Origin of the sequence: Burkholderia pseudomultivorans (genome assembly GCF_001718415.1) — a bacterium.
GTDB lineage: Bacteria > Pseudomonadota > Gammaproteobacteria > Burkholderiales > Burkholderiaceae > Burkholderia > Burkholderia pseudomultivorans_A.
The window spans coordinates 1,722,827-1,949,196 of sequence record NZ_CP013378.1 but is presented as its reverse complement, the minus strand read 5'-3'; the positions used below and the strand labels follow the sequence as shown (position 1 = coordinate 1,949,196).

Annotated in this window: 204 protein-coding genes, 1 tRNA gene and 1 other RNA gene (1 of these 206 cut by a window edge); 95 read left to right on the top strand and 111 right to left on the bottom strand. The window is 68.0% G+C overall.

The genetic code is table 11. The features are described 5' to 3' along the window. Positions 1-266, bottom strand: partial view of a glycosyltransferase family 2 protein gene (locus WS57_RS21330; RefSeq protein WP_236871952.1) — the 5' end (the start) only. The gene continues 1,825 nt to the left of window position 1, outside the view; 266 of the gene's 2,091 nt are visible here — the first part of the coding sequence; it begins with the start codon at positions 264-266; the stop codon falls past the left edge of the window. Positions 267-390: 124 nt separating this feature from the next. On the opposite strand from WS57_RS21330, the gene WS57_RS21325 reads away from it, so the two are divergent. Then, positions 391-1,725: a capsule biosynthesis protein gene (locus tag WS57_RS21325; RefSeq protein ID WP_236871951.1), complete on the top strand. Its 1,335-nt coding sequence runs from the start codon at positions 391-393 to the stop codon at positions 1,723-1,725. Here the strand turns inward: WS57_RS21325 and WS57_RS21320 are convergent. Then, positions 1,667-3,721 (bottom strand): capsular polysaccharide biosynthesis protein, encoded by a 2,055-nt coding sequence (locus WS57_RS21320; protein ID WP_081337651.1) that lies wholly within the window; start codon positions 3,719-3,721, stop codon positions 1,667-1,669. The two genes, WS57_RS21325 and WS57_RS21320, sit on opposite strands and share 59 nt — an antisense overlap. 654 nt (positions 3,722-4,375) lie before the next feature. On the opposite strand from WS57_RS21320, the gene WS57_RS21315 reads away from it, so the two are divergent. Continuing rightward, positions 4,376-5,485 carry a hypothetical protein gene (locus WS57_RS21315; RefSeq protein WP_230965274.1) on the top strand — a complete coding sequence of 370 codons (1,110 nt, stop codon included), beginning with the start codon at positions 4,376-4,378 and terminating at the stop codon, positions 5,483-5,485. Here WS57_RS21315 and WS57_RS21310 read toward each other — a convergent pair. Next, on the bottom strand, positions 5,388-6,170 hold the full coding sequence (locus WS57_RS21310) for an SDR family NAD(P)-dependent oxidoreductase (protein WP_059513069.1): 783 nt from the start codon (positions 6,168-6,170) through the stop codon (positions 5,388-5,390). The genes WS57_RS21315 and WS57_RS21310 overlap by 98 nt on opposite strands. 285 nt (positions 6,171-6,455) lie before the next feature. Here WS57_RS21310 and WS57_RS21305 point away from each other — a divergent pair, with 285 nt between their 5' ends. Continuing rightward, a complete protein-coding gene (locus WS57_RS21305; RefSeq protein WP_009689964.1) occupies positions 6,456-7,268 on the top strand; it encodes a mechanosensitive ion channel family protein in 813 nt (270 codons plus the stop codon). 92 nt (positions 7,269-7,360) lie between these two features. Here the strand turns inward: WS57_RS21305 and WS57_RS21300 are convergent, their stop codons facing one another. Beyond that, a complete protein-coding gene (locus WS57_RS21300) occupies positions 7,361-8,041 on the bottom strand; it encodes a DedA family protein (protein WP_009689963.1) in 681 nt (226 codons plus the stop codon). 173 nt (positions 8,042-8,214) lie between these two features. Here WS57_RS21300 and mutL point away from each other — a divergent pair, with 173 nt between their 5' ends. Continuing rightward, entirely contained in the window at positions 8,215-10,197 is a 1,983-nt protein-coding gene (gene mutL, locus WS57_RS21295) for a DNA mismatch repair endonuclease MutL (protein WP_069244800.1), read from the top strand. Further along, positions 10,194-11,168, top strand: coding sequence for a tRNA (adenosine(37)-N6)-dimethylallyltransferase MiaA (gene miaA, locus WS57_RS21290; RefSeq protein ID WP_069244799.1), 975 nt, complete (start codon positions 10,194-10,196; stop codon positions 11,166-11,168). Before mutL ends, miaA begins: the two co-directional genes overlap by 4 nt. Before the next feature lie 48 nt (positions 11,169-11,216). On the opposite strand, the gene WS57_RS21285 is transcribed toward miaA, so the two are convergent. The 3 genes from WS57_RS21285 to tetR form a co-directional block, all read right to left on the bottom strand. Continuing rightward, positions 11,217-11,576, bottom strand: a complete 360-nt coding sequence (locus tag WS57_RS21285) for a hypothetical protein (RefSeq protein WP_069244798.1) — start codon at positions 11,574-11,576, stop codon at positions 11,217-11,219. Next, positions 11,573-11,875 (bottom strand): hypothetical protein, encoded by a 303-nt coding sequence (locus tag WS57_RS21280; protein WP_059513073.1) that lies wholly within the window; start codon positions 11,873-11,875, stop codon positions 11,573-11,575. The genes WS57_RS21285 and WS57_RS21280 overlap by 4 nt, the downstream gene beginning before the upstream one ends. A 234-nt stretch (positions 11,876-12,109) precedes the next feature. Continuing rightward, positions 12,110-12,736 carry a tetracycline resistance transcriptional repressor TetR gene (tetR, locus tag WS57_RS21275; RefSeq protein WP_059513075.1) on the bottom strand — a complete coding sequence of 209 codons (627 nt, stop codon included), beginning with the start codon at positions 12,734-12,736 and terminating at the stop codon, positions 12,110-12,112. Positions 12,737-12,799: 63 nt separating this feature from the next. On the opposite strand from tetR, the gene tet reads away from it, so the two are divergent. Then, positions 12,800-13,993, top strand: a complete 1,194-nt coding sequence (gene tet / locus WS57_RS21270; protein WP_069244797.1) for a Tet(A)/Tet(B)/Tet(C) family tetracycline efflux MFS transporter — start codon at positions 12,800-12,802, stop codon at positions 13,991-13,993. A gap of 96 nt (positions 13,994-14,089) precedes the next feature. Here tet and WS57_RS21265 read toward each other — a convergent pair whose 3' ends face one another. Both WS57_RS21265 and purM read right to left on the bottom strand, forming a co-directional pair. Next, a complete protein-coding gene (locus WS57_RS21265; protein WP_069244796.1) occupies positions 14,090-14,485 on the bottom strand; it encodes a YybH family protein in 396 nt (131 codons plus the stop codon). Between the two features lie 101 nt (positions 14,486-14,586). Continuing rightward, positions 14,587-15,642 carry a phosphoribosylformylglycinamidine cyclo-ligase gene (gene purM / locus WS57_RS21260; protein WP_059513079.1) on the bottom strand — a complete coding sequence of 352 codons (1,056 nt, stop codon included), beginning with the start codon at positions 15,640-15,642 and terminating at the stop codon, positions 14,587-14,589. 238 nt (positions 15,643-15,880) lie between these two features. Between purM and hda the strand changes: the two genes are divergently transcribed. From hda to panB, 6 genes are read left to right on the top strand one after another with little or no spacing between them, the layout of a single operon-like run. Next, positions 15,881-16,615, top strand: a complete 735-nt coding sequence (hda, locus tag WS57_RS21255) for a DnaA regulatory inactivator Hda (protein ID WP_009690788.1) — start codon at positions 15,881-15,883, stop codon at positions 16,613-16,615. Between the two features lie 11 nt (positions 16,616-16,626). Continuing rightward, positions 16,627-17,304: an HAD family hydrolase gene (locus WS57_RS21250; RefSeq protein ID WP_009690787.1), complete on the top strand. Its 678-nt coding sequence runs from the start codon at positions 16,627-16,629 to the stop codon at positions 17,302-17,304. Positions 17,305-17,309: 5 nt separating this feature from the next. Beyond that, complete coding sequence (pcnB, locus tag WS57_RS21245) at positions 17,310-18,845, top strand: polynucleotide adenylyltransferase PcnB (RefSeq protein WP_060250192.1); 1,536 nt, start codon at positions 17,310-17,312, stop codon at positions 18,843-18,845. Positions 18,846-18,880: 35 nt separating this feature from the next. Further along, a complete protein-coding gene (gene folK / locus WS57_RS21240) occupies positions 18,881-19,423 on the top strand; it encodes a 2-amino-4-hydroxy-6-hydroxymethyldihydropteridine diphosphokinase (RefSeq protein WP_040126693.1) in 543 nt (180 codons plus the stop codon). Then, positions 19,420-20,106, top strand: coding sequence for a deoxynucleoside kinase (locus tag WS57_RS21235; protein ID WP_009690783.1), 687 nt, complete (start codon positions 19,420-19,422; stop codon positions 20,104-20,106). The genes folK and WS57_RS21235 overlap by 4 nt, the downstream gene beginning before the upstream one ends. A gap of 46 nt (positions 20,107-20,152) precedes the next feature. Next, positions 20,153-20,968, top strand: a complete 816-nt coding sequence (panB, locus tag WS57_RS21230; protein WP_009690782.1) for a 3-methyl-2-oxobutanoate hydroxymethyltransferase — start codon at positions 20,153-20,155, stop codon at positions 20,966-20,968. A gap of 104 nt (positions 20,969-21,072) precedes the next feature. Here panB and pabB read toward each other — a convergent pair whose 3' ends face one another. From pabB to grpE, 5 genes are all read right to left on the bottom strand, one after another. Beyond that, positions 21,073-22,959, bottom strand: a complete 1,887-nt coding sequence (gene pabB / locus WS57_RS21225) for an aminodeoxychorismate synthase component I (RefSeq protein WP_069244795.1) — start codon at positions 22,957-22,959, stop codon at positions 21,073-21,075. A 4-nt stretch (positions 22,960-22,963) separates the two neighbouring features. After that, on the bottom strand, positions 22,964-24,097 hold the full coding sequence (gene dnaJ, locus WS57_RS21220; protein ID WP_009693602.1) for a molecular chaperone DnaJ: 1,134 nt from the start codon (positions 24,095-24,097) through the stop codon (positions 22,964-22,966). A 276-nt stretch (positions 24,098-24,373) separates the two neighbouring features. Beyond that, the gene (gene dnaK / locus WS57_RS21215; protein WP_009693601.1) at positions 24,374-26,320 is read right to left on the bottom strand and encodes a molecular chaperone DnaK; all 1,947 of its coding nucleotides are present in this window, start codon (positions 26,318-26,320) and stop codon (positions 24,374-24,376) included. A 146-nt stretch (positions 26,321-26,466) separates the two neighbouring features. After that, a complete protein-coding gene (locus tag WS57_RS21210; RefSeq protein ID WP_009693599.1) occupies positions 26,467-26,895 on the bottom strand; it encodes a thioredoxin family protein in 429 nt (142 codons plus the stop codon). A gap of 10 nt (positions 26,896-26,905) precedes the next feature. After that, positions 26,906-27,451 carry a nucleotide exchange factor GrpE gene (gene grpE / locus WS57_RS21205; RefSeq protein WP_009693598.1) on the bottom strand — a complete coding sequence of 182 codons (546 nt, stop codon included), beginning with the start codon at positions 27,449-27,451 and terminating at the stop codon, positions 26,906-26,908. A 352-nt stretch (positions 27,452-27,803) separates the two neighbouring features. Here grpE and WS57_RS37670 point away from each other — a divergent pair, with 352 nt between their 5' ends. Beyond that, the gene (locus tag WS57_RS37670; protein ID WP_009693596.1) at positions 27,804-27,965 is read left to right on the top strand and encodes a hypothetical protein; all 162 of its coding nucleotides are present in this window, start codon (positions 27,804-27,806) and stop codon (positions 27,963-27,965) included. Here the strand turns inward: WS57_RS37670 and WS57_RS21200 are convergent. The 3 genes from WS57_RS21200 to hrcA form a co-directional block, all read right to left on the bottom strand. Next, on the bottom strand, positions 27,937-28,344 hold the full coding sequence (locus WS57_RS21200; RefSeq protein WP_009693595.1) for an RNA-binding S4 domain-containing protein: 408 nt from the start codon (positions 28,342-28,344) through the stop codon (positions 27,937-27,939). The two genes, WS57_RS37670 and WS57_RS21200, sit on opposite strands and share 29 nt — an antisense overlap. After that, positions 28,344-29,408: a ferrochelatase gene (hemH, locus tag WS57_RS21195; RefSeq protein WP_040126689.1), complete on the bottom strand. Its 1,065-nt coding sequence runs from the start codon at positions 29,406-29,408 to the stop codon at positions 28,344-28,346. The genes WS57_RS21200 and hemH overlap by 1 nt, the downstream gene beginning before the upstream one ends. Positions 29,409-29,564: 156 nt before the next feature. Then, positions 29,565-30,581: a heat-inducible transcriptional repressor HrcA gene (gene hrcA / locus WS57_RS21190; RefSeq protein WP_009693593.1), complete on the bottom strand. Its 1,017-nt coding sequence runs from the start codon at positions 30,579-30,581 to the stop codon at positions 29,565-29,567. A gap of 144 nt (positions 30,582-30,725) precedes the next feature. Here hrcA and WS57_RS21185 point away from each other — a divergent pair, with 144 nt between their 5' ends. Together WS57_RS21185 and recN are read left to right on the top strand one after the other, a co-directional pair. Next, positions 30,726-31,628 carry an NAD kinase gene (locus WS57_RS21185; protein WP_040126688.1) on the top strand — a complete coding sequence of 301 codons (903 nt, stop codon included), beginning with the start codon at positions 30,726-30,728 and terminating at the stop codon, positions 31,626-31,628. 19 nt (positions 31,629-31,647) lie between these two features. Further along, positions 31,648-33,297, top strand: a complete 1,650-nt coding sequence (gene recN, locus WS57_RS21180; RefSeq protein WP_059513084.1) for a DNA repair protein RecN — start codon at positions 31,648-31,650, stop codon at positions 33,295-33,297. Between the two features lie 52 nt (positions 33,298-33,349). On the opposite strand, the gene glnE is transcribed toward recN, so the two are convergent. Next, the gene (glnE, locus tag WS57_RS21175) at positions 33,350-36,154 is read right to left on the bottom strand and encodes a bifunctional [glutamate--ammonia ligase]-adenylyl-L-tyrosine phosphorylase/[glutamate--ammonia-ligase] adenylyltransferase (RefSeq protein ID WP_059604054.1); all 2,805 of its coding nucleotides are present in this window, start codon (positions 36,152-36,154) and stop codon (positions 33,350-33,352) included. A 229-nt stretch (positions 36,155-36,383) separates the two neighbouring features. Here glnE and WS57_RS21170 point away from each other — a divergent pair, with 229 nt between their 5' ends. From WS57_RS21170 to tldD, 3 genes are all read left to right on the top strand, one after another. Beyond that, complete coding sequence (locus WS57_RS21170; protein WP_069244794.1) at positions 36,384-40,586, top strand: YhdP family protein; 4,203 nt, start codon at positions 36,384-36,386, stop codon at positions 40,584-40,586. 60 nt (positions 40,587-40,646) lie between these two features. Beyond that, complete coding sequence (locus WS57_RS21165; protein ID WP_059513086.1) at positions 40,647-41,474, top strand: carbon-nitrogen hydrolase family protein; 828 nt, start codon at positions 40,647-40,649, stop codon at positions 41,472-41,474. Positions 41,475-41,559: 85 nt separating this feature from the next. Beyond that, complete coding sequence (gene tldD, locus WS57_RS21160; RefSeq protein ID WP_040126684.1) at positions 41,560-43,026, top strand: metalloprotease TldD; 1,467 nt, start codon at positions 41,560-41,562, stop codon at positions 43,024-43,026. Positions 43,027-43,136: 110 nt separating this feature from the next. Here tldD and WS57_RS37195 read toward each other — a convergent pair whose 3' ends face one another. Continuing rightward, positions 43,137-43,421 (bottom strand): hypothetical protein, encoded by a 285-nt coding sequence (locus WS57_RS37195; RefSeq protein ID WP_167361736.1) that lies wholly within the window; start codon positions 43,419-43,421, stop codon positions 43,137-43,139. On the opposite strand from WS57_RS37195, the gene aroG reads away from it, so the two are divergent. Next, the gene (aroG, locus tag WS57_RS21155) at positions 43,420-44,493 is read left to right on the top strand and encodes a 3-deoxy-7-phosphoheptulonate synthase AroG (RefSeq protein WP_040126683.1); all 1,074 of its coding nucleotides are present in this window, start codon (positions 43,420-43,422) and stop codon (positions 44,491-44,493) included. The genes WS57_RS37195 and aroG overlap by 2 nt on opposite strands. A gap of 171 nt (positions 44,494-44,664) precedes the next feature. Here the strand turns inward: aroG and hmpA are convergent, their stop codons facing one another. Beyond that, positions 44,665-45,873 carry an NO-inducible flavohemoprotein gene (hmpA, locus tag WS57_RS21150; RefSeq protein WP_069244793.1) on the bottom strand — a complete coding sequence of 403 codons (1,209 nt, stop codon included), beginning with the start codon at positions 45,871-45,873 and terminating at the stop codon, positions 44,665-44,667. Between the two features lie 94 nt (positions 45,874-45,967). After that, positions 45,968-46,519, bottom strand: coding sequence for a cob(I)yrinic acid a,c-diamide adenosyltransferase (locus WS57_RS21145; protein WP_009692418.1), 552 nt, complete (start codon positions 46,517-46,519; stop codon positions 45,968-45,970). A 136-nt stretch (positions 46,520-46,655) separates the two neighbouring features. Between WS57_RS21145 and WS57_RS21140 the strand changes: the two genes are divergently transcribed. The 6 genes from WS57_RS21140 (at position 46,656) to proC (ending at position 53,986) form a co-directional block, all read left to right on the top strand. Then, positions 46,656-48,065, top strand: coding sequence for an FAD-binding oxidoreductase (locus tag WS57_RS21140; protein ID WP_069244792.1), 1,410 nt, complete (start codon positions 46,656-46,658; stop codon positions 48,063-48,065). 155 nt (positions 48,066-48,220) lie between these two features. Continuing rightward, on the top strand, positions 48,221-49,714 hold the full coding sequence (locus WS57_RS21135) for an FAD-linked oxidase C-terminal domain-containing protein (protein ID WP_040126680.1): 1,494 nt from the start codon (positions 48,221-48,223) through the stop codon (positions 49,712-49,714). Between the two features lie 185 nt (positions 49,715-49,899). Further along, on the top strand, positions 49,900-50,988 hold the full coding sequence (gene glcE / locus WS57_RS21130; RefSeq protein WP_040126679.1) for a glycolate oxidase subunit GlcE: 1,089 nt from the start codon (positions 49,900-49,902) through the stop codon (positions 50,986-50,988). Positions 50,989-50,995: 7 nt separating this feature from the next. After that, on the top strand, positions 50,996-52,222 hold the full coding sequence (gene glcF / locus WS57_RS21125; RefSeq protein WP_040126678.1) for a glycolate oxidase subunit GlcF: 1,227 nt from the start codon (positions 50,996-50,998) through the stop codon (positions 52,220-52,222). Positions 52,223-52,427: 205 nt separating this feature from the next. Further along, positions 52,428-53,126 (top strand): YggS family pyridoxal phosphate-dependent enzyme, encoded by a 699-nt coding sequence (locus tag WS57_RS21120; protein WP_059603976.1) that lies wholly within the window; start codon positions 52,428-52,430, stop codon positions 53,124-53,126. Between the two features lie 47 nt (positions 53,127-53,173). Beyond that, positions 53,174-53,986 carry a pyrroline-5-carboxylate reductase gene (proC, locus tag WS57_RS21115; protein WP_059513088.1) on the top strand — a complete coding sequence of 271 codons (813 nt, stop codon included), beginning with the start codon at positions 53,174-53,176 and terminating at the stop codon, positions 53,984-53,986. A gap of 150 nt (positions 53,987-54,136) precedes the next feature. Here proC and ubiA read toward each other — a convergent pair whose 3' ends face one another. From ubiA to recG, 6 genes are all read right to left on the bottom strand, one after another. Next, entirely contained in the window at positions 54,137-55,000 is an 864-nt protein-coding gene (ubiA, locus tag WS57_RS21110; protein ID WP_040126676.1) for a 4-hydroxybenzoate octaprenyltransferase, read from the bottom strand. Between the two features lie 194 nt (positions 55,001-55,194). Next, positions 55,195-55,683 (bottom strand): Dps family protein, encoded by a 489-nt coding sequence (locus WS57_RS21105; RefSeq protein ID WP_059513090.1) that lies wholly within the window; start codon positions 55,681-55,683, stop codon positions 55,195-55,197. A 99-nt stretch (positions 55,684-55,782) separates the two neighbouring features. Continuing rightward, complete coding sequence (locus tag WS57_RS37665; protein WP_009689271.1) at positions 55,783-55,947, bottom strand: hypothetical protein; 165 nt, start codon at positions 55,945-55,947, stop codon at positions 55,783-55,785. 75 nt (positions 55,948-56,022) lie between these two features. Next, positions 56,023-58,218, bottom strand: a complete 2,196-nt coding sequence (gene katG / locus WS57_RS21100; RefSeq protein WP_009689272.1) for a catalase/peroxidase HPI — start codon at positions 58,216-58,218, stop codon at positions 56,023-56,025. Between the two features lie 627 nt (positions 58,219-58,845). Beyond that, entirely contained in the window at positions 58,846-59,805 is a 960-nt protein-coding gene (locus WS57_RS21090; protein ID WP_009689274.1) for a hydrogen peroxide-inducible genes activator, read from the bottom strand. Positions 59,806-59,920: 115 nt separating this feature from the next. Continuing rightward, complete coding sequence (gene recG / locus WS57_RS21085) at positions 59,921-62,257, bottom strand: ATP-dependent DNA helicase RecG (protein WP_059513091.1); 2,337 nt, start codon at positions 62,255-62,257, stop codon at positions 59,921-59,923. Positions 62,258-62,424: 167 nt separating this feature from the next. Here recG and queA point away from each other — a divergent pair, with 167 nt between their 5' ends. The 5 genes from queA to secF all read left to right on the top strand — a co-directional run bounded on the left by queA (position 62,425) and on the right by secF (position 68,520). Further along, a complete protein-coding gene (gene queA / locus WS57_RS21080) occupies positions 62,425-63,492 on the top strand; it encodes a tRNA preQ1(34) S-adenosylmethionine ribosyltransferase-isomerase QueA (protein WP_069244791.1) in 1,068 nt (355 codons plus the stop codon). Between the two features lie 180 nt (positions 63,493-63,672). Beyond that, a complete protein-coding gene (gene tgt, locus WS57_RS21075) occupies positions 63,673-64,866 on the top strand; it encodes a tRNA guanosine(34) transglycosylase Tgt (RefSeq protein ID WP_069244790.1) in 1,194 nt (397 codons plus the stop codon). A 235-nt stretch (positions 64,867-65,101) separates the two neighbouring features. Further along, a complete protein-coding gene (yajC, locus tag WS57_RS21070; RefSeq protein WP_006401647.1) occupies positions 65,102-65,425 on the top strand; it encodes a preprotein translocase subunit YajC in 324 nt (107 codons plus the stop codon). Between the two features lie 106 nt (positions 65,426-65,531). After that, positions 65,532-67,553, top strand: coding sequence for a protein translocase subunit SecD (secD, locus tag WS57_RS21065; RefSeq protein WP_069244789.1), 2,022 nt, complete (start codon positions 65,532-65,534; stop codon positions 67,551-67,553). Between the two features lie 16 nt (positions 67,554-67,569). After that, positions 67,570-68,520, top strand: a complete 951-nt coding sequence (secF, locus tag WS57_RS21060) for a protein translocase subunit SecF (protein WP_059482285.1) — start codon at positions 67,570-67,572, stop codon at positions 68,518-68,520. Between the two features lie 211 nt (positions 68,521-68,731). Here the strand turns inward: secF and WS57_RS21055 are convergent, their stop codons facing one another. From WS57_RS21055 to WS57_RS21040, 4 genes are all read right to left on the bottom strand, one after another. Continuing rightward, entirely contained in the window at positions 68,732-70,009 is a 1,278-nt protein-coding gene (locus WS57_RS21055; protein WP_009691581.1) for an MFS transporter, read from the bottom strand. Positions 70,010-70,195: 186 nt separating this feature from the next. Beyond that, positions 70,196-70,777, bottom strand: coding sequence for a YceI family protein (locus WS57_RS21050; protein ID WP_009691580.1), 582 nt, complete (start codon positions 70,775-70,777; stop codon positions 70,196-70,198). A gap of 63 nt (positions 70,778-70,840) precedes the next feature. Then, positions 70,841-71,401: a YceI family protein gene (locus WS57_RS21045; RefSeq protein ID WP_009691579.1), complete on the bottom strand. Its 561-nt coding sequence runs from the start codon at positions 71,399-71,401 to the stop codon at positions 70,841-70,843. A gap of 8 nt (positions 71,402-71,409) precedes the next feature. Then, positions 71,410-71,970, bottom strand: coding sequence for a cytochrome b (locus tag WS57_RS21040; protein WP_040126667.1), 561 nt, complete (start codon positions 71,968-71,970; stop codon positions 71,410-71,412). Positions 71,971-72,227: 257 nt separating this feature from the next. Between WS57_RS21040 and WS57_RS21035 the strand changes: the two genes are divergently transcribed. The 8 genes from WS57_RS21035 to WS57_RS21000 all read left to right on the top strand — a co-directional run bounded on the left by WS57_RS21035 (position 72,228) and on the right by WS57_RS21000 (position 81,402). Continuing rightward, complete coding sequence (locus WS57_RS21035; protein WP_040126666.1) at positions 72,228-72,896, top strand: paraquat-inducible protein A; 669 nt, start codon at positions 72,228-72,230, stop codon at positions 72,894-72,896. Further along, positions 72,893-73,522 (top strand): paraquat-inducible protein A, encoded by a 630-nt coding sequence (locus tag WS57_RS21030; RefSeq protein ID WP_009691576.1) that lies wholly within the window; start codon positions 72,893-72,895, stop codon positions 73,520-73,522. Before WS57_RS21035 ends, WS57_RS21030 begins: the two co-directional genes overlap by 4 nt. Then, positions 73,515-75,134 carry an intermembrane transport protein PqiB gene (locus tag WS57_RS21025; protein WP_009691575.1) on the top strand — a complete coding sequence of 540 codons (1,620 nt, stop codon included), beginning with the start codon at positions 73,515-73,517 and terminating at the stop codon, positions 75,132-75,134. The genes WS57_RS21030 and WS57_RS21025 overlap by 8 nt, the downstream gene beginning before the upstream one ends. Next, positions 75,131-75,847 carry a PqiC family protein gene (locus WS57_RS21020; protein ID WP_040126664.1) on the top strand — a complete coding sequence of 239 codons (717 nt, stop codon included), beginning with the start codon at positions 75,131-75,133 and terminating at the stop codon, positions 75,845-75,847. The genes WS57_RS21025 and WS57_RS21020 overlap by 4 nt, the downstream gene beginning before the upstream one ends. Positions 75,848-76,273: 426 nt before the next feature. Beyond that, positions 76,274-78,397 (top strand): site-specific recombinase, encoded by a 2,124-nt coding sequence (locus WS57_RS21015; RefSeq protein ID WP_060296881.1) that lies wholly within the window; start codon positions 76,274-76,276, stop codon positions 78,395-78,397. 88 nt (positions 78,398-78,485) lie between these two features. Beyond that, positions 78,486-79,784, top strand: a complete 1,299-nt coding sequence (locus WS57_RS21010) for a THUMP domain-containing class I SAM-dependent RNA methyltransferase (RefSeq protein WP_040126662.1) — start codon at positions 78,486-78,488, stop codon at positions 79,782-79,784. 459 nt (positions 79,785-80,243) lie between these two features. Further along, positions 80,244-80,642: a VOC family protein gene (locus tag WS57_RS21005; RefSeq protein WP_009688689.1), complete on the top strand. Its 399-nt coding sequence runs from the start codon at positions 80,244-80,246 to the stop codon at positions 80,640-80,642. 73 nt (positions 80,643-80,715) lie between these two features. Next, positions 80,716-81,402: a helix-turn-helix transcriptional regulator gene (locus tag WS57_RS21000; RefSeq protein WP_040126661.1), complete on the top strand. Its 687-nt coding sequence runs from the start codon at positions 80,716-80,718 to the stop codon at positions 81,400-81,402. A 54-nt stretch (positions 81,403-81,456) separates the two neighbouring features. Here WS57_RS21000 and WS57_RS20995 read toward each other — a convergent pair whose 3' ends face one another. Next, the gene (locus WS57_RS20995; protein ID WP_009688692.1) at positions 81,457-82,380 is read right to left on the bottom strand and encodes a carbon-nitrogen hydrolase family protein; all 924 of its coding nucleotides are present in this window, start codon (positions 82,378-82,380) and stop codon (positions 81,457-81,459) included. An 81-nt stretch (positions 82,381-82,461) separates the two neighbouring features. Here WS57_RS20995 and WS57_RS20990 point away from each other — a divergent pair, with 81 nt between their 5' ends. Further along, positions 82,462-83,382 (top strand): LysR family transcriptional regulator, encoded by a 921-nt coding sequence (locus tag WS57_RS20990; protein ID WP_069244788.1) that lies wholly within the window; start codon positions 82,462-82,464, stop codon positions 83,380-83,382. 89 nt (positions 83,383-83,471) lie between these two features. Here WS57_RS20990 and WS57_RS20985 read toward each other — a convergent pair whose 3' ends face one another. The 3 genes from WS57_RS20985 to WS57_RS20975 are packed head-to-tail and all read right to left on the bottom strand — an operon-like array spanning position 83,472 to position 86,391. Continuing rightward, a complete protein-coding gene (locus WS57_RS20985; RefSeq protein WP_060244986.1) occupies positions 83,472-84,926 on the bottom strand; it encodes an NAD(P)(+) transhydrogenase (Re/Si-specific) subunit beta in 1,455 nt (484 codons plus the stop codon). Next, on the bottom strand, positions 84,923-85,240 hold the full coding sequence (locus WS57_RS20980) for an NAD(P) transhydrogenase subunit alpha (RefSeq protein WP_009688496.1): 318 nt from the start codon (positions 85,238-85,240) through the stop codon (positions 84,923-84,925). The genes WS57_RS20985 and WS57_RS20980 overlap by 4 nt, the downstream gene beginning before the upstream one ends. Before the next feature lie 11 nt (positions 85,241-85,251). Further along, positions 85,252-86,391, bottom strand: coding sequence for a Re/Si-specific NAD(P)(+) transhydrogenase subunit alpha (locus tag WS57_RS20975; protein ID WP_059603988.1), 1,140 nt, complete (start codon positions 86,389-86,391; stop codon positions 85,252-85,254). A gap of 277 nt (positions 86,392-86,668) precedes the next feature. Here WS57_RS20975 and WS57_RS20970 point away from each other — a divergent pair, with 277 nt between their 5' ends. The 4 genes from WS57_RS20970 to WS57_RS20955 all read left to right on the top strand — a co-directional run bounded on the left by WS57_RS20970 (position 86,669) and on the right by WS57_RS20955 (position 91,655). Next, a complete protein-coding gene (locus tag WS57_RS20970; protein ID WP_069244787.1) occupies positions 86,669-87,178 on the top strand; it encodes an NUDIX hydrolase in 510 nt (169 codons plus the stop codon). Next, a complete protein-coding gene (gene mnmA / locus WS57_RS20965; RefSeq protein WP_009688493.1) occupies positions 87,175-88,338 on the top strand; it encodes a tRNA 2-thiouridine(34) synthase MnmA in 1,164 nt (387 codons plus the stop codon). The genes WS57_RS20970 and mnmA overlap by 4 nt, the downstream gene beginning before the upstream one ends. Positions 88,339-88,456: 118 nt before the next feature. After that, positions 88,457-90,076 carry an FMN-binding glutamate synthase family protein gene (locus WS57_RS20960; RefSeq protein WP_009688492.1) on the top strand — a complete coding sequence of 540 codons (1,620 nt, stop codon included), beginning with the start codon at positions 88,457-88,459 and terminating at the stop codon, positions 90,074-90,076. A gap of 115 nt (positions 90,077-90,191) precedes the next feature. Further along, the gene (locus WS57_RS20955) at positions 90,192-91,655 is read left to right on the top strand and encodes an IS1182 family transposase (RefSeq protein WP_155741224.1); all 1,464 of its coding nucleotides are present in this window, start codon (positions 90,192-90,194) and stop codon (positions 91,653-91,655) included. A 113-nt stretch (positions 91,656-91,768) separates the two neighbouring features. Here the strand turns inward: WS57_RS20955 and WS57_RS20950 are convergent, their stop codons facing one another. Then, the gene (locus tag WS57_RS20950) at positions 91,769-92,380 is read right to left on the bottom strand and encodes a glutathione S-transferase family protein (protein ID WP_009688491.1); all 612 of its coding nucleotides are present in this window, start codon (positions 92,378-92,380) and stop codon (positions 91,769-91,771) included. Between the two features lie 185 nt (positions 92,381-92,565). Between WS57_RS20950 and WS57_RS20945 the strand changes: the two genes are divergently transcribed. From WS57_RS20945 to WS57_RS20900, 10 genes are all read left to right on the top strand, one after another. Further along, entirely contained in the window at positions 92,566-93,951 is a 1,386-nt protein-coding gene (locus WS57_RS20945) for an aminopeptidase P N-terminal domain-containing protein (protein WP_059513131.1), read from the top strand. A 47-nt stretch (positions 93,952-93,998) separates the two neighbouring features. Next, entirely contained in the window at positions 93,999-95,186 is a 1,188-nt protein-coding gene (locus tag WS57_RS20940; RefSeq protein WP_059513109.1) for a UbiH/UbiF/VisC/COQ6 family ubiquinone biosynthesis hydroxylase, read from the top strand. Positions 95,187-95,332: 146 nt separating this feature from the next. Beyond that, the gene (gene dusB, locus WS57_RS20935; protein ID WP_009687694.1) at positions 95,333-96,400 is read left to right on the top strand and encodes a tRNA dihydrouridine synthase DusB; all 1,068 of its coding nucleotides are present in this window, start codon (positions 95,333-95,335) and stop codon (positions 96,398-96,400) included. Then, the gene (locus WS57_RS20930; RefSeq protein ID WP_006401675.1) at positions 96,397-96,630 is read left to right on the top strand and encodes a Fis family transcriptional regulator; all 234 of its coding nucleotides are present in this window, start codon (positions 96,397-96,399) and stop codon (positions 96,628-96,630) included. Before dusB ends, WS57_RS20930 begins: the two co-directional genes overlap by 4 nt. Before the next feature lie 44 nt (positions 96,631-96,674). After that, positions 96,675-98,240 carry a bifunctional phosphoribosylaminoimidazolecarboxamide formyltransferase/IMP cyclohydrolase gene (purH, locus tag WS57_RS20925; protein WP_069244786.1) on the top strand — a complete coding sequence of 522 codons (1,566 nt, stop codon included), beginning with the start codon at positions 96,675-96,677 and terminating at the stop codon, positions 98,238-98,240. A 211-nt stretch (positions 98,241-98,451) separates the two neighbouring features. After that, positions 98,452-98,994 carry a crossover junction endodeoxyribonuclease RuvC gene (gene ruvC / locus WS57_RS20920; protein WP_009687692.1) on the top strand — a complete coding sequence of 181 codons (543 nt, stop codon included), beginning with the start codon at positions 98,452-98,454 and terminating at the stop codon, positions 98,992-98,994. Between the two features lie 211 nt (positions 98,995-99,205). Continuing rightward, positions 99,206-99,787 (top strand): Holliday junction branch migration protein RuvA, encoded by a 582-nt coding sequence (gene ruvA, locus WS57_RS20915; RefSeq protein ID WP_009687906.1) that lies wholly within the window; start codon positions 99,206-99,208, stop codon positions 99,785-99,787. Between the two features lie 109 nt (positions 99,788-99,896). Further along, positions 99,897-100,964: a Holliday junction branch migration DNA helicase RuvB gene (ruvB, locus tag WS57_RS20910; RefSeq protein WP_009687905.1), complete on the top strand. Its 1,068-nt coding sequence runs from the start codon at positions 99,897-99,899 to the stop codon at positions 100,962-100,964. A gap of 13 nt (positions 100,965-100,977) precedes the next feature. After that, positions 100,978-101,919 carry an oxygenase MpaB family protein gene (locus tag WS57_RS20905; RefSeq protein ID WP_059513111.1) on the top strand — a complete coding sequence of 314 codons (942 nt, stop codon included), beginning with the start codon at positions 100,978-100,980 and terminating at the stop codon, positions 101,917-101,919. Between the two features lie 114 nt (positions 101,920-102,033). Continuing rightward, the gene (locus WS57_RS20900; RefSeq protein ID WP_059513132.1) at positions 102,034-103,146 is read left to right on the top strand and encodes a ParB/Srx family N-terminal domain-containing protein; all 1,113 of its coding nucleotides are present in this window, start codon (positions 102,034-102,036) and stop codon (positions 103,144-103,146) included. A gap of 45 nt (positions 103,147-103,191) precedes the next feature. On the opposite strand, the gene WS57_RS20895 is transcribed toward WS57_RS20900, so the two are convergent. From WS57_RS20895 to tyrS, 3 genes are read right to left on the bottom strand one after another with little or no spacing between them, the layout of a single operon-like run. Beyond that, a complete protein-coding gene (locus WS57_RS20895; protein WP_009687902.1) occupies positions 103,192-103,854 on the bottom strand; it encodes a histidine phosphatase family protein in 663 nt (220 codons plus the stop codon). A 23-nt stretch (positions 103,855-103,877) separates the two neighbouring features. Beyond that, entirely contained in the window at positions 103,878-104,336 is a 459-nt protein-coding gene (gene dtd / locus WS57_RS20890; RefSeq protein WP_009687901.1) for a D-aminoacyl-tRNA deacylase, read from the bottom strand. Continuing rightward, complete coding sequence (tyrS, locus tag WS57_RS20885) at positions 104,333-105,574, bottom strand: tyrosine--tRNA ligase (protein ID WP_059603990.1); 1,242 nt, start codon at positions 105,572-105,574, stop codon at positions 104,333-104,335. The genes dtd and tyrS overlap by 4 nt, the downstream gene beginning before the upstream one ends. A gap of 142 nt (positions 105,575-105,716) precedes the next feature. On the opposite strand from tyrS, the gene WS57_RS20880 reads away from it, so the two are divergent. Then, positions 105,717-106,865, top strand: a complete 1,149-nt coding sequence (locus WS57_RS20880) for an anhydro-N-acetylmuramic acid kinase (protein ID WP_059513113.1) — start codon at positions 105,717-105,719, stop codon at positions 106,863-106,865. 99 nt (positions 106,866-106,964) lie between these two features. On the opposite strand, the gene erpA is transcribed toward WS57_RS20880, so the two are convergent. The 3 genes from erpA to rplM all read right to left on the bottom strand — a co-directional run bounded on the left by erpA (position 106,965) and on the right by rplM (position 108,377). Further along, positions 106,965-107,336: an iron-sulfur cluster insertion protein ErpA gene (gene erpA / locus WS57_RS20875; protein ID WP_006401687.1), complete on the bottom strand. Its 372-nt coding sequence runs from the start codon at positions 107,334-107,336 to the stop codon at positions 106,965-106,967. Positions 107,337-107,544: 208 nt separating this feature from the next. After that, entirely contained in the window at positions 107,545-107,937 is a 393-nt protein-coding gene (gene rpsI, locus WS57_RS20870) for a 30S ribosomal protein S9 (protein WP_009687897.1), read from the bottom strand. Between the two features lie 11 nt (positions 107,938-107,948). After that, the gene (rplM, locus tag WS57_RS20865) at positions 107,949-108,377 is read right to left on the bottom strand and encodes a 50S ribosomal protein L13 (RefSeq protein ID WP_009687896.1); all 429 of its coding nucleotides are present in this window, start codon (positions 108,375-108,377) and stop codon (positions 107,949-107,951) included. A gap of 315 nt (positions 108,378-108,692) precedes the next feature. On the opposite strand from rplM, the gene WS57_RS20860 reads away from it, so the two are divergent. Beyond that, positions 108,693-108,989 carry a DUF1090 family protein gene (locus tag WS57_RS20860; protein ID WP_196482393.1) on the top strand — a complete coding sequence of 99 codons (297 nt, stop codon included), beginning with the start codon at positions 108,693-108,695 and terminating at the stop codon, positions 108,987-108,989. Between the two features lie 420 nt (positions 108,990-109,409). After that, a complete protein-coding gene (locus WS57_RS20855) occupies positions 109,410-109,874 on the top strand; it encodes an OsmC family protein (protein ID WP_080292842.1) in 465 nt (154 codons plus the stop codon). 66 nt (positions 109,875-109,940) lie between these two features. Here WS57_RS20855 and rnpB read toward each other — a convergent pair. From rnpB to pyrC, 3 genes are all read right to left on the bottom strand, one after another. Beyond that, an RNA gene (gene rnpB / locus WS57_RS20850) (RNase P RNA component class A) lies at positions 109,941-110,352 on the bottom strand. 12 nt (positions 110,353-110,364) lie between these two features. Next, positions 110,365-111,252, bottom strand: a complete 888-nt coding sequence (locus tag WS57_RS20845; protein ID WP_069244785.1) for a DUF3025 domain-containing protein — start codon at positions 111,250-111,252, stop codon at positions 110,365-110,367. Further along, the gene (pyrC, locus tag WS57_RS20840) at positions 111,249-112,313 is read right to left on the bottom strand and encodes a dihydroorotase (RefSeq protein WP_009687642.1); all 1,065 of its coding nucleotides are present in this window, start codon (positions 112,311-112,313) and stop codon (positions 111,249-111,251) included. The genes WS57_RS20845 and pyrC overlap by 4 nt, the downstream gene beginning before the upstream one ends. 213 nt (positions 112,314-112,526) lie before the next feature. Here pyrC and WS57_RS20835 point away from each other — a divergent pair, with 213 nt between their 5' ends. Continuing rightward, the gene (locus WS57_RS20835; RefSeq protein ID WP_040126649.1) at positions 112,527-113,441 is read left to right on the top strand and encodes a class II glutamine amidotransferase; all 915 of its coding nucleotides are present in this window, start codon (positions 112,527-112,529) and stop codon (positions 113,439-113,441) included. Between the two features lie 577 nt (positions 113,442-114,018). Further along, positions 114,019-119,277, top strand: coding sequence for an autotransporter outer membrane beta-barrel domain-containing protein (locus WS57_RS20830; RefSeq protein WP_069244784.1), 5,259 nt, complete (start codon positions 114,019-114,021; stop codon positions 119,275-119,277). A 120-nt stretch (positions 119,278-119,397) separates the two neighbouring features. Here WS57_RS20830 and WS57_RS20825 read toward each other — a convergent pair whose 3' ends face one another. The 6 genes from WS57_RS20825 to WS57_RS20800 all read right to left on the bottom strand — a co-directional run bounded on the left by WS57_RS20825 (position 119,398) and on the right by WS57_RS20800 (position 125,274). Then, positions 119,398-120,123, bottom strand: coding sequence for an amino acid ABC transporter ATP-binding protein (locus tag WS57_RS20825; protein WP_009690759.1), 726 nt, complete (start codon positions 120,121-120,123; stop codon positions 119,398-119,400). After that, on the bottom strand, positions 120,120-120,797 hold the full coding sequence (gltK, locus tag WS57_RS20820; RefSeq protein ID WP_006401698.1) for a glutamate/aspartate ABC transporter permease GltK: 678 nt from the start codon (positions 120,795-120,797) through the stop codon (positions 120,120-120,122). The genes WS57_RS20825 and gltK overlap by 4 nt, the downstream gene beginning before the upstream one ends. Continuing rightward, positions 120,797-121,537: an amino acid ABC transporter permease gene (locus tag WS57_RS20815; protein ID WP_009690758.1), complete on the bottom strand. Its 741-nt coding sequence runs from the start codon at positions 121,535-121,537 to the stop codon at positions 120,797-120,799. Before WS57_RS20815 ends, gltK begins: the two co-directional genes overlap by 1 nt. An 84-nt stretch (positions 121,538-121,621) precedes the next feature. Beyond that, positions 121,622-122,515 carry a glutamate/aspartate ABC transporter substrate-binding protein gene (locus tag WS57_RS20810; RefSeq protein ID WP_009690757.1) on the bottom strand — a complete coding sequence of 298 codons (894 nt, stop codon included), beginning with the start codon at positions 122,513-122,515 and terminating at the stop codon, positions 121,622-121,624. Positions 122,516-122,756: 241 nt separating this feature from the next. Then, the gene (locus WS57_RS20805; protein WP_009690756.1) at positions 122,757-124,043 is read right to left on the bottom strand and encodes a Glu/Leu/Phe/Val family dehydrogenase; all 1,287 of its coding nucleotides are present in this window, start codon (positions 124,041-124,043) and stop codon (positions 122,757-122,759) included. Positions 124,044-124,320: 277 nt separating this feature from the next. After that, complete coding sequence (locus WS57_RS20800) at positions 124,321-125,274, bottom strand: LysR substrate-binding domain-containing protein (RefSeq protein ID WP_040126647.1); 954 nt, start codon at positions 125,272-125,274, stop codon at positions 124,321-124,323. Between the two features lie 232 nt (positions 125,275-125,506). Between WS57_RS20800 and purB the strand changes: the two genes are divergently transcribed. Then, on the top strand, positions 125,507-126,895 hold the full coding sequence (gene purB, locus WS57_RS20795; RefSeq protein WP_069244783.1) for an adenylosuccinate lyase: 1,389 nt from the start codon (positions 125,507-125,509) through the stop codon (positions 126,893-126,895). Between the two features lie 143 nt (positions 126,896-127,038). On the opposite strand, the gene WS57_RS20790 is transcribed toward purB, so the two are convergent. Then, a complete protein-coding gene (locus WS57_RS20790) occupies positions 127,039-128,457 on the bottom strand; it encodes an NAD(P)/FAD-dependent oxidoreductase (protein WP_069244782.1) in 1,419 nt (472 codons plus the stop codon). Positions 128,458-128,734: 277 nt separating this feature from the next. On the opposite strand from WS57_RS20790, the gene WS57_RS20785 reads away from it, so the two are divergent. Together WS57_RS20785 and WS57_RS20780 are read left to right on the top strand one after the other, a co-directional pair. Next, on the top strand, positions 128,735-129,382 hold the full coding sequence (locus WS57_RS20785) for a TetR/AcrR family transcriptional regulator (protein WP_069244781.1): 648 nt from the start codon (positions 128,735-128,737) through the stop codon (positions 129,380-129,382). Positions 129,383-129,466: 84 nt separating this feature from the next. Then, a complete protein-coding gene (locus WS57_RS20780; RefSeq protein ID WP_069245459.1) occupies positions 129,467-129,742 on the top strand; it encodes a hypothetical protein in 276 nt (91 codons plus the stop codon). Positions 129,743-129,914: 172 nt separating this feature from the next. On the opposite strand, the gene WS57_RS20775 is transcribed toward WS57_RS20780, so the two are convergent. The 4 genes from WS57_RS20775 to edd form a co-directional block, all read right to left on the bottom strand. After that, entirely contained in the window at positions 129,915-130,418 is a 504-nt protein-coding gene (locus WS57_RS20775; protein ID WP_040126642.1) for a gluconokinase, read from the bottom strand. Positions 130,419-130,431: 13 nt separating this feature from the next. Continuing rightward, positions 130,432-131,793 (bottom strand): GntP family permease, encoded by a 1,362-nt coding sequence (locus tag WS57_RS20770; protein WP_009688053.1) that lies wholly within the window; start codon positions 131,791-131,793, stop codon positions 130,432-130,434. A gap of 223 nt (positions 131,794-132,016) precedes the next feature. Continuing rightward, positions 132,017-132,643 carry a bifunctional 4-hydroxy-2-oxoglutarate aldolase/2-dehydro-3-deoxy-phosphogluconate aldolase gene (gene eda / locus WS57_RS20765; RefSeq protein WP_059478682.1) on the bottom strand — a complete coding sequence of 209 codons (627 nt, stop codon included), beginning with the start codon at positions 132,641-132,643 and terminating at the stop codon, positions 132,017-132,019. Positions 132,644-132,669: 26 nt separating this feature from the next. Then, positions 132,670-134,526 (bottom strand): phosphogluconate dehydratase, encoded by a 1,857-nt coding sequence (edd, locus tag WS57_RS20760; protein ID WP_059516737.1) that lies wholly within the window; start codon positions 134,524-134,526, stop codon positions 132,670-132,672. 293 nt (positions 134,527-134,819) lie between these two features. Between edd and WS57_RS20755 the strand changes: the two genes are divergently transcribed. Beyond that, positions 134,820-135,668: a MurR/RpiR family transcriptional regulator gene (locus WS57_RS20755; RefSeq protein ID WP_009688050.1), complete on the top strand. Its 849-nt coding sequence runs from the start codon at positions 134,820-134,822 to the stop codon at positions 135,666-135,668. A 102-nt stretch (positions 135,669-135,770) separates the two neighbouring features. Here WS57_RS20755 and WS57_RS20750 read toward each other — a convergent pair whose 3' ends face one another. From WS57_RS20750 to WS57_RS20710, 9 genes are all read right to left on the bottom strand, one after another. Next, positions 135,771-136,193, bottom strand: coding sequence for a CopD family protein (locus tag WS57_RS20750; protein ID WP_144397729.1), 423 nt, complete (start codon positions 136,191-136,193; stop codon positions 135,771-135,773). A gap of 36 nt (positions 136,194-136,229) precedes the next feature. Beyond that, complete coding sequence (locus tag WS57_RS20745; protein WP_059604004.1) at positions 136,230-137,501, bottom strand: glutamate-5-semialdehyde dehydrogenase; 1,272 nt, start codon at positions 137,499-137,501, stop codon at positions 136,230-136,232. A 140-nt stretch (positions 137,502-137,641) separates the two neighbouring features. Next, on the bottom strand, positions 137,642-138,736 hold the full coding sequence (gene holA, locus WS57_RS20740; RefSeq protein ID WP_059516733.1) for a DNA polymerase III subunit delta: 1,095 nt from the start codon (positions 138,734-138,736) through the stop codon (positions 137,642-137,644). An 18-nt stretch (positions 138,737-138,754) separates the two neighbouring features. After that, the gene (lptE, locus tag WS57_RS20735; RefSeq protein WP_009688045.1) at positions 138,755-139,306 is read right to left on the bottom strand and encodes an LPS assembly lipoprotein LptE; all 552 of its coding nucleotides are present in this window, start codon (positions 139,304-139,306) and stop codon (positions 138,755-138,757) included. A 38-nt stretch (positions 139,307-139,344) separates the two neighbouring features. Continuing rightward, positions 139,345-141,939: a leucine--tRNA ligase gene (leuS, locus tag WS57_RS20730; RefSeq protein WP_009688044.1), complete on the bottom strand. Its 2,595-nt coding sequence runs from the start codon at positions 141,937-141,939 to the stop codon at positions 139,345-139,347. A gap of 284 nt (positions 141,940-142,223) precedes the next feature. After that, positions 142,224-142,667, bottom strand: a complete 444-nt coding sequence (locus WS57_RS20725) for an ExbD/TolR family protein (protein WP_040126637.1) — start codon at positions 142,665-142,667, stop codon at positions 142,224-142,226. A gap of 18 nt (positions 142,668-142,685) precedes the next feature. Continuing rightward, positions 142,686-143,354: a MotA/TolQ/ExbB proton channel family protein gene (locus WS57_RS20720; RefSeq protein WP_059478675.1), complete on the bottom strand. Its 669-nt coding sequence runs from the start codon at positions 143,352-143,354 to the stop codon at positions 142,686-142,688. Positions 143,355-143,372: 18 nt separating this feature from the next. After that, positions 143,373-144,170, bottom strand: a complete 798-nt coding sequence (gene dapB / locus WS57_RS20715; RefSeq protein ID WP_009688209.1) for a 4-hydroxy-tetrahydrodipicolinate reductase — start codon at positions 144,168-144,170, stop codon at positions 143,373-143,375. A gap of 65 nt (positions 144,171-144,235) precedes the next feature. After that, a complete protein-coding gene (locus WS57_RS20710; protein ID WP_040126635.1) occupies positions 144,236-145,057 on the bottom strand; it encodes an outer membrane protein assembly factor BamE in 822 nt (273 codons plus the stop codon). 142 nt (positions 145,058-145,199) lie between these two features. Between WS57_RS20710 and fur the strand changes: the two genes are divergently transcribed. Then, positions 145,200-145,628: a ferric iron uptake transcriptional regulator gene (gene fur / locus WS57_RS20705; RefSeq protein ID WP_006400349.1), complete on the top strand. Its 429-nt coding sequence runs from the start codon at positions 145,200-145,202 to the stop codon at positions 145,626-145,628. A 152-nt stretch (positions 145,629-145,780) separates the two neighbouring features. On the opposite strand, the gene WS57_RS20700 is transcribed toward fur, so the two are convergent. The 3 genes from WS57_RS20700 to WS57_RS20690 form a co-directional block, all read right to left on the bottom strand. Further along, complete coding sequence (locus WS57_RS20700) at positions 145,781-146,305, bottom strand: ureidoglycolate lyase (RefSeq protein WP_040128710.1); 525 nt, start codon at positions 146,303-146,305, stop codon at positions 145,781-145,783. Between the two features lie 14 nt (positions 146,306-146,319). After that, a complete protein-coding gene (gene alc / locus WS57_RS20695) occupies positions 146,320-147,327 on the bottom strand; it encodes an allantoicase (RefSeq protein ID WP_069244780.1) in 1,008 nt (335 codons plus the stop codon). Positions 147,328-147,682: 355 nt separating this feature from the next. After that, positions 147,683-149,002: a C4-dicarboxylate transporter DctA gene (locus tag WS57_RS20690; protein WP_040126633.1), complete on the bottom strand. Its 1,320-nt coding sequence runs from the start codon at positions 149,000-149,002 to the stop codon at positions 147,683-147,685. Positions 149,003-149,212: 210 nt separating this feature from the next. Between WS57_RS20690 and WS57_RS20685 the strand changes: the two genes are divergently transcribed. Next, positions 149,213-149,935, top strand: coding sequence for a FadR/GntR family transcriptional regulator (locus WS57_RS20685; RefSeq protein WP_080292840.1), 723 nt, complete (start codon positions 149,213-149,215; stop codon positions 149,933-149,935). 9 nt (positions 149,936-149,944) lie between these two features. Here the strand turns inward: WS57_RS20685 and cynR are convergent, their stop codons facing one another. Then, entirely contained in the window at positions 149,945-150,835 is an 891-nt protein-coding gene (cynR, locus tag WS57_RS20680; RefSeq protein ID WP_069244779.1) for a transcriptional regulator CynR, read from the bottom strand. A 309-nt stretch (positions 150,836-151,144) separates the two neighbouring features. Between cynR and WS57_RS20675 the strand changes: the two genes are divergently transcribed. Next, positions 151,145-152,344 (top strand): MFS transporter, encoded by a 1,200-nt coding sequence (locus WS57_RS20675; protein WP_069244778.1) that lies wholly within the window; start codon positions 151,145-151,147, stop codon positions 152,342-152,344. Between the two features lie 228 nt (positions 152,345-152,572). Here the strand turns inward: WS57_RS20675 and gap are convergent, their stop codons facing one another. Both gap and tkt read right to left on the bottom strand, forming a co-directional pair. Beyond that, the gene (gene gap, locus WS57_RS20670; RefSeq protein ID WP_040126630.1) at positions 152,573-153,583 is read right to left on the bottom strand and encodes a type I glyceraldehyde-3-phosphate dehydrogenase; all 1,011 of its coding nucleotides are present in this window, start codon (positions 153,581-153,583) and stop codon (positions 152,573-152,575) included. Between the two features lie 87 nt (positions 153,584-153,670). Next, positions 153,671-155,743 (bottom strand): transketolase, encoded by a 2,073-nt coding sequence (gene tkt / locus WS57_RS20665; protein WP_009687458.1) that lies wholly within the window; start codon positions 155,741-155,743, stop codon positions 153,671-153,673. 216 nt (positions 155,744-155,959) lie between these two features. On the opposite strand from tkt, the gene speE reads away from it, so the two are divergent. The 3 genes from speE (at position 155,960) to WS57_RS20650 (ending at position 158,105) form a co-directional block, all read left to right on the top strand. Beyond that, positions 155,960-156,817 (top strand): polyamine aminopropyltransferase, encoded by an 858-nt coding sequence (gene speE / locus WS57_RS20660; protein ID WP_040128709.1) that lies wholly within the window; start codon positions 155,960-155,962, stop codon positions 156,815-156,817. Between the two features lie 86 nt (positions 156,818-156,903). Then, positions 156,904-157,341, top strand: coding sequence for a VOC family protein (locus WS57_RS20655; RefSeq protein ID WP_009687461.1), 438 nt, complete (start codon positions 156,904-156,906; stop codon positions 157,339-157,341). Beyond that, positions 157,338-158,105 (top strand): 16S rRNA (uracil(1498)-N(3))-methyltransferase, encoded by a 768-nt coding sequence (locus WS57_RS20650; RefSeq protein ID WP_059604013.1) that lies wholly within the window; start codon positions 157,338-157,340, stop codon positions 158,103-158,105. Before WS57_RS20655 ends, WS57_RS20650 begins: the two co-directional genes overlap by 4 nt. Before the next feature lie 94 nt (positions 158,106-158,199). On the opposite strand, the gene WS57_RS20645 is transcribed toward WS57_RS20650, so the two are convergent. From WS57_RS20645 to WS57_RS20635, 3 genes are all read right to left on the bottom strand, one after another. Further along, positions 158,200-158,766, bottom strand: coding sequence for a barstar family protein (locus WS57_RS20645; protein WP_009693463.1), 567 nt, complete (start codon positions 158,764-158,766; stop codon positions 158,200-158,202). 16 nt (positions 158,767-158,782) lie between these two features. Further along, positions 158,783-159,202: a ribonuclease domain-containing protein gene (locus tag WS57_RS20640; RefSeq protein WP_009693462.1), complete on the bottom strand. Its 420-nt coding sequence runs from the start codon at positions 159,200-159,202 to the stop codon at positions 158,783-158,785. Between the two features lie 387 nt (positions 159,203-159,589). Further along, positions 159,590-161,890 carry an NADP-dependent malic enzyme gene (locus tag WS57_RS20635; protein WP_040126627.1) on the bottom strand — a complete coding sequence of 767 codons (2,301 nt, stop codon included), beginning with the start codon at positions 161,888-161,890 and terminating at the stop codon, positions 159,590-159,592. Positions 161,891-162,067: 177 nt separating this feature from the next. On the opposite strand from WS57_RS20635, the gene thiL reads away from it, so the two are divergent. The 3 genes from thiL to WS57_RS20620 are packed head-to-tail and all read left to right on the top strand — an operon-like array spanning position 162,068 to position 164,133. Beyond that, the gene (thiL, locus tag WS57_RS20630) at positions 162,068-163,066 is read left to right on the top strand and encodes a thiamine-phosphate kinase (protein ID WP_069244777.1); all 999 of its coding nucleotides are present in this window, start codon (positions 162,068-162,070) and stop codon (positions 163,064-163,066) included. Next, on the top strand, positions 163,056-163,598 hold the full coding sequence (locus tag WS57_RS20625) for a phosphatidylglycerophosphatase A (protein ID WP_069244776.1): 543 nt from the start codon (positions 163,056-163,058) through the stop codon (positions 163,596-163,598). The genes thiL and WS57_RS20625 overlap by 11 nt, the downstream gene beginning before the upstream one ends. Positions 163,599-163,632: 34 nt before the next feature. After that, the gene (locus WS57_RS20620; protein WP_009692986.1) at positions 163,633-164,133 is read left to right on the top strand and encodes a CinA family protein; all 501 of its coding nucleotides are present in this window, start codon (positions 163,633-163,635) and stop codon (positions 164,131-164,133) included. 16 nt (positions 164,134-164,149) lie between these two features. Here WS57_RS20620 and WS57_RS20615 read toward each other — a convergent pair whose 3' ends face one another. The 18 genes from WS57_RS20615 to mpl form a co-directional block, all read right to left on the bottom strand. After that, a complete protein-coding gene (locus tag WS57_RS20615) occupies positions 164,150-165,208 on the bottom strand; it encodes a hypothetical protein (protein ID WP_009692987.1) in 1,059 nt (352 codons plus the stop codon). Positions 165,209-165,455: 247 nt separating this feature from the next. Beyond that, positions 165,456-166,298, bottom strand: a complete 843-nt coding sequence (gene pyrF / locus WS57_RS20610; RefSeq protein ID WP_009692988.1) for an orotidine-5'-phosphate decarboxylase — start codon at positions 166,296-166,298, stop codon at positions 165,456-165,458. A gap of 39 nt (positions 166,299-166,337) precedes the next feature. Then, a complete protein-coding gene (locus tag WS57_RS20605) occupies positions 166,338-167,399 on the bottom strand; it encodes an aldose 1-epimerase (protein ID WP_069244775.1) in 1,062 nt (353 codons plus the stop codon). A 54-nt stretch (positions 167,400-167,453) separates the two neighbouring features. Continuing rightward, complete coding sequence (locus WS57_RS20600) at positions 167,454-168,251, bottom strand: SDR family NAD(P)-dependent oxidoreductase (protein WP_009692434.1); 798 nt, start codon at positions 168,249-168,251, stop codon at positions 167,454-167,456. Positions 168,252-168,275: 24 nt separating this feature from the next. After that, positions 168,276-169,289, bottom strand: coding sequence for an L-arabinose ABC transporter permease AraH (gene araH, locus WS57_RS20595; RefSeq protein ID WP_069244774.1), 1,014 nt, complete (start codon positions 169,287-169,289; stop codon positions 168,276-168,278). Positions 169,290-169,362: 73 nt separating this feature from the next. Further along, positions 169,363-170,874 carry an L-arabinose ABC transporter ATP-binding protein AraG gene (araG, locus tag WS57_RS20590; RefSeq protein WP_059516714.1) on the bottom strand — a complete coding sequence of 504 codons (1,512 nt, stop codon included), beginning with the start codon at positions 170,872-170,874 and terminating at the stop codon, positions 169,363-169,365. A gap of 67 nt (positions 170,875-170,941) precedes the next feature. Then, entirely contained in the window at positions 170,942-171,937 is a 996-nt protein-coding gene (locus WS57_RS20585) for an arabinose ABC transporter substrate-binding protein (protein ID WP_009692430.1), read from the bottom strand. Positions 171,938-172,039: 102 nt separating this feature from the next. Continuing rightward, complete coding sequence (locus WS57_RS20580; RefSeq protein ID WP_059604060.1) at positions 172,040-172,819, bottom strand: SDR family oxidoreductase; 780 nt, start codon at positions 172,817-172,819, stop codon at positions 172,040-172,042. After that, the gene (locus tag WS57_RS20575; protein WP_059604026.1) at positions 172,819-173,496 is read right to left on the bottom strand and encodes a 2-dehydro-3-deoxy-6-phosphogalactonate aldolase; all 678 of its coding nucleotides are present in this window, start codon (positions 173,494-173,496) and stop codon (positions 172,819-172,821) included. Before WS57_RS20575 ends, WS57_RS20580 begins: the two co-directional genes overlap by 1 nt. Before the next feature lie 23 nt (positions 173,497-173,519). Further along, positions 173,520-174,548, bottom strand: coding sequence for a 2-dehydro-3-deoxygalactonokinase (locus tag WS57_RS20570; protein ID WP_069244773.1), 1,029 nt, complete (start codon positions 174,546-174,548; stop codon positions 173,520-173,522). Continuing rightward, positions 174,545-175,444 carry an IclR family transcriptional regulator gene (locus WS57_RS20565; RefSeq protein ID WP_009691181.1) on the bottom strand — a complete coding sequence of 300 codons (900 nt, stop codon included), beginning with the start codon at positions 175,442-175,444 and terminating at the stop codon, positions 174,545-174,547. The genes WS57_RS20570 and WS57_RS20565 overlap by 4 nt, the downstream gene beginning before the upstream one ends. 368 nt (positions 175,445-175,812) lie before the next feature. Beyond that, positions 175,813-176,214, bottom strand: a complete 402-nt coding sequence (locus WS57_RS20560) for an EF-hand domain-containing protein (RefSeq protein WP_059516707.1) — start codon at positions 176,212-176,214, stop codon at positions 175,813-175,815. Between the two features lie 98 nt (positions 176,215-176,312). Continuing rightward, positions 176,313-177,920: a S10 family peptidase gene (locus tag WS57_RS20555; protein WP_059516705.1), complete on the bottom strand. Its 1,608-nt coding sequence runs from the start codon at positions 177,918-177,920 to the stop codon at positions 176,313-176,315. A 440-nt stretch (positions 177,921-178,360) separates the two neighbouring features. Next, positions 178,361-179,098: a monofunctional biosynthetic peptidoglycan transglycosylase gene (gene mtgA, locus WS57_RS20550; protein WP_040126615.1), complete on the bottom strand. Its 738-nt coding sequence runs from the start codon at positions 179,096-179,098 to the stop codon at positions 178,361-178,363. Positions 179,099-179,111: 13 nt separating this feature from the next. Then, positions 179,112-179,978 (bottom strand): shikimate dehydrogenase, encoded by an 867-nt coding sequence (gene aroE, locus WS57_RS20545; RefSeq protein WP_059516702.1) that lies wholly within the window; start codon positions 179,976-179,978, stop codon positions 179,112-179,114. Continuing rightward, positions 179,975-182,056: a ribonuclease catalytic domain-containing protein gene (locus tag WS57_RS20540; RefSeq protein ID WP_040126613.1), complete on the bottom strand. Its 2,082-nt coding sequence runs from the start codon at positions 182,054-182,056 to the stop codon at positions 179,975-179,977. The genes aroE and WS57_RS20540 overlap by 4 nt, the downstream gene beginning before the upstream one ends. A gap of 80 nt (positions 182,057-182,136) precedes the next feature. Next, the gene (locus WS57_RS20535; protein ID WP_069244772.1) at positions 182,137-182,706 is read right to left on the bottom strand and encodes a YqiA/YcfP family alpha/beta fold hydrolase; all 570 of its coding nucleotides are present in this window, start codon (positions 182,704-182,706) and stop codon (positions 182,137-182,139) included. Next, positions 182,703-184,208: a UDP-N-acetylmuramate:L-alanyl-gamma-D-glutamyl-meso-diaminopimelate ligase gene (gene mpl, locus WS57_RS20530; protein WP_230949627.1), complete on the bottom strand. Its 1,506-nt coding sequence runs from the start codon at positions 184,206-184,208 to the stop codon at positions 182,703-182,705. Before mpl ends, WS57_RS20535 begins: the two co-directional genes overlap by 4 nt. Positions 184,209-184,331: 123 nt before the next feature. On the opposite strand from mpl, the gene WS57_RS20525 reads away from it, so the two are divergent. From WS57_RS20525 to WS57_RS20480, 10 genes are all read left to right on the top strand, one after another. After that, positions 184,332-184,976 carry a hypothetical protein gene (locus WS57_RS20525; RefSeq protein WP_040126610.1) on the top strand — a complete coding sequence of 215 codons (645 nt, stop codon included), beginning with the start codon at positions 184,332-184,334 and terminating at the stop codon, positions 184,974-184,976. Positions 184,977-184,983: 7 nt separating this feature from the next. After that, the gene (locus WS57_RS20520; RefSeq protein WP_069244771.1) at positions 184,984-185,532 is read left to right on the top strand and encodes a TlpA family protein disulfide reductase; all 549 of its coding nucleotides are present in this window, start codon (positions 184,984-184,986) and stop codon (positions 185,530-185,532) included. Between the two features lie 194 nt (positions 185,533-185,726). Further along, positions 185,727-186,179, top strand: coding sequence for a type II 3-dehydroquinate dehydratase (gene aroQ, locus WS57_RS20515; RefSeq protein ID WP_040126608.1), 453 nt, complete (start codon positions 185,727-185,729; stop codon positions 186,177-186,179). 66 nt (positions 186,180-186,245) lie between these two features. Then, positions 186,246-186,722: an acetyl-CoA carboxylase biotin carboxyl carrier protein gene (accB, locus tag WS57_RS20510; RefSeq protein ID WP_009695504.1), complete on the top strand. Its 477-nt coding sequence runs from the start codon at positions 186,246-186,248 to the stop codon at positions 186,720-186,722. 85 nt (positions 186,723-186,807) lie between these two features. Continuing rightward, the gene (gene accC, locus WS57_RS20505) at positions 186,808-188,175 is read left to right on the top strand and encodes an acetyl-CoA carboxylase biotin carboxylase subunit (RefSeq protein ID WP_040126607.1); all 1,368 of its coding nucleotides are present in this window, start codon (positions 186,808-186,810) and stop codon (positions 188,173-188,175) included. Between the two features lie 2 nt (positions 188,176-188,177). Then, positions 188,178-189,080 carry a 50S ribosomal protein L11 methyltransferase gene (prmA, locus tag WS57_RS20500; protein WP_009695501.1) on the top strand — a complete coding sequence of 301 codons (903 nt, stop codon included), beginning with the start codon at positions 188,178-188,180 and terminating at the stop codon, positions 189,078-189,080. Between the two features lie 45 nt (positions 189,081-189,125). Next, positions 189,126-190,508, top strand: coding sequence for a DUF3426 domain-containing protein (locus WS57_RS20495; RefSeq protein WP_059516695.1), 1,383 nt, complete (start codon positions 189,126-189,128; stop codon positions 190,506-190,508). A 73-nt stretch (positions 190,509-190,581) separates the two neighbouring features. Beyond that, positions 190,582-191,085, top strand: a complete 504-nt coding sequence (gene tpx, locus WS57_RS20490) for a thiol peroxidase (RefSeq protein WP_040126604.1) — start codon at positions 190,582-190,584, stop codon at positions 191,083-191,085. Between the two features lie 97 nt (positions 191,086-191,182). Continuing rightward, a complete protein-coding gene (locus WS57_RS20485) occupies positions 191,183-192,121 on the top strand; it encodes a carbohydrate kinase family protein (protein ID WP_009694444.1) in 939 nt (312 codons plus the stop codon). Positions 192,122-192,140: 19 nt separating this feature from the next. Next, on the top strand, positions 192,141-192,614 hold the full coding sequence (locus WS57_RS20480) for a glycine zipper 2TM domain-containing protein (RefSeq protein ID WP_009694445.1): 474 nt from the start codon (positions 192,141-192,143) through the stop codon (positions 192,612-192,614). 212 nt (positions 192,615-192,826) lie between these two features. Here WS57_RS20480 and WS57_RS35975 read toward each other — a convergent pair whose 3' ends face one another. From WS57_RS35975 to WS57_RS20450, 7 genes are all read right to left on the bottom strand, one after another. Beyond that, the gene (locus tag WS57_RS35975; RefSeq protein ID WP_040126603.1) at positions 192,827-193,492 is read right to left on the bottom strand and encodes a histone H1-like DNA-binding protein; all 666 of its coding nucleotides are present in this window, start codon (positions 193,490-193,492) and stop codon (positions 192,827-192,829) included. A 28-nt stretch (positions 193,493-193,520) separates the two neighbouring features. Continuing rightward, on the bottom strand, positions 193,521-193,847 hold the full coding sequence (locus WS57_RS35970; protein WP_080292839.1) for a hypothetical protein: 327 nt from the start codon (positions 193,845-193,847) through the stop codon (positions 193,521-193,523). 82 nt (positions 193,848-193,929) lie between these two features. Then, complete coding sequence (locus WS57_RS20470) at positions 193,930-195,141, bottom strand: ribonucleotide-diphosphate reductase subunit beta (protein WP_009694447.1); 1,212 nt, start codon at positions 195,139-195,141, stop codon at positions 193,930-193,932. Between the two features lie 364 nt (positions 195,142-195,505). Continuing rightward, complete coding sequence (locus tag WS57_RS20465) at positions 195,506-198,502, bottom strand: ribonucleoside-diphosphate reductase subunit alpha (RefSeq protein ID WP_040126602.1); 2,997 nt, start codon at positions 198,500-198,502, stop codon at positions 195,506-195,508. Positions 198,503-198,953: 451 nt separating this feature from the next. Then, positions 198,954-199,544, bottom strand: a complete 591-nt coding sequence (gene ampD / locus WS57_RS20460; RefSeq protein WP_040126601.1) for a 1,6-anhydro-N-acetylmuramyl-L-alanine amidase AmpD — start codon at positions 199,542-199,544, stop codon at positions 198,954-198,956. Further along, entirely contained in the window at positions 199,541-199,840 is a 300-nt protein-coding gene (locus WS57_RS20455) for a PP0621 family protein (RefSeq protein ID WP_040128707.1), read from the bottom strand. The genes ampD and WS57_RS20455 overlap by 4 nt, the downstream gene beginning before the upstream one ends. Positions 199,841-199,854: 14 nt before the next feature. After that, positions 199,855-200,751: a cytochrome C assembly family protein gene (locus WS57_RS20450; protein WP_040126600.1), complete on the bottom strand. Its 897-nt coding sequence runs from the start codon at positions 200,749-200,751 to the stop codon at positions 199,855-199,857. Positions 200,752-200,839: 88 nt separating this feature from the next. Between WS57_RS20450 and ffh the strand changes: the two genes are divergently transcribed. Continuing rightward, the gene (gene ffh, locus WS57_RS20445; RefSeq protein ID WP_009688451.1) at positions 200,840-202,207 is read left to right on the top strand and encodes a signal recognition particle protein; all 1,368 of its coding nucleotides are present in this window, start codon (positions 200,840-200,842) and stop codon (positions 202,205-202,207) included. A 94-nt stretch (positions 202,208-202,301) separates the two neighbouring features. Beyond that, the gene (locus WS57_RS20440) at positions 202,302-202,853 is read left to right on the top strand and encodes a hypoxanthine-guanine phosphoribosyltransferase (protein ID WP_009688452.1); all 552 of its coding nucleotides are present in this window, start codon (positions 202,302-202,304) and stop codon (positions 202,851-202,853) included. Between the two features lie 87 nt (positions 202,854-202,940). Here WS57_RS20440 and WS57_RS20435 read toward each other — a convergent pair whose 3' ends face one another. Then, positions 202,941-203,543: a MarC family protein gene (locus WS57_RS20435; protein ID WP_009688453.1), complete on the bottom strand. Its 603-nt coding sequence runs from the start codon at positions 203,541-203,543 to the stop codon at positions 202,941-202,943. Positions 203,544-203,564: 21 nt separating this feature from the next. After that, positions 203,565-205,301 carry a proline--tRNA ligase gene (locus tag WS57_RS20430; RefSeq protein WP_009688454.1) on the bottom strand — a complete coding sequence of 579 codons (1,737 nt, stop codon included), beginning with the start codon at positions 205,299-205,301 and terminating at the stop codon, positions 203,565-203,567. Between the two features lie 218 nt (positions 205,302-205,519). On the opposite strand from WS57_RS20430, the gene WS57_RS20425 reads away from it, so the two are divergent. Further along, on the top strand, positions 205,520-206,167 hold the full coding sequence (locus tag WS57_RS20425) for an RNA pyrophosphohydrolase (RefSeq protein WP_009688455.1): 648 nt from the start codon (positions 205,520-205,522) through the stop codon (positions 206,165-206,167). A gap of 13 nt (positions 206,168-206,180) precedes the next feature. Continuing rightward, entirely contained in the window at positions 206,181-206,789 is a 609-nt protein-coding gene (locus WS57_RS20420; protein WP_009688456.1) for a CNP1-like family protein, read from the top strand. Between the two features lie 115 nt (positions 206,790-206,904). Here WS57_RS20420 and proB read toward each other — a convergent pair whose 3' ends face one another. The 4 genes from proB to rplU form a co-directional block, all read right to left on the bottom strand. Next, positions 206,905-208,023: a glutamate 5-kinase gene (proB, locus tag WS57_RS20415; RefSeq protein ID WP_040126598.1), complete on the bottom strand. Its 1,119-nt coding sequence runs from the start codon at positions 208,021-208,023 to the stop codon at positions 206,905-206,907. 99 nt (positions 208,024-208,122) lie between these two features. Next, complete coding sequence (gene cgtA / locus WS57_RS20410) at positions 208,123-209,232, bottom strand: Obg family GTPase CgtA (RefSeq protein ID WP_059478634.1); 1,110 nt, start codon at positions 209,230-209,232, stop codon at positions 208,123-208,125. Between the two features lie 187 nt (positions 209,233-209,419). Next, entirely contained in the window at positions 209,420-209,683 is a 264-nt protein-coding gene (gene rpmA, locus WS57_RS20405; RefSeq protein ID WP_006400419.1) for a 50S ribosomal protein L27, read from the bottom strand. A gap of 24 nt (positions 209,684-209,707) precedes the next feature. Beyond that, positions 209,708-210,019, bottom strand: coding sequence for a 50S ribosomal protein L21 (gene rplU, locus WS57_RS20400; protein WP_006025184.1), 312 nt, complete (start codon positions 210,017-210,019; stop codon positions 209,708-209,710). A gap of 209 nt (positions 210,020-210,228) precedes the next feature. Between rplU and WS57_RS20395 the strand changes: the two genes are divergently transcribed. The 9 genes from WS57_RS20395 (at position 210,229) to WS57_RS20355 (ending at position 218,109) form a co-directional block, all read left to right on the top strand. After that, the gene (locus tag WS57_RS20395) at positions 210,229-211,224 is read left to right on the top strand and encodes a polyprenyl synthetase family protein (protein WP_006765245.1); all 996 of its coding nucleotides are present in this window, start codon (positions 210,229-210,231) and stop codon (positions 211,222-211,224) included. Positions 211,225-211,368: 144 nt separating this feature from the next. Then, positions 211,369-211,445: transfer RNA gene (locus WS57_RS20390), tRNA-Pro, on the top strand. 152 nt (positions 211,446-211,597) lie between these two features. Further along, the gene (locus WS57_RS20385) at positions 211,598-212,896 is read left to right on the top strand and encodes an HlyC/CorC family transporter (RefSeq protein WP_040126596.1); all 1,299 of its coding nucleotides are present in this window, start codon (positions 211,598-211,600) and stop codon (positions 212,894-212,896) included. Between the two features lie 94 nt (positions 212,897-212,990). Beyond that, complete coding sequence (locus WS57_RS20380; RefSeq protein WP_059516691.1) at positions 212,991-214,256, top strand: GspE/PulE family protein; 1,266 nt, start codon at positions 212,991-212,993, stop codon at positions 214,254-214,256. Continuing rightward, entirely contained in the window at positions 214,253-215,458 is a 1,206-nt protein-coding gene (locus tag WS57_RS20375; RefSeq protein WP_069244770.1) for a type II secretion system F family protein, read from the top strand. Before WS57_RS20380 ends, WS57_RS20375 begins: the two co-directional genes overlap by 4 nt. 44 nt (positions 215,459-215,502) lie before the next feature. Beyond that, positions 215,503-216,405, top strand: a complete 903-nt coding sequence (locus WS57_RS20370) for a prepilin peptidase (protein WP_059516687.1) — start codon at positions 215,503-215,505, stop codon at positions 216,403-216,405. A gap of 4 nt (positions 216,406-216,409) precedes the next feature. After that, positions 216,410-217,018, top strand: a complete 609-nt coding sequence (coaE, locus tag WS57_RS20365) for a dephospho-CoA kinase (RefSeq protein ID WP_009695776.1) — start codon at positions 216,410-216,412, stop codon at positions 217,016-217,018. 109 nt (positions 217,019-217,127) lie between these two features. Then, a complete protein-coding gene (gene zapD / locus WS57_RS20360) occupies positions 217,128-217,883 on the top strand; it encodes a cell division protein ZapD (RefSeq protein ID WP_009695777.1) in 756 nt (251 codons plus the stop codon). 28 nt (positions 217,884-217,911) lie between these two features. Continuing rightward, positions 217,912-218,109 carry a DNA gyrase inhibitor YacG gene (locus WS57_RS20355; RefSeq protein ID WP_009695778.1) on the top strand — a complete coding sequence of 66 codons (198 nt, stop codon included), beginning with the start codon at positions 217,912-217,914 and terminating at the stop codon, positions 218,107-218,109. A gap of 71 nt (positions 218,110-218,180) precedes the next feature. On the opposite strand, the gene WS57_RS20350 is transcribed toward WS57_RS20355, so the two are convergent. The 4 genes from WS57_RS20350 to secA form a co-directional block, all read right to left on the bottom strand. Next, positions 218,181-218,624 (bottom strand): NUDIX domain-containing protein, encoded by a 444-nt coding sequence (locus WS57_RS20350; RefSeq protein WP_009695779.1) that lies wholly within the window; start codon positions 218,622-218,624, stop codon positions 218,181-218,183. Beyond that, a complete protein-coding gene (locus WS57_RS20345; protein ID WP_069244769.1) occupies positions 218,621-219,490 on the bottom strand; it encodes an ATP-binding protein in 870 nt (289 codons plus the stop codon). Before WS57_RS20345 ends, WS57_RS20350 begins: the two co-directional genes overlap by 4 nt. Before the next feature lie 19 nt (positions 219,491-219,509). Further along, positions 219,510-220,751, bottom strand: coding sequence for a bifunctional glutamate N-acetyltransferase/amino-acid acetyltransferase ArgJ (gene argJ, locus WS57_RS20340; RefSeq protein ID WP_009695782.1), 1,242 nt, complete (start codon positions 220,749-220,751; stop codon positions 219,510-219,512). Positions 220,752-220,895: 144 nt separating this feature from the next. After that, positions 220,896-223,697 carry a preprotein translocase subunit SecA gene (gene secA / locus WS57_RS20335; protein WP_009695783.1) on the bottom strand — a complete coding sequence of 934 codons (2,802 nt, stop codon included), beginning with the start codon at positions 223,695-223,697 and terminating at the stop codon, positions 220,896-220,898. A gap of 303 nt (positions 223,698-224,000) precedes the next feature. Here secA and WS57_RS20330 point away from each other — a divergent pair, with 303 nt between their 5' ends. After that, the gene (locus WS57_RS20330; protein WP_059478611.1) at positions 224,001-224,483 is read left to right on the top strand and encodes a DUF721 domain-containing protein; all 483 of its coding nucleotides are present in this window, start codon (positions 224,001-224,003) and stop codon (positions 224,481-224,483) included. 77 nt (positions 224,484-224,560) lie between these two features. On the opposite strand, the gene lpxC is transcribed toward WS57_RS20330, so the two are convergent. Both lpxC and WS57_RS20320 read right to left on the bottom strand, forming a co-directional pair. Further along, positions 224,561-225,478, bottom strand: a complete 918-nt coding sequence (gene lpxC, locus WS57_RS20325) for a UDP-3-O-acyl-N-acetylglucosamine deacetylase (protein ID WP_009695785.1) — start codon at positions 225,476-225,478, stop codon at positions 224,561-224,563. A gap of 241 nt (positions 225,479-225,719) precedes the next feature. Beyond that, a complete protein-coding gene (locus tag WS57_RS20320) occupies positions 225,720-226,226 on the bottom strand; it encodes a peroxiredoxin (protein ID WP_069244768.1) in 507 nt (168 codons plus the stop codon). Positions 226,227-226,370 lie beyond the last annotated feature (144 nt).

Below are 226,370 nucleotides of genomic sequence, written 5' to 3'. Positions count from 1 at the left end.
CGGAGGGGATTTTCATCACGGCCCGCAGTCAAGTGAACGGCGCGGACGGACGCAGGCGTTCTGACCAGCTCCTGGATGCGGCCCTTATTACTAATTAATACATTCAGCGCCTGCGTGCGGCCATCATGCATCGTCAGCACGACCGTCGCTACACATGCCTTGGCATTACCCGCCACTTGCCCCTCTACCAGCCAGGCCACAGTTGCGTGCAAATTCCCCCGATGAATGATTTGAGCCGCCACTTCTTCACTACCTGTCTTGATCATGACGCAACATAGGATCCGCGATTATAATTCACCCCCTGAGGAAGACTAGAAAAACCTAAAAGTACCCGTCATGCACCGAGCAATCCTATTTCTCCAGGGGCCACCCTCGCTTTTCTGGCGTCAGTTGAGCGACCATTTCGATGCAGCACAGGTACGCACGCATCGGATCAATTTTTCCCTGGGGGACTGGGCTTATTGGCGCAAACGCGGTGCGGTCAACTATCGCGGCCGCTTCAGTCGCTGGGCCGATTTTTTGCGCGATTACCTGATTCGCCACGAAATCACCGACATTTTCTACTACGCCGACCGCTTGCCGTATCACGCGGTCGCGCGCGAAATCGCCGAATCGCTCGGCATTCGCACGTTTTCGATCGAATTCGGCTATCTGCGCCCCGACTGGCTGACACTGGAGCGCGGCGGAATGGGCACGCTGTCCCACTTCCCGACCGACCCGAAGGAGATCCGCGCGATCGCCCGCCGCGTCGGGCCGTTCAAGCAGGACACCGCGCACTACTCGCATACGTTCGGGCAGGAAGCGTTCAACGAGGTGCTCTACAACCTGCTGACCTCGCTGGTGCCTTACTTCTTCCCGCTCTACCGGACCGACAAGTACTATCTCCCGCTGCTGGACTATCTGCGCTGGCTGCCGCGCATGGTTGCGCAACGCCTGTACGAACCCGCGCGGGTTGCGGCCGCCGACGTGCTGCGCCACTCCAACGCCCGCTACTGGATGCTCGCGCTGCAGATGCAGGCGGACTACCAGTTACGCGCGAACTCCGCCTACACCGACCAGCGCCAGGTGATCGAGGAGGTCATCGCGTCCTTCGCGAAACATACGCCGCAGGACGGATCGCTGATCATCAAGTTGCATCCGCTCGACAACGGGATGGAACGCTGGGAGAAATTCGTCGCACGCACGGCCAAACGCTACGACGTCGCGTCGCGCGTCATCGCCGTTACGGATTGCGACCTGAAGCGCACGATTAAACACAGCCAGGGTGTAATCACGGTCAATTCGACCGTGGGGCTGCATGCGTTGCGCGCCAATTGCCCGGTGAAAGTGCTGGGCATGGCGATGTACGACATCGCGGGGCTCACGCATCAGGGCTCGCTGGAAACGTTCTGGACCAAGCCCGAGCGCGTCAACAAGCCGTTGCTCAGGGATTTCGTCGCGGCGATCGCCGCCACCGTCCAGGTACACGGATCGTTCTACAACCGTGCGGGCCGCGACGCCGCCTGCACGGAAATCGTGCGCCGCGTGCTGAACGACGAGGTCAACGGTCATGGCGCCTTCGTCGATCCGCCGCCGCGGCTCGAGCGCGCGCTGCGCTCGAACGTGCCGATCTTCGGTTCGTTGCGCGGCAGCGGCATCGAACCGGCAGCAGGCCGGGGCCCCGTCGCTACGCCTCACGAAACAGACGTGCAACCCAGTGCCGCCAGCGCGGCACCTGCGGCGTAGCACGCCATTCGACCAGTTCCCGCAATGCGCGCTCCGGCGTGGTGAATCGCCGCGTCGTGCGGCTCACGTACGTGGGATACAGAATCAGCGCGGCAGCCACCAGTTCGTCGAGCTTCAGCACGCGTGCGCGTCGCCGGCGCACCGCGTCCGTCAAGCCGGCATCGTGCGTCACGCCCCAGCCCGCATAGAACGGCTGCCCGTAGGTCACGACCTTCACGCCGCGCATCAGCGCCTCGAATCCGGCCAGCGACGTCAGCACATGCACTTCGTCCACGCTGCCGAGCAGTTCGTGAAACGACACCGCGCCGATCGTCTCGTCGCACCACTGCGCCGCATCGCCCTCTCCGCGCCCGACCTTGCGCAGGCCGGCCATCACGTCCGGATGCGGCTTGTACAGCAGATATGCATCGGGATTGGCGGCTCGCACGGCTTTCAGCAGATCCATATTGCTGCGAATGGCGGACGCGCCGAACCGGATCGACGCATCGGTCTCGACCTGTCCGGGCACCAGAATCACGCGCCTGCCGTGCGGGCGGCTCCAGTTCGCGCGGCCCGCGAGGTTGTACTTGGTAATGCCCGCGTCGCAGATGGCGCGGCGCAGACTGGCTGCGCGCTCGACCAGTTCGTCGGAGAATGTCGCGCCCGCAAGCAGCGTTTCCAGCCGGGACGGCCGCGTGGCGTCGTAATAGATGCCGATGTCGTCCTGCACCCATGACAGCGGGCGAGTCAGATCCGCGCCGAGGCCGACCGAGCGGATGAAACCGTCCTCGACGCGGATGACCTTGCAGGTAGCAGGCAAGACGGGCGCGAGCCGGTCGTCGAGCTTGCGTCCCCACGTCGCAACGGCCCCGTTGCGCGTACGCGGCACGCGCCAGCGAAACCGCACTGCGCTGCCGCCGAAGAACTGACGCACGTAGTCCTTCTTCCAGCCTGAAAACCCGAGCGCATCGATGTCGACGGCGAATCGCTGACGCATCCGGCGTTGCAACGCCAGCCACGCGACCACCGTTTCAACCTCGCAGCGCTTGCCGGTTTCCGGATCGACATAGCGGCAGTAATCGATCAGCGCCGCATGGACCAGTTGCTCCAGCGTGGCCGCCCCGCGTCGCGCGGGCGCGGGCAACGCATCCTGTGTCAACCCCCAGCCCGCATAGAACGGCATGCCGAACACGCGCACCGGCAGTCCCCACATCAGCGCCTCGAAACCGAGCTGCGACGTGACCGTATAGACTTCGTGCACCCGCGGCAGCACGCTGGCCGGATGCGCGTCGTCGTCGAGCACCTGCACGCGCGGCATCGCGCGCACCGCGTCGAGATCGAAGTGGCCTTGCTTGCGGCCGGACACGACGTCGGGATGGACCTTGAGCAGTATCGTGCGCTCGGGATGGTCGCGCAGCGCGGCCTCCAGCATGCGCTGGAAGCTGGACGCATCGGCGAGGCCACAGGAAATCGACGCGTCGCCGCGCGTCTGGTCCACAACCAATACACAGCCATCGGGCAGCGCCCTGTCGAGGTCGCGACTATGGTTGTACTTGGACACGCGGCCGTCGCGCCACGCCTGGGCCAGCGCACGGGCGCGCGCCACCTGATCGTCGCGCAACGGTTGCGCGATCAGCGATTCGAGCCTCGAAGGCTGGCTCGCGTCGAGATAAAGCCCGGTGTCGTCGAAAATGATTGCGAGCGGCGGATCGTCCTTGCCGAGCCCGACGGAACGCAGAAAACCGTCTTCGATGTGATAGACCGCGAGGCCGTGCTTCGCCGCATAGCGCTGCGCGGCGAGCGCACTCCGGCGCCGCCCCCATGCCAGCACGCCCGCGCCCTCGGCCGGCCGTCCCATCGGCCGGTAATGAAGCTGGAAATCGTCGAGCAGCGCGGCAAGCGTCGGAATGCGATTCACGCCGGGCGCCAGCGTATACGCATAGGGCAGCGCGCCCGCGGGCGCATCCCGAAGCACCGGCGCGGCAACTTCGCTCTGGCGAACAGAAAAATCGGTCAAAGACGTGAGCCTCGACAAATCAGGCCGCAAGCCTGCACGCCGCCGGACAATTGCCGGCGGCTGCGGTATTTCCTGCGAGGCCAGGATAAAAGGGATATCGGTGAACCCGCCCGCTTCTTCATGCCGGACGAGCAGTCGACCATCGGTTGGCGCAGGCAGACGACCGTAGCCGAGACCTTGCCTGCACGACACAATTCACGCAAATCGCCGCGGAAATCCCGCTCTCCGCGGCCAAAATCGCATTGTACTTCTTCCACCGGCCGCCCCCGCGTTGCCGGTACCGCACGGCACTTTAATATGCCGCGCGTCAAATCCTTTTGGCGTCGATTTACTTCCGCGCGCATCGCTGTCGTATAGTTCGAACATCGGATGCGAGAGTCCGGTGAATATCCGCCGGACTCTCGCATCCCAATGATTACCTGCATGACCCTATATAATTCTGCAACGACCATTACGCTCTGGCAATCAAACCTCTTTAGAATCACCGGCTTGACGGAATAACAAGACAAAGTCGCCACTCATGTCGAGGCACGCTCGCATGGGTCACGCTGACGCGCATCGACCAACCACACGAATTTAAACGCACTTATGTTGCGCAGGCTCCTATACCGAAAACCGGCGCACGGTCCGTCTCACCTTCGCCACAACACGGCCGTGCAGCGCTGGCTGGTTCTGCATCAGGGCGACAACCCGTCCACCGACTATTACGTGCTCCCGCGTCTGCAGGAGCAGGGGCTGCCGGTCGTCTACAAGAACCTGGATACCGCACTGCCACAGCCCGGCGATCTCGCGCCAGGTACGGCCGTCGTGATCATTCGTTATCTGAACGCCAAATGGGCGCGCGCGCTGCGCCTCCATCGTGCGCAGTTGTCGCGCGTCGTGTATTTCATGGACGACGACCTGCTGCATCCGCGCGCGTGGGCCGGGCTGCCGCGCCCGTATGTGAAAAAGCTGCGCAAATACTGCCACGCGCATACGACGGACATCCGTGAACTGGCCACGGAATACTGGTTTTCCACGCAGGCGCTGCGCGACCGCTATCCGGAACGAGCGGCGCAGCTTGTCGCGCCGCGCACGCTGCTGGAAGATGCACGCAGACTACGGGTGCGCAATGCGTTGCCGGAAGCGCCGATCCTTGTCTTCTATCACGGCAGCGCCGCGCACGAAGCAGAGATCGCGTGGCTGCAGCCGATCGTCGCGCAAGTGCTTGCACGCTGTCCGAACGTCCATTTCGAGTTGATCGGCGCGCACGCCGTGAATGCGCTTTACCGGAACCTGCCGCGCACGCGCGTCGTGCATCCGATGGGCTGGGCCAATTATCGCGGCCACTGCCGCCTCCTCGACGGCCATATCGGCCTCGCGCCGCTGCTGCCTTCGACGTTCAATGCGGCACGCTCGCACGTGAAGGCCTACGACATCGCCCGCTGCCGGGCCGTTGGGCTGTATGCCGCGCCGGGCCCGTATCAGGAAGTGATCCGGCACGGCGAAAACGGGCTGCTGCTCGACAACGATCCGCAAAGCTGGGTGGAAGCGCTATGCGCGCTGGCAGGGGACCCGGCCCGGCTTCACGCGCTGCGGGTCGCCGCGCAGGAACTGCTGCTGCACCCGTCGGCCGAACCGGCGCCGACGATCGACGTCCTCCGCAACGCGCCCGCGCAAATCGCGCTTACTCGTAACCCAGCCGGCTCAGGAACCAGCCGGACACAGCGGGATGTATTCCTGCCAGCAGGAAACACCCCAGATTCAGCGGGAAGGGAAAGCTGATTCGCGCACGGTTGGCGCGCAGACCGAGACGGATCACGCGCGCCGCCTTCGGCGCTTTCCACAGAAACGGCTTCGGGCCGGGCATGTCGAAGCACATCTGCGATTCGACGTAGCCGGGCATCACGACGTTGACCTTGACGCCCTCCGCCGCCAGCCCGTCGCGCATCGCTTCGCCGTACGCCTTCACCGCGGCCTTGCTCGCGCTGTAGCTCGGCGTCTCGGGTAATCCGCGCCACGCGGCCAGCGAGCTGATCAGCGCGATCTGCCCACTGCGGCGCGCGCGCATCGCGGGCATCGCCGCATGCGCGGTGGCCAGGCTGGCCTTCACGTTCACGTCCAGCAGGCGGTGCATGTCTTCCCACTCTTCGCCCTGATGCTGCGGACCGGTGTTGATATTGACGCCCGCATTGGCAATCACGAGATCGGGCGCTTCGGTCGCGCTCATCTCCGTGATCCAGTTGCGCAGCGTGTCGTGGTCGCGAACGTCGAAGGTCGCAGTGACGACCCGCGCGCCCAGCGCGGTGCAGGCGTCGCTCAGTTTCTGCAGCAACGTGCTGTTTCGGCCGTGCAGAATCAGCACGGCCGTGCCGGCCTGCGCGTATTCCTGCGCGAGGGCGGAACCGATGCCGCCCGTTGCGCCGGTGATCAACACGCAACGCGGAACCCCGTTTTTTTGTGTGGACATGGTAAAGAAGTATCGCTTCGGTCAAAGACGCTTTCGGGCTGCATTATCGAACATGCCGTACCAAAAACGCGCACGATTCATAGAATAATTCACCCAGCTATCCGGAAAGCAGTCCGGCAATTCGCGTGTTTCGGCGGTTCGGCATTCATGCAGGCAAAGCCCGCGCCACTATCGCGCTGTCCTGCCGCTTTAACACTCTTTCATTTTCGATCGCCATTTCTTCGGTTATAACCGTCCGATTCAAAATCGGCCACCGGCCGCCCTTCAACCCGCCACGGAGCCCCCATGCCAAACCTCGCCACCGCCCAACAATTCCTGATGACCCGCGGCCTCGACCTCGCCCTCAACCTCCTCGCCGCGATCGCACTATGGTTCATCGGCCGCTGGGCGATCCGCATCGGCACGCGCCTGCTCGGCAAGGTCGTGCGCCGCAGCGGCAAGGTCGACCCGACGCTCGCGGATTACCTGACCTCGGTCGTCAGCGTGCTGCTGACGATCCTGCTGATCCTCGCGATCCTGCAGCTTTTCGGCGTACAGACCACGTCGTTCGCCGCACTGCTCGCCGGTCTCGGCCTCGCGATCGGCACGGCCTGGGGCGGTCTGCTCGCGCATTTCGCCGCCGGCGTGTTCATGCAGGTGCTGCGTCCGTTCAAGATCGGCGACGTGATCAGCGCGGGCGGCGTCACCGGCACGGTGAAGGAGCTCGGCCTGTTCGGCACGACGATCATCACCGCCGACAACGTCGTGACGATCGTCGGCAACAACAAGATCTTCTCGGACAACATCGCCAACTACAGCGCGACGCCGCACCGCCGCGTCGACCTGACCGCGAAGATCGCGAACAGCGTCGACGCCGCCGACGCGATCAACCGCCTGAAGACGCAGATCCAGTTGATCCCGAACGTGATGAAGGTGCCGGCGCCCGACGTCGGCGTGCTGCAGTTCACGCCGGAAGGCCCGCTGTTGTTCGTGCGCCCGTCGACGCAACCCGAGAACTACTGGCAGGTCTACTGCGACACCAATCGCGTGATCCTGGAGACGTTCCGCGAGGCCGGCTACCCGACGCCCGAAACGCCGATCTCCCATCGCAATACCTGACGGGCACGGCAGCCGAACGGCACGGATGAAAAAAAAGCGTGGCAGCCCTGGGCTGCCACGCTTTCATTGCGAAGCACGGATAAAGCGTCGGCTCAGCGCCCGCCCGCCTTCGGCGTCCCGCCCTGCCGCCCGCGCACCAGTTTCCACAGCGCGCCGATCGCGACCGGCACCACCGCCGCGCCGATGCCAGCCAGCACGATCACGTTCAGGTACTGGCGGATGAACGGGATGTTGCCGAAGAAGTAGCCGAGCAGCACGAGCAGCAGCACCCACAGCAGCGCGCCGAGCACGTTGAACAGCTGGAAGCGCGTCGCGCTCATTGCCGAGGCGCCAGCCACGAACGGCGCGAAGGTCCGCACGACCGGAATGAAGCGCGCGAGCACGATCGTCTTGCCGCCGTGCTTGTCGTAGAAGGTGTGGGTTTTCTGCAGCGCCGCGCGATCGAGGAAGCGCTCGAGCACCGGAATATGCGTATTGAACACCTTCGGGCCGATCCAGCGGCCGATCAGGTAGTTGACCGTGTTGCCGCTGATCGCCGCCACCAGCAGCAGCACGATCAGCACGCCGACGCTCATTTCGCCGGACGCGGCAAACGCGCCGCCGATGAACAGCAGCGAATCGCCGGGCAGGAACGGGAACACGACGAGCCCGGTCTCGCAGAACACGATCAGGAACAGCACGAGGTAAACCCACGCGCCGTACTGCCGGATGAAATCGCCGAGGAATGCGTCGATGTGCAGGACCAGGTTGACGAAATGAAGCAGCGTATCCAAATGCGATTCCTCGAAAGCGAAAGGGCCCGAACGGCCACAAGGGCTAAAACGGCCGCCCGGCAAGGCCGGTGCGCGCGACGCAGCCATCATACCGAAACTACCTTAAGGCTCCGTGAAAAAACGTAACCGCCCGGCGGCCCGGCAAGCGTGCGCCGCCTCGCTATAATTCGGCCATGTCCGAATTCACCGAAACGGCCGCGGGCGCCGCGCCCGCCCCTGCTCCGCGCCCGCTGCGCGCGATCCAGCCCCTGCCCGACCAGTTGATCAGCCAGATCGCGGCCGGCGAGGTCGTCGAACGTCCGGCGTCGGTCGTCAAGGAACTGCTCGAGAACGCGATGGACGCCGGCGCGACGACGCTGCGCATCGTGCTCGAGGAAGGCGGCGTCAAGCGCATCTCGATCACCGACGACGGCTGCGGGATTCCGCCCGACGAACTGCCGCTCGCGCTGATGCGCCACGCGACCAGCAAGATCCGCTCGCTCGAGGAACTCGAAGCGGTCGCGACGCTCGGGTTCCGCGGCGAAGCGCTGGCGTCGATCGCGTCGGTCGCCGAGATGTCGATCACGAGCCGCACCGCCGACGTCGCGCATGCGACCAAGATCGATGCGCAGACGGGCGCGCTGTCGCCGGCCGCCGGTGCGGTCGGCACGACGATCGAGGTGCGCGAGTTGTACTTCAACACGCCCGCGCGGCGCAAGTTCCTGAAGAGCGAGCAGACCGAGTTCGGCCACTGCCTGGAAATGATCCGCCGCGCGGCGCTCGCGCGGCCGGACGTCGCGATCTCGGTGCTGCACAACGGCAAGGCCGTCGAGCACTGGAACGCGACCGAACCCGCGCAGCGCGTCGCGAAGATCCTCGGCGACGGTTTCGCGACCGCCCACCTGCCGCTCGACGAGCAGGCCGGCCCGCTCGCCGTCTACGGCTGCGCGGGCCTGCCGACCGCGAGCCGCGGCCGCGCCGACCAGCAGTATTTCTTCGTCAACGGCCGCTTCGTGCGCGACAAGCTGCTGACGCACGCGGTGCGCGCGGCCTACGAGGACGTGCTGCACGGCGACCGCTACCCGTCGTACGTGCTGTTCCTCGACCTGCCGCCCGAGGCCGTCGACGTGAACGTGCACCCGTCGAAGATCGAGGTGCGGTTCCGCGACTCGCGCTCGATCCACCAGTATGTGTTCCATGCGGTGCAGCGCGCGCTCGCGCGGCACGCGGGCGCGTCGCCGGAAACCACCGCGGGCGGCCACGCCGCGCATATCGAGCCCAGCCCGCGCGGGCCCGCATCGTTCCAGGCCACGCCGCTCGGCCAGAGTCAGGCGGCGGGCGGCGGCTTCCGGCCGCCGGCGTCGTCATCCTCGTCATCGGCCGGCAACACGTGGATGCGCCAGGCGCGCATGACGCAAGGCACGCTGCCGGTCGCGCAGCCGCTCGCGCTCTACGATGCGCTGTTCGGCCGCAAGGACACGGGCGCGGGCACCTCCGCCGGTACGACGGTCGTCGCGACAGACTCGGCCGACGTGCCGGCCGCGCCGCTGTCGGGCTTCACGCCCGCGCCGATCGTCGGCACCGCGCACGACGAGCAGCCGCTCGGCTTCGCGCTCGGCCAGATTCACGGCATCTACGTGCTCGCGCAGAACGCGCACGGCCTGGTGATCGTCGACATGCACGCGGCGCACGAGCGGATCCTGTACGAACAGTTCAAGAACGCGCTCGCCGACCGCACGGTTGCCGTGCAGCCGTTGCTGCTGCCGGTGTCGATGACGGCGACGCCGGTCGAGATCGGCACCGTCGAGGAAGAGCGCGACACGCTGGAATCGCTCGGCTTCGACCTCGCGGTGCTGTCGCCGACGACGCTCGCGATCCGTGCAGTGCCCGCGCTGCTGAAGGACGCCGATCTGCATGCGCTCGCGCGCGCGGTGCTCGCCGACCTGCACGCGTTCGGCGGTTCACGCGTGCTCACCGAGCGCCAGCACGAACTGCTCGGCACGCTCGCCTGCCATCACGCGGTGCGCGCGAACCGGCGCCTGACGCTCGACGAGATGAACGCGCTGCTGCGCCAGATGGAAGCAACCGAACGCGCGGACCAATGCAATCACGGCCGGCCGACCTGGTATCAGCTCACGCTGAACGACCTCGACCGCCTTTTCATGCGCGGGCAATGAACGTTTCAACGCAGTCCCGCCCGACGACGATCGCCTGCCTGCTCGGCCCCACCGCTTCGGGGAAGACGGCCGCCGCGCTGGCGCTGGCCGCGCACCATCCGATCGAGATCGTCAGCGTCGATTCGGCGCTCGTCTATCGCGACATGGATATCGGCACCGCGAAGCCGACGCGCGACGAGCGCGCGAGCGTGCCGCATCATCTGATCGACATCATCGACCCGGCCGATGCGTATTCGGCGGCCGATTTCCGCGCGGATGCGCTGCGCGCGATCGGCGAGATCGTCGCGCGCGGCCGCACGCCGCTACTCGCCGGCGGCACGATGCTCTACTACAAGGCGCTGACGCAGGGGCTCAACGATCTGCCCTCCGCCGATCCGGCGGTGCGCGCGGAGCTCGATGCCGAGGCCGCGCGCGACGGCTGGCCGGCGCTTCACGCGCGGCTCGCGCAGGTCGATCCCGCGACGGCGGCGCGGCTCGCGCCGAACGATTCGCAGCGGATCCAGCGTGCGCTCGAAATCTTCATGCTGAGCGGGCAGCCGATGTCGGCGCTGCTCGCCGCGCCGCCGCGCGCGGACGATCCGGCGGCCGCGTATCGCTTCGTGCCGGTCGCGCTGGAGCCGTCGGATCGTGCCGTGCTGCATGCGCGGATTGCGCGGCGGTTCGACGCGATGCTCGACGCGGGCTTTATCGACGAGGTCGAGCGGCTGCGCCGGCGCGAGGATCTGCATCCCGGCTTGCCGTCGATGCGCTGTGTCGGCTACCGGCAGGCCTGGGAATTCCTCGACGGGGAAACCGATTATCGGACGATGCGCGACAAGGGCATTTTCGCGACGCGCCAGCTGTGCAAGCGGCAGATCACGTGGCTGCGATCGATGCCGGAAAGGATCGTTGTGGATTGTGTCGCGGAGGATTCGACCGAGCGGGCGGTCGATGCGCTCGAGCGGGTGCTGGAGGATGGGTCGGCCGGTTGAGGTGGCGGGCCGCCTTCCGCGGATGCGGCGATCCCGGATCGCCTCGACTCACGCGGACGCATCCACGTCTTCCTTGACGAACCTCCCGGTCGACACGAGCGCCCGCTCGATGTCGGCGACGACGGACGCGTTGTCGATCGACGCAGTGACGAACAGCGCCCAGATATCGTCGTCGATCTCGTAGCCGCCCCGGTCATACGTCCAGTAGCTGAAATAGCGGTCCTGGGACAAGGCGACCGCCGGGTCGTCGAGACCGTCAGGATGCGCGACACGAACAGCATGCAGCGCGTCCCGCAGGATGGCGGCGACGTCCGGAAAATCCGCCGCGCGATGGTCGTCAAGCACCTCGACCAGAAGATCGCTGCCGTGAAATACCGGTCGAACGCGGAATCGAATCGGGCTCGTCATGGTTCGCCTTTCTGTTCCTGCTCGCCGTGCCGATGATACGGCTGCTCCCGCTGCGCGAGCGCGCTGTAATCGGGCGAGATATTGATTTGCCGCGTGGCGTGATTGATTTCGAGGAAGACGCGATCGCCCGGCTCGAATCCGAACAGCTTCAAATGCGCATCGACCACGTGCATCCAGGGCAGGTACGGCCAGCCTTTTTTGGGCCGCTCCGGCGTGCTGCGAAGGACCATCTGGAATACGGTGCCCGGATCGCACGGCGGGCGCGCCTTGCGACGCGAGCGAGGTTCGGCCTTGGCCATGTTCGACTCCTTCGGTGAGCGGGTTGCGGTCGAAGTTTCGTGAACCTTCGTCCCGCTTCCGCCCCCTCGCGACGAGCCGGGCGATGTGCTCGACCTGCCGCGCGAAGGACGCTGCGTTCGACATGCGCCGATCGGGAAGCGAGACTTCGCGACCAGTTTAGCCGCGCCGGCATCTCGGAATTGACCTGGAGATCGGGACTGGCCGTACGGCATAGGAATGCACGGCGTGCCGCGTCACACGCGTCCCGCGAGGCGCGCCTGCGCCCCCTCGACCATGAACGCAATCCCCCGCGCGAACGCATCGTCGCGCCCCCGCTCGCGCAGCGCGGCCCAGCCCTGCGCGAGCAACGGATACTCGGCCGCATCCGGCACCGGCGCGTCGGCATCCTCGTCCGGCTCGGCCTGTTCCTCCAGCACCCACCCGACCACGAAGCGGCCGATTCCGTACATCAGGTCGACCGCTTCGTCGGGCGTGAATCCCGCATCGCACAGCAGCGCGAGCTTGCGCTCGATCGAGGCGAAATGCAGGTCGCGCGGCCGCGTGCCGGCGTGCAGTCGCGCGCCGTCTCGATAAGCGAGCAGCGCGTCGCGGAAACTGCATGCATTGGCAACCAGCCATGTGTCCCACGCGTCGCCCGGTTTCGGCATCGACGCGTCGTGGCGCTCGAGCATGATCGCCTCGGCCATCGCTTCGAGCAGTTCGCCCTTGTTGCGGAAATGCCAGTACAGCGTCGGCGACTGCACGCCCAGCCGCTCCGCCAGCCGTCGCGTCGACAGCGCATCGATCCCCGCTTCGTTCAGCAATTCGAGCGCTGCCCGCAACACCGTGTCGCGCGTCAGTCGCGCACCTGCGTCCTTCATCTCTATCACCGATAGGGAAAGTTGTGAAATAATCCCCACTCTATCACCGATAGAGTGAACGCCTTGAATCCTTCCCTGATTGCCATCCTGACGACGGTGCTGCTCGACGCGATCGGCGTCGGGATCGTGATGCCGATCCTGCCGGGGCTGCTGCGCTCGCTCGCCGGCACGGGCAGCACCGACGCCCATTACGGGATGCTGCTCGCGCTGTACGCGTTCGCGCAGTTCCTGTGCGCACCGCTGCTCGGCGCACTGAGCGACCGCTTCGGCCGCCGTCCGGTGCTGGTCGCGTCGCTCGCGGGCGCCGCGCTCGACTATCTGCTGATGGCGTGCGCGCCGACGCTCGCGTGGTTTTACGCAGGCCGGCTGATTGCGGGCGTCACCGGCGCGAACGCCGCGGTCGCGACCGCCTACGTGACCGACGTGACGGCCGAGCCCGATCGCGCCCGGCGCTTCGGCCAACTGGGCGCGATGATGGGCATCGGCTTCATTGCGGGACCGCTGATCGGCGGTGTGGTCGGCGCGTGGGATCTGCGTGCGCCGTTTGCGGCGGCCGCGCTGCTCAACGCATTGAATCTCGCGCTGGTCTGGCGCGTGCTGCCGGAGTCGCGTCCGCCGTCCGCGCGCGACAAGCGCCCCGGCGCCGGCCTCAACCCGTTCGCGAGCCTGCGGCGGCTGAGCGGCGGCCCGGCGCTCGTACCGCTGGTCGGCATCTACGTGATCGTCGCGCTGGTGTCGCAGGCGCCCGCGACGCTGTGGATCCTGTACGGCCAGGAGCGCTTCGGCTGGTCGACGCTGGTAGCCGGGCTGTCGCTCGCCGGCTACGGCGCGTGCCATACGGTCGCCCAGGCGTTCGCGATCGGGCCGCTGATCGCGCGCCTCGGCGAACGTCGCGCGCTCGCGCTGGGCCTCGCGGGCGACGCGCTCGGCCTCGTCGCGATCGCGTTCGCAACGGCCGCATGGATGCCGTTCGCGCTGCTCCCGCTTTTTGCAGCGGGCGGGATGACGCTGCCGGCGCTGCAGGCGATGCTCGCGCGCCAGGTCGACGATGCACGCCAGGGCGAGTTGCAGGGCATGCTCGCGAGCGTCGCGAGCCTGATCGGTGTCGCCGGCCCGCTGCTCGTCACGGCCACCTACGCGGCGACGCGCGGCATCTGGCCGGGCTTCGTGTGGGCCGCGGCCGCGCTGCTTTACCTGTTCGTGCCGCCGTTGCTGGCCGGCTCGCGCGCGGCAGGCGCGGCCGGCCGCTCCGCCTGAGCGGCGATCGATAGCGCGCGCTCGTGCGCGCCGGTCATCCGCCTTCGCTCACGCAACGATCCGCCACCGCCGTTCGATCTCGCCAACGCACGCGGCTCACTGCACCAGCGTCACCAGATTCGCATCGCGTACGAGCTGCCAGCGCCCGTCGGCCTTGCGAAAGATCGTCAGCGTATGCCCCGAGCGACGCACCGTGTCGCCGCCCGGCGGCGTCGCCTCGATCTCGATGAAATTGCGCATGTACGCCCAGTCGCCGAGCACGCGCAGCTCGTCGATCCGGTAGCGGCCGTCGACCTTCGGTGCATCGCCGCCGCCGGCGTTTGCCTCGCGCGACGCCGCCGCGAACGCCGACTTGTCGAACGGCGGCCTGCCCGCCACCATGAAGATCGCATCGTCGGCGATCAGGTCGAGCACGGTCGCCAGATCGCCGCGCCGGCTCGACACGAACCAGTTTTCCACCAGTTCGCGGATTGCGCGTTCGTCTTCGCTCATCGTCGTCCTCCGTCAGCGGCGCCACGGCGGCGCCCGAAAAAAAAGCCGCCCGGATCGACTCCGGGCGGCTTCCTGATACTGCATCTGCAGCGAGCGGCGCGTCAGACCACGACCGTCTGCGCCTCGCCTTCGCGGCTCGCACGCACGGTGCCGATCTTCCACACCTGTTCGCCGGCGGCCGTCAGGTCGGCGACCGCTGCGTCGGCATCCGCCGCCGAGACGATCACGGCCATCCCGATCCCGCAGTTGAACACGCGGTGCATTTCCGCATCGGCGACGCCGCCGTGCTCCTGCAGCCACTTGAACAGCGGCGGCAGCGGCCATGCGTTCTGATCCAGCTCGGCCGTCAGGCCTTCGCGCAGCACGCGCGGAATGTTCTCGACGAGACCGCCGCCGGTGATGTGCGCCATGCCCTTCACCGCGATCTTCTGCATCAGCGCGAGCAGCGGCTTCACGTAGATGCGGGTCGGCGCCATCAGCGCGTCGGCGAGCGAGCGGCCGTGGAAGTCGGCCGACAGGTCCGGATTCGCGCGCTCGATGATCTTGCGCACGAGCGAGAAGCCGTTCGAGTGGATGCCGCTCGAGGCAAGGCCGAGCACCACGTCGCCTGCGGCGATCGTGCTGCCGTCGATGATCTTGCTCTTCTCGACCGCGCCGACCGCAAAGCCGGCCAGGTCGTATTCGCCGTCCGGGTACATGCCCGGCATTTCGGCCGTCTCGCCGCCGATCAGCGCGCAGCCCGACAGCTCGCAGCCGTGCGCGATGCCCTTGACGACGGTCGCGGCCGTGTCGACGTCGAGCTTGCCGCATGCGAAGTAGTCGAGGAAGAACAGCGGCTCGGCGCCCTGCACGAGGATGTCGTTCACGCTCATCGCGACGAGATCCTGGCCGACCGTGTCGTGTTTGTTCAGATGAAACGCGAGCTTGAGCTTGGTGCCGACGCCGTCGGTGCCCGACACGAGCACCGGCTCCTTGTACTTCTTCGGCACTTCGAACAGCGCGCCGAACCCGCCGATGCCGCCGAGCACGCCGTCGCGCAGGGTTTTCTTCGCAAAAGGCTTGATCTTGTCGATGAGCGCGTCGCCGGCATCGATGTCGACGCCTGCGTCGCGGTAGGACAGACCCTGAGCGTCGGGAGCGGATTTCGGAGGATTCATGGGGGAATGCGAGAAGGTCGGTAAAATGCGATTTTACCCGAAGCCGGCCCGCTGGCCGGAATTCCCCGCATCGAATCGTCAGGGATCGCATCTTGGCCAACACGTCCCCGTTTTCATCGCCCGGCGAGCCGCGCTCCACGCGCCGCGCCGCCGTGCGTGCGACCGCGCGTGCCGCCATCCGCACTGCGTTCCCCGGTGCGTGCCCGGCACCCGGCACGCGTTTTTTCAATCGACTCGCATGGTGACCCGTCAACTGACGCTCGATCTCGGCACGCCGCCGCCCGCGACGTTCGATAACTTCATCACGGGCGAGAACGGCGAGCTCGTCACGCGGCTGCAGAAGCTCGATCTCGCGCTCGCGGCCGGCCCCGTGCCGGACCGGTCGTTCTATATCTGGGGCGAACCCGGCAGCGGCCGCAGCCATCTGCTGCAGGCGCTCGTCAGCGACGCGTCGTACGGCTATGCGCGCTACCTGACTCCGCAGAGCCCGCTCGGCGCGTTCACGTTCGACCCGCGCATCGGCATCTACGCGATCGACGACTGCGACCGCATGAGCGACACGCAGCAGGTCGCGCTGTTCAACCTGTTCAACGAAGTCCGCGCGCATCCGTCGAGCGCGTTCGTCGCGGCGGGCCCCGCGGCGCCGCTCGCGCTCGACGTGCGCGAGGATCTGCGCACGCGCCTCGGCTGGGGGCTCGTGTTCCATCTGTCGCCGCCGTCCGACGCCGGCAAGATCGACGTGCTGAAGCTCGCGGCAAAGGAGCGCGGCATCGCGCTCACCGACGACATCGCAGCCTACCTGCTCACCCATTTCCGGCGCGACATGCCGAGCCTGATGGCGCTGCTCGACGCGCTCGACCGCTTCTCGCTCGAACAGAAGCGCGCCGTCACGCTGCCGCTGCTGCGCCGGATGCTGGCCCGTCCGGGCGACGACATCGCGCCGCCGCCCACGGGCCCGAACCGCTTCGAGTAAAATGCGCTTCCATGACTAATCTGGCACTCTTTGATCTCGATCACACGCTGATCCCGACCGATAGCGACCACGAATGGGGCCGCTTCATGGTGAAGCTCGGCATCGTCGACGCGGAAAGCTTCTCGCGTCAGAACGACCAGTTCTTCGCCGACTACAAGGCCGGCAAGCTCGACATCCACGCGTACCTGACGGCCATGCTCACGCCGCTCGCAAAGTATTCGCGCGAGCAGTTGGCGCAATGGCACGAGCAGTACATGCACGAGGTGATCCGCCCCGCGATGACGCCCGCCGCGCTCGAACTCGTGCGCGCGCACCTCGACGCGGGCGACCTGTGCTGCATCGTCACCGCGACCAACGAATTCATCACGCGGCCGATCGCGTCCGCGTTCGGCGTCGAGACGCTGATCGCGTGCGAGGTCGAGACGGTCGACGGCCATCCCGATTCGCCGTACACGGGCCGGCCGACCGGTACGCCGAGCTATCGCGAAGGCAAGATCGTGCGCACCGAGGCCTGGCTCGCCTCGCTCGGCAAGCACTGGGACGACTTCGCACGCAGCTACTTCTACAGCGATTCGCACAACGACATCCCGTTGCTCGAGAAAGTCACCGACCCGATCGCGACCAACCCCGACGACACGCTGCGCGCGCATGCCCGCGACCGCGGCTGGCGCATCCTCGATCTTTTCTGAACGTCGTGATCAAGAAATTCATCCGCAAGCTGCTCGGCCAGGACGACGCCGCGCAAACGTCTCCCGCAGCGGCTCCGGCCGTCGAAGCGGCCCCCGCCCCGCGCCCCGCCAAGGGGAACCGCGGCGGCGGCGCAAGGAAGCCGCGCAGCAACCACGAGCCGACCGTCGTGCCGGCCAGCGTGCACGGCATCGACCCGTCCCTGATCTCGCGCAACGCCGTGCGCGTGACCGACACGCTGCAGCAGGCGGGCTTCCGCGCGTTCATCGTCGGCGGCGCGGTGCGCGACCTGCTGCTCGGCATCGCGCCGAAGGACTTCGACGTCGCGACCGACGCAACGCCGACCGAGGTGCAGCGCCTGTTCCGCCGCGCGCGCCTGATCGGCCGCCGCTTCCAGATCGTCCACGTGCAGTTCGGCCAGGAGCTGATCGAGGTGTCGACGTTCCGCGCGCTGGTCGACGCGCCGCCGGAAGCGGCCGCCGCCGAGCCGCCGAAGCGCCTGAAGCGCGACGAACTGGACCGCCGCACGCACGCGGTCGACGCCAGCGGCCGCGTGCTGCGCGACAACGTCTGGGGCGAACAGCACGAAGACGCCGCGCGCCGCGACTTCACGATCAACGCGATGTACTACGACCCGTCGACGCAGACGGTGCTCGACTATCACGACGGCATGGCCGACGTACGCGCGCGCCTGCTGCGGATGATCGGCGATCCCGCCACGCGCTATCGCGAGGATCCGGTGCGGATGCTGCGCGTCGTGCGCTTCGCGGCGAAGCTCGGCTTCGAGATCGAGCCGCACACGCGCGAGCCGATCCACGCGCTCGCCGACCTGATCAACAACGTGCCGGCCGCGCGCCTGTTCGACGAGATGCTGAAGCTGCTGCTGTCGGGCCACGCGCTCGCGTGCCTGCAGCGGCTGCGCAAGGAAGGGCTGCATCACGGGCTGCTGCCGCTGCTCGACGTCGTGCTCGAACAGCCGCAGGGCGAGAAGTTCATCACGCTCGCGCTGAACAACACCGATGCGCGCGTGCGCGCGGGCAAGCCCGTGTCGCCGGGCTTCCTGTTCGCGACGCTGCTGTGGCACGACATGCGCCAGCGCTTCGAGCAGTACACGGCCGAAGGCGAGTTCCCGGTGCCCGCGCTGCATCGCGCGATGGACGACGTGCTCGACATGCAGACCGAGAAGCTCGCGATCCACAAGCGCTACTCGGCCGACATGCGCGAGATCTGGGGCCTGCAGCTGCGCCTCGAAAAACGCTCGGGCCGCAGTGCGCTGAGGCTGCTGGAACACCAAAGATTTAGAGCGGGGTATGATTTCCTCCTGTTACGCTGCGAATCCGGCGAACTGGAACAGGACGTCGGACAGTGGTGGACGGATTTCATCGAAGGCGACGCGGCCGCTCGCGAAGCATTGCTCACGCAGGGCGGCTCGAAGGAAAAATCGCCCCGCAAGCGGCGCCGCCGCGGCGGTGCGCGGAACCGCAAACCGGCCGAAGGCGGCGCTGAGCACGCGCCGGAAGCCTCGAACGGTTCCGACGACTGACGCGCGCGCCGGCGAACGACGTAGGAAGTGATGCCATGACGGTTGCATATATCGGACTGGGGGCGAATCTCGGCGATGCGCGCCAGACCCTGAAGGACGCGGTGGTGTGCCTCGCGCAGCAGCGCACCATCTCGATCCTCGGCAAATCGAGCCTGTATCGCACGGCGCCGTTCGAAGCGGGCGGCGACGACTTCTACAACTGTGTCGTCAAGCTCGACACGACGCTGTCGGCCCGCGAGCTGCTCGCGCTCTGCCAGAAGATCGAACATCACTTCGGACGCGAGCGCCCGTATCGCAATGCGCCGCGCACGCTCGACCTCGACATCCTGCTGTTCGGCGCCGATGCGATCGACGAGCCGGACCTGATCGTCCCGCACCCGCGCCTGACCGACCGCGCGTTCGCGCTCGTCCCGCTCGTCGAGATCGAGCCGACGCTCGACATCCCCGCGCGCGGCCGCGCCGACGCGTTCCTCGCCGCCGTCGCCGATCAGCGCGTCGAAAAGGTGCAGACCTGCCAGTGCCTGATGCAGAAGGCGCTCGCCGCCGGCGACGGCACCGACAAGAACCGCTGCCGATGAACCCCACCCCGCTGACCGTCACCGCGCCCGACCTGCGCGCCCCGCATCGCTATCTGGTGATCGAGGGCCCGATCGGCGTCGGCAAGACGACGCTCGCGCGACTGCTCGCCGAGCGCTGGTCGATGCAGACGCTGCTCGAACGCCCGCAGGACAACCCGTTCCTCGAACGCTTCTATCGCGACACCGCGCGCTATGCGTTGCCCACGCAACTGTCGTTCGCGCTGCAGCGCGCGCAGCAGGCCGGCGAGCTGATCGGCGCGCTCGACACGGGCCGCCCGGTCGTCGCCGATTTCATGCCGCAGAAGAACGACATCTTCGCGCGGCTGAACCTGCCGGAAGACGAGTGGCAGCTGTATCGCTCGATCGCGACGCACCTCGACGTGCCGCGCGCGCCGGTGCCCGATCTCGTCGTCTACCTGCAGGCGAGCCCGGAAGTGCTGTTCTCGCGCATCCAGAAGCGCGGGCTGCCGATGGAGCTGCAGATCAGCGACGCGTACCTGCGCTCGCTCGTCGACGCGTACAACGAATTCTTCTACCACTACGACCGCACGCCGGTGCTGACGGTCGCCGCGGAACACCTGAATCCGCAGGACTCCCCCGAGGATTTCGCGTTGCTGGTCGAGCGCATCGAGACGATGCGCGGCCGCAAGGAATTCTTCGTCAAGGGCGAGACGACGCGCTGAAGCGTCGCCTCGCCCGTCGTTTTCACCCATCGACCCGGATTTCCCCATGACCTACCTCCAGGAATCGAGCCGGCCTGCCGTGACGGTGCCGAAGCTGCAGGCGATGCGCGACGCCGGCGAGAAGATCGCGATGCTCACCTGCTACGACGCGAGCTTCTCCGCGCTGCTCGATCGCGCGGGCACCGACGTGCTGCTGATCGGCGATTCGCTCGGCAACGTGCTGCAGGGCCACACGACCACGCTGCCGGTCTCGCTCGACGACATCGCGTATCACACCGCCTGCGTCGCGCGCGCGCAGCCGCGTGCGCTCGTCGTCGCCGACCTGCCGTTCGGCACCTACGGCACGCCGGCCGAAGCGTTCGCGAACGCGGTCGCGCTGATGCGCGCCGGCGCGCAGATGGTCAAGCTCGAAGGCGGCGAATGGCTCGCCGACACGATCCGCTTCCTGGTCGAGCGCTCGGTGCCGGTGTGCGCGCACATCGGCCTCACGCCGCAGTCGGTGCATGCGTTCGGCGGCTTCAAGGTGCAGGGCAAGACCGAGGCCGGCGCCGCGCAGCTGCTGCGCGATGCGCGTGCGGTCGAGGACGCGGGCGCGCAGCTCGTCGTGCTCGAAGCGGTGCCGACGCTCGTCGCGTCCGAAGTCACGCACATGCTGAAGATCCCGACGATCGGCATCGGCGCGGGTGCGGACTGCTCCGGGCAGGTGCTCGTGCTGCACGACATGCTCGGGATCTTCCCCGGCAAGCGGCCGCGTTTCGTGAAGGATTTCATGCAGGGCCAGCCGAGCATCCAGGCTGCGGTCGAAGCGTATGTGCGCGCGGTGAAGGACGGTTCGTTCCCCGGGCCGGAACACGCGTTCTGATTGCCGGTGCGCGTCGGCGATTCATGCGCCGGCGCACGACGAAAAAAAGCGCGGCGCCCTTTGCGGGGCGCCGCGCTTTTTTGTCGATGCGCACTCGCCGGCGGTTACTTCAGCACCGCATCGAGCGCGCCGCGCAGCGCGTTGGTCAGCAACAGCGCCTGCGCGCGCGCCAGATCGTCGCGCGTCACGACGCGCTCGATCGCGCCGAACGCCGGATCGTCGAGCAGCACGCCGCGCATCACGCCCGGCAGCACGCCGCACGCGAGCGGCGGCGTCACCCACTGCCCGTCGAGCTTCACGAACAGGTTCGAACGGCCGCCCTCCGTCAGCTCGCCGCGCTCGTTGACGAACAGCATGTCGAAGCAGCCGAGCGCCTCGGCCGCCTGCCACGCGCGATCGTAGTCGGCGCGCCGCGTCGTCTTGTGCAGCAGCAGCGCATCGTCGGCGCGGGTCGGCGCGAAGCCGTGCGCCGGCGCGAGCAGCACGCCGACCGGCCCGGCCGGCAGCGGCTTGAGCGGCGCGGCGACGATCTCGACCGCGCCGTCCTTCGCCAGCGCGAGCTTCATCCGGTACGCGCCGTCGCCGTCGAGCGCCGCGCAGCGCGCGTCGATCGCGCGGCGCAGCGCATCGGCGTCGAAACGGAAGCCGAATGCGTCGGCGCTGCGCTGCAGCCGCGCCAGATGGCGGTCGAGATATCGAATCCCGTCCGCGCGCGTCGCGCAGGTCGTTTCGAACAACTGGAAGCCGGGATCGGCATCGGTCAGGAATCGTGCCTTCAATTCGCACTCCGCGTATTCGTCGGCGGCGACGCTGTCGAGCACGATGCCCGCGCCGACGCCCATCGTGCCGCGCCGCCGGCCGGCCGATGCGGTTGACGGGGCGGGCGCGCCGGCTTCCGCTTCGGCCTGCGCCGCATCCAGCGTCAGCGTGCGAATCGCCACCGACAGGCAGAAATCGCCGCACCCTGCCGCGCGCTCGTCCGACGGCGCATCGAGCCAGCCGATCGCGCCCGTATAGAGCCCGCGCGGCGTCGACTCGATCGCGTCGATCAGCTGCATCGTCTTGTGCTTCGGCGCGCCGGTGATCGAGCCGCACGGAAACAGCGCACGCAGCATCGCCGCGAAGCTCGTGCCGTCGCGCCAGCCGGCCTCGACCGTCGACGTCATCTGCCACACCGACGCATACGGCTCGACCGAGAACAGCGCCGGCACCTTCACCGTGCCCGTGCGCGCGATCCGCGACACGTCGTTGCGCAGCAGGTCGACGATCATCACGTTTTCGGCACGGTTCTTCGGATCGTTCGCGAGGAACGCGGCGGACGCCGCATCCTGCTGCGGATCGGCCGAACGCGGCGCGGTGCCCTTCATCGGCCGCGCGCGCAGCACGTCGCCGTGCTTCTCGACGAACAGCTCGGGCGAGCACGACACGACCCACGCGCCATCGGGCAGCGCGATCAGCGCGCCGTAGCGCACCGGCTGGCGCGCGCGCAGCCGCCGGTACAGCGCGAGCGGCGTGCCGAACACGTCGAAATCGAGCCGGTACGTGTAGTTGACCTGGTACGAGTCGCCCGCGCGCAGCGCGTCGTGCACCGCGTCTATCGCCGCGTCGAACGCATCGCGCGCGACGCTTTTCGACACATGCGCGACACCCGCGATCGACGGGGCGCCGCCGCCATCCTGCCGCGCGAGCCACGCGTCGACTTCGTCGCGCGACAGCCGTTCGCAGCGCGCATACAGCAAAAAGCGCAGCGGGGCATCGCCCGGCTGCGCCCGTTGCAGGTTGCGTCCGAATTCGTAGTCGCCGACGACCACCGCATGCAGCCCGTCGCGCAGATCCTGCGCGAGCGCCGCATCGACTTCGTCGAGGCGGGCGGGATCGGTGCACACGCGTTCGCGCACGAAGCCCGAATACAAACGACTCGACCGCGCGGACGCGGTCGAGTCGCAATCGTCCAAGAGCGCGAACGACGCGCTCCCGCTGCCTTCAGTCATGCCGTTACTCGAAGAAGCTCTTCACACGGTCGAACCAGCTCTTGCTCTGCGGGCTGTGACGCGCGCCGCCCTCGGCCAGCGACTTCTCGAACTGCTTGAGCAGGTCGCGCTGGTGCTCGGTCAGCTTCACGGGCGTCTCGACCTGCACATGCACGTACAGATCGCCCGCGATGCTCGAACGCAGCCCCTTGATGCCCTTGCCGCGCAGGCGGAACGTCTTGCCCGACTGCGTGCCTTCCGTCACCGGGAAGGTCGCGCGGCCGGCCAGCGTCGGCACCTCGATCTCGCCGCCGAGCGCGGCGGTCGTGAACGGGATCGGCATCTGGCAATGCAGGTCGTCGCCGTCGCGCTCGAACACCGCATGCGGCTTGATGTGGATCTCGACGTACAGGTCGCCCGGCGGCCCGCCGTTGATGCCCGGCTCGCCGTTGCCAGCCGAGCGGATCCGCATCCCGTCGTCGATCCCGGCCGGGATCTTCACTTCGAGCGTCTTGGTTTCCTTCACCTTGCCCGAACCGTGGCAGTGCGCGCACGGTTCCGGGATGTAGGTGCCGGTGCCGTGGCACTTCGGGCAGGTCTGCTGGATGCTGAAGAAGCCCTGCGACATGCGCACCGTGCCCTGGCCGTGACAGGTCGGGCAGGTCTCGGGCTTGGTGCCCGGCTTTGCGCCCGAGCCGTGGCAGATCTCGCACGACACCCAACTCGGCACGCGAATCTGCGTGTCGTAGCCGTGCGCGGCCTGCTCGAGCGTGATTTCCATGCTGTAGCGCAGGTCCGCGCCGCGATACACCTGCGGGCCGCCGCGCCCGCCGCGGCCGCCGCCGGCCGCCTGGCCGAAGATGTCGCCGAAGATGTCGCCGAACGCATCCGCGAAGCCGCCGAAGCCCTGTGCGCCCGCACCGCCCATGTTCGGATCGACGCCCGCGTGGCCGTACTGGTCGTACGCTGCCCGCTTCTGGCTGTCCGACAGCATTTCATAGGCTTCCTTCGCCTCCTTGAAATGCTCTTCCGCATCCTTGCTGTCCGGATTGCGGTCAGGGTGATACTTCATCGCAAGCTTGCGATACGCCTTCTTGATTTCGTCGTCGCTCGCGTTCTTCGCGACGCCCAGAACCTCGTAGTAATCCCGTTTCGCCATATCGATTCACTGCCGTCCGCGCCTGAGGCACGCGGGCGGCTCCTTTCGCTCGCAGTAAAGTCTCTCGACTCGTCTGGCGCCACGCCCGTCCGCAGACGGCCACGCCGCGCCCGCCAAAAAACAAATGTGCCCGGAGGGCCGCGAAGCCCGCCAGGCGTGGAGTCGATCCGGCCATCCGCTGCGCATCGCACAGCGGCAGGAAGGACAGACAGACCGCTTGTCAGCCGCGCCGCGCGCGGTGCTCGCGCGCGGCGTACGGTGCCATGGCAACCCGGCTCAGTCCTTCTTCACTTCCTTGAACTCGGCGTCGACGACGTCGTCCGCAGCCTGTTGCGCGCCGCCCTGCGCCGCGCCTTCCGCTGCACCCGCCGCGCCGGCCGCACCCGCCTGGGCCTGCATGTCGGCGTACATCTTCTCGCCGAGCTTCTGCGAGACCTTGCCGAGCTCCTCGACCTTCGCGTCGATCGCCGCCTTGTCGGCCGAGGTGTCCTTCAGCACGTCCTCGAGCGACTTGATCGCTGCCTCGATCGATTCCTTCTCGCCCGCGTCCAGCTTGTCGCCGTACTCGGTCAGCGCCTTCTTCGTGCTGTGGACCAGCGCGTCGCCCTGGTTGCGCGAATCGGCCAGCTCACGCAGCTTGTGATCTTCCGCCGCGTTCGCTTCCGCGTCCTTGATCATCTGGTCGATTTCCGCCTCGGACAGACCCGAGTTGGCCTTGATCGTGATCTTGTTTTCCTTGCCGGTCGCCTTGTCCTTCGCGCCGACGTGCAGGATGCCGTTCGCGTCGATGTCGAAGGTCACTTCGATCTGCGGCACGCCGCGCGGTGCGGGCGGGATGCCTTCGAGGTTGAACTCGCCGAGCAGCTTGTTGCCGGCCGCCATTTCGCGTTCGCCCTGGAACACCTTGATCGTCACCGCGCTCTGGTTGTCGTCCGCGGTCGAGTAGACCTGCGCGTGCTTGGTCGGGATCGTCGTGTTCTTGCTGATCATCTTCGTCATCACGCCGCCGAGCGTCTCGATGCCGAGCGACAGCGGGGTCACGTCGAGCAGCAGCACGTCCTTGCGGTCGCCCGACAGCACCTGACCCTGGATCGCCGCGCCGACGGCGACGGCTTCGTCCGGGTTCACGTCACGGCGCGGATCCTTGCCGAAGAACTCCTTCACCTTCTCCTGCACCTTCGGCATGCGGGTCTGGCCGCCGACCAGGATCACGTCGTCGATGTCCGACACCTTGACGCCGGCGTCCTTGATCGCGATGCGGCACGGCTCGATCGTGCGCTCGACCAGGTCCTCGACCAGCGCTTCCAGCTTGGCGCGGGTGATCTTCAGGTTCAAGTGCTTCGGGCCCGATGCGTCGGCCGTGATGTACGGCAGGTTGATTTCGGTCTGCTGGCTCGACGACAGCTCGATCTTCGCCTTTTCGGCCGCTTCCTTCAGGCGCTGCAGCGCGAGCACGTCCTTCGACAGGTCGACGCCCTGCTCCTTCTTGAACTCGCCGATGATGTAATCGATGATGCGCTGGTCGAAGTCCTCGCCGCCGAGGAACGTGTCGCCGTTGGTCGACAGCACTTCGAACTGCATTTCGCCGTCGACGTCCGCGATCTCGATGATCGACACGTCGAAGGTACCGCCGCCGAGGTCATACACGGCGATCTTGCGGTCGCCCTTCTCGGCCTTGTCGAGGCCGAACGCGAGCGCAGCCGCGGTCGGCTCGTTGATGATCCGCTTGACTTCGAGGCCCGCGATGCGGCCGGCGTCCTTGGTCGCCTGGCGCTGGCTGTCGTTGAAGTACGCCGGCACCGTGATCACGGCTTCCGTGACCGGCTCGCCGAGGTAGTCTTCGGCCGTCTTCTTCATCTTGCGCAGCACTTCGGCCGAAACCTGCGGCGGCGCGAGCTTTTCGCCATGCGCTTCGACCCAGGCGTCGCCGTTGTCGGCCTTGACGATCGCGTACGGCATCAGGCCGATGTCCTTCTGGACTTCCTTCTCTTCGAAGCGGCGGCCGATCAGGCGCTTCACCGCGAACAGCGTGTTCTTCGGGTTGGTCACGGACTGACGCTTGGCCGGCGCGCCGACGAGCACTTCGTTGTCGTCCATGTACGCGATGATCGACGGCGTGGTGCGCGCACCTTCCGAGTTCTCGATGACCTTGACCTGGTTGCCTTCCATGATGGCGACGCACGAGTTCGTGGTGCCGAGGTCAATACCGATGATCTTTCCCATTTTTCCTAATCTCCAGATATGCCTGTTTGCTGCGCGAAACCCCGCTTTTTTGGCCGGTTTCGCGCGCCGAATTCAACTCTGTTCCCGAAATGCGTCCGTCCGATCCGTTTTCAAGACCCGACAAGCGATGCGGATATTAAATTTTTTCAATCACCGTGCGAAGCGGGATCGCCCGTCGCAGGCGTCGCTCCGGCCGCCGCCGCGATCTTCGCGCGCGCAGCCGCAACGGCGGCCTCGAACTGCGCGAGGCCATGCCAGCCGGTCGCGCGGCCCAGCCGCTTGCCGCGATGAAAGAAGAACCACGTCGGCACGCCGTGCAGCCCGAAGCGGCGCCCCAGCTCATGGTGCTCGTACACGTTGCAGTGGAACCACTTCAGGCCCAGCGCGCGAATCGCGTCGGGCTGCGCGAGCATCGCCCTCTTCGCGATCTCGCAGTTGAAGCAGTCGACGCCCCAGAAGAACACCACCGCGAGCGCGTCGCCCGCGCCGGCGATGCCCGCGTCGAACGTGCCGGCGGACAGCGCCTGCATGTCGAACGCGTCGAACGCGGCCGGATCGACGCCGGCGGGCAGCATCGCGGCGTCCTTACTTCGGCTGCGCGACCGTGACGAGCGCCGGACGCAGCACGCGGTCGGCGATCATATAGCCCTTTTGCAGCACCGACACGACGGTGTTCGGCTCCTGCTCGGCCGGCACCATCGAAATCGCCTGGTGCTGGTGCGGATCGAACTTCTCGCCGACCGGGTTGATCGCGACGACGCGGCCCTTTTCGAGCGCGCTCGTCAGCTGGCGCAGCGTCAGCTCGACGCCTTCGCGCACCTTCGTGATGTCGCCCGAGGTGTCGCCGACGGCCGCCTCGAGGCTGTCCAGCACCGGCAGCAGGTGCTCGGCGAAGCTTTCGATCGCAAACTTGTGAGCCTTCGCGACGTCGTCCTGCGCGCGGCGGCGAACGTTCTCGGTTTCGGCCTTCGCCCGCAGGAAGCTTTCCTGGAGCTCGGCGACCTTGGCTTGAGCCTCGGCCAGCGCCGCGTCGGCTGCTTCCGCGGCGGGAGCCGCGCCTTGCGTCGCCTGCGTCTCGCTGCCGGTGTCTTCGGCCGATTGGGATGCCGGGTTCTCTTGCGTGTTTTCCATGTCGCTGAAAGTCGATTAGAGGTTGAAGCCAAATCGGCAACCGCCGGATCGTATACCGGCGGCGCCGCACATTGTTGGGGCAGATAAGGGCGAAAACCCCGGTTTCAAGAGGGAGATTCGCCGCCATTCGGCAATGCCGGGAAACAACCGGCGCTTCGCCGGTGCATTGCGCGCATAGGTGGCCAAACCGCGGGAAACGGCCTGTAACAACGCTTACCTGCGAGGGACTAGCTCCGCACCAGCCGCTGCACTACACTCGATCCAAGCGTCGGAAAAGCGCGTTTACCCTAGCTGACCGCCGCCTGACATCCACCTGGCGCCGTTTTCACCCTTCTTGTCGAGGGGGAGTACCGTGAAACTGACCTTTGCGATCTCGGTGGTCGCGCTGGTACTCATTGCCGGCACCACCACCATTTGCCTGTCGGGAGCCGTGACCGACCGCACGACCGAATACGGCGGCGCGCTGGCGACGTTCGACCACGCGTTCAGCTCCCACCAGAAAATCTGTCGATGATCCGCCGATCGCGCTTGGTCGGCCGGCCGTGCAGCTCGGCCGCCGGCTCGCGATAGGTGCGGCGCCGCTCCAGTTCGGCGAGCCGCGCCGCCCGCCCCGCTTCGGTTTCCTCGTAGAGCGTCTGCGCGATGGCCGCCGGCCCGCGCACGTCGCAAATGCCGAGCACGGCAATGTGCCAGACGAGGCCGTCGATCGCAATCTCGACTTCGTCGCCGACGCGCACGTCCTTCGACGGCTTGACCGCCGCGCCGCCGATCTTCACGTGCCCCTTGTCGACCGCGTCGGACGCGAGCGAGCGCGTCTTGAAGAAGCGCGCGGCCCACAGCCATTTGTCGATGCGCAGCTTCGCGCCCGGTTCCGTGGAAATCCTGTAATTCATCAGCTCACCGTTTCGGGTTGCGCGGCCCGCGCGGGCCAGCCCTGCAGATTCTCGGCGACGATCTCGCCGAGCGCGCCGATCCATGCCGGCGCGGCGTTCAGGCACGGAATCCGGTGGAAGGTCTTGCCGCCGCCCGCGATGAACTCGTCGCGCACTTCCATGCCGATCTCCTCGATCGTCTCCAGACAATCGGCGGTAAAACCGGGACAGAACACGTCGGCGCGCCGCACGCCGGCCTCGCCGAGCTCGCGCAGCGTCGGCGCGGTGTACGGCTGCAGCCATTCCGCCTTGCCGAAGCGCGACTGGAACGTCACGCGGCATTCGATCGTCGACAGCCCGAGCGCGGTCGTCAGCAGCGCGCCCGTCTGCTGGCACTGGTCGTGATACGGATCGCCGAGGTCGAGCGTGCGCTTCGGCACGCCGTGGAAGCTCAGCACGAGCTTGTCGCCGGCCGCGAAATCGGGCCGGCCGTGCTGCGCCCAGTACTGGCGCACCTGCTCGGCGAGCGCGTGGATATAGGCCGGATGGTCGGCGTAGTGGCGCACCGTGCGCACTTCCGGCTGGTTGCGCATGCGCGCGAGCGCGGCGAACGCGGCGTCGAACGCCGTCGCCGTGGTCGAGGCCGAGTATTGCGGGTACATCGGCATCAGCAGCACGCGCTCCACGCCCGCGCGCTTGAACTGCGCAAGCGCCTGCGCAATGCTCGGGCTGCCGTAGCGCATCGCATGATCGACCAGCACGTGGTAATCGTTCGACGCGAGCAGATGCCGCACGCCGTCGGTCTGGCGCTCGGTGTACACGCGCAGCGGCGAGCCCTCGGGCATCCACACGGCCGCGTATTTCTTCGCGGACGCGCGGCCGCGCAGCGGCAGGATCAGCGTGCGCAGCAGCACCTGCCAGACGGCCTGCGGAATTTCGACGACGCGGGGATCGGACAGGAATTCGGCCAGATAGCGCCGCACCGCACGCGGCGTGGGCGCGTCGGGCGTGCCGAGGTTGATCAGCAGCACGCCGATGCGGTGGGCGGCCGCGACGCTCGAAGGCGGCTCAAGATCGAAACGCATGGGCAAGAACGTGCTCGGGGCACGAAACCGGACGGCTTTCAATTATAGCGGCACGCTTCGCGCCGGTCGGCCGGCCGTTCGGCCGAGTGGCGGCGCGCACGGCGTCGCGGCACGATGGCGGCACGAGGGTGGAGTCGGCCGCGGCGGCGGCTATGGCTATTGCTGGCTCAGCGTCAGCGACAGCAGGCGCGCGGTGATGTCGACGATCGGGATCACGCGGTTGTACGCCATGCGGGTCGGGCCGATCACGCCGAGCGTGCCGACGATCTTCCCGTTCACCTCGTAAGGCGCGGTGACGACGCTCATCTCCTCGATCGGCACGAGCGTCGATTCGCCGCCGATGAAGATCTGCACGCCCTGGGCGTGGCTCGACACGTCGAGCAGTTGCAGGAGGCCCGTCTTTTGGTCGAACACGTCGAACAGCTTGCGCAGCCGCGCCATGTCGGACGAAAGGTCCGCCACTTCGAGCAGGTTGCGCTCGCCGGAAATGAGCACGGTGTCCTCGGTGTCGGGCACCTCGGTGCTGGCCGTCACGGCCGCGTGCATCAGCGCGGTCATGTCGCCGCGCAGCTGGTCGATCTCGTCGCGCAGGCGGCGGCGCACCTCGTCGAACGACAGGCCGGCGAAATGCGCGTTGATGTAGTTGGACGCCTCGGTGAGCTGCGACGGCGAGTAGTCGCGCGGCGTCGCCAGCATCCGGTTCTGCACGTCGCCCTCGGGCGTGACGATGATCAGCAGAATGCGCTTGTCCGACAGACGCATGAACTCGATCTGCTTGAACACGTGGCTGCGGCGCGGCGTCAGCACGACGCCGGCGAACTGCGACAGGTTCGACAGCACGCTTGCCGCGGCCGCGACCACCTTCTGCTGCGGCTCGCCGGCCTGCAGCAGCGTCTGCACCTGCCGCGCGACCGCGTCGGCGTCGCCTTCGACCGTCAGCATCGTGTCGACGAACAGGCGGTAGCCGCGCGGCGTCGGCACGCGGCCGGCCGACGTGTGCGGGCTCGACACGAGGCCGAGCTCCTCCAGGTCGGACATCACGTTGCGGATCGTCGCCGGGCTCAGCTCGAGCCCGGAGTAACGGGACAACGTGCGCGATCCGACCGGCTGACCGTCGGCGATATACCGTTCGATCAGGGTTTTCAGGAGGGTTCGTGCGCGAGGATCTAGCATGGTGGAAAATTTTAGCGCAACCGCGCGACCGCGGCGAGTGGCCGCGGCGAGTGGCCGCGGCCACTGCCGCGCGGTCCGGCCCGATCCGGCCCCGTCGGGGCAGGACCGGTTCTTTTCGTCAACGAGCTATGGTGTAATGCCGGCATGAAAACCGGTAATCAGTTCAACACCGTCGCGCTCGTCGGCCGCAGCAACACGCCCGGCATCGCCGAGCCGCTCGCCACCCTGGCCGCGTGCGTCGCGAAGCTGGGCTTCGAGGTCGTCTTCGAGGCCGACACCGCGCGCGAGATCGGCATCGCCGGCTACCCGGCGCTCACGCCGGCCGAGATCGGCGCGCGCGCCGACGTGGCGGTCGTGCTGGGCGGCGACGGCACGATGCTCGGCATCGGCCGCCAGCTCGCGCCGTACCGGACGCCGCTGATCGGCATCAACCACGGGCGGCTGGGCTTCATCACCGACATCGCGGCGGCCGACATGCAGGCGCTCGTGCCGGTGATGCTGTCGGGCAAGTTCGAGCGCGAGGAGCGCTCGCTGCTCGAGGCGCGGATCGTGCGCGACGGCGAACCGATCTACCACGCGCTGGCGTTCAACGACGTCGTCGTGAACCGCAGCGGCTTCTCCGGGATGGTCGAGCTGCGCGCGTCGGTCGACGGCCGGTACATGTACAACCAGCGCTCGGACGGCCTGATCGTCGCCACGCCGACGGGTTCGACCGCGTACGCGCTGTCGTCGGCCGGGCCGATCCTGCATCCGCAGCTGCAGGGCATCGTGCTGGTGCCGATCGCGCCGCACGCGCTGTCGAACCGGCCGATCGTGCTGCCGGACGATTCGAAGATCGCGATCCAGATCGTCGGCGGCCGCGACGTCAACGTGAACTTCGACATGCAGTCGTTTACGTCGCTCGAACTGAACGACACGATCGAGGTCCGCCGCTCGAAGCACACGGTGCCGTTCCTGCACCCGATCGGCTACAGCTACTACACGACGCTGCGCAAGAAGCTGCACTGGAACGAACACGCCTCGAACGAAGACGACAAGGCGTCCTGACGCCGTCCCGCCCGACACCATGCTCCGCCACCTCTCGATCCGCGACTTCGTCATCGTCGCCGCGCTCGACCTCGAATTCGACAGCGGCTTTACCGTCTTTTCCGGCGAAACCGGCGCCGGCAAATCGATCCTGATCGACGCGCTGGCGCTCGCGCTCGGCGAACGCGCCGACGCGAGCGTCGTGCGCACCGGCTGCAGCCGCGCCGACATCACCGCCGAATTCACGCCGCACGACCGCGTCGCGCGCTGGCTCGACGAGCACGCGTTCGACACCGAGGACACCGTGATGCTGCGCCGCGTGATCGACGCGAACGGGCGTTCGCGCGCGTTCGTCAACGGCACCAGCGCGACGCTCGCGCAGCTGCGCGAGCTCGGCGAGATGCTGGTCGACATCCACGGCCAGCACGCGCACCAGCTGCTGATGCGGCCCGACGCGCAGCGCGAGCTGTTCGACACGCATGCGGGGCTCGTCGCCGAGGCGGCGAACGTCGCGCGCGCGTGGCGCGTGTGGCGCGACGCCACCCAGGCGATCGACGCGGCGAAGGCGCACGAGCGCGAACTCCAGCTCGAACGCGAAAAGCTCGCGTGGCAGCTGGCCGAGCTCGACAAGCTCGCGCCGCAGCCGGGCGAATGGGACGAAATCAACGGCGAGCACAAGCGCCTGTCGCATTCGGCGAACCTGATCGAAGGCGTGCGCGGTGCGCTGAACGCGCTGTCGGAGTCCGACGACGCGATGCTCGCGCAGCTCGGCGCGATCGTGTCGAAGCTGCGCAGCCTCGCCGACTACGACGCCGCGCTCGGCGACGCGCTCGCGTCGCTCGAACCGGCCGAGATCCAGCTGCAGGAAGCGGTCTATTCGCTGTCGCACTACGCGCAGCGCCTCGATCTCGATCCCGAGCGGCTCGCGCAGGTCGAGCGACGCGTCGACGCGCTGCATTCGACCGCCCGCAAGTTCCGGCTGCCGCCCGACACGCTGCACGAGGAACACGCGGCGCGCCGCGCGCAGCTCGCCGCGCTCGACGCGGCGGCCGATCTCGGCGCGCTGGAGGCCGCCCAGGCCAAGGCGTGGGAAGCGTATCTGGCCGACGCGAAGCGCCTGTCGAAGGCGCGCGCGCAGGCGGCCAAGGCGCTCGGCGCGGCGGTGACGGCCGGCATGCAGGAACTGTCGATGGCCGGCGGCAGCTTCGAGGTCGCGCTCGTGCCGCTCGCCGACGGCGGCCCGCACGGGCTCGAACAGGTCGAATTCCGCGTCGCCGGGCATGCCGGCGTGCCGCTGCGGCCGCTCGCGAAGGTCGCATCGGGCGGCGAACTCGCGCGGATCAGCCTCGCACTCGCGGTGATCGCGAGCGCCGCGAGCCCGACGCCGACGCTGATCTTCGACGAAGTGGACACCGGCATCGGCGGCGGCGTCGCCGAGGTGGTCGGCCGCCTGCTGCACCAGCTCGGACGCGACCGCCAGGTGCTGTGCGTGACGCACCTGCCGCAGGTCGCCGCACGCGGCGACCACCACTTCCAGGTCGCGAAAGGCGCCGACGCGCACGGCGGCACCGTGTCGACGGTCTCGCCGCTCGACAGGGCAAGCCGGATCGAGGAAGTCGCGCGGATGCTCGGCGGCCTCGAAATCACGGCCACCACGCGCAAGCACGCGAAGGAAATGCTGGCAGCCTGAGCGGCGGCCGCCGCTCCTGCGCCACCTCAAACGCCCGACTCAAACGCCCCGCTCAAACGCCCGTTTCAAGCGCACCGAACACGCGCGTCCACAGCGCCGTGACGGCCGCGCGCTCGTCGGCGACCACGGCCGGATCGACGCGCGCCTTCTCCATGCCGTCGAGCCGCAGCTTGTGCTGCAGCTTCCGGTACGTGCGGTACGCCGCGCCGACGCGCTCGGCCTCGTCCTCGCCCATCAGCCCGAAGCGCGCGACCTCGCGCAGCAGCGCGATATTGCCGGTGTTGCGGATCAGCTCGGCATCGCTCGACGCATGCAGCAGCACCCAGTACTGGACGATGAACTCGATGTCGACCATCCCGCCGCGATCGTGCTTCAGGTCGAACAGCTCGGTGTGGTTCGGGTGGCCCGCGAACACCTTGCCGCGCATGTCGACGATTTCCTTCGCGAGCACGGCGCCGTCGCGCGGCGTCGTCAGCACCTGCTGCCGGATCGCCTCGAAGTCCGCGCCGATCTGCGCGTCGCCCGCGCTGTAGCGCGCGCGCGTCAGCGCCTGGTGCTCCCAGACCCATGCGGTATTGGCCGCATCGCCTTCGCGCAGCTGGTAGCGCCGGAACGCGTCGAGATCGGTGACGAGCAGCCCGGCCTCGCCGTTCGGCCGCAGCCGCAGGTCGATGTCGAACAGCGCCCCCGCGCCGGTCGCGGTCGTCAGCCAGGTGATGAGCCGGCGCGTGAAGGTCGTGTAGACGTCGGCCGAGCGCTCGTCCGGATCGTCGTACAAAAAGATCAGGTCCAGATCCGACGCGTAGCCGAGCTCCTTGCCGCCGAGCTTGCCGTACGCGATCACCGCGAACTTCGGCACCTCGCGGTGGCGCTTCGCGAGCTGCGACCAGACGACTTCGATCGTCACGTCGAGCACCGCGTCGGCCAGTTCGGACAGGCGGTCGCTCACGTGCTCGACCGACAGCTGCCCCGCCAGGTCGATCAGCAGGATGCGGAACACCTCCGCGTGCTGCGCGTGCCGCAACAGGTCCATCTGCTGCTCGGGGCCGTCGGCCGCCGCGAGGCGCGCGCGCAGCGCAGCCTTGAACGCGGGCCAGTCGAACGGGCTGGCGATCGCCTCGTCGTCGAGCAGTTCGTCGAGCAGCTGCGGATGGCGAATCAGGTAGCCGCCGCCCCAGCGCGTCGCGCCGAGCACCGACAGCACGCGGTCGAGCGCGGCCGGGTATTCGGTCAGCAGCGCGAGATAGACGCCGCGCCGGCTGACCGTCTCGAGCAGGTCGAACAGTCGCACGATCGTGTCGTCGCGGCGCGCGGCGTCGATCTTCGGCGCGGCCTCCAGCGCGCGCTGCGCGACGCTGTCGAAGCGCTGGCGGCTCTTTTCCGGCAACCCCGTATAGCGCGACGACTGCCAGATCGCGCGCAGCCGTGCGAGCACCGCTGCCGGATCGGCAAAGCCGAGCCCGTCGAGGCGCGCCAGCAGCGCGTCGTCCTCGCCGTCGTCGGCAAGCGCGCCGCTCCAGATCCATGCGGCTGCCGTGTCCTCGCCGGCGCCGCAGGCGCCGCCGCCGTTCACCTTGTCCGCGAAGATCTGGTCGAACTGCGCCTCGACGAAACCGCGGTGGCCGTCGAGCACCGTCATCAACGCCGCATAGTCGGCAAAGCCGAGCGACGCGGCCAGCGCCGCGCGCTCGTCGGGCTCGACCGGCATCGCGTGCGTCTGCGCGTCGTTGCGGTACTGCAGCCGGTGCTCGAGCGTGCGCAGGAAGTTGTACGCGTCAGTCAGCCGCGCCCGCACGTCGTCGCCGATCAGCCCGCGCGCCTGCGCATGGCCCAGCACCGCGAGCGTCGGCCGCACGCGGAAGCCGGCGTCCTGGCCGCCGCGAATCAGCTGGAACACCTGCGCGCTGAATTCGATCTCGCGGATCCCGCCGCGCCCGAGCTTGATGTCGTCGGCCTTGTCCGGCCGCATCGACGCGCGGCGCGCGGCTTCCTGGCGAATCTGCTGGTGCAGCGAGCGGATCGCGCCGATCACGCCGAAATCGAGATAGCGCCGGTAGACGAACGGTTTCACGATCGACTCGAGCTGCGCCTCGAGCCGCTGCGCCGCATCGCTCGCGCCTTCCGACACGAGCCGCCCCTTGATCCACGCATAGCGCTCCCACTCGCGCCCCTGCACGTAGAAATACTCCTCGAGCATCCCGAGGCTGCAGACGAGCGGCCCGGAATCGCCGTTCGGACGCAGCCGCATGTCGACGCGAAACACGTAGCCGTCGGCCGTGACCTCGGACAGCACGCCGATCAGCCGGCGCCCGAGCCGCGTGAAGTATTCCTGCGTGGACAGCGGCGAGCGCGCGCCGCCGGTCGTCTCGCCGTCGTCCTCGTAGACGAAGATCAGGTCGATGTCCGACGACACGTTCAGCTCGCGCCCGCCGAGCTTGCCCATCCCGACCACGCCGAGCACCACGCGCTGGCCGTCCGTGCCGCGCGGCTCGCCGTACAGCGCCTCGAGCTCGGCCGACAGCAGCGCGAGCGAGCGCTGCACGGCCACCTCGGCGAGATCGGTCATCGCGCCCGTCACCTCGGCGACGTCCGCCAGACCGCGCAGGTCGCGCTCGGCGACCGCGCCGAACACCTCCGCGCGCAGCTGCCGGAGCGCACGCTTGAGCTGATCCTCGGACGGCGCGGCCGTGCCGGCCGACGCGCCGAGCAGCTCGGTAAGGCGCGCGTCCTGCTGCGCGCGCGTGAGCGGCGCGGCGGCCCACGCGGCGATCTGCGCGGCCAGCGCGGGGCGCGCGGCAGCCGCGCGGGCAAGGTAACGGGAATAGGACGTGCTGATCAGGGCGGAAGCGTCGGTCATCGAGAAGCGGGCCTGGCGGTAAGGCCGGCCGCAGCGGAACGCGCTCGCGCGCACCGCCGCCGGCCGGCCTCTTGGACTCGGCGCGGCCTCGCCGGGCGCCGCTGCGCCCGTCGCGACACCGCGCGCCGGAAAGCCCGTGCCGATCTGCCGCAACGGCCGCCGGCACGAACCCGTGTGATACATTTCAACGTCAGTCTGCAAAACTACCATATCGCCGCCCGTCCGCCGCATGTCCGACCGTCAGGAATCCGCCGTAGCAGCACCCGATGCGGGAACTCCGAAGCACGATCATCCGGTCCTGCGTCGCGTGTTCAAAGTGACGCTGGCGGTCGGAATCGGCACCTACTTCGTCGCGTCCGGCGCCTTCCTCGGGCTGCGCTACGTGCTGCTACCGCGCATCGACGAATTCCGCCCGCGCATCGAGCGCGCGGTGTCCGACAAGCTCCATGCGCAGCTTTCAATCGGCAAACTGTCTCCGCACTGGTCCGGCATGCAGCCGGGCGTCGAACTCACGAACCTGACGATTCGCGGCCACGACGGCCGGATCGCGCTGTCGGTGCCGCATGCGACCGCCGCGCTGTCGTGGATGTCGCTGCTGCGGCTGTCGCCCGCGCTGTCGAGCCTGATCGTCGACCAGCCCGACCTCGTCGTCGCACGCGCGGCCGACGGCTCGCTGAGCGTCGCGGGCGTCGACGTCGCGACCACCCACGGCGGCAATGCGACCTTCAGCACCTGGCTGCTGAAACAGGAGGCGATCGTGCTGCGCGGCGGCACGCTGCGCTGGCGCGACGCGCAGCACGACGCACCGGAACTCGCGCTGTCGGGCATCCGGCTCGCGGTGCTCAACAGCGGCCGCGTCCACAAGGCCGCGCTGCAGGCGCCCGCCAACGGCACGCTGCTGCTGGGCCCGCTCGATTTCCGCGCGCGCTTCACGCACAAGGCGCTCGCGCCGGTCGGCAAGCCGTCGAACTGGACCGGCGACGCGTATCTGTCGACCGGCCCGGTCGACCTGCAGACCCTCGCCCGCTATCTCGACATGCCGCTGACGATCCACGCGGGGCGGATCGACAACGCGATCTGGGCGACCTTCCGCGACGGCCGGCTGCGCTCGGCGGGCGGCGACCTGCAGGGCGCCGACGTCGCGCTGCGCGTGCGCCCGACGCAGCCGCGGCTCGACGTGCCGACGGTCGGGTTCGGCTGGGACATGGCGATGGACACCGGCCACGACTACACGCTGCACCTGACGCACTTCAACGCGGAACTGGGGCAGCCGCCGCTCGACGACGGCACGCCGCTGTCGCGCTCGCTCGCGCTGTCGACGCTGACGGCCCGCTACCGCGTGCCGACCGCCAGCCAGGGGCAGCTGCTCAGCGTCGTCGGCGACCGCGTCGACCTCGGCATCCTCAGCGAATTCATCCGCGGCCTGCCGCTGCCGGCGCGCCTGCGCAACGAGCTGATCAAGCTCGACCCGCGCGGAATGGTGTCGAACTATCACATCGAGGTCGAACGGGCGAAGCCGGCGAGCGCCGAACTGGCCGAAGAGGAGCGGCGCACCGGCGCCGCGCCGATCGTGCGCTACCGCTTCCTCGGCGACCTGCAGGGCATCAGCGTCGCCGCGCAGGAGCCGCCGCCGGGCCTGTCGCCGCGCGGCCACCCGCGCGCCGGCTGGCCGGGCGTCGAGAACCTGTGGGGCCACGTCGACGCGAACGAGACCGGCGGCGCCGCGAAATTCGACACCGTCAACGCGGCCGTCACGGTGCCGGGCGAATTCGACGAGCCGCGCCTGACGTTCGACCGGCTGCGCGGCAACGCGAAATGGACGATCACGCCGGCGCCGGGCGACAAGCACGCGCGCGTCGACGTGTCGCTGCCCGACCTGTTCGTCTCGAATCCCGACGCCGAGATCGCGGTATCGGGCAGCTATACGAACCCCGGCCACGGCCGCGGCACGCTCGACCTGCGCGCCGATTTCGCGCGCGCGTCGGTCGCCCGGATTCCGCGCTACCTGCCGACCGGGATGTCCGAGCACCTGCGCCAGTACCTCGGCCATGCGCTGCAGGACGGCCAGGTCGCGAAGGGCGCGTCGATCGTCGCGCGCGGCCCGCTCGAGAAATTCCCGTTCGAGCACGAGCCGACGGCCGGCGTGTTCCATATCGTCGCGCCGTTCACCGGCGGCCGCTTCGAGCCGACGCCGTATCCGCCGCGCAAGCTCGCGAACGGCACGCCGAGCGTATGGCCGGCGCTCGACGGCATCGACGGCGTGTTCGAGCTCGCGCAGAACAAGCTGCGCTTCGACATCGACCGCGCCCATTACAAGCGCGTCGCGCTGACCAAGGTGAGCGGCCGGATCGACGATCTCGGCAATCCGTCGAAGTCGCCGCTCGTGATCGACGGCCACGCACACGGCCCGCTCGCCGACCTGATCGACTACGCGAACAACAGCTCGCTCGGCGTGATGAGCAACCACATCGGCGAGCGGATCGACGCGCAGGGCCCGGCATCGCTCGCGCTCAAGCTGACGATCCCGCAGCACGTCCCGCATCCGCACACGCATATCGAAGGCGCGCTCGCGTTCGGCGGCAATACGCTGTCGACCGACGGCGTGCCGCCGCTGTCCGCGCTGCGCGGCCAGGTGCGTTTCACCGAAGCCGGCGCGTCGCTGCACGACCTGTCCGGGCGCTTCATCGGCGGCCCGGTGCGCGCGAACGGCAGCTTCAAGTCGCACGGCCCGTACGCGGTGGACGTCGACGGCCGGCTCGCGCTCGACGCGGCGCGCGGACTGAACCTGCGCGGCGGCGCCGCGGCGCTGCTCGAACACGTGGTCGGCGACGCGCCGTACCGGCTCGCGGTGCGCGGCGCGCCGGGCCGCCTGCCCAACATCAGCGCGCACTCCGACCTGACGGGCGTCGCGCTGAACTTCCCGGCGCCGTTCGCGAAGCCGGCCGGCACGCCGATGCCGTTCAGCTTCACGCTGCAGCCGGCGCCGCAGGACGGCGGCCAGCGCCTCGAACACGCGGCGCTGACGCTCGGCCCGGTGTCGGCCACCTACCTGCTCGACGCGACGCGCGGCCAGCCGCTGCGCGCGGTGCGCGGCGCGATGGGCATCCACCGGATGCCCGACATGCCGCAGGACGGCGTGAGCGCGGCCGTCGACGTCGACGAGCTGGACGCCGACGCATGGCTCGCACTCGCCCGCACGCTGCGGCCCGACACGCCGCGCGCGGCGGCGCAGCCGCCGGCCGCGTCGCGCGTCGATCTCGCGAGCTTCACGCCGAAGCGCTTCGCGCTGCACTTCGGCACGCTGAAGCTGCTCAAGCGCAACTGGGAAAACGTGATCGTCGGCGCGTCGCACGTCGACGAGCTGTGGCAGGCCAACATCGCGTCGAACCAGGTGTCGGGCTACCTGTCGTGGGCGCCGGGCGGCGGCCACAACGGCGCCGGCGTGCTGAACGCGCGGCTCGCGAAGCTCGTGATCCCGGACAGCGCGCAGCACGACCTGGTCGGCCGCGCGATGAACCTGCCGACGCCGACCGACCGCCCGATGCCGTCGGTCGACCTGATCGTCGACCAGGTCGTCGCGCGCAACCACGACATCGGCCGCCTCGTCGTCAACGCGCGCAACATCGACGAGGACGGCACGCCGGTGTGGCAGCTCGACAAGCTGGAACTGTCGAACCCGGCCGCCAAGCTCACCGCGACCGGCAACTGGCGCACGTCGCGCCGCGCGCTCGCCCGCGGCGTCGACGAGAACGATGCGCCGCGCCGCAGCGTGTTCGACTTCAAGCTCGCCGTCGACGATGCGGGCGCGCTGCTCGACCGCGTCGGGCTGCCGCGCACGCTCGCGAACGGCCACGGCACGGTGACCGGCAAGGTCGGCTGGCGCGGCGGCCCGACCGCGCTCGACTTCCCGTCGCTCGGCGGCCAGGTCGCGCTCGACCTCGAACACGGCCAGATCCTCAAGGTCGATCCGGGCGCCGCCAAGCTGCTCGGCGTGCTGAGCCTGCAAAGCCTCGCGCGCTTCCTGACGCTGAATTTCCGCGACGTGATCGGCAAGGGCCTGCCGTTCGACAAGATCACCGGCACGAGCCGGATCTCGAACGGGATCGCGCGCACCGACGACTTCACGATGACGACCGGGCCCGCGAACGTCACCGTGCGCGGCGCGGTCGATCTCGGCACCGAGACCCAGGACCTGCATGCGCACGTCGCGCCGAAGATCGGCGCGGGCGCGGCCGCGATCGCGGCGGCCGTCATCAACCCGCTGCTGGGCGTCGGCGTGCTGGCCGCGAACTACGCGCTGTCGGAGACGCTGTCGCATGCGTTCGCGCTCGACTACGCGATCACCGGCTCGTGGGCGCATCCGCACATCGAGCGGGTGCGGGGCGATCAGGGTAAGATGAATCGCGATGCGGCCGATGCGACGAACCGCTGAGGTCGGCGCGCCGCGCGTGCTGCCGGGCCGCACCCCATTTATGACGCAACCTATTTCGCGATGACCGACTCCTCCCTTTCCGCCACGCCCTTCCGGGTCGCCGCGCTGCAGATGGTGAGCACCCCGGACGTCGCGCGCAATCTCGCCGAAGCCGGCCGCCTGGTCGCGGAAGCCGCCGAGGAAGGCGCGCAGCTCGTGCTGCTGCCCGAGTATTTCTGCTTCATGGGCCACCGCGACACCGACAAGCTCGCGCTCGCCGAGGCCTACCGCGACGGCCCGATCCAGCAGTTCCTGGCCGACGCCGCGCGCCGCCACCGCGTGTGGGTGATCGGCGGCACGCTGCCGCTGAAGGCGCCCGAGCCCGACCGCGTGCTGAACACGACGCTCGTGTTCGACCCGGACGGCCGGGAAGCGGCCCGCTACGACAAGATCCACCTGTTCAACTTCGCAAAAGGCGACGAATCGTTCGACGAGGCGCGCACGATCCGCCCCGGCGACACGGTGGTCGCGTTCGACGCGCCGTTCGGCCGGGTCGGGCTGTCGGTCTGTTACGATCTGCGCTTTCCGGAGCTGTATCGCAGGATGGGCGACTGCGCGCTGATCGTGGTGCCGTCGGCGTTTACCTATACGACGGGCCGTGCGCACTGGGAAACGCTGCTGCGCGCGCGGGCCGTCGAGAACCAGTGCTACGTGCTCGCGGCCGCCCAGGGCGGCAGGCACGAGAACGGCCGGCGCACCTGGGGCCACAGCATGCTGATCGACCCGTGGGGCGAGATCGTCGCGGTGCGCGACGAAGGCGCGAGCGTCGTGAGCGGCGCGCTCGACCCACAACGCATCGCCGACGTACGCCAGAGCCTGCCCGCGTGGCGGCATCGCGTGCTGACCTGAACGGCCGGCACCGCTTGAAACGCCGCGCGGCCCACCCATCTGCCCAGAAGCACCCGACAACCTTTTGAGAACTCCCGATACCCGCATGAACATCATCGAACCCGGCATCCGCAATCTGGCGCTGGCGAAGGACATCCTCCTCACGCCGTACGGCCTCGACGAGAGCCTGCTCACGCGCACGATCGCCGACATCTTCACGCATCGCGTCGACTATGCGGACCTGTACTTCCAGGCGACCCGCAGCGAGGCGTGGAGCCTCGAGGAAGGCATCGTCAAGTCGGGCAGCTTCAGCATCGACCAGGGCGTCGGCGTGCGCGCGGTCGCGGGCGACCGCACCGCGTTCGCGTACTCGGACGACCTGTCGCCGGAAGCGATCGCGCAGGCGGCCGCGGCCACCAAGGCGATCGCGGCGGCGGGCGGCGGCCGGCAGAAGATCAAGGCGGCCACGGCGCTGAAGGGCATCTCGGGCCGCGACCTGTACCTGCCCTCCGACCCGCTCGCGTCGCTCGACGCGACCGCCAAGGTCAAGCTGCTCGAGCGCATCGAGCAGATGGCGCGCGGCCGCGACCCGCGCATCACGCAGGTGATGGCGGGCCTCGCCGGCGAATACGACGTCGTGCTGGTCGCGCGCAGCGACGGCGCGCTCGCGGCCGACATCCGCCCGCTCGTGCGCGTGTCGGTCACGGTGATCGCCGAGCAGAACGGCCGCCGCGAGATCGGCTCCGGCGGCGGCGGCGGCCGCTTCGACTACGGCTACTTCACCGACGAGATCCTGTCGCGCTACGTCGACGACGCGGTGCACGCGGCGCTCGTCAACCTCGACGCGCGCCCCGCGCCGGCCGGCGCGATGACGGTCGTGCTCGGGCCGGGCTGGCCGGGCGTGCTGCTGCACGAGGCGATCGGCCACGGCCTCGAGGGCGACTTCAACCGCAAGGGTTCGTCCGCGTTCGCGGGCCGGATCGGCGAGCAGGTCGCCGCGAAGGGCGTGACCGTCGTCGACGACGGCACGCTGCCGAACCGCCGCGGCTCGCTGAACATCGACGACGAAGGCAACCCGACGCAGTGCACGACGCTGATCGAGGACGGCATCCTGAAGGGCTACATCCAGGACACGCTGAACGCGCGCCTGATGAAGATGCCCGTCACCGGCAACGCCCGGCGCGAGTCGTACGCGGCGCTGCCGATGCCGCGCATGACCAACACCTACATGCTGAACGGCGACAAGGATCCGCAGGAAATCATCGCGTCGGTGAAGAACGGCCTGTACGCGGTGAATTTCGGCGGCGGCCAGGTCGACATCACGAACGGCAAGTTCGTGTTCTCGGCGTCCGAGGCGTACATGATCGAGAACGGCAAGATCACCTACCCGGTGAAGGGCGCGACGCTGATCGGCAGCGGCCCGGAATCGCTGAAGTACGTGAGCATGATCGGCAACGACATGTCGCTCGACACGGGCGTCGGCGTGTGCGGCAAGGAAGGCCAGAGCGTGCCGGTCGGCGTCGGCCAGCCGACCCTGCGCATCGACAAGATGACGGTCGGCGGTACGGCATAACCGCATCGCGGCGCAGACAATCCGCGTAATTTTCTGAAAACGCGCGGATTGTCCGCATTTTCGACCCACCCCGGTTGCCAGCCGATCAGGGACGGGGTATAAATTCCGAATCAACTTTTTCGACGAACCGAATCTCCGTCATGTCCGCCAAGTTTTACTTTTACTTTTTTTGGCATCTCAGACCGCTGGCGGATCGAGAGGGTTGATGGCGCGTAAAGCGCAACCGAAATTCCCGAAAAAACCGCCGGCGAACCCGGCGGTTTTTTTTCGCCCTTCGCCAGCCGGTCGCCGCCGCAGCGGTCCACGCCCCGACCGAAACCACTGAATTGCCTGAATTGATGAATCTGCCGCACGCGCACCACCCGGACGGCCCCCAGAATTAGGAGAAACAGCATGCCCCCGCACAATACCGACGACGTCCGCATTCGCGAACTCAAGGAACTCACGCCGCCCGCCCACCTGATCCGCGAATTCGCGTGCTCCGAAGCCGCGTCCGAACTGATCTACAACGCGCGGCAAGCGATGCACCGGATCCTGCACGGGATGGACGACCGCCTGATTGTCGTGATCGGGCCGTGCTCGATCCACGACACGAAGGCGGCGATCGAATACGCGGGGCGGCTGGTGAAGGAGCGCGAGCGCTTCAAGGGCGAGCTGGAAATCGTGATGCGCGTGTACTTCGAGAAGCCGCGCACGACGGTCGGCTGGAAGGGGCTGATCAACGATCCGCACCTCGACAACAGCTTCAAGATCAACGAAGGGCTGCGCACCGCGCGCGAGCTGCTGCTGCAGATCAACGAGATGGGGCTGCCGGCCGGGACCGAGTACCTCGACATGATCAGCCCGCAGTACATCGCCGACCTGATCTCGTGGGGCGCGATCGGCGCGCGCACGACCGAATCGCAGGTGCATCGCGAGCTCGCGTCGGGGCTGTCGTGCCCGGTCGGCTTCAAGAACGGCACCGACGGCAACGTGAAGATCGCGGTCGACGCGATCAAGGCCGCGTCGCAGCCGCACCATTTCCTGTCGGTGACGAAGGGCGGCCACTCGGCGATCGTGTCGACGGCCGGCAACGAGGACTGCCACGTGATCCTGCGCGGCGGCAAGGCGCCGAACTACGACGCGGAAAGCGTGAACGCCGCGTGCGCGGACATCGGCAAGGCCGGCCTCGCCGCGCGCCTGATGATCGACGCGAGCCACGCGAACAGTTCGAAGAAGCACGAGAACCAGATCCCCGTGTGCGCGGACATCGGCCGCCAGGTCGCGGCGGGCGACGCGCGCATCGTCGGCGTGATGGTCGAGTCGCACCTCGTCGAGGGTCGCCAGGACCTGAAGGAAGGCTGCGAGCTGACCTACGGCCAGAGCATCACCGATGCGTGCATCTCCTGGGACGACAGCGTGAAGGTGCTCGAAGGGCTCGCGGAATCGGTCAAGGCGCGACGCGTCGTGCGAGGCAGCGGGAACTGACGCGGCACGCAGCGGGCGGCAAGTGCATGCCGCCCGCAACGCGTGTTCGAATCGGCCGGGCGAATGCCGTGCGGCTCGGCCAGACGGGGAAAGCGCGGCGCCGCCACAAAAACAAAGACCCGGCGCATTCCCCCGCACCGGGTCCTTTCGGTCAAGCCGACCGCCGCTCGCTTACTCGAGCGCCCCCGAACCGAAAATCTCCGTATTCACGCGCTCCGGCGCGACGCCCAGCGCGACCAGCGCATCGCGTTGCGCCTTCATGAACGCGATCGGGCCGCAGATGTAGTAGTCGGCATCCGGCACCAGCGCGAATTCCTTCACGCGTTCCGGCGTCAGGCGGCCTTCGAGGTCGTGATCGACGCCGACGCGATCGTTCGGGCCGACTTGCTCGTACAGCACCGTGCGCGTCACGTTCGCGTGCGTGCGCGCCGCATCGTTCAGCCAGTCGCGGAACGCGTGCACCGCGCCCGAGCGGCACGCATGGATGAACCGCACTTCGCGCCGGCTGCCGTCGGCGATCAGCGTCGAAGCCATCGACATCATCGGCGTGAGGCCGACGCCGCCCGAGATCAGCACGACCGGCGTGTCGACGCCGCGCTTCAGCGAGAATTCGCCCATCGGCGCGGTCACCTCGACGATCGCGCCCTCCTCGACGCCGTCGTGCATCAGCGTCGACACCTTGCCGGCCGGAATCGCTTCCGCATTGCCGGACTCGCGCTTCACCGAGATGCGCAGCCACTTGCCGTGCGGCGCGTCGGACAGGCTGTACTGGCGCGGCTGGTCGACGCCGAGGTCGCCGACGAAGCGCTTCACCGTCACGTACTGGCCCGGCTCGAACGTCGGCGCCGCGCCGCCGTCGGCCGGCACCAGGTAGAACGACGTGATCTCGTCGCTTTCACGCACCTTGCGCGCGACCTTGAACGGACGGAATCCGCTCCACGCGGCGCCCGCATACAGGTCGGCCTCGGCGCCGATCAGGATCTGCGCGAGCTGGCCGTAAGCCACGCGCCAGGCTTCGAGCGTGTCGGCATCGACCGCGTCGCCGAGCACCTCGACGATCGACGCGAGCAGGTTCTCGCCGACGATCGGGTAATGCTCGGGGCGGATGTTCAGGCTCGCGTGCTTGTGCGCGATCTTCGTCACGGCGCCGCCCAGCGCGCCGAGGTTGTCGATGTTCGCCGCATACGCGTAGACGGCCTTCGCGAGCGTCTCCGGCTGGCTGCCGGTCTTCTGGTGCGTCTGGTTGAACAGGTTCTTCAGTTCCGGATGGCGCGCGAACATGCGCTGGTAGAAATGCTTCGTGATCGTCGCACCGTGCACGGCGAGGACAGGGGCAGTGGCCTTCACGCGAGCCATCTGGTCAGCGGTAATGGGGGTCATGTTCGTTCTCCGTTAAACATGCGAATACGATACATCTTTAAAAATGCAGGCCCCCCGGGCAAATTGTCGCAGCGCGGAAAATCGGCCGTCCGCGTCAGCGCACGCGGCCGCGCTCCCACAGCACGTCCGAGCCGCCGTCGGCGCGGTTCAGCACGCGCGCAAGCACGAACAGCAGGTCCGACAACCGGTTCACGTAACGCCGCGGCGCGTCATTGAGCGTTTCCTGCCGGCCGAGCGCAACGATCGCGCGCTCGGCGCGCCGACACACCGTCCGGCACACGTGCGCGAGCGACGCCGCGCGGGAGCCGGCCGGCAGGATGAATTCCTTCAGCGGCGGCAGCGTCGCGTTGTAGTCGGCGAGCCAGCGGTCGAGCCGCGCGAGATGCGTGTCGTCGAGCACCGTGTGGCCGGGGATGCACAGCTCGCCGCCCAGGTCGAACAGGTCGTGCTGGATCGTGACGAGCGCGGTGCGCACGTCGTCGGGCAGCGTCTCGGCGAGCAGTACGCCGAGGTTCGAATTCAGTTCGTCGACGTCGCCGATCGCGGCGATCCGCAGCTCGTCCTTGCCGATGCGGCGGCCGTCGCCAAGGCCGGTGGTGCCGTCGTCGCCGGTGCGCGTGGCGATCTTGCTCAAGCGGTTGCCCATGCGAATGTCCTCTGTTGCGCGGCCGCGCTGCGGCCGGGTTCACTGGTTCGCGATTATCGCAGCCCGCGGCGGGGGCCGCAGCAGGCGTTCCAGCGTAGAATGGGCCGACAGTTCGACAAGCAGTCAGGAGACACCCGTGAATCACCCCGCCCCGCCGGCCGCCACGCGCCGTCCCCTTCCCCCCGCCATGCTCGATGCGCTGCGCGCCGCGTTCGGCGAGCGCGTGTCGACCGCCGAGGCCGTGCGCGACCACCACGGCCGCGACGAATCGCCGTTCGACCCGCAACTGCCCGACGCCGTCGTGTTCGCGCACAGCGCGGACGACGTACGCGAGGTCGTGTCGCTGTGCGCGCTGTACGGCGTGCCGCTGATTCCGTACGGCGCGGGCTCGTCGCTCGAAGGCCACCTGCTCGCGGTGCGCGGCGGCGTGTCGCTCGACCTGTCGGAAATGAACCGCGTGCTGTCGATCAACGCCGAGGACCTGACCGTGACGGTCGAGCCGGGCATCACGCGCAAGGCGCTCAACGAAGCGCTGCGCGACACCGGCCTGTTCTTCCCGATCGATCCGGGCGCCGACGCGAGCATCGGCGGGATGACCGCGACCCGCGCGTCGGGTACCAACGCCGTGCGCTACGGCACGATGCGCGAGAACGTGCTCGGCCTGAGCGCCGTACTCGCCGACGGCCGCGTCGTGAAGACGGGCTCGCGCGCACGCAAGTCGTCGGCCGGCTACGACCTCACGCGCCTGTTCGTCGGCTCCGAGGGCACGCTCGGCGTGATCACCGAGATCACGCTGCGCCTGCATCCGCTGCCCGAAGCGGTGTCGGCCGCGATCTGCACGTTCCCGTCGATGGGCGACGCGGTGCGCACCGTGATCGAGACGATCCAGATCGGCGTGCCGATCGCGCGCGTCGAATTCGTCGATTCGCTCGCGGTGCGCTCGATCAACCGCCACTCGAATCTGACGCTCGCCGAAGCGCCGACGCTGTTCTTCGAGTTCCACGGCACCGAGGCCGGCGTGAAGGAACAGGCCGAACTCGTGCAGGCGCTCGCGGAGCAGAACCGCGGCCAGGGCTTCGAATGGGCGACGCGCCCCGAGGACCGCAGCCGGCTGTGGGCCGCGCGCCACAACGCCTATTTCGCGATGCTGCAGCTGAAGCCCGGCTGCCGCGCGGTGACGACCGACGTCTGCGTGCCGATCTCGCAGCTCGCCGCGTGCGTCGAGGAAACCGAGGTCGACCTGCGCGCGTCGTCGCTGCCCTGCCCGATCGTCGGCCACGTCGGCGACGGCAACTTCCACGTCGCGATCCTGATCGACCCCGACAAGCCGGAGGAAATCGAGGAGGCCGAACGCATCAACGACCGGATCGTTGAGCGCGCGCTGCGCCTGGGCGGCACCTGCACGGGCGAGCACGGCGTCGGGCTGCACAAGATGCGCTTCCTGCCGAAGGAGCACGGCGACAATGCGATCGACGCGATGCGCGCGATCAAGCTCGCGCTCGATCCGCGCAACCTGATGAATCCCGGCAAGATCTTTGCGTGCTGAAACGGCGGCAGGCGGAAGCAGGCGCTGAAGCGCTAACTCCGACCTCCGCTTTGCCTGGGGCCGGAGCAGGCGCTGAAGCGCTAACTCCGACCTCCGCTTTGCCTGGGGCCGGAGTAAGCGCTAAAGCGCTAACTCCGGCCGACAAAGGAGACCCGATGAACGCCCCCGTCGAACTGTCCGTCGAAATGCGCGCGCAGCGACAGCGCGAAGTCGTGCAGGCACTCATGGCCGTACTGCCGACGCACTGCCTGCTGTACCGCGACGAGGACACCGCGCCATACGAATGCGACGGCCTGTCCGCGTATCGGCGACTGCCGCTCGCGGTCGCGCTGCCCGAAACCGAATCGCAGGTGCAGCGCATCGTGCAGATCTGCCGCCGCATGGAAGTGCCGATCGTGCCGCGCGGCGCAGGCACCAGCCTGTCGGGTGGCGCGCTGCCGATCGCGCTCGGCGTCGTGCTGTCGCTCGCGCGCTTCACGCGCATCGTCGAAGTCGACCCGTACGCGCGCACGGCCACCGTGCAGCCCGGCGTGCGCAACCTCGCGATCTCGGACGCCGCCGCGCCGTACGGCCTGTACTACGCGCCCGATCCGTCGTCGCAGATCGCCTGCACGATCGGCGGCAACGTCGCGGAGAACTCCGGCGGCGTCCACTGCCTCAAGTACGGGCTGACCGTGCACAACGTGATGCGCGTGCGCGCGGTGACGAGCGACGGCGAAATCGTCGAATTCGGCTCGCTCGCGCTCGACATGCCCGGCCTCGACCTGCTCGCCGTGATGATCGGCAGCGAAGGGATGTTCGCGATCGTCACCGAAGTCACGGTGAAGCTGATCCCGAAGCCGCAGACCGCGCAACTCGTGATGGCCAGCTTCGACGACGTCGTCAAGGGCGGCGAGGCCGTCGCGGCGATCATCGCGTCGGGGATCATTCCGGCCGGGCTCGAGATGATGGACAAGCCCGCCACGCAGGCCGTCGAAACGTTTACGCACGCCGGCTACGACCTCGACGCGAAGGCGATCCTGCTGTGCGAATCGGACGGCACGCCGGAGGAAGTCGCCGAGGAAATCGTGCGGATGACGGCCGTGCTGCGCGAGCACGGCGCGACGCGCATCCAGGTGTCGCGCAACGAAAGCGAGCGGCTGCGCTTCTGGTCGGGCCGCAAGAACGCGTTCCCGGCCGCCGGGCGCATTTCGCCCGACTATTACTGCATGGACGGCACCGTGCCGCGCCGTGCGATCGGCCCGCTGCTCGCGCGCATCGAACAGCTGGAAACGCGCTACGGACTGCGCTGCATCAACGTGTTCCATGCCGGCGACGGCAACATGCATCCGCTGATCCTGTACAACGCGAACAACCCGGACGAGCTGCATCGCGCCGAACAGTTCGGCGCCGAAATCCTCGAATGCTGCGTGGAATTCGGCGGCAGCGTGACGGGCGAACACGGCGTCGGCATCGAGAAGCTCAATTCGATGTGCGTACAGTTCTCGCCGCAGGAGCGCGACGCGTTCTTCGCCGTGAAGCGCGCCTTTGATCCGCCGGCGCTGCTCAACCCCGACAAGGGCATCCCGACCCGCGCGCGCTGTGCCGAATACGGCCGCCAGCACGTGCGCGGCGGGCTGCTGCCGCACCCCGACCTGCCGCGGTTCTGAACGCGCGGCCGGCCCGGCGACGCGCGATGCTGCCCTCGCGCTGCCGCCCGCACCGCTGCCCGCCCCGCCGTTCCCCCGGCGGCGCCGCATTTCACCGGTGAACGCGGCTTAGGGATAGTCGCGATGTGGATTCGCGCCACCCCGGTACAATCGGTCGAACAACAAGACGAGGCAGCTACCGAAACATGGAAGAGGACGACATCGTCGCCGAATGGGCCGAACGCGTCCGCGCGGCCAGCGCGGACGGCCGGCCGCTGCGGATTCGCGGCGGCGGCACCAAGGACTGGTATGGCCAGGCGCTCGACGGCGAAATACTCGACACGCGCGCATTTCACGGCATCGTGTCGTACGACCCGGCCGAGCTCGTCGTCACGGTCCGCGCGGGCACGCCGCTCGCGCAACTCGAAACCGCCCTCGCCGAGCGCGGCCAGATGCTGCCGTTCGAGCCGCCGCACTTCGGCCGCGCGGCCACCGTCGGCGGCTGCATCGCGGCCGGCCTCGCGGGCCCGCGCCGCGCGACCTGCGGCGCGCCGCGCGATTTCGTGCTCGGCGTCACGCTGATGAACGGTCGCGGCGAAACGCTGCGCTTCGGCGGACAGGTCGTGAAGAACGTCGCCGGCTACGACGTGTCGCGCCTGATGGCCGGCTCGCTCGGCACGCTCGGGCTGATGCTCGACCTGTCGATCAAGGTGCTGCCGGTGCCGGTCGCCGAAGTCACGCTCAAATTCGAGATGACCGCGACCGACGCGGTGCGCAAGCTCAACGAATGGGGCGGCCATCCGCTGCCGGCCAGCGCGAGCGCCTGGCGCAACGGCACGCTCGTACTGCGACTGTCGGGCGCCGAGGCGGCCGTCAAATCGGCGAAGACGCTGCTCGGCGGCGAAGTCGTCGACGCGGTCGAGGCCGAGCGCTTCTGGGCCGGCCTGCGCGAGCACACCGATCCGTTCTTCAACGGCATCCCGCCCGGCTTCGCGCTGTGGCGCCTGTCGCTGCCGTCGATCACCGAGCCGATGCACCTGCCCGGCACCCAGCTGATGGAATGGGGCGGCGCGCAGCGCTGGTGGATCACCGACGCCGACGCGCAGACGGTGCGCATGAGCGCGAAACAGGCCGGCGGCCACGCGACGCTGTTCCGCGCCGGCGATGCATACGATCGCAGCGCGGGCGTGTTCACGCCGCTCGCCGCACCGCTGATGAAAATCCACCGCGGGCTGAAGGCGGCGTTCGATCCCGCGCGCATCTTCAACCGCGGCCGGCTCTACCCCGATCTCTGAAACCCCGATGCAAACCAACCTCGCCGATTTCATCCGCGATACGCCCGACGGCGACGAGGCCGACGCGATCCTGCGCAAGTGCGTGCATTGCGGGTTCTGCACCGCAACCTGCCCGACCTACCAGTTGCTCGGCGACGAACTCGACGGCCCGCGCGGGCGCATCTACCTGATCAAGCAGATGGTCGAAGGCGCGAAGGTCACGCGCAGCACGCAGCAGCATCTCGACCGCTGCCTCACCTGCCGCAGCTGCGAAACGACCTGTCCGTCGGGCGTCCAGTACGGCCGGCTGGTCGAGATCGGCCGCAAGCACGTCGAGGCGCAGGTGCAGCGCCCGCTGTCGCAGCGGCTCGTGCGCCGCGTGCTGGCGAGCCTCGTGCCGAATGCCGCGCTGTTCTCGCCGGTGATGCGGCTCGGCCAGCACGTGCGGCCGCTGCTGCCGAAACGGCTGCGCGACAAGGTGCCGCCGCGCACGCGCCTGCTCGAATGGCCGCACCGCACGCATCCGCGCAAGATGCTGATGCTCGGCGGCTGCGTGCAGCCGTCGATGCTGCCGAACATCAATATCGCGACCGCGCGCGTGCTCGATGCGCTCGGCATCGAGACGATCGTCGCGCCGGAGGCCGGCTGCTGCGGTGCGATCCGGCTGCACCTGAACTACCACGACGAAGCGCTCGACGACGCGCGCCGCAACATCGATGCGTGGTGGCCGTTCGTCGAACAGGGCGCGGAGGCGATCGTGATGAACGCGTCGGGCTGCGGCGCGACGGTGCTCGAATACGCGCACCTGCTGCGCGACGATCCGGCCTACGCGGAGAAGGCGCAACGCATCGTTTCGCTGACGCGCGACATCTCCGACGTGCTGCTCGCGTTCGAAGCCGAGCTCGCGACGCTCGCGCGGCGCCGCGCGATCCATACGGTCGCCTACCATCCGCCGTGCACGCTGCAGCACGGCCAGCAGTCGCGCGGCCGCGTCGAACGGCTGCTGGAGACGCTCGGCATCGACGTGCGCCTGCCGGCCGACAGCCATCTGTGCTGCGGCTCGGCCGGCACCTATTCGCTGACCCAGCCGTCGCTGTCGTACCGGCTGCGCAAGCAGAAGCTGCTGACGCTGCAGGCGCTCGAACCGCAGATGATCGTGTCCGGCAACGTCGGCTGCATCGCGCACCTGCAAAGCGGCACGCAGATTCCGGTCGCGCACTGGATCCAGCTCGTCGAGCACCTGCTGTACGGCTAGAAGCCGCGTGCGGCCGGCCGACGCGCGTGCACCGGCGGAATACGGGCCGCGCGGCCGGATTCGGGCCGTCGGCTTCGCACGCCGCGCCCGGCCGCGTCCGTATAATGGGCGGATCGATGCGCCGCGTGCCGCGGCGCGTGCGCTTCCGTGCCTGCTGCCGCGCCCTTGTCGGTGCCCTTGCAGGCGCCTCGTATTCGTGTCCGTCATGTCCGATCTCGCCGCCCGTCTCGAATCCGTCCATCGTCGCATCGCCGACGCCGCCCGCGCGGCCGGCCGCGATCCCGCCACCGTCTCGCTGCTCGCCGTCTCGAAGACCTTTCCCGCCGACGACGTGCGCGCCGCGCATGCAGCCGGCCAGCGCGCGTTCGGCGAAAACTACGTGCAGGAATCAGTCGACAAGATCGAGTCGCTCGCCGATCTGCGTGCGTCGCTCGAATGGCATTTCATCGGGCCGCTGCAGTCGAACAAGACGCGCGCCGTCGCCGAGCGCTTCGACTGGGTCCACTCGGTCGACCGGCTGAAGATCGCGCAGCGGCTCGCCGAGCAGCGCCCCGCCCACCTGCCGCCGTTGAACGTATGCGTGCAGGTGAACATCAGCGGCGAGGCGTCGAAGAGCGGCGTCGCGCCGGCGGACGTCGCGGACGTCGCGCGCGCGGTCGCCGCGCTGCCGTCGCTGCGGCTGCGCGGGCTGATGGCGATTCCCGAACCGGCGGCCGACATCGAAGCGCAACGCGCGCCGCATCGCGCACTGCGCGCGCTGTTCGACGCGCTGCGCGCGGACGGCCTACCGCTCGACACGCTGTCGATGGGCATGTCCGCCGACCTCGACGCGGCGGTGCTCGAGGGCGCGACGATCGTGCGCGTCGGCACCGCGATCTTCGGCGCGCGCGATTACTCGCACTGAACGCGCGCCCTTCCCCTTCATTCACTCGCTCAATCCGACACGACACTATGAAAATCGCATTCATCGGCGGCGGCAACATGGCCGCGGCCCTGATCGGCGGCCTGATCAAGCGCGGCGTCGCCGCGGACGGCCTGTACGCCATCGACGTCAACGAGGACGTGCGCGCCCGCGCCGCGCAGCAGTTCGGCATCCGCACCGGCGCCGCGATCGACGCGACGCTCGGCGAATACGACGCGATCGTGCTGGCGGTCAAGCCGCAGGTGCTGAAGGACGTCGCGCAGGCGCTCGCGCCGCACCTGGGCGCGCAGCTGGTGATCAGCATCGCGGCCGGCATCCGCGGCACGGACCTGTCGCGCTGGCTCGGCAACTACGCACGCGTCGTGCGCACGATGCCGAACACGCCCGCGCTCGTCGGCATGGGCGTGACGGGCCTCGCCGCGCTGCCGGGCGTCGATGCGGCGGGTCGCGAACTCGCGTCGAACGTGCTCGGCGCGGTCGGCGAGATCGTCTGGTTCGACGACGAGTCGCAGCTCGACGCCGTCACCGCGATCTCGGGCAGCGGCCCCGCGTACGTGTTCTATTTCATCGAAGCGCTGCAGGAAGCCGCGCGCCGCCTCGGGATGAACGACGAACAGGGCCGCGCGCTCGCGGTCGCGACCTTCACGGGCGCCGCGCAACTCGCCGCGCAGTCCGGCGAACCGGCCGGCGTGCTGCGCGAGCGCGTGACGTCGAAGGGCGGCACGACGGCCGCCGCGCTCGGTTCGTTCGACGCGCAGGGCGTGAAGGAAGCGATCGTGCGCGGCGTGCTCGCGGCCGATGCGCGCGCGAAGGAAATGGGCGACGAACTCGGCCGCGCGTAAGCGAGCCGACGCTTCGCCCGCCGCGCCGGACGGCCGCGCAGACTGCACACGCCGTCATCCGGCACCGGCAACAAAAAAGCGGCCTCGGCCGCTTTTTTGCTTCTTTGCTTCAGCACGCCGCGCACGGCGCAAGGCCGTGCGGTTCGCCGCTCAGCTTCCCGCCATCAGGTAATGCGCGGCAATCCCGGCGAACAGCACGCCGCCGAGCCAGTTGTTGTGCCGGAACGCCGCGAAGCACGGCATCCGCTCGCGGTCCTTGATCAGCGTGTAGTGATACACCGCGCAGCCGGCCGCCGCGGCCCAGCCGACCCAGTAGAGCGGCCCGAAGCCGAGCGTCAGGCCGATCCACACGTAGATGCCGAGCGTCACCGCATAGCACGCCATCACGGCCGCGACGTCGAAGCGGCCGAAGGTCAGCGCCGACGTGCGGATGCCGATCTTGATGTCGTCGTCGCGATCGACCATCGCGTATTCGGTGTCGTACGCGACCGACCAGAACACGTTCGCGATCAACATCACCCACGCGATCGCCGGCACCGTGTCCTGCACGGCCGCGAACGCCATCGGGATGCCGAAGCCGAACGCGATGCCGAGGTAGGCCTGCGGAATCGCGAAGAAGCGCTTCATGAACGGATAGGTGCCCGCGACGAACAGCGCGACCACCGACAGCTGTTTCGTCAGCGTATTGAGCGGCAGGATCAGCAGGAACGCGAGGAACGACAGCCCGACGGCGATCGCGACGGCTTCCCATGCGTGGATCTTGCCCGACGTCAGCGGCCGGTCGGCCGTGCGCTTCACGTGCCGGTCGAAATCGCGGTCGGCATAGTCGTTCATCGCGCAGCCGGCCGAGCGCATCAGCAAGGTGCCGAGCGCGAAGATCACGATCAGCGGCCAGCGCGGGTGGCCGTCCGAAGCGATCCACAGCGCATTGAGCGTCGGCCAGAGCAGCAGCAGGCTGCCGATCGGCTTGTCCATCCGGACGAGCCGCAGATACAGGGGAAAGCGGGCAAGCATGGCGAGGCACCGGGAAGATAACCCCGGCATTTTAGAGCCGAGCGGCGCCTCGCGTCATGTCGGCGCCCTTCGCAGCCGGCGGCCGGCGCGCCTGCACGGGCCGCCTGCCCCGCTTCGCACCGGCCGCCCGCGATGCGCGCCGATCAAGGGACAGATACCGCGCGGCTGCGCCAGCGGCCCGCGCGGCCGAGCGTTTACGCCAGCAGCGAGCGCAGCATCCATGCGGTCTTTTCATGCGTCTGCAGGCGCTGCGTGAGCAGATCGGCGGTCGGCTCGTCGCTGGCCGCGTCGGCCGTCGGGAAGATCTCGCGCGCCGTCCGCACCACCGTCTCGTGCCCTTCGACGAGCTCGCGAATCATGTCCTCGGCGCCCGGCACGCCGTCCGCGGGCGGCACCGACGACAGTTTCGTGAAATCCGCGAAGGTGCCCGGCGCGACCACGCCGAGCGTACGGATGCGCTCGGCGATCGAATCGACCGCGAGCCACAGTTCGTTGTACTGCTCTTCGAACATCAGGTGCAGCGTGTTGAACATCGGCCCCGTGACGTTCCAGTGAAAATTGTGGGTCTTCAGGTAGAGCGAGAACGTGTCGGCGAGCAGGCGCGACAGGCCGTCCGCGATCTTCCTGCGGTCCTTGTCGCTGATGCCGATGTTGATCTGCGTTGCATTGCCTTTCCTGGCCATCTCCGGACTCCTCGTTCGAAATGTCGAAACGCCCGCGCGTCGGGCAACCCGCATGCCGCACCGTGCGACACGCACCTGTGTGCTTGCCGGCGCCGGCGCTCAGCCGCCCGCGGCCGGCGCGACCGCGTGCAGCGCCTGCGCGGCCAGCACGGCCGCGCCACCGACGACGATCGCGATCCCGGCGAAGCGCTGCGCAATCGCAAGCGGCGCCCGTACCGCAGGCGCCGCGAAGGCGGCATGCATATCGAGCATCATCTGCGTCATGGTGGTCACTCCTTCTACAAAGGGCGGAAACGGCCGGCCGTGCGACCGGCCGTTTCCCGTTACTGCATCACTGCATTACTGCGCTCGCGCGAGATCGAAGCGGTCGAGGTTCATCACCTTGTTCCAGGCCGCGACGAAGTCGCGCGCGAACTTCTCCTTCGCATCCGCGCTGCCGTACACCTCGGCCAGCGCGCGAAGCTGCGCGTGCGAGCCGAACACGAGGTCCACGCGCGTGCCGGTCCACTTGAGCTCGCCCGTCGCGCGATCGCGCCCCTCGAACACGTCGTTGTCGGCCGACGCCGGCTTCCACTCGGTGCCCATGTCGAGCAGGTTCGTGAAGAAGTCGTTGGTCAGCGCTTCCGGACGGTCGGTGAACACGCCGTGCTTCGCGCCGCCGACATTCGCGCCGAGCACCCGCAGCCCGCCGACGAGCACCGTCATTTCCGGCGCGGTCAGCGTCAGCAGCTGCGCCTTGTCGACCAGCAGCGCCTCGGCCGGCACCGTGAACTTGCGCTTCAGGTAGTTGCGGAAACCGTCCGCGACCGGCTCGAGCACGGCCATCGCGTCGACGTCGGTCTGCTCCTGCGACGCATCGGCGCGGCCCGGCGCGAACGGCACCGTCACCGCGAGGCCCGCGTTCTTCGCGGCCTGCTCGACGCCCGCCGCACCGGCCAGCACGATCAGGTCGGCCAGCGACAGGCGCTTGTCGCCGGTCTGCGCGCCGTTGAACGCGCTGCGGATGCCTTCCAGCGTCTCGAGCACCTGCGCGAGCTGGGCCGGCTGGTTCACCTCCCAGTCCTTCTGCGGCGCCAGGCGGATGCGCGCACCGTTCGCGCCGCCGCGCTTGTCCGAGCCGCGGAACGTCGCCGCCGACGCCCATGCAGTCGACACGAGCTGCGACACCGTGAGCCCCGACGCCAGCACCTTCGCCTTCAGCGCCGCGATATCCGCGTCGTCGACCAGCTTGTGATCGACGGCCGGGATCGGGTCCTGCCACAGCAGTTCCTCGGCCGGCACGTCGGGGCCCAGATAGCGGCTGCGCGGCCCCATGTCGCGGTGCGTGAGCTTGAACCACGCGCGCGCGAACGCATCGGCGAACTGGTCGGGGTTCTCGTAGAAGCGGCGCGAGATCTTCTCGTAGGCTGGATCGAAACGCAGCGACAGGTCGGTCGTCAGCATCGTCGGGCGACGCTTCTTCGACGGGTCGAACGCATCCGGAATGATCTCGCCGGCATCCTTCGCGACCCACTGGTGCGCGCCGGCCGGGCTCTTCGTCAGTTCCCACTCGTAGCTGAACAGGTGCTTGAAGAAGTCGTTGCTCCACCGGGTCGGCGTGGACGTCCACGTGACCTCGAGGCCGCTCGTGATCGCGTCCTTGCCCTTGCCGGTGCCGAACGTGCTCTTCCAGCCGAGGCCCTGCTGCTCGAGGCCCGCGGCTTCCGGCTCGGGGCCGACGTTCGATGCGGGGCCGGCGCCGTGCGTCTTGCCGAACGAATGGCCGCCGGCGATCAGCGCGACCGTCTCTTCGTCGTTCATCGCCATGCGCGCGAAGGTCTCGCGGATGTCGTGCGCGGCGGCGACCGGGTCGGGGTTGCCGTCCGGGCCTTCCGGGTTCACGTAGATGAGGCCCATCTGCACCGCCGCGAGCGGGCTTTCGAGCTCGCGCTGGCCCGAGTAGCGGCTGTTCGGGCCGCCGCTCAGTTCCAGCCAGATCTTTTCCGAACCCCAGTAGACGTCGTCCGGCTCCCACGTGTCGACGCGGCCGCCGGCATAGCCGAAGGTCTTGAAGCCCATCGATTCGAGCGCGACGTTGCCGGTCAGGATCAGCAGGTCGGCCCACGAGATGTTGCGGCCGTACTTCTGCTTGATCGGCCACAGCAGGCGGCGCGCCTTGTCGAGGCTCACGTTGTCCGGCCAGCTGTTCAGCGGCGCGAAGCGCTGCTGCCCGCCGCCCGCGCCGCCGCGGCCGTCGGCCGTGCGGTACGTGCCGGCGCTATGCCAGGCCATGCGGACGAACAGGCCGCCATAGTGGCCGAAGTCGGCCGGCCACCAGTCCTGCGACATCGTCATCAGCGCGTGCAGGTCCTGCTTCACCGCGGCGAGATCCAGCTTGCCGAACGCTTCGGCGTAGTTGAAATCCGCGTCCATCGGATCGGACAGCGACGAGTGCCGATGCAGCACGTTCAGGTTCAGCTGATTCGGCCACCAGTCCTTGTTCGTCGTGCCGCTGCCGGCGACTTGATGGAACGGGCACTTCGATTCGGTCGACATGCGTTTTTCTCCTTTGATTGCTCGTGTTCCCCCCACCTGCACGGCCCGGCGTCGCGCCGGGCCCCGTCCGTGGAGAGTCATTGCGGGGGTAAGAAACGGAACCGGTTGGTCCTCGTGCGTGCTACGGAATGTCGCGCGGGATCCTGGGTGGACGCGAGCCGCGTGCGAAATGCGGTGGCTCGCGGCGGCCGGCAGGTAGCATGCCGGCGCTGCGTGCGGTTCTCCGGTTGTTGGACATGCGTTGCTCCCTCATGGCTTGGCGCGGTAAAGCGGGGGAACACCGGACCGGCATGCGGCGACATGCTCATGCGCCGACCACACGGTCCGCCAGGTACGCGAACGCAATCGGACGCAGGCTGCGAACCGCGGCCCTGGCCCGATCGACGACCTGCTCGTGCGGCAGGATGTTCCGCCGCGCGCGCTGCAATACCGATCGCATCATGACATCCTCCTTTGACGCTTGCATTCTGCGTGTGAGCCGGCCGTCGGCCGGCGCTGAGTCCATGGCAACCAGTCTACTCGATGCTATCGATAATACGAATTTAATTAATTTTATCTATGCAATAGGGAAAAATAAACGGGGCTGCAACACCCCGCCCATTGCGGCGACGCCGGGCCGCCTTCGCTTCAGTTCATCGTCGCGGGCATGTCGAGCTTCGCGACGCCCGGCAGCTCGCATGCGGCGATCGCCTCGCTGATCGCGTCGATTGCCGGCATCCGCGTGAAGCTCTTGCGCCAGACGAGCACGACGCGACGGTCGGGCACCGGTTCGTTGAACGGCACGTAGGACAGCAGCTCCGCATCGGGGCCGTTCGCGCGCGGGCCGACCTCGGCGACCGACATGCGCGGCAGCACGGTGATGCCGACGCCGCTCGCGACCATGTGGCGGATCGTCTCGAGCGACGAGCCCTCGAAGGTCTTCTGGATGCCGTCGGCCGTCTGCGAAAAGCGCATCAGCTCCGGGCACACGCCGAGCACGTGGTCGCGGAAGCAGTGGCCGTTGCCGAGCAGCAGCATGGTTTCCTGCTTCAGGTCCTCCGCGTCGATCTCGTCGCGCTTCTCCCACGGGTGGCCGGCCGGCAGCGCGACGACGAACGGCTCGTCGTACAGCGGGCGCACCATCAGCCCCGTTTCCGGGAACGGCAGCGCCATGATCGCCGCGTCGATCTCGCCCTGCTTCAGCAGTTCGAGCAGCTTCAGCGTGTAGTTCTCCTGCAGCATCAGCGGCATCTGCGGCACGCGCTGGATCATCTGCTTGACCAGCGTCGGCAACAGGTACGGCCCGATCGTGTAGATCACGCCGAGGCGGAACGGGCCGACCAGCGGGTCCTTGCCCTGCTTCGCGATCTCCTTGATCGCGAAGGTCTGCTCGAGCACGCGCTGCGCCTGCGTGACGATCTGGTCGCCGATCGGCGTCACGCTCACTTCGCTCGCGCCGCGCTCGAAAATCTGCACGTTCAGTTCGTCTTCGAGCTTCTTGATCGCTACCGACAGCGTCGGCTGGCTCACGAAGCACGCTTCGGCCGCACGGCCGAAATGCCGTTCGCGCGCAACCGCGACGATGTATTTCAATTCAGTCAGCGTCATTGTGGGTCAATCAGGTATATACAAGCGATAGGTTTAATTTATACACCCTTCGGGACCGGTTCGCCAAGTTTCTCTGCAGCCGGCCGCGCCGCCGTTCCGACCCTGTCAGGCGGGATCAAGCCTTCAGATACTGCTCGCGCGCACCGAGCCAGCGCGCCAGATGCTGCGTGACGACCTCCGGATAACCGGCGATCAGCCGCGCCGCGGCCTCGCGCGCCGGTTCGATCAGCCAGCCGTCGGTTTCGAGGTCCGCGAAGCGCAGCATCGCGGCGCCCGACTGGCGCGCGCCGAGGAATTCGCCGGGGCCGCGGATCTCGAGGTCGCGTCGCGCGATCTCGAAGCCGTCGGTGGTCTCGCGCATCGTCTTCAGCCGCTCGCGGCCCGCGATCGACAGCGGCCCGGTGTACAGCAGCACGCACACCGACGCCGCGGTGCCGCGCCCGACGCGGCCGCGCAGCTGGTGCAGCTGCGCGAGGCCGAAGCGCTCCGCATGCTCGATCACCATCAGCGACGCGTTCGGCACGTCGACGCCGACCTCGATCACGGTCGTCGCGACCAGCAGCTGCACTTCGTTGCGCGTGAACGCGTCCATCACGGCCGCCTTGTCGGCCGGCGACAGCCGGCCGTGCACGAGCCCGACCTTCAGCTCGGGCAGCGCGGCGGCGAGCGTCTCGTAGGTCTCGACGGCCGTCTGCAGCTGCAGCGTCTCGCTTTCCTCGATCAGCGGGCACACCCAGTACACCTGGCGGCCCGTCAGCGCGGCTTCGCGCACGCGCGCGATCACCTCGTCGCGCCGCGCGTCGCCGACGAGGCGCGTCAGCACCGGCGTGCGGCCCGGCGGCAGTTCGTCGATCGTCGACACCTCGAGATCCGCGTAGTACGTCATCGCGAGCGTGCGCGGGATCGGCGTGGCCGACATCATCAGCTGATGCGGCTGGAAGCCCTGCGCACCGTCCGCCGCGTTGGCGGCCTTCGCGCGCAGCGCGAGCCGCTGCTCGACGCCGAAGCGATGCTGTTCGTCGACGATCACGAGGCCGAGCCGCGCGAACTCGACGCTGTCCTGGATGATCGCGTGCGTGCCGATCACGAGCTGCGCGGTGCCGAGCGCGGCCGCCTCGATCGCCGCGCGCTTGTCCTTCGCCTTCAGGCTGCCGGCGAGCCACGCAACCGACACGCCGAGCGGTTCGAGCCAGCCGCGCAGCTTGCGCGCGTGCTGTTCCGCGAGGATTTCGGTCGGCGCCATCAGCGCGGCCTGGTAGCCGGCATCGATCGCCTGCGCGGCCGCCAGCGCCGCGACGACCGTCTTGCCGCTGCCGACGTCGCCCTGCAGCAGCCGCTGCATCGGATGCGCGAGCGTGAGGTCGTGCGCGATCTCGTCGACGACGCGCGACTGCGCGCCGGTCAGCCTGAACGGCAGCGCCGCATACAGGCGCGTGGTCAGCGCGTCCGCATCGCTCGCGGCGCGGCGCGGCATCGCGGGCGCCGCGCGCGTGCGACGCTCCTCGTGCGCGCGCTTCAGCGACAGCTGCTGCGCGAGCAGTTCCTCGAACTTGATGCGCGTCCAGGCCGGATGCGAGCCGTCCATCAGCGCGGCTTCGTCCGAATCGACGCGCGGGTGGTGCAGGATCCGCACGGCGTCCGCGAGCGACGGCACGTCGAGCGGCTTCAGGTACGCGCGCTCGATCTCGGGCGGCAGCAGCTCGGGCAGCGGCGTGCGTTCGAGCGCGTTCTCGATCGCCTTGCGCAGGTAGGCCTGCGACACGCCGGCCGTACTCGGGTAGACGGGCGTGAGCACCTGCGGCAGCGGCGCGTCGGCTTCCACCACGCGCACCGCCGGATGCACCATCTCCATCCCGAAGAAGCCGCCGCGCACGTCGCCGCGCACGCGCAGCCGCTGGCCGACGGCCATCTGCTTGACCTGCGAACCGTAGAAATTCAGGAAGCGCAGCACGAGCTGCTCGCCGTCGTCGTCCTGGATCTTCACGACGAGCTGGCGGCGCGGCCGGTAGGCGACTTCGTTGTCGAACACGACGCCTTCGGTCTGCGCGATGCCGCCGGGCAGCAGCTCGCCGATCGGCGTGAGCGTGGTTTCGTCCTCATAGCGCATCGGCAGATGCAGCACGAGATCGATCGAGCGCGTGAGGCCGAGCTTTGCGAGCTTGTCGGCGGTCTTCACCGGCTTGTCGGCGGCCTTTTTCCTGCCGCGCTTCGCGGCGCCGGCTTCCGGTTCGGCGTCGGCGCCCTGCGCGTCGGGCGCGGCGGCCGCCGGCTGCGCGAGCCGTCCGTCGGCGCCGCGCTTCGGGCCGGTGCGGCGCGGCGACGCGGCCGATGGCGCGGCGCGCACGTCGTCGCTGCGCGCGCCGTCGCCCTGCGACGGTAACGCGACCGCCTCCGTGTCGAACGGATCGGCGGAATCGGCAACGGCGGCGGAACGGCGTGGTGACACAGGCATCGGATCGTGAGGAGGCTTCGCAAGGCAAGTACAATAGCGGCTTTCACGTCGTCCGAACGAACGACGCCGGCCAGGCCGCGCATCCCGCCATCATAGCGGCTCGCGCGCCCCGATTACGCGTTTCCGCCCTGCCGGCGACGCCCGCCGGCCGTTTCGAACCAGCCCGCATGTTCACGCTTTCCGATTTCGATTTCAATCTGCCGCCCGAGCTGATTGCGCAAACCGCGCTGCCCGACCGCACCGCGAGCCGCCTGCTCGAGGTCGACGGCGCCGCCGAACCCGCGCGCCTCGTCGATCGCCGTTTCGCTGACCTGCCCGTGTGCATCGCGCCCGGCGACCTGCTCGTGTTCAACGATACCAAGGTGCTGAAGGCGCGCTTCTTCGGCCAGAAGGCCAGCGGCGGCCGGATCGAGGTGCTGGTCGAGCGCGTGACGGGCACCCACACGGCGCTCGCGCAGATTCGTGCGAGCAAGTCGCCGGGCGCCGGTACGACGCTGCGGCTCGCGGATGCGTTCGACGTGACGGTTGGCGAGCGCGTCGAGCCGTTCTTCACGCTGCACTTTCCCGCGCCGTGCCTGACGCTGATCGAGCAGTACGGCCGGCTGCCGCTGCCGCCCTATATCGAGCACGACCCGGACGCGACCGACGAGACGCGCTACCAGACCGTCTATGCGAGCAACCCGGGCGCGGTCGCCGCGCCGACGGCCGGCCTGCACTTCGACGAGCCGCTGCTCGCGAAGCTCGACGCGATGGGCGTCGAGCGCGCGACGCTGACGCTGCACGTCGGCGCGGGCACGTTCCAGCCGGTGCGCGTCGAGAACATCGCCGAGCACAAGATGCACAGCGAGTGGTACGAGCTGCCGCAGTCGCTGGTCGACAAGATCGCGGCCACGCGCGCGCGCGGCGGCAAGGTGATCGCGGTCGGCACGACGTCGATGCGCGCGCTCGAAGCCGCGGCGCGCGACGCCGACGCCGCCGGCCGCCCGCTCGCCGCGACGCAGGCCGAGACCGACATCTTCATCACGCCCGGCTATCGTTTCCGCGTGGTCGACCGGCTCGTCACGAATTTCCACCTGCCGAAGTCGACGCTGCTGATGCTGGTGTCCGCGTTCGCGGGCGTCGAGACGATCCGCGCCGCGTACCGGCACGCGATCGCGGAACGCTACCGCTTCTTCAGCTACGGCGACGCGATGCTGCTCACGCGCCGCGATACGCCGGAGGCGACGGGCGCGTAAGGCGCCGCACGTGCGACGGCCGGCGCACGGCACGGCCGCCGCAGCGCCTTCGGCACGGAACCGCCGCCGGCCTGCGCCGCGCGCTACGATGGCGCACATCCGTTCTTTCCGCCGCCGCTACCGCGGCGGCATTTTCCAACTCGCGCCGGACTGTTTTCCGGTGGCCAGGAGCACCCCACGATGACCGAAGGTTCATCCCACGATACGCACGCGCCCGAAGCCGCGCCCGCCCGCCCCGCCAACGGGCTCGAATTCGAACTGCTGACGACCGACGGCCACGCGCGCCGCGGCCGCGTGAAGCTCAACCATGGCGTCGTCGAGACGCCGATCTTCATGCCGGTCGGCACCTACGGCACCGTGAAGGCGATCCAGCCGCGCGAGCTGCACGAGATCAAGGCGCAGATCATCCTCGGCAACACGTTCCACCTGTGGCTGCGCCCGGGCCTCGACACGATCGACGCACACGGCGGGCTGCACGGCTTCATGGGCTGGAACAAGCCGATCCTGACCGATTCGGGCGGCTTCCAGGTGTTCTCGCTCGGCGACCTGCGCAAGATCACCGAGGATGGCGTCACGTTCGCGTCGCCGATCAACGGCGACAAGCTGTTCCTGTCGCCGGAAGTGTCGATGCAGATCCAGAAGGTGCTGAACTCGGACATCGTGATGCAGTTCGACGAATGCACGCCGTACGCGACCGACAACGTGCCGACCACGCACAAGGAAGCGGCCGACTCGATGCGCATGTCGCTGCGCTGGGCGAAGCGCTCGCTCGACGAGTTCAACCGGCTCGGCAACCCGAACGCGCTGTTCGGGATCGTCCAGGGCGGGATGTTCGAGGACCTGCGCGACGAGTCGCTCGCGGGCCTGTCGGAACTCGGCTTCCACGGCCTTGCGATCGGCGGGCTGTCGGTCGGCGAGCCGAAGGAGGACATGATGCGCGTGCTGCGTCACGTCGGCCCGAAGCTGCCGGCGCACAAGCCGCACTACCTGATGGGCGTCGGCACGCCGGAGGATCTCGTCGAAGGCGTCGCCAACGGCGTCGACATGTTCGACTGCGTGATGCCGACCCGCAACGCGCGCAACGGCTGGCTGTTCACGCGCTTCGGCGACGTGAAGATCCGCAACGCGACGCACAAGAATTCGCTGAAGCCGCTCGACCCGAGTTGCACCTGCTACACGTGCAGCAACTTCTCGCGCGGCTACCTGCATCACCTGCACCGCGTCGGCGAAATCCTCGGCGCGCAACTCAACACGATCCACAACCTGCACTACTACCTGCAGCTGATGAGCGAGATCCGCGAAGCGATCGAAACCCATACGTTCGACGCGTTCCGCCAGCGCTTCGCGGAGGATCGCGCAAGAGGCGTCGACTGACGGGCCGGCGGGCCGCATGGCGGCCCGTCACATCGGACGCGTACTCATTATTGCCATCCGATCGCCGGCCGAGGTCGCAGAAACATTACAATTAGCTTTCCACGCAAGTCGCAACGGCGTCGGTTCGTGCTTTTACAGCTTGATCCGAAAGCGCATTTGCCGCGCCGTTTGCGCATGGGGCCGGTGGTAGAATATCCGGCTTATTTTTCGATCTTCCCCTTACGGAGAGACCAACGTGCCGTTCATTTCCAACGCGTTCGCGCAAGGTGCCGGTGGCGCCGAATCGAGCCTGATGAGCTTCCTGCCGCTCATCCTGATGTTTGCCGTGCTCTACTTCATCATGATCCGTCCGCAGATGAAGCGGCAGAAAGAGCACCGCAACATGCTCGCGGCCATGGCCAAGGGCGACGAAGTCGTCACGAGCGGCGGCCTGGTGGGCAAGGTGACGAAGGTCAGCGAAGGCTACATCGGCGTCGAAATCGCCGAAGGCACCGAAATCACCGTGCAGAAGGCCGCCGTCACGACGATTCTGCCGAAGGGCACGATCAAGTCGCTGTAAGCCCTTCACCGAGCGTCCGGCCCCCCGCGCCGTGCCTGCCCGATCGCGCAGGCCGCCGCGGCGCCGGACGCGACGCTTTCATGCCAACCACCCGTTCGGCCCCCTCATGAATCGTTACCCACTCTGGAAATATGTCGTGATGGTCGTGGCGCTCGCCATCGGCTTTCTGTACACATTGCCCAATTTCTTCGGCGAAGCGCCGGCGGTGCAGGTGTCGAGCGGCAAGGCCACGGTCAAGCTCGACTCGACCACGCTGACCCAGGTCGAATCGGCGCTCGCGTCCGCGCAGATCACGCCGGACGACGTCACCTTCGAGAACACGGCGACCAACGCGAACATCCGCGTGCGCCTGAAGGACACCGATACGCAGCTGCGCGTCAAGGACCTGCTGCAGAAGTCGCTGAACGCTGACCCGAACGATCCGCAGTACGTCGTCGCACTGAACCTGCAGAGCGCGTCGCCGCGCTGGCTGACCGCACTGCACGCGCTGCCGATGTACCTCGGCCTCGACCTGCGCGGCGGCGTCCACTTCCTGCTCCAGGTCGACATGACGGGCGCGCTGACGAAGAAGCTCGACTCCGACGCGTCCGACGCGCGCACGCTGCTGCGCGACAAGAACATCCGCGACGGCGGCGTGAGCCGCGTCGATCAATCGGTCGTCGTCAACTTCAGCGATGCGCAGACGGCGGAAGACGCCCGCAAGGCGCTCGCCGCGTCGATCACCGAACTGCAATGGGCGACCCAGCCCGGCGGCGGCGGCACGCAGGTGGTCGGCACCTTCACGCCGGCCGTGCAGAAGGCCGTGGAAGACGCCGCGCTCAAGCAGAACCTGACGACGCTCCACAACCGCGTGAACGAGCTCGGCGTGTCCGAGCCGATCCTGCAGCAGCAGGGCAGCGACCGTATCGTCGTCGAGCTGCCGGGCGTGCAGGACACCGCGAAGGCGAAGGACATCATCGGCCGCACGGCGACGCTCGAAGCGCGCCTCGCCGATCCGCTCAACACGCATCCGAACCCGAACGACCCCGTGCCGCCGGGCGAGGAGCTGTTCACGCAGGGCAACCAGGCGCCCGTGCTGTTGAAGAAGGACGTGATCTTCACCGGCGACCGCATCATCGACGCGTCGGCCGGCTTCGACGAGCATCAGCGTCCGTCGGTCAACATCCGCCTCGACTCGGCCGGCGGCCGCGCGGTGCGCGCGGTATCGCGCGAAAACATCGGCAAGCCGATGGCGATGGTGCTGTTCGAGAAGGGCAAGGGCGAAGTGCTGACGGTCGCGACGATCCAGTCGGAACTGGGCGACCGCTTCCAGATCACCGGCCAGCCGACGCCGCAGGCCGCGGCCGACCTCGCGCTGCTGCTGCGCGCCGGTTCGCTCGCCGCGCCGATGGACATCATCGAGGAACGCACGATCGGCCCGAGCCTCGGCGCCGACAACATCAAGATGGGCGTGCATTCGGTGATCTGGGGCTTCTGCGCGATCGCCGTGTTCATGGTCGCGTACTACATGCTGTTCGGCGTGATCTCGGTGATCGGCCTGTCGGTGAACCTGCTGCTGCTGGTCGCGGTGCTGTCGTTGATGCAGGCGACGCTGACGCTGCCCGGCATCGCCGCAATCGCGCTCGCGCTCGGCATGGCGATCGACTCTAACGTGCTGATCAACGAGCGCGTGCGTGAGGAACTGCGCGCCGGCCAGCCGCCGCAGCTCGCGATCCAGGCCGGCTACGCGCATGCGTGGGCGACGATTCTCGACTCGAACGTGACGACGCTGATCGCCGGTCTTGCGCTGCTCGCGTTCGGCTCGGGCCCGGTCCGCGCGTTCGCGATCGTGCACTGCCTCGGCATCCTGACGTCGATGTTCTCCGCGGTGTTCTTCTCGCGCGGGATCGTCAACCTCTGGTACGGCGGCCGCAAGAAGCTGAAGTCGCTCGCGATCGGTCAGGTGTGGAAGCCGGAAGGCGCCGCAGCGGCCGCGTCGTTCGCGGCGGCCGACGAATCGACCGACACCGCACGCGCCGCGAAGCTCGCCGCACCGGCGAAGGGCAACGCGCCGCGCGCCGGCAAGCCGCAGCTGCGCAACCGCGCGCAGCAGGGCGTGTCGCCGAAGAAACCGGGCTCGACCCAATAAGGCCCCGGAGAAGACCATGGAATTTTTCCGCATCCGTAAAGACATTCCGTTCATGCGGCACGCGCTGGTGTTCAACGTGATCTCGCTGGTCACGTTCCTCGCCGCCGTGTTCTTCCTGTTCCACCGCGGGCTGCACCTGTCGGTCGAATTCACCGGCGGTACCGTGATCGAGGTGCAGTACCAGCAGGCCGCGCAGCTCGAACCCGTGCGCGACACGCTCGGCAAGCTCGGCTACGCGGACGCGCAGGTGCAGAACTTCGGCACGTCGCGCAACGTGCTGATCCGCCTGCAGCTGAAGCAGGGCCTCACGTCCGCGCAGCAGAGCGACCAGGTGATGACCGCGCTGAAGGCGCAGAGCCCGGACGTCACGCTGCAGCGCGTCGAGTTCGTCGGCCCGCAGGTCGGCCGGGAGCTCGCGACCGACGGCCTGCTCGCGCTCGCGTGCGTCGTGATCGGCATCGTGATCTACCTGTCGATCCGCTTCGAATGGAAGTACGCGGTCGCCGGCATCATCGCGAACCTGCACGACGTCGTGATCATTCTCGGCTTCTTCGCGTTCTTCCAGTGGGAGTTCTCGCTGGCGGTGCTCGCGGCGATCCTCGCGGTGCTCGGCTACTCGGTCAACGAGTCGGTCGTCATCTTCGACCGGATCCGCGAGACGTTCCGCCGCGAACGCAAGATGAGCGTGCCGGAGGTGATCAACCACGCGATCACGACCACGATGTCGCGCACGATCATCACGCACACGTCGACGGAAATGATGGTGCTGTCGATGTTCTTCTTCGGCGGCCCGACGCTGCACTACTTCGCGCTCGCGCTGACGGTCGGCATCATGTTCGGCATCTACTCGTCGGTGTTCGTCGCGGGGTCGCTCGCGATGTGGCTCGGCATCAAGCGCGAAGACCTGATCAAGGAAAAGAAGGTCGCGCACGATCCGGACGATCCGAACGCGGGCGCGCAGGTTTGAGCGCGACGCTACTTCGGCAGCGATGAAAAGCCGGCCCGATTGGGCCGGTTTTTTTATGTTTCGTCGCACGCGGCGGCTGCGTTCGCCGCCGGGAGTGGAGCGTTGCCGCGGAGCCTGAAGCGTTGCCCTTCCCGGTCGCCTGCCGCATTGCCCGCACCACTGCCCGGCAGCCACAGCGGCACCTCCCGCGCGCCGCGCCAACGGCGCCCCGTCACCGAAACCCGAACCGCCTGCGCAACACGACCAGCGCCACGAGACTCAGCACGGCCGCGAACATGAGGTAGAAGCTCGGCGCGGTATTCATCCCGGTCGCCTTGATCAGCCACGCGATGATGAACGGCCCGAAGCCGCCGAAGATCGTCACCGCGACGTTATACGCGAGCGACATCCCGGTCGTGCGCGTCTGCACCGGGAACACCTCGGACAGCAGCCCCGGCAGCGCCGCGAAGTAGCCGGTCATCAGGAATGCGAGCAACACCTGCAGCGCGATCAGCGTGCCGAAGCCCGGATGCGCGACCAGGTACGCGAACGCCGGATAGATCAGCACGAGAATGCCGATCGCGGGTGCGAGCATCACGCGCACGCGGCCGTAACGGTCCGACCAGTGGCCGACGAGCGGCGCGAACACCATCTGGATCACGCCGACCACGAGGATCGCCGCGAACGCGGCGGACGGCGCAAGGCCGAGCTGCTTCACGCCGTAGGTCGGCATGAACAGCACGAGATAGGTGGCGACGGTGCCGAGCACGACCACGCCCATCGCGGCGACGAGGCGCGCCTTGTGCGACGCGAACGTGTCGCGCAGCGGGCTCGCGCTGCTTTCGGCCGCAAGGAACTCGGGCGTCTCGTCGACCTTCTTGCGGATGTAGTAGGCAACCGGCCCCAGCAGCAGCCCGAAGAAGAACGGCACGCGCCAGCCCCACGCCGCCATCTGTTCGGCCGTCAGCTGCGCATTCAGCACGGTGCCGAAGCCGGCGGCCAGCAGCGTCGTCAGGCCCTGGCTCGCGACCTGCCAGCTCGCGAAGAAACCGCGCCGCCCCGGCACGTGCTCGGCGAGAAACGCGGTCGCGCTGCCGAACTCGCCGCCGGCCGAGAAACCCTGCATCAGCCGCGCGGCGACCAGGATCAGCGGCGCCGCGACGCCGATCGTCCGGTAGGTCGGCAGCACCGCGATGATCAGCGTGCCGCCCATCATCAGCAGGATCGACAGCGTCAGCGCGGCCTTGCGGCCCGCGCGGTCCGCATAGGCGCCGAGCACGATCGCGCCGAGCGGCCGCATGAAGAACGACACGCCGAACGTGCCGAGCGTGAGCAGCAGCGACACGGTGTCGTTGCCGGCCGGGAAGAACAGCCTGGAGATCGTCACCGCGAAGAAGCCGTAGACGACCAGGTCGAACCACTCGAGCGCGTTGCCGATCGACGCGGCGACCACCGCGCGCCACACGCGCGGCGACGAGGCAATGGAACGGGGCTGCGTGACGGCATGCATCGGCGATCTCCTTGTCGTTGTACGTTCTGTTCGAAGCGTCCGCTCGTGCGCCGCCGGCCCGCGCCGCGCGCCGCGACAGGCGCCCGACGATTATAGGCGCGTAAAAAAACCGCCGTGCCCCCGTTCGAAGGAGGCGCGGCGGTTCACGCGCGGTGCGCCGGCCGACGGCCGGCCCGGCCGCGAGCCTTACTGCTGCTTGACCGCTTCGGCCGTGATCAGCAGCTTCGTCTTCATCTTGAAGCCGTACTGCTTGCCGTAGTCGAGGCCGAAATCGTCGCGGTTGAATTCGCCGGCCGCGTCGACGCCGCACACTTCACGCTTGAGCATCGGATGCGGCATGCACTTGAACGAGTCGATCTTCAGCGTCAGCGGCTTGGTGACGCCATGCAGCGTCAGGTTGCCGACCACCGACACCGGCTTGTCGCCGTCGAACTTGATCGTGCCCTTGTAGTTGGCCTGCGGGAACTTCGCCACGTCGAAGAATTCGGGCGTCTGCAGATGCTCGTCGAGCTTCGCGCTGCCGGTGTGGATCGACGCGATCTCGGTCGTCACGTCGACCGTGCCCGTCTTCGCCGCGCGATCGAGCGTCACGGTGCCGCTCGTCTTGTCGAACTTGCCGCGCCAGACCGACAGGCCGCCGAAGTGGTCGGCCTCGAAGCTCGGGTACGTGTGGCTCGGATCGAACTGGTACGTCGCGCTTTCGGCGAAGGCCGAGAACGACAGCGAAGCGGCCAGCGCGCCCGCGGCGATCATCAGATGCTTTTTCAACTCATTCTCCTTGGAACAGCGCCGCGCCCTCGCGCGGCATTCGGTGAAGTGTCGGGCCGCCGCTTACTTCGTGGCGACCAGATGGAACTTGATCTGCACTTCGTCGGCGACGACCGACGTGTCCTTCCATTCGCCGGTGCCGACGTTGAAGGCCGAGCGCTTGATCGGCAGCACGCCGTCGAAGGTCTGCGTCGCGCCGTTCTGCGTGACGGTGACGGGCACCGTGACCGTCTCGGACTTGCCCTTGATCGTCAGCTTGCCGGTCACGTTGTACTTGTTGCCGCCTGCCGGCGCGATCGCCGACGACACGAAGGTCGCCTGCGGATAGGTCTTCGCGTCGAACCAGTCCTTGCCCGCGACCTGGTCGTTGTACATCTTGTCGCCGAGGTCGTAGCTGGCGACGTCGATCGTCACCTGCGCACTGCCCTGCGCGGCCTTGGCCGGATCGAACTTCACCTGTGCGGAAAACTTCCTGAACGCGCCCTCGGTCGGCACGTTCATCTGCTTCGACACGGCGGACACCTTGCTTTTCGCGAGATCGACATCGGCGAGCGCCGCGCCCGACGCGGCAAGCGACGCCGCGGCGAACGCGGCCAGCACGGAGCGGGAGAAAGACACTTTCATGGGATCCTTCATTTGGCAAAGGGAAGCATCCGCGACAACAGGCCGTCGCGGTCCAACAGCTGATGCTTGAGCGCGGCGAGCACGTGCAGCGACACCAGCGCAAGCAAAATGTAATTCAAGGACACGTGAAGCGTCTTGAAGGTTTCCTTCAGCACCGGATCGGGATCGATCAGGCGCGGCAGCGGCACGATGCCGAGGTAGACGACCGGGATGTTCGACGCCGAGCTGTACAGGTAGCCGGTGATCGGGATCACCAGCATCAGCACGTACAGCAGCATGTGCACGCCGTGCGAGCCCAGCCGCTGCCAGGCCGGCATGCCGGCCGGCAGCGCCGGCGGCACGTGGGTCGCGCGCCACAGCACGCGCACCACCGCCAGCGCGAACGCGGTCACGCCGATCCACTTGTGCCACGAGAAGTACTTCAGCTTGGTCGGCGTGAAGCCGGGGATGTCGGTCATCACCCAGCCGAGCGCGAAGCCGCAGACGATCAGCAGCGCGATCAGCCAGTGCAGCGCGATCGCGGTCTGCGTGTAGCGCACCGGCGTGGCCGGCAGCGGATTCGATGCCATCTTGGGTTCCTCAGTTCAGCGAACGGCTGCGCCGGAACCGATCCGACGCTTGTCAAGGGCGCCATGCTACCGCAACCTTTTGACGCGCGCGGACTCTGAGGACAGACGCGTCAGCCGGCCGCCCGTTTTACGCCATGTTACAGATCGGTCACAAAACCGCCGGGCGTTGACACGGCCCAAAAGGCGTTTTGGTAAGATTGGCGCGGGTTCCGGCCCCGTCGACGTGTGCCCCGAGCCGTCGCGTAACCGCTTTTTCCATGCAACGATACGACCTGATTGCCTGTCACGAGTGTGACGCACTGTTGCACAAACCGCACCTTAGCGGCCGCGAAGTCGCGCGCTGCCCACGCTGCGACGCGCTGCTCTATCGCAACAGCGCCGCGCAGATCGAGCGCATCTGTGCGCTTGCGCTCGCGGCGCTGATCACGTTCGTGATCGCGCAGGCGTTCCCGATCCTCGAGATGGACGTGAACGGCAACCGCGTGCAGACCACGCTGATCGGCGCGATCGATTCGCTGTGGCACCAGGACATGGCGATCGTCGGCGTGATGGTGTTCTGCTCGACCGTGCTGTTCCCGCTCGTCGAGATGGCCGCGCTGCTCTACCTGCTGCTGCCGATGCGCCGCGGCGTGGTGCCGCCCGGCTTCAACGCGGTGCTGCGCGCGATCCAGCTCGTGCGCCCGTGGGGGATGATCGAGGTGTTCATGCTCGGCATCCTCGTGACGATCGTGAAGATGGTCAGTCTCGCGCGCGTCGTGCCGGAGGCGGCGCTGTTCGCGTTCGGCGCGCTCACGCTGATGATCGCCGTCGTGCTGATGTTCGACCCGCGCACGCTGTGGGACATCGCCGACGAGCTGCGCGCCCGGCGCGCGAGCGGCGCGCCTCCGGGCGACGCGGCATCGCTGCCGGAGGGCGCCCGCCGATGACGACGCCGACCGCCGCCCGCGAAGGCCTCGTCAGCTGCCACGCATGCGGGCTCGTGCAGACGCTCGACGCGCCGCACGCGCACTGCGCGCGCTGCGGCACCGCGCTGCACTTTCGCATCCCGAACAGTATCGTGCGCACCTGGGCGCTGCTGCTCGCGGCCGCGATCCTCTACATTCCGGCGAACCTGCTGCCGATCATGCGCACCGCGTCGATCGTCGGCTCGCAGGAAGACACGATCATGAGCGGCGTCATCTACTTCTGGGTGTCGGGCGACTGGCCGCTCGCCGTCGTCGTGTTCGTCGCCAGCATTCTCGTGCCGATGCTCAAGCTCGGCGTGCTGCTGATCCTCGCGATCAGCGCGCAGCGCCGCACCGCGTGGCGGCCGATGCAGCGCACGCGCCTGTACCGGATCGTCGAGCGCATCGGCCGCTGGTCGATGCTCGACATCTTCGTCGTGACGCTCACCGTCGCGCTCGTCCATTTCCGTTCGCTTGCCGTCATCACGGCCGGCCCCGGCGCGCTCGCGTTCGGCTCGGTCGTGATCCTGACGATGCTCGCGTCGATGCAGTTCGATCCCCGCCTGATCTGGGATCCAGTCGAAACCTCAGGGAAACACCATGAATAGTCCGCAAGGCCCGCACCACGACGAGTCCCGGCCCCCCGACCCCACGATCTCGACGAAAACCGGCTGGCTGCCGTCGTTGGTCTGGCTCGTGCCGCTGATCGCCGCGCTGATCGGCATCGGCCTCGTGATCAAGTCCGTGCGCGAACGCGGCCCGGAGGTCACGATCAGCTTCCACAGCGCCGAAGGGCTGGAGCCGGGCAAGACGCAGGTCAAGTACAAGGACGTCGAGATCGGCATGGTCAAGACGATCAAGCTGTCGAAGGACCTGTCGCGCGTGCTCGTCCAGGTGCAGCTGAAGAAGGAGGCCGAGGACTTCGCGGTCAAGGGCACGCGTTTCTGGATCGTGCGGCCGCGCGTCGGCGCGACCGGCGTATCGGGGCTCGGCACGCTGCTGTCGGGCGCGTACATCGGCGTCGACGCCGGCCGCTCGCAGGATACGCAGACCGACTTCACGGGCCTCGAGACGCCGCCGGCCGTCACCGGCGACCAGAAAGGCACGCAGTACGTGCTGCGCGGCGACTCGCTCGGCTCGGTCGACATCGGTTCGCCCGTCTACTACCGGCGCGTGCAGGTCGGCCAGGTGGTCGGCTTCTCGCTCGACAAGGGCGGCACGGGCGTCACCTTCAACGTGTTCGTCAATGCGCCGTACGACCAGTACGTCGGCATGAATTCGCGCTGGTGGCAGGCGAGCGGCGTCGACCTGCGGCTCGATTCGAGCGGCCTGAAGCTGAACACGCAGTCGCTCGCGACCGTGATCCTCGGCGGCATCGCATTCCAGACGCCGCCGAACCAGGAAACCGGCTCGACCGCGCCGAACAACACGACGTTCCGCCTCGCGGCCGACGAGGGCGATGCGATGCGCGACCCGGACGGCCAGCCGCTGCAGGTCGTGATGAACTTCAACCAGTCGCTGCGCGGGCTCGGCGTCGGTGCGCCGGTCGACTTCCGCGGCATCGTGCTCGGCGAGGTCACGAACATCGGCATCGACTACGATCCGAAGACGAAGAACTTCACGATGCCGGTGACGATGAACGTGTATCCGGAACGCCTCGGCCGGCGCTTCCGCGAGACGATCGAGAGCAAGGGCGAACCGGCCCGCCGCGAGATCGTCGAGCGCCTCGTCCAGCACGGGCTGCGCGGCCAGCTGCGCACCGGCAACCTGCTGACGAGCCAGCTGTACGTCGCGCTCGACTTCTTCCCGAAGGCGCCGCCCGCGAAGATCGACGTGTCGCATCAGCCGCTCGAGCTGCCGACCGTGCCGAACACGCTCGACGAGCTGCAGCTGCAGGTCGCCGACATCGCGAAGAAGCTCGACAAGGTGCCGTTCGACCAGATCGGCGCGAACCTGAACAGCGCGCTGTCGAACGCGGACAAGCTGTTCAAGCAACTCGACACGCAGGTCGCGCCCGAGGCGCGCGACACGCTGTCGGCCGCGAAGCAGACCTTCTCGACCGCCGAGGCGACGCTGCAGCAGGACTCGCCGCTGCAGTCCGACGTGCGCGGCGCGCTGAAGGAGCTCACGCGCACGCTGCAGTCGCTGAACGCGCTCGCGGATTATCTGGAGCGCCATCCCGAATCGCTGATCAAGGGCAAGCCAGGAGATCAACAATGACGACGACTCGCGTGAACGGTCTCGCGAGCGGCGCGGCAGCCGCGTTCGCCGCGCTCGCGCTCGCCGCGTGCAGCTCGCCGCCCGCGCGGTTCTACACGCTGAGCCCGGCCGACGCCGCGGCGCCCGTGCGCACCGCGCCCGCCAACCCGGCGTTCCTGATCGAGGTGCCGTCGGTCGGCGTGCCCGAGCAGGTCGCGAAGAACCAGCTGGTCGTGCAGAAGAACGCCGCGCAGGTCGACGTGCTCGAGCAGGAACGCTGGGCCTCGCCGCCCGCCGACGAAATCCGCCGCGCGCTGTCCGACGACCTCGCCGCGCAGCTCGGCACGATCGACGTCGCGAATTCCGCCTATCCGCCCGGCGTGCCCGTGTATCGCATCAGCGTGAACGTGCAGCGCTTCGAGTCGTGGCCCGGCAAGCGCGCGGCGATCGACGCGGTATGGAGCGTGCGCTCGCTCGCCACGCAGGCCGTGATGACGTGCCGCACGAGCGTCGCGGAGCCGGTCGCCGACGGCTACGATGCGCTCGTCGCGGGCCACCGGCGCGCACTCGACGTGGTCGCCTCGCAGGCCGCCGCCGGCGTGCGCGCGCTGGCCGCGCGGCGCAGCACCGCCGTACCGGCCGGCAAGGCGGCCGCCACGCCGCCGGTCGTGCCGTGTCCGGCCGGTCCAATGGCGGGCGGCGACGCCGGCGCGACGGGCAAGCCGGGCGCATAAGCGGGCCGGTCGCGCCGACGGCGATCATCGGTCGCGGCCCGCCCGCCCCGCACACCATCCCGCGCGCAGCGCCGACCGCTACCGCCCGCCCGGGCCCCGGCCGGACGGCCGACTTTGCACTGTTTGTCAAAATCGGCCGGAACCGCCGTCCTGCAATGCGGTCGGCTTGCGTTTTCGCGTGCGATTGACGATCCTACGCGCTTTCAGCGATCGCGCCGTCCGTCGCGCGCGTCCGCCGGCGAGGCCGGGCCGCGTCCGGCCCGATCGCCGTGCCGCGGGCAGGCGTCCGCGACAGCCAGCGCCCCGCATCGCGGGCCGTCCGCAGCCGGGCAGCCCGTCCGTCTCACCGGTTCTTCCCGGCGCCGCGCCGCATTCCCGGCCGGCATCCCGAACCCGCCCGTCCAGGGCTTTCGCTATTTCCGTTTTATGTTTCGTTCCCTGACGACCCTGATCAAGAAGTGGCGCGCGTCGCGCAGTGCGAGCCACCAGCTCGACGCGCTGCTCGCGCATGCCGACGCCGACGCGTCGTACGCCGAGCGCAGCGAATGGCTGATCGAGCTCGCGCACTGGCTGCGCCGCAGCGGCACGATGCAGGCCGCGCAGGACGCCGCCGCCGAGCGCGACGACGACGCGCGCGCGTATCCGGCCCATGCGCGACTGCGCTACCTGTTCCATGTGCTCGACCGCAATCCCGCGTGGAAGTCGCATGCCGCGCGGATCCTGCGCGGCATCCTGCGCGAGTGCGACGGCATCTCGCTGCTGTGCGACGCCGGCATGCCGGTCCATTCCGGCTTCTTCGGCGCGCTGTTCGAACGGATCGATTCGTCGCTGATCCCGCCCGCGCCGAACCGCCGCGAGCTCTCCGCGCTGTTCACGCTGATGTTCCCGACGCCGGAAGACGCGCAATGGATCGACGCGCTGCCCGACGATCTGCTCGCGCGCCTCGTCGACCTGATCTCGTTCGACGTCACCGAAGCGGAACGCCACGAGCCCGGCTCGTTCTCGCGCGACCTGCTGGCCGCGTTGCACAACCTGACCTGCCAGATCAGCTCGACCGGCCTGTCGCAGACGGTGCGCAGCCGCCTGTCCGACGACGATGCGCGCAAGCCGCTCGAGGCGCAGCCGTTCTACCGGCTCACGCGCGCGATGCTCGCGGTCGAGACCGCGCACGCGGCCGTCGAGGACGGCGGCGACCCGAGCAAGCTGCTGCACGAGGTGAACTATCTGCGCGTGCTGCTCGACGAATGCCGGATCGCGGTCGACGACGTGTTCGCGCATCTGTACCGCAACGGCGTGTCGGTCGACATCGTGTTCCAGGTCGAGCGGATGCGCATGCGCATCCTGCGCGCCGAGACGCTGCTCAACGCATGGATGGCGCGCGACGACCTGCGCGGGATGGCGCGCCTGACCGCCGAGCTGATCGACGCGAACCAGAACAGCCAGAGCGTGTCGCACCTCGTGCGCAGCAACTTCTCGCTGTTCGCGCGCAAGCTCGTCGAGACCAACGCGGATACCGGCGAGCACTACATCTCGCGCGGCCGCGCCGAGTATCTGAAGATGCTGCGAATGGCCGCCGGCGGCGGCCTGGTCACGGTCGCGACGGTGTGCGTGAAGTTCGCGATCACCGGCGCGCACCTGCAGTCGATGCTCGAAGGCCTGCTTGCGGGCGTCAACTACGCGGCCAGCTTCATGCTGATGCACTTCCTGCATTTCACGCTCGCGACCAAGCAGCCCGCGATGACCGCGCCGACGCTCGCGCGCGAGCTCGACGACACCGGCCACGACGAAGGCGTGAAGGCGTTCGTCGCGTCGGTCATCGCGCTGATCCGCACGCAGGCGGCGGCGATTTCCGGCAACGTGCTCGTCGTGCTGCCGGTGTGCCTGCTCGTGCAGCTGTTCGCGGGCAGCGTGCTGCACACGAACGTGATCTCGCCGCAAAAGGCGCACGCGACGCTGCACTCGTTCTCGCTGCTCGGCCCGACGCCGTTCTACGCGGCGCTCACCGGCGTGCTGCTGTGGGCGTCGAGCCTGCTCGCGGGCTGGGCCGACAACTGGTTCGTGCTGCACCGGGTCGGCGACGCGCTGACCTACAACCGCCGGCTGCGGCTCACGCTCGGCGCGGCCGGCGCGGCGAAGCTCGCGCACTTCTGCCGGTCGAACGTCGCGGGCGTGGTCGCAAACGTCGGCCTCGGCCTGATGCTCGGGCTGATTCCGGCGATCGTCACCGTGTTCCTGTTCCCGTTCGAGGTGCGGCACGTGACGCTGTCGGCCGGCTCGATCGGCGTCGCGCTCGGCGTGCTCGGCAAGGACGCGCTCGGCACGCCCGAACTCTGGTGGGCCTGCGCCGGCGTGCTGAGCATGGCGATCCTCAACGTGCTGGTGAGCTTCGCGCTCGCGTTCACGATGGCCGTGCGCTCGCGCAGCCTGCGGCCGACCAAGGTGCGCGCGCTCGTCGCCGCGATCGTCCGCGCGGTGCTCGCGAACCCGTTCGTGCTGGTCTGGCCGGCCGGCGGGCACGCGGCGCGCACCGGCCAGCCGGGCGCGCACTGACCGCCCGCAGGCGGCGGCGCGGCGCGCGCGGGCCGCGCCCGCCCGCGCCGCGTACAATACTGGACTTTTGCACGCCCTCACCCGCCTTATGTCCTCGCCCACCCTGTACGACTTTTTCGCTCCCTGCCCGCGCGGCCTCGAAGCGGCGCTCGCCGCCGAGCTGGCCGAGATCGCCGGCCGCCACCTGGACGGCGCGCCGTTCGCCGCGGGCGCGCAGGTGCCGGGCGGCGTCCATTTCCGCGGCGGCTGGGCCGCCGGCATGGCCGCGAACCTCCATTCGCGGATCGCCAGCCGGATCCTGCTGAAAATCGCGCATCGCCCGTACCGCAACGAGCAGGACGTCTACGCGCTCGCGCTCGAGCAGCCGTGGGAGCGCTGGTTCGCGGCGACGCAGACGCTGCGCGTCGACATCACCGCGATCAAGTCGCCGCTGAAGAGCCTCGAATTCGCGACGCTGCGCGTCAAGGACGCGATCTGCGACCGGATGCGCGACAAGACCGGCGCGCGCCCGAGCATCGACACCGGTGCGCCGGACGTGCGCGTGTTCGCGTTCCTGACGGCCACCGACTGCACGCTGTACCTCGACACGTCGGGCGAGCCGCTGTTCAAGCGCGGCTGGCGCCTCGACAAGGGCGCGGCGCCGCTGCGCGAGAACCTCGCGGCCGGCATCCTGCGCCTGACCGGCTGGACACCCGGCACGCCGCTGTACGACCCGATGTGCGGCAGCGGCACGTTCCTCGCGGAAGCCGCGCAGATCGTGCTCGGCGTCGCGCCGGGCGTCGAGCGCCGCTTCGGCTTCGAAAAGCTCAAGCAGTACGACATCACCGCGTGGCAGGGCCTGAAGGTCGCGGCGCTGGACGTGAAACGCGCGGCGCGCGCCAAGCGCGACGACCTGCGCGTGTACGGCAGCGACATCTCCGGCGACATGCTCGAGAAGGCGCGCGCGAACCTCGAACGCGCGGGTGTGCCGTCGGTGTGGCTCAAGCAGGTCGACGCGCGCGGGATGACGCCGCCGTGCGACGGCCCGGGCATCCTGCTCGCGAACCCGCCGTACGGCGAGCGGATCGAGGTGCGCGGCCGCAGCGCACGCGGCGAGGCGCGCGAAACCGGCCGCAACCGCGGCAACGACGACGCGTTCCGCCGCACGCACACCGACGCGCCGGACAGCGAGTTCTTCAACGCGCTCGGCGATGCGCTGAAGCAGCGCTTCACGGGCTGGCAGGCGTTCCTGCTCACGTCCGACCGTTCGCTGCCGGGCCAGCTCCGGCTGCGCGAATCGGCGAAGACGCCGCTGTTCAACGGCGCGCTCGAATGCCGGCTGTTCCGCTTCGACCTGATCGCGGGCAGCGTGAAGGCGCGGCCGGCCGCGCCGGAAGGCGACGCATAAGCGCCGGCTCGGCGCGCGGGGCTGCCGAGGCGGCGCCCGCGCGCACCGTTCCCCGATGCCGCCGGGTGGCGAATCAGCGCGCCCCTGCCGGTCCGGCATCCGCTCCACATAGCGTCTCGTGACCGGCCGCAGCGCCGCCTGCAAGCGCGTGCTGCGTGCAGTCCGGTCCGGCTGCCCGAGCGCGCATTCTCCGCGTTCCCTCCCCCTTTCCACGCCGCCTGCCGGCCGACACCATCGACGCCTCGACGCGAATCGGCCCGGCTCGACGCCGCCGCCCGCCTGCGAGGTTCCGCGGCCGTCAACCGCGGCCTGCGCCGCCCCGCTCGCGCGCCGAACGCCCCGCTGTCAGTCCTGACGACACTACTGACAATACGGTGTCAGCAGCCCCCGCTCACACTGCAATCCCGGCGCCATGCAATGCCGGTTCCACACAGAATCCAAACGAAAAAGGAGCACCTCATGACCGCAGCAACCGCAACCCTGGAGCGCACGATTGCGTGGTTCGATATTCCGTCCCTCGATTTCGACCGCGCGATCCGCTTCTACGAAACCGTGCTGCAGACGACGCTGCAGCGCGAAGTGATCGGCGGCGTGCCGATGGCCGTGTTCGATCACGAGGCGTCGAACACCGGCGGCAGCATCGTGTTCGATCCGCAGCAGATGAAGCCGAGCGCGAACGGCGTGCTGGTGTACCTGAACGCCGGCGAATCGGTCGTCGCGGCGCTCGAACGCGCGAAGCGCGCGGGCGGCATCGTGCAGGGCTCGGTGGTCGAGCTGCCGAACAACTACGGCTACATCGGCTACCTGATCGATACCGAAGGCAACCGGGTCGGCCTGCACGCGCCGAAATGCCACTGAACGCGGCCGCCGCACGGCCGGCACGGCGCTATCATCGCGGCATTCCCACTGCCGTTGAAGCCGAGGTGCAGCCATGACGCGCCGTGCCGACCGCCTGTTCCAGATCGCCGAGCTGCTGCGCGGGCGCCGCCTCACGACTGCGCAGCAGCTCGCCGACTGGCTGTCGGTCTCGCCCCGCACCGTGTACCGCGACGTGCGCGACCTGCAACTGTCGGGCGTGCCGATCGAAGGCGAGGCCGGGATCGGCTACCGGCTGAACCGCCACGCGAGCCTGCCGCCGCTGACCTTCACGGCCGAGGAACTCGCGGCGCTCGCCGCCGGCGCGCGGATGCTCGAAACCTGGGGCGGCGCGCGCTTCGCCGGCGGTGCACGCTCGGCGCTCGCGAAGATCGCGTCGGCGATGCCGGCCGACAAGCGCACCGCGCTCGACCGGCTGCCCGTATTCGCGCCGTCGTTTCATATCGACGAGGCGTTTTCCGGGAAGGTCGATGCGATCCACCAGGCCGTCGATACGCGTCACATCGTCAGCTTCACGTATCGCGACCGGCTCGGCGCGCACACGCAGCGCCGCGTGTGGCCGCTCGGGCTCGTCTACTGGGGCGGGCGCTGGACGATCGGCGCGTGGTGCGAGCTGCGCGGCGACTTCCGCACCTTCGACATCGCGCGGATGGGCGACATCACCGTGCACGAGCAGTTTCCGGACATGGAAGGCCGCCGCATCGCCGACTACATGCGGATCGCCGAAGCGCCGATGCGCTGACGCGGCCGCGCCGATTCGCGCGGCCCGGCGCCCCCGCGCAGGGGCGCCCCTGCCTCATCCCGCGAACACCACCGGCCGCTTCGGCCGCTCGTCGACGTGCAGCGAGAACACGTCGGCGCGCGCATAGTGCCCCACCACGTCGAAGTCGTATCGCGCGCGCACGAGTTCGTCGGTATCGATGCGCGCGGTCACGAGCCCCGCCTCGCCGATCAGCGGTTCGGTCAGCAGGTCGCCGAGCGGTCCGACGATCACGCTGCCGCCGCGGATCAGCGGCCGCTCCGGATCCCATCCCGGCACGTCGATGCCGAGCGCGCGCGGCGACGGCTGCACCTGACACGCGCTGACCACGAAGCAGCGCCCCTCGTGCGCGATGTGCCGCATCGAGCTCTGCCAGACGTCGCGCTCGTCGACGGTCGGCGCGCACCAGATCTGCACGCCTTTCGCATACATCGCGCAGCGCAGCAGCGGCATGTGGTTTTCCCAGCAGATTGCGGCGCCGGCACGCCCCGCTGCCGTGTCGACGACCGGCAGCGTCGAGCCGTCGCCCTGCCCCCAGATCAGCCGCTCGGTGCCCGTCGGCATCAGCTTGCGGTGCTTCGCGACGAGGCCGCCGTGCGGGTCGAAGAACAGCGCCGTGCAATACAGCGTGCTGCCGCCGCGCTCGATCACGCCGACCACGAGACTCGCGCCCGTGCGCTGCGACAGCGCGGCCAACTCGTCGGTCTCGGGGCCCGGCACGTCGATCGCCTCGGCGGCGTAGCGCGCGTAGGCGTCGCGGCCCTCGGGCAGCCGGTAGCCGAGCCGCGTGCCGAAGATCTCGCCTTTCGGGTAGCCGCCGAGCACGGCCTCGGGCAGTACGACGAGCGACGCGCCGCTGTCGCGAATCGCTGTTTCGTAGCCGACGATCGTGTCGAGCGTGGCGCGCGTGCCGGCGGGCGATGCGCCGATCTGCAGCGCGGCGATGACTGACGTGGTCATGAAGACGTTCTCCGGTGAATGGGATAACGCCATCTTTATCGATATGATTCCATCGATCAAATCGATATGACGATAACTGACATGAACCAGGATGATATCGCCGGGCTCGACCTGAACCTGCTGAAGGTGTTCGAGGCGCTCTACGAGGAAGGCGGCGCGAGTCGCGCGGCGCTGCGGCTCGACCTCACACAGTCGGCCGTCAGCGCGGCGCTCGCGCGGCTGCGCACGGTCTATGCCGATCCGCTGTTCGTGCGCACCGGGCGCGGGCTCGCGCCGACGCCGCGCGCGGACGAGCTGAAGCCGATCCTGTCCGACGCGCTCGACCGCTGCCGCGCGAGCCTCGCGATCGCGGCCGACGTCGGCGAGCGCGTCGGCCGGACGATCTCGATCGGGCTGTCGGACGACTTCGAGATCGCGCTCGGCCGGCCGCTGATCGACGCGGTCGCGCACGAGGCCGCGGGCATCCGGCTGATCTTTCGCCAGACGCACAGCGGCATCGCCGGCGATGCACTGCTGCGGCACGGCGTCGATCTGGCGATCGCGTCGGGCGGGTTTTCCGCAACCGGGCTGAGCCGGCGCGCGATCGCGACGGGCGGTTACGCGTGCCTGATCGATCCGGCCGCCCGCGCGCGGCCGCCGCGCACGCTGACGCTCGCCGACTTCCTGCGGCGCGATCATCTGCTGGTCTCGTCGGGCGGCGTGATCGGCATCGTCGACGAGGCGCTGGCCGCGCTCGGCCACAAGCGGCGCGTCGCGGCATCGACCACGCATTTCGCGGCGCTGCCGTATCTGCTGGCCGGGTCCGACGCCGTCGCGACGATCCCGGCGCACGCCGCGCGCGCGATCGCGCGGACGACGCCGCTGCGCTGCGTCGCCTGCCCGGTCGATCTGCCGCGCTATCCGGTCGAGATCGGCTGGCGCACCAGCACGCAGCGCGACCCGGCGATCGTGCGGGTGCGCGACGCGATCGCCGCGTGCGTCGCACGCCTCGTGCGCCCGTGAAACGACCGGGGCCCGGCCGGCATGTGCCGGGCGGGCCCCGTCGTCGAACCGCATCCGGCCGCCTCGCGCGACCGGACCGCTCGCGCGCGCTACTCGACGGCCTTCACCATGTCCTCGATGACCTTCTTCGCATCGCCGAACACCATCATCGTCTTGTCCATGTAGAACAGGTCGTTGTCGAGCCCCGCGTAGCCCGCCGCCATCGAGCGCTTGTTGACGATCACGGTGCGCGCCTTGTACGCCTCGATGATCGGCATGCCCGCGATCGGCGACTTCGGATCGTTCTTCGCGGCCGGGTTCACGACGTCGTTCGCGCCGAGCACCAGCACCACGTCGGCCTGCCCCATCTCGCCGTTGATGTCCTCCATCTCGAACACGATGTCGTACGGCACTTCCGCTTCCGCGAGCAGCACGTTCATGTGGCCCGGCATCCGCCCGGCAACCGGATGGATCGCGTAGCGCACGTCGACGCCCTTCTCGATCAGCTTGTCGGTCAGCTCCTTCAGCGCATGCTGCGCGCGCGCGACGGCCAGCCCGTAGCCCGGCACGATCACGACCGACTCCGCGTTGCCGAGCATGAACGCCGCGTCGTCGGCCGAGCCCGACTTCACCGGGCGCTGCTCCTGTGCACCCGCCGCGCCGCCGGCCGCGGCCTCGCCGCCGAAGCCGCCGAGGATCACGTTGAAGAACGAGCGGTTCATCGCATGGCACATGATGTACGACAGGATCGCACCGGAGGAACCGACCAGCGAGCCCGCGATGATCAGCATCGCGTTGTTCAGCGAGAAGCCGATGCCGGCCGCGGCCCAGCCCGAGTACGAGTTCAGCATCGACACGACCACCGGCATGTCCGCGCCGCCGATCGGGATGATGATCAGCACGCCGAGCACGAACGCGATCGCCGTCATGATGATGAACGGCAGCCACGCCTGCGTGATGAAGAACAACACGCCGAAGCCGAGCATCGCGATCGCGAGCATCAGGTTGATCAGGTGCTGGCCCGCGTACACGACCGGCGCGCCCTGGAACAGCCGGAACTTGTACTTGCCGGACAGCTTGCCGAACGCGATCACCGACCCGGAGAACGTGATCGCGCCGACGAAGGTGCCGATGAACAGCTCGACACGGTTGCCGTACGGGATGAAGTTCGCGGCGACCGCGTCCTGCGGCACGAGCCCGAACGCTTCCGGCTCCGACACCACCGCATACGCGATGCAGACGGCCGCCAGACCGATCAGCGAGTGCATCGCCGCGACGAGTTCCGGCATCTTGGTCATCTCGACGCGCGCGGCGACGAACGCGCCGACTGCGCCGCCGACGACCAGCGCGCCGAGCACGAGCGCCAGCCCGAGCGGCAGGTTCGCGCCGAGCCAGGCCGCCTGCTTGACGATCAGCGCGATCGTCGTGAGGATCGCGATGGCCATCCCGACCATCCCGAACAGGTTGCCGCGCCGCGCGCTCTTCGGGTTCGACAGGCCCTTCAGCGCCTGGATGAAGCACACCGACGCGACGAGGTACAGCAGCGTAACGACGTTCATGCTCATCGCGCGCCCTCCTTCGCTGCCTTCGGCTCCTTCTTGCGGAACATCTCGAGCATGCGCCGCGTCACGAGAAAGCCGCCGAACACGTTGACGGCCGCGAGCGCGACCGCGAGCGTGCCGAAGATCTTGCCGGTCGCGCCGACGGTGAGCGCCGCCGCGAGCATCGCGCCGACAATCACGATCGCCGAGATCGCGTTGGTAACCGCCATCAGCGGCGTATGCAGCGCCGGCGTGACGTTCCACACGACGTGGTAGCCGACGTAGACCGCCAGCACGAAGATGATCACGTTGATCACCGTGTGATTGATGATTTCCATGGTCTCCTCCGTTATTTGCGCGTGACTTCGCCGTCGCGGCACAGCAGTGTCGCGGCGACGATGTCGTCGGTCAGGTCGATGTTCAGTGCGCCTTCCTTCGTGACGATCAGCTTCATGAAGTCGAGCAGGTTGCGTGCGTACAGCGCCGACGCGTCCGACGCGACCATCGACGCGAGGTTCGTGTAGCCCGCGATCGTCACGCCGCCGTGCACGATCACCTGGTCGGCGACCGTCAGCGGGCAGTTGCCGCCCTTGCGGCCGTCGACTTCGGGGCCGCGGCCGGCGGCGAGATCGACCAGCACCGAACCGGGCTTCATCGACTGCACGGTTTCGACCGAGATCAGCGTCGGCGCGGGGCGGCCCGGAATCAGCGCGGTCGTGATCACGATGTCGGCCTGCTTCGCGCGCTCGTGCACGAGCGCGGCCTGACGGCCGAGCCACGACGCCGGCATCGGCCGCGCATAGCCGCCGACACCCTGCGCGGCTTCGCGCTCTTCGTCGGTTTCGTAGGGGACATCGAGGAATTTCGCGCCGAGCGATTCGATCTGCTCCTTCACGGCCGGCCGCACGTCGGACGCCTCGATCACCGCGCCGAGCCGCTTCGCGGTCGCGATCGCCTGCAGCCCCGCGACGCCCGCGCCGAGGATCAGCACGCGCGCGGCCTTCACGGTGCCGGCGGCGGTCATCAGCATCGGCAGGAAGCGCGGATAGAGCGACGCGGCGACCAGCACCGCCTTGTAGCCGGCGATGTTGGCCTGCGACGACAGCACGTCGAGGCTTTGCGCGCGCGTCGTGCGCGGCGCGGCTTCGAGCGCGAAGCCGGTCACGCCGGCGGCGGCGAGCCGCGCCGCCTGCTCGCCGTTGAACGGATCGAGCATGCCGACCAGCACCGCACCGCGCTTGAGCAGCGGCAGCTCGGCCTCGGACGGCGCCTGGACCTTCAGCACCAGATCGGCGCCAAATGCGGCCGACTGGTCGGTCAATTCGGCGCCGGCGGCGGCATAGGCCTCGTCGGGATAGCTGGCCGCCGCGCCGGCCCCTTTCGCGACACTCACGCGATGACCGGCGGCCGCGTACTTCTTCACGGTCTCCGGCGTCGCGGCCACGCGCGACTCATTGGCCCGCGTTTCAGCAGGCACACCAATATGCATCGTCAGTTCCTCCAGTCATTGTCAGTATTTCTTTCTTGCGATTCTTACTGCACAACGAGCCGGACAGGCTGACGTACCGGCTCACGAGCAACGGCTTTCACGCTGCACTTTAACCGAAAGCCGCGACCGGGCCAGCACTTTCCGCACGATCGTTCCGAATTGCAACAGTGCCCCGTCCGGCCGCCGCGCGCATCGGCCGGACAGACGATTCGCGGGGTCGGATTCGTCTGAGCAGACGGCGGGCAGCGTCCGGGCGCAACCGGTAAAATGCCGAACCATGAAACCCGAAACCTGGACCCCGCACGTGACCGTCGCGGCGCTCGTCGAGCGCGACGGCCGCTTTCTCGTCATCGAGGAAGAAACCTCGACGGGCCTGCGCATCAACCAGCCGGCCGGCCATCTCGAATCCGGCGAAACGCTTGCCGACGCCGTGATACGCGAGACGCTCGAGGAAACCGCGCACCCGTTTACGCCCGACGCGCTGGTCGGCGTCTATCTCGCGCACTACGACCGCCCCGGCACCGCCGGTGCGACCTACCTGCGCTTCACGTTCTGCGGCACGGCCGGCGAGCCGGTCGCGGGCCACGCGCTCGACGACGGCATCGTCCGCACGATGTGGATGAGCGCCGACGAACTGCGCGCCTGCGTCGATCGCCACCGCTCGCCGGCGGTGATGCGCTGCGTCGACGACTATCTCGCCGGGCGGCGCATTCCGCTCGATTTCGTGCATACGCATTCGGTCGCGCCGCGGCCGGACGCATTCGACCGTCAGGCGGTGGGCAAATGAGCAAGCGCCGTGTAGTGGTGGGCATGTCGGGCGGCGTCGATTCGTCGGTGACCGCGTGGCTGCTGAAGGAACAGGGCTACGACGTGGTCGGCCTGTTCATGAAGAACTGGGAAGACGACGACGACGGCGAATACTGCTCGACGCGCCAGGACTGGATCGACGTCGTGTCGGTGGCCGACCTGATCGGCATCGACGTCGAGGCGGTGAATTTCGCGGCCGAGTACAAGGACCGCGTGTTCGCCGAGTTCCTGCGCGAGTATTCGGCCGGCCGCACGCCGAACCCCGACGTGCTCTGCAACGCCGAGATCAAGTTCAAGGCGTTCCTCGATCATGCGATGTCACTCGACGCCGAAATGATCGCGACCGGTCATTACGCGCGCGTGCGCGAGCGCGACGGGCGCTTCGAGCTGCTGAAGGCGTTCGATCATACGAAGGACCAGTCGTACTTCCTGCACCGGCTGAACCAGGCGCAGCTGTCGAAGACGATGTTCCCGCTCGGCGAGATCCCCAAGACGAAGGTGCGCGAGATCGCCGCGCAGATCGGGCTGCCGAACGCGAAGAAGAAGGATTCGACCGGCATCTGCTTCATCGGCGAACGGCCGTTCCGCGATTTCCTGAACCGCTATCTGCCGACCCGGCCCGGCCCGATGAAGACGCCGGACGGCAAGGTCGTCGGCGAGCACATCGGCCTCGCGTTCTATACCTTCGGCCAGCGCAAGGGCATCGGCCTCGGCGGCAGCAAGGACGGCAGCGGCGAGCCGTGGTTCGTCGCCGCGAAGGACATCCCGTCGAACACGCTGTACGTCGTGCAGGGCCACGATCACCCGTGGCTGCTGTCGCGGCAGCTCGTCGCCGGCAACGTCAGCTGGGTCGCGGGCGAGCCGCCGGCCGACGGCTTCGCGTGCGGCGCGAAAACCCGCTACCGGCAGGCCGACGCCGCCTGCGCATACGGCACGGCGACGCCCGGCCCGGCAGGCGAAGCGCGCTTCTCGCTCGCGTTCGACGACGCGCAATGGGCAGTCACGCCCGGCCAGTCGGCGGTGCTGTACGACGGCGAGATCTGTCTCGGCGGCGGCATCATCGAGTTCGCGGCGACCGGCCAGCCCGGTCAGGCCGCTTGCGCGGAAGGCCGCGCGCCGGCGCTCGCCGACGCACGCTGACCCGTATTCGGTTTAGACTTGCGGCACGCCGCGCCCGGCCGGACACGATCCGGTCGAGGCCGGTGCGCCGCCGCGCAGCGTACGCATGGCGGCACTTCAAGATTCTTACGGAGTCCCCATGCTTTCACGACGCTACCTTGCGATGTGGTGCGCCGTCCTGCTGCTTGTCGCCGCGGCCGCGCTCGCATCGATCCACGTGCTCTCCTGGTTCTGGATCGTCATCCCCGTCGCGCTCGTCGCGCTCGGCCTGTATGACCTGAAGCAGGACCGTCACGCGATCCTGCGCAACTACCCGCTCTGGGGCCACTTCCGCTTCCTGTTCGAGTTCATCCGGCCGGAAATCCGCCAGTACTTCGTCGAGGACGATACCGACGAGAAACCGTTCTCGCGCGCGCAGCGCAGCCTCGTCTACCAGCGCGCGAAGAACGTCGCCGACAACCGCCCGTACGGCACCGAGCTCAACGTGAAGGCGGTCGCGCACGAATGGATCAGCCACTCGCTCGCGCCGACCCGGCTGCCGAACCACGATTTCCGCATCCGCGTCGGCGCGACGCGTGCGCAGCCGTACGACATCTCGATCTTCAACATCTCGGCGATGAGTTTCGGCTCGCTGTCCGCGAACGCGATCCGCGCGCTGAACCTCGGCGCGAAGAAAGGCGGCTTCGCGCACGACACCGGCGAAGGCTCGCTGTCGAAGTACCACCGCGAGAACGGCGGCGACATCATCTGGGAAATCGCGTCGGGCTACTTCGGCTGCCGCAACGACGACGGCACGTTCAACCCCGACAAGTTCGCGAAGCAGGCCGCCGATCCGCAGGTCAAGATGATCGAGATCAAGCTGTCGCAGGGCGCGAAGCCGGGCCACGGCGGCGTGCTGCCGGCCGCGAAGATCACGCCCGAGATCGCCGAGACGCGCGGCGTGCCGATGGGCAAGGACTGCATCTCGCCCGCGACGCACTCGGAATTCTCGACGCCGCGCGGGCTGCTCGAATTCGTCGAACGATTGCGCACGCTGTCGGGCGGCAAGCCGACCGGCTTCAAGCTGTGCATCGGCCATCCGTGGGAGTTCTTCGGGATCGCGAAGGCGATGCTCGAAACGGGCATCGTGCCGGACTTCATCGTCGTCGACGGCGCGGAAGGCGGCACCGGCGCCGCGCCGCTCGAATTCACCGACCACGTCGGCGTGCCGCTGCAGGAAGGGCTGCTGCTCGTGCACAACACGCTGGTCGGGATCGGCGTGCGCGACCGCGTGAAGATCGGCGCGAGCGGCAAGATCATCACCGCGTTCGACATCGCGCGCACGCTCGCGATCGGCGCGGACTGGGTGAACTCGGCACGCGGCTTCATGTTCGCGGTCGGCTGCATCCAGGCGCAGCATTGCCACACCGACCGCTGCCCGACCGGTGTCGCGACGCAGGACCCGGTGCGTCAGCGCGCGCTCGTCGTGCCCGACAAGGCCGAGCGCGTCTACAACTTCCACCGCAATACGCTGCACGCGCTGCAGGAGCTCGTGCAGGCGGCCGGCCTCGCGCATCCGTCCGAGCTGCGCGCACACCATATCGTGCAGCGCATCTCGCCGCACGAGGTCCGGCTGATGTCGCAGCTGCTGAAGTATCTGAAGCCGGGCGCGCTGCTCGACGGTAACACGTGCGGCTATACGTTGTACGACAAATGGTGGCCGATTTCGCGCAGCGATTCGTTCACACTCGGCGAGACCGTTTACGCATCGATCGAGTAACGCCGGCCGCCGCGCGTCGCGCGGCTGGCGCAACAAAAAAAAGCGCCCGGCCCGGGCGCTTCAGATTGCTGACAAACCCTCGCCAAGTGCGGGGGTTTTGTTTTTTAATGGCGTGATGCTGAAGACGCCCATGCCCACGCAGCACGAACTCGAGATGGTGACGCTCGAGGAACTCGTGCCGAAGGACCACCTGCTGCGCCAGATCGACGCGGCGGTGGATTTCGAGTTCATCCGCGCGAAGGTGGCGCATCTGTATTGCGCGGATAACGGGCGGCCAGCGCTCGATCCCGTGGTGATGTTCAAGCTGCTGTTCATCGGCTACCTGTTTGGGGTGGGCAGCGAGCGGCAACTGATGCGTGAGGTCCAGGTCAACGTCGCCTATCGGTGGTTCGCGCGGTTCCGGCTGACCGACAAGGTGCCGGATGCGTCGACGTTCTCGCAGAATCGCCGCCGCCGCTTCCCGGACACGGTGGTGTATCAGGAGATCTTCGACGAGATCGTGCGGCAGGCAATGAAGCGCGGGTTGGTCGATGGTCGGGTGCTGTACACCGACAGCACGCACCTGAAGGCGAATGCGAACAAAGGCAAGTTTGATGTCGTGAAGCTGGAGCAGACGCCTGCGGCGTACACGGAGGCGCTGAATGCGGCGGTGGATGCGGACCGGGCCGCGCATGGCAAGAAGCCGCTGGATCGCGACGACGACGAGCCGCCGCCGAGCAAGGACACCAAGATCAGCCGAACCGATCCGGACAGCGGCTACATGGTTCGGGACGACAAGCCCAAAGGGTTCTTCTATCTGGACCACCGCACGGTGGATGCCCGGCACGCGATCATCACCGATACGCATGTGACGCCGGCCTCGGTGCACGACAGCCAGCCGTATCTGGATCGGCTGGATCGGCAGCGCGAGCGCTTCGAGTTCAAGGTCGATGCGGTGGGGCTGGATGCGGGCTACTTCACGCCGGCGGTGTGCCAGGGGCTGGAGGAGCGAGGGATTGCCGGGGTGATGGGCTATCGCACGCCGAACCACAAGCCGGGCATGTTCTACAAACGGCAGTTCAAGTACGACGCGTATCGCAACGAATACGTGTGCCCGCAGGGGCAGGCACTGCCTTACAGCACGACCAATCGAGTCGGCTACCGGGAATACAAATCCAACCCGCAGATCTGCCGGCGTTGCCCGGTACGCGCGCAGTGCACGAACAGTGCGAACGCGGTGAAGGTGGTGACGCGCCACGTGTGGGAGCGCGCCAAGGAGAAGGTGGACGCGCGGCGCTTGACCGAATGGGGCCAACGCATTTACGCGCGGCGCAAGGAGACGGTGGAGCGTAGCTTCGCCGATGCCAAGCAACTGCATGGGCACCGTTATGCGCGTATGCGTGGGCTACGCAAGGTGGCCGAGCAGTGCTTGCTGGCCGCGGCGGCGCAGAACATCAAGAAGATCGCGATGCTGGTGGCGCGGAAGCGGAAAAAGGGGCCAGCGGGTCCCGATTGGCGCTTCGTGCGCATGCTGCTGCGTCTGGTGAGCGGTTTGCGCTGCAGCTTCGACTACCCGCTCGCGGCGAGCTCGCAATCCTGATCCCAGAAAGACAAAACCCCACGCTTCCAAAAACGTGGGGTTCGTCAGCAATCTGACGCCGGCCTTGCCGGCGTTTTTTTGTCTGCGGATTATGCGCGCGAACCGGTCGCGGCTCAGTTCTGCGGCAGCGTATCGGCGAACGACTGGCGCTGCGCGAGCTTCACGAAGTGCTTGTCGAGGTTCGGATGGCGGTCGCGCCAGTTCAGCTCCGGCATCCGGAAGTCGAGATAGCCGAGCGCACAGCCGAGCGCGATGTCGGCGAGCGTGTAATGATTACCGACGCACCACGTCTTGCCGCCGAGACCCTGCGACATCGCGACGAGGCCGTCGTCGATCTTGCGCTGCTGCCGCGCGATCCAGCTCGCGCTGCGCTGCGCCTCGTCGCGCAGCGTGTGTTCGAGACGGATCGCGACCGACGCGTCGAGCACGCCGTCGCACAGCGCTTCCCAGCAACGCACCTCGACGCGCTCGCGGCCCGACGGCGGAATCAGCTTGCCGACCGGCGACAGCGTATCGACGTATTCGCAGATCACGCGGGAATCGAACACCGCGGCGCCATCCTCCATCACGAGGCACGGCACCTTGCCGAGCGGGTTCGACGCATGGATGTTGGTATCCGGGCCCCACACGTTCTCGAGCTCCAGCTTGTAGTCGATCTTCTTTTCAGCAAGCACGATCCGCGCCTTTCGGACGAACGGGCTGCTGAGCGAACCGATTAATTTCATCATCTGCCTTTTGAAGGGAACCGCCGAGAGTATACGTTGTCGTCGATCATAACCGGGCGACGTCGCACGGTAGAAAATCGCCCGTTTGGCCTGTGGATGGTTTGCAACAGCCGCCCCGCGGCCTTGCGGCGCGGCCTGCGGCCGCGGCGTTCACGCGCGGCGTCCGGCGGCGCTACAATCGCACGATGAATGCGCCCATCGATACCGCCATCGCCGTCGACGTCTACCGCCAGCGCCGCGCGCGCGTGCTTGCCGCACTGCGCGCCGCGGGCGGCGGCGTCGCCATCGTCCCCACCGCGCCGGAAGTGCTGCGCAATCGCGATACGGGCTACCCGTACCGGCACGACAGCTATTTCCACTACCTGACCGGCTTCAGCGAGCCGGACGCGGTGCTCGTGCTGAACGCGGCCGCGCCGCACGGCGCACCGGAATCGATCCTGTTCTGCCGCGCGAAGAATGCCGACCGCGAAATCTGGGAAGGCTTCCACTACGGGCCCGAAGCCGCACGCGACGCATTCGGCTTCGATGCCGCGTACGCGACCGACGTGATCGATACCGAAATGCCGCGCCTGCTCGCCGATGCGGGCACCGTGCACTACCGGTTCGGCGCCTCGGCCGAGTTCGACCGGCAGCTCGCGCGCTGGCTCGACGCGGTGCGCGCGCAGGCACGCGCGGGCGTCGCCGCGCCGGACGCGATGCTCGACCTCACGCCGCTGCTCGACGACATGCGGCTCGTGAAGGACGAACACGAACTCGCGATCATGATGCGCGCCGCGCACATCTCGGCGCTCGCGCACCGTCGCGCGATGCAGGCATGCCGGCCCGGCATCCGCGAATACGAACTGGAAGCCGAGCTGCTGTATACGTTCCGCAAGCATGGCGCACAGGCGCCCGCCTACGGATCGATCGTCGCGGCCGGCGCGAACGCATGCGTGCTGCACTACCCGGCCGGCAACGCGGCCGCGCGGGACGGCGACCTGATCCTGATCGACGCCGCGTGCGAGCTCGACGGCTATGCGTCGGACATCACGCGCACGTTCCCGGCGAACGGACGCTTCTCGCCCGCGCAGCGCACGCTGTACGACATCGTGCTCGCCGCGCAGCAGGCCGCGATCGACGCGACGCGCGCCGGCGTGCCGTTCGAGGCGCCGCACGACGCTGCGGTGCGCGTGCTCGCGCAGGGGCTGCTCGATACGGGCATCATCCCGAAAACGCGCTTCTCGAACGTCGACGACGTGATCGCCGAGCGCGCCTACACGCGCTTCTACATGCACCGCACCGGCCACTGGCTCGGGATGGACGTGCACGACTGCGGCGACTATCGCGAACGGCTCGCCGAACGCGACGCCAACGGCGCGCTGCCGTGGCGCACGCTGAAGCCCGGCATGACGCTGACGGTCGAGCCCGGCCTGTACGTGCGCGCCGCCGACGACGTGCCGTCCGACTACTGGAACATCGGCATCCGCATCGAGGACGACGCGATCGTGCGCGAGCAGGGCTGCGAACTGATCACGCGCGACGTGCCGGTCGACGCGGCCGAGATCGAGGCGTTGATGCGCGCGGGCGCGTGACCCGCGATGCCGCGCCATCGACCGTTACCACCGTTTCACGAATCCTGATGACGACCGCTTCTTCCCCGGCCACGCCGGACTACGATCTCGCCATCGTCGGCGCGGGCCCCGTCGGCCTCGCACTCGCCGGCTGGCTCGCGCGGCGCAGCGCGACGCAGCACGCGTCGGTCGCGCTGATCGATGCGCGCGAGCCGGCCGCGAGCGCGAACGATCCGCGCGCGATCGCCGTGTCGCACGGCAGCCGCGTGCTGCTCGACACGCTCGCATGGCCCGCCGACTCGACCGCGATCGAACATATCCACGTATCGCAGCGCGGCCACTTCGGCCGCACGCTGATCGACCGCAACGAGCACGACCTCGCCGCGCTCGGCTATGTCGTGCGCTACGGCTCGCTCGTGCAGGCGCTCGCGGGCGCGGTGCGCGGCACGCGCGTCGACTGGCTGACCTCGACCACCGCGCGCGCGCCGCAGCAGGACGCCGACGGCGTCACGCTGACGCTCGACGGCCCGCACGGCGAGCGCACGCTGCGCGCGCGCATCGTCGTCAATGCCGAAGGCGGGCTGTTCCACGAACAGCAGGCCGACACCGGCAAGCATCGCCGCGACTACGGACAGACCGCGCTCGTCGGCACCGTCACGGTCGCCGCGCCGCGCCCGCATGTCGCGTGGGAACGCTTCACGCACGAGGGCCCGCTCGCGCTGTTGCCGCTCGGCGGCCCGCGCCAGGCCGACTACGCGCTGGTCTGGTGCTGCGCGCCCGACGAAGCGGCGCGGCGCGCCGCGCTGCCCGACGACGCGTTCCTGCGCGAGCTCGGCATCGCGTTCGGCGAGCGCATGGGCGCGTTCGTCGCGATCGCGGGCCGCGCGTCGTTTCCGCTCGGGCTCAATGCGGCGCAAACGCTCGTCAACGGCCGCGTCGCGATCGTCGGCAATGCCGCGCAGACGCTGCACCCGGTGGCGGGCCAGGGACTCAACCTCGGGCTGCGCGACGCGCACACGCTGGTCGACGCGCTGTCCGCGCAAGGCTTCGAAGCGACCGCGCTCGCGACCTTCAACGCGCGCCGCGCGCTCGACCGGCGCTTCACGATCGGCGCGACCGACACGCTCGCGCGGCTGTTCACGATCGACGCGGGCCCGCTGCCGCTGCTGCGCGGCGCGGCGCTCACCGCACTCGAATTCGTGCCGCCGCTGAAGACCGCGATCGCGCGCCAGATGATGTTCGGCCAGCGCAGCTGACGCGCGACGCGCCGCGCGTTCGCGCGCACGGCGATCCCCGTCAAACCGGGTCAAATCGGCGGGGCATGGGAATACGGTAAAATGCGCGTTTTCCCTCCGTCCTTTTTGGCCCGCGACGCCTGCCGCTCGCGGGCGGTGCCATTGCGATGCCCGTTATCGGCTCTCACGTCCTGCGTAACAACCTGTTCGTCGCCCCGATGGCCGGGGTGACCGATCGTCCGTTCCGCCAGCTCTGCAAGAAGCTGGGGGCCGGTTACGCGGTGTCCGAGATGGTCGCGTCCAACGCGCAGCTGTGGAAAAGCGCGAAGACGATGCGGCGCGCCAACCACACCGGCGAAGTCGAGCCGATCGCGGTGCAGATCGCCGGCGCCGACCCGGCGATGATGGCCGAAGCGGCCCGCTACAACGTCGACAACGGCGCGCAGATCATCGACATCAACATGGGCTGCCCCGCGAAGAAGGTCTGCAACGTCGCGGCCGGCTCCGCGCTGCTGCAGAACGAGCCGCTCGTGCAGCGGATCGTCGAGGCCGTCGTCGCCGCGGTGGGCACCGGGCCCGACGCGGTGCCCGTCACGCTGAAGATCCGCACCGGCTGGGACCGCGAGCACAAGAACGCGATCACGATCGCGCGGCTGGCCGAAGCCGCCGGCATCTCGATGCTCACCGTGCACGGCCGCACGCGCGCCGACCTCTATCGCGGCGAAGCCGAATACGACACGATCGCGGCCGTGAAGGCCGCGGTGCGCATTCCGGTCGTCGCGAACGGCGACATCACGTCGCCGGCGAAGGCGAAGGCCGTGCTCGACGCCACGGGCGCCGACGCGCTGATGATCGGTCGTGCCGCGCAAGGCCGGCCATGGCTTTTCCGCGAAATCGATCATTTCCTGCAAACCGGCGAGCTGCTGCCGCCGCCGCGGATCGACGAGATCCAGCACGTGATGAACGAACACCTGGAAGACCACTACGCGTTCTACGGGGAATTCACCGGCGTTCGTACTGCGCGCAAGCACATCGGCTGGTACACTCGCGGCCTTTCCGGTGCCAACGGGTTCCGGCATCGAATGAACACGCTCGACTCCACCCGCGAGCAGCTCGCCGCCGTCAATGCCTTCTTCGACGCGCAAAAGGCGCTGTCGGACCACCTCGTCTACGTCGACGACGAAGACGAAAACGGCCAGGGCGAGTCGGACGACCCTAACCAGTTAGCAGCATGAGCAAGCACAACATCGAACAATGTGTCCGCGAGAGCCTGGACGTGTATTTCCGGGATCTAGACGGCTCCAATCCGCACGACGTCTATGAAATGGTGATGTCCTGTGTCGAAAAGCCGATGCTCGAGGTCGTGCTCGAACAGGCCGGCGGCAACCAGTCGCTCGCCGCCGAGTACCTCGGCATCAACCGCAACACGCTGCGCAAGAAGCTGCAGCAGCACGGCCTGCTGTAGACGGCCGTCCCGTCCCCGTTTCCCTGGCTATTGGTGGTTCCATCATGATCAAGCAAGCGCTCATTTCCGTTTCCGACAAGACCGGCATCGTCGACTTCGCGAAGTCGCTGTCCGACCTCGGCGTCAAGCTGCTGTCGACCGGCGGCACCGCGAAACTGCTCGCCGACGCGGGCCTGCCCGTCACCGAAGTGGCCGACTACACCGGCTTCCCGGAAATGCTCGATGGGCGCGTGAAGACGCTCCACCCGAAGGTCCACGGCGGCATCCTCGCGCGTCGCGATCTGCCCGAGCACATGCAGGCGCTCGAACAGCACGGCATCCCGACGATCGACCTGCTCGTCGTGAACCTGTATCCGTTCGTCGCGACGATCGCGAAGGACGACTGCACGCTCGCCGACGCGATCGAGAACATCGACATCGGCGGCCCGACGATGCTGCGCTCGGCCGCGAAGAATCACCGCGACGTGACGGTCGTCGTCGATCCGGCCGACTACGCGGTCGTGCTCGACGAAATGAAGGCGAACGGCAACACGGTCGGCTACGCGACCAACTTCCGCCTCGCGACCAAGGTGTTCGCGCACACCGCGCAATACGACGGCGCGATCACGAACTACCTGACGAGCCTGACCGACGAGCTGAAGCACAGCTCGCGCAATCCGTACCCGGCGACGCTGAACCTGGCGTTCGACAAGGTGCAGGACCTGCGCTACGGCGAGAACCCGCACCAGAGCGCGGCGTTCTATCGCGACATCGTCACGCCGGCCGGCGCGCTCGCGAACTACCGCCAGCTGCAGGGCAAGGAGCTGTCGTACAACAACATCGCGGATTCGGACGCGGCGTGGGAATGCGTGAAGACGTTCGACGCGCCGGCCTGCGTGATCATCAAGCATGCGAACCCGTGCGGCGTCGCGGTCGGCAACGACTCGGCCGATGCCTATGCGAAGGCATTCCAGACCGATCCGACGTCGGCCTTCGGCGGCATCATCGCGTTCAACCGCGAAGTCGACGAAGCGGCCGCGCAGGCGGTGGCGAAGCAGTTCGTCGAAGTGCTGATCGCGCCGTCGTTCAGCGACGCCGCGAAGCAGGTGTTCGCAGCGAAGCAGAACGTGCGTCTGCTGGAGATCGCCTTGGGCGAAGGCCATAACACGTTCGACCTGAAGCGTGTCGGCGGCGGCCTGCTGGTGCAGTCGCTCGACGCGAAGAACGTGCAGCCGCACGAGCTGCGCGTCGTCACGAAGCGCCACCCGACGCCGAAGGAAATGGACGACCTGCTGTTCGCCTGGCGCGTCGCGAAGTACGTGAAGTCGAACGCGATCGTGTTCTGCGGCAACGGCATGACGCTCGGCGTCGGCGCTGGCCAGATGAGCCGCGTCGATTCCGCACGCATCGCGAGCATCAAGGCGCAGAACGCCGGCCTCACGCTGGCCGGTTCGGCGGTCGCGTCGGATGCGTTCTTCCCGTTCCGCGACGGTCTGGACGTGGTCGTCGCGGCAGGCGCGACCTGCGTGATCCAGCCGGGCGGCTCGATGCGCGACGACGAAGTGATCGCGGCGGCCGACGAGCACAACATCGCGATGATCCTGACGGGCGTGCGCCACTTCCGTCACTGATCGGGCCCGCGCGGCGGCGGCACGAAAACCCGGCGGCATGATACCCGCCGGGTTTTTTATTGCGCGGTGCATCCCCGCCCGGCAAAACGCCGAAGCGGGACGACCGCGCGCTGCGCACGCGACTCGCCGGCCGCGCGGCCGCGCACCGCTTCGCGACGGCTCGTCGCGCCTTTCGTTGTAGTATCGCTGCATCAGGCAATTCCCTCCTTACATGCGAATTCTCGGCATCGACCCAGGCCTGCGCGTCACGGGCTTCGGCGTCATCGACGTCAGCGGCCACCGTCTCGCGTATGTCACGAGCGGCGTGATCCGCACCCCGACGGCCGATCTGGCCACCCGGCTCGGCACGATCTTCCAGGGCGTCTCGACGCTCGTGCGTGAACACGCGCCCGACCAGGCCGCGATCGAAAAGGTGTTCGTCAACGTCAACCCGCAGTCGACGCTGCTCCTCGGCCAGGCGCGCGGCGCCGCGATCTGCGGCCTCGTCGCGGGCGGGCTGCCGGTCGCGGAATACACGGCGCTGCAGCTCAAGCAGGCCGTGGTCGGCTACGGCCGCGCGACCAAGGCGCAGATGCAGGAAATGGTCACGCGCCTGCTGAACCTGTCGGGGCAGCCCGGCTCCGACGCGGCCGACGCGCTCGGGATGGCGATCTGCCATGCGCACGGCGGCAATACGCTGTCGACGCTCGGCGGCCTCGCGCCGGCGCTCGCGAAGAAAGGGCTGCGCGTGCGGCGCGGGCGGCTCGTCGGCTGACGCGGCGCGGCTGCACCGGCGCCCGGCGCGAGCGGCGACACGCTGCCTGCGCCCGATGCGCCGATGCGGCCGATCCTCCCGCCCGGCGCCCCGCGCGCGCCGAGGTCGCCCTGCCCTTCTCCCGCGCAAGCCGCAGACGCACGGCCCGACCCATCGGCTTTGCGCCGCGCGTGCGCTACACTCGCGCTTTCTTCCTCGCATCCCGCCATCCATGATCGGTCGCATCGCCGGCATCCTGCTCGAAAAGAACCCGCCTCACCTGCTCGTCGACTGCAACGGCGTCGGCTACGAAATCGACGTGCCGATGAGCACCTTCTACAACCTGCCGCAGACGGGCGAGCGCGTCGTCCTGCTCACGCAGCAGATCGTCCGCGAGGACGCGCACCTGCTGTACGGCTTCCTGACGCCGCAGGAGCGCACGACCTTCCGCGAGCTGCTGAAGATCACCGGCATCGGCGCGCGCATGGCGCTCGCCGTGCTCTCCGGCATGAGCGTGCAGGAGCTCGCGCAGGTCGTCACGATGCAGGACGCCGCGCGCCTGACGCGCCTGCCCGGCATCGGCAAGAAGACCGCCGAGCGCCTGCTGCTCGAGCTGAAGGGCAAGCTCGGCGCCGACCTCGGCGCACTCGCCGGCGAGGCGTCGCCGTCCGACCACGCGGCCGACATCCTCAACGCACTGGTCGCGCTCGGCTACTCGGAAAAGGAAGGCCTCGCCGCGATCAAGAACGTGCCGGCCGGCACTGGTGTATCCGAAGGCATCAAGCTCGCGCTGAAGGCGCTGTCGAAGGTCTGACGCCCGCCCGCAGCCTGCTGTCGAAGCCAGTGTCGCGCTGCGGCGCGGCGCGCGCCAGTCGGCCGTTCGGCCAGGTGGGCCCGACCGCGCCGCGCGGTACAATGCCCGCATGATTGAAACCGACAAACTCGCCGCCGAGCGGATCATCGCCGCCACGCCCGCCTCGTCGCACGAGGAGGTGTTCGAACGCGCGCTGCGGCCGCGCCAGCTCGACGACTACGTCGGCCAGGAGAAGGTGCGCGGCCAGCTCGAAATCTTCATCGAGGCCGCGAAGCGCCGTTCCGAGCCGCTCGACCACGTGCTGCTGTTCGGGCCGCCCGGTCTCGGCAAGACCACGCTCGCGCACATCATCGCGCGCGAGATGGGCGTGAACCTGCGCCAGACTTCCGGCCCCGTGCTCGAACGCGCGGGCGATCTCGCCGCGCTGCTGACCAATCTCGAAGCGAACGACGTGCTGTTCATCGACGAGATCCACCGGCTGTCGCCGGTCGTCGAGGAAATCCTGTATCCGGCGCTCGAGGATTACCAGATCGACATCATGATCGGCGAAGGGCCGGCCGCGCGCAGCGTGAAGCTCGACCTGCAGCCGTTCACGCTGGTCGGCGCAACCACGCGCGCGGGGATGCTGACCAACCCGCTGCGCGACCGTTTCGGGATCGTCGCGCGCCTCGAGTTCTACGATGCCGACCAGCTGTCGCGCATCGTGCGGCGCTCGGCATCGCTGCTGAACGCGCAGATCGACCCGAACGGCGCGCTGGAAATCGCCCGGCGCTCGCGCGGCACGCCGCGGATCGCGAACCGCCTGCTGCGCCGCGTGCGCGACTATGCGGAGGTGAAGGCCGACGGCCAGATCACGGCGGCCGTCGCCGACGCCGCGCTGGCGATGCTCGACGTCGATCCGGTCGGCTTCGACCTGATGGACCGCAAGCTGCTCGAAGCGATCCTGCACAAGTTCGACGGCGGCCCGGTCGGCATCGACAACCTCGCCGCCGCAATCGGCGAGGAGCGCGACACGATCGAGGACGTGCTCGAGCCGTACCTGATCCAGCAGGGCTTCCTGCAGCGCACGCCGCGCGGCCGCGTCGCGACGCTGCTCACGTATCGCCACTTCGGGCTCGCGGCACCCGATGCCGGCAATGCCGCGCGCGGCGTGTGGGACACGCCGGACGCGCAATAGCCCGCCGCCCGCCATGACGACGCCGCACAGCTCTCACCCCGCCGCCGGCCCGCGCTGGGTCGAGCAGCTGCGCAAGCGCGTCGTGGCCGGCGTCACGCACCTGACGACGGGCAGCGGCCCGACGCTCGACTATTCGTCGCCGCCCGGCGATCCGGGGCTGTTCGGCCCCGATTCGGTCTGCTGGCGCGTGCATGCGGACTTCACGTCGATGATGACGGGCGGCATTGCCGCGCTGCTGCTGCAGGCGCTCCATCCGCTTGCGCTCGCGGGCGTCTGGGATCATTCGTCGTTTCGCACCGACATCCTCGGCCGGCTGCGGCGCACCGCGACGTTCATTTCCGGCACGACATTCGGCAGCCGCGCAGACGCGCTCGCGCTGATCGAGCGCGTGAAGGCGATCCACGCGCAGATCTCGGGCACCGCGCCCGACGGGCGGCCGTACCGCGCCGACGATCCGGCGCTGTTGACGTGGGTGCATGTCGCCGAGGTGTCGAGCTTTCTGGCCGCGCACCTCTGCTACGTGAACCCGGCGCTGCCCGGCGACATGCAGGACCGCTACTACGCGGAAACCGCGCAGATCGCCGAGCGGCTCGGCGCACGGGAGGTCCCGCGCTCGCGTGCGGAAATCGCCGCGTATCTGGCGCGCATGCAGCCGGAACTCGAGGCCGGGCCGCGCACCTTCGAAGTGATGCGCATCCTGCTCAATGCGCCCGTCGCCAAACCGGCGCTGCGGCCCGCCGCGACGCTCGTGATGCAGGCCGGCATCGACCTGCTGCCGCCGTGGGCGCAGCAGCGGCTCCGCGTGTCGCGGTTCGCGCCGCTGCGGCGCGCGGTGGTGCGTCCCGGCGTGCGTGCGGTCGCGCCCGTGCTGCGCTGGGCGCTGATCAACGGCGTGTCGAAGCGCGCACGACGCCGCGCGACCGCGACGCCGCCCGGCGACCGTCCGTCTGCCTGACGATCCTTCCGATCATTTCAATTTGCTGTCAAATTCCTGTGACAAGCTGACAGGCTTGCATCCGCGTGCGCTCGTCCTGCGCGCGGCCTCCTCCCACGACACCCGATGCCCGCGATGTCCCGTCTGCCGACCCGTTTCGCCGTTGCCGCCAGCCTGTCCACCGTACTCGCGCTCGCCGCCTGCGGCGGTGACGACGTCGCATCCGTCACGCACGCCGACATGCAGACGCCGCCCGGCGGCGACACGTCGACGACCACGCCGCCCGCCCCGCAGCCCGGCAAGTGGCAAGCCGCCCGCGCAGGCGACCTGCTCGACATCACGCTCGGCGATCTGCACCCGACGCAGGGCGCGATCGGCTACGACCAGATCTACTACAAGCTCGGCCGCTACGAACTGCAGCCCGACAAGAAGTTCGACGACTTCTGCGCGGACGAAGGCCTGGGCGGCGTCGCGTCGAGCGGCTACACCGCGCAGTCGACGCTGCGCGACACCGCGAGCTACACGTGCACGACGACCGATGCGAACGCGCGCGACCGCTCGGTGCTCAATCCCGTCGTGATCGGCCCGAACGGTGACACGCTATACCTGACCGACGGCCATCACGGCCTGTCGACCTACTACGAGACGTCCGACGGCGGTCCGGCGCTGCACGTGCACGTGGTCGTCAAGGACAACCTGAGCGCGTACTCCGGCGACGCGTTCTGGCAGCAGATGCAGCGCCGCGGCTACCTGCGCCTGAAGGACGGCGACGGCCAGCCGATCACGGCCGCGCAGCTGCCGACCGGGCTCGGGCTGAAGCTCGGGATGACGAACGACCGCTACCGGTCGCTCGTCTATTTCACGCGCGACATCGGCTACAGCAAGCCTGCGCAGGCGACCGACTATCTCGAGTTCTACTGGGCCGACTGGCTGCGCGCGCAACCGGGCACGTTCGCGCTCACCGGCTACGATCTGACGCGCATCGGCACGACCGATCCCGATCCCGCGAAGGCCGATACCGGTTATGCGAATGCGGTGTGGAACGCGTCGACGCTGATGGTCGCGGCCACGGACCCCGTGATCGACGGCAAGACGGGCGCCGATCTCGGCCGCGCCGACGCGATCAACGGCGGCAAGAAATACAGCAAGGGGGAATTCGACAAGCTGCGCCAGCCGATCACGGCCGACAAGCCGGGCAAGCTCGCGTACGCGCTCGACTACAAGGCGCGCCACGGTCTGCCGCAGTAACGCGCCCGCCATCGTTCACGCGCCCCGGCCGACGGGGCCGTGCGCTCAGAGCACCTTCCGGTATCCGTCGTCGTCGCTGGCCGCATCCAGATGCGATACGTCGGCCCACTGCACGACCTGCGCGCGGCCGTCCACGTAATCGACGACGTTGATGCTCGTGTTGAGCAGCGGATAGTTGCGCGGCGCGGCCAGCTCGATCCCGTTCGCGAAGCGATACACGCAATCGAGCACGCCGCCGTGCGCGACGCACGCGATCCGGCCACCCGGATGCGCGGCGACGATCGGCTCGATCGCATGCAGCACGCGGTGATAGAACGCGCGCTGCGACTCGCCGCCTTCCGGCTCGAAACCCGGATCGCGCGTCTGCCATGCCGCATACGCATCGGGAAACAGCGTTTCGATCTCCGCGCTGTCATGCCCCTGGAACACGCCGTACGCGCGCTCGCGCAGGCCTTCGCGCAGAATCAGCGGCAGCCCCAGCGCGGCAGCGAACGGCTGCGCGGTCTGTTGCGCGCGCATCAGGTCGCTCGAATAGACCGCGTCGATGCGCGCGCCGTCGCGCGCGTCGCGTTCGAGGCGCGCGGCAAGCCGCTGCGCCTGCGCGAGCCCCGTATCGGCCAGCGGGATGTCGATATGGCCCTGGATGCGCTTGATGCGGTTCCAGGCCGTCTCGCCATGGCGAATGAAGAGGATCTGCGTGGTGGCCATCGCGAGGCGTCTCCGGCGGGGAATCAGGGCCGCACTTGCAGCCAGAACGTCACGGGCCCGTCGTTGACGAGCGAGACCTGCATGTCGGCGCCGAATTCGCCGGTCTCGACGACCGGATGGCGCGCACGCGCAGCCGCGACGAAATAGTCGAACAGGCGCGCGCCCTCGTCGGGCGGCGCGGCGGGCGTGAAGCTCGGGCGCAGGCCGCTGTTGGTGTCGGCTGCGAGCGTGAACTGCGACACGAGCAGCAGCCCGCCCGCGCGCCCTTCACCGTCGATGTTCGACACCGGCAGGTTCATCTTGCCGGCCGCGTCGCTGAACACGCGGTAGCCGAGCACCTTCGCGAGCAGCTTGTCGGCCGCGGCCTCGGTGTCGCCGCGCTCCGCACAAACGAGCGCGAGCAGGCCCGCGCCGATCTCGCCCGTCGTGCGTGCGCCGACCCGCACGTCGGCGCGCTTCACGCGCTGGATCAGCGCGATCATGCGGTCAGCGTGACGCGCGCGAAGCGGCGCTTGCCGACCTGCACGACGAACTCGCCGGCCTCGACCTTCAGGGCCTTGTCCGATACCGTCGCACCGTCGATCTTCACGCCGCCCTGCTCGATGTTGCGCAGCGCTTCGCTGGTCGACGGCACGAGGCCCGCCTGCTTCAGCAGCTGGCCGATCGCGAGCGGCGCGCCCGCGAGCGTGACCGACGGGATGTCGTCCGGCACGCCGCCCTTCGCGCGGTGATTGAAGTCTTCCAGCGCACGCTCGGCATCGGCCTGCGAGTGGAAGCGCGCGACGATTTCCTGCGCGAGCAGCACCTTGAAGTCGCGCGGATTGCGGCCGCCTTCGGCTTCGCGCCTGAAGCCGGCGATCTCGTCCATGCTGCGGAACGACAGCAGTTCGAAGTAACGCCACATCAGCGTGTCCGAGATGCTCATCAGCTTGCCGAACATGTCGGTCGGCTTCTCGCTGATGCCGACGTAGTTGCCCTTCGACTTCGACATCTTCTCGACGCCGTCGAGCCCTTCGAGCAGCGGCATCGTCAGAATGCACTGCTGTTCCTGGCCGTACTGCTTCTGCAGCTCGCGACCGACCAGCAGGTTGAACTTCTGGTCGGTGCCGCCGAGTTCGAGATCGGCGTTCAGCGCGACCGAGTCGTAACCCTGCATCAGCGGGTACAGGAATTCGTGGATCGAGATCGGCACGCCGCCCTGGAAGCGCTTCGTGAAGTCCTCGCGCTCGAGAATGCGCGCGACCGTGTAGCGCGACGCGAGCTTGATCATCCCGTCCGCGCCGAGCGGCATCGACCACTCGCTGTTGTAGCGGATCTCGGTCTTTTCGCGGTCGAGCACGAGCGCGGCCTGCTCGAAGTAGGTCTTGGCGTTCGCCTCGATCTGCTCGCGCGTGAGCGGCGGGCGCGTCGCATTGCGGCCCGACGGATCGCCGATCAGCGACGTGAAGTCGCCGATCAGGAAGATCACCGTATGGCCGAGGTCCTGCAGCTGACGCATCTTGTTCAGCACGACCGTGTGGCCGATATGGATGTCGGGCGCGGTCGGGTCGAGGCCGAGCTTGATGCGCAGCGGCGTGCCGGTGGCCGCGCTGCGCGCGAGCTTCTGCGCGAACTCTTCCTCGATCAGCAGCTCGTCGACGCCGCGCTTCGTGACGGCGAGCGCATGCCGGACTTCGTCGGTGATCGGGAATACGGGCTTGGAACTGGGTTCGGTGCTCATCGGTGCCAGGAAGAATGTCGCAAAAACAGGGATTTTCCCATAACTTGCGCGCGCATCGCTTAACGGCGCGCCGCGTTGCGCGGATAATCGGGCGCAAGACGCGCGGCACCGGCCCGCGCCGCAGGCTTCAGGAGGATCCAACGTGCCGCAACGACATCCGCAAACCGACCATCCGGCCGACGGCATCTACTTCGGGCTGATGTCGGGGACCAGCATGGACGGCGTCGACGGCATCGCCGTGCGCTTCGAGGCCGGCCGCGCGCCGGTCGTGCTCGCCGAGGCGTTCGTCGGCTTCGCGCAGTCGCTGCGCGACGCGCTGTTCGCGCTGCAGCAGCCCGGCGACAACGAGATCGACCGCGAATCGCTGGCCGCGAACGCGCTGGTCGCGCGCTACGCGGTGTGCTGCCACGAATTGCAGCGCACGGCCGGCCTGTCGCCGGACGACGTCCGCGCGATCGGCGTGCACGGCCAGACGGTGCGCCACCGCCCCGAGCGCGGCTATACGCGGCAGCTCAACAACCCGGCGCTGCTCGCCGAACTCGCGCATATCGACGTGATCGCCGACTTCCGCAGCCGCGACGTCGCGGCCGGCGGCCACGGCGCGCCGCTTGCGCCGGCATTCCACGCGACGGTGTTCGGCGCGGCGGGCGAGACGCGCGTCGTCTGCAATCTTGGCGGGATCAGCAACATCACGATCCTGCCCGGCAAAGGCGGTGACGTGCGCGGCTTCGACTGCGGCCCCGCGAATGCGCTGATCGATGCGTGGGCGAGCCGCCACCTCGGCAAGCCGTACGACGACGGCGGCAAGTTCGCCGCGCGCGGCAGCGTGCATGCGCCGCTGCTCGACGCGCTGCTCGACGAGCCCTACTTCACTGCGCCGCCGCCGAAAAGCACGGGGCGCGACCTGTTCAATCCCGCGTGGCTCGACGCGAAGCTCGCCGCGTTCGCGCAGGTATCGCCCGAGGACGTGCAGGCGACGCTGACCGCGCTCACCGCGGTATCGGTCGCGCGCGAGATCGCGCAGCATGCGCGCGACTGCCAGGCGGTGTTCGTGTGCGGCGGCGGCGCACGCAATCCTGTGCTGCTCGCCGCGCTCGCGAACGCGCTGCGCGATGCCGGCGTGCTGGCCACGGTCGACACGACGGCCGCGCTCGGCGTGCCGCCGCAACAGGTCGAATCGCTCGCGTTCGCGTGGCTCGCGTACCGCTTCACCGCGCGCCAGCCGGGCAACCTCGCCAGCGTCACCGGCGCGGCCGGCGAGCGCGTGCTCGGCGCGCTCTATCCGCGCTGAAACAGACACGGCGCGGCCCACGCCGCGCACGGACATGAAAAAACGGGGCATGAAGCCCCGTTTCTGATTCCGGCGAACCGGGCAGGATAGGTCGTGTGCTCAGACCGAGAACGACGAACCGCACCCGCAGGTGGTCGTTGCGTTCGGGTTCTTGATCACGAACTGCGCGCCGTTGAGGTCGTCCTTGTAGTCGATCTCGGCGCCGACCAGGTACTGGTAGCTCATCGAGTCGATCAGCAGCTGGACGCCGTTCTTGTTCATCACGGTGTCGTCCTCGTTGACTTCCTCGTCGAACGTGAAGCCATACTGGAAGCCGGAGCAGCCGCCACCCTGCACGAACACGCGCAGCTTCAGGTCGGGATTGCCCTCTTCGTCGATCAGTTGCTTGACCTTGTCGGCCGCGGCGTCGGTGAAGACGAACGGTGCCGGCATTTCGGTCGTCGTTGCTGCGGATTCGGTAACAGCGTTCATTGCGAACTCTCCAAAAAGCTTTAGCCGCTATTGTAGGGCCGATCAGAAGATCGTGCTGATGTCCATGAAATCAATAGGTTCTTGTCGATTTCATCAAGCGTGCGCGCTGCCGCGCCGTCGCCGCGCGCGCATAAAAAAACCGCCAGCGCGAAAGCTGGCGGTTTTTCCGGCGGACGCCGCCCGGAAGCGGCGCGGCCATGAAGCGAAATTAACGCTTCGAGAACTGCTTCGCGCGGCGTGCCTTGCGCAGACCGACCTTCTTACGCTCGACTTCACGTGCATCGCGCGTGACGAAGCCTGCGTTCGACAGCGACGGCTTCAGCGTCGCATCGTAGTCGATCAGTGCACGGGTGATGCCGTGGCGCACTGCGCCTGCCTGGCCCGTTTCACCGCCGCCCGTGACGTTCACCTTGATGTCGAACGTCTGGCCGTGGTTCGTGAGTTCCAGCGGTTGACGCACGATCATCAGCGACGTTTCGCGCGAGAAGTAGTCAGCGATGGGCTTGCCGTTGACGATGATGTCGCCCTTGCCAGCCTTGATGAAGACACGTGCGACTGCGCTCTTGCGGCGGCCCGTACCGTAGTTCCAGTTACCGATCATGTGGGCTCCCCTTAGATCTCGAGCGCCTTCGGCTGTTGAGCCGAGTGCGGATGCGTCGCTTCTGCGTAGACCTTCAGCTTCTTGATCATCGCGTAGCCGAGCGGGCCCTTCGGCAGCATGCCCTTGACCGCCTTCTCGAGCGCGCGGCCCGGGAAGCGTTCCTGCATCTTGCCGAACGTCGTTTCATAGATACCGCCCGGGTAGCCCGAGTGACGGTAGTACTTCTTGTCCAGAGTCTTGTTGCCCGTGACCTTCAACTTGCTCGCGTTGATGATGATGATGAAATCACCGGTGTCGACGTGCGGGGTGAACTCAGGCTTGTGCTTGCCGCGCAGACGGCGTGCCACTTCGCTGGCAACACGGCCGAGAACCTTATCCGTCGCGTCAATCACGTACCATTCGCGCGTCACCTCATGGGCTTTTGCGGAAAACGTCTTCATGATCGATCCAAAAAAAATGCTTTGCCCTGTGTGTTCTTCCTGCTTGTCTGAGTGCGCTTCGAGGCGCGGTGCAGGCTCTCCCTGTTCTTTTTCCGTGGGCATGAAAGCGGAAAAGCCCTGAATTATAAAGGAAATACGGCGTCGCGGTCAAAGAGAATCCATGCCGCGGTGTCCAGCGCGCCCGAAATCGGCCAAAATCCGGTCGTGCCCCGTCCAGCCAGGCGAACCGAGCGCCCGGGGAGGCACCCATCGATGCGCGACACATGACCTTGCCGCGCCCCGACCGGCCGCATGCGGAAAACAACAAACACGCTTATGAAACAACGACTTGCACCCTTCTTCGCGGCCACGCTGCTGGCCGCCGCGGCGCCTGCCGCCGTCGCCCACACCGGCTGCGAAGCCAAGCTCGACGCACTCGATGCGCGCATCGCCGAGGCCCGCGCCGCTCATGCCGAGGACCGGATCGCCCGCCTGCGCGCGGTGCGCGAACGCGTGCGCCACTTCTGCGCGCGCGGCCACGGCCACGCGTCGGCAGCCGCCGCACCCGCCGCCCGTCCGCGCGGCGCACCGCCCGACGCGGCATCGCAACCGGCGGCGCGGCAACCCGCGTGACGGTCTCGGGGCGCGCAAGCTGCGCGCCGATGCTTGCACGGGACGAAAAAAAGCCCGAACGGCTGGTTCGGGCTTAATCCACCTTAGGAGGAGGGTGGAGGAGACATTCGGAGGTTGCCGCAGCGCGACAACCAATGAGACGCATTATACGAACGCGTCGCCGACTTCACAAGAAAATTTGCATTACGAAATCTCAAACCATAATGCGAAATATCGGGTCGGCACTCGAAAATCCGGATTTCCCCTTATAAATCAATCGACTGAAGCAGGATCGACGCAGCTTCGACCGCGCACATCTAGAGTAAAACCCCTAAACCCGGCAGGGAAATGGCCGCTCGACGGCCGGTCGCGCGGCCCCTGCGCAGGTGCGGCGCCATGGCTCCTGCGCCGCATCAGCCGGGCGTGGCGCGGCGGGCTACAATGCCGGATCGAATTCGAATCAGGCAACGCTGGAGCGCAAGCATGGAATGCAAAGTAAGCTGGATGGGTCAGGACGGCATGGCGTTTTCCGCCCAGACCGGAAGCGGCCACCTCGTCGCAATGGACGGCGCGCCCGAGGGCGGCGGTCACAACCTCGCGCCGCGTCCGATGGAAATGGTGCTGGTCGGCACCGGCGGCTGCACCGCGTACGACGTCGTGCTGATCCTGAAGAAGAGCCGCCAGGACGTCACCGGCTGTTCGGTCACGCTGAAGGCCGAGCGCGCCAGCGAAGATCCTAAGGTGTTCACCAAGGTCCACTTCCACTTCACCGTCACGGGCCGCAACCTGAACCCGGCCACGGTCGAGCGCGCGATCAACCTGTCGCACGACAAGTACTGTTCCGCGTCGATCATGATCGCGAAGACGGCCGAACTCACGCATTCGTTCGACATCGTCGCCGCCTGAGTCGACGGCGCGCATGAAAAAAGGGCCGACGCTCTTCGCGGAGCGCCGGCCCTTCGTGTATTCGAGCGGCAAAGCAGGCCGATAAGCCGGATTCTGTGCACGCTGCACGCCGAAGCGCGCCGCGCGTGGCAGCCATTCCTCTAGGCGCGCCATTGCTGACGCGCTCAAGCTTCCTACCCGCAGACGAGACGGGGGCCCCGTCCTGCATCCGAAGATGCGCGCCTGCCTACTTGGAATTGCTCCGGGTGGAGGTTACCGTGCCGGCGAACGTCGCCGTCGCCGCGGTGCGCTCTTACCGCACCGTTTCACCCTTACCTGATCCCGGCTTGCGCCGGGCCATCGGCGGTTTGCTTTCTGTTGCCCTGTTCCGCGTGTCGCCACGGATGGCCGTTAGCCATCACCCTGCCCTGTGGAGTCCGGACTTTCCTCGCCCCCGCCTGCCCGAAGGCGGCGAGGCCGCGACTGCCTGGCCTGCTTTGCGACGCGCATTCTAGCACTGCGCGCCGCCGCCGGCAGCGCGCGTGCGGCGGCCGCTGCGGAATACGGCCGGATCCGCGTAGAACGCCGGGTCGGCGTTCGCCGCCCACCAGCCCGGCACGCCGAGCACCGGCAGCGGCGAGAAATCGCGGCTCGTCAGCTCGCGCGCCGCAAGCTCGGCGGCGACCTGCGCGTCGACATGCGCGGCGCGGCGCGCGTCGGGCCACGAAAAATAGTCTGCGCTCACTTCGACGATCCACGCGTGCGCGGTGCAGGACTTGTAAGGCGCAACGAGCTTCTCGAGCAGCGCATGGCCGACGAGCCGCACCTCGCAGCGCGCGCCCCACGCGTCGCGCGCGGCCACCAGCAGCCGCTGCCAGTCGAAGCCGCGCAGCGCGTCGGCGAGCGCGCGATCGGCGGTCACGAACAGCGCCGCATTCTCGTCGAACAGCGTCAGCGCGTCGCGCAACGGGCCGCGCACGGGCCCAATGCCGCCGGCCGCGTCGATCGCCGCGGACTGGCGCGCGTTCAGCGCGGCCTTGATGCGCGGATACGCGAACCAGACCAGCGCGTTGAAGAAATCGTGGAGGTTGTGCCGGGTCGGCACGCCGCCGGTGGCGGCGATATGGGTCTCGTAGGCCACGCCGGGCGGCAGTTCGGCCTGCGGCACGAAACGCAGCGGCTTGCCGCGGCCGCTGACGCGCGCGCCGTCGGCGAGTGCGCCGGGTGCGCCGTTCAGCGCATCGAGCATCGCGGCGTCGCCGGCCAGCGCGGCCGCCTGCACGGCGCGGCCCGGCTGCACATAGCCGGCCAGCCAGGGCGCGGACCAGTCGATCCGCGCGAAATCCGCCGCCCCGCCGCCGGCCGCATGGCCGGCGTCACGCGGCGGCGCGCCGCTCACGCGAGTTTCCAGCCGAGCGTCTCGCCGGCGCGCAGCGGCACGACCGGCGTATCGCCCGCGAAGACCTCGCGCGGCAGCTCCCAGGTTTCGCGGCGCAGCGTGATCGTCTCGGTGCTGTGCGGCAGCCCGTAGAAATCGGCGCCGAAGCGGCTCGCGAAGTTTTCCAGCTTGTCGAGCGCGCCGGCCTGGTCGAACGCTTCCGCATACAGCTCGAGCGCGTGCAGCGCCGTATAGCAGCCCGCGCAGCCGCAGGCGGTTTCCTTCGCGTCGCGCGCGTGCGGCGCGCTGTCGGTGCCGAGGAAGAAGCGTGGATTGCCCGAGGTCGCCGCTTCGACCAGCGCGACGCGATGCGTCTCGCGCTTCAGCACCGGCAGGCAGTAGTAATGCGGACGAATCCCGCCGACGAACAGCGCGTTGCGGCTGTACAGCAGATGCTGCGGCGTGATCGTCGCGCCGAGCAGGCCCGGCGCCGCGTCGGCGTCGCGCACGTAGTCGGCGGCGTCCTTCGTCGTGATGTGCTCGAACACGACCTTCAGGCCCGGGAAATCGCGGCGCAGCGGCGTCATCACGCGGTCGATGAAGACCTTCTCGCGATCGAACATGTCGACCGCCGGATCGGTCACCTCACCGTGCACGAGCAGCGGCATGCCGGCTTCCTGCATCGCTTCGAGCGCCTTCGCGCACTTCGCGAGATCACTGACGCCGTGGTCGGAGTTCGTCGTCGCGCCGGCCGGATACAGCTTCACGCCGTGCACGAAGCCGCTCTCTCTCGCGCGGCGGATTTCGTCGGGCGACGTGTTGTCGGTCAGGTACAGCGTCATCAGCGGCTCGAACGCCATGCCGGCCGGCAGCGCGGCGAGGATCCGCTCGCGATAGGCCTGCGCATGCGCGGTGGTCGTCACCGGCGGCTTCAGGTTCGGCATGACGATCGCGCGGGCGAACTGGCGCGCGGTATGCGGCAGCACGGCGGCCAGCATGTCGCCGTCCCGCAGATGCAGGTGCAGGTCGTCGGGACGGGCGAGCGACAGCGTCGCCGGAGAGGTAGCGTTCGAGGCAGTCATAGGAGGCGTCGTGAGGAACGGGCTGGAACGGGCGGACGATCGGCGGGGCCGGAACGCGCGTGCGCGGGCCGACTGACGGCAAACCGCAACACGGGGCCTTCGGCCGGCGGAATCCGCTTTTTACCGCTCCGGGCTCGGTGATATGCTAGAACCCGCATTGTACCGGGGTTCACCCGGTTCGTTACCCCGCTTCGACCAGCCGCCCCAAGTAAAATGTGCCAACTCCTAGGAATGAACTGCGCCGCGCCGACGGACGTCACATTCTCCTTCACAGGTTTCGCGGCCCGGGGCGGGCTCACCGATCACCACGCCGACGGCTGGGGAATCGCCTTCTTCGAAGACAAGGCCTGCCGCCTGTTCATCGACCAGCAGGCCTCGGCGACGTCGCCGATCGCCGAAATGGTGAAGCGCTACCCGATCAAGTCGAAGAACACGATCGCGCACATCCGCAAGGCCACGCAGGGGCACATCCTGCTCGAGAACAGCCATCCGTTCATGCGCGAGCTGTGGGGCCGGCACTGGATCTTCGCGCATAACGGCGATCTGCAGGACTACGAACCCGACCTCGAAGGCAGCGTCTATCACCCGGTCGGCACGACCGACAGCGAGCAGGCGTTCTGCGTGCTGATGCAGGGGCTGCGCGAGGCGTTCCCGGGCGCGCAGCCGCCGCTGCCGGAGCTGTTCGAGCGCGTCGGCGAGCTGACGCGCGGGATCACCGATCACGGCGTGTTCAACTTCCTGATGTCGAACGGCCAGGCGCTGTTCGCGCACTGCTCGACGCGGCTGCACTACCTGGTGCGCCGCTGGCCGTTCTCGACCGCGCATCTGGTCGACGAGGACCTGTCGATCGACTTCGCGAAATACACGACGCCCGAGGATCGCGTCGCGGTGATCGCGACCCAGCCGCTCACCGACAACGAAGTCTGGACCGCGTTCGAGCCCGGCGAGCTGATCATGTTCCAGTGCGGCGACGTCGCGGCGCGTATGCAGATTCCGGTGCCGGAGCGCGTGCTCGAGAAGCTGCGCAACCCGTCGCTCGATCCGTCCGCATCCGCACCGTGCGACACGCGCCGTGCCGCGCTCGCGGAAGGCGCCGACGCGGACGCCGACGACGCGATCGATTTCTGAACGCGGCGCGCGCCCGTCGCGCGCCGTTCCTGCCCTCCCGAGCGCCGCATTTCGCGGCCGACAATCCGCTGCACCGCCCGCTTTCGTTTGATCCGGACCACAATCCATAAAATCAGCGCGCCGCGCCGCAATATTCGCTTGATTTTATTAATTTTCAGGCGAAAAATAATCCATGTGCGAAACAAAAAATCGCAAACCGCCAAAATAATATAATCCCGAAACCACATTTTAACGCGTCGAAATTTGCCGAACCGTGCGCCACACCACCAATCCGGCAATTCCCCGCACCACCGCACAATCCCCGCCAAACCATTGCCCACCAAGGCTTTCGGTTCGCACGATCACACATTCCAGAAATACCGGATTGAATCGGCATTAACGCCACGATTTTGATTTTTTTGATAATCGATCGCTCGCACAGTCAGTAGACTCCCCTCATCCTCGGTGTAGCGAAATGCGACTGGCGCGAAATACCGCCACGGTCGCCGCATGTCCATTCCGGATATTGATTCACCGCGGAACGCGCTTTCACCGTATCGCGGTGAATATCACTTCAAAAGAAGAAAAGGGGCATGTCGTGAATCACTCATTTCGATCGATATGGAGCGAGACCTCCGGGTGCTGGGTCGCGGTGGCGGAAACCTCGCGGGCACGCGGCAAGCGTTCGGGCAGCCGGTCCGGCGCAGGCAGCATCGTCACGCCGGCCGCCGCCTGCCGGCCGCGACTGCGCGTCGCCGCGCTGGGCGTCGCGTTGACCACCTTGACCACCTTGACCGCGCTGTCCTCCGGCGCCGCGTACGCGTCGAGCTGCGGCAACGGCGCGCCGGTCGCGACCGGCGGCGCCTGCGCGATCGGCGGCTACGGGCCGGTCGCCAACGACAACCTGGCCGGCGCCGCGACCGTCTCGGGCGGCGACAGGATCGGCGTCACCGGCGCATGGACAGGCGCCACCGGCGACGCGGGCTACACGATGGCGCCGCTCGGCAGCACGTCGACCGTGTCGGGCGACCCGGGCCAGCCGCAACTGTCGCTCGGCGGCAAGACGCAGAGCGTCAGCACGCCCGACTCGATCACCGGCGCGCATACGTCGATCGCGACCTACAACTCGTCCGAATTCGCCGCGTCGAACGCGGGCTCGGTCGACGTGCCCGTCTATCACGACGTGAACGGCAACCAGTACGTGAACACGCGCATCGGCACGGTCGCAAACGGCGGCGGCACGCTCGACGTGTCGATCGGCAATCCGGCGAATGCGCCGTCGGCGGCCGGCAACGCGATCACGATGGCGGCCAAGCAGACCGACCTGACCTTCGCGGACGGCACCGGTGCGGCGCCGAGCGTCGTCAACTGGAATTCGCGCAACCAGGTCTGGTTCACCACCGGCGACTATCTCGCGAACGGCGGCCCGGTCGGCAGCATCCAGCTCGACGTGCCGACCTACGCCGGCACCTTCACCGCCTTCGACGGCAGCACCTGGACCGTCACCGACGCCGCGTCGCTCGCCGCGTACAACGACTTCCTGGTGCGCTCGATCCAGAGCGGCGCGCTCGGCTCGCAGGCCGCCTACGACAGCGCGTTCGGCCAGGCCGTCACGATCTCGCCGGAAACCTTCCAGTATGCGAACGACGTGTCCGCGGGCGACAAGAACGCGCTGCCGATCGACCACCTGTCGGTCATGCACGGCACCGGCGCAAACGCCACGCTGCATATCGGCACGGGTGGCCAGATCGATTTTCGCGGCACCAACACGATCGAGTCGAGTTCGGCCGTGCTCGCGGAAAACGGCGCGCATTTCGTCAACGACGGCAGCCTGTCGGGCGACTTCACGCTGGTCCGCCTGCTGAGCGGCGCGAGCGGCGTCAACAACGGCGCGATCTCCGCTGGCTACGCGGCCGGCGACAACTTCAACACGGGCGGCAGCGCAGCGCCCGACAACTTCGGCTTCGGCGCGTACACCGAGGGCTTCGGCGTCTACGCGAACGGCAAGGGCACGACCTTCGTCAACAACGGCGTGATGAACGTCGGCGCCTGGACGCTGAATGGCGACCGCCCGGACCTGCAGAGCTACGCGGTGGCCGTGACGGGCGGCGCGGCCGCGTCGAACGCCGGCACGATCAACGTCGGCGTCAACGCGACCACGCTCGACAGCCAGGTGATCGGCGGGCTCGTCGCCGGCGGCAGCTTCACGAACGAGGCCGGCGGCACGATCTATCTCGGCCGCGCCGCGCAGTACGACGGCGCGGCGCCGGAAGCCGCGAACGACGTCGCGCTGTCCGCGCATGCGTACGGCGTGCTGCTCGGCCAGTCCGGCACCGCGAGCAACCTCGGCACGATCGTGATCGGCTCGCAGACGCAGAACGGCGCCGCGATGGCGAGCATCGGCTCGACCGCCGGCACGCTGACCAACGCCGGCACGATCGCCGTCAACGGCGCGGCGCCGGGCACGCCGCTCGCCAACGTCGGCATGCTGGCCGCCAACAGCGGCGCGACCGTGACCAACACCGGCACCATCACGCTGAACGGCGTGAACGGGATCGGCATCATGGTCGTCGGCAACGGCGCGACGGCGACGTCCGCGACCTCGACCGGCACGATCGACGTGGCCGGCGCGCTCGATCCGGCGTCGGACATGCGCAACTACGGCGTGTGGGCCGAAGGGCCGAACGCGACGGCCCGGCTCGACGGCGCGCTGAACCTGACGGGCAACGGCGCGATCGGCGTACACGCGCGCGCCGGCGCGACCATCGACGTCGGCGCCAACGCGGTACCGAACTTCGTGTCGGGCACGAACCAGATCGGCTTCTACGCGTACGGCGCCGGCTCGAAGATCAACGTGGCCGCGCAGAACCTCACGGTCGGCACCGACGATTCGACGCTGTTCCGCGTCGCGGGCGGCGCGGCCTATACGGGCGCATCGACGGCCGGCACGCTGACGACCAACGTCGACGGCCAGCACGCGCGCGGCGTGCTCGCGACCGACGCCGGCACCACGCTGTCGACGGGCGACGCGGTCTACAACGTCAACGGCGCGAACGGCATCGCCGTCGCGGTCGAGGGCGGTGCGACCGGCACGATCGACGCAGGCGCGACGATCAACCTGAATGCGGCCGGCGCGATCGCGGGCGTCGTCGACGGCCAGCCGCACGACCTGTCCGGCGCGAATGCCGGTGCGCCGGTCGCGACGCAGCTGACCAACGAGGCCGCCGTCACGTCGTCGACCGCGGGCGTGACGGGCTTCGTCGCCCGGAACCTCGGCACGCTCGAGAACCGCAACACCGTGCTGCTGACCGGCGCCGGCTCGACCGGCGTGGTGGTCGGCACGCAGGGCACGGTGAACAACGCCTCGACGATCCGCGTGTCCGACGGCACCGGCGCACTCGTGCAGGGCGCGTCGGCGACGCTGACCAACACGGGCTCGATCGAGGCCGACGACGGCGTCGCCGGCGTGCACCTGACGGGCGCCGGTGCGTCGGTCGCACTGTCGGGCGCAGGCAGCGTCGTCGCGAACGGCAGCGCCGACGGCGTGCTGATCGACTCGACCGTGTCGGACGGCGGAATCGCGGCCGGCGCGACGTCGATCGCGGTCGGCGGCTCCGGCAAGGGCATCGACAACCTCGGCGCCCGCACGACGATCGCGCTGTCGGGCACGCAGATCGGCACGACCGGCGCGGGCGCCGACGGCCTGTCGTCGAGCGGCGCCGGCGCGCGGATCTCGACCGATGCCGCTACGCAGGTGCGAACCTCCGGCGACGGCGCGCGCGGCATGGTCGTGTCGGGCGCGGATTCGACGCTCGCGGCCAGCGGCACGACCGTCGCGACAACCGGCGCCGGCGCGGCCGCGCTCGTCGTCGGCAGCGGCGCGACGGCACTGTTGTCGGGCACGAAGCTCGGCACGGCCGGCGCCGCCGCCGACGGCCTCGTCACGCAGAACGGCGGCCGCATCGCCGATACGGGCTCGTCGATTTCGAGCGCGGCCGGCCATGGCGCGACCGCGGACAGCGGCGGCGCGCTCGCGCTGACGGGAACGACGCTCAAGGGCGCGACGGCCGGCGTGCTGACCTCCGACACGCTCGCGACCGGCGCGACGAGTTCGGTGCTCGTCGACGGCGGCAGCGTGACGTCGACCGGCGGCCCGGCGTTCGCCGCGCGCGGCGGCGCCGCCGACATCGCAGTGCGCAACGGCACGGTCGTGACGACCGGCAACGGCACGCTGCTGGACCTGTCGAACGGCAGCCACACGAGCTTCAGCGCATCGGCCGTGAACCTGACCGGCGACATCGTCTCCGACGCATCCAGCACCGGCAGCGTGTTCCTGACCCAGCGCACGACGCTGACCGGCCGGATCGATCCGGTCGCACTGACGGTCGACGGCACGAGCACCTGGAACATGACGGCGAGCTCGGTGCTGAGCAGCCTGACGAACGCGGGCACGGTCGCGGTCGCCGCACCGACCGGCTCGCCGGCGCTGAGCGGCAGCTACAAGACGCTGACGACCGGCAGCTACGTCGGCAACGGCGGCACGATCGCGCTGAACACGTTCCTCGGCGCCGACGCGTCGCCGACCGATCGCGTGATCGTCGACGGCGGTGCCGCGCGCGGCACGACCGGCCTGAAGATCGCCAACACGGCCGGCACCGGCGCGCAGACGACCGGCGACGGGATTCCGGTGGTCGTCACGGCCAACGGCGGCACGACCACCGCGTCGGCGTTCCATCTCGCGGGCCCGGTGCAGGCCGGTGCGTACGAGTACCGGCTCTACCGCGGCGGCCAGGGCGACGCGAACGGCTGGTATCTGCGCTCGCAGCTCGACCCGACCGACCCGGGCGATCCGGTCGGCCCGTCCGGCAGCGGCAACGGCGGCGCCCTCGCCTATCGCCCGGGCGTCTCGGGCTATGCGCTGACGCCGCTGCTCAACGTCGACTACGGCTTCTCGACGCTCGGCAAGCTGCACGAGCGCGTCGGCGACATCTACAACCTCGAGAAGCAGCAGCCCGGCAACCGCGACGGCGTGTGGGGGCGCATCGGCGGCCAGAGTCTCGATGCGAATGCGGGCCGCTTCGCCGCCGACGAGCGCACCTTCTTCGCGCAGCTCGGCAAGGACTGGACGCTCGACCAGACGCCCAACGGCGGCAGCACGCACGCGGGCGTGACCGCGACCATCGGCACGTCGAACGCGAGCTTCACCGATCTCGCGCGCGCCGACACGCCGGACCTGTCGACCTCGACCGGCTCGGTGCAGATGCATGCGCAGAGCCTCGGCGGCTACTGGACGAAGTACCTGCCCGACGGCACGTACTTCGACAGCGTCGGCCAGGTCACGCACTACGGCAACCGCTATCGCGACAGCTACGGCAACGAAGCGTCGCAGAACGGCTTCGGCGTCGCGCTGTCGCAGGAGGTCGGCAAGCCGTTCGCGATCGGCGGCACGCCGATCGCGGTCGAGCCGCAGGCGCAGCTGATGTACCAGTACGTGAAGCTCAACGGGTTCAGCGACAACGTGTCGGCCGTATCGGGCACGACGAGCAACGCGCTGCGCGGCCGCGTCGGCGTGCGCATCTTCCGGCCGAACCTCGAGTCGAGCGCCGGCGGCGGCGCCGCGACGCCGTACTTCACGGCCGACGTGCTGCACGACTTCCTGTCGCCGGGCCAGACCGTCGTCGGCGGCACGCCGTTCGCGACGCACCTGGGCCGCACCTGGTACGAACTCGGCATCGGCGTGACCGCCGGCTTCGGCAAGTCGGGCGAGCTGTACGCGAACGCGAAGTACGCGCGCAACATCGGCGGATCGTACCGGCGCGGGATCGTCGGACAGGTCGGCTACCGGTACAGCTGGTAGCCGTCCGGCGCGGCGGCTGCCCGGCGGCGCACGGCACCGGCGCCGCCGTCCGACGAAAAAAAACCGCCCGGCGCACTGCCGGGCGGTGTCTGCATGGCCGCGCGAAACCCGCGGCAACGCTCAGTGCAGGATCTTCGCGAGGAAGTCCTTAGCCCGATCCGACTTCGGATTCGAGAAGAAGTCGTCCTTGCGGTCGTCCTCGACGATCGCACCCTTGTCCATGAAGATCACGCGGTGCGCGACCTTCTTCGCGAAGCCCATCTCGTGCGTGACGACCATCATCGTCATCCCTTCCTGCGCGAGTTCGACCATCACGTCGAGCACTTCGTTGATCATCTCCGGATCGAGCGCGGACGTCGGCTCGTCGAACAGCATCGCGATCGGGTCCATCGACAGCGCGCGCGCGATCGCGACACGCTGCTGCTGGCCGCCCGACAGCTGGCCCGGGAACTTGTGCGCATGCGCCTTCAGGCCGACGCGGTCGAGCAGCTTCAGCCCCTTCTCGGCCGCCTCGTCCTTGCCGCGGCCGAGCACCTTGATCTGCGCGAGCGTCAGGTTCTCGGTGATCGACAGGTGCGGGAACAGCTCGAAATGCTGGAACACCATGCCGACCTTCGAGCGCAGCTTCGACAGGTTCGTCTTCTTGTCGCCGACCGACTGGCCGTTCACGAGGATCTCGCCCTGCTGGAACGGCTCGAGGCCGTTCACGGTCTTGATCAGCGTCGACTTGCCCGAGCCCGACGGCCCGCACACGACGACCACCTCGCCCTTCTTCACTTCGGTCGTGCAGTCGGTGAGAACCTGAAACTGGCCGTACCACTTCGAAACGTTCTTGATGGAAATCATCTTGTGACCTTTTTCTGGAGACCTTTGACGAGGGCAGACGCCACCGAGCAAATCACGAAATAGCAGGCGCCGGCGAACAGCACCATCTCGACGGTGGTGCCGTCGCGATCGCCGATGTTGGCGGCCGTGCGGAAGAAGTCCGCGAGGCTGATCACGTATACGAGCGACGTGTCCTGGAACAGCACGATCGCCTGCGTGAGCAGCAGCGGCACCATCGCGCGAAACGCCTGCGGCAGGATCACGAGGCGCATCGCCTGCGCGTAGTTCATGCCGAGCGCGAACGCCGCGTTCACCTGCCCGCGCGGCACCGCCTGGATGCCGGCGCGGATGATCTCCGAATAATACGCGGCTTCGAACAGCGAGAACGCGACCATCGCCGACGCGAGCCGGATGTCGATCGTCGGCGACAGCCCGAGCACGCCCTGCAGCACCTGCGGCACGATCAGGAAGAACCACAGCAGCACCATCACGAGCGGGATCGAGCGGAACACCGTCACGTACGCCTTCGCGAACCATGCGAGCGGCTTCACGCCCGACAGCCGCATCAGCGCGAGCAGCGTGCCCCAGACGATCCCGACCACGATCGCGATCAGCGTGATCTTGAACGTGACGATCGCGCCGGTCCAGAGCGTCGGCAGCGCGCCGGGAATACTACTCCAGTCGAACTGATGCATCACTTGCCTCCGATGTAGCCGGGCAGCCGCGTGCGGCCTTCGATCCAGCGCATGAACGCCATCACGACGAGGTTGATGAGCACGTAGGCGAGCGTGACCGCGATGAACGACTCGTAGGTCTGCGCGGTGTAGTCGACGAGCTGGCGCGCCTGCGCGGACAGGTCGAGCAGGCCGATCGTCGACGCGACCGCCGAGTTCTTGAAGATGTTCAGGAACTCCGACGTGAGCGGCGGCACGATGATCCGGTACGCGACCGGCAGCAGCACGTAGCGATACGTCTGCCACTGCGTGAAGCCCATCGCGAGGCCGGCGGCGCGCTGGCCCTTCGGCAGCGCGTTGATGCCCGAGCGCACCTGTTCGCACACGCGCGCGCCGGTGAACAGCCCGAGACAGACGATCGACGCGGTGAAGAACTGCGTGCCGGGCGGCAGCTGCTTGATCCAGGTGCCGATCGATGCGGGCAGCAGCTCCGGTACGACGAGGTACCAGATGAAGAACTGCACGATCAGCGGAATGTTGCGGAAGATCGACACGTACACGGTGCCGATCGCGGACAGCCATTTGTTCGGCACGGTGCGCAGCACGCCGAACAGCGAACCGACGATCAGCGCGATGACCCAGGCGACGAGCGACACCTCGATCGTCACCCAGAAGCCGGACATCAGCCATCCGAAATAAGTCGTCGGCTCGCCGGTCGAGACGGGGCTCAGGAAAATGCCCCAGTTCCAGTGGTATGACATGGGCAGGACTCCAGCAAAAAGAAACGGAAGAAGCGTGGCCTCTTCCGTTTCGTCAGCATCAACTCTGCGTCAACGGACGCGTGATCAGTCGAGCGCCTTGTCGTTCGGGTTCGCGAACAGCTTCTTCATCGAGTCCGACAGCGGGAAGTTCAGGTTCAGCCCCTTCGGCGGGATCGGGTTTTCGAACCACTTCGCGTAGATCTTCGCGGCTTCGCCCGACTTCTCGACCTGCGCGATCGCGTCGTCAACGACCTTCTTGAAGTCCGCATCGCCCTTGCGCATCATGCAGCCGTAAGCCTCTTCGGATTGCGGCGTGCCGACGATCACCCATTCGCCCGGCTGCTTCGCCTTCGCGCGTTCGCCCGCGAGCAGCGCGTCGTCCATCATGAACGCGACCGCGCGGCCCGATTCGAGCGTATTGAACGAATCGCCGTGATCCTTCGCGCTGATGATGTTCATGCCCATCTGCTTCTCGTTGTTCATCTTGCGCAGCAGACGCTCGGAGGTCGTACCGGCGGTGGTCACGACCGTCTTGCCCTTCAGGTCGCCGAAATCCTTGATGCCCGAATCCTTCTTCGTCATCAGGCGCGTGCCGATCACGAAGATCGTGTCGGAGAACGCGGCCTGCTGCTGGCGCTCGGCGTTGTTGGTGGTCGAGCCGCACTCGATGTCGACCGTGCCGTTCTGCACGAGCGGGATGCGGTTCTGCGACGTGACCGGAATGTTCTTCACCTGCAGGTTCGGCAGATTCAGCTTCTTCTTCACCGCGTCCACGACCTTCATCTGGAATTCGCGCGAATAGCCGACGACCTGCTGGTTCTGGTCGTAGTAGGAGAACGGAATCGACGACTCGCGGTGGCCCAGCGCGATTACGCCCGTGTCCTTGATCTTCTTCAGCGTGCCCGTCTCCTGAGCCTGCGCGCCGCTTGCGAACGCGCAGAGCGCCGCGACCATCAGGACTGCCTTGTGGTATTTCATTTTGGTCATCTCCTTGGCTGAAACCCGCGCCAGTGTATCAAAGTAATATTTTTGAAAGTACTGGTTGTTTACCGCACTACGAATCGCCCGGTGCGCAGCCGTCCTCCCGGCTTCGGGCGCCTCGAATGCGCGCGCGGGCGGTGCCGGATCCGGCACCGCCCGCGCGGTTCATGCACGCAATCGGGTGGATTGCGTCATCGCTTGATCGAAATCAACGGGCCGCGTACGACCGCGACGCCGATCAGGGGTACAGGCCGCGCATTTCGCGCGCCATCAGGATGCGCTTGCACGCGACGATGAACGCCGCGGTGCGCACCGACACCTTGTGCTCTTCCGCGACCGCCCACACGCCGGCGAACGCTTCGCGCATCACGCGCTCGAGGCGGTGGTTGATCTCGTCCTCGGTCCAGAAGAAGCTCGAGAAATCCTGCACCCATTCGAAGTACGACACGGTCACGCCGCCCGCATTCGCGATCACGTCCGGGATCACGAGCACGCCGTTCGCGCTCAGGATGTCGTCGGCCGCCGTCGTGGTCGGGCCGTTCGCGCCTTCGACGATGATCTTCGTGCGGATCTTCGACGCGTTCTTCTCGGTGATCTGGTTTTCCAGTGCTGCCGGGATCAGGATGTCGGTCTCGACCGTCCAGAATTCGTCGTTCGGCATCGGTTCCGCGCCCTCGAAGCCCGCGACGCCGCCGGTGCGGCCCACGTGGTCGAGCAGCTTGTTCGCGTCGAGGCCGGCCGGCTGGTAGATCGTGCCGGTGTGATCCTGCACCGCGATCACCTTCGAGCCCGCTTCCTGGAACAGCTTCGCCGCGATGCCGCCGACGTTGCCGAAGCCCTGCACCGCGATGCGCGCGCCTTCGATCTCGAGGCCCTTCTTCTTCGCCGCTTCGCAGCCGACCACGAACACGCCGCGGCCGGTCGCTTCCTTGCGGCCGAGCGAACCGCCGAGCGAGATCGGCTTGCCGGTCACGACGCCGGTCGACGTCTGGCCCTGGTTCATCGAGAAGGTGTCCATCATCCACGCCATCACCTGTTCGTTGGTGTTGACGTCCGGCGCCGGAATGTCGGTGTTCGGGCCGATGATGATGCCGATTTCGCTGGTGTAGCGGCGCGTCACGCGCTCGAGCTCGCCGCGCGACAGCTTGCGCGGGTCGACGCGGATACCGCCCTTCGCGCCGCCGTACGGCACGTTCACGGCCGCGTTCTTCACCGACATCCATGCGGACAGCGCCATCACTTCCGACAGCGTCACGTCCTGGTGGTAGCGCACGCCGCCCTTGCCCGGGCCGCGCGACACGTTGTGCTGCACGCGATAGCCCTCGAAGTGCGCGACGGTACCGTTGTCGAGCTCGATCGGCACATCGACGACCAGGATGCGCTTCGGACGCTTCAGCGTTTCGAGCCAGCGCGACAGCGAACCGAGGTACGGCGCGACGCGATCGACCTGCTGGAGGTAGTTGCCCCACGGGCCGAGATCGTCGGCGTGCAGGTAGGACGGGATGGACTGCTGTTGCGAAGACATGGATGCTCCAACGTTCAACGGATTGCGCACATTGTCGAAAAACCCGTTTTTTTTATCCAATGCCGTTTGCTTATTCGATTATGCGTTTCTTGCATGATCGCGATTTTTCGCAAATCCGCGGTCGATTTGCGCAAGAACGGTCGCCATCGATCGTGCATCGCGGACGTGAAAAACAGCGCGCGCCGGGCCTGCGCCGGCCGCCGGACAGCCGTCCGACAGGCGCCGCAAGCCGGTCGTCAGCCAGCCGGCGATCGAAGCCGCGGTTAACCGCCGGCGGTTAACCGGCCGTTTCGCGCAACTCGTCGCGCACCACCTCCCACAGCGCGCGCACGAGCTTCTGCCGCGGCTCGTCACCCTGCAGCGCGAGCTTGTCGCAGTAGAGGCGGATCTCCATCGTCAGCGTGAACGGCTGCGCGCCGCCGCGCACCGCACGGTCGAGCCGGATCAGCCGGCCGCCGGCGACCGCGTCCTCCACCGCGCTGTGCGGCAGGAACGCGACGCCGTGGCCCGCGAGCGCCATTGCCTTCAGCCCTTCGGCCATGTCGGTTTCGTATACGCGGTCGAGGAACAGCGGCGTCGGCGCATTCGCGATGATCACCTCGGTCATCCGGCCGAGATACGCGTTCGGCGTATACGACAGGTACGGTACGCGCGCCTCGGCCGTGCCCGGCAGCGTGTAGCGCGGCCGTCCCGCGCGGCCGGGCGCCGAGAACGCGCTGATCGGCTCGCTGCCGAGGATCAGCATGTCGTAGCGCGCGGGGTCGAGCGCGACCGGATGGCTCGGGTGGTGGTAGCCCATCACGAGGTCGCAGCCGCCCTCGACGAGCGACAGCACCGCGTCGTGCACGTTCAGCGCGCGCAGCCGCGTATGGACCTGCCCCATCTTCGCCTCGATGCGCTGCAGCCAGCGCGGGAAGTACGTGAGCGACAGCGTGTGCGGCACCGCGAACTCGATGGTCGGCACCGGCGCGCCGACGTGACCGCGCAGCAGCGTGCGCGCCTCGTGCGCCTGCGACAGCATCGTCAGCGCCTGCTCGTAGAAGATCTGGCCGGCCTGCGTGAGCCGGGTCGGATAGACCGAACGATCGATCAGTTCGGTCGCGAGCCACGCCTCGAGCGCCTGGATGCGCCGCGAAAACGCCGGCTGCGACACGTGCCGCAGCTCGGCGGACCGGCTAAAGCTGCGCGTCTCCGCGAGCGAGACGAAGTCTTCCAGCCATTTCAGTTCCATACGGGGCGCGCGCGGCGGGCGGCGATCGGGGAGAAGCCGGCATTTTACCGGCGCGCGGGCGCGGCCGGCGGCGGCGCGCACGGCCGCCGCGACCACGGCGCACGGGCGTGCCGGCGCGGCGTCGGCACGCGGCGGCGCGCGCCGGCCGCCCGCGCCCGGAATCGTCGCGCGCCGATGGTAAAATGCCGGATTCTCCCCCCTCGCTCGACCCGGCCCCAAGGCCCGCCCGATCATGTCCGACACTCGTCCCGATACGCTTTTCGCCCTCACCGCGCTCTCGCCCATCGACGGCCGCTACGCCAGCAAGACCGAAGCGCTGCGCGACTGGCTCTCCGAAGCCGCTTTCATGCGCCACCGCGTCACCGTCGAGGTGCACTGGCTGATCGCGCTGTCGCGTGCCGGCTTCGCGGAAATCCCGCGCTTCTCGGAAGCATCCGAACAGTTCCTGCTGCAGCTCGCCGAGCGCTTCACCGCGCACGACGCCGCACGCATCAAGGAAATCGAGCGCGTGACGAACCACGACGTGAAGGCCGTCGAATACTGGCTGAAGGAATCGGTGAAGGGCCAGGCCGAGCTCGAGAAGGCCAGCGAATTCATCCACTTCGCGTGCACGTCGGAAGACATCAACAATACGTCGCACGGCATGATGCTCGCCGGCGCGCGCGAGCACGTGATCGTGCCGGCGCTGCGCACGGTCCACCAGCGCCTCGTCGCGCTCGCGCATGCGCTCGCCGACCAGCCGATGCTGTCGCGCACGCACGGCCAGCCGGCCAGCCCGACGACGCTCGGCAAGGAACTCGCGAACGTCGCTGCCCGCCTCGAACGCGCGATCGTGCGCATCGAGAAGGTCGAGATCCTCGGCAAGATGAATGGCGCGGTCGGCAACTTCAACGCGCACCTGTCCGCATATCCGGAATTCGACTGGGAAGCGTTCTCGCGCGACGTGATCGAGAACCGCCTGAAGCTCACGTTCAACCCGTACACGATCCAGATCGAGCCGCACGACTACATGGCCGAGCTGTTCGACGCGGTGGCCCGCGCGAACACGATCCTGCTCGACCTCGACCGCGACGTGTGGGGCTACATCTCGGTCGGCTACTTCAAGCAGAAGACGAAGGCCGGCGAAATCGGCTCGTCGACGATGCCGCACAAGGTCAATCCGATCGACTTCGAGAACTCGGAAGGCAACCTCGGCCTCGCGAACGCGACGCTGCGCCACCTCGCCGACAAGCTGCCGGTGTCGCGCTGGCAGCGCGACCTGACCGACTCGACCGTGCTGCGCAACATGGGCGTCGCGCTCGGCTACTCGCTGCTCGCGTACGACTCGCTGATCCGTGGCCTCGACAAGCTCGAGGTGAACCCGCAGCGGCTGAACGAAGACCTCGACAACTGCTGGGAAGTGCTCGCCGAGCCGGTCCAGACCGTGATGCGCCGCTACGGCATCGAGAACCCGTACGAGCAGCTGAAGGAGCTGACGCGCGGCAAGGGCATCACGCGCGAAGCGCTGCAGGAATTCGTCGGCACGCTGGCGATTCCGCAGGATGCGAAGGATCGCCTGCTCGCGATGACGCCCGCTTCGTATATCGGCAAGGCGGTCGAACTCGCGAAGCGGATCGCGTAACGCGGCTTCGCTGCGCGTTCGCGGCGGCGGCCCTGCCGGCCGTCGCAGGCGCGCAAAAGCAAACGCCCGATGCATCGCATCGGGCGTTTTCGTTTCCGGCGTCAGTGCTTGCGCACCGGCCGCGCCGTATCGTGCCGCCGGAATCAGAACGAGATCATCTTCCCCGGATTCAGCGCACTCATCACGCTCATCGCGGCCTTCGCGGCCGGAATCGCGATCGGCGACAGTTGCCGGCCGAGCGGAATCTCGCGATGGTCGATGCCGGTCAGCATCGAGAAGTCGTCGTTGCGTCCGACGAAATCGTCGCAGATCGCCTTGCCGATCCGCACCGTCTGCGCGACGCCGTGCCCGCTCCAGCCCTGCACCATGTGGACCGGCACGCGGCCGTCCGTCTTGCGGCTGTCGGTCGCGCCGTTCAGCGTGAAGTCGCTGACGCCGCTCCAGCTGTAGACGAGCGCGAAGCGGCCGTCGTATTGCGGAAACACCGTGTTCAGCCGCGTGAGCAGATAGGCGTTCACATCGGGCTGCGCCCAGCAGGTGCCGGTGCCCTGGCCGCCGAACAGCAGCCGGTTGCCGCGCACCGGCCGGTAGTAGTCGATCTGGAACTGCGTGTCGTACACCGGCATGCCGGCCGGCATCAGCGTCGCGACGTCGACGTCGAGCGGCGCCGTCACGCTCACGTACGTGAAGAACGGCACGGTCGTCGCCGCGCCGTCGTCGAGCAGGCGGAACGTCGTGTTGTGCAGCGCGAGCACGACGCCCTTGCGCGCGGTGATCGTGCCGCCCGGTGTCGTCGCGACGACGCCCGCCGGCGTCTCGTCGAGCTCCAGCACCTCGGTGCCCTCGTACAGCGCGCCGCCGTTCAGCCGGAAGCCGTGCACGAGGCCGCGCACCAGCGCGAGCGGATGGATCTGCCCGCCGATCGCGTCGACCGCCGCACCGTGATACAGCCCCGAGCGCACGTATTCGTCGTGCAGCTGATGCCTGCCGACCAGCGTCACGCCCGCGTCGCCGAGATGGCGGCGCGCATCCGCGCCGTCGAGCAGCGCGCTCATGTGGCCGGGATGGACGGCCGCCGTCACGTGGCCGCGCTTGCGGTCGAGATCGAGCGCATAGCGCGCGCCGATCGCGTCGATCAGGTCCATCGACTCGGTCGACGCGAAGCGCCACAGCCGCTTCGCATCGTCGTGCGACAGGTGATCGATCATGTCGGCGGCTTCCCAGCGCGCGAGGCCGGGCGTGAGCTGGCCGCCGTTGCGGCCCGATGCCGCCGAGCCGACGTGATGCTTGTCGACGAGGATCGTGTCGACGCCCGCTTCCGCGAGATGCAGCGCGGTCGATGCGCCGAGCAGCCCGGCGCCGATCACGAGCACGTCGCACACCGTGTCATGCGCGAGCGGCGCGCTGTTCGCATGGCGCGACAGCGACGCCTCGTACCAGTTCGCCGGGCGCTCGCCGTCGTAACGGGCCGGATCGCACCAGTTCCAGTTGTCTTTTTCGATAGTCAGTTGCGTTTGCTCGAAACGCGATTCGCCCTGGATCAGGGGTTGTCGGGAAATCATGTTTGCACTTGCATGGTCTTGGGCCGCCTGTCGAAGAGCCGTTCTGGCTTCGCGGGTGGGGCAGCCGGTTCCACTTGGGTGTCAACGAAAGAAGGGGCGCGACGCGCCCGTGTTGACGGCGGGCACGCTCGTGCCGCCTGGATCCCGGACCGTGCGAGAAGCACGCATTGAAAGGTGCCGGGACACCCAATTTCTACACCGCAGAAATAATTCTACAGTGTAGAATATGCTTTCGTCAAGCTTACGGCCGGTCCATCCCGGCCGGCGCGCCACCTCGATGAAAGACAAACCCGCCCAGGGCCCGCGCGGCCTCGACAAGGACGCGATCGTCGCCGCTGCGCTCGCGCTGCTCGAAGAAGTCGGCGAAGCCGCGTTCAGCGTGCGCAAGCTCGCGCAGTCGATCGGCTGCGACCCGATGAGCGTGTTGTACCACTTCAAGTCGAAGGAAGGCTTGAGCCGCGCGATCGCGAACGCGCTGTCGCGTTCGCTGGTGCCGGTCGACGACACGCTGCCGTGGCGCGAGCGGCTGTGCGACCTCGCGCGCCAGTATCGGTCGCTCGCGCTGGCCCGTCCGGTCGCGTTCGGCTTGCTGCAGCGTCACATGAGCACGGGGCCGGCCGATCTCGCGCACGTCGAGGCCGTGCACCGCGCGCTCGTCGATGCCGGCATCCCGCACGCGGCGCTGCCGACCGTGTGCGTCGGCTGGTATGCGAGCGTGATCGGGCTCGCCGCGGCCGAGGCCGGCGGCCTCACGCGGGCCGCGAACGACGTCGAGCTGGCGGAAATGGACGCGCTGTCCGATGCGGGGCATCCGCTCGTCAAGGCGGTCGCGCCGCTTTACGCGGCGCTCGATCCGGCCGTGGTGCACGAGACGATGCTCGAGGTGCTGCTCGACGGGATTGCGCGGCAGGCGGGGGGGCGGTGAGACGGTTTGAAGCGAATCCTTTTGGGCCCTCTGTCCCGCCACGCAGACGACAGGATTCACGCTCACGACGACTGGTTGCCGAACATGTCTATCCGAAGCAGTAGCGTCATTTCATTGCTGTCGATTCTGGTGATCGGCTGCTCGTCGCATCCCGACGAAACGTGGATCGCGCAGGATCGCATCCCGGTTTACGACAGCATCGACGGAAAAGTCATCTTCTACCTTCAACCATCGGAACACTGCGAACCCGGAATGGACATGGCGGGCAAAGTCGACATGTACACCAAGGTCAGGTGCGACTCCGGCAGCGGATGGGTCGCCGGCGGGAAATTCGGCAAGATTCCCCGCGTCGGAAGCTGATTTCGATACGAGCCGACACTTCGCGGCAAGCATGACGCGCGGCACCCCGCTCCATTCGAATCCGCAACCGAACGCATCCAAACGAAAAGGGCCGAGCCCCGTAAAAACAGGCCCGGCCCCTTGGCATCGGCGTATCAGCCGGTTTCAGCGGGATCGACCTCCCGCCCCACCGTCACTGCTGCTGCGCGAACCCGATCTTCACCATCACCTGGTCGACGATCTGCTCGGGCGTCAGCTCGATGCTGACCTCGATCGCTTCGTCCGGGCCCGGCTCCTCGAGCGTGTCGAGCTGGCTCTGCAGCAGCGACGGATCGAAGAAGTGGCCGGTGCGGTCCTTCAGGCGCTCGCGCAATACCTCGAACGAACCCTTCAGATACACGAACCGCACGTCGGTGTCGTTGCCGCGCAGCACGTCGCGATACGAGCGTTTCAGCGACGAGCACGTGAACACCGCCGTCTCGCCCGCGCGCTGCTTGGCCTCGATGGCCTCGCGAATCGCGCGCAGCCACGGCCAGCGGTCGTCGTCGGTCAGCGGAATGCCGTGGTGCATCTTTTCCTTGTTCGCCGCGCTGTGAAACGCGTCGCCGTCGGTAAAGCTGCACGACAGGCGTTCCGCCAGCATCTCGCCGATTCGCGATTTGCCCGCGCCCGACACGCCCATTGCGATCAGAATCATTGACTACCCCTTGTTACAGAACCATGCTCAACGCCAGCGTGAAACCGAGGCCAAGCACCGAGATGATCGTTTCGAGCAACGACCAGGTCTTGAAGGTTTGACCGACCGTCATCCCGAAATACTCCTTGATCAGCCAGAAACCGCCGTCGTTCACGTGCGAGAAAATCAGCGAGCCCGAGCCGGTGGCAAGCACCAGCAGCTCCGGGCTGACCGCCGTGCCGGCCGCCGCCGCGATCGGCGCGACGATGCCGCAGGCCGTCGTCATCGCGACCGTCGCCGAACCCGTCGCCAGACGCATCAGCGCCGCGACGAACCAGCCGAGCAGCAGCGGCGACAGATGCGCGTGCTTCGCGGTTTCGACGATCTGCTGCGAGATCCCGCTGTCGCGCAGGACGCCGCCGAAGCCGCCGCCCGCGCCGACGATCAGCGTGATCCCGGCGATCGGCGCCAGGCACTCGCCGCAGAACTTCTGGATCTGGTCGCGATTGAAGCCTTGCAGCTTGCCGAACGTGAAGAAGCTCACCAGCACCGCGATCAGCAGCGCGACGTCCGAGTTGCCGGCAAAGCGCAGCAGGTTGTTCGGCAGCGATTTCGGCGCGAACACCAGGTCGGCCCAGCTGCCGACGAGCATCAGCACGACCGGCAGCAGAATCGTAAACAGCGTGATGCCGAAGCCCGGCAGTTCGCGGCGCTTGCCGTCCGCGTGCGTATCGACGAACTGCGCGGCGAGCGGGTTGTTTTCCGGCAGCTTCACGAACTTCGAGATCGTCAGCGCGAACACCGGGCCCGCGATGATCGCGGTCGGCACGCCGACGATCAGGCCGAAGGCGATCGTCTTGCCGATATCGGCGCCGTATTGCTGGACGGCGAGCAGCGCGGCCGGGTGCGGCGGGATCAGCCCGTGCACGACGGACAGGCCGGCCACCATCGGCAGGCCGACGACGAGCAGCGACTTGCCGGTACGCTTCGCGACGTTGAACGCGATCGGGATCAGCAGCACGAAGCCGACTTCGAAGAACACCGGCAGGCCGACGATGATCGCGACGAACATCATCGCCCAGTGGATGTTCTTTTCACCGAACCAGTCGATCAGCGTGGTCGCGATCCGTTCGGCGCCGCCCGATTCGGCCATCATCTTGCCGAGCATCGTGCCGAGGCCGACGACGATCGCAATGTGGCCGAGCGTGCCGCCCGTGCCCGTCTCGAACGACTTGACGATCTTGTCCATCGGCATGCCGACGGCCAGGCCAAGGCCCAGCGAAACGATGATCAGCACCAGGAACGGGTAGATCTTGAAGCGCGCGATCATCAGGATCAGCGCGGCGATCGCGATCAGCGTGAATACGAGCAGCATGCTGCCTTGGACAGCCCCCATGTGGCACTCCTCCTTGGGATTATTCGAACCGGACGCGGATTGACGCGAGTATGCCCGGCTGCGCAGGTCTCCGAAACAGCGGACGAACCCCTGCCGCTCGGGACGCTGAATTTTACTTATCTTTACGGCCCGCGGATAGAACCGGTTCCATCAGCAAAAACCCTCGGAAAACAAGCACTAAGCGCTCGTCTTCCGAGGGTGAAACTGCCGTTTCGTACAAACCTTAACGGGGCAGCTGGCTGGCCGCTTGCGCGAGACGCGTGACTTCGGCCCAGTCCTGCGCGGCAAGCGCGGCCTTCGGCGTGAGCCAGGAACCGCCGACGCAGACGACGTTCGGCAGCTTCAGGAAATTCGGCGCGGTGTCGGCGGAGATGCCGCCGGTCGGGCAGAACTTCAGCGTCGGGAACGGCCCGTGGAATGCCTGCAGCATCGGCACGCCGCCGGCCTGCTGCGCGGGGAAGAACTTGACGATCTCGTAGCCGAATTCGAGCGCCTGGATGATGTCGCTCGGCGTCATCACGCCCGGCAGCAGCGGCAGGCCCGCGTCGAGCGACGCGAGGTGCAGTTCCTTCGTCAGGCCCGGCGACACGCCGAACTTCGCGCCCGCGCGCCTGGCCTGCTCGCAGTGCTCGGGCTTCGTGATCGTGCCGACGCCGACGACGATGTCGTCCGCGAGCTGGCTCGCGCGCTGGATCGCCTCCAGGCCGGCCGGCGTGCGCAGCGTGATCTCGAGCACCTTCACGCCGCCCGCGTGCAACGCACGCGACACGTGTTCGCCCTGCTCGACCGAGTCGAATGCGAGCACCGGAATCACCGGGCCCAGCTTCACGATTTCACCAATCGTCTTCATCGATGCTTCTCCTTGAATCCCTGGAATTACGCGGCGACGCGGGCGGCCGTCTCGCCGACCAGCGCCCCGAACACGGATGCGCCCTGTTCGGCCGGTGCGGCCGCCGCGCGGAACACGCCGAACAGCTCGCGGCCGAACCCGACTTCGTTGTCGGCCTGATGCTGCGGCTGCGCGACCGGGCGCGCCGCCCATTGCGCGTCGTCGATCTCGATGTCGAGCACGCCGGCTTCCGCGTCGATCACGAGCGTGTCGCCGGTCTGCACCTTGCCGATCGGACCGGCCAGCAGCGCTTCGGGCGACACGTGGATCACGGCCGGCACCTTGCCCGAGGCGCCCGACATGCGCCCGTCGGTGACGAGCGCGACATGGAAGCCCTGATCCTGCAGCACGCCGAGCAGCGGCGTCAAACGGTGCAGTTCGGGCATCCCGTTCGCGCGCGCGCCCTGGAAGCGCACGACCGCGACGAAATCGCGCTTCAGCTCGCCGCGATCGAACGCTTCCTGCACGGCTTCCTGCGAATCGAACACGATCGCGGGCGCCGTCACCTTGCGGTGCTCGGGCGCGACCGCCGAGATCTTGATCACGCCGCGGCCGAGCCGGCCCTGCATCAGGCGCAGGCCGCCGTCCGGCTGGAACGGGTCGCGGATGCCGCGCAGCACCTTCGTGTCGTGGCTTTCGGCCGCGCCGTCGACCCAGGTCAGCTTGCCGTCGATCAGCTTCGGCTCCTTCGTGTAGTGCGACAGCCCCTTGCCGGCGACCGTCGTCACGTCCTCGTGCAGCAGCCCGCCTTCGAGCAGGTTGCGCACCAGGAACGCGACGCCGCCCGCAGCGTGGAAATGATTCACGTCCGCCTTGCCGTTCGGGTAGATCTTCGCGAGCAGCGGCACGACCGCCGACAGCTCGTCGAAGTCGTTCCAGTCGATCAGGATGCCGGCCGCGCGCGCGATCGCGACGAGGTGCAGCGTGTGGTTGGTCGACCCGCCCGTCGCGAGCAGCGCGACGATGCCGTTGACGATCGCCTTCTCGTCGATCACGTGGCCGATCGGCGTGTACTGGCCGCGCTCGACCGTCAGGTCGAGCACGCGGCGCGCGGCTTCGGCCGTCAGCGCGGTGCGCAGCGGCGTATGCGGGTGGACGAAGGCCGAGCCCGGCAGGTGCAGCCCCATCAGCTCCATCAGCATCTGGTTGCTGTTCGCGGTGCCATAGAACGTGCAGGTGCCGTGGCCGTGATACGCGGCCGATTCGGCTTCGAGCAGTGCGTCGCGGCCTACCTGGCCGGTCGCGAACTGCTGGCGGATCTTCGCCTTGTCGTCGTTCGACAGGCCGCTCGTCATCGGGCCGGCCGGCACGAAGATCGTCGGCAGGTGGCCGAACTGCAGCGCGCCGATCAGCAGGCCCGGCACGATCTTGTCGCAGATGCCGAGGCACAGCGCCGCGTCGAACATGTTGTGGGTGAGCGCGATCGCCGTGCCCATCGCGATCGCCTCGCGCGAGAACAGCGACAGCTCCATCCCCGGATTGCCCTGCGTGACGCCGTCGCACATGGCCGGCACGCCGCCCGCGAACTGCGCAACGCCGCCGTTCTCGCGCGCGGCGGCCTTGATGATGTCGGGGAAATCCTTGTACGGCGCGTGCGCGGACAGCATCTCGTTATAGGACGACACGATGCCGATGTTCGGCTCGCGGATCGCCTTGATCGCGAACTTGTCGCTGCCCTCGAGCCCCGCGAAACCGTGCGCGAGGTTCGCGCACGACAGCGCGCCGCGCGCCGGGAACTTGCCCTGCGCGCCGTCGATGCGCTGCAGATAGGCGGAACGGGTCGATTGGCTGCGGGCGATCACGCGTTCGGTGACCTTCGCCAGGGTGGGATGCAGCGACGTCATGCTGGGCGCTCCTGTATGCCGGCCGACGCCGGCGGTTGGAATCGTGGGGACGGTCGAGTGCGTCGACCGAACGAAGGCAGTCTAGTAGAAAAACTACAAGCACGCAATGCAGATCGAACCGGCTGCAATCCTCATTCCCGCTAGCATCAAGGCTATAACTAGTGAAAACCCTAATTAGCGTGACGACCATCGCGAGGAAGATCGCCTATTCCCGCTAGTATTTTCATGTAGATTTTCTACAATTCGATTGAGATACACTCGCTCATCCGAACCCGATTTCCATCTGCCGTCCCATGCTGCCCCGCATCGAAGCGATCCGCGCCGAACTCCGCCCGTCCGAGCGCAAGCTTGCCGACTACATCCTCGCCGCGCCGCGAGAGGTGCTCGACCTCGCGATGACCGAACTGTCGACGCGCGCGGGCGTCAGCCAGCCGACCATCGCGCGCTTCTGCCAGGCGCTCGGCTGCAGCGGCTTTCGCGAATTCAAGATCCGGCTCGCGCAGAGCGTCGCGCCGGGCGTGTCGTCCGTGTATCGCGACGTCGAGCCCGACGAGCCCGCGCCCGGCATCATCGGCAAGGTGTTCGACCGCACGATCGGCGCGCTGATCGAGGTGCGCAACAGCCTGTCGGCGGGCAGCGTCGCCGAGGCGATCGCGCTGTTGTCGAATGCATCGCGCATCGAGTTCTACGGTGCGGGCGGCTCGGGCATCGCCGCGCAGGACATCCAGCACAAGTTCTTCCGGCTCGGCGTACCGAGCGTCGCGTATTCGGACCCGCATACGTTCTCGATGTCGGCCGCGCTGCTCGGGCCGCAGGACGTCGTCGTCGCGATCTCGAACACGGGCCGCACGCGCGACATCGTCGACGCCGCGCGCGCGGCGCTCGCATGCGGCGCGAAAGTCGTCGCGATTACGCACAGCCATTCGCCGCTCGCGAAGCTCGCGACGGTCAGCCTCGCATCGAACATCGCCGAGGAAACCGACGTGTTCTCGCCGATGACGTCGCGGATGTCGCATCTGGCGATCGGCGACATCCTCGCGGTCGGCGTCGCGCTGTCGCGCGGCCCCGCGCTGATGGAGCGCGTCGGCCGCGCGAAGGAAGCGATCACGCGCCGCCGGATCGACGACGGCGCGAAGGACTAGCCGCCGCCGGCGTCGTATACGACAAACGGCGCCCCGAGGGACGCCGTTGCGCAATGACAGGCAAGCGGGCCGCGCCGCCGGCGGGTTCGCCGGCGCATTCGCTCAGAACGGCTTGATCACGACCAGCGCGACCGCGATCAGCATGCCGAGCACCGGCAGCTCGTTGAATACGCGATACCACTTGTCGGTGCGGCGGTTCTCGCCGCGCTCGAACACCTTCAGCAGATGCCCGCAGTACGCGTGGTAGATCACCAGCAGCAGCACGACCGTCACCTTCGCGTGGATCCAGCCCTGCCCCTGGCCGATGCCGATCACGAGCCACAGCCACAGCCCGCAGGCGAGCGCCGGCACCGCGATCATCGTCATGAAGCGGAACAGCTTGCGCGCCATCAGCAGCAGGCGCCGCACCGCAGCCGGATCGGTCTCCATCGCGAGGTTCACGTAGATGCGCGGCAGGTAGAACAGCCCCGCGAACCACGCGGCAATCAGAACGATATGGAACGTCTTGACCCAGAGCATTGCCATCGGTTGTGCGCCTCGCCTTGTGTTTTGCGTTCTGCGTTACTGGCGGCCTTCGCCGTGCCCGAGCACCACGTACTTCAGCGACGTCAGCCCTTCGAGGCCGACCGGGCCGCGCGCGTGCAGCTTGTCGTTCGAAATGCCGATTTCCGCGCCGAGGCCGAATTCGAAGCCGTCCGCGAAGCGCGTCGACGCGTTGACCATCACGCTCGCCGAATCGACTTCGCGCAGGAAGCGCATCGCACGGTCGTGATCCTCGGTAACGATCGCATCGGTGTGATGCGAGCCGTAGTGGTTGATGTGCTCGATCGCTGCGTCGAGGCCGTCGACGATCTTGATCGCGAGCACCGGCGCGAGATACTCGGTGTGCCAGTCGTCCTCGGTCGCATCGACGAGCGGGCCGATGCCGGCTTCGGCAAGCACCGCGCGCGCGGCCGCGTCGACGCGCAGTTCGACCTGCTTGTCGCGATAGACCTTGCCGAGCAGCGGCAGCACCTTCGCCGCGATGCCGCTCGCGACGAGCAGCGTCTCCATCGTGTTGCAGGTGCCGTAGCGATGCGTCTTCGCGTTGTCGCAGACGGTCAGCGCCTTGTCGAGATCCGCGCGATCGTCGACGTAGACGTGGCAGATGCCGTCGAGGTGCTTGATCATCGGCACGCGCGCCTCGTTGATCAGGCGCTCGATCAGGCTCTTGCCGCCGCGCGGCACGATCACGTCGACGTATTCGGTCATCGTGATCAGCTTGCCGACCGCCGCGCGATCGGCGGTCTCGACGACCTGCACCGCGTCCTGCGGCAGGCCGGCGGCGGCCAGCCCTTCGCCGATCAGCCTGGCGAGCGCGGTGTTCGATTCGAGCGCCTCGGAGCCGCCGCGCAGGATCGTCGCGTTGCCCGACTTCAGGCACAGCGCGGCCGCGTCGATCGTCACGTTCGGGCGCGATTCGTAGATGATGCCGATCACGCCGAGCGGCACGCGCATCTGGCCGACCTGGATCCCGCTCGGACGGAACTTCAGATTGCCGATCTCGCCGATCGGATCGGCGAGCGACGCAACCTGGCGCAGCCCTTCGACCATCGTCTTCAGCGCCTTGTCCGACAGCGTCAGGCGATCGACGAACGCCGCATCGAGCCCCTTTTCGCGGGCGCGTGCGACGTCGCGCGCATTCGCATCCTTCAGCGCCTGCGCATCGCGTTCGATCGCGTGCGCCACGGCTTCGAGCGCCGCGTTCTTCGCGGCCGTGCTGGCGCGCGCCATCGCACGGGAAGCATGCCGGGCGCGGCGGCCCAGGTCGGTCATGTACTGATCGATATCCATCATGTGACTCGAGAAGCGAGCCGCGCTCGGCGGCGTGAATTCGTGGGGAGAGCGCGGGACGGCCGTCCGGGGACGGCGGCCCCACTTTTCGAAGCATTGTATGCGGGTTGCCCGCCGCGCGCTGAAGGCCCGAACGGGACCTAACGCCGCATGCGCCCCGCGGTCGGCGGTCGCTCGCCGTGGGCGCCCGCAACCGTCATCGCGAGCTGGAACAGCCCGTCCCACGGATCGGGCGGCGGCTCGTCCTGCGTGCGGCGGCCCGGCGTGACGGCCGTGAGGCCCTTCACCTGGCGGTCGAGCTTCGCGGCAAACGCGAGCGCCTTCTCCAGCACGGCCTCGGACACGCGGTTCAGCGCGGGACCGATCAGCCGCTCGCGCGGGCCCCACACGCGGTTCTCGCGCAGCAGCGTCGCCAGCGGCTTGCCGGCGTTCGCACCGCGCTTGATCCGCAGCAGCGTGCGCAGCTCCTCGACGACGGCCCACATCACGAGCACGATCGCCTCGCCCTCGCCCTTGAGCCCGTCGATCATCCGCGCGAGCCGCGCGGCGTCGCCGGCGAGCATCGCTTCGTTCAGCTTGAACACGTCATAGCGCGCGACGTTCAGCACCGCGTCGTGCACCTGCTCGAACGACAGCGCGCCCTGCGGATAGAGCAGCCCGAGCTTCTGGATTTCCTGGTGCGCGGCGAGCAGGTTGCCCTCGACGCGCTCCGCGATGAACTGCAGCGCGCGCCGACCGTCGTCGCCGGCTGCGACGCGCTGGCCCTGCATCGCGAGCCGCTGGCCGATCCAGTTCGGCAGCTGCGCGCGGTCGACCGGATCGATCTTCAGCGCGACGCCGCCGTTCGACAGCGCGATGAACCACGCGGACTTCTGCGTCGCCGCGTCGAGACGCGGCAGCGTGACGAGCATCAGCGCATCGGGATTCGGCGTGGCCGCAAGCGTCTTCAGCGCGTCGGCGCCTTCCTTGCCGGGCTTGCCCGACGGAATGCGCAGCTCGATCAGCTGGCGCTCGCCGAACAGCGACATCGCCTGCGTCGCGCCGAGCAGCACGCTCCAGTCGAAGCCGCGCTCGACCGTATGCACCGAACGCTCGGTGAAGCCGGCCGCGCGTGCGGCCGCGCGAATGCGGTCGCACGCTTCCTGCGCGAGCAGCGGCTCGTCGCCGTACACGGTGTAGAGCCCGGCCAACCCCTTCGCGAGGTGCGGCTCCAGTGCATCAAGTCGCAATTGCATCGGTGCGTGCGGCGCAGATCAAAGCGGCGGCGGCGGCAGCGGCGCGCGCGGCGCAACGCCCGGCACCACGTCCTCCGGCGCCGGCGTCAGCGAATGCACGATTGCGAGACGCCGCATCAGCTGGTCGACCGCGTCGTTCTGCATGTCGCCGTACAGGATGTCGGCTTCCTGCGCCTTCGCGTTCGTGTACTGGTCGCTGTACGTCATCGCGCGGTTCAGCGCGATCGCGCTCGGCGGAATCAGCACGGTGCCGTCCTTGCTCGTCAGCGTGTAGTTCAGCGTATAGAACAGCGCGTATTCCTGCGCGGAACCGTACTGGTTGAGCGTCAGCGTGTTCTGGCCGCGCGATTCCCACATGCGCAGCACCGCGTCGGCGTCGTCCGGCGACTTGACGATCTTCGTGTCGCTGCCGGCCTCGACGAGTCGCGTCAGCCGCGCCGACACGGCCGCCGGTGCGCCGGCGATCAGCAGGCGCTTGAACGCGTAGTCCTGCTGGCCGCGCAACTGGAAACCGCATGCCGACAGCGCGACCGCGCTGCCGACGAGCATCAAAAACGATCTGCGGATCACCTTCGCTCCTTCTGTGTGCACCCGACGGCCGGCGGCCGTCAGACGACGATGTTCACGAGACGGCCCGGCACGACGACGATCTTCTTCGCCGGCTTGCCTTCGCCGAACTTCGCGAACGCGTCGTCGGCGAGCGCCGCGGCCTCGATGGCCTCGCGGCTCGCGTCCTTCGCGACCTTCAGCGCGCCGCGCACCTTGCCGTTCACCTGCAGCACGAGTTCGATCTCGGCCTGCTCGAGCGCAGCCTCGTCGACCTTCGGCCAGGGCGCGTCGAGCAGCGGGCCGAATTCGTCCGCATAGCCGAGCGCCTTCCAGAGCTCGAACGTCACGTGCGGCACGACCGGATACAGCACGCGCAGCAGCACGCCGTACGTCTCGCGCAGCACGCCGGGCGTCGCGCCCTTCGCGCCGTCGATCGCGTTCAGCATCTTCATCGCGGCCGACACGACCGTGTTGTACTGCAGGCGCTGGTAGTCGAAATCGGCCTGCTTCAGCACGCTGTAGATCTCGCGGCGCAGCGCCTTGTCGGCTTCGCCGAGCGCGGCCGCGTCGAAGCCCGCGCGCGCGGCGAGCGCTTCGCGGTTCGCGTAGCCGAAGCTCCACACGCGGCGCAGGAAGCGGCTCGCGCCCTCGACGCCCGCGCCCGACCACTCGAGCTGCTGCTCGGGCGGCGCCGCAAACATCGTGAACAGGCGCGCGGTGTCGGCACCGTACTGGTCGATCAGCACCTGCGGATCGACGCCGTTGTTCTTCGACTTCGACATCTTCTCGATGCCGCCGAGCACGACCGGCTGGCCGTCCGCGTTCAGCGTCGCGCCGACCGGGCGGCCCTTGTCGTCGTGCGCGACCGTCACGTCGGCCGGGTTGTACCAGGTCTTCTTGCCGGCCGCGTCTTCGCGGTAGAACGTCTCGTTCAGCACCATCCCCTGCGTGAGCAGGTTCTTCGCCGGCTCGCTGAACTTCACGAGGCCGAGGTCGCGCATCACCTTGGTCCAGAAGCGCGAATACAGCAGGTGCAGGATCGCGTGCTCGATGCCGCCGATGTACTGGTCCATCGGCATCCAGTAGTCGGTGCGCGCGTCGACCATGGTCTCGGCGTCCGGCGCCGTGTAGCGCGAGAAGTACCACGACGAATCGACGAAGGTGTCCATCGTGTCGGTCTCGCGCTTCGCGGCCGCGCCGCACTTCGGACACGTGCAGTTCAGGAACGCTTCGGACTTCGCGAGCGGGTTGCCCGAGCCGTCCGGCACGAGGTCTTCCGGCAGCACGACGGGCAGGTCCTGCTCGGGCACCGGCACGTCGCCGCACGACGGGCAGTGGATGATCGGGATCGGCGTGCCCCAGTAGCGCTGGCGCGAAATGCCCCAGTCGCGCAGGCGCCAGGTGACCTGCTTGTCGCCGAAGCCGCCGGCCTTCAGGTCCGCCGCGACCGCGTCGACGGCCGCGCCGTACGCAAGGCCGTCGTACTTGCCGCTGTTCACGCAGACCGCGACCTCCTTGTCGCCGTACCATTCCTGCCACGCGTCGAGCGAGTAGGTCTGGCCTTCGGCCGCGATCACCTGCTTGATCGGCAGGCCGTACTTCTTCGCGAACGCGAAATCGCGCTCGTCGTGGCCCGGCACGCCCATCACCGCGCCTTCGCCGTAGCTCATCAGCACGTAGTTGCCGATCCACACCTCGACCGGCTCGCCCGTCAGCGGATGCGTGACCGAGAAGCCCGTCGCGACGCCCTTCTTCTCCATCGTCGCCATGTCGGCTTCGGCGACGCCGCCGCGCTTGCATTCGTCGATGAACGCCTGCAGCTCCGGCTTGCCCTGCGCGAGGCGCGTGGCGAGCGGGTGCTCGGCCGCGATCGCGCAGAACGTGACGCCCATGATCGTGTCGGCGCGCGTCGTGAACACGCGCAGCAGCGCCTTCTCGCCGTCGAGTTCGTACGGGAAGCCGAAGTTCACGCCGAAGCTCTTGCCGATCCAGTTCTGCTGCATGATCTTCACGCGCTCGGGCCAGCCGAGGCCGTCGAGATCGTTCAGCAGCTCATCCGCGTACTGCGTGATGCGCAGGTAGTACATCGGGATCTCGCGCTTCTCGACGAGCGCGCCCGAGCGCCAGCCGCGGCCGTCGATCACCTGCTCGTTCGCGAGCACGGTCTGGTCGACCGGATCCCAGTTCACGGTGCCCGTCTTCTTGTACGCGATGCCCTTCTCGAGCATCTTCAGGAACAGCCACTGGTTCCACTTGTAGTAGTCGGGCTTGCAGGTCGCGATCTCGCGCGACCAGTCGATCGCGAGGCCCATCGACTGCATCTGGCCCTTCATGTAGTCGATGTTGTCGTAGGTCCACTTCGCGGGCGGCACGCCGTTGGCCATCGCGGCGTTCTCGGCCGGCATCCCGAACGCGTCCCAGCCCATCGGCATCAGCGTGTTGTAGCCGTTCATCCGCAGATAGCGGTACATCACGTCGTTGATCGTGTAGTTGCGCACGTGACCCATGTGCAGCTTGCCGGACGGGTAAGGCAGCATCGACACGCAGTAGAACTTCGGCTTGTTCGCGTCTTCCTGCGTCTTGTAGGCATCGGCTGCGCGCCAGTCGCCCTGGGCGGCGGCTTCGACGTCGGCGGGTACGTATCTCTCGTGCATGGTGTGGTTCGGACTAGGCTTTAAGCGGCGCGACGACGCGCGCGGAGTGGATCGAAAGTCGTGCTGGCCCGGCGGCCGGGCAGGTTCGCGGTGGCCGCGCCTGCCCACGGTTTCCGAAGATTTTCCGGGTAACCCGGGCCATGCCCGGGCAGCCTGGAAAATTCCGGGTTACCTGAAAAGATCCGCCAACCGGGAAAAACGGTGATTATACCGTCCGCGCCGGCCCATACGGCCGGTCTCGCGGCGAGCGGCCGGATCGCGCGGCGCGCTGCCCGCCGGTCCGCTCAGCGGCTCGCCGGGGCCGCGGCGCCCGCCGGCGGCATGTCGGTCACGAAGCCGATGCGCGTGAGGCCGGCCGCCTGGGCGTCGCCCATCACCTGCGCGATCACGTCGTAGCGCGTCGCGCGCGATGCACGCAGCCGCAGCTCGGGCGGCGCGCCGCCCGCGGCGGCGGCCCGGAAGCGCGCCGGCAGCGCGTCGAGCGCGACCGGCGTGTCGTCCCAGTACAGCTTGCCCGCATCGTCGATCGACAGCGTGACGGACTGCGGCGTGTCGCGCGCGACGTTCGCCGCAACCTTCGGCAGGTCGAGCCGGATCGCGTGCGTCATCAGCGGCGCGGTGATGATGAAGATCACGAGCAGCACCAGCATCACGTCGATCAGCGGCGTCATGTTGATCTCCGCCATCGGTGCGGAAGTCTTGTGGTGCTCGAGTCCGCCGAATGCCATGGTCGCTCCTCCCGCGCGTCACGCGTCCTGCGCGCACACGAATACGTGCAGGTCGCGCGCGAAGCCGTCGAGTTCCTCGGCGAGCTGCCGCACGAGCCGCCCGAGGATGTTGTAAGCGAGCACGGCCGGAATCGCGACGACGAGCCCGAACGCGGTCATGATCAGCGCCTCGCCGACCGGCCCCGCGACGTTCTCGATCTGCGCCTGCCCGCTCGCGGCGATGCTGCCGAGCGCATGGTAGATGCCCCATACGGTGCCGAGCAGCCCGACGAACGGCGCGGTGCTGCCGATCGACGCGAGCAGCACCTGGCCGAACTCGAGGCGCCGCTGCGAGCGCAGCATCGCGTGGCGCAGCGCACGCAGCACGCGCTCGGCACGCTCGACGCGCGCGCCCAGCGCGGCTGGATCGTGCGCGTCGGCCGCATCGCGCGCGGCTTCGGCGAGCGGCACGAACACGCGCTCGCGGTCGGCGCCGCTCAGCGCCGCGATGCCGGCGTCGAGCGACGGCGCGTGCCAGAACGCCGCGAGCGCGCGCGGCCCCTGCCGCTTCGCGCGCACCAGCAGCCAGGCTTTCATCAGGAGGAAACACCAGCTGGCGACGGACATCGCCAGCAGCACATAGGCGACGGCGTGCGTGATTGCATCGCCGCTTTCGAGATAGTGGACTACGCCGGTGGGGATGGCCATCGGGGGTCCCTCATGGTGTCAGCGCAGGCCGAGCACGTCCTGCATGTCGAACAGGCCGGCACCGTGCGCCGACAGGAAATGGACCGCGCGCAGCGCGCCCTGCGCATACGATACGCGGCTCGACGACTTGTGCGTGATCTCGATGCGCTCGCCGATCCCGGCGAACAGCACGGTATGGTCGCCGACGATGTCGCCGCCGCGCACCGCCGCGAAGCCGATCGTCGACGGATCGCGCTCGCCCGTCACGCCGTGGCGGCCGTACACCGCGCAGTCGTCGAGCGAGCGGCCGAGCGCGCCGGCGACGGCCTCGCCCATCATCAGCGCGGTGCCCGACGGCGCATCGACCTTGTGACGATGGTGCGCCTCGATGATCTCGATGTCGTAGCCGTGCGAGAAGTGCTTCGCCGCGAACTCGAGCAGCTTCAGCGTGACGTTCACGCCGACGCTCATGTTCGCCGCGAACACGATGCCGATCTTGCCGGCTGCTGCCTGCAGCACGGCCTTCTGCTCGGCGGTGAAACCGGTCGTGCCGATCACGAGCTTCACGTCGTGGCGCAGCGCGGCCTCGACGTGGGCGAGCGTGCCTTCCGGGCGCGTGAAGTCAATCAGGTAGTCGGCCTGCGCGAACACCGCGTCGAGGTCGTCGGTCAGCTTGATCCCGGTTTCCTTGCCGAGGAACGCGCCGGCGTCCTGGCCGAGAAACGGCGAGCCAGCGCGGTCGAGCGCGCCGACGAGCTGCGCGTCGGAATCGTTGAGAACGGCTTCGATCAGCATCCGGCCCATTCGGCCCGACGCACCGGCAATCGCAATCTTCATGGCTTTCTACACGACAAATCTAAAGACGGGCGGCGCATGCCGCCCCGGTTCCGCACGCCGGCCCCTTACTGCGACTGGGCCGGCGCGGTGAGCGGCTGGTTCTGCAGCGTGTCCGAACCCTGCGGGCCGACCGGCGGCGCCGCTTCGTTCGACACGTTCGGCTGCGGCGGACGATGGAACTGGAACTGCGGCTGGATCGCCGGCACCGCGCCCGGCGGCTGGCCGCCCGGCACCGGTGCGCCGCCGCCGGCCTGCGCGGACGGCGTGAAGCGGCGTGCGGTCGTTCCCTGCCCCGATACCTGGTTGGTCGCGCGGTTCGCCGCGCGCGCCGCCTGCGCGTTCGCATCCTGGTCGACCACCGCCGCGGCCGACGCCGGCGCGGTGGACAGGCTCGCCGCGGCCTCCGGCGCCGATGCGCTCGCGGCCTGCGCGGCGCTCGCGGCAGCGGCTTCGGACGCCGCCCTCGCCGCTGCGGCGGCCTTCGCCTTCTTGCCGCCGCGATCGCCGTCGATGTCGGCGAGCAGGTCGAGTTCGGAAGGCAGGTTCTCGGCGCCGGTCCAGCTCGTCAGGCGGTCGCCCGAGAAGGTCAGCACGAGGTCGCGCTGCTGGACGACTGCCGTCGAGCCGCGCTTGAAGTAGAACAGGTAATCCCAGCGGTCGGCGTGGAACATGTCGGTCAGCAGCGGCGTGCCGAGCAGCGCGCGAACCTGCTCGCGCGTCATCCCGGCCTGCAGCTGCGCGGCCTTCTCCTGCGACACGAAGTTGCCCTGCACGACGGTGATCCGATAGGGGGTGATGCTCTGCGCGATGCGCTGCGTCACGCTGTCGTACGACGAACAACCAGCCAGCGCGGCAACGGCGGCGGCAGCGATGATGGCACTCCGCATGCGGCTCCTCTGAAAGTGCGAAAGAGATTCTGGAATCATTTCCCTCACCGTGCTGGCCCGCCTCGCAGGCCGCGCGTGTTTCTGGAACGGCGAAAAGCCGGTAACATTGAAGCCCTGCATTGTACTCTAGGGACGCCTAGCCATGACCAATCCGACGGATCTCAAGAATATCGGGCTAAAGGCCACCCTACCGCGCCTCAAGATTCTCGAGATCTTCCAGCAAAGCCCGGTGCGGCACCTGACCGCCGAAGACGTCTACCGCAACCTGCTCAACGAGCAGCTCGACATCGGGCTTGCCACCGTCTATCGCGTGCTCACGCAGTTCGAGCAGGCCGGGCTGCTGTCGCGCAGCAACTTCGAATCGGGCAAGGCCGTGTTCGAGCTGAACGAAGGTTCGCACCACGACCACCTCGTCTGCCTCGACTGCGGCCGCGTCGAGGAGTTCTTCGACGCCGAGATCGAAAGCCGCCAGCAGGCGATCGCGAAGGAGCGCGGCTTCCGGCTCCAGGAGCATTCGCTCGCGATGTACGGTTCCTGCACGACCGAGAACTGCCCGCACCGCAAGCACTGATCCGCGCATCTGCATTGCGCAGACGGCCCGGCCGGCATCTCGCCGTCCGGGCCGTCTTCTTTTCGGGATGACGCCCGCGAGGGTCGGTTCGGGCGGGCTTTCGGAAACCCTTCGACCCCGCCCATACCGCTTCGGTCAGCGCGGCGCGCGTCTCAGGCCGCGCTCGCGCAGGCCGGCTCGAATTCGAGCGCCCATGCGCCGTCGAGCGGGATCTCGTCGCAGTTCGGCTGCGGGCCGCCGCGATCGACGATCACGAAGTCGCTGACCGCGTCGAGCGCGAGCAGCGGATGGTGCCAGACGCCTTTCGCATAGTTCACGCCCTGCCAGCCTTCGGCGAGGAACGCGCGCATTGCGTCGGGCCGGAACTCGCCGGCCGGCGCGACGACGATCGCATAGCGCGACACGGCGGCGAGCGGAATGAAGGCCTGGCTGCCGTGCGGGTGGCGCTCCATCAGCGTGATCGCGACCGGCAGCGTGCGCGGCTGCGCGCGGAACACGCTGACGAGCGGCCGGCCGCCGTCCGCGCAGACGTCGATCGTCGCGAGATCGTGGAAGCGCTCGGTCGTGCCGCCGTTGATCGGGAAATGCCGTGCGCCTTCGAGCGCGATCACGTCGCCGAACGGCGCGAACGCATCGCGGGTCAGACGCTCGACGCGCAGGGTACGGGAATGACTCATGCCGTTGTCCTCCATCAGGCCGGTTCGCCCCACAGACGCAGGCGCGACACGCCGCCGTCCGGGAAGATGTTGAAGCGCACGTGCGTGACGGGCCCGAGCGACGCGAGCGGGTCGAACGTATGGACGCTGTCCATCGACAGTTTCTGCTCGCCGAGCAGTTCGGCCCAGAACATCGCCTGCGTGACGAGCGAATCGTCGGTGCCGCCCGCGACCTGCGCGGCCTGCAGCGAGCAGCGGTCGGGGTAGTTGCCCTTGAAGAACGCGGTGTCGACCTCGACGCGCCGGATGATGCCCGGCCGCGCGAGCGCAATGATTGCCCAGTCGTTGCCGGGTTCGCGGCGGCGGCGCGTTTCCCAGCCGTCGCCCATGTTCGCGCCGCGCCCGGGCATCAGCATCTGCGCTGCCGCGCCGAAGTGCTGGTTGTTCGCGGCCACCAGGTAGCCGCCGTTCTCGGTCGCCGCGAGATCGACCAGTTCGCCGTGCGGCACGCGGCTCCAGTCGCGCTGCGGCTGCCCGTACACGCGCAGGCGCGCGAGGCCGCCGTCCGGATACAGGTTCACGCGCAGATGCGTGTACGGGCGCGGATCGACGACCTCGACATAGTGATGCGCATTGCCCTGCAGCGTCGTCGCGGGCACGATCGTGCGCCATTCGGCATCGTCGGACGGCGTGTCGGCGTCGCTGAAGCACGCCTCGATCGACGCGGCCGGCGGGAAGTTGCCGGTGAAGTGGCTGGTGTCGAGGTCGACGCCGTGGATCACGCCCGCCCGCGCGAGCCGGACCACGCAGAAGTCGTGGCCGGTCGTGCGCTTGCGGCGCGTCTCCCAGCCGTCCATCCACTTGCCGTGGTCGTCGTATTTGCCGGGGATGAAAACCGCCGGCTCCGGGTTGAGCATGCGCTCCTTCGGCGCGAAGAATTCGTCGCTGGCGAACAGCGCCTGTGCGCCGACGCGCGGATCGGCGAGGTTCATGTAGCGCCGCGTGAAGGCCGGCGCGTTCGGGTCGAGGATGGGGGCTGCCATATCGTCTCCTGTGTCGACAGGAGTTGGCGCTTTAGCGCTTACTCCTGTCCCATGTAAAGCTGTCGGTCGCAGTTAGCGCTTTAGCGCTTACTGCGACCCCATGCAAAGCTGTCGACAGGAGTTGGCGCTTTAGCGCTTACTCCTGTCCCATGCAAAGCTGTCCGCCGAAGTGAGTGCTTTGGCACTTCTTGCTCCGGCCCGCTGCAAACCTCTCGACAGGCGCTCACGCTTCGGCGCTCGCTCCCGTCTCATGTTTTGCCTTCCTGATGAAAAACCGGCCCGAAACGGACCGGCCAAAGCGATTCGATCGCGCGCGGGACCCTCCGGGGCGAGACCGCCCCGCGCGACGCGCCGCTCAGAGCGCGTGGGCCTGGTCGCCGGCGACCGGCGCCGCCTCTTCCTCCTCGGCCGGCACGTAGCGCAGTTCGCGGTTCAGCACGCGCTTCGCGCGGGCCCGGTCGATGTCGTTCTCCCACACCGCGACGACGACCGTCGCCACGCAGTTGCCGATCAGGTTGGTCAGCGCACGCGCGATGCCGACGAACCAGTCGACCGGCAGGATCAGCACGAGACCGAGCACCGGAATCGCCGGGATCGCCGACAGCGTCGCCGCGAGAATCACGATCGCCGAGCCCGGAATCCCGTGCGCGCCCTTCGACGTGATCATCGACACCAGCAGCACGACGATCAGGTCGTGGAACGACAGCGGCGTGTTGGTCGCCTGCGCGATGAACAGCACCGCCAGCGTCAGGTAGATCGAGAAGCCGTCGAGGTTGAACGAATAGCCGGTCGGGATCACGAGGCCGACGGTCGAATCCTTCACGCCCATGTATTCGAGCTTGCGCATCACCTGCGGCAGCACCGCGTCCGACGACGCCGTGCCGAGCACGATCGACAGTTCCTCGCGCAGGTAGCGGATCAGCTTGAACACCGAGAAGCCCGCCAGCCGCATCACGATGCCGAGCACGACCGTGACGAACACGAAGCAGCTCAGGTAGAACACCGCGACCAGATAGCCGAGTTGCTTGAGCGACGCGACGCCGTACTTGCCGGTCGTGAATGCGATCGCGCCGAGCACGCCGAGCGGCGCGAGCTTGATGATGAAGCCGATCACGCGGAAGAACACGTGCGACAGCTCCTCGATCAGGCTGTTCACGCGCTGCGCCTTGTCGCCGAGCAGCGACAGCGCCGAGCCGAACAGCACCGCGAACACGAGGATCTGCAGGATGTCGCCCTTCGCGAACGCGTCGATCGCGGTGTCGGGGATGATCTTCATCAGGAAGCCGGCCGTGTCCTTCAGGCTCTCGGCATTCTTCGCGTACGCGGCGAGCGACGACGCGTCGAGCGAGTTCAGGTTGATGTTCATCCCCTCGCCCGGCCGCAGCAGCCACGCGAGCAGCACGCCGATGCCGAGCGCCAGCGTCGTCATCAGCTCGAAGTAGACGACCGCCTTCAGGCCGACCCGGCCGACCTTCTTCAGGTCGCCCGCGTTGGCCATCCCGCTGACCACGACGCAGAACACGATCGGGCCGATCACCATCTTGATGAGCTTCAGAAAACCGTCACCGAGCGGTTTCAGCGACTCGGCGAAATGCGGGAAGAACGCGCCGAGCGCGACCCCGAGGACTAAGGCGATCACGACTCGACCAAACAGCGAGTTGAGGAACTTGGACACGGCGCTCTCCCGATATGGGTTGCAGTTTTCGTCTGTTCATACTGGTAAGACCAGTGATGTTATGGACGATAGTAGGAAGCCGATATAGTCCCGTCAAGAACGGTCAAAATAGGGATTTCCCGCCCCCGACGGGCCGCCGGGCGCGCCGGAAAACGGGCCGGATCGTGACTTTCCCGTAGCGGCGGGTGCACCACGCGTGTGCGGATTACAATGCCGGTCAGACCGGCCATCGTTCACATCATGAAAAACGTTCCGCACACCGTGACCGACGCCGCCATCGCGACGATCCGCGACCGGATCGAGGCAGGCGTGTATCCGGTCGGCAGCCTGCTGCCGGCCCAGCGCCAGCTCTCCGAGGAGCTGGAGATCAGCCGTGCGTCGCTGCGCGAGGCGCTGTCGACGCTCGAAGCGCTCGGGATGCTGCGCATTCGCGCCGGCAAGGGCGTGTACGTCGAGAGCGCACGGGCGACGGCCGCGCACGCATGGCAGTTCGCCGAGCAGTCGTCGCCGCCCGACACCTACCAGATGCGCTATGCGCTCGAAGGCTTCGCCGCGCGGATGGCCGCGCGCGTCGTCACCGACGACGACATCGCATGGTTCGAGGACAATCTCGCCGACCTGCACGTCGCGCTGACCGAGAACGCGCTCGACGACGCGTCGCAGCTCGACTTCGACTTCCACATGCGGATCATCCACCTGGCCGGCAACGCGGCGATCGAATCGGTGCTGCGCAGCAGCGCCGACATCATGAAGGAAAGCCAGCGCATGCCGTTCTACCGGCGCGAGCTGCTGCTGTCGACGTGGCACGAGCACCGCGCGATCGTCGACGCGCTGATCGCACGCGATGCGGCGGCCGCCGGCACCGCGATCGAAACGCATATCTCGAACGCCGCGCAACGCGCCGGCATCTTCTTCCCGACCCCGCGCGCCTGAGCGCGAACGCTACGCCGCCGGCGCGACGCGGTACGCACGCGCGCGCTCGATGAACGCGCGCGCCGCGACGCTGCGGTACGCGCCCTTGCGCGTGAGCAGCGCGGCCGTGCGCATCGGCAGCGGCGGGGCAATTTCCAGCGCGCACAGATCGCCGCTCTCGCGCGCGACCGCGTCGGGCAGCACCGTCGCGAGCCGGCCGCGCCGCACCAGTTCCAGCACCGCGCTGACCGTATTCGTCTCGACCGCGACGCGCGGCCGTGCGCCGTGCTCGACGAAGTAGCGGTCGATGCGCTCGCGCGTCGCGAACGCGGGACCCAGCAGCACCAGCGGTTCGCCGCCGAGCTCGGCCGGCGTCAGCGCGCGGCGGCGGCGCGCGAGGCGATGCGTGCGGCCCGTCACGAGCGCGAGCGATTCGTCCCACAGCGGCAGGACGTCGATGTCCGGCGAACGCGCCGGCACGAACGCGAAGCCCGCGTCGAGGCGGTCGTCGGCGAGCAATGCCTCGATGCGCTCCTGCGGCATCGCGTCGATCGTCAGCACGAGGTTCGGATGGTCCGCCTGGAACGCATCGATGAGCGAGCCGCTCAGGTAGGCCGCGAAGGTCGGCATCATCGCGAGCCGCAGCGAACCGCTGCCGAGCTCGGCGACGTCGTGCAGCGCGCGCTGCCCCGCGACGAGTTCGTGCAGCGCCGCGCGCGCATGCCGCGCATAGACCTCGCCGAACTCGGTCAGGCGCACCGTGCGGCCCGAACGGTCGAACAACGGCACGCCGAGCGTGTCCTCGAGTTGGCGCACCTGCTGCGACAGCGTCGGCTGCGACACGTGCAGCGCGTCGGCCGCGCGCGTGAAGTTGCAGTGCTCGGCAACGGCCAGGAAATAGCGGATATGGCGAAGCAGCATCGCGGTCGAGGTATTGGATTTTCCAATGGACATCATAACGAACCGGTCTTGGACGCTATGATTCGATTCCCGCATCATACGCCCAGCCGCTCCCGCGCACTGCCGCGCCGAGCGACATGCCGGGGCCCGTCCTGCCGGCGCCCGCCGTGCGACGGTCCCGCCGCCCGCCCGATCCGGGCGCCCGGCGCGATGCCGCCGGCGCGCCACACCGGTTCATCCACCGAGCGTCTTTGCCGGCCCCGATTCCAGCCAACCCGCGCAGCCGGCGTCCCGACGCCGCCGGCCGGCGCCGCTGTTTGTCCGATCCTCATGAAACCGCATCAAGACACCCACCCGCCGCTGACCCGCGCGATGACGCTGCTGTTCGCCTGCGCGTGCGGCATCGTCATCGGCAACATCTATTACGCCCAGCCGCTGCTCGCCGCGATCGCACACAGCTTCGGCCGCGCACCGGCCCAGCTCGGCTATCTGGTCACGCTGACGCAGCTCGGCTACGCGGCGAGCCTGCTGCTGATCGTGCCGCTCGGCGACGCGCTGAACCGCCACACGCTGATCGTGCGGCTGCTCGCGCTCAACGTCGTCGCGCTGGTCGCCGTGGCGCTCAGCACGAACTACGCGATGTTCGTCGCCGCGAACGTCGCGGTCGGCTTCGTCACCTGCTCGACGCAACTGCTCGTGCCGTTCGCCGCGTCGCTCGCCGATGCGCGCTCGCGCGGCCGCGCAGTCGGCACCGTGATGAGCGGTCTGCTGCTCGGCATCCTGCTCGCGCGCGTCGCAGCCGGCGCGATCGCCGACTGGTTCGGCTGGCGCGCGGTGTACGGCATCGCCGCGGTGATGGTGCTGGCGCTGACCGGCGTGCTCGCCGTGAAGCTGCCGAAGGACCGCCGCGACACGCGGCTCGACTACGCGGCGCTGATGAAGTCGCTCGGCGCGCTGGTGCGCGCGCAGCCGCTGATCGCGCTGCGCTCCGCCTACGGCGCGCTCGTGTTCGCCTGCTTCAGCCTGCTGTGGACCGGCCTCACGTTCCTGCTCAGCCAGCCGCCGTACGGCTACACGGAAGGCCGGATCGGCCTGTTCGGCGTCGTCGGCGCGGTGGGCGCGCTCGCGGCGACGTCGGCCGGGCGGCTCGTCGATCACGGGCACGGCAATGCGGCGACCGGGCTGTTCGCGGCCGCGGTGCTGGCGTCGTTCGCGCTGATCGCCGCCGGCGCGCATTCGCTCGCCGCGCTGATCGCGGGCATCCTGCTGCTCGACGTCGGCGTGCAGGGGATGCACATCTCGAACCAGAGCGTGATCTACGCACTTGCGGGCGACGCGCGCAGCCGCGTCACGACGATCTACCTGACGAGCTACTTCATCGGCGGCGCGTTCGGGTCGTTCGCCGCGAGCTTCGCGTTCGGTCTCGACGGCTGGCGCGGCGTGTGCGCGGCCGGCGCGGTGCTGGCCGGCGTGCTGATCGCGCTGTGGCTCGCGTCGCAGCGCATCGGCGCACGGCAGGTCGCGCAGTAGGCGGCTCCGCGAACGAAGCGGCACCGGGCGCCGGCCGATGCAGGAGACCGGCCCCCGGACCGCAGCCGGCCTCGCCTGGCCGATCCGACAGCGCGCTCGGGCGCGCGCGTTCGTCGATGTGCTCGAATCGCCGAGCGCCCGCGCAGGCGTAAAAAAACCCGGCCGGAAAACCGGACCGGGTTCGATCGCCGCGCACGCCGCGTTGCCGCGGCGCGCGCCGTGCGGGACTTACTTCGCGTTCGCGAACGCGACCGCCGTGTCCAGCATGCGGTTCGAGAAGCCCCACTCGTTGTCGTACCAGCTCGACACCTTGACGAGGCGGCCCGACACCTTGGTCAGCGTCGCGTCGAACGTCGACGAAGCCGGGTTGTGGTTGAAGTCGATCGACACCAGCGGTGCGTCGTTGTAGCCGAGGATGCCCTTCAGCGCGCCTTCCGATGCTTCCTTCATGATCGCGTTGACTTCCTCGACCGTCGTGTCGCGCTTCGCGATGAACGACAGGTCGACGATCGACACGTTGATCGTCGGGACGCGGATCGCGTAGCCGTCGAGCTTGCCGTTCAGTTCCGGCAGCACCAGGCCGACCGCCGACGCAGCGCCGGTCTTGGTCGGGATCTGGCTGTGCGTGGCCGAACGCGCGCGGCGCAGGTCTTCGTGATAGACGTCGGTCAGCACCTGGTCGTTCGTGTAGGCGTGGATCGTCGTCATCAGGCCCGTTTCGAGGCCGATCTTGTCGTTCAGCGGCTTGACGAGCGGTGCGAGGCAGTTGGTCGTGCACGATGCGTTCGAGATCACGGTGTGCTCGGCCTTCAGCACGTCGTGGTTCACGCCGTAGACGATCGTCGCGTCGACGTCCTTGCCGCCCGGCGCCGAGATGATCACCTTCTTCGCGCCGCCCTTCAGGTGCGCGCTCGCCTTTTCCTTCGACGTGAAGAAGCCCGTGCACTCCATCACGACGTCGACGCCGAGCTCGCCCCACGGCAGTTCGGCCGGGTTGCGGTTCGCCAGCACGCGGATCTTGTCGCCGTTGACGACGAGGTAGTCGCCGTCGACCGACACGTCGCCCGGGAACTTGCCGTGCGCGGTGTCGTACTGGGTCAGATGCGCGTTGGTCTTCGCATCGCCCAGGTCGTTGATCGCGACGATCTCGAGATCGTGCTTCTTGCCGTTTTCATAGAACGCGCGCAGCGTGTTGCGGCCGATGCGGCCGTAGCCGTTGATTGCGACGCGAATCGTCATGGTCTATCTCCTGATGGCTGAAAAAATTCGTTTCGTGCAGCTTCACGGTGCGACGCGCGCGGGGGCAGGCGCGCGTCGCGCAGGCTCTCAGGCCAGCACGGCCTTCGCCGTCTCGACGACGTGCTCGACGGTGAAGCCGAAGTACTTGAACAGCACGCCGGCCGGCGCCGATTCGCCGAACGTGTCGATCCCGACCACGCCGCCTTCGAGGCCGACGTACTTGTGCCAGAACGAGGTCACGCCCGCTTCGATCGCGACGCGGCGCACGCCGTGCGGCAGCACGCGCTCGCGGTACTCGGCGTCCTGGCGGTCGAACACGCTGGTCGACGGCATCGACACGACGCGCGCCGCGATGCCCTGCTGCGCGAGCGGCTCGACGGCCTTCATCGCGAGCTCGACTTCCGAGCCCGTCGCGATCAGGATGATCTTGCGCGCGACGATCTCCTCGTCCCAGTCCTTCAGCACGTAGCCGCCCTTCTCGATGTTCGCGATCTGCGCATCGGTGCGCGGGTTGAACGCGAGGTTCTGGCGGCTGAAGATCAGGCTCGACGGACGGTCGGCCGCGACCGCGTGGGTCCATGCGACGGCCGTCTCGACCGTGTCGGCCGGGCGCCACACGTCGTGGTTCGGGATCAGGCGCAGGCTCGACACGTGCTCGATCGACTGGTGCGTCGGGCCGTCTTCGCCGAGGCCGATCGAGTCGTGCGTGAACACGAAGATCGACGGCACCTTCATCAGCGCGGCGACGCGCAGCGCGTTGCGGCTGTAGTCGGAGAACGTCAGGAACGTGCCGCCGAACGGCTTGTGGCCGCCGTGCAGCGCGAGGCCGTTGATCGCGGCGCTCATGCCGAATTCGCGCACGCCGTAGTTGATGTGGTTGCCGAGCAGCACGCCCGCGCCTTCCGGATTCGCGCGCACCGCCTTCGAGGCCTTCCAGTTGGTCAGGTTCGAGCCGGTCAGGTCGGCCGAGCCGCCGAGCAGCTCGGGCAGTGCGGCGGCCAGCCCTTCGATCGCCTGCTGCGACGCCTTGCGGGTCGCGACCGTCTCGGCGCGCTCGTTTGCGCCGGCGATGATCGCCGCGGCCTTCTCGGCCCAGTCGGCCGGCAGCTTGTTCGCCATCCGGCGCTCGAACTCGGCCGCTTCGGCCGGGTACTTCGCACGGTATTGCGCGAACGTCGCGTCCCATTCGGACTCGGCGCGCTTGCCGGCTTCCTTCGCGTCCCATGCCGCATAGACTTCCTGCGGAATCACGAACGGCTCCCACTTCCAGCCGAGCGCTTCGCGCGTCTTCGCGATTTCTTCCGCGCCGAGCGCCGCGCCGTGCACGTCGTGGCCGCCGGCCTTGGTCGCCGCGCCCTTGCCGATCACCGTCTTGCAGCAGATCAGCGTCGGCTTGTCCGACTGCTTGGCCTTCGCGATCGCCGCGTCGACCGCGTCGACGTCATGGCCGTTCACGTTCGGGATCACGTTCCAGCCGTACGCTTCGAAGCGCTTCGGCGTGTCGTCGTGGAACCAGTTGACGACGTCGCCGTCGATCGAGATGCCGTTGTCGTCGTACAGCGCGATCAGCTTGTTCAGCTTCAGCGTGCCGGCGAGCGAGCAGGCTTCGTGCGAGATGCCTTCCATCAGGCAGCCGTCGCCGAGGAACACGTAGGTGTGGTGATCGACGATCTTCGCGCCGTCGCGGTTGAATTCGTCAGCCAGCAGCGCTTCGCCGAGCGCCATGCCGACCGCGTTCGCGAGACCCTGGCCGAGCGGGCCGGTGGTCGTCTCGACGCCCGGCGTGATCCCGTATTCCGGGTGGCCCGGCGTCTTCGAATGCAGCTGGCGGAAGTTCTTCAGCTCCTCGATCGGCAGGTCGTAGCCGGTCAGGTGCAGCAGCGAGTACAGCAGCATCGAGCCGTGGCCGTTCGACAGCACGAAGCGGTCGCGGTCGGCCCAGTGCGGGTTCGTCGGGTTGTGCTTCAGATGGCGCGACCACAGTGCGACGCCGATTTCGGCCATGCCCATCGGCATGCCGGGGTGGCCGGAGTTCGCTTGCTGGACGGCGTCCATCGCGAGCGCACGGATCGCGTTGGCCATCAGGGTGGTGGAGGCGGGAGACGAAGTCGTCATGTCGAGTCCGGAGAACGAGTCGAGGAAACGGGGGCACGGCGGCATCCGGAAGCTCGGGCGTCGATCGTTCCCGGCGCGCGGTGCGGCGCCTGACGGACGCGAAGCGGACGGAGCCTACGGACGAGGCTGCAAAGCTCGTCATTTTAACAGATGGGCTGACATTTCCCTTGGCGCCGCGCGGTGTTCCGGCACGGTTTTCCGCCGAACCGCACGCCGCCTATAATTCAGACGTTGGAACTGCCCGCCCCGCGCGGCCCGCCCGTGAGCACGACGCTACTCTTCCACCCCACCCCCGACGCCACCTACGGCTTCCCGAACGCGCGGCGGCTGGCGCGCGTCGCGTCCGCGCACCAGCAGATCGAAGTCTGGGAAACGCCGCAGCTCGGCCGCCTGTTTACGCTGGACGGCCGGCCGATGACCTCGGTCGGCGACGAGTACGTGTACCACGAGTGCATGACGCACCCGGCCGCGCTCGCGCACCCGTCGCCGCGCAAGGCGCTCGTGCTCGGCGGCGGCGACGGCGGCGCGGCGCGCCAGCTGCTCAAGCACGCGTGCATCGAGCGCATCGTCGTCGCCGAGCTCGACGACGAGGTGGTCGGGATGGCGCGCCGCTATCTCGACGACGTGCACCAGGGCGCGCTCGACGACCAGCGCGTCGAGCTCGTGATCGGCGACGCCGCGCATTTCGTCGAATCGACCGTCGAGCACTTCGACCTCGTCGTGTTCGACCTCACGCCGCCCGAGTCGCCGGCCGCCGGCCTTTATACGCGCGAGTTCTACGCCCGCCTGAAGCGGATCCTCACGCCGTGCGGCGCGGTATCGATGCATCTCGGCTCGCCGCTGTTCCATGCGCCGCGCATCGCCGCGCTGCTCGACGATCTGCGCGCGAGCTTCGCGGTCGTCGATCCGCTGTCCGCGCACGTGCCGCTCTACGGCTCGCAATGGCTGATGGCGATCGCGAGCGACACGCTCGACGCCGCGTCGCTGTTCGCGCACGACGTCGACGAACGGCTCGCCGCCCGCCGCATCGAAGGCTTGCGCTACTACGATGCGCGGCTGCATGCGGCCCTCTTTGCGCTGCCGCGCGCGCTGCGCGATACACTGGGCGTTCGCCGCTGAATTCCGGGGCGGCCGTATCCGTGCATTTTTCCGGCGCGGCTTCGCATGCAGACGCGAAGCGGCGCGCAAGACCAGGAGATTTTTCGATGACCGATCCACGTCCGGCCAACGTGCCTTGGTTGACGCCTTATCTGGCCGTACGCAACGTGCGCGCCGCCATCGACTTCTTCAAGGCCGCCTTCGGCTTCGAGCTGCGCGACGTGCACGACGAGGACGGCGCGATCATGCACGTCGAGATGGCCTATCGCGGCCAGCTGATCGTGATGTTCGCGCCCGAAGGCGCATTCGGTTCGACCGCGCGCACGCCGAAGAGCGCGAACGCCACCGCGCCGCAGTCGTTCTATCTGTATGTCGACGACGTCGACGCGACCTGGCAGCGCGCGCTCGACGCGGGCGCCAAATCGCTGACTGCGCCGCAGAACCAGTTCTGGGGCGACCGCTTCGCGCAGATCGAGGATCTCGACGGTTATCGCTGGGCGCTCGCGCGCCGGCTCGACACCGCCACGGAGCCGCCGCACGCATGAGCGAAGCCACCACCACCGCGGCCGTGCCGCGATTCTTCGTCGAAGCGGCGCTGCGCGCCGACGCGACGCTCACGCTGCCCGCCGAGGTCGCGCGCCACGCGCAGGTGCTGCGGCTGCAGCCCGGCGACGCGCTCGCGCTGTTCGACGGCAGCGGCGGCCAGTATCGCGCGCAGCTCGTCGAGATCGACAAGCGCAGCGCGCTCGCGCGCATCGACGCGTTCGAGCCGGCCGAAGCCGAACCGCCGTACCGCGTGACGCTCGCGCAGGGCATCGCCGGCGGCGACAAGATGGACTGGGTGATCGAGAAGGCCGTCGAGCTCGGCGTCGCGGCGGTCGTGCCGCTGTCGACCGCGCGCGGCGTCGTGAAGCTGTCCGGCGAGCGCGCGGAGAAGCGCGTCGCGCACTGGCGCGGCGTCGTGCGCGCGTCGTGCGAACAGTGCGGGCGCAACCGTGTGCCGGAGGTCGACGCGGTGCGCGGCTTCGGCGCGTGGCTCGATACGCTGCCGGCCGCGCCGGCCGACGGCGAGCTGCGGCTGCTGCTGTCGCCGCGTGCGAGCATCCCGTTCGCGTCGCTGCCCGACACGCCGCCCGCGGCGCCCGTCACGCTGTTGATCGGCCCGGAAGGCGGCCTGTCGCCCGACGAGGAGAACGCAGCCCGTGCGCACGGGTTCACCGCGCTGTCGCTCGGCCCGCGCGTGCTGCGCACCGAGACGGCCGGCGCGGCCGTGCTCGCGGCGCTCGCCGCGCGCTGGGGCGGATGGTGATCGCACCGCGAACGCGCGGCGTACGGACGCAAAAAAGCCCGCAAGCTGCGGGCTTTTTCGTCGCGCCGGCCGGCGACGGCCGGCGGGTTCGCGCTTACGCGAACGAGTAGAACACGCGGAACGCGACCTTGCGTTCGGCCCAGAACTCGGCCGCCTCGCGGAACACGTCGAGCAGCGTTTCGCGCCCTTCCTTGTCGAATTTCTGCGCGATCGGCAGCCCTTCGAGGACGATCACGAAACCGGGCTGCGCACCGGCCTTCGCGACGAGGTCGGTCAGGCAGTCGTACAGCGCGTCGTAGTTCTTGCCGAAGTGTTTCGGAAACAGGAACGACGTCGCGATCGTTTCCATCACTTCCTGCTTCGACTGCGCGGCGCCGCAATACGCGTACAGGAAATGCTGGCCGAGCCGGCCGGCTTCGTCGGCGAGATCCTGCACGCGGAACGCGCGGATCGACTGCACGAGATTGGGTCGCACGGTCGTGAAAAGGCTCATAGGCTCCTCGTTCGATGAAAGCCCGGGGTCGACGGCTTCCCGCTGCTCAGGCGGCGCGGCCTCGGCCTGTGCCGTCGCGCGCAATTGCATGACGCGTTGAAACAGATTGCCGTCGCCGGCCGCGAACAGTTCCGCCGCCGCCTCGTGCGCGTAGATGGAGTCGCTCATGCCGTTCATCCCAAAGTCATTCAACAATACGTTTAAAACTGTTGTAGTGGTCGTCCGTGTAATAACAGTTGTCGATCCGGCGCAGCGGCCCGCCGCACACGATCCGGCGCGCGCCGCGATTGCGGGCGCGCGGCGTCGGCACCGTGTACTCATGGTAGAAGCCGCGCTTCGCCTTCGGCAGGATCCGCTCGCGGTTGCCGAATACGACGCCGTCTTTCTCGTACGGATAGGGACCGCCGGCAGCGATCAGGCCAAGCGTGGTCACGGCCTCGCGCGGAAGACGGGCGGACGGGACCGTATCGAGCCCGTCGGCCGTAACGGCCTCCCGTGCATAGGCGGCGGAAACCAGACTGCCCGTCGGCGTGCCGACGATACCCATCGCGAACATCGCGAAGACGGACGCGAGCGCGCCGTTGCGGAGCCACTTGCGTGCCATGAACCGGGGTTCCCGCTGTTAAATCAAATAGTTGAACGACCAGCAAAGGCGTTAGCGTAGCGCTATTGTCCGCGCGAATCAATGTTCGTTTGGGAATCGAAAGCTCGGCGCCGCCTCAAATCGCGTATTTCTTACCGAATTTCGGCAATTTTTATCTCGCGTAGGATAAAATGCCGGCGGCATCTCTCGAATGGCAAGTACCTGCCTCCTTGCCACGCTTGCTGCCAGGGGCGGAGAGATGCTGTTGTTGCTTGCGGGACGCGCCTGTGCGCGATGCCCGGTGGCGTGCCCGTAACGGGCACGCCTCTTTTTTGCCTTTGTTTACAATTTCGCCCGAGCGCGGCGCCGGTTCGACCGGCACCGCGCGCCGCCTTGCGCGGCGAAGCCTCAGCGGGCGGCGTTGACGTCCGCGACGAGCAGCGCCGCCATGTTGACGATCCGTCGCACGGTCGCCGACTCGGTCAGCACGTGCACCGGCTCCGCTGCGCCCAGCAGGATCGGCCCGATCGCGATGTTGTTGCCGGCGGCCGTCTTCAGCAGGTTGTACGCGATGTTCGCCGCGTCGATGTTCGGCAGGATCAGCAGGTTCGCGTCGCCTTCAAGCGTCGATTCCGGCAGGATCTCCTTGCGCAGCGCCGCGTCGAGCGCGACATCGCCGTGCATCTCGCCGTCCACCTTCAGCTCCGGCGCACGCTGCTGCAGGATCGCGAGCGTATCGCGCATCTTCTGCGCGGACGGCGCGTTGCTCGTGCCGAAGTTCGAGTGCGACAGCAGCGCGACCTTCGGCTCGATGCCGAAGCGGCGCACTTCTTCCGCGGCCATGATCGTGATCTCGGCGAGCTGTTCCGGGGTCGGATCGACGTTCACGTGGGTATCGACGAGGAAGATCTGGCGACCGGGCAGCACGAGGCCGTTCATCGCCGCGTAGACGCTGCAGCCCGGGCGCTTGCCGATCACCTGGTCGATGAAGTGCAGATGGCGGTGCGTGGTGCTGATCGTGCCGCAGATCATCCCGTCCGCTTCGCCCTTCTTCACCAGCATCGCGCCGATCAGCGTCGTGCGGCGGCGCATCTCGACGCGCGCGAGCTGCTCGCTGATGCCCTTGCGCGCCATCAGCTTGTGATACGTCTGCCAGAAGTCGCGGTAGCGTTCGTCGTGCTCGGTGTTGACGACCGTGAAGTCGACGCCCGGCGTGAGGCGCAGGCCGTAGCGCTGGATGCGGTGCTCGATCACCGACGGCCGGCCGATCAGGATCGGCTTCGCGAGCTTCTCGTCGACGATGATCTGAACGGCGCGCAACACGCGCTCTTCCTCGCCTTCCGCGAATACAACGCGCTTCTTCTCCGCCGGTGCGCTGCGCGCAAGCTGGAAGATCGGCTTCATCGTCGTGCCGCTGTGGTACACGAACTGCTGCAGATGCACGCGGTACGCTTCCATGTCCTCGATCGGGCGCGTCGCGACGCCGCCGTCCATCGCGGCCTGCGCGACGGCCGGCGCGATCTTCACGATCAGGCGCGGATCGAACGGCTTCGGAATCAGGTATTCGGGCCCGAACGACAGATCCTGGATCCCGTACGCGGTCGCGACGATGTCGCTCTGCTCCTGCTGCGCGAGCTCGGCGATCGCGTTGACGGCCGCGATTTCCATTTCACGCGTGATCGTCGTTGCGCCGACGTCGAGCGCGCCGCGGAAGATGAACGGGAAGCACAGGACGTTGTTGACCTGGTTCGGGTAGTCGGTGCGGCCGGTCGCGAGCACCGCGTCCGGGCGCACTTCGAGCGCGAGTTCCGGCAGGATTTCCGGCGTCGGGTTCGCGAGCGCGAGGATCAGCGGCCGCTCGGCCATGCCCTTGACCATCTCCTGCTTCAGCACGCCGGCAGCCGACAGGCCGAGGAAGATGTCCGCGCCGTCGATCACCTCGGCCAGCGTGCGCGCGTCGGTTTCGCGTGCGAAACGCTCCTTGTCCGGGTCCATCAGCTCGGTGCGGCCCTTGTAGACCACGCCGGCGAGGTCGGTCACCGTGATGTTCTCGATCGGCAGGCCGATGTCGACCAGCAGGTCCAGGCACGCGAGCGCGGCCGCGCCCGCGCCGGACGCGACGAGCTTGACCTTCTTGATGTCCTTGCCGACGACCTTCAGCCCGTTCGTGACGGCCGCGGCCACGACGATCGCGGTGCCGTGCTGGTCGTCGTGGAACACCGGGATCTTCATCCGCTTGCGCGCTTCGCGCTCGACGATGAAGCAGTCGGGCGCCTTGATGTCTTCGAGGTTGATGCCGCCGAAGGTCGGCTCCAGCGCGGCGATCACGTCGACCAGCTTGTGCGGATCGGATTCGTTCAGTTCGATGTCGAACACGTCGATGCCGGCGAACTTCTTGAACAGCACCGCCTTGCCTTCCATCACCGGCTTCGAGGCGAGCGGGCCGATGTTGCCGAGCCCGAGCACCGCGGTGCCGTTCGTGACGACGCCGACCAGGTTGCTGCGCGCGGTGAAGCGCGCCGCGTTCAGCGGATTCTCGACGATCTCCTCGCACGCGTACGCGACGCCCGGCGAATACGCGAGCGCAAGGTCGCGCTGGTTGATCATCTGCTTGGTCGGGGCAATCGCGATTTTTCCGGGAGTCGGGAATTCGTGATAGTCGAGGGCGGCTTCGCGGAGCTTGGCTTTGGAAGAGGCTTGGGTGGACATGTGTCTCTGACGTGCGGATTAGAATGACTGTTCGACGGCATTGTAGCGCCAATCGACGCCCCCCTGACCGTCGATTCGGGTGCAACAGCCGCGACAAAAATGTACTGAACGGTGCAGGAAACGCCGCCGTTCGCCTCGTACAATGCCGTTCCCTCAACCGCTTCGGGTCCATTCGCCGTGCCAGCCGCCCTCTCCGAGTTTTCGCTGATCGATCGCTTCTTCGCGCGCCGCGCGGCACGCGGCGCACGCGCGTCGACCCTCGGCATCGGCGACGATTGCGCGCTGATCACACCCCGTTCCGGGAAATTGCTGGCCATTTCGACGGACATGCTGGTCGAGGGCCGCCACTTCTTCCCCGACGTCGCGCCCGACGCGCTCGGCCACAAGACGCTCGCGGTCAACCTGTCCGACCTCGCGGCGATGGGCGCCGAGCCGCGCGCGTTCACGCTCGCCTGCGCGCTGCCGCGCGCCGACGCCGCGTGGCTCGAAGCGTTCAGCGACGGCCTGTTCGCGCTGGCCGAGCGCTTCGACTGCGAGCTGATCGGCGGCGACACCACGAGCGGGCCGCTGAACCTGTGCGTCACAGTCTTCGGCGAAGTCGCGCCCGACGCCGCGCTGCGGCGCGATGCCGCGCGCGACGGCGACGACGTCTGGGTGTCCGGCGCGCTCGGCGACGCGCGCGCGGGGCTCGGCGTCGCGCGCGGCGAATGGCGCGCCGGCGCGGGCGAGGCGGCCGCGTTCCGGCAGGCGCTCGAGCGGCCCGAGCCGCGCGTCGCGCTCGGCCTCGCGCTCGCGGGCGTCGCGCATGCGGCGCTCGACATCTCGGACGGCCTCGCCGGCGACCTGCAGCACATCCTGACGCGCTCGAACGTGCGCGCCGAGATCGACGCCGACGCAGTGCCGCGCTCGGCCGCGCTCGCGACGCTGCCGCCCGACGTGCAGCGGCGCTGCACGCTCGCGGGCGGCGACGACTACGAGCTGTGCTTCACCGCGCCGGCCGCGGCCCGCGCGGCGGTCGAGGCGGCCGGCGCGCAGGCCGGCGTCGCGGTCACGCGAATCGGTACAATACGCGCTTTGTCCGCGCCGTCGGAGCGGCCCGCGATCGCGTGGCGCGACGCTGCCGGCGCGCCCCTGGCCCTCACGTTGCACGGCTTCGACCACTTCCATGCAGACTGACCCGACGCCCGCGCAGGCGCACGAGCCCGGCGCGGCGCAGCCCGTGCCGCAGCGCGCGACCGTGCGCTTCATGCTGTCGCATCCGGCGCATCTCGTGTCGCTCGGCTTCGGCAGCGGGCTCGCGCCGCTGATGCCCGGCACCTTCGGCTCGCTGCTCGGCTGGCTGAGCTTCGTCGCGCTCAATCGCTACCTGACGGTGCCCGAATGGTGGGCGCTGATCGCGGTCGGCTTCGTCGCCGGCGCGTGGATCACCGGTTTTACCGCACGCAGGATGGGCGCCGCCGATCCGGGCCCGGTCGTCTGGGACGAAATCGTCGCGATCTGGCTCGTGATGTTGTTCGTCACGCCCGCGACCTTCGTCGGCCAGCTGTGGGCGTTCGTCGTGTTCCGCTGCTTCGACATGATCAAGCCGCCGCCGATCCGCTACTTCGACCGTCGCCTGAAAGGCGGGCTCGGCATCATGGTCGACGACCTCGTCGCCGCGTTCATGACGCTGCTCGTGATCGCGCTGTGGCGCTCGGTCGTCGGCTGACCCGACGATTTCCCACTTTCGTTTCCCGACGCGCATGCCAACCGATTCCGTCGTCCACCAGCTTGCGATCCGCGCAGGCAACAAGCTGCGTGACGAGCACCTGATGCTCGCCACCGCCGAATCCTGCACGGGCGGGATGATCGCCGCCGCGATCACCGACATCTCCGGCAGCAGCCAGTGGTTCGAGCGCGGCTTCGTCACCTACTCGAACCAGGCCAAGAGCGAGATGATCGGCGTGCCGCCCGACCTGATCGAAAAGCACGGCGCCGTCAGCGAGCCGGTCGCGCGCGCGATGGCCGAAGGCGCGCTGCGCAACAGCCGCGCGCAGGTCGCGCTGTCGGTCACCGGCATCGCGGGCCCCGCGGGCGGCAGCGAGAAAAAGCCGGTCGGCACCGTGTCGTTCGCGTGGAGCAACCGGCTGCATACCGACGTCGAGACGCTCGTGTTCAAGGGCGATCGCGAGCAGATCCGCACGCAGGCGGCCGCGCATGCGCTGCGCGGCCTGCTGAAGCTGCTCGACGAACGCGAGGGCTGACGCCCGGGATGCCGGCCTACTGGATCGCGTCCGGCTTCACGACGATCCAGTTCTTGTCCGCCGTCACCGGCAGCCCGAGCGACTTCTGCTTCGCCGCCGATTCGTCCGACCACGCGCGGATCTGCGCCATCTGCTTGTCCTTCTTGTTGACCCACACGCGCACGCCGCCGCGCGCGACGTCGGTCGCGTTCAGCAGCATGTAGCCGTCGGATGTCGGCGTGTCGCCCGCGACCAGCACCGGCTTCTTCCACTGGTCGATCCAGCCGACGATCGAGCCGAGCTTGCCTTCGTACCACGTCATCGGATTCATCAGGAACGGCGTGATCACCAGGCTGCGGTTCGCCGCCTCGTCGTACTTGCCGGCCTTGATCTGCAGCCGCGACGTCGTCAGCGCACCGGTCGCCGGGTTGCGCAGCAGCGTCGTCACGCCAATCACGTTCTCCGGCTTCACGTTGTAGCCGTACTTCGGATCCGACAGCACGAGCCGCGCGAGCTCTTCATGCGCGGCCGTCATCACGTAGACGTCGATGCCGTTCTCGCGCAGTGCGTTGTACAGCTCCTGCATCCCGCGGAAGAAGCGCGGCGGGTTCACCGTGCCGTCGACGACCTTGTCGCCCTGCCAGTAGCGGATCGGGATCGGCTTGCCGTCGGCGAGCATCGCGTCGATGTGGCGCTTCAGGTCGGCGAGCGACAGCCCCGCGAACGCCTGCGCGATCCACGGATAGCAGACCAGGTCGTCGATCTCGCAGAGCCGGTAGTAATAGCTCGTCAGCGATTCCTTGTAGTCGGCCGAGTCCTTGAACGGAATCAGCTTCAGCGATGCATCGAGCGTGTCGCGCGTCAGCACGCCGCGGTTCTCGAGATACGGCAGCAGCGATTCCTCGAGGTCGTAGCGGTAGGTCGTGTTGTCGGCGTCGAACACCGCGTAGTCGCCGCGATGCGCGTGCGCGGCGATCATCGCGTTCAGCGCCTTCGCGCTGTCGGCGGGCCAGTGCGCGAGATCCGCCGCGTGGGCGACCGTCATGCACAGCGACGCGGCGAACGCGGTCAGAAGTCGGGAAAACAGCTTGGGCATGGCGTCGCTCCTTTCTTGACATTTTGATGACGGATCGATGACAAGCGGCAGCATCGCGCGATTGCCGCGCGGGCATGCAGTGCGGAAGCGACGGGAAGTTGTCCGCGCGCGCCAGCGCGGCGGAATTCGGCGGGAAGAAGGTGCGGCGCGGACCGGCGCGCCGATATGCGCCCGCGGGCGTCGGATGCGAGGCGGACGCCAGGCGCGGGCCCGAAGCAAGGCCGCCCGACCGGGCGGCCTGCCCCGCTCAGCGATGCGCGTTGATCGCGTCGCGGGTCTTCTGCGCGGCGAGCGCCGCGGCTTCGGCGAAGTCCTCGCCCTTGCTCGCGTACAGGATCGCGCGCGACGAGTTGATCATCATCCCGGTGCCGTCGGCCGTGCGGCCCGCGCCGACGGTCGCCTGCACGTCGCCGCCCTGCGCGCCGATGCCGGGAATCAGCAGCGGCATGTCGCCGACGATGCCGCGCACGATCTCGATCTCCTTCGGGAACGTCGCGCCGACGACGAGGCCGAGCTGGCCGTTCTTCGCGTTCCACTTGTTCGCCGCGAGATCCGCGACGACCTGGTACAGCGGTCGCCCCGGATGGCCGGCCCCGTTCGTCTCGAGGAACTGCAGGTCGGAGCCGCCCGGGTTCGAGGTGCGGCACAGCACGATCACGCCCTTGCCTTCGTGCTCGAAATACGGCTCGACCGAGTCGTAGCCCATGTACGGGTTCACCGTGACCGCGTCCGCGCGATAGCGCTCGAACGCCTCGCGCGCATATTGCTCGGCGGTGCTGCCGATGTCGCCGCGCTTCGCGTCGAGGATGACCGGCAGGCCCGGATGCTGCAAATGGATGTGCGCGATCAGCCGTTCGAGCTGGTCTTCCGCGCGATGCGCGGCGAAATAGGCGATCTGCGGCTTGAACGCGCTCGCATAAGGCGCGGTCGCGTCGACGATCTGCCGGCAGAATTCGAAGATCGCGTCGGGCTGGCCGTCGAACTGCACGGGAAAGCGCGTCGGCTCGGGATCGAGGCCGACGCACAGCAGCGAATTCGTGCGTTGCCACGCGGCGCGCAGCGATTCGATGAAAGTAAGCGGGGAAGACATGGCGGATACTCGCGGCAAACCGTTGGTAGACCGCGTATTTTACCCGCGTCGCCGGCGCCCCTCGTGCGCGGCGGCGCCGTTGCGCGGATCGGCGCGCCCGACGGTGAACGCGAAGCGCCGCGTCAGCCGTTCGCCCGGCGCGAGCAGCGTCATCCCGTGCGCGGCCGCGCCGCCCGGCAGGTTCACCGCATTGATCGGATGATCGACCGGCTCGAAACAGAAGAAATCCTCGCCGGGCGGCGTATACAGCACGTACGCATCGGCGTCGGCCGAGACCGTCAGCGCAAGCCCGCGACGCGGCCAGCTCACCGTCGCATGGCCGCCCCAGCCCGTGAACGCGTGATTGACGAGCGTCGCCGGCAGCGGATACGCGACGCCGAACTGCCAGGCCGGCGGCACGCTCACGTGCCGCACCGGCAGGAAGTCCGCGCCCGACAGCCAGAGCCCGCCCGCCGCCGCGGCCAGCTCGGTCGCATCGTCGCGCACCAGGAACGGATGCACGCCGAGCCCGAACGGCAGGCGCGCGCGGCCGGCGTTCTCGATCGTCAGCGCGATCGACAGCGTCGTCTCGTCGAGCTCGAACGACTGGATCGCGCGAAACGCGTACGGCGCGCCGCTCGCGCGATCGAGCGACAGCTGCAGCGTCGTGTCGGTCGCGTCGTCGACCTGCCACGGCGCCAGCCAGCCGTCGCCGTGAATCGGCAGCGGCTCGTCGCGGCGATTGCGCGGCACCGCGACGCTGCGCCCGTCGCATTCGAAGCGCGCGCCGCCGATCCGGTTCGAGTACGGCAGCAGCGGATAGCACGCAAGCTCGTTCGGATCGGTGGCCGTTTCCGGATGCGCGCAGCGGCGGAACACCGGTATCAGCGCGCCGTCGTCGCGCCGCCAGTCGAAGCGCGCGATGCCGCCGCCGAGATGCGGCAGCACGTCGAGCCGCAGCGCCGCATTCGACAGCGTGACGGCCGCCGCGTGCGCGGCGCCGACGCCCTGCGCGAACGCGGCGGTCTGCGGGCCGGGGCTGATCGGCTGGGCGGCGGCCGCCAGCCGCGCACGGCGCGACTGGCTGGTGGACGACGATGCGCGCGCGGACGTGGCGGGCATGATGAGCTCCTTTGCTTCGTCGAAGAAACGATACGGGTCGGTGCAGGCGGCGAATCAGGCCCAGCCGCCGTCGACGATCACGTCCTGCGCGGTGATCATCCGGCTGTCGTCGGCCGCGAGGAACAGCGCCATGCGCGCGAGATCGGCGGGCAGCAGCTCGGCGTCGAGGCACTGGCCGGCCTTGATCGCCGCGCGGCCGGCGTCGTCGAGCCACAGCCGGCGCTGCTTGTCGGTCATCACCCAGCCCGGCACCAGCGAATTCACGCGAATCCCGAACGGGCCGAGATCGCGCGCGAGCCCGCGCGTGAGGCCCTGCACGGCCGCCTTCGCCATCACGTAGACGGGATAGCCGCCGTTCTTCAGCATCCAGCTGATCGAGCCGAGGTTGACGATCGCGCCGCCGCCGAGCCGCTTCATGTCGTCGATCACGGCCTGCGCGGCGAAGAACTGATGGCGCAGGTTGACCGCGATGCCCGCGTCGAACGATGCGGGCGTCACGTCGCCGATCGCGTGGCGCGCGTCGTTCGCCGCATTGTTGACGAGCACCGCGATCGCGCCGATCCGCGCGCGGATCGCGTCGATCGCATGGCGCAGCGCGTCGATGTCGGTCAGGTCGCACGCGATGAACAGCGGCGCATGGCGTGCCTGTGCGAGGCGTTCGGCCAGCGCCGCGCCGGCGGCCGCATCGAGGTCGACGAACGCGACGCGCGCACCCTGGGCCGCGAAATGCTCGACGAACGACGCGCCGATGCCGGTGGCGCCGCCCGTGATCAGCACCGCGCGATCCTCGAGGCTCGGATAGCGCGCATAGCGCGCGGCGTCGTGGTCCGGCGCGGAAGTGTCGATGTTCATGCGGATGGTCTCCGTGGAATCGGCTCAGTCGCGTACGCCGCGGTTCTTCAATTGGTCGAGCAGCACCGCCGCAAGCAGGATCGCGCCGCGCACGAGGTACTGGTAGAACGCGTCGATGTTCAGCAGGTTCATCACGTTCTCGACGGTGCCCATGATCAGCACGCCGATCACGACGCCCGAGATCGTCGCGCGGCCGCCCATCAGCGACACGCCGCCGAGCACGCACGCCGAGATCACGTTCAGCTCGAAGCCCTGCGCGGCGTTCGGCTGGCCCGACGTGATGCGCGACGCGAGGATCACGCCCGCGAGCGCCGTCACCGCGCCCTGGATCAGGAAGATGTAGACGCGCGTGCGTTCGACGTTGATCCCGGCGAGCCGCGACGCTTCCGGATTGCCGCCGATCGCGAGCGTGTTGCGGCCGTACACGGTCTGGTTGAGCAGCACGCCGAAGCCGATGAAGCACAGCAGCGTGACCCAGATCGGCAGCGACACGCCGAACATCGTGAGGCCGCCGAGCGCGATGAAGGTATCCGACGACACGCCGACCGCCTGCCCCTTCGACACGATGAAGCCGAGCCCGCGCACGATCTCCATCGTCGCGAGCGTCGTGATCAGCGCGTTGATGCGCAGGTACGCGATCACCGCGCCGTTCACGAAGCCGATCGCGGCGCCGGCCGCGACCGCCGCGACGATCGCGACGAAGGTGTTGTCGGTCGCATTCAGCACCATCGCGCACAGCACGCCGGAGAACGCGACGGTCGAGCCGATCGACAGGTCGAAGTCGCGCGACGCCAGACAGAACATCATCGTGCACGCGACCATGCCGATCTGCGAGATCGACAGCGCGAGGCCGAGCATGTTGTCGATCGAGAAGAAGTGATCGACTGTCAGCGACATCGTGATGAACATCACCGCGAAGATCGCGATCAGGCTGTATTCGGTGAGGTGCTGCCACCACTTCTGCCGATCGCCCTGCGGCACCAGCGCCTCGGCCGAAGGCTTCACGGCCGCGCTGGAGAGGTTTTCGTTGACTTGCATGATTGTGTCTCCTGCTCCTGCATCGCGCGGCCCGCGCCGCGCGCTATCGATTCGATTCCGGTTCCCGGCGGCGTCACGCCGCCTGCACCGCGCTCGCCTGCGGCAACGCGAGGCTCAGCACCGCGTGCTCGTTCGCCTGCGCGCGCGTCAGCTCGCCCGCGATGCGGCGCTCGCGCATCACGACGATGCGATCGGACACGCCGAGCACTTCCGGCAGTTCCGACGACACCATCACGATCGCGCAGCCGCGCTCCGCGAGCCGGTAGATCACGTCGTAGATTTCGTGTTTCGCGCCCACGTCGATGCCGCGCGTCGGCTCGTCGAGGATCACGACCTTCAGGTCGGGCTCCGCGAGCCAGCGCGACAGGATCGCCTTCTGCTGGTTGCCGCCCGACAGGAAGCGGATCTTCTGGCGCCGGTTCGGCGTCTTGATCTTGAGCCGCTGGATGAAGCGGTCGGCCGTGTCGTTCTCGGTCTTGCGGTCGATGAACAGGCCCGCGCGCAGCGAATGACGGCGGCAGCTGATGTTGATGTTCTCCGCGACCGATGCGATCGCGATGATCCCTTCCTCCTTGCGGTCCTCCGGGCACAGCACGATGCCGTGGCGGATCGCGTCGCCGGTGCGCTTCACGTCGATGCGCTTGCCGTCGAGCGTCAGCACGCCCGCGCGCCGGCGGTCCGCGCCGTACACGAGCCGCATCAGTTCGCTGCGGCCCGCGCCGACCAGCCCGAAGAAGCCGACGATCTCGCCGGCGCGCACCGAGAAGCTCGCGGGCTCGCGCAGCGCGGCGCCGTCGATCCCTTCCGCGGCGAAGCGCACGTCGCCGAGCGCGCGCGGCGCGTAATGATAGATATCCGAAATCTCGCGGCCGACCATCTCGGCGACGAGCCGGTCGCGCGGCACGTCGCCGAGCGATTCGTGCGACGCGATCTTGCGCCCGTCGCGAAAGATCGTGCATGCGTCGCACAGCCGGTAGATCTCGTCCATCCGGTGCGAGATGTAGATCAGCGCGCGGCCCTGCGCGCGCAGGTCGTCGACGAGCTTGAACAGCACCTCGGTCTCGCGATGCGACAGCGAGCTCGTCGGCTCGTCGAGTGCGATCACGCGTGCATTGCGCATCAGCGCCTTGCAGATCTCGACCATCTGCCGCTGTGCGATCGACAGCCGCCCGAGCCGCGCATCGGGGTCGAGATCGACGCCCATCGCGGCGAGCCGCTCGCGCACGAAGCGCTTCGCGTCGCCCTTCCTCACCCAGCCGAACGCGTTCGGCAGGCGGCCGAGCAGCAGGTTCTCCGCGACCGTCAGGTCGGGCACGTACTGCAGCTCCTGGTGAATCACCGCGATGCCGGCCGCGATCGACGCGGCGGCATTCGCGAAATGCACGGGCTGGCCGTCGATCAGCACGCTGCCCGTATCGGGCTGATATTCGCCGCCGAGAATCTTCAGCAGCGTCGACTTGCCCGCGCCGTTCTCGCCCATCAGGCCGTGCACCTCGCCCGCCCGCACGTCGAACGAGATGCCGTCGAGCGCGCGCACGCCGGGAAAGACCTTGCCGATATTGTCAAAACGCAGTGCCGCTGACACGTTGCTTCTCCACTGTCATTCGATCGACCGCCGGCCGCCGCATCGCTGCGGCAGCCGCACGGACCGCTTACTTCGAGGCAAGCCCCATCTCGTCGCGCACCTTCGTCACGTTGTCGCGCGTCGCGAGCATGCCGGTGGTCAGCGTCAGCGGCGGCGGCGCCTTGCCCTGCGTGATCCACGCGTACATCAGGTCCGAGGTTTCCTCGCCGTGGCGCTTCGGGCTGATGATCACGGTGCCGTAGAAGCCCGTCGGCTGCGGCTTCTTGAACTCGTTGAGCGCCGAGTCGGACCCGCCGATGCCGATGCCGATCATGTTGTCGGCCTTGAAGCCGCGCCCCTCGGCCGCGCGCACCGCGCCGAGCACCGCCTCGTCGTTCAGGCCGTACGCGACCCAGTGCTTGAACTGCGGGTTCTTCGTCAGTGCGATGTTGGCGGCGTTGAACGCGTTCTCGGTGTCGGTCTTCGCCTGCGGCGCAGCGATCACGTTCGCCTTCGGAAAACCGGCGGCGACCAGCGCGTCGGTCGCGCCCGTGGTGCGATCATGCGCGGTCGGCAGCTGCTCGTACGTGATGTCGATCGCGCCGACGTCCTTCATGTCCCAGCCGCGCTTCTTGATCTCGGCCGCGATGCCGTCGCCGACCTGCTTGCCGATGTTGTACGCGGAGATCCCCATGTGCGGCACCGACTCGATCGGCTTGCCTGCGCCGTCGACGAGACGGTCGTCGACCGTCATCATCTTCAGGTTGTGCGATTTGGCCTTCGCAACGATGCCCGGCCCGAGCTTCACGTCGGGCGTGCAGATGATGAAGCCCTGCGCCTTCTGCGCGGCCAGGTTGTCGATCGCGCTCATGACCTTCTCGCCCGACGGCGCGCCGATCTTCACGAGCGTGAAGCCCTTCTGCTTCGCGGCGATCTCCGCGAACTTCCACTCGTCCTGGAACCAGGGCTCTTCCGGCTGCTTCACGAGAAAGCCGATCTTCACCGGATCGGCCGCGTGCGCGATCGGGCTCCCCATCACCACCGCGGCCGCAGCGGCCAGCGTGACGAACGTTCTGCGTTTCATCTCCAGTGTCTCCTTGTCTTCATCGAACAGGATGCGGCCGCTTGTTGGTGTCGACGCAGCGTGCGCGCGGCCGGCGCACGTGCGGTCTGTCGAATCGTTGCTTCAGTCGTGATACAGCGCCGCGCGCCCGCCATCGACGGTGATGCACGCGGCATTGATGAACGGCGCCTCGTCGGACGCGAGGAACACCGCGGTCATCGCGACTTCCTCGGGCCGGCCGATCCGCTTCATCGGCTGCAGCGCGAGCGTCTCGGCGCGCGCGGCGGCCGGATCGGGCTGCGCGTCCCACCAGTCGCGCGTGAGCTGCGTCTCGATGTAGCCCGGCGCGATCGCATTCACGCGCACGTTGCGCGCCGCGTATTCGATGCCGAGCGCGCGCGTGAGGCCGAGCACGCCGTGCTTCGCGACCGGGTACGGAAAACAGCCCGGAATGATCCGGAACGCATGCGTCGACGCGATATTCACGATGCTGCCGCGGCCGCGCTCGACCATCCCCGGCAGCGCCGCGCGGCAGCCGTGCCAGACGCCGTCGAGATCGACCGCGAAGCAGCGGCGCCAGTCGTCGTCGCTCATCGTCAGCGGATCGGCGAACACGTTGATGCCCGCGTTGTTGACCAGCACGTCGAGCGGGCCGAATACCGCTTCCGTCTGCGCGAGCGCGTCGCGTACCGACGCCTGCTGCGCGACGTCCGCATGCAGCGCCAGCACGCGCGCACCGGCGACGTCGCGCGCGATCGCGGCGGCGGTCTGCTGCGCCTGCGCGACATCGAGCTCGGCGAGCGCGACGGCCGCGCCCTCGCGCGCAAACGCGCCGGCGATCGCGGCGCCGATGCCGCGGCCCGCGCCCGTCACGATCGCGACCTTGCCCGCGAGGCGGCCCATCATGCGGCTCCGGCGCGCGCCGCGCGCAAGCCGGCCTGGAACGCGCGCGCGTGGTTCGCCGTCGCGTCGGCCGGCTGGCCGGGCCGGTACAGCGCGGAACCGAGCCCGAACCCGTTCGCGCCGGCCGCGAGGAACGGCTGCATGTTGTCGGGCGTGATCCCGCCGACCGGGATCAGCGGCACCGCGCGGTCGATCACCGCACGCCACGCCTTCACGACCGGCACGCCGAGCTGCTCGGCCGGGAACATCTTCAATACGTCGGCGCCGTTCGCGAGCGCCGCGAACGCTTCGGTCGGCGTCGCGACGCCCGGCGCGCTCGCCAGGCCGCGCTCGCGCGCACGCCGGATCACCGCCGCGTCGCTGTGCGGCATCACGATCAGCGCGCCGCCCGCCTCCTGCACGCGGTCGACGTATTCGGCGCGCAGCACGGTGCCCGCGCCGACGATCGCATCGTCGGGCAGCGCGCGGCGCAGCGCGGCGATGCTGTCGAACGGCGCCGGCGAATTGAGCGGCACCTCGACGATCCGGAAGCCGGCTTCGTAGAGTGCGAGACCGTGCGCGGCCGCTTCGGCCGGCGTGATCCCGCGCAGGATCGCGATCAGCGGGCACGCGTCGAACGCGCGCATCAGCGCGGCGTGCGGCGCATAGGGCGCGGGCAGCGTAAGGTCGGACGGCATGACAGGATTCCTCCGCAATCGGTTCATTGATCCGCATGGACGGGCGTGCCGTCCTGCGCGCGCACGAGCCCGGCGCGCGACGCGATCCGCCACAGCCCGCGTTCGGTCGCATGCGCGACGACGCGTGCATGCGTGCAGCCGAACACCTGCAGCGCATCGACGTAGCGCGCACACAGGCCGTCGTCGCCGATCAGCAGCAGCGGCTGGTTCGCGAGCGACGCACCGCGTTCGCCGAGCATCGCCGCGAGCGCGTTCAGTTCGTGGCCGATCAGCAGCCCGGACAGGTAATCGCCCTGCGCATCGGCCGCGAGCCGGTCGGTCAGCCCGAGCGTGCGCGTGCTGAAGATCGTCGCGAGCAGCCCGGTGCGCTGCGCGCCGCGCGCAACCGACACGCCGCGCACGAATGCCGCGCGATCGGGCGACACGGGCGTGCGCATCGTGCGGCCGAGTATCGTGTGGTCGCGCAGCGCGGCGAACAGCTCGCCGGTCATGTAAGTCTGGAAGCGCTCGATCAGCCCGTCCTTCACCCACGCCCATTTCGCATGCGTGCCCGGCAAGCCGATCAGCACCCCTGAACGATCGGCGTCAAGCAACGGATCGCCGGCGAGTGCGCCGAAGATCTGCGTTTCCTCGCCGCGCATCACGTCGGGCAGGTCGCCGGTCGCGATCACGCCCGGCACGATCGAGACCGTCGCGCCGCGCGACGTGGTCACGGTGACGAGGCCCGCGGCGAGCGCGTCGGCGCCGGCCGGCACCGCGACATACGGCGCCTCGCGCCAGCCCTGCGCGCTGCCGACCATGCCGGCGGCGAGCACCGGCACGGCGCCGGCGCGATCGAGCCAGTCACCGCAGGCGCCTTCGAACACCGCGTCGAACGCGTGCGCGCCGCCGGCCGGCACGTGCATCACGCCCGCCGCGCGGCTGCGCGTCTCGAGCAGGGCGCCGCGCGTGTCGAACAGATAGGCGCGCAGCGACGTCGTGCCCCAGTCGAGCGCGATCAGCGACGGCGTCGCGGTGGCGGCATCCGGAACGGTCCGGTTCGGGTTCGTCATCGTTTGATCCTGCGGGTACCTTGCGGCGGGCTCCAGCCCAGTTCCGCGGAAATCGCCCGTGCTTCGCGCTGCACGAGCGGAATCAGTTCGTCCATCCGGTCGTGCGGCATATACGGAATCGTGCTCGCGACCGACACGGCCGCGACGATCGCGCCCGACGCGTCGCGAATCGGCGCCGCCACGCAGCGGATCGACGCTTCGTTCTCCTCGAGATCGAACGTGTAGCCGCCGGCCGCGTAGTGCGCCATGCGCTGCAGGAACGCACCCGTATCGGGCCGGTTGTCCGGCTTGAAATTCACGCCGGCCAGCGCGCGCCGCGCGGCCTCGAACAGCGAGCGCCACATCTCGGGATCGAGGTCGAGCATCATCGCCTTGCCGATGCCGGTCGACGCGAGCGGCATCCGGTGGCCGACCCGCGAGCGCATCTCGAGCCCGCGCGTGCCGGGAATCTTGTCGATGTAGAGCACGTCGTCGCCGTCGCGCACGCCGAGATGGATCGTGTCGAGCGTCGCTTCGGCGAGCGCTTCCAGATGCGGGCGTGCGACCGCGGTCAGCGGCATCTGCTCGAGCGCGATCGTGCCGAGCTCGATCAGCTTCGGGCCGAGCAGATAGCCGCCCTGCACCTGGCGCAGGTAGCGCGCCTGCACGAGGCTGCTGACGAGACGGTGCGTCGTGCTGCGCGTCGTGCCGAGCGCGGCGCCGATCGCGCGCATGTCGCGCGCGCCGTTCGCGATCGCTTCGAGGATCGCGAGGCCGCGCAGCAGCGTCTGCGTGCCGGCCTGCTGCGCCGCCAGGTCGAGCGGCGTGCTGGTCGCGCCGATGCTGTCGGTGAGCGGCGCGTCCGCCGGCGCCGCGCGCCGGCTTTCGAGGGCTAGGGATACGGGCATCTTGGTCATGGTGCGGGCTTCTTCAGCGAAATCGGTGAAGCCGCATTCGCGCGCGCCGGGCCAAGGTCCGGCGCCGCGGCGACGCGGCGGTCGAAGCACCGAGGGAAGCGCCCGGCAAACGTCATGGAATGTGTCTCCGTGTGCGTCGGGCGCCGCGCGATGCGTGGGTCCGAAGCTGTCGATGTGCTTCGGATTGTAGGAGCGCACGCACTCGCCTCCAATATTTGAATGCGTTGCCCAGATAATGAGAAAACTGCCGAAAGCGGCGGCGCGCGCGGCGCGGCGGGCGGGAAGCAGGTCCGTGATGCGCGCGGGGGCGGAACCCGCGCTCGCCGCAGGTTCCGCCCCCGTTTGCTCATGCGCGCCGCGCGCCGGCGTTACTGCTGCTGGCTCGCGCTGCGCGCCTGCATGTAGCGCTGCACGTCGGAGAACGACACGCGGCCGCTGCCGCTCGCATCGATCTGCCGGAAGTGATTCGCGACATAGCCGAGGCCGGCCGCGCGCGCCTGCGCTTCGGTGATCGAACCGGTGTTCTGCGTATCGGCCGCGCCGAACTGCCGCGCGAGCTTGCGCACCACCTGCGCGTGCAGCGCGGCGCCGGTCGTCTGCGTGCCGGCGGTCGGCCGGCGCGCGGCGGGCGGCACGTACGGATCGCCGAGCTGCGCCTGGCGTGCACGCTGCGGCGCGGCGGCGTCGCTCGCCTGGGCGAACGCGGATGCGGAAAAGGCGGCGGCCGCGCCTGCGAGCGCGACGGCAGCGACGATGAAACGTTGGTTCATGTCAGGCTCCAGTCTGGAATGAGGTCGTCGACGGCCGGCCCGCGGCTTTCGGACGCATCTCGCCCGAAGGTTGCCGCCGCGGCCGGCGCAGCGCTGCATCAGTGCGCGGCCGTGTTGTAGAAGGTCGCGAGATCCGCCTTCTCCTGCGGCCGCGACGTATCGTCGAGATAGACCATGTGTCCGCCCTGATAGTCCTTGATCGTCAGGTTCGGCTGCGAGCCGAGCCGCGCGAGGTCGAGCTCGGTCTGGTAGAACGGCGTCGCGATGTCGTGATAGCCGTTCAGCGACAGCACCTTCAGCGACGGATTCAGCGTCAGCGCCGCGGCGAGATCGGGGATCGTGTCGGGCATCGAGAGGCCGTCGTGGCTCCAGTCCCAGGTGTTGATCGCGTTGCTGCTGACCGAGTAGGCCGACTGCGCGCTGTACTTCAGCTGGTTCGGCAGATAGCTGCCGATCGTGTCGGTGAACGGCTTCGTGATGTAGGTGCTCGACGGGTCGCCATCGGCGGCGAGCGGACTCGACAGCGGCACGTTCACGCGCGCGTCGTAGCGGCCGATCAGCGTGCCCGGGATCAGCGACAGCTGGAAGCTGTTGTCGAAGAAGGTCGGAACCACGTTGAAGTCCGCGTTCCACAGCGACGCCTTCACGCCGGTCGCGTTCGTCATCGTCGTCACGAGGCTCGGCGACGGCGGCGTATGGCTCGCCAGATACGCGTTCACTGCCGGCACGTAGCTGCCGGCGGTCAGCAGGCGCATCTGGTCCGCATACGGCGGCAGGCTCGGCGGATTCGGATTGTCGAGCTGGTAGTACGCGCCGACGGTGCCGTACGACGGCACGAAGCCCGCGCAGCTGACCGGGCTCGAACCGTTGTTCGAGTTGCCGATATAGTCGCTCGCCATGTCGCAGTTCACGTTGTAGTCGAGGATCGACGACTGCAGCACGATGCCCGCGAGCTTCACGCCGGCCGTCTCGAGCAGGTTCGCGAGCACGTCGGTGCGCGGCGTGCCGTACGATTCGCCGAACAGGTATTTCGGCGAGTCGTTGCGCTGGTTCACGCCGAGGTAGCGAACCACGAAATCGCGGAACGCGCCGGCATCCTGGTCGACGCCCCAGAACGTCTGGTTGGTGTTCGGCGCGATCGCTTCGGAATAGCCGGTGCCGATCGCGTCGACGAACACGAGATCGGTCGTGTCGAGCAGGCTTTCCGCGTTGTCGACGAACGGAAAGGTCGAGGTGCCCGCGTTCGGATCGCCAGTCTGGATCCGCTTCGGGCCGAACGAGCCGAGATGCAGCCACACCGATGCGGAGCCGGGGCCGCCGTTGTACAGGAACGTGACCGGGCGCTTCGCCGCGGGCTGGTTGTCGGCCGTATAGGCGACGTAGAAGAACGACGCCTCGGGCGCGCCCGTCTGCGGATTGCGCGCGACGAGGTGGCCGGCCGTGGCCGTGTAGCGGATCGTCTGGCCGTTCAGCGTGATCTGGTGGTGCGTGACGGCGGCCTTCTCGACCGCGGCGGCGGGATCGAGCGATGCGCTCCCGCTCGACGAATAACTGTTCGGATCGTTGTACGGCTTGTCCGCCTGTGCGGCGGGATCGGCTGAGTCGTTGGCGCTCGTCGCGGACGACGTCACGTCGTCGTTGCAGGCCGTCAGGATCAGCGAAGAAAACACCACGCTCAACAACAGCTTCGCTTTGCGCTTCGGCATCGTTGCTTTCCTTGTTCTTGGATGTTGTCGTGTCGAGCGGCTCGATAAGCCGCCCCCCGCCTCGATGTCACGGCCGATAGGCCGAGGCAGGGCCAATATACGGGAGCGCGTCAGCTTTGAAAAATTTTGAAATATTTGCGCGGACGTGGGTGCGGCGCACACCTTACAGAAGTACTTCGAATGCCGAAACGTGTAATTTCAAACAGCTTTCGGCACGTGCCGGCGTTTATCTGCAGGCACTAAAAATCCTGTGATTTCAGCCGGTTTCGGTCAACAAAATCGAATGCTCGCCGGTATTGCTCGGCAATGCGAAATAGACGATTTCGTCTAAAGAATGTGGCCCCATATGCGCGCGACACGAATGCGCTGCGGCGCAGCAACGGCGCACGGACGGAGAAACGGGCAATGCGGCGGCGCGGGCGCGCCGCCCGCTCATGCGCTCATTCGGATTGAGGCAGCGCGGCCGCGCCCATCCGGCGCGCGATGACGGCCGCGCGCTGCGCCTGATAGGCCGAACCGCGATGCGCGTCGAACCAGCGCGGCTTGGGCAGCATCACCGCGAGACGTGCGGACTGCCATGCGCCGAGCCGGCTCGCGGGAATCTTGTAGTAATAGCGCGCGGCAGCCTCGGCGCCGTACACGCCGCGCCCCCATTCGACGGAGTTCAGGTAGATCTCGAAGATCCGTTCCTTGTCGAGCAGCGCTTCGAGCATCCACGTGATGATCAGTTCCTGCCCCTTGCGGATGTAGCTCTTCTCGCGCGACAGGAACAGGTTGCGCGCGAGCTGCTGCGTGATCGTCGAACCGCCCGCGACGATCCGGCCGCGCGCCTTGTTCTTCTCCCACGCCTGCAGGATCGCGTCGACGTCGTAGCCGTTGTTGGTCGCGAAGGTCGAATCTTCCGACGCGATCAACGCGCGCTTCAGGTTGCGCGAGATCTGGTCGTACGGCACCCATTGATGCTGGATCCGCGCGGGCGGATTGTCGCGCGACAGCCACCATGCGTCGGTGCGCATGAACGCGGTCGAGCCCGGGTTCACGACCGACCACAGTGCGATCTGCACGACGTAGAACAGCTGCGTCGCGAGCCACGCGCCCGCGAACACCGAGCCCGCATAGACGACCCAGCGCGTCAGGCTGACCCTGCGCGTGCGTTCCGCACCGCCGACCGCCACCACTGCCGCGCTCCGCTCAGCCCGCCGCGAGCGCCTGGCGCAGCGCCGCGAGCACGGGCGCGCCGTCGGGACGCACGCCGCGCCACAGCAGGAACGATTCGGCCGCCTGCTCGACCAGCATCCCGAGCCCGTCGGCGGTGCGTGCGCCGAGCGAGGCCGCGTGCTGCATGAACACGGTCGGCTGCGCGCCGTACATCATGTCGTACGCGAGCGTGCCCGCGCCGAACGCGGCCGGGTCGCACTCCGGCAGCGCCGCGTCGAGGCTGCCGGCCGTCGCGTTGACGATCACGTCGTACGGCGCCGCGCGCACTTCGCCCGGGCCGCCGCCCGCGAGCGTGCAGCCCGCATCGTGCGCGGCCTGCATGAACTGGCTGACCAGCGCCTCGGCCTTGCCTGCGGTGCGGTTCACGATCGTGATCGACAGCGGCGCACGATCGAGCATCGGCAGCACCACGCCGCGCGCGGCGCCGCCTGCGCCGAGCAGCAGGATGCGCGCACCCGCGAGCGACACGCCGAGGTTCGATTCGATGTCGCGCACGAGACCGACGCCGTCGGTGTTGTCGCCGTAAATGCGGCCGTCGGCGTCGATGCGCAGCGTATTCACCGCGCCCGCGGCCGCCGCGCGCGGCGACAGCGTATCGGCAAGCGCGTGCGCCTCCAGCTTGAACGGCACGGTCACGTTCGCGCCGCGGCCGCCTTCGGCGACGAATGCGCGCACGGCCGCCTCGAACCCGTCGAGCGGCGCGAGCCGGTGCGTGTACTCGATCGACTCGCCCGTCTGCGCGGCGAACTGCGCATGAATGAACGGCGACTTGCTGTGCGCCACCGGATTGCCGAACACCACGTAGCGGTCGGCGCCGCTCGTCGACGCGACCGTGCTCATGATGCGCGCTCCTGCGGGTTGCCGTTCGCGGCGTCGCCGCCCTCGCCGGCCGACGCATCGTCCGATTCGGCCAGCGCTTCGGCCTCGGCCTGCGCCGACTCGTCCGGCGCGTCGATCAGCGTGTCGTCGCCGCCTTCGGCTTCCTCTTCGTCGTCGGCCGCGTCGCCGCTCGTCACGGTCGGCGCATCGAGCACGTTCAGCAGCCGCACCGACGCCTCGATCGTCAGCTCGTCGAGCGACATCACGTCGAGCAGCACGCGCGTGCCGCGCGCATGCACGCCGAGCCCCGGCACGTGCAGCAGCAGCGGAATTTCCTCGAGGCGCACGAGATCGCCCTTCACGACGCTCGCGACGACCTGCTTCTTCTGCTCCTGCGCGAGCCAGCGCAGGCACCAGAAGTATTCCATCCGGCGCTGATAGTCGGCGTAGGCGGAATACGTGTCGTCGAAGCCCTGCACGACCGCGTACAGGTCCGCATCCTTCGGCTTGAACGGCGCGGCCAGCTTCGCGGTGACGCCGTGCTGCACGCACGCGAGCAGCTGCCACTGGTTCACGAGGTCGACGTAGCGGCGCAGCGGCGACGTGCTCCACGCATACTGCGGCACGCCGAGGCCTTCGTGCGGCGCGGCCGTCGTCTGCATCCGCGTGCGCTTCGGGCCCGGCGTGCCGAAACCGCGCTGCGAACGATAGATGCCCGGCACCGTGTGATCGTGCAGGAACGCGCCCCAGGTCGAGTTCGCGAGGATCGCGAGCTCCGACACGATCAGGTCGAGCGGCGAGCCGCGACGGCGCGGCGTGATCGTCACGTGCTCGCCTTCGACGTAGAAGTTGTAGTCGGTGTTGCGCTGCACCTCGCGCTTGAGCCCGTAGCCCGCCCGCGCCTGCTGGCGCTTCTCGAACAGCGCCTGCGCGAGCGGCCACAGCACCGCGATGTCGTCCTTGTGCGGATAGTCGCCGGTGCCGGCCGCGAGCGTCTCCTCGGTGACGAGCTCGTCGAGCGTGTTGTGGCGCAGGTTGTTCTTCACGTAGACGAGCTCGGCGCGCGTCTCGTTCGCGACGATCTCCTGCGTGTCGCGGTTGACGATGATGTACAGCGACAGCGCCGGGCGATAGTCGCCCTCCTTCAGCGTGAACACGTCGACGACGTCGTCCGGCAGCATCGTGATCTTGTCGCCCGGCATGTAGACGGTCGACAGGCGCGCGCGCGCGATCGCGTCGACCGCGTCGCCGCGCACGATGCCGAGCGCCGGCGCCGCGATGTGCACGCCGACGCGCACGCGACCGTCGGACAGGTGCTCGACCGAGAACGCATCGTCGATTTCGGTGGTCGTGATGTCGTCGATCGAGAACGCCTCGACGTCCGCGCGCGGCAGGTCGTCCGGCAGCGGGCCGACGGTGACGGGCGGAAAGCCGGTGCCGTGCGGGAAGAATTCGGCGAGAAAGCGCGCCTCGTGCAGCGCGCGCGGCGACTCGATGCCGCCGCAGTCGAGCATCAGCCGCGCCGGCGACACGCCGCGCGCGCCGGCCGCCGCTTCCATCGCCTTGTATTCGATCGCGTTCTTGTCCGGGCGCGTCAGCAGCCCGAGCACCTTGCCCGCGAACGCCTCCGGCAGCTTGCCGGCCTTCAGTTCTTCCTCGTACTGCGCCTGCACCAGCGCCTGCTGGCGCTTGCGCTCGAGCGACGCGAGCGCCATCTTCAGCTGTTCCTCCGGCGCGCGCTGGTACTGGCCGCGCCCCTTGCGGCGGAAGTAGACGGGCGAGCCGTGCAGCCGCAGCACGAGCGCCGCGCGCTCGACCGGGCCGTAGGTCGCGCCGAAATACTCTTCGGCCAGCGCCGTGTACGCGAATTCGTCGGCCGGCGCGCATTCCCACAGGAAATCCAGATCGATCTGCTGCGCGGCCGCATCGGCCTCCTGCATCAGCTCGCTCGCGGCCGGCTTCTCGAATTCGATCAGCACGTCCTTCGCGCGCACCTTCGCGCGCCGCCCGCCGGGCAACTCGACCTGAAACGCGTCGCCCTGGCGCGACAGCACGCTGCCCGCCTTGAAACTGCCCGATTCCTCGAAGAAAACGTTCACTCAGTACTCTCGTTCAGACTGCCGGACGCCGCTTCGGCGGCGCCGCATGATGATGGGAATTCGATCGGCCCGTGGCCGGATCATGTCGTCTTTTCGTCGCAGAATGCGAGAACGTCGTCGACATAGTCGGCAAATTCGCTGATGCCGTGATCGCTGCCTTCGATCACGCGCGTTTTCGCGCCGGGGTAATGGGCGAGCATCTCGCGATAGTCGAGCACTTCGTCGCCGGTCGCCGCGAACAGATAGTAGCGTTCGGCGCGCGTGATCGCCGGCACGCGCAGCGCGTCGAGCTCGTGCAGGTGACGGCGCTCGACGACGATCGAGCCGCCGCCGTGGTACAGCGGCTGTTCGCCGAGATACTGCTCGAGATCGCGCTGCGGGACGATCGCCGGATTCAGCAGCACGGCCTTCCAGCCGTGCTTTTCCGCGAGCCAGGTCGCGTAGTAGCCGCCGAGCGAGCTGCCGATCACCGTCACGTCCTGCGCGCCGGCGACCTGCGCCTCGGCGAGCGCGACCGCTTCGAGCGGCGACACCGACAGCGACGGGCAGCGCCATTCGTCCGCGCGGCCGAGCGCGGTCATGCGCGCGGCGAGCAGTTGCGACTTCTGCGACGCCGGCGACGACCGGAAACCGTGCAGATAGAGAATCACGCGCGGCTCCCGAGCGCGTCGAGCAGCTTCTGGTGCACGCCGCCGAAGCCGCCGTTGCTCATCACGAGCACCTGGTCGCCGGGGCGCGCGGCTTCGACGACGGCCTTCACCAGCAGGTGCAGATCGCCGAACGCCTGCGCCTTGTCGCCGAGCGGCGCGAGCGCCTCGCCGAGATTCCAGCCGAGCGCGTCGCGTCCGGACGGCGCGCCGTAGCCGAACACGAGATCGGCATCGGCGAGGCTCGCCGGCAGCTGCGACTTCATCACGCCGAGCTTCATCGTGTTCGAACGCGGCTCGAGCACGGCGAGAATCCGGGTGTTTTGACGGCCGATGCGCGCACGAAGGCCGGCGATCGTGGTTTCGATTGCGGTCGGATGGTGCGCGAAGTCGTCGTAGACGGTCACGCCGTTCACGCTGCCGCGCACTTCCATGCGCCGCTTCACGTTGCGGAACGACGCGAGCGACGCGGCGGCCTGCGCGGGCGGCACGCCGACGTGGCGCGCGGCCGCGATCGCCGCCAGCGCGTTCATCCGGTTGTGCTCGCCCTGCACCTGCCACGCCACTTCGCCGACGCGCTGCCCCAGCGAATACACCGCGAAGCATTCGTCGACCGGCACGCCGTCCTCGGCGGGCAGCGCCTGCCAGCCGCCGTCGACGCCGAAGCGCTCGACCTCGCTCCAGCAGCCGCGCGCCAGCACGCGATCGAGCGCGTCGGCGCGGCCGTTCGTGACGATCCGGCCGATGCCCGGGACGGTGCGCACCAGATGGTGGAATTGCGTCTCGATCGCGGCGAGATCGGGGAAGATGTCGGCGTGATCGAATTCGAGGTTGTTCAGCACCGCGGTGCGCGGCCGGTAGTGGACGAACTTCGAGCGCTTGTCGAAGAACGCGGTGTCGTATTCGTCGGCCTCGATCACGAAGAAGCTGGAATCGGTGAGCCGCGCCGAGACGCCGAAATTCAGCGGCACGCCGCCGATCAGGAAGCCCGGGTTCAGGCCGGCGTCCTCCAGCAGCCATGCGAGCATCGACGAGGTGGTCGTCTTGCCGTGCGTGCCGGCGACCGCCAGCACCCACTTGCCGGCCAGCACGTGCTCGCCGAGCCATTGCGGGCCCGACACGTACGGCAGCCCGCCATCGAGGATCGCTTCCATCAGCGGGTTGCCGCGCGTGACGACGTTGCCGATCACGAACAGGTCGGGTTTCAGGTCGAGCTGTTCGGCGCCGTAGCCCTCGATCAGCGTGATGCCCTGCGCCTCGAGCTGCGTGCTCATCGGCGGATAGACGCCCGCGTCGCACCCCGTCACCGTGTGGCCCGCCTCGCGCGCGAGTACGGCGAGACCGCCCATGAAGGTGCCGCAGATGCCTAGAATGTGGATGTGCATAGATGAATGCTTTCGCGCCGCCGGGCGCCGTCGATTCGGAAAGGATGGTCTGCGCCGCGCCTGACGGGCCGCGCGGCCGGCACCGGCCCACGACGCTCGCCGCGACACAAAGAATGCCATTGTAACTGACGGCCTGCCGTGCCCGGCGGCCCGAACGCTGTGCGCGAGCGCCGCCGGTGCGGCGGGCGACGCACGGCCGCACCGCGTTCGGGCGCTGCGGCGATCGAGTATGATTGCCGGATCATGTCTCGCAAACCCCTTGTCGATCCGCGGCGCGTCCGCGAGGAAATCGCCCAGTCCGCCGCGCGCCTGATCGCGGAGGACGGGCTGGACTACGCCGCCGCCAAGCGCAAGGCGGCGCGCCAGCTGCTCGGCGATTCGCGCGTTGCCGGCGAATGGCTGCCGGATAACGACCTGATCGAGGAAGAACTGCGCGAATACCTGGCGCTGTTCCAGAGCGACACGCAGCCGGACGAGCTGCGCGACCTGCGCGAAATCGCGCTCGACTGGATGCGCCGGCTCGCCGAGTTCAATCCGTATGTGACGGGCGCCGTGCTGAACGGCACCGCGAACGTGCATTCGGACATCCATTTGCAGACCTTCACCGACAACCCGAAGGACGTCGCGATCTACCTGCTGAACCAGAACGTCCAGTACGACGTGTCGGAGACGCGGCACTTCGCGGGCCGCGGCGACGTCGAGACGCTGAGCTTCCTGTGGCGCCCGCGCCGCGACATGGATGCGATCGGCATCCATGTCGCGCTCTATGCGAGCGACGATCTGCGCGGCGCGGTCAAGGCCGATGCGCGCGGCCGCGTCGCCCGCGCGGACGCCGCCGCGTTGCGCGCGCTCGTCGATGCGGCCAACGCCCCTTCCGAACCGGAATGATTCAACGATGATGATGAAACGCATGTTGGCGCTCGCGGTGGTCGCGGCCGCCGCCGTCGCCGGCGGGATCTCCGCCGGCCACTGGTTCCGCGGCAGCGACGACGGCGTCGCCGTCGCGGCGGCCGCCGCGCAGGGCAGCCCGGTCGACCGGCTGTGGGCCGCGTCGCTGACCGACCTCGACGGCAAGCCGGCCACGCTGGCCGCTTTCAAGGGCCAGAAGGTCGTGGTCAATTTCTGGGCGTCGTGGTGCGGCCCGTGCGTCGAGGAGATGCCGGAACTGGTCGCGCTGTCGCACCAGTACAAACAGAAAGGGATCCGTTTCGTCGGGATCGGCGTCGATTCCGAGCAGAACGTGAAGAACTTTCTGCAGAAGGTGAAGGTCGACTATCCGGTCTTCGTCAGCGGTTATGCGGGCGCCGATCTGGCCCGCAATTTCGGGAATACGGCTGGCGCACTGCCTTTTACCGTCGTGATCGACGAAACTGGCAGGATTCGCGAGACAAAATTGGGACAAATCCAGCCGGCCGACCTGAAAAAGACCCTCGACGCCTTGTGACTTGTCTGAACCACGCTATGCACGTTGACGGCGATTTGTAGATCGATCGCCCCAATTTCGCGTGAATTCGCCGATACTTTGGATCCATGCCGGTAATTCTTGCAGGTCCGGTTCGTGCGCGCGTTCGGCAAAACTAGACAAATTTCTCTAATTAGCGCTAAAGTGCGCGCAATTCCGCAGAATTAGAAGCGACCATGACACGATTGCTGGTGCTGCACGGCCCCAACCTGAACCTTCTCGGCACCCGGGAACCGGAGGTGTACGGCCGCGTCACGCTGGCGCAGATCGATCAGGCGCTTGCCGCTCGGGCGCAGGAAGCCGGCGTCGAACTGTCGTCGTTCCAGAGCAACCACGAAGGCGCGCTCGTCGACCGCATCCAGGCCGCGCGGGAGGAACAGACCGATTTCATCCTGATCAATCCCGCCGCGTATACGCATACCAGCGTCGCGATCCGGGATGCGCTCGCGGGCGTCGGCATCCCGTTCGTCGAGGTTCATCTGTCGAACGTGCATCGCCGCGAAGCGTTCAGGCACCACTCCTACTTTTCCGACCAGGCCGAAGGCGTGATCTGCGGGCTCGGCTGGAAAGGTTATCTGTACGCGCTCGAATACGCGCTGGACAAGCTGCAAGGCGCGCCGCGCGGCTGATTCCGCGAGTCTAGATTCAGCGCCGGTCCCAACCGGCGCTTTCACGTATTGAAAGGGGAATTCCCGATGGATCTTCGTAAGCTGAAAACTCTGATCGACCTCGTCTCCGAATCCGGCATCTCCGAGCTGGAAGTGACGGAAGGCGAAGGCAAGGTGCGCATCGTCAAGAACGCACCGCCGGTCTACGTGCAGCCGACGGGCGGGTATGCCCCGCAGGTCAGCGTCGCGCAGGCGGCGCCGCAGCCGGCCGAAAGCGCAGCCGCGCCGGCCGCAGGCGCAGCCGCCCCGGCGGCCGCCCCCGCACCGCAGGGCCACGTCGTGACGTCGCCGATGGTCGGCACGTTCTATCGCGCGCCGTCGCCGGGCGCGGACCCGTTCGTCCAGGTCGGCGACACGGTCAAGGAAGGCCAGACCCTCTGCATCATCGAAGCGATGAAGCTGCTCAACGAGATCGAGTCGGACAAGGCCGGCGTGATCAAGGAAATCCTCGCCGAGAACGGCCAGGCCGTCGAATACGGCCAGCCGCTTTTCGTGATCGGCTAAGCCCGCCGCGCGGCCACGCCGGCCGCGCGCCGCCGATGCTCTCCAGGCGCCGTTCGCGCGCCCCTCGAAGAGACGAATATTCGCTATGTTTGAAAAAATCCTCATTGCCAACCGCGGTGAAATCGCGCTGCGCATCCAGCGCGCGTGCCGCGAGCTCGGCGTCAAGACGGTGGTCGTCTACTCGGAAGCCGACAAGGAAGCCAAGTACGTGCGCCTCGCGGACGAAGCCGTCTGTATCGGCCCGGCCCCGTCGAACCTGAGCTACCTGAACATGCCGGCGCTGATCAGCGCCGCGGAAGTCACCGATGCCGAGGCGATCCACCCCGGCTACGGCTTCCTGTCGGAGAACGCCGATTTCGCCGAACGCGTCGAGCAATCGGGCTTCACGTTCATCGGCCCGCGTCCGGAAACGATCCGCCTGATGGGCGACAAGGTCACCGCGAAGCAGACGATGATCAAGACCGGCGTGCCGTGCGTGCCGGGTTCGGAAGGCGCGTTGCCGGACGATCCGAAGGAGATCGTGAAGATTGCGCGCGCGATCGGCTATCCGGTCATCATCAAGGCCGCCGGCGGCGGCGGCGGCCGCGGGATGCGCGTCGTGCACACCGAGGCCGCGCTCGTGAACGCGGTCAACATGACCCGCGAGGAAGCCGGCCGTGCGTTCGGCAACCCGCAGGTGTACATGGAGAAGTTCCTCGAGAACCCGCGCCACATCGAGATCCAGGTGCTGTCCGACGCGCACCGGAACGCGATCTGGCTCGGCGAGCGCGACTGCTCGATGCAGCGCCGCCACCAGAAGGTGATCGAGGAAGCGCCGGCGCCCGGCATTCCGCGCCGCCTGATCGACCGCATCGGCGACCGCTGCGCGGACGCGTGCAAGAAGATGGGCTACCTCGGCGCGGGCACGTTCGAATTCCTGTACGAAAACGGCGAGTTCTACTTCATCGAGATGAACACGCGCGTGCAGGTCGAGCACCCGGTGTCGGAACTGATCACCGGCGTCGACATCGTGCAGGAACAGATCCGCATCGCGGCCGGCGAAAAGCTCACGCTGCGCCAGCGCGACATCCAGTTCCGCGGCCACGCGATCGAGTGCCGGATCAACGCGGAAGATCCGTTCAAGTTCACGCCGTCGCCGGGCCGGATCACGTCGTGGCATACGCCGGGCGGCCCCGGCGTGCGCGTCGACTCGCATGCCTACAATGGTTATTTCGTGCCGCCGAACTATGATTCGATGATCGGCAAGCTGATCACCTACGGCGCGACCCGCGACCAGGCGATCCGCCGGATGCGCATCGCGCTGTCGGAAATGGTCGTCGAAGGCATCCAGACCAACATCCCGCTGCACCGCGAGCTGATGATCGACTCGAAGTTCGTCGAAGGCGGCACCAGCATCCACTACCTCGAAAACCGGCTCGCGCAGAAGCAGGCCGTCGCACCGGAAGAAGCGTAAGCATGAGCTATCGCGAACTCGTCGTCGAACTGGCCCGTGAGCACGCGGAGGAACTCTCCGACGCGCTGCTCGAACTCGGCGCGCTGTCGGTCTCGGTCGAGGACGCCGATGCCGACACGCCCGACGAGCAGCCGCTCTTCGGCGAGCCGGGCCTCGTGCCCGAGCGCACCGCGTGGCAGCACTCGCGCGTGGTCGCGCTGCTGTCGCCCGATCACGAGCCGGCCGTGCTGCTCGCAGCCGCCGCGAACGAGATCGGCGTGGCCGAACTGCCGAAGTTCACCGTGCGCGAAGTCGAGGAGCAGGACTGGGTGCGGCTCACGCAATCGCAGTTCGACCCGATTCCGGTCGGCGAGCGGATCTGGGTCGTGCCGTCGTGGCACGATGCGCCCGATCCCGACGCGCTGATCCTCGAACTCGATCCGGGCCTCGCATTCGGCACCGGCAGCCATCCGACCACGCGCCTCTGCATGGAATGGCTCGAGCAGTCGGTGCAGCCCGGCCAGTCGGTGCTCGACTACGGCTGCGGCTCGGGGATTCTCGCGATCCTCGCGAAGAAATGCGGGGCGAACCCCGTGGTCGGCATCGACATCGATCCGCAGGCCGTCGAATCGGCGCGGCAGAACAGCGAGCGCAACCGCGCGGACGTCACGTACGGGCTGCCCGACGCGTGCCCGGCCGGCGAATTCGACATCGTCGTCGCGAACATCCTGTCGAACCCGCTGAAGCTGATGGCGTCGATGCTCGCGTCGAAGGTGAAACCGGGCGGGCGCATCGCGCTGTCGGGCGTGCTTGCGCGCCAGGCGGACGAAGTCGCGGCCGTCTATGCGCGCTACGTCGACATCTCGGTCTGGCGCGAACACGAAGGCTGGGTATGCCTCGCCGGAACCCGGCGCGAAAGCCATTAGAATAGCGCTGTCCTTCACTCTGGCCAGCAGGCCGCCCGGCTCGACATGTTTCTTGCGACGCGCTGCCCTCATTGCGACACCGTCTTCCGGCTGCAGCAGGAACAGCTCGCGCTGCATCGGGGGCTCGTGCGCTGCGGGCATTGCGGTCAGGTGTTCGACGCGTCGCAGTCGCTCGTTCCGGAACATGCGCAGCCGGCCGAACCGGCGCTGAGCGCCACTCGAGCGGAAACCGAAACCGCATCGTCGGCCGAAGCCGCCGTCGCCGCGCCCCGCGCCGGCGACGCGGCACAAGCGGCCGCGCCCGCGCGACTGTTCGCCGACACTTCCGCCCCCCTCTCCGCCGAGGCGCCGTCGCGCGCCGACTACAAGCCGGAAGGCTGGGACATGTGGGCGCCGTGGCTCGACGGCGGCGTCGATCCGTCGCTGCAACACAGCATGCAGACGGTCCGCACCGAGCCGCTGGTGCCGCTGGCGCTTCCGGCGATCGAAGCCGGCGTCGTCCACCTGAGCGGCACGCCCGCGCCGATGGCGCCGGCTGATACGGTTACGGACACGCATCCGGCCGATGCCGCCGCTCCGCTCGCCGACGCGCCTACGCCGCCGCACGAAGCCGATGCGCCGCCGCCGCAACCCACGCCGCCCGTCGAGACCGATCCGCGCGAACCCCGCTTCATTGCGCCAGTACCGTCCGACGCCGGCGTCGAGGCGACCGAACCGCTCGCCCATGCGCGCTTCACGGCGCCGCACGACGATCGCGCCGCCCCGCGCGAACCGCGCTTTGCACCCGACGCGGCACCATTCTCCGCGCCTGCCGCCCCGGAACCCGCGATGCGCGATGCGCAACCGGCCGACACCGGCGCGGCGGCCGCACCGTTCGCAGCCGCGCTGCCCGACGACGATCGCGCGCCCTTCCCCGTCACGCGGGAAACGCGCGCGCCGCAGCGTCGCAGCGTGCTCGGCGGCTTTTTCGGCGGGCTCGTCGCCGCGGCGCTGGCCGTGCTGCTGGTCGCGCAGCTCGCGTGGTGGCAGCGCGAGGCGCTGATGGTCCACTGGCCGGTCACGCTGAGCTGGTTCCGGCAGGCCTGCGCGCCGCTCGGCTGCAAGGTCGCGCCGCCGCGCGCGATCGACGGCCTGCGGCTCGACGCGACCGACCTGCGCCAGATCGACGGCCCGCGCGTGCTCGAACTGAAGGCGCCGCTGACGAACCGCTACCGCGTCCCGCTCGCCTATCCGTCGCTCGAACTGACCCTGCTCGACGACGCCAATCGCGTGACCGCGCGCCGCGTGCTCGCGCCGCGCGAGTATGTCCGCCCGGGCACGCCGATCGACGCAGGGCTCGCGCCCGGCACGACGCAGACGATGATCGTTCGCGTCGACACGAACGGCACGCCCGCATCGAATTTCCGCGTCCAGATCTTCTATCCGTGACGCATCGCGGCGCGCGCACGCGCGCCCGTCTCAACCCGCGCGCCGCTGCGGCGCGCTACTTCGGAGCACGAACATGAGCAAAGTTACGCTGGGTGGCAACCCGATCGATCTCGCCGGCACGTTCCCGGCCGTCGGCTCGCAAGCCCCCGACTTCAAGCTGGTCGGCAAGGATCTCGCCGATCTGTCGCTCGCCAGCTTCGCCGGCAAGCGCAAGGTGCTGAACATCGTGCCGAGCCTCGACACGCCGACCTGCGCGACGTCGACCCGCAAGTTCAACGAAGCCGCGTCGTCGCTCGACAACACGGTCGTGATCGTCGTGTCGGCCGACCTGCCGTTCGCGGCGTCGCGCTTCTGCACGACCGAAGGCCTCGAAAACGTCGTGACGGCGTCGACCTTCCGCACCGGCCGCGCATTCGCGAACGCATACGGCGTCGACGTGACGAGCGGCCCGCTGAACGGCCTGACCGCACGCGCGGTCGTCGTGCTCGACGCGCAGGACAAGGTGCTCCACGCGCAGCTCGTCGGCGAGATCAAGGACGAGCCGAACTACGACGCAGCGCTGGCCGCGCTGAAGTAATCCGCCGCCGCCCGGCCCTGCCCGCGCGCTGCCCGACGGGCCAGCCGCGCGCCGGCCGGGCGGCAGCCTCCCTTTGCTCTCTACAGGAACGCACGCCTTGACTACGCTGATTTGCGGCTCGCTCGCCTACGACAACATCATGACCTTCGAGGGCCGGTTTCGCGAGCACATCCTGCCCGACCAGGTTCACCTTCTCAACGTGAGCTTCCTCGTGCCGACGATGCGACGCGAATTCGGCGGCTGCGCGGGGAACATCGCCTACGCGCTGCACATGCTCGGCGGCGACGCGCGCATCATGGCGACGGTCGGCGCGAACGACGCGGACCGCTATCTCGAGCGTCTCGACAGCCTCGGCCTGTCGAAGGCCTGCGTGCGCGTGGTGCCCGATGCGCACACCGCGCAGGCGATGATCACGACCGATCTCGACAACAACCAGATCACCGCATTCCACCCGGGCGCGATGATGCAGTCGCACCTGAACCGCGCCGACGAAGTGCCGGGCGTGAAGCTCGGCATCGTCGCGCCGGACGGCTTCGACGGGATGGTCCAGCACGCCGAACAATTCGCGAAGGCCGGGATTCCGTTCATCTTCGATCCGGGTCAGGGCCTGCCGCTGTTCGACGGTGCGACGCTGCGCCGCATCATTGAACTCGCGACCTTCGTCGCGGTCAACGACTACGAAGGCAAGCTCGTCAGCGACAAGACGGGCTGGTCCGAACAGGAAATCGCCAGCCGGGTCCAGGCGCTGATCATCACGCGCGGCGAGCACGGCTCAACCATTCTTCACAAAAACGGCGAAGAACAGATTCCCGTCGTGCGCGCCGAGCGTGTGGTCGACCCGACCGGCTGCGGCGATGCCTTCCGCGGCGGCCTGCTGTACGGCATCGAGAACGGCCTCGACTGGGCAACCACCGGACGTCTCGCCAGCCTGATGGGCTCGCTCAAGATCGCCCATCAAGGGCCCCAGACTTACGCACTGACGCGCGCCGAGATCGACGCGCGCTTCGAGACTGCATTCGGTTACAGTCTCAAATGAACATTGTGGGAGAGCAGAGATGTTGACGAAAAAGAACCTCACGCTTGCGGCAATGCTGGCCGCCACGCTGAGCCTCGCCGGCTGCTTCACGCCGCCCGGCTCCGCCGACGTCTATAGCGTCGGCCAGGCGCAGCGCGAGCAAACGGTGCGCATGGGCGTCGTCGAGAGCGTGCGCGCGGTGCGAATCCAGTCCGACGGCGGCGGCAGCGCGATCGGCACGCTCGGCGGCGGCGCACTCGGCGCGGTCGCGGGCAGCGCGATCGGCGGCGGCAAGGGCTCGATCCTGACGGCGATCGCCGGTGGTCTCGTCGGTGCGGTCGCGGGCAACGCGGTCGGCGAAAACCTCAGCACGGCGAACGGTGTCGAAATCACCGTGCGCCTCGACAACGGCGACCTGCGCTCGATCACGCAGGCCGCGAGCGGCGAAGTGTTCCGCGCCGGCGAACGCGTGCGGCTGCTGTCGAGCGGCGGCGTCACGCGCGTCACGCACTGACCCGCTAACCGGTAACCTCAGCACGCGGCGCAAGCCGCGGTCGAACGCATGTGCGAAGCCGCACATGCGTTTTTTTTCGCGCAGGCGCAGCGGCGTCCGACGCAGGAACGAAAAAAATCCCGCCACCTGAGCCAGATGGCGGGATCGATTGAGTAGCGCTACTCAACCCGCGGACACCGCGTAAGTGTCCGGGTGGTGCCGGTCAACCTCGATTACGGACGGCTGCCGGTCGGGAACGGCCATGCCGCTGCCGGGTTGAGCGCGGTCTTCACGCCCGATGCCGGCGCGACCGATGCGGTCGACGCGGTGGTTGCCGGAGCAGCCTTCTTCACGACGGCCTTCTTCGGCGCAGCAGCCTTCTTTGCCGGCGCAGCCTTCGTTGCAGCGGGAGCCGCAGCGGCCTTCTTCGCAGCAGGGGCAGCCTTCTTCGCAGGCGCGGCCTTCTTCGCAGCAGCCTTCTTCGCAGGCGCGGCCTTCTTCGCGGCAGCCTTCTTCGCCGGTGCGGCCTTCTTCGCAGCAGCCTTCTTCGCCGGTGCGGCCTTCTTCGCAGCAGCCTTCTTCGCCGGTGCGGCCTTCTTCGCAGCAACCTTCTTCACTGCGACCTTCTTGGCTGCAACCTTCTTCGCTGCGGCCTTCTTCGCCGGTGCTGCCTTCTTCGCAGCAACCTTCTTCACGGCGACTTTCTTCGCTGCAACCTTCTTCGCTGCGGCCTTCTTCGCCGGTGCTGCCTTCTTCGCGGCAACCTTCTTCACCGCGACCTTCTTCGCAGCAACCTTCTTCACTGCAGCGGCCTTCTTCGCCGGCGCAGCAGCCTTCTTCGCAACGGTCTTCTTGGCAGCGACCTTCTTAGCAGCCGGTTTCTTCTTGGCAGTAGCCATGTTGTTCTCCTTCAGGTTCAGATGAGAGTCAGTTCAAACTACACCCTTCGTCAAAACCCGCTTCCCGCGGACGCTGTTCAGGACGTGCGCTTCGAAGCGGGCTATTCATCGGCGTACGCGGATACCGCACGCTTACGCTAATGAATACGGTATGGCGCGCGTGGCCACCCGGCCTCGCGCGCCAAATCAAGTCGGTAGCCGGCGCACCTCGCGCCGCTACCCCTAATCGCTTGATCAAGCGGACCGCCACACGGCCGTCCGCTTTTTCCGGAGGGAAGTTTGCCCATCCCACTGAAGGGTTCGCAAAGTGCCTGTCGTGTCGTTGGGCCGTTAAGGCACCGGGCATGCTTTGCATCAGGCGTTCTTGCTCCTAAACCTTGAGCCGGGGCCGAGAGGCCGCCGGCTGCTCCATCGTGTCACGGATTCGCTGCTGCGGGTCATTCCCAGGACAGCGCGCCACCCGTCTGATACTCGATCACACGCGTCTCGAAGAAGTTGCGTTCCTTCTTCAGGTCGATCATCTCGCTCATCCACGGGAACGGGTTTTCCTCGTTCGGGAACAGCGGATCGAGGCCGATCTGCTGGCAACGGCGGTTGCTGATGAAGCGCAGATAGCTCTTGAACATCGACGCGTTCAGACCCAGCACGCCGCGCGGCATCGTGTCCTCGGCGTAGCGGTATTCGAGTTCGACAGCCTGCTTGAACAGCTCGCGGATCTCCGCGCGGAATTCCGCGGTCCAGAGATGCGGGTTCTCGAGCTTGATCTGGTTGATCAGGTCGATGCCGAAATTGCAGTGCATCGATTCGTCGCGCAGGATGTACTGATATTGCTCTGCAGCACCCGTCATCTTGTTCTGGCGGCCGAGCGCGAGGATCTGCGTGAAGCCGACATAGAAGAACAGCCCTTCCATGATGCAGGCGAACACGATCAGCGACTTCAGCAGCTTCTGATCCGCTTCGAGCGTGCCGGTCTTGAAGGCCGGATCCGTCAGCGTATGGATGAACGGGATCAGGAATTCGTCCTTCGCGCGGATCGACGGGACTTCGTGATACGCGTTGAAGATCTCGCCTTCGTCGAGGCCGAGCGATTCGACGATGTACTGGTAAGCGTGCGTGTGGATCGCCTCTTCGAACGCCTGGCGCAGCAGGAACTGGCGGCACTCGGGCGCCGTGATGTGGCGGTACGTACCGAGCACGATGTTGTTCGCGGCGAGCGAGTCGGCCGTCACGAAGAAGCCGAGGTTGCGCTTGACGATGCGGCGCTCGTCCTCGGTCAGCCCGTTCGGATCCTTCCACAGCGCGATGTCGCGGGACATGTTGATTTCCTGCGGCATCCAGTGGTTCGCGCAACCGGCCAGATACTTTTCCCACGCCCACTTGTACTTGAACGGCACCAGCTGATTGACGTCAGTCTGGCCGTTGATGATGCGCTTGTCGGCGACATTGACCCGCGCTTCCGAACCGCCGGCGGGAACAGCCGATGCTTGCGGCGCCACCGCAAGATCGCCTTCGAAAATGTCACGGACCTGATGGGCGGCAGGCGACGCAGCCTGCATTCCGACAGCCATCCCGGCGGAGGTGCGCATCGCGTTTTGCTGCGCCCCGCTCGCGGGAGTTACGGCGGTCATCTCGTCATCCCAGTTGAGCATAAATTCTCACCATCAATTTAGAACGGTTTGTACCATCTTTTCCTGAGCGATAAAAGGGTTCGCTCACGAAAAATCCTTTTTTCGATTCGCGTTGCGACCTCGATACAACACTTTGAGCAACGCATCGTCGGTCATGCAGCGCGCGATGCATGTCGCGCTCGTATCGCGAGGTGCGCTCGACGCATCGAACGCTGATCGAAACGCGACGTCGTCGGGGGTGTTTCGATCGCTCGTCACTGCCTGCAACGCATCGTGCCGCGTTACAGATTCCTTATCATTTTTTTAGTAGAGAGCGGCGCGCACTTCAACCTCGATCGGTTGTCGCGCGCGCCGCCCGGCACTGCTTCGGGTCAGGCGCGCCGCGTTACTGGCACGCTTCGCACTCGTCGAAGCCCGGGTCGCCCGGACGCATCGTGCACACCGGACCATCGGCCTCGACCGGTGCGAGTGCCGCCGCATCGACCGCGCCCGACGACGACGCTGCGCCGCCTGCCGCACCGAAGCCGCCCGCTGCGCCTTGCGCGCCGCCGCTGCCCGCGCCGCCGCTCGTCGGCACCGCGTTCAGCGCGCCGTGCGCGACGGTCGACTTCTCGACGTGCGTCGCTGCCATCGTGCGCAGGTAGTAGGTCGTCTTCAGGCCGCGCAGCCATGCGAGCTTGTAGACCTCGTCGAGCTTCTTGCCCGATGCGCCGCCCATGTAGATGTTCAGCGACTGCGCCTGGTCGATCCACTTCTGGCGACGCGATGCGGCTTCGACCAGCCACGTCGGATCGACTTCGAACGCGGTCGCGTAGATCGCGCGCAGGTCGGCCGGGATGCGGTCGATGCGCGACAGCATGCCGTCGAAGTACTTCAGGTCGGCGACCATCACCTCGTCCCACAGGCCGCGTTCCTTCAGGTCGCGCACGAGGTACTCGTTGACCACCGTGAATTCGCCCGACAGGTTCGACTTCACGTACAGGTTCTGGAAGGTCGGCTCGATGCACGCCGACACGCCGATGATGTTCGAGATCGTCGCCGTCGGCGCGATCGCGACGCAGTTCGAGTTGCGCATGCCGTGCGCCGCGATCCGCGCGCGCAGCGCCGTCCAGTCGAGCGATTCCGACGAGTCGACCTCGACGTAGCCGCCGCGCGCTTCCGCCAGCAGCTTCAGCGTGTCCTGCGGGAGGATGCCGCGATCCCACAGCGAGCCGCGGTAGCTCGAGTAGCGGCCGCGCTCCTCGGCCAGCTCGGTCGACGCGTAGTACGCGTAGTAGCAGACCGCTTCCATCGAGCGATCGGCGAACTCGACCGCCGCCTCCGACGCATACGGCGTGCGCAGCAGGTGCAGGCAGTCCTGGAAGCCCATGATGCCCATGCCGACCGGGCGGTGCTTCAGGTTCGAGTTACGCGCCTTCGGCACCGCGTAGTAGTTGATGTCGATCACGTTGTCGAGCATGCGCATCGCGACGCTGATCGTGCGCTTCAGCTTGTCGTGGTCGAGCGCGTAGCTGCCGTCCGCCTGCTTGACCAGGTGGGCGACGAGGTTCACCGAGCCGAGGTTGCAGACCGCGATTTCGGTGTCGCTCGTGTTCAGCGTGATTTCGGTGCACAGGTTCGACGAGTGGACGACGCCAACGTGCTGCTGCGGCGAGCGGATGTTGCACGGATCCTTGAACGTGATCCACGGGTGGCCCGTCTCGAACAGCATGCCGAGCATCTTGCGCCACAGCTGCTGCGCCGGAATCTTCTTGAACAGCTTGATCTCGCCGCGCGCGACTTTCTCTTCGTAAGCCGTGTAAGCCGCCTCGAACTCCGCGCCGAACTTGTCGTGCAGGTCCGGGCAGGTCGACGGCGAGAACAGCGTCCATTCGCCGCCTTCCATCACGCGCTTCATGAACAGGTCGGGAATCCAGTTCGCCGTGTTCATGTCGTGCGTGCGGCGACGGTCGTCGCCGGTGTTCTTGCGCAGCTCGAGGAACTCCTCGATGTCGAGGTGCCACGATTCGAGGTACGCGCAGACCGCGCCCTTGCGCTTGCCGCCCTGGTTGACCGCGACGGCCGTGTCGTTGACGACCTTCAGGAACGGCACCACGCCCTGCGACTTGCCGTTCGTGCCCTTGATATGCGAGCCGAGTGCGCGCACGCGGGTCCAGTCGTTGCCGAGGCCGCCGGCGAACTTCGACAGCAGCGCGTTTTCCTTCAGCGCTTCATAGATGCCGTCGAGATCGTCCGCGACCGTCGTCAGGTAGCACGACGACAGCTGCGAGCGGTGCGTGCCCGAGTTGAACAGCGTCGGCGTCGAGCTCATGAAGTCGAAGCTCGACAGCACGTTGTAGAACTCGATCGCGCGCGTTTCGCGGTCGATCTCGTTCAGCGACAGGCCCATCGCGACGCGCATGAAGAATGCCTGCGGCATTTCGATGCGGGTGCCGCCGACGTGCAGGAAGTAGCGGTCGTACAGCGTCTGCAGGCCGAGGTAGCCGAACTGCAGGTCGCGGCTCGCGTCGAGCGCGTCGCCGAGGCGCTTCAGGTCGAACTGCAGCAGCTTGTCGTCGAGCAGGCCGGCGTCGACGCCGCGCTTCAGGAACTGCGGGAAATACTCCGCGTAGCGGGTCGACATCTCGGCCTGGACCACTTCCTCGCCGAGGATCTCGCGACGGATCGTGTGCAGCAGGATGCGGGCCGTGACCTGGCTGTATGCCGGGTCCTTCTCGATCATCGTGCGCGCCGCGAGGATCGCCGAGTCGTAGACCTGGCTCATCGGCACGCCGTCGTACAGGTTCTTCACCGTCTCCGCGACGATCGGGTCAGGGTTAACCGCAGCGCCGAGACCGTCGCATGCCGACACCACCAGCGCGCGCAGCGCGTTCAGGTCGAGCGGGCGCGTCACGCCGTTGTCGACGACGTTGATCACGCCGCCGGCCGCCTCGCCGCCCGCCACCGCCGCTTCCTCGCCCGCATGCTGACGCTCCAGGTGACGCTTCTCGCGATACAGCACGTACGCACGCGCGACGTTGTGCTCGCCGCCGCGCATCAGCGCGAGTTCGACCTGGTCCTGGATGTCTTCGATATGGAACGTACCGCCGTTCGGGCGGCTGCGCACGAGCGCGCGCACGACGTTGTGCGTGAGCTGGTCGACCAGCTCGCGCACGCGCGCCGACGCCGCGCCCTGCCCGCCGTTGACGGCCAGGAAAGCCTTGGTCACCGCGATCGCGATCTTCGAAGGCTCGAACGACACCACGCTGCCATTGCGGCGGATCACCTTGTAGTCGGCGAACGTTGCCTGCGGCGCGAGCGCCGGCGCGCCTTGTGCGGCCCCGCCGAGAGGACGGCTCGAAGCGCTCTCGTACTGGGACGTCGCGTTGTCGGTGGTTTGCATGTGCAAAGCTCCTGGTGTTGGATGGTGCGGAGAGATCCGCGGATTAAAACGAACGCCGCGCAACGCGATGCGCGAGCGGTAAGAGGCGAGCGATGCGCCGGGGAAACCGGATCCGTCGATGCGCGACAACCGATCCGGTCGTGTGCTTCGTCATGTATACCCCGCCCCGTCGAAGTTCGCTGCGCTGATCGCGGCGCCCGGACCGTCCGGCCCGGCGCGCCGCCCTGGGAACGCCGTCCGCCGGCGTTGGCCGCCGGCCGGTGCCGCTCGGGTTTCCCCTGCGACACACACTATATCTAGTGCAGAACTGCTCAACCGGCACCAAGTATAGTGGACATTCGGACGACGTCCAAACGGATAATTTGCGGCGAAGGTCTTGACATCGCTCGCGCGCAGACACGACAAGGCATTGGTCGGAGAAAAAAGATTCTCCGCTCAAAAAACCCCGCGCTCAGTGCTGACGGAAAGGAAAGTATTCGGCGGAAAAGCCGGCATCGCTCGCGAAGCGTTGCCAATCGAAGTGCGGGCCCGGGTCGGTCTTGCGGCCCGGCGCGACGTCCGCATGCCCCGCGAACGCGTCGACCGGATAGCGCGCCGCCAGCGTGCGCGCGAGCGCCGCGAGCGTCGCGTACTGCGCGGCCTCGAACGGCACGTCGTCCGCGCCTTCGAGCTCGATGCCGATCGAGAAGTCGTTGCAGCGCGTGCGGCCGAAGAACTCGGACGCGCCCGCATGCCACGCGCGCTCGTCGCACGACACGAACTGCACGAGCTCGCCGTCGCGGCGAATCAGGAAGTGCGCGGACACGCGCACGTCGCGCAGGTGGCGCTGGTAATAAGGATGGGCGTCGCAGTCGAGACGGTTCAGGAACAGCGCCTCGATCGCATCGCCGCCGAACTCGCCGGGCGGCAGGCTGATGTTGTGCACGACCACGAGCGTCGGCACCGCGCCCGCGGGCCGCGCCTCGACATTCGGCGACGGCGCGTGGCGCGCCTCGCGCACCCAGCCGTGCGCGTCGACCGACAGCGACACCGCGTCGCTCATCGCGCGTCCTGGCCGCCGGCGCGCGCCGCGTGACGCTGCGCGTGCTCGGTGCTGCAGAAATACTGGCCGCCCGCGACGACCGCGTCGCCCTGCGGCGCATGCACGCCGCACTCGGCGCAACGCACCATCGGCTCGGGCAGCGCACGCGCGTCGCCGTTCGGACGGCCGCCGTAGCCGGACGCGCCCGGGCCGGCCGCGCCGCGCTCGCTGCGCGCCTGCTCCTGGGCCCGGCGCAGCTTGCGCGCGACCCACGAACTGGCGAAGAACAGGAGGATCAGGAGAAGAATCTGTCGCATCGAAAACCTGCCGGTCAAACCACGGAACGGTGCAGCAGCACCTCGAACACGAAGCGGCTGCCGACATACGCGAGCAGCAGCGCGGCGAACGACACGAGCACCCAGCGTGCGGCGCCGCGTCCGCGCCAGCCCGAGGTCCTGCGTGCGACCAGCAGGCCGCCGAACATCAGCCACGACAGGATCGCGAACACCGTCTTGTGATCGAGGCGCAGCGCGCGCGCGTCGACCTGCTCGCTGAACAGGATCCCCGACGCGAGCGTCAGCGTGAGCAGCACGAAGCCCGCACCGATCAGGCGGAACAGCAGCTTCTCGAGCGTGAGCAGCGGCGGCAGCGTCTCGAGCCAGCTCGCGATCCAGCCCGTCGAGCCGTCGCGCCCGCCGCTTCTCAGCGACTGCAGGCGCCGCTCGACCATCAGCATCAGGATCGCATGCAGCGCCGCGATCGCGAACAGGCCGTACGCGATGTTCGCGATCAGGAAGTGCAGCTTGAACAGCGGCGCTGCGGCATAAGGCAGCACCCGCACGCCGCCGAACACGAGCGGCAGCAGCGACGCGCCGCAGGCGAGCGGCAGCACGAGCAGCCGCAGGCTGTCGAGCGGGAAGAAGAAGCTCTCGATCCAGTAGATGCCGGCGCCGAGCCAGAACATCGCGGACAGCGCGAACGCGAAGCCGAAGATCATCGCGTCGTGCGGGAAGATCGTCATGTGCAGCAGCACGCCGTGCGCGACGAGCGCGGCGCCCAGCAGCGCGCGGCCGGCGCCGCTCATCCCGGACGCGGCGGACGCCGGAACCGGCACGGCCGGCACGCTCGCGACGAGCGGCGGCGTCGCGCCCTGGCGGTGCGTGCGCCAGCCTGCGACGGCGAGGCCGCCATACAGGAACGCGGTGAGGGCATACAGTACAATATCCATGTTCGAAGTTTACACTAGGCCCCCTTCCCGCGACGGCTCCGTTGTTCGGTCCCGCTGCGCCTTCGGGCCCCACTGTCCATCGCTCCCCATGCTCGACAATCTCACTCAACGGATGGCGCGCGTCGTCAAGACGCTGCGCGGCGAGGCCCGGCTTACCGAGGCGAACACGCAGGAGATGCTCCGCGAGGTGCGTCTCGCGCTGCTCGAGGCCGACGTCGCGCTGCCGGTCGTCCGCGAATTCATCGCCAAGGTCAAGGAAAAGGCGCTCGGCGAGGAGGTGATCAGCAGCCTGTCGCCGGGCCAGGCGCTCGTCGGCGTGGTCCAGAAGGAACTGACCGCCGTGATCGGCGGCGACTACGAAGGCAAGGCCGCCGAGCTGAACCTCGCGGTCGCGCCGCCCGCCGTGATCCTGATGGCCGGCCTGCAGGGCGCGGGCAAGACCACGACCGTCGGCAAGCTCGCGAAGCTGCTGCGCGAGAAGTACAAGAAGAAAGTGCTGACCGTGTCGTGCGACGTGTATCGCCCGGCCGCGATCATGCAGTTGAAAACGGTGAGCGAACAGGTCGGCGCCGACTTCTTCCCGTCCACGCCCGAGCAGAAGCCCGTCGACATCGCGCTCGCGGCCGTCGACTGGGCGAAGCGCCACTACCATGACGTGCTGATCGTCGATACGGCCGGCCGTCTCGGCATCGACGAGGCGATGATGCAGGAAATCGCCGCGCTGCACGGCGTGCTGAAGCCGGCCGAAACGCTGTTCGTCGTCGACGCGATGCTCGGCCAGGACGCGGTCAACACCGCGAAGGCGTTCAACGACACGCTGCCGCTCACCGGCGTCGTGCTGACCAAGCTCGACGGCGACTCGCGCGGCGGCGCCGCGCTGTCGGTGCGGCACGTGACGGGCAAGCCGATCAAGTTCGTCGGCGTCGCCGAGAAGCTCGACGGCCTCGAGGTGTTCCACCCCGACCGGATGGCGAACCGGATCCTCGGCATGGGCGACATCCTCGCGCTCGTCGAGGAAGCGCAGCGCGGCGTCGACGTGCAGGCCGCGCAGAAGCTCGCCGACAAGGTGAAGAAAGGCGGCGACTTCGACCTGAACGATTTCCGCGCGCAGATCTCCCAGATGAAGAACATGGGCGGCCTGTCGTCGCTGATGGACAAGCTCCCCGCGCAGTTCCAGCAGGCCGCGGCCGGCGCCGACATGGGCCAGGCCGAGAAGCAGATCCGCCGGATGGAGGGGATCATCAGCTCGATGACGCCCGCCGAGCGCGCGAAACCCGAGATCATCAAGGCGACGCGCAAGCGCCGCATTGCAGCCGGCGCGGGCGTGCCGGTGCAGGAAGTCAACCGGATGCTGAACCAGTACGACCAGATGCGTACGATGATGAAGAAGCTGAAGGGGGGCAACATGCAGAAGATGATGCGCGGCCTGAAGGGCATGATGCCCGGCCTGCGCTGATTTCGCCCGACGGCCGGCGCGCGGGTTTGTGCTGTAGCGCGCGCCGCCCGTTCTGCTTCATTCTTATTTGTATACCGACTGCCCGCCAGAACACATGAACCGCGAAGAAGCCCTCCATATTTTCGACCACTCCGAAGAGATCGTCTCGGCGGACGCCGTCAACGCGTCGATCGCCCGGATGGCCGACGCGATCCGCGCCGAGATCGGCGACGCGTTCCCGCTCGTGCTCTCGGTGATGGGCGGCGCCGCGGTGTTTACCGGGATGCTGCTGCCGCATCTCGATTTCCCGCTCGAATTCGACTACATCCACCTGACGCGCTACCGCAACACGACCCAGGGCAGCCCGGAAATGCACTGGCGCGTCGCACCGCGCGAATCGGTGAAGGACCGGATCGTGCTCGTGCTCGACGACATCCTCGACGAAGGCGAGACGATGGCCGCGATCCGCGACCGCATCCTCGACATGGGCGCGAAGCGCTTCATGTCGGCCGTGCTGTGCGAGAAGACGCTCGCGAAGGCGAAGCCGCTGCATCCCGACTTCTGCGGCTTCTCGGTGCCGGACCGCTACGTGTTCGGCTGCGGGATGGACGCGAAGGGCTACTGGCGCAACCTGCCGACGATCCGCGCGCTGACCGCGAACGTCTAATCGCCCCGCCTCGCAGCACATCAAGAAGAAAGCGGCGCCCGGTTGCCCGGAGCGCCGCTTTTTTCATCCGTTCGTGCCGCAGTTGCCCTACAGCTGGTGGACGAACGCGCGGATGCCGCCCAGCATCATCTCGACCGAGATCGCGACCAGCACGAGCCCCATCAGCCGCTCGAACGCCGCGACCGTGCGCTCGCCGATCCACTGCTGGATCCGCTCGGCCAGCACCAGCGTGACCGCGCAGACGATCATCGTGACCGTCAGCGCACCGACCCATTCGAGCATCTTGCCGGGCCCCTGCGACGTCAGCAGCATCACCGTCGCGAGCGCGGACGGCCCCGCGAGCGCCGGAATCGCGAGCGGCACGATGAACGGCTCGCCGCCCGCGCGCGGATCGTTGCCGAGCGCGCCGTCCGGGTGCGGGAAGATCATGCGCAGCGCGATCAGGAACAGCACGATGCCGCCGCCGAGCCGCAGCGACAGGTCGGTCAGGCTCATCATCCGCAGGAAGCGGTCGCCGACCAGCATGAAGAACAGCAGGATCACGAACGCGATCCCCACCTCGCGCAGGATCAGCTTCACGCGCCGCTCGCGCGGCACGTCGCGCATCGCCGAGATGAACAGCGGGATGTTGCCGAGCGGATCGGTGATCAGCACGAGAAGCACGGTGGCCGACAGAAAGGTGTATTCCACCGTGTTCCCCGGTCGGTGCGCTTAGTGCGCGAGCGCCGCGCGGATCTTCTCCGCGACCGTCGCCGCGACGGCATCCGCCGGCAGCAGCGTCGCTTCGGCGTCGCGGCGGCCCTGGTACTCGATCTTGCCTTCCTTGAGCCCGCGCTCGCCGATCACGACGCGATGCGGCACGCCGATCAGTTCCCAGTCGGCGAACATCACGCCCGGGCGCTCGCCGCGATCGTCGAGGATCACGTCGATGCCGGCCGCGCTCAACTCCGCGTACAGCTTGTCGGCCGCTTCGCGGACCGCGTCGCTGCGGTCGTAGCCCATCGGGCACAGCACGACCTCGAACGGGGCGATCGACTCCGGCCAGATGATGCCCTTGTCGTCGAAGTTCTGTTCGATCGCCGCGCCGAGAATGCGCGTCACGCCGATCCCGTAGCAGCCCATCAGCATCGGCTGCGGCTTGCCCGATTCGTCGAGGAACGTCGCGCCCATCGCTTCCGAATACTTGGTGCCGAGCTGGAATACGTGGCCGACCTCGATGCCGCGGCAAATGTCGATCACGCCCTTGCCGTCCGGCGACGGATCGCCCTTCTTCACGTTGCGGACATCGGCGACCTCCGGCTCCGGCAGGTCGCGGCCCCAGTTCACGCCCGCGATGTGATAGTCGACCTCGTTCGCGCCGACCACGAAATCGCTCATGTTCGCGACCGTGCGATCCGCGATCACCTTGACCGGCTTCTTCGTGCCGACCGGGCCGAGGTAGCCCGGCGGCGTGCCGAACCACTCGACGATTTCCTGCTCGGTCGCGAAGCGGTGGTTCTTCAGCCCCGGCAGCTTCGACACCTTGATCTCGTTCAGGTCGTGGTCACCGCGCAGCATCACGAGCCAGATCGTCGGCTCGGCGCCCTCGTTGTCGGTTGCCAGCACGATCGACTTGATGGTGCGCTCGAGCGGAATGCCAAGCAGTTCGGCAACCGCCTCGCACTTCGCCTTGCCGGGCGTCGCGACCTTCTCCATCGCTTCGGCCGGCGCCGCACGCTCGGCGATCAGCGACAGCGCTTCTGCCGCCTCGACGTTCGCCGCGAACTCGGAGGTCGGGCAATAGGCGATCGCGTCCTCGCCCGTATCGGCGATCACGTGGAACTCGTGCGAGAAGTTGCCGCCGATCGAGCCGCTGTCGGCCGCGACCGCGCGGAACTCGAGGCCCAGGCGCGTGAAGATGCGCACGTAGGCCTCGTACATCTTGCGATACGACTCGTTGAGGCCTTCGGCATCCTTGTCGAACGAGTACGCGTCCTTCATGATGAATTCGCGGCCGCGCATCACGCCGAAGCGCGGGCGGATCTCGTCGCGGAACTTCGTCTGGATCTGGTAGAAGTTCACCGGCATCTGCCGGTAGCTCTTGATCTGGTTGCGCGCGATGTCGGTGACGACTTCCTCGTGCGTCGGCCCGATCACGAAGTCGTTGTCCTTGCGGTCCTTGAAGCGCAGCAGCTCGGGGCCGTATTGCTCCCAGCGGCCCGATTCCTGCCACAGCTCGGCCGGCTGCACGGCCGGCATCAGCAGTTCGAGGGCGCCCGCCCGGTTCATTTCCTCGCGCACGATCGCCTCGACCTTGCGAATCGAACGCAGGCCGACCGGCAGGTAGTTGTAGATGCCGCCGGCGACGCGACGGATCATGCCGGCGCGCACCATCAGCTTGTGACTGACGATCTCTGCGTCGGCGGGTGCCTCTTTCAGGGTGCCGATAAAGAAACGGGAAGCTTTCATGCGGACGGTTCCAAAAACGGCGCCCCCAGGCGGGGCGCCCGAAAAAGATTCAAGGTGAAAAAGCTGCGCGCGGCGAACGGCAATGGCGCAGATGACTTAGCAGACAAATCAGGGGCAATTCAGCCGGCACGCCCCGCGCGGATTCGCTCCGGCACGGTGCGCAGCGCCCGTTATCTGTTTATAATCAAAGCAATTTTAAAGGATTCGAAGGTGGTTGTATGCTGGATCGTGAAGGCTTTCGCCCGAACGTCGGCATCATCCTCTTGAACGCGCGCAACGAGGTGTTTTGGGGCAAACGGCTCCGCGAGCACTCCTGGCAGTTTCCTCAAGGTGGGATCAAGTACGGCGAGACCCCCATGCAGGCGATGTACCGGGAATTGCACGAGGAAACGGGTCTGCATCCGGAACACGTCAAGATAATCGGCCGCACACGCGACTGGTTGCGTTACGAGGTGCCTGACAAGTTCATCAAGCGTGAAGTACGCGGCCATTACCGCGGCCAGAAACAGATCTGGTTCCTGCTGCGGATGGTCGGACGCGATTGCGACATTTGCTTGCGCGCGACCGATCACCCGGAGTTCGATGCGTGGCGCTGGAACGAGTACTGGGTGCCGCTCGATGCGGTGATCGAGTTCAAGCGGGATGTCTATCAGTTGGCGCTGACGGAACTGTCGCGCTTCCTGCGCCGCCCGGCGCAGCGAGCCGAAAAGCCGCGCGGGCCGCGTCTGTCGCGCTATCCGCGCGTCGTCGGCGCCCAGCCCCAGCAGACGCTGACGATTGTCGACACATCGGTGGTCTGTTCCGAGATCGAAGTGGAGGCGAGCACGCTCGACGAGATGCCGCCCCGCGTGATCGTCGGCAAGTGACGAATCGAACTGCATGACCGGGCGCGACCATGGTGTCGCGCCCTTTTTTTACGAGGAATGCATATTGAAAGCGATTGCTCTCGCGCTCGCATCGATCGCCGCGGTGGCCGCGCTGGCCGGCTGCGCGAATTCGAAGGCCCCGACCAACAAGGATGACAGCGCATTCGTGTATCTGCTGGACCGCCAGGGCAACTGGAAGGAAAACACGGTCGATACGCTGCCCGCGCTGCCGCAGACGGCCGACCTGCTGCCGTTCAACGTGTCGCAGAACACGCCGCTGAAGTTTTTCGTCGATGCGAAGTCGCTCGCGGTCGGCAGCGACGGCGTCGTGCGCTACACGGTCGTCATCACGAGCCCGGCGGGCGCGCGCAACGTGAACTACGAGGGCATCCGCTGCGATACCTACGAATGGCGCCAGTACGCGGGCCTGAATTCGGATCACGACGCATGGGACCGCACGGTCGAGAACGACTGGCGGCGCATCGAGAACGGCGAGCTGAACGCCTACCACTCGGCGCTGTACCAGGACTACCTGTGCTCGAACAAGATGCCGCAGGGCACGACCCAGCAGATCCTCGAGAACATCCGCTTCCACCGCACCGCGATGAGCCAGATGCGCTGAGCATGGCGCCGCGCGGCCCTGCGCCGCCGGCTCGCCTCGCCGTTGGAAAAAAAGCCCGCACGATGCGGGCTTTTTCATCTGCGCGACCGGCGAGCCGATGCAGGGCCGGGCGCGGTCACACCAGCACGAGGTTGTCGCGATGGATCAGTTCGGGCTCCAACATGTAGCCGAGCACGGTCTCGATCTCGGCGCTCGGCTTGCGGTGAATCAGCTTGGTTTCGGCGCTGCTGTAGTTCGTCAGGCCGCGCGCCACTTCGCGCCCGTCGGGGCCGACGCACGCGATCACCTCGCCGCGCGCGAACGCACCCTGCACGTCGGTCACGCCGATCGGCAGCAGGCTCTTGCCGCCGGCCGTCAGCTTCTCGACCGCGCCGGCATCGATCACGACGTGCCCGCGCACCTGCAGGTGGTCGGCCATCCACTGCTTGCGCGCCGCCATCCGCGCGGTGCGCGCGATCAGCTGCGTGCCGATCGCCTCGCCGCCGGCAAGGCGCACGAGCACGTCGGCTTCGCGACCGCTCGCGATCACGGTGTTCGCGCCGCTATGGGCCGCGCGCTTCGCCGCGAGAATCTTCGTCAGCATCCCGCCGCGGCCGAGGCTCGAGCCCGCGCCGCCCGCCATCGCCTCGAGCTCCGGCGCACCCGCGTTCGCCTCCGCGACCAGCGTCGCGGACGGGTCCTTGCGCGGATCCGCGGTAAACAATCCCGACTGATCGGTGAGAATGATCAGCGCATCGCCTTCGATCAGGTTCGCGACGAGTGCGCCGAGCGTGTCGTTGTCGCCGAACTTGATTTCGTCGGTCACGACCGTGTCGTTCTCGTTGATGATCGGCACGACGCCAAGCCGCAGCAGCGTGAGCAGCGTCGAACGCGCATTCAGGTAGCGCTCGCGATCCGCGAGGTCGGCATGCGTGAGCAGGATCTGCGCGGTGCGGATGCCGTGCTCGGTGAAGCGGCTCTCGTAGACCTGCGCGAGCCCCATCTGGCCGACCGCAGCGGCCGCCTGCAGCTCGTCGATCTCGCGCGGCCGCTTGCTCCAGCCGAGCCGCTGCATGCCTTCGGCGATCGCACCCGAGCTGACGAGCACGACTTCCTTGCCCTGCGCGCGCAGCGCAGCGATCTGCGCGGCCCAGCGGCCGATCGCAGCATGATCGAGCCCCTTGCCGTCGTTGGTCACGAGGCTGGAACCCACCTTCACCACCAATCGCTTCGAATCCGCGATGATCGAACGCATCGTGCGCTGTCTCCTGTATCTGATGCCTGCCCGGCCGGGCGCGATTGAATTCCGGCGCCGGACGCGTGTCCGGCGCACTTCAGGCCGCTTCGGCGCCGCTCAGGCGTCGTCGCCCGGCGCCTCGCCGCCGGCGGGCGGCGCGTCGCGGAAGCGCACGTCCGCAGCCAGGTCTTCCGCCTCCGCCGCGCGGTGCGCGTCCGAGTGCTCGGCCAGGTAGTCGTAGATCGCGTAGCACAGCGCCTCGCAACCCTGCCCCGTCAGCGCCGAGATTTCGAACACCGGACCGTCCCAGCCGAAACGCTCGAGGAAATCGTCGACGCGCGCTTCGCGCTCGTCTTCCGGCACCATGTCGAGCTTGTTCAGCACGAGCCAGCGCGGCTTCTCGTAGAGCGCCTCGTCGTACTTGCGCAGCTCGCCGACGATCGCCTTCGCTTCCGCGACCGGATCGACCGATTCGTCGAACGGAGCGAGGTCGACGAGGTGCAGCAGCACGCCGGTGCGCTGCAGGTGCCGCAGGAACTGATGGCCGAGGCCCGCGCCTTCGGCGGCGCCCTCGATCAGCCCCGGGATGTCGGCAATCACGAAGCTCTTGCTCGGGCCGACGCGCACGACGCCGAGATTCGGCGCGAGCGTCGTGAACGGGTAGTCCGCGATCTTCGGCTTCGCGTTCGACACCGACGAGATGAACGTCGACTTGCCGGCATTCGGCATGCCGAGCAGGCCGACGTCGGCCAGCACCTTCAGCTCGAGTTTCAGCATGCGCCGCTCGCCGGGCTTGCCGTCGGTTTTCTGGCGCGGCGCGCGGTTCGTGCTCGACTTGAAATGGAGGTTGCCGAGGCCGCCCGCCCCGCCCTTCGCGAGCATCACCTGCTGGTCGTGCTCGGTCAGGTCGGCGATCAGCTCGCCGGTATCCATGTCGGTGATGATCGTGCCGACCGGCATGCGCAGCGTGATGTCGTCGCCGCCCTTGCCGTAGCAATCCGAGCCGCGACCGTTCTCGCCGTTGCGCGCGAGATGCTTCTTCGCGTAACGGTAGTCGATCAGCGTGTTGATGTTGCGGTCGGCGATCGCGTAAACGCTGCCGCCCCGGCCGCCGTCGCCGCCGTCCGGTCCGCCGAACGGAACGAATTTCTCGCGGCGCATCGACGCGCTGCCATCACCTCCGTCCCCGGCGATGACTTCGATTCGTGCTTCGTCAATGAACTTCATTCGTCACTCCGCCCAGTATTTCCGCTATTGTGCCGCGCGCCTGCGTGCTTGAACAATCTGCCGTTCGGCCGATCGAGCGCGGACGCGCGCAACCGGCGGTCACGCGCACGCGACCGCCGGCCAAATAAAAAAAGGCCCCGCGAAGACTGCGGGGCCTTTCGGCTACGAAGCCCGTGGGTGCCTGAACTTAGGCAGCCGCCGGGACGACGATGACCGTATGCTTCTTGTCCGCGCCCTTGGTCGCGAACTTCACGTGGCCGTCGACCAGCGCGAACAGGGTGTGATCCTTGCCCATGCCGACGTTCTCGCCAGCGTGCATGCGCGTGCCGCGCTGACGCACGATGATGCCGCCGGCATTGATCGCCTGGCCGCCGTACACTTTCACGCCGAGACGTTTCGACTCGGAGTCGCGGCCGTTCCGGGAAGAGCCGCCTGCCTTTTTGTGTGCCATCTGATTGCTCCTTTACCGAGGCGCTTACGCGTTGATCGCGTCGATGCGCAGCTCAGTGTAGTTCTGGCGGTGGCCGCCGTGCTTTTGGTAGTGCTTCCGGCGACGCATCTTGAAGATGGTGACCTTGGCATGACGACCGTGCGACACAACGGTGGCCTTGACGGAAGCCCCACTGACCAGCGGCGTACCGAACTTAATCGATTCGCCTTCGCCCACTGCGAGAACCTGGTCGAGCGTGATTTCAGCGTCAATGTCAGCCGGTATCTGTTCTACTTTCAGTTTTTCGCCAACGGCAACCTTGTACTGCTTGCCGCCGGTTTTTATGACCGCGTACATTGAGAACCTCACTCTGGATCCATTTTTCCGCACACCACGCGCGGAAAAGGCGTGATTATACAGAGAGTTAGCATCGAAGTCAAAGCCGATTGACGATTGCCGCGCGCAGGCCTCGGCCGGACGGCCAAAATCGCGGGTCCGAAACGTGCGGCAGACCGGAATATGGCGGATTCGACTTATAATCCGCGGCATCACCCAATTCCATCATCATGTCGTCGTCCACCGCCTCCCCCACCCTCAGCGCCGCCCACCTGCTCGCCCCGATCGCCAGCGACATGGAGCAGGTGAATCGCGTTATCCGGCAAAGCCTCGCGTCCGACGTGCTGCTGATCAACCAGATCGCCGAGTACATCATCGGCGCGGGCGGCAAGCGGCTGCGTCCGGCATTGCTGCTGCTCGTCGCCGGCGCGCTCGGCGAGACCTCGCACCAGCGGCACGTGCTGGCTGCCGTCGTCGAGTTCATCCACACGGCCACGCTGCTGCATGACGACGTCGTCGACGAATCGGAGCTGCGCCGCGGCCGCCAGACGGCCAATGCGCTGTTCGGCAACGCGGCGAGCGTGCTGGTGGGCGATTACCTCTACTCGCGCTCGTTCGAGATGATGGTCGGCGTGGGCAAGATGCGCGTGATGGAGATCCTGTCCGAAGCGACCACCATCATTTCCGAAGGCGAGGTGCTGCAGCTGCTCAACATGCACGACGCCGACGTCGACGAGACGCGCTACATGCAGGTGATCCGCTACAAGACCGCGAAGCTGTTCGAGGCATCGGCCCGCCTGGGCGCGGTGCTCGCGGGCGCCGACGCGCCGACCGAAGCCGCCGCGGCCGAATACGGCCGCCGGATCGGCACCGCCTTCCAGATCATGGACGACTGGCTCGACTACGCGGGCACCGCCGAGGCGATGGGCAAGAATGCCGGCGACGACCTGCGCGAAGGCAAGCCGACGCTGCCGCTCATCTATCTGATCGAGCGCGGCACGCCCGAGCAGTCGGCGCTGGCGCGCGAGGCGATCGAACAGGGCGGCACCGACCGCTTCGACACGATCTTCGACGCGATCACGCGCTCGGGCGCGCTCGACCACACGCTCGAATGCGCGCGCCAGGAAGCGCAGGCCGCCGCTGCCGCGATTGCCGCGTTCCCGGATTCGATCTACAAGGAAAGCCTGCTCGGGCTGTGCTCGTATTCGACGTCGCGGCAGTCATAAGCGGCAGTCGTCGACGCATCGCGCCCGTCTCGAAAAATTTCTTCAACAAAGTATTCCTTTTTCGAAAAAGCGCTGTTATAGTTATGTTCTTGCTCGACGACGCAGCGGTCTTGAAGAAGACGGCGAAATCGGAAGAGTCCAAATCGGGGTGTAGCTTAGCCTGGTAGAGCGCTACGTTCGGGACGTAGAGGCCGGAGGTTCGAATCCTCTCACCCCGACCAGATTTGCAAAAAACCGTGCACGATGTGCACGGTTTTTTTTCGTCCGCTTTTTGTCCGTTCGCAGCATCCGCCCGGCCGGGCACGACACATCCCCGCCGCCGGCCTCTGCTATATTTCCCCCCATCCCTGTCCTTCACTGCCCTTTCCGACGCGTGGACCAAATTCCCTTATGGGCGCAAATCGGCGCCGTCTTCCTGCTTCTCCTCTGTTCCAGCTTCTTTTCCATTTCCGAGACCGCGATGATGGCGCTCAACCGCCATCGGCTCAAGCATCTCGCCAGCCAGGGCGCGCTCGGCGCGAAGACCACCCAGGGCCTGCTCGCGCGGACCGACCTGCTGCTCAGCGTGATCCTGATCGGCAACAACCTGTTCAACACGATCATCCCGGTCCTGACGACGTCGCTCGCGCTGCATACGTTCGGCCGTAACAATCTCGCACTGTCGATCGCGACCGGCATCGTCGCGTTCCTGATCATCGTGTTCGCGGAAATCGCGCCGAAGATCGTCGGCGCGACGTTCCCCGAGCGCATCGCGCTGCCCGCGAGCCTCGTGATCGCGCCGCTGATGCGCGTGTTCAAGCCGGTCGTGTGGTTCGTCAACGCGCTCGCGAACGGCGTGCTGTGGGCGCTGCGCATCAACACGAAGAAGGGGCGCGACCAGCGGATGTCGGCGGACGAGCTGCGCGCCATCGTGCTCGAGTCGAGCAGCTTCATGCCGACCAAGCACCGCAGCATCCTGCTCAACCTGTTCGACCTCGAGAACATCACCGTCGACGACGTGATGGTGCCGCGCCGCCAGATCGAGTCGCTGAATTTCCACGCGCCGCTCGACGACGTGCTGCGCCAGCTCGAAACCTGCTATCACAACCGCCTGGTCGTCTACGAGGGCGACATCGACAAGGTGCTCGGCGTGCTGCACGTGCGCAAGACGCTGACCGCGCTGCACAACCAGGACTTCGACCGCGAGACGCTGCGCGCGCTGCTCGCCGAGCCGTACTACGTGCCGTCGGGCACGCCGGTCGTCCAGCAGCTCCAGTATTTCCAGGAAAGCCGGCAACGCACCGCGCTGGTCGTCAACGAGTACGGCGAACTCGAAGGGCTCGTCACGCCCGAGGACATCATCGAGGAGCTGATCGGCGAATTCACGACCTCGATGCCGCGCAGCGAGCGCGCGGGCGGCTGGAACGAAAACGGCGAATGCATCGTCGCGGCCAGCATGCCGCTGCGCGAACTGAACCGCTGGCTGCACCTGAAGCTGCCGACCGACGGCCCGAAGACGCTGAACGGCCTGATCCTCGAAATCCTCGAGGAAATCCCCGAAGACGACGTCTGCCTGAAGATCGGCGACGTGATGCTCGAAGTGATGCGCAGCGACGACCAGGCGGTGCGCACCGTCAAGCTGTTCAAGCCGCGCGGTGCGACACCGCGCACCAAGGCGCTCGCCCGCCGCTGACGGGCACCTGGCCGAGCGGCCGACTGCCGGCGCCGCCCGCGACGCGCGACCATTGACCGGTCACGCTCAACAGGCGGCCGACGCGCCGGCTCACATGCACTTTCCCGCTCCAGGGGCGCCGTTGCACCTGCAACCGCCCGCTCGCTCCGATACCGCGGCATCCCGCCCGCTCGACGCCGCGCAGCTCGACGATGCGCCGGCCGTCCGGCTGCTGACCGATACGCTGCACGCGGCAGACGCGCGCGACGCTTCCGACATTCATGTGGAGCCGTTCGAAACCGGCTGGCGCATTCGCGTGCGCATCGACGGCGTGCTGCACGAGCACGCGCGGCCGCCGGCCCACCTGCGCGACGCACTGGTCACGCGGATCAAGGTGCTCGCGCGGATGGACATCGCCGAACGCCGGCTGCCGCAGGACGGACGGCTGCGCATCGCGCTCGACGGCGGCACGCGCGGCGACTACCGCGTCAGTTCGCTGCCGACGCTGTTCGGCGAAAAACTGGTGCTGCGCCGGCTCGAAACGCTGCCGCCCGATCTCACGCTCGAACGCCTCGGCTTCGATGCGCAGCAGGCCCGCGCGATGGAAGCCGCGATACGCGCGCCGCACGGCCTCGTGCTCGTCACCGGACCGACCGGCAGCGGCAAGACGCTGTCGCTCTACTGCGCGCTGCAGATGCTCGATCGCGACGCGCACAACGTCTGCACGGTCGAGGACCCGGCCGAGATCCAGCTCGACGGAATCAACCAGGTCGGCGTCGCCGAGAAGGCCGGGCTCACGTTCGCCACCGCATTGCGTGCGCTGCTGCGGCAGGACCCGGACGTCATCATGGTCGGCGAGATTCGCGATGCGGAAACCGCGGACGTCGCGATCAAGGCCGCGCAAACCGGCCATCTGGTGTTGTCGACGCTGCATACGAACGACGCACCGGCCGCCGTCGCACGACTGCTCGACATCGGCGTCGCGCCCTACAATCTCGCGGCCGCGCTGCGCCTCGTGACCGCGCAGCGCCTCGTCAGGCGCCTGTGCGTTGCGTGCCGCACGCCTTCGGACGCGCCGCCGCGCGCGCTGCGCGAAGCCGGCTGCGACGGCTCGGCGCTCGAATCGGGATGGCGACCGTTCGTCGCGCGCGGCTGCCCCGCGTGTCACGGAATCGGCTATCGCGGCCGCATCGGCCTGCATCAGACGATGCCGGTTTCGCCGCGACTGGCTGAGCGCATCGTCGCGCGCGCCAGCGTCGGCGAACTCGCGCGATGCGCGAGCGCCGAAGGCGTGCGCACGCTGCGCGACGCGGCGCTCGCGCGCGTGCGCGACGGAACGACGAGCCTCGCGGAAGCACTGGCCGCGACACCGGACGCATGAGCACGCCGCCTCGCGAAACCCGCTTCGCGTGGCGCGGCCGTCGCCGCGACGGCACGCTGCGTCGCGGCACCGTCATCGCGTTCGATGCCGCAGCCGCCCGCGCGGCGCTCGCCCGCGACGGCATCGCGGTGCTGTCGCTCGACGCGCGCGGGCCGGCGCGCGCACCGACCGCGCGCGCACGCGACGTCACGCGCTTCACGCGTCAGCTCGCGAGCCTGCTGCAGGCGGGGCTGCCGCTCGCGCCGTCGCTCGACATGCTCGCCCGCACGCGCGCGCGCGACGGCCTGCCGCGCATCGCCGCGGGCCTCGCGCGCGAGATCGGCGGCGGCCAGCGCTTCGCCGCCGCACTCGCGCGCTACCCGCAGCAATTCGGCACGCTGTATCGTCAGCTGATCGAGGTCGGCGAAGCATCGGGCGCACTGGGCGCGGTATTGACCCGACTCGCCGAGCACCGCGAGCGTGCGGACGCGCAGTGGCGCAAGCTGCGCGCGGCGCTCGCCTATCCGGCCGCAGTCATCCTGTTTGCGCTGGCGATCTCGGCCGCGCTGATGGTGTGGGTCGTGCCGACGTTCCGGCAGATCTTCGACGGCTTCGGCACCGCGCTGCCGGCGCCGACGCGCGCGTTGCTCGCCCTGTCTTCCGCGCTGTCGGCCTGGGGCGGCGCAGCGGCCGCTTTGATCGCCGCGGCCGCGCTCGCCGTGCAGCAGGCCGCGCGGCTTCGGCCCTCGCTGCGATACGCGCTCGCCCGCTGCATGCTGGCCGCGCCGTTCGTCGGCGATACGCTCGCGCGGTTCGCGGCCGCGCGCTGGTGCCGCTCGCTCGCGACCCTGCTCGGCGCCGGCGTGCCGCTCGCCGATGCGTTCGCGACCCTCGAGCGCACGGCCGGCCACCCGGTGTTCGAGCGGGCCACCGCGCAGATCGCGGCACGCGTGTTGCGCGGCGCGCGTCTCGCGGACGCGATGCAGGCGGCCGGCTGCTTTCCGGACGACGTCGTGCAGCCGATTGCCGTCGCCGAGGAAACCGGCGCGCTCGACACGATGCTCGCCGATATCGCCGCGCTGGGCGAACGGCAGCTCGATGCCCGCCTCGATACGCTTGCCGCGCTCGGCGAGCCGCTGATCGTGATCGTGCTCGGCGCACTCGTCGGCGGGCTCGTGATCGCGATGTATCTGCCCATCCTTCAGCTCGGCAACGTGGTGTAGCATCGCAACGAATCTGTCGCCTTTAAGTCCGAACCCCGAGCCTCATGACGCCCCTGTACGCCGCCCCCGACTCGCCCGCGAACGCGCTGCTCGCACTGGCGATGCTGCCGCCTGTCGCGCAGTATGCGTTCGCCGTCGTGCTCGGCCTGTGCGTCGGCAGCTTCGTGAACGTGGTCGTGCACCGGCTGCCGGTGATGATGCAGCGCGCGTGGCAGGCCGAAATCGCGGAAGCGACGGGCAGCGCCGACACGCCCGACGACGGCTATCCGCCGCGCTACGACCTGTGCCGTCCGCGCAGCGCATGCCCGCATTGCGGCCACGTGCTGCGTGCATGGGAAAACATCCCGCTCGTCAGCTACCTGCTGTTGCGCGGTCGCTGCCGGCAATGCGGCCACGCGATCGGCCTTCGCTATCCGTTCGTCGAACTCGCGGGCGGAGTGCTCGCGGCCGGCGCGCTCGCAACATTCGGTCCCACCGGCACGGCGCTCGCGGTATTCGGGCTATGCGCGGCGCTGCTCGCGATGAGCGCGATCGACATCCGCACCGGCTACCTGCCCGACTCGATGACCTTGCCGCTGCTCTGGGCCGGCCTCGCGCTGAATCTCGCCGACACGCTGACGTCGCTGCGTTCGGCCGTGATCGGCGCAATGGCCGGCTATCTGTTCCTGTGGTCGATCTACTGGCTGTTCAAGTGGCTGCGCGGCATCGAGGGGATCGGCTTCGGCGACCTGAAGCTGCTCGCCGCGCTTGGCGCATGGATGGGCTGGGCCGCACTGCCGCAGGTCGTGCTGTTCGCCGCCGTGACGGGTGCGATCGTCGGGCTGCTCGCAACCTGGCGCGGCCGGATGCGCTTCGAGGAGCCGATCCCGTTCGGGCCGTTCCTCGCGGCAGGCGGCGTCGCGACGCTGTTTTTCGGCACCCCTTTCTATTCCGCGCTCGGAGGCTGACACCATGTTTTCAGTGGGACTCACCGGCGGCATCGGCAGCGGCAAGACGACCGTCGCCGATCTGTTCGCCGCGCGCGGCGCGACGCTCGTCGATACCGACCTGATCGCGCACCGTATTACCGCGCCGGGCGGTCTCGCGATGCCCGCGATCGAACAGGCGTTCGGCCCGGATTTCGTTGCGGCCGACGGCTCGCTCGACCGCGCAAGAATGCGTACGCTGATCTTCAGCGACGACGATGCGCGCCGCCGCCTCGAAGCGATCACGCATCCGCTGATCCGCGCGGAAACCGATCGCGAAGCCCGCGAAGCGCGGGGTGCGTACGTGATCTACGTCGTGCCGCTGCTCGTCGAATCGGGCAACTGGAAAACGCGCGCCGATCGCGTGCTGGTCGTCGACTGTCCGGTCGAGACCCAGATTGCCCGCGTGATGCGGCGCAACGGTTTCACCCGCGAACAGGTCGAGGCGATCATCGCGCGGCAGGCGACGCGCGAGGCCCGCCTCGCGGCAGCGGACGACGTGATCGTCAACGATGCGGCGACACCCGACGAACTGGCCGCGCAGGTCGATGTGCTGCACCGGCGCTATCTCGACTGCGCGACGCGCGCGCGCTGATCACCGCGAACATTCGTGATGGTGTACGAAATTGGCGCGTTGCTAGGGTAGAGTGTGAGCATTAGAATGTCCTGCATTGTTTCCATCCCTACCCGAGAGGCGAGCACGCTTGATTCTTTACGAGTATCCGTTCAATGAGCGAATTCGCACGCTGCTGCGCCTCGAAGACCTGTTCGAGCGCTTTGCGTTCTTTTTGGCTCAGGAGGACCCGCGGGAACATCACGTCGCGTTGACGACGCTGTTCGAAATCGCCGAGGTGACGGGACGCGCGGACCTGAAATCGGATCTGATGAAGGAGCTCGAACGTCAACGCCAGACGCTCGCGCCGTTTCGCGGCAATCCGGGCATCGAACAGAACGCGCTCGAAGCCGTGCTCGGCGAAATCGAGCAGACGCTCGCCAATCTCGCGCAGATGCAGGGCAAGACCGGCCAGCATCTCGTCGACAACGAATGGCTCGCGAGCATCCGCAGCCGCGCGGTGATTCCGGGCGGCACCTGCAAATTCGACCTGCCGTCGTACTACGCATGGCAACAATGGCCGGCCGAGCAGCGTCGCCAGGACATCGCGAAGTGGATCATGCCGCTGCTGCCGCTGCGCGACGCGGCGACGATCGTGCTGCGGCTCGCGCGCGAATCGGGCCAGGCATCGAAGGTGATGGCGATGCAGGGCAGCTACCAGCAGATGCTGTCCGGCCGCAGCTACCAGCTGATGCAGGTGCGCGTGCCGCCGGAACTGCGCGTGATTCCCGAGGCGAGCGCCAACAAGTACATGCTGTGGGTACGGTTCACGATGCAGGACGGCGACGTACGGCCGCGCGCGGTGGACATCGACGTGCCGTTCCAGCTGACCCTGTGCAATCTGTAACGGCCGCGTGCCGAATCGACGCTTTCGTATGACTACCGTTGTGAAATGTCCGTCGTGCGGCAAACCCGTGCGCTGGACGCCTGAGAATCAGTTTCGTCCGTTCTGTTCCGCCCGCTGCAAGCAGCTCGACCTCGGCGCATGGGCCGCCGAAAAGTACCGGATCGGCGGCTCGGACGACGCGCCGCTGTCCGACGAAGACGGCACGGACGACCGCCGCGACAGCTGAGCGGCACGCCACGCCGCCCGCTTGCGATATCGATGCGGCCCGCTTTTCCCGGCGGGCCGACCATGGCGGCGTCAGCGCGACGCCGCTTCCTTCTCGAGCAATTCGAGCACCGGCAGCGCGGCCGGCAGCAGCGGCGCGACGTCGACCGGCAGTTGCTGCCAGACGAACGCCTGCCCTTCCTTGCTGTGCGGCTCGCCCGTCCAGCCCGTCACCTTGCAGAAATAGAGCCGCACATAAGCGTGCGGATAATCGTGCTCGAGCGTGTGCCAGCGATGGCTGGCCGTGACCACGATGCCGAGTTCCTCGTGCAGTTCGCGCGCGAGCGCGTCCTCGACGCTTTCCCCGGCTTCGAGCTTGCCGCCCGGAAACTCCCAGTAGCCTTCGTACGGCTTGCCCTGCAGACGCTGCGCGAGCAGGTACCGGCCGTCGGGCTGCACCATCACGCCGACCGCGACTTCCGTCACCTTGCGGCCGTCCGGCGCGCGCACCGCGCCCGCTGCCAGATCCGCGCTCATGCCTGCTCCTTGCGGCCCGACCAGTCGCGCGCGAACTGCCACGCGACGCGCCCCGAACGCGAACCGCGTTCGAGCGCCCACACGAGCGCGTCGCCGCGCGCGGTCTCGATCTCGGCGTCCGCGCAACCGAAGTGGCGCAGCCAGTGCGCGACGATGTCGAGGTAGTCGTCCTGCTTGAACGGATAGAAGCTGACCCAGAGGCCGAAGCGCTCCGACAGCGAGATCTTCTCCTCGACCACCTCGCCCGGATGGATCTCGCCGTCGGGCAGATGCTTGTACGACTCGTTGTCGCTCATGTACTCGGGCAGCAGATGGCGGCGGTTCGACGTTGCATAGATCAGCACATTGTCCGACTGCGCGGCGATCGAGCCGTCGAGCGCCACCTTCAGCGCCTTGTAGCCCGATTCGCCGTCCTCGAACGACAGGTCGTCGCAGAACACGATGAAACGCTCGGGACGCTGCGAGATCAGGTCGACGATGTCGCCGAGATCGTGCAGGTCGTCCTTGTCGACTTCGATCAGCCGCAGTCCGTCGTTCGCGTACGCGTTCAGACACGCCTTGATCAGCGACGACTTGCCGGTGCCGCGCGCGCCGGTCAGCAGCACGTTGTTCGCCGGCTTGCGTTGCACGAACTGCCGCGTGTTCTGCTCGATCAGCCCTTTCTGGCGATCGATGTTGTGCAGGTCGCCGAGCGTGATCGACGAGGTGGCCGGCACCGCCTGCAGATAGCCGCGCCCCTGGCGCTTGCGCCAGCGGAACGCGTGTGCGGCATCCCAGTCGACCGCGGCCGGCGCCGGCGGCAGCACCGCCTCGAGACGAGCGAGCAGCGCCTCCGCGCGCGTCAGAAACTGTTCAAGCTTGTCCATATCGTTCGAGCGCTCCCGATCAGGAGCGGTAGTCCGCGTTGATGCTCACGTAATCGTGCGACAGATCGCACGTCCAGACGGTCGCCTGCGCGTCGCCGCGGCCGAGCAGCACGCGAATCGTGATTTCGCTCTGCTTCATCACGCGCTGGCCGTCCTCTTCCAGATAGGCCGGATTGCGGCCGCCCGCCTTCGCGACCAGCACGTCGTCGAGATAGAGATCGATGCTGCCGACGTCGAGATCCGCGACGCCCGCGTAGCCGATCGCCGCGAGAATCCGGCCGAGGTTGGGGTCCGATGCGTAGAACGCCGTCTTCACGAGCGGCGAATGACCGATCGCATACGCAATCTGCCGGCATTCGGCGACGTTGCGGCCGCCTTCGACCTGCACCGTCATGAATTTCGTCGCGCCTTCGCCGTCGCGCACGATCAGCTGCGACAGCACCTGCGCGAGTTCGGTCACCGCGTCGCGCAGCGCCGCATACGCGGGCGAATCGGTCGACGTGATCGCAGGCAGCGCGCTCTTGCCCGACGCGATCAGCATGAACGAGTCGTTCGTCGAGGTGTCGCCGTCGATCGTGATGCAGTTGAACGAGCGGTCGGCCACTTCCTTCACGAGCACGTCGAGCACCGGTTGCGCCACCGTCGCGTCGAACGCGAGGAAGCCGAGCATGGTCGCCATGTTCGGCTTGATCATGCCGGCGCCCTTGCTGATGCCCGTCAGCGTGACCGTGTGGCCGTCGATCGTCACCTGGCGCGACGCGGCCTTCGGCAGCGTGTCGGTCGTCATGATCGCCTGCGCGGCGTCGTACCAGTTCGCGGCCTTGCGGTTCGCGAGCGCGGCCGGCAGGCCGGCCTTCAGGCGGTCGATCGGCAGCGGCTCGAGGATCACGCCGGTCGAGAACGGCAGCACCTGCGAGGCCTCGATGCCCGCGAGGCGCGCGAGTTCCGCGCAGGTTTCGCGTGCGTTCACGAGACCCGGCTCGCCGGTGCCTGCATTCGCATTGCCGGTGTTCACGACGAGCGCGCGAATGCCGGGGCCGCCTGCGCGCACCTTCGCGAGGTGCTCGCGGCACACCGTCACCGGCGCGGCGCAGAAGCGGTTCTCGGTGAATACGCCGGCGACCGTCGCGCTTTCGTCGACGGAAATGACCAGCACGTCCTTGCGATTCGGCTTGCGGATGTTCGCTTCTGCCCAGCCGAGCGTGACGCCGGCGACGGGATGCAGTTGGGCGGGATCGATCGACGGAAAATTGACAGCCATGGGGCACACCTGCCGGATGGAAAATGCCGGCGCGTGCCGGCATCGATTTGAAGAACCGGCGGCCGCACATGCGGGCCGCCGCAACTCACCTCGCTCACGCGAAGCTGCAAGCGACGCGGCGCGCGTGGCGCGCGCCGCATCCGATCATGACAGCTTCCCGTGACAGTGCTTGTACTTCTTGCCGCTGCCGCACGGGCACAGGTCGTTGCGGCCGACCTTCGGCAACTCGCCGCCCGGGCCGCTGTGGGCCATTGCGCTGCCGACCATGTCGGCCGTCGCCGCGGCCGCCGCGACGGCTGCGCCGCCCGCGGACGGTGCGCCGGCTTCGGCGAATTCGGCGTGCTGATACTCGACGTTGTCGAGACTGCCGCTGCCGCGCTCCTCGATCTGCTCGGCCGCTTCCTCGAGCTGCTCGGGCGACTGGATCTGCACGTTCATCACGATCCGCGTGACTTCCTGCTTGATCGCCTCGAGCATCGCGGCGAACAGTTCGAACGCCTCGCGCTTGTATTCCTGCTTCGGATTCTTCTGCGCATAGCCGCGCAGATGGATGCCCTGGCGCAGATGGTCGAGCGCCGCGAGGTGCTCGCGCCACAGGCGGTCGACCGTCTGCAGCATCACCGAACGCTCGAACGCGCTGAACGATTCGCGGCCGACCATCGCGACCTTCGCTTCGTACTGCTCGTCGGCGGCCGTCGTCACCGCTTCGAGAATCTCGTCGGCGGTGATCGACGACGACTCGTTCACCATTTCCTGGATCGCGAGATCGAGCTGCCAGTCGTTGCGCAGCGCTTCCTCAAGCTCGGGCACGTCCCACTGCTCTTCGATGCTGCCCTCCGGCACGAACTGGCGGACCACGTCGCCGATCACGCTGCGACGCATCGCGCCGATCGTCTCGGTGATGTCGTGCGCTTCGAGCAGTTCGTTGCGCTGCTGGTAGATGACCTTGCGCTGGTCGTTCGACACGTCGTCGTATTCGAGCAGCTGCTTGCGGATGTCGAAGTTGCGCGCTTCGACCTTGCGCTGCGCGGATTCGATCGAGCGCGTGACGATGCCGGCTTCGATCGCCTCGCCTTCCGGCATCTTCAGGCGGTCCATGATCGCGCGCACGCGGTCGCCCGCGAAGATGCGCAGCAAGGGATCGTCGAGCGACAGGTAGAAGCGCGAGGAGCCCGGGTCGCCCTGGCGGCCCGCGCGGCCGCGCAGCTGGTTGTCGATTCGGCGCGATTCGTGGCGTTCGGTGCCGATGATGTGCAGGCCGCCCGCGGCCTTCACCTGCTCGTGCAGCGTTTCCCACTCGTCATGCAGCTGCTTGATGCGGCGCGCCTTTTCGTCGGCCGGGATCGAGTCGTCGGCCTCGATGAACGCGGCCTGCTTCTCGGCATTGCCGCCGAGCACGATGTCGGTACCGCGGCCGGCCATGTTGGTCGCGATCGTGATGCGCTTCGGCCGGCCGGCCTCGGCGACGATCGCCGCTTCGCGCTCGTGCTGCTTCGCGTTCAGCACTTCGTGCGGCAGCCCGGCCTGCTTCAGCAGGTGCGACAGCAGCTCGGAGTTCTCGATCGAGGTCGTGCCGACCAGCACCGGCTGGCCGCGCTCGTAGCAGTCGCGGATGTCGCGGATCACCGCGTCGTAGCGCTCCTTCGCCGTCTTGTAGATCTGATCCTGCTTGTCGATCCGCTTCGGCGGACGGTTGGTCGGGATCACGACCGTCTCGAGACCGTAGATCTCGTTGAATTCGTACGCTTCGGTGTCGGCGGTGCCGGTCATGCCGGCGAGCTTCGCGTACATCCGGAAGTAGTTCTGGAACGTGATCGACGCGAGCGTCTGGTTCTCGCTCTGGATCTTCACGTGCTCCTTCGCCTCGACCGCCTGGTGCAGGCCGTCGGACCAGCGGCGCCCCGCCATCAGGCGGCCCGTGAACTCGTCGACGATGATCACCTCGCCGTTCTGCACGACGTAGTGCTGATCCTTGTGGAACAGCGTGTGCGCGCGCAGCGCCGCGTACACGTGGTGCATCAGCGTGATGTTCTGCGGCGCGTACAGGCTCTCGCCCTCGCCGATCAGGCCCCATTCGGCCAGCAGGCGCTCGGCCTTCTCGTGGCCCGACTCGGTCAGGAACACCTGGCGCGACTTCTCGTCGAGCGTGTAGTCGCCCGGCTTCTCGACGCCGGTGCCGTCGGCCTTCTCCTCGCCGATCTGGCGCTCGAGCAGCGGCGGCAGTGCGTTCATCCGCACGTACAGCTCGGTGTGATCCTCGGCCTGGCCCGAGATGATCAGCGGCGTGCGTGCCTCGTCGATCAGGATCGAGTCCACTTCGTCAACGACTGCAAAGTTCAGGGCCCGCTGCACGCGCGCGTCGGTCTCGTAGACCATGTTGTCGCGCAGGTAGTCGAAGCCGAACTCGTTGTTCGTGCCGTACGTGATGTCGGCCGCATACGCCTGCTGCTTCTGGTCGTGCTCCATGCCGGACAGGTTGATGCCGACCGACAGACCGAGGAAGTTGTACAGGCGCGCCATCCATTCGGCGTCGCGCTGCGCGAGGTAGTCGTTCACCGTCACGACGTGCACGCCGCGACCCGACAGCGCGTTCAGGTACACCGGCAGCGTCGCGACGAGCGTCTTGCCTTCGCCGGTGCGCATTTCCGCGATCTTGCCGTAGTGCAGCACCATGCCGCCGATCAGCTGCACGTCGAAGTGGCGCATCTTCAGCACGCGGCGGCTCGCCTCGCGGCAGACCGCGAACGCTTCGGGCAGCAGCTTGTCGAGCGACTCGCCGGCCGCGACCCGCTGGCGGAATTCGTCCGTCTTGCCGCGCAACTGGTCGTCCGTCAGCTTCTCGATCTGCGTTTCGAGCGCATTGATCGCCGCGACGGTCTTTTGGTATTGCTTGACGAGACGCTGGTTGCGGCTGCCAAAAATTTTCTGGAGAAAACCGGTTGTCATCGGATCGGATCCTGCGTCGCAGCACCGGCGCCCGGCGCGTGTTGCGCGCCCCGACGCCCGAGCCTCGGCGGCTTAGCGAATTAGTGGACTCAAACGGTGAATTTTAGCACGCGGGGAGGCGCGCGCCTGCGTTGCGGCCGGACGGCCGCCGCATGCCGATGCAGGGGCCCGCGCCCGGACGGATGCCCGTGCCGGCGCCCATGTTGCGCCCCGAATTGCGCCCCGAAAGCCGCGCGCAGGCAGGCCGGCGCGGGTACAATCGGCGGCAACGTCCGCGCGCGTGCGCGCCCGAAGAAAGCCTCGATGAACCGATTTTCCAAGCGATTCGGCCCGCTCGCCGTGCATCGCCCGCAACCCGTGTCCGAAGTGCTCGGCCGCACCGACGCTTTCGCGGCACTGCGCGCCGGCGTCGAGCAGATCGCGTCGCTGCAGCGCGATCTCGCCGCGTTGCTGCCCGACTATCTCGCGAACCACGTCGAGCCGGGCTTCGTGAAGGACGGCACCCTGACCCTCTTTGCCGCGCACAATGCGCTGGCCGCGCGGCTGCGGCAGGTCGAGCCGCGCCTGCTCGGCGATCTGCAGAAGCGCGGCTGGCCGGTCTCGACGCTGCGCGTGCGCGTACGGCCGAAGGACGCGCCGGAGCCGCCGCACGTGAAGCAGGCGCGCATGACGCCGGTCGGCGCGGCCGCGCTGCGCGAGCTCGCCGAGCACCTCGAACCGTCACCGCTGCAGGCCGCGCTCGCGCGGATGGCGGCGCGCCACGGCGCGAAGAAACCGCCGCGCTGACGCCGGATCCGCTCCGCCCAAATGCAAACAGCGGCCCGCAGGCCGCTGTTTTCGTTCGTTGGGCCGAGCCCGATTGCTCAGGCGAACGCCGTCTGCATGTCGAACGCGAAGCCCTTCGGCGCGGACTGCGGATCGTCGAACGTGACGATCTCGTACGCATCCTCGTTCGCGAGCAGTTCGCGCAGCAGCGCGTTGTTCAGGCCGTGACCCGACTTGTATGCGGTGTACGACGCCAGCAGCGGATGGCCGATCACGTACAGGTCGCCGATCGCGTCGAGCATCTTGTGCTTCACGAACTCGTCGTCGTAGCGCAGCCCGTCGTTGTTCAGGATGCGGTACTCGTCGAGCACGATCGCGTTGTCCATGCTGCCGCCGCGCGCGAGGCCCATCTCGCGCAGCATCTCGGCCTCGTGGGCGAAGCCGAACGTGCGCGCACGCGCGATCTCGCGCACATACGACGTGTTCGCGAAATCGACCTCGAGTTCCTGGCCGGTCTTGTCGACGGCCGGGTGACGGAAATCGATCGAGAACTTCAGCTTGAAGCCGAAGTACGGGTCGAGCCGCGCGAACTTGTCGCCGTCACGGATTTCGACCGTCTTCTTGACCTTGATGAAGCGCTTCGGCGCGTTCTGCTCCTCGATCCCGGCGGACTGGATCAGGAACACGAAGGTCGCCGCGCTGCCGTCCATGATCGGGATTTCCTCGGCCGTCACGTCGACATACAGGTTGTCGATGCCGAGGCCCGCGCACGCGGACATCAGATGCTCGACCGTCGACACGCGCACGCCATCCTTCTGCAGCACCGACGCAAGCCGCGTGTCGCCGATCGACGTCGCCGCGGCGGGAATGTCGACGGGCGTCGGCAGGTCAACGCGTGAAAAAACGATGCCCGTGCCCGGCGCGGCAGGACGGAGCGTCAGCTCGATCTTGCGGCCCGAGTGGACACCGATCCCCACGGTCTTGACGATGGATTTGATGGTGCGCTGCTTCAGCATGATGTTCTTCGTCGCGATTGAAGATATCAATCAGGAGTTATATTCGATAGGAGGGATTATAGCGTAATTCCCTATTCAACGCTGTTTGAAACTGCGTATCAATCTGTTTCGACTGTTTACCCGTGCCGATACGGGACGGGCCGACGCCCGGAACGGAGGCGTTTCCGGTCATCGGCCCGTGTTACAACGTTCCCGAGGCGGGGTGGACGGCGTTGCCGGCAGGCAACGGTTCACCGCACGATCAGGACGTCAACGTCTTGAGCACTCTCGCCGCATCGCTCACTTCGAACTTGCCCGGCGCTTCGACGGCCAGCGTCTTGACCACACCGTCGTCGACCACCATCGCGTAGCGCAGGGAACGGATTCCCATGCCACGCGCGGACAAATCCTGCGTCAGCCCCAGCGCATGAGTGAAAGCAGCGCTGCCGTCCGCCATCATGCGCACCTTGCCCGCGGTGTGCAGATCACGTCCCCATGCGCCCATCACGAATGCGTCGTTGACGGACACGCACCAGATCTCGTCGATGCCGGCCGAGCGCAGTTGCTCGGCGTGCTCGACGTAACCCGGCACATGCTGCGCCGAACAGGTCGGCGTGAAAGCACCCGGCAATCCGAAGATCACCACCCGCTTTCCCGCCACCTGATCGCGCACGCTGCGGGCATTCGGCCCCAGCGTGCAGCCTTCGCGCGCGTCGTCGATGAATTCGAACAGTTGCGCGTCGGGCAGCGCGTCGCCCACTTGAATCATGGCTGGTCCCTCATAGCGATACGGTTTTTCAGCGTGTTGCGGACAGCCCGGCCCCTCCCGCTCCGCCATCGCGAAGAGGGCACGTTTCCCGGCCCGGCGTCATGTTCGACGCGGCCTGTCGTGGCTCGTGGCATCCGTCACGCC

What these genes read in the sequence shown, in the direction of transcription:
- WS57_RS21310 (WP_059513069.1), bottom strand. Translation starts at nt 6,170, where the DNA reads ATGTCCACACAAAAAAACGGGGTTCCGCGTTGCGTGTTGATCACCGGC.
- WS57_RS21305 (WP_009689964.1), top strand. Translation starts at nt 6,456, where the DNA reads ATGCCAAACCTCGCCACCGCCCAACAATTCCTGATGACCCGCGGCCTC.
- mutL (WP_069244800.1), top strand. Translation starts at nt 8,215, where the DNA reads ATGTCCGAATTCACCGAAACGGCCGCGGGCGCCGCGCCCGCCCCTGCT.
- miaA (WP_069244799.1), top strand. Translation starts at nt 10,194, where the DNA reads ATGAACGTTTCAACGCAGTCCCGCCCGACGACGATCGCCTGCCTGCTC.
- WS57_RS21285 (WP_069244798.1), bottom strand. Translation starts at nt 11,576, where the DNA reads ATGACGAGCCCGATTCGATTCCGCGTTCGACCGGTATTTCACGGCAGC.
- WS57_RS21280 (WP_059513073.1), bottom strand. Translation starts at nt 11,875, where the DNA reads ATGGCCAAGGCCGAACCTCGCTCGCGTCGCAAGGCGCGCCCGCCGTGC.
- tetR (WP_059513075.1), bottom strand. Translation starts at nt 12,736, where the DNA reads ATGAAGGACGCAGGTGCGCGACTGACGCGCGACACGGTGTTGCGGGCA.
- WS57_RS21265 (WP_069244796.1), bottom strand. Translation starts at nt 14,485, where the DNA reads ATGAGCGAAGACGAACGCGCAATCCGCGAACTGGTGGAAAACTGGTTC.
- purM (WP_059513079.1), bottom strand. Translation starts at nt 15,642, where the DNA reads ATGAATCCTCCGAAATCCGCTCCCGACGCTCAGGGTCTGTCCTACCGC.
- hda (WP_009690788.1), top strand. Translation starts at nt 15,881, where the DNA reads ATGGTGACCCGTCAACTGACGCTCGATCTCGGCACGCCGCCGCCCGCG.
- WS57_RS21250 (WP_009690787.1), top strand. Translation starts at nt 16,627, where the DNA reads ATGACTAATCTGGCACTCTTTGATCTCGATCACACGCTGATCCCGACC.
- folK (WP_040126693.1), top strand. Translation starts at nt 18,881, where the DNA reads ATGACGGTTGCATATATCGGACTGGGGGCGAATCTCGGCGATGCGCGC.
- WS57_RS21235 (WP_009690783.1), top strand. Translation starts at nt 19,420, where the DNA reads ATGAACCCCACCCCGCTGACCGTCACCGCGCCCGACCTGCGCGCCCCG.
- panB (WP_009690782.1), top strand. Translation starts at nt 20,153, where the DNA reads ATGACCTACCTCCAGGAATCGAGCCGGCCTGCCGTGACGGTGCCGAAG.
- pabB (WP_069244795.1), bottom strand. Translation starts at nt 22,959, where the DNA reads ATGACTGAAGGCAGCGGGAGCGCGTCGTTCGCGCTCTTGGACGATTGC.
- dnaJ (WP_009693602.1), bottom strand. Translation starts at nt 24,097, where the DNA reads ATGGCGAAACGGGATTACTACGAGGTTCTGGGCGTCGCGAAGAACGCG.
- dnaK (WP_009693601.1), bottom strand. Translation starts at nt 26,320, where the DNA reads ATGGGAAAGATCATCGGTATTGACCTCGGCACCACGAACTCGTGCGTC.
- WS57_RS21210 (WP_009693599.1), bottom strand. Translation starts at nt 26,895, where the DNA reads ATGCTGCCCGCCGGCGTCGATCCGGCCGCGTTCGACGCGTTCGACATG.
- grpE (WP_009693598.1), bottom strand. Translation starts at nt 27,451, where the DNA reads ATGGAAAACACGCAAGAGAACCCGGCATCCCAATCGGCCGAAGACACC.
- WS57_RS21200 (WP_009693595.1), bottom strand. Translation starts at nt 28,344, where the DNA reads ATGAATTACAGGATTTCCACGGAACCGGGCGCGAAGCTGCGCATCGAC.
- hemH (WP_040126689.1), bottom strand. Translation starts at nt 29,408, where the DNA reads ATGCGTTTCGATCTTGAGCCGCCTTCGAGCGTCGCGGCCGCCCACCGC.
- hrcA (WP_009693593.1), bottom strand. Translation starts at nt 30,581, where the DNA reads ATGCTAGATCCTCGCGCACGAACCCTCCTGAAAACCCTGATCGAACGG.
- WS57_RS21185 (WP_040126688.1), top strand. Translation starts at nt 30,726, where the DNA reads ATGAAAACCGGTAATCAGTTCAACACCGTCGCGCTCGTCGGCCGCAGC.
- recN (WP_059513084.1), top strand. Translation starts at nt 31,648, where the DNA reads ATGCTCCGCCACCTCTCGATCCGCGACTTCGTCATCGTCGCCGCGCTC.
- glnE (WP_059604054.1), bottom strand. Translation starts at nt 36,154, where the DNA reads ATGACCGACGCTTCCGCCCTGATCAGCACGTCCTATTCCCGTTACCTT.
- WS57_RS21170 (WP_069244794.1), top strand. Translation starts at nt 36,384, where the DNA reads ATGTCCGACCGTCAGGAATCCGCCGTAGCAGCACCCGATGCGGGAACT.
- WS57_RS21165 (WP_059513086.1), top strand. Translation starts at nt 40,647, where the DNA reads ATGACCGACTCCTCCCTTTCCGCCACGCCCTTCCGGGTCGCCGCGCTG.
- tldD (WP_040126684.1), top strand. Translation starts at nt 41,560, where the DNA reads ATGAACATCATCGAACCCGGCATCCGCAATCTGGCGCTGGCGAAGGAC.
- aroG (WP_040126683.1), top strand. Translation starts at nt 43,420, where the DNA reads ATGCCCCCGCACAATACCGACGACGTCCGCATTCGCGAACTCAAGGAA.
- WS57_RS37195 (WP_167361736.1), bottom strand. Translation starts at nt 43,421, where the DNA reads ATGCTGTTTCTCCTAATTCTGGGGGCCGTCCGGGTGGTGCGCGTGCGG.
- hmpA (WP_069244793.1), bottom strand. Translation starts at nt 45,873, where the DNA reads ATGACCCCCATTACCGCTGACCAGATGGCTCGCGTGAAGGCCACTGCC.
- WS57_RS21145 (WP_009692418.1), bottom strand. Translation starts at nt 46,519, where the DNA reads ATGGGCAACCGCTTGAGCAAGATCGCCACGCGCACCGGCGACGACGGC.
- WS57_RS21135 (WP_040126680.1), top strand. Translation starts at nt 48,221, where the DNA reads ATGAACGCCCCCGTCGAACTGTCCGTCGAAATGCGCGCGCAGCGACAG.
- glcE (WP_040126679.1), top strand. Translation starts at nt 49,900, where the DNA reads ATGGAAGAGGACGACATCGTCGCCGAATGGGCCGAACGCGTCCGCGCG.
- glcF (WP_040126678.1), top strand. Translation starts at nt 50,996, where the DNA reads ATGCAAACCAACCTCGCCGATTTCATCCGCGATACGCCCGACGGCGAC.
- WS57_RS21120 (WP_059603976.1), top strand. Translation starts at nt 52,428, where the DNA reads ATGTCCGATCTCGCCGCCCGTCTCGAATCCGTCCATCGTCGCATCGCC.
- proC (WP_059513088.1), top strand. Translation starts at nt 53,174, where the DNA reads ATGAAAATCGCATTCATCGGCGGCGGCAACATGGCCGCGGCCCTGATC.
- ubiA (WP_040126676.1), bottom strand. Translation starts at nt 55,000, where the DNA reads ATGCTTGCCCGCTTTCCCCTGTATCTGCGGCTCGTCCGGATGGACAAG.
- WS57_RS21105 (WP_059513090.1), bottom strand. Translation starts at nt 55,683, where the DNA reads ATGGCCAGGAAAGGCAATGCAACGCAGATCAACATCGGCATCAGCGAC.
- WS57_RS37665 (WP_009689271.1), bottom strand. Translation starts at nt 55,947, where the DNA reads ATGACGCAGATGATGCTCGATATGCATGCCGCCTTCGCGGCGCCTGCG.
- katG (WP_009689272.1), bottom strand. Translation starts at nt 58,218, where the DNA reads ATGTCGACCGAATCGAAGTGCCCGTTCCATCAAGTCGCCGGCAGCGGC.
- WS57_RS21090 (WP_009689274.1), bottom strand. Translation starts at nt 59,805, where the DNA reads ATGACGCTGACTGAATTGAAATACATCGTCGCGGTTGCGCGCGAACGG.
- recG (WP_059513091.1), bottom strand. Translation starts at nt 62,257, where the DNA reads ATGCCTGTGTCACCACGCCGTTCCGCCGCCGTTGCCGATTCCGCCGAT.
- queA (WP_069244791.1), top strand. Translation starts at nt 62,425, where the DNA reads ATGTTCACGCTTTCCGATTTCGATTTCAATCTGCCGCCCGAGCTGATT.
- tgt (WP_069244790.1), top strand. Translation starts at nt 63,673, where the DNA reads ATGACCGAAGGTTCATCCCACGATACGCACGCGCCCGAAGCCGCGCCC.
- secD (WP_069244789.1), top strand. Translation starts at nt 65,532, where the DNA reads ATGAATCGTTACCCACTCTGGAAATATGTCGTGATGGTCGTGGCGCTC.
- secF (WP_059482285.1), top strand. Translation starts at nt 67,570, where the DNA reads ATGGAATTTTTCCGCATCCGTAAAGACATTCCGTTCATGCGGCACGCG.
- WS57_RS21055 (WP_009691581.1), bottom strand. Translation starts at nt 70,009, where the DNA reads ATGCATGCCGTCACGCAGCCCCGTTCCATTGCCTCGTCGCCGCGCGTG.
- WS57_RS21045 (WP_009691579.1), bottom strand. Translation starts at nt 71,401, where the DNA reads ATGAAAGTGTCTTTCTCCCGCTCCGTGCTGGCCGCGTTCGCCGCGGCG.
- WS57_RS21040 (WP_040126667.1), bottom strand. Translation starts at nt 71,970, where the DNA reads ATGGCATCGAATCCGCTGCCGGCCACGCCGGTGCGCTACACGCAGACC.
- WS57_RS21035 (WP_040126666.1), top strand. Translation starts at nt 72,228, where the DNA reads ATGCAACGATACGACCTGATTGCCTGTCACGAGTGTGACGCACTGTTG.
- WS57_RS21030 (WP_009691576.1), top strand. Translation starts at nt 72,893, where the DNA reads ATGACGACGCCGACCGCCGCCCGCGAAGGCCTCGTCAGCTGCCACGCA.
- WS57_RS21025 (WP_009691575.1), top strand. Translation starts at nt 73,515, where the DNA reads ATGAATAGTCCGCAAGGCCCGCACCACGACGAGTCCCGGCCCCCCGAC.
- WS57_RS21020 (WP_040126664.1), top strand. Translation starts at nt 75,131, where the DNA reads ATGACGACGACTCGCGTGAACGGTCTCGCGAGCGGCGCGGCAGCCGCG.
- WS57_RS21015 (WP_060296881.1), top strand. Translation starts at nt 76,274, where the DNA reads ATGTTTCGTTCCCTGACGACCCTGATCAAGAAGTGGCGCGCGTCGCGC.
- WS57_RS21010 (WP_040126662.1), top strand. Translation starts at nt 78,486, where the DNA reads ATGTCCTCGCCCACCCTGTACGACTTTTTCGCTCCCTGCCCGCGCGGC.
- WS57_RS21005 (WP_009688689.1), top strand. Translation starts at nt 80,244, where the DNA reads ATGACCGCAGCAACCGCAACCCTGGAGCGCACGATTGCGTGGTTCGAT.
- WS57_RS21000 (WP_040126661.1), top strand. Translation starts at nt 80,716, where the DNA reads ATGACGCGCCGTGCCGACCGCCTGTTCCAGATCGCCGAGCTGCTGCGC.
- WS57_RS20995 (WP_009688692.1), bottom strand. Translation starts at nt 82,380, where the DNA reads ATGACCACGTCAGTCATCGCCGCGCTGCAGATCGGCGCATCGCCCGCC.
- WS57_RS20990 (WP_069244788.1), top strand. Translation starts at nt 82,462, where the DNA reads ATGAACCAGGATGATATCGCCGGGCTCGACCTGAACCTGCTGAAGGTG.
- WS57_RS20985 (WP_060244986.1), bottom strand. Translation starts at nt 84,926, where the DNA reads ATGAGCATGAACGTCGTTACGCTGCTGTACCTCGTCGCGTCGGTGTGC.
- WS57_RS20980 (WP_009688496.1), bottom strand. Translation starts at nt 85,240, where the DNA reads ATGGAAATCATCAATCACACGGTGATCAACGTGATCATCTTCGTGCTG.
- WS57_RS20975 (WP_059603988.1), bottom strand. Translation starts at nt 86,391, where the DNA reads ATGCATATTGGTGTGCCTGCTGAAACGCGGGCCAATGAGTCGCGCGTG.
- WS57_RS20970 (WP_069244787.1), top strand. Translation starts at nt 86,669, where the DNA reads ATGAAACCCGAAACCTGGACCCCGCACGTGACCGTCGCGGCGCTCGTC.
- mnmA (WP_009688493.1), top strand. Translation starts at nt 87,175, where the DNA reads ATGAGCAAGCGCCGTGTAGTGGTGGGCATGTCGGGCGGCGTCGATTCG.
- WS57_RS20960 (WP_009688492.1), top strand. Translation starts at nt 88,457, where the DNA reads ATGCTTTCACGACGCTACCTTGCGATGTGGTGCGCCGTCCTGCTGCTT.
- WS57_RS20955 (WP_155741224.1), top strand. Translation starts at nt 90,192, where the DNA reads ATGCTGAAGACGCCCATGCCCACGCAGCACGAACTCGAGATGGTGACG.
- WS57_RS20950 (WP_009688491.1), bottom strand. Translation starts at nt 92,380, where the DNA reads ATGAAATTAATCGGTTCGCTCAGCAGCCCGTTCGTCCGAAAGGCGCGG.
- WS57_RS20945 (WP_059513131.1), top strand. Translation starts at nt 92,566, where the DNA reads ATGAATGCGCCCATCGATACCGCCATCGCCGTCGACGTCTACCGCCAG.
- WS57_RS20940 (WP_059513109.1), top strand. Translation starts at nt 93,999, where the DNA reads ATGACGACCGCTTCTTCCCCGGCCACGCCGGACTACGATCTCGCCATC.
- dusB (WP_009687694.1), top strand. Translation starts at nt 95,333, where the DNA reads ATGCCCGTTATCGGCTCTCACGTCCTGCGTAACAACCTGTTCGTCGCC.
- WS57_RS20930 (WP_006401675.1), top strand. Translation starts at nt 96,397, where the DNA reads ATGAGCAAGCACAACATCGAACAATGTGTCCGCGAGAGCCTGGACGTG.
- purH (WP_069244786.1), top strand. Translation starts at nt 96,675, where the DNA reads ATGATCAAGCAAGCGCTCATTTCCGTTTCCGACAAGACCGGCATCGTC.
- ruvC (WP_009687692.1), top strand. Translation starts at nt 98,452, where the DNA reads ATGCGAATTCTCGGCATCGACCCAGGCCTGCGCGTCACGGGCTTCGGC.
- ruvA (WP_009687906.1), top strand. Translation starts at nt 99,206, where the DNA reads ATGATCGGTCGCATCGCCGGCATCCTGCTCGAAAAGAACCCGCCTCAC.
- ruvB (WP_009687905.1), top strand. Translation starts at nt 99,897, where the DNA reads ATGATTGAAACCGACAAACTCGCCGCCGAGCGGATCATCGCCGCCACG.
- WS57_RS20905 (WP_059513111.1), top strand. Translation starts at nt 100,978, where the DNA reads ATGACGACGCCGCACAGCTCTCACCCCGCCGCCGGCCCGCGCTGGGTC.
- WS57_RS20900 (WP_059513132.1), top strand. Translation starts at nt 102,034, where the DNA reads ATGTCCCGTCTGCCGACCCGTTTCGCCGTTGCCGCCAGCCTGTCCACC.
- WS57_RS20895 (WP_009687902.1), bottom strand. Translation starts at nt 103,854, where the DNA reads ATGGCCACCACGCAGATCCTCTTCATTCGCCATGGCGAGACGGCCTGG.
- dtd (WP_009687901.1), bottom strand. Translation starts at nt 104,336, where the DNA reads ATGATCGCGCTGATCCAGCGCGTGAAGCGCGCCGACGTGCGGGTCGGC.
- tyrS (WP_059603990.1), bottom strand. Translation starts at nt 105,574, where the DNA reads ATGAGCACCGAACCCAGTTCCAAGCCCGTATTCCCGATCACCGACGAA.
- erpA (WP_006401687.1), bottom strand. Translation starts at nt 107,336, where the DNA reads ATGAACGCTGTTACCGAATCCGCAGCAACGACGACCGAAATGCCGGCA.
- rpsI (WP_009687897.1), bottom strand. Translation starts at nt 107,937, where the DNA reads ATGATCGGTAACTGGAACTACGGTACGGGCCGCCGCAAGAGCGCAGTC.
- rplM (WP_009687896.1), bottom strand. Translation starts at nt 108,377, where the DNA reads ATGAAGACGTTTTCCGCAAAAGCCCATGAGGTGACGCGCGAATGGTAC.
- WS57_RS20860 (WP_196482393.1), top strand. Translation starts at nt 108,693, where the DNA reads ATGAAACAACGACTTGCACCCTTCTTCGCGGCCACGCTGCTGGCCGCC.
- WS57_RS20855 (WP_080292842.1), top strand. Translation starts at nt 109,410, where the DNA reads ATGCCGGATCGAATTCGAATCAGGCAACGCTGGAGCGCAAGCATGGAA.
- pyrC (WP_009687642.1), bottom strand. Translation starts at nt 112,313, where the DNA reads ATGACTGCCTCGAACGCTACCTCTCCGGCGACGCTGTCGCTCGCCCGT.
- WS57_RS20835 (WP_040126649.1), top strand. Translation starts at nt 112,527, where the DNA reads ATGTGCCAACTCCTAGGAATGAACTGCGCCGCGCCGACGGACGTCACA.
- WS57_RS20825 (WP_009690759.1), bottom strand. Translation starts at nt 120,123, where the DNA reads ATGATTTCCATCAAGAACGTTTCGAAGTGGTACGGCCAGTTTCAGGTT.
- gltK (WP_006401698.1), bottom strand. Translation starts at nt 120,797, where the DNA reads ATGCATCAGTTCGACTGGAGTAGTATTCCCGGCGCGCTGCCGACGCTC.
- WS57_RS20815 (WP_009690758.1), bottom strand. Translation starts at nt 121,537, where the DNA reads ATGTCATACCACTGGAACTGGGGCATTTTCCTGAGCCCCGTCTCGACC.
- WS57_RS20810 (WP_009690757.1), bottom strand. Translation starts at nt 122,515, where the DNA reads ATGAAATACCACAAGGCAGTCCTGATGGTCGCGGCGCTCTGCGCGTTC.
- WS57_RS20805 (WP_009690756.1), bottom strand. Translation starts at nt 124,043, where the DNA reads ATGTCTTCGCAACAGCAGTCCATCCCGTCCTACCTGCACGCCGACGAT.
- WS57_RS20800 (WP_040126647.1), bottom strand. Translation starts at nt 125,274, where the DNA reads ATGGAACTGAAATGGCTGGAAGACTTCGTCTCGCTCGCGGAGACGCGC.
- purB (WP_069244783.1), top strand. Translation starts at nt 125,507, where the DNA reads ATGTCCGACACTCGTCCCGATACGCTTTTCGCCCTCACCGCGCTCTCG.
- WS57_RS20790 (WP_069244782.1), bottom strand. Translation starts at nt 128,457, where the DNA reads ATGATTTCCCGACAACCCCTGATCCAGGGCGAATCGCGTTTCGAGCAA.
- WS57_RS20785 (WP_069244781.1), top strand. Translation starts at nt 128,735, where the DNA reads ATGAAAGACAAACCCGCCCAGGGCCCGCGCGGCCTCGACAAGGACGCG.
- WS57_RS20780 (WP_069245459.1), top strand. Translation starts at nt 129,467, where the DNA reads ATGTCTATCCGAAGCAGTAGCGTCATTTCATTGCTGTCGATTCTGGTG.
- WS57_RS20775 (WP_040126642.1), bottom strand. Translation starts at nt 130,418, where the DNA reads ATGATTCTGATCGCAATGGGCGTGTCGGGCGCGGGCAAATCGCGAATC.
- WS57_RS20770 (WP_009688053.1), bottom strand. Translation starts at nt 131,793, where the DNA reads ATGGGGGCTGTCCAAGGCAGCATGCTGCTCGTATTCACGCTGATCGCG.
- eda (WP_059478682.1), bottom strand. Translation starts at nt 132,643, where the DNA reads ATGAAGACGATTGGTGAAATCGTGAAGCTGGGCCCGGTGATTCCGGTG.
- edd (WP_059516737.1), bottom strand. Translation starts at nt 134,526, where the DNA reads ATGACGTCGCTGCATCCCACCCTGGCGAAGGTCACCGAACGCGTGATC.
- WS57_RS20755 (WP_009688050.1), top strand. Translation starts at nt 134,820, where the DNA reads ATGCTGCCCCGCATCGAAGCGATCCGCGCCGAACTCCGCCCGTCCGAG.
- WS57_RS20750 (WP_144397729.1), bottom strand. Translation starts at nt 136,193, where the DNA reads ATGGCAATGCTCTGGGTCAAGACGTTCCATATCGTTCTGATTGCCGCG.
- WS57_RS20745 (WP_059604004.1), bottom strand. Translation starts at nt 137,501, where the DNA reads ATGGATATCGATCAGTACATGACCGACCTGGGCCGCCGCGCCCGGCAT.
- holA (WP_059516733.1), bottom strand. Translation starts at nt 138,736, where the DNA reads ATGCAATTGCGACTTGATGCACTGGAGCCGCACCTCGCGAAGGGGTTG.
- leuS (WP_009688044.1), bottom strand. Translation starts at nt 141,939, where the DNA reads ATGCACGAGAGATACGTACCCGCCGACGTCGAAGCCGCCGCCCAGGGC.
- WS57_RS20725 (WP_040126637.1), bottom strand. Translation starts at nt 142,667, where the DNA reads ATGGCATTCGGCGGACTCGAGCACCACAAGACTTCCGCACCGATGGCG.
- WS57_RS20720 (WP_059478675.1), bottom strand. Translation starts at nt 143,354, where the DNA reads ATGGCCATCCCCACCGGCGTAGTCCACTATCTCGAAAGCGGCGATGCA.
- dapB (WP_009688209.1), bottom strand. Translation starts at nt 144,170, where the DNA reads ATGAAGATTGCGATTGCCGGTGCGTCGGGCCGAATGGGCCGGATGCTG.
- WS57_RS20710 (WP_040126635.1), bottom strand. Translation starts at nt 145,057, where the DNA reads ATGCGGAGTGCCATCATCGCTGCCGCCGCCGTTGCCGCGCTGGCTGGT.
- fur (WP_006400349.1), top strand. Translation starts at nt 145,200, where the DNA reads ATGACCAATCCGACGGATCTCAAGAATATCGGGCTAAAGGCCACCCTA.
- WS57_RS20700 (WP_040128710.1), bottom strand. Translation starts at nt 146,305, where the DNA reads ATGAGTCATTCCCGTACCCTGCGCGTCGAGCGTCTGACCCGCGATGCG.
- alc (WP_069244780.1), bottom strand. Translation starts at nt 147,327, where the DNA reads ATGGCAGCCCCCATCCTCGACCCGAACGCGCCGGCCTTCACGCGGCGC.
- WS57_RS20685 (WP_080292840.1), top strand. Translation starts at nt 149,213, where the DNA reads ATGCCGGTCAGACCGGCCATCGTTCACATCATGAAAAACGTTCCGCAC.
- cynR (WP_069244779.1), bottom strand. Translation starts at nt 150,835, where the DNA reads ATGCTGCTTCGCCATATCCGCTATTTCCTGGCCGTTGCCGAGCACTGC.
- WS57_RS20675 (WP_069244778.1), top strand. Translation starts at nt 151,145, where the DNA reads ATGAAACCGCATCAAGACACCCACCCGCCGCTGACCCGCGCGATGACG.
- gap (WP_040126630.1), bottom strand. Translation starts at nt 153,583, where the DNA reads ATGACGATTCGCGTCGCAATCAACGGCTACGGCCGCATCGGCCGCAAC.
- tkt (WP_009687458.1), bottom strand. Translation starts at nt 155,743, where the DNA reads ATGCCGCCGTGCCCCCGTTTCCTCGACTCGTTCTCCGGACTCGACATG.
- WS57_RS20655 (WP_009687461.1), top strand. Translation starts at nt 156,904, where the DNA reads ATGACCGATCCACGTCCGGCCAACGTGCCTTGGTTGACGCCTTATCTG.
- WS57_RS20650 (WP_059604013.1), top strand. Translation starts at nt 157,338, where the DNA reads ATGAGCGAAGCCACCACCACCGCGGCCGTGCCGCGATTCTTCGTCGAA.
- WS57_RS20645 (WP_009693463.1), bottom strand. Translation starts at nt 158,766, where the DNA reads ATGAGCGACTCCATCTACGCGCACGAGGCGGCGGCGGAACTGTTCGCG.
- WS57_RS20640 (WP_009693462.1), bottom strand. Translation starts at nt 159,202, where the DNA reads ATGGCACGCAAGTGGCTCCGCAACGGCGCGCTCGCGTCCGTCTTCGCG.
- WS57_RS20635 (WP_040126627.1), bottom strand. Translation starts at nt 161,890, where the DNA reads ATGTCCACCCAAGCCTCTTCCAAAGCCAAGCTCCGCGAAGCCGCCCTC.
- WS57_RS20625 (WP_069244776.1), top strand. Translation starts at nt 163,056, where the DNA reads ATGCAGACTGACCCGACGCCCGCGCAGGCGCACGAGCCCGGCGCGGCG.
- WS57_RS20620 (WP_009692986.1), top strand. Translation starts at nt 163,633, where the DNA reads ATGCCAACCGATTCCGTCGTCCACCAGCTTGCGATCCGCGCAGGCAAC.
- WS57_RS20615 (WP_009692987.1), bottom strand. Translation starts at nt 165,208, where the DNA reads ATGCCCAAGCTGTTTTCCCGACTTCTGACCGCGTTCGCCGCGTCGCTG.
- pyrF (WP_009692988.1), bottom strand. Translation starts at nt 166,298, where the DNA reads ATGTCTTCCCCGCTTACTTTCATCGAATCGCTGCGCGCCGCGTGGCAA.
- WS57_RS20605 (WP_069244775.1), bottom strand. Translation starts at nt 167,399, where the DNA reads ATGCCCGCCACGTCCGCGCGCGCATCGTCGTCCACCAGCCAGTCGCGC.
- WS57_RS20600 (WP_009692434.1), bottom strand. Translation starts at nt 168,251, where the DNA reads ATGAACATCGACACTTCCGCGCCGGACCACGACGCCGCGCGCTATGCG.
- araH (WP_069244774.1), bottom strand. Translation starts at nt 169,289, where the DNA reads ATGCAAGTCAACGAAAACCTCTCCAGCGCGGCCGTGAAGCCTTCGGCC.
- WS57_RS20585 (WP_009692430.1), bottom strand. Translation starts at nt 171,937, where the DNA reads ATGAAACGCAGAACGTTCGTCACGCTGGCCGCTGCGGCCGCGGTGGTG.
- WS57_RS20580 (WP_059604060.1), bottom strand. Translation starts at nt 172,819, where the DNA reads ATGGGCCGCCTCGCGGGCAAGGTCGCGATCGTGACGGGCGCGGGCCGC.
- WS57_RS20575 (WP_059604026.1), bottom strand. Translation starts at nt 173,496, where the DNA reads ATGCCGTCCGACCTTACGCTGCCCGCGCCCTATGCGCCGCACGCCGCG.
- WS57_RS20570 (WP_069244773.1), bottom strand. Translation starts at nt 174,548, where the DNA reads ATGACGAACCCGAACCGGACCGTTCCGGATGCCGCCACCGCGACGCCG.
- WS57_RS20565 (WP_009691181.1), bottom strand. Translation starts at nt 175,444, where the DNA reads ATGACCAAGATGCCCGTATCCCTAGCCCTCGAAAGCCGGCGCGCGGCG.
- WS57_RS20560 (WP_059516707.1), bottom strand. Translation starts at nt 176,214, where the DNA reads ATGAACCAACGTTTCATCGTCGCTGCCGTCGCGCTCGCAGGCGCGGCC.
- WS57_RS20555 (WP_059516705.1), bottom strand. Translation starts at nt 177,920, where the DNA reads ATGCCGAAGCGCAAAGCGAAGCTGTTGTTGAGCGTGGTGTTTTCTTCG.
- aroE (WP_059516702.1), bottom strand. Translation starts at nt 179,978, where the DNA reads ATGAGCACGGTCGCGTCGACGAGCGGCGCCGACCGCTACGTGGTGTTC.
- mpl (WP_230949627.1), bottom strand. Translation starts at nt 184,208, where the DNA reads ATGGCATTCTTTGTGTCGCGGCGAGCGTCGTGGGCCGGTGCCGGCCGC.
- WS57_RS20525 (WP_040126610.1), top strand. Translation starts at nt 184,332, where the DNA reads ATGTCTCGCAAACCCCTTGTCGATCCGCGGCGCGTCCGCGAGGAAATC.
- WS57_RS20520 (WP_069244771.1), top strand. Translation starts at nt 184,984, where the DNA reads ATGATGATGAAACGCATGTTGGCGCTCGCGGTGGTCGCGGCCGCCGCC.
- aroQ (WP_040126608.1), top strand. Translation starts at nt 185,727, where the DNA reads ATGACACGATTGCTGGTGCTGCACGGCCCCAACCTGAACCTTCTCGGC.
- accB (WP_009695504.1), top strand. Translation starts at nt 186,246, where the DNA reads ATGGATCTTCGTAAGCTGAAAACTCTGATCGACCTCGTCTCCGAATCC.
- accC (WP_040126607.1), top strand. Translation starts at nt 186,808, where the DNA reads ATGTTTGAAAAAATCCTCATTGCCAACCGCGGTGAAATCGCGCTGCGC.
- prmA (WP_009695501.1), top strand. Translation starts at nt 188,178, where the DNA reads ATGAGCTATCGCGAACTCGTCGTCGAACTGGCCCGTGAGCACGCGGAG.
- WS57_RS20495 (WP_059516695.1), top strand. Translation starts at nt 189,126, where the DNA reads ATGTTTCTTGCGACGCGCTGCCCTCATTGCGACACCGTCTTCCGGCTG.
- tpx (WP_040126604.1), top strand. Translation starts at nt 190,582, where the DNA reads ATGAGCAAAGTTACGCTGGGTGGCAACCCGATCGATCTCGCCGGCACG.
- WS57_RS20480 (WP_009694445.1), top strand. Translation starts at nt 192,141, where the DNA reads ATGTTGACGAAAAAGAACCTCACGCTTGCGGCAATGCTGGCCGCCACG.
- WS57_RS35975 (WP_040126603.1), bottom strand. Translation starts at nt 193,492, where the DNA reads ATGGCTACTGCCAAGAAGAAACCGGCTGCTAAGAAGGTCGCTGCCAAG.
- WS57_RS35970 (WP_080292839.1), bottom strand. Translation starts at nt 193,847, where the DNA reads ATGCAAAGCATGCCCGGTGCCTTAACGGCCCAACGACACGACAGGCAC.
- WS57_RS20470 (WP_009694447.1), bottom strand. Translation starts at nt 195,141, where the DNA reads ATGCTCAACTGGGATGACGAGATGACCGCCGTAACTCCCGCGAGCGGG.
- WS57_RS20465 (WP_040126602.1), bottom strand. Translation starts at nt 198,502, where the DNA reads ATGCAAACCACCGACAACGCGACGTCCCAGTACGAGAGCGCTTCGAGC.
- ampD (WP_040126601.1), bottom strand. Translation starts at nt 199,544, where the DNA reads ATGAGCGACGCGGTGTCGCTGTCGGTCGACGCGCACGGCTGGGTGCGC.
- WS57_RS20455 (WP_040128707.1), bottom strand. Translation starts at nt 199,840, where the DNA reads ATGCGACAGATTCTTCTCCTGATCCTCCTGTTCTTCGCCAGTTCGTGG.
- WS57_RS20450 (WP_040126600.1), bottom strand. Translation starts at nt 200,751, where the DNA reads ATGGATATTGTACTGTATGCCCTCACCGCGTTCCTGTATGGCGGCCTC.
- ffh (WP_009688451.1), top strand. Translation starts at nt 200,840, where the DNA reads ATGCTCGACAATCTCACTCAACGGATGGCGCGCGTCGTCAAGACGCTG.
- WS57_RS20440 (WP_009688452.1), top strand. Translation starts at nt 202,302, where the DNA reads ATGAACCGCGAAGAAGCCCTCCATATTTTCGACCACTCCGAAGAGATC.
- WS57_RS20430 (WP_009688454.1), bottom strand. Translation starts at nt 205,301, where the DNA reads ATGAAAGCTTCCCGTTTCTTTATCGGCACCCTGAAAGAGGCACCCGCC.
- WS57_RS20425 (WP_009688455.1), top strand. Translation starts at nt 205,520, where the DNA reads ATGCTGGATCGTGAAGGCTTTCGCCCGAACGTCGGCATCATCCTCTTG.
- WS57_RS20420 (WP_009688456.1), top strand. Translation starts at nt 206,181, where the DNA reads ATGACCGGGCGCGACCATGGTGTCGCGCCCTTTTTTTACGAGGAATGC.
- proB (WP_040126598.1), bottom strand. Translation starts at nt 208,023, where the DNA reads ATGCGTTCGATCATCGCGGATTCGAAGCGATTGGTGGTGAAGGTGGGT.
- cgtA (WP_059478634.1), bottom strand. Translation starts at nt 209,232, where the DNA reads ATGAAGTTCATTGACGAAGCACGAATCGAAGTCATCGCCGGGGACGGA.
- rpmA (WP_006400419.1), bottom strand. Translation starts at nt 209,683, where the DNA reads ATGGCACACAAAAAGGCAGGCGGCTCTTCCCGGAACGGCCGCGACTCC.
- rplU (WP_006025184.1), bottom strand. Translation starts at nt 210,019, where the DNA reads ATGTACGCGGTCATAAAAACCGGCGGCAAGCAGTACAAGGTTGCCGTT.
- WS57_RS20395 (WP_006765245.1), top strand. Translation starts at nt 210,229, where the DNA reads ATGTCGTCGTCCACCGCCTCCCCCACCCTCAGCGCCGCCCACCTGCTC.
- WS57_RS20380 (WP_059516691.1), top strand. Translation starts at nt 212,991, where the DNA reads ATGCACTTTCCCGCTCCAGGGGCGCCGTTGCACCTGCAACCGCCCGCT.
- WS57_RS20375 (WP_069244770.1), top strand. Translation starts at nt 214,253, where the DNA reads ATGAGCACGCCGCCTCGCGAAACCCGCTTCGCGTGGCGCGGCCGTCGC.
- WS57_RS20370 (WP_059516687.1), top strand. Translation starts at nt 215,503, where the DNA reads ATGACGCCCCTGTACGCCGCCCCCGACTCGCCCGCGAACGCGCTGCTC.
- coaE (WP_009695776.1), top strand. Translation starts at nt 216,410, where the DNA reads ATGTTTTCAGTGGGACTCACCGGCGGCATCGGCAGCGGCAAGACGACC.
- WS57_RS20355 (WP_009695778.1), top strand. Translation starts at nt 217,912, where the DNA reads ATGACTACCGTTGTGAAATGTCCGTCGTGCGGCAAACCCGTGCGCTGG.
- WS57_RS20350 (WP_009695779.1), bottom strand. Translation starts at nt 218,624, where the DNA reads ATGAGCGCGGATCTGGCAGCGGGCGCGGTGCGCGCGCCGGACGGCCGC.
- WS57_RS20345 (WP_069244769.1), bottom strand. Translation starts at nt 219,490, where the DNA reads ATGGACAAGCTTGAACAGTTTCTGACGCGCGCGGAGGCGCTGCTCGCT.
- argJ (WP_009695782.1), bottom strand. Translation starts at nt 220,751, where the DNA reads ATGGCTGTCAATTTTCCGTCGATCGATCCCGCCCAACTGCATCCCGTC.
- secA (WP_009695783.1), bottom strand. Translation starts at nt 223,697, where the DNA reads ATGACAACCGGTTTTCTCCAGAAAATTTTTGGCAGCCGCAACCAGCGT.
- WS57_RS20330 (WP_059478611.1), top strand. Translation starts at nt 224,001, where the DNA reads ATGAACCGATTTTCCAAGCGATTCGGCCCGCTCGCCGTGCATCGCCCG.
- lpxC (WP_009695785.1), bottom strand. Translation starts at nt 225,478, where the DNA reads ATGCTGAAGCAGCGCACCATCAAATCCATCGTCAAGACCGTGGGGATC.
- WS57_RS20320 (WP_069244768.1), bottom strand. Translation starts at nt 226,226, where the DNA reads ATGATTCAAGTGGGCGACGCGCTGCCCGACGCGCAACTGTTCGAATTC.